Source organism: Clostridium bowmanii (assembly GCF_018861315.1).
Lineage (GTDB): Bacteria > Bacillota > Clostridia > Clostridiales > Clostridiaceae > Clostridium_AD > Clostridium_AD bowmanii.
This window is the reverse complement of sequence record NZ_JAHLDL010000001.1, coordinates 57672-280085: the sequence shown is the minus strand read 5'-3', so window position 1 is coordinate 280085 and position 222414 is coordinate 57672. Positions and strand designations below refer to the sequence as shown.

The 222414-nt window shown below is 31.1% G+C and carries 185 protein-coding genes, 2 rRNA genes, 1 other RNA gene, 10 pseudogenes, 5 riboswitches and 1 other annotated feature (1 of these 204 cut by a window edge); of the genes and pseudogenes, 141 read left to right on the top strand and 57 right to left on the bottom strand.

Going from position 1 to position 222414, the window contains the following annotated elements:
* From KPL51_RS01250 to KPL51_RS01230, 5 genes are all read left to right on the top strand, one after another.
* Nucleotides 1-86 (top strand): 23S ribosomal RNA (locus KPL51_RS01250); the annotation flags it as partial.
* An 88-nt stretch (nucleotides 87-174) separates the two neighbouring features.
* Nucleotides 175-291 (top strand): 5S ribosomal RNA (gene rrf / locus KPL51_RS01245).
* A 242-nt stretch (nucleotides 292-533) separates the two neighbouring features.
* Nucleotides 534-695, top strand: a complete 162-nt coding sequence (locus tag KPL51_RS01240) for a YvrJ family protein (RefSeq protein ID WP_216156116.1) — start codon at nucleotides 534-536, stop codon at nucleotides 693-695.
* 233 nt (nucleotides 696-928) lie between these two features.
* Nucleotides 929-1318, top strand: coding sequence for a DUF4158 domain-containing protein (locus tag KPL51_RS01235; protein WP_224853465.1), 390 nt, complete (start codon nucleotides 929-931; stop codon nucleotides 1316-1318).
* Nucleotides 1319-1554: 236 nt separating this feature from the next.
* Nucleotides 1555-1890 (top strand): Tn3 family transposase, encoded by a 336-nt coding sequence (locus KPL51_RS01230; protein WP_216156110.1) that lies wholly within the window; start codon nucleotides 1555-1557, stop codon nucleotides 1888-1890.
* Nucleotides 1891-2131: 241 nt separating this feature from the next.
* Here KPL51_RS01230 and KPL51_RS01225 read toward each other — a convergent pair whose 3' ends face one another.
* Together KPL51_RS01225 and KPL51_RS01220 are read right to left on the bottom strand one after the other, a co-directional pair.
* A complete protein-coding gene (locus tag KPL51_RS01225; RefSeq protein WP_216156106.1) occupies nucleotides 2132-3196 on the bottom strand; it encodes a TolB-like translocation protein in 1065 nt (354 codons plus the stop codon).
* 11 nt (nucleotides 3197-3207) lie between these two features.
* Nucleotides 3208-3846 (bottom strand): RlpA-like double-psi beta-barrel domain-containing protein, encoded by a 639-nt coding sequence (locus KPL51_RS01220; protein WP_216156103.1) that lies wholly within the window; start codon nucleotides 3844-3846, stop codon nucleotides 3208-3210.
* 384 nt (nucleotides 3847-4230) lie between these two features.
* On the opposite strand from KPL51_RS01220, the gene KPL51_RS01215 reads away from it, so the two are divergent.
* Nucleotides 4231-4776, top strand: coding sequence for an MATE family efflux transporter (locus KPL51_RS01215; RefSeq protein ID WP_216156101.1), 546 nt, complete (start codon nucleotides 4231-4233; stop codon nucleotides 4774-4776).
* On the opposite strand, the gene KPL51_RS01210 is transcribed toward KPL51_RS01215, so the two are convergent.
* Nucleotides 4751-6199, bottom strand: a complete 1449-nt coding sequence (locus tag KPL51_RS01210) for a right-handed parallel beta-helix repeat-containing protein (protein ID WP_216156098.1) — start codon at nucleotides 6197-6199, stop codon at nucleotides 4751-4753. The two genes, KPL51_RS01215 and KPL51_RS01210, sit on opposite strands and share 26 nt — an antisense overlap.
* A 280-nt stretch (nucleotides 6200-6479) precedes the next feature.
* Here KPL51_RS01210 and hutG point away from each other — a divergent pair, with 280 nt between their 5' ends.
* Nucleotides 6480-7502, top strand: a complete 1023-nt coding sequence (gene hutG / locus KPL51_RS01205; RefSeq protein ID WP_216156095.1) for a formimidoylglutamase — start codon at nucleotides 6480-6482, stop codon at nucleotides 7500-7502.
* A 6-nt stretch (nucleotides 7503-7508) separates the two neighbouring features.
* On the opposite strand, the gene KPL51_RS01200 is transcribed toward hutG, so the two are convergent.
* Complete coding sequence (locus KPL51_RS01200; RefSeq protein WP_216156092.1) at nucleotides 7509-10367, bottom strand: AAA family ATPase; 2859 nt, start codon at nucleotides 10365-10367, stop codon at nucleotides 7509-7511.
* 575 nt (nucleotides 10368-10942) lie between these two features.
* Between KPL51_RS01200 and KPL51_RS01195 the strand changes: the two genes are divergently transcribed.
* From KPL51_RS01195 to KPL51_RS01165, 7 genes are all read left to right on the top strand, one after another.
* On the top strand, nucleotides 10943-11353 hold the full coding sequence (locus KPL51_RS01195) for a hypothetical protein (protein ID WP_224853462.1): 411 nt from the start codon (nucleotides 10943-10945) through the stop codon (nucleotides 11351-11353).
* Nucleotides 11354-11419: 66 nt separating this feature from the next.
* Entirely contained in the window at nucleotides 11420-11932 is a 513-nt protein-coding gene (locus tag KPL51_RS01190; protein WP_216156086.1) for a TIGR00366 family protein, read from the top strand.
* A gap of 244 nt (nucleotides 11933-12176) precedes the next feature.
* On the top strand, nucleotides 12177-13781 hold the full coding sequence (locus KPL51_RS01185) for a BCCT family transporter (RefSeq protein WP_216156082.1): 1605 nt from the start codon (nucleotides 12177-12179) through the stop codon (nucleotides 13779-13781).
* Between the two features lie 120 nt (nucleotides 13782-13901).
* A complete protein-coding gene (locus KPL51_RS01180; protein ID WP_216156079.1) occupies nucleotides 13902-15419 on the top strand; it encodes an HAL/PAL/TAL family ammonia-lyase in 1518 nt (505 codons plus the stop codon).
* Between the two features lie 30 nt (nucleotides 15420-15449).
* The gene (locus KPL51_RS01175) at nucleotides 15450-15923 is read left to right on the top strand and encodes a (2Fe-2S)-binding protein (protein ID WP_216156076.1); all 474 of its coding nucleotides are present in this window, start codon (nucleotides 15450-15452) and stop codon (nucleotides 15921-15923) included.
* Nucleotide 15924: 1 nt separating this feature from the next.
* A complete protein-coding gene (locus KPL51_RS01170) occupies nucleotides 15925-16782 on the top strand; it encodes an FAD binding domain-containing protein (RefSeq protein WP_216156073.1) in 858 nt (285 codons plus the stop codon).
* Nucleotides 16775-19027 carry a xanthine dehydrogenase family protein molybdopterin-binding subunit gene (locus tag KPL51_RS01165; protein ID WP_216156068.1) on the top strand — a complete coding sequence of 751 codons (2253 nt, stop codon included), beginning with the start codon at nucleotides 16775-16777 and terminating at the stop codon, nucleotides 19025-19027. The genes KPL51_RS01170 and KPL51_RS01165 overlap by 8 nt, the downstream gene beginning before the upstream one ends.
* Before the next feature lie 121 nt (nucleotides 19028-19148).
* Here the strand turns inward: KPL51_RS01165 and hutH are convergent, their stop codons facing one another.
* Nucleotides 19149-20678, bottom strand: coding sequence for a histidine ammonia-lyase (gene hutH / locus KPL51_RS01160; RefSeq protein ID WP_216156065.1), 1530 nt, complete (start codon nucleotides 20676-20678; stop codon nucleotides 19149-19151).
* Nucleotides 20679-20739: 61 nt separating this feature from the next.
* Nucleotides 20740-22047 carry a Na+/H+ antiporter family protein gene (locus KPL51_RS01155; protein ID WP_216156062.1) on the bottom strand — a complete coding sequence of 436 codons (1308 nt, stop codon included), beginning with the start codon at nucleotides 22045-22047 and terminating at the stop codon, nucleotides 20740-20742.
* A 419-nt stretch (nucleotides 22048-22466) separates the two neighbouring features.
* On the opposite strand from KPL51_RS01155, the gene KPL51_RS01150 reads away from it, so the two are divergent.
* The 12 genes and pseudogenes from KPL51_RS01150 (at nucleotide 22467) to ppaX (ending at nucleotide 37463) form a co-directional block, all read left to right on the top strand.
* Nucleotides 22467-25517 (top strand): AAA family ATPase, encoded by a 3051-nt coding sequence (locus KPL51_RS01150; RefSeq protein ID WP_216156059.1) that lies wholly within the window; start codon nucleotides 22467-22469, stop codon nucleotides 25515-25517.
* A gap of 164 nt (nucleotides 25518-25681) precedes the next feature.
* Nucleotides 25682-27709, top strand: coding sequence for a urocanate hydratase (gene hutU, locus KPL51_RS01145; RefSeq protein ID WP_216156056.1), 2028 nt, complete (start codon nucleotides 25682-25684; stop codon nucleotides 27707-27709).
* Nucleotides 27710-27731: 22 nt separating this feature from the next.
* Nucleotides 27732-28985: an imidazolonepropionase gene (hutI, locus tag KPL51_RS01140; protein WP_216156053.1), complete on the top strand. Its 1254-nt coding sequence runs from the start codon at nucleotides 27732-27734 to the stop codon at nucleotides 28983-28985.
* 38 nt (nucleotides 28986-29023) lie between these two features.
* On the top strand, nucleotides 29024-29920 hold the full coding sequence (gene ftcD, locus KPL51_RS01135) for a glutamate formimidoyltransferase (RefSeq protein ID WP_216156050.1): 897 nt from the start codon (nucleotides 29024-29026) through the stop codon (nucleotides 29918-29920).
* Nucleotides 29921-29963: 43 nt separating this feature from the next.
* Nucleotides 29964-31643 carry a formate--tetrahydrofolate ligase gene (locus tag KPL51_RS01130; protein ID WP_216156047.1) on the top strand — a complete coding sequence of 560 codons (1680 nt, stop codon included), beginning with the start codon at nucleotides 29964-29966 and terminating at the stop codon, nucleotides 31641-31643.
* 26 nt (nucleotides 31644-31669) lie between these two features.
* Nucleotides 31670-32290: a cyclodeaminase/cyclohydrolase family protein gene (locus KPL51_RS01125; RefSeq protein ID WP_216156044.1), complete on the top strand. Its 621-nt coding sequence runs from the start codon at nucleotides 31670-31672 to the stop codon at nucleotides 32288-32290.
* A gap of 76 nt (nucleotides 32291-32366) precedes the next feature.
* Complete coding sequence (locus KPL51_RS01120; protein WP_216156041.1) at nucleotides 32367-33149, top strand: folate family ECF transporter S component; 783 nt, start codon at nucleotides 32367-32369, stop codon at nucleotides 33147-33149.
* 272 nt (nucleotides 33150-33421) lie between these two features.
* A complete protein-coding gene (locus tag KPL51_RS01115; RefSeq protein WP_216156038.1) occupies nucleotides 33422-34276 on the top strand; it encodes a DUF1186 domain-containing protein in 855 nt (284 codons plus the stop codon).
* 46 nt (nucleotides 34277-34322) lie between these two features.
* Nucleotides 34323-35771 (top strand): DEAD/DEAH box helicase, encoded by a 1449-nt coding sequence (locus KPL51_RS01110; protein WP_216156035.1) that lies wholly within the window; start codon nucleotides 34323-34325, stop codon nucleotides 35769-35771.
* Between the two features lie 220 nt (nucleotides 35772-35991).
* A pseudogene (locus tag KPL51_RS24435) lies at nucleotides 35992-36222 on the top strand (DUF2651 family protein); the annotation flags it as partial.
* 210 nt (nucleotides 36223-36432) lie between these two features.
* A complete protein-coding gene (locus KPL51_RS01100; RefSeq protein ID WP_216156028.1) occupies nucleotides 36433-36597 on the top strand; it encodes a hypothetical protein in 165 nt (54 codons plus the stop codon).
* Between the two features lie 218 nt (nucleotides 36598-36815).
* Nucleotides 36816-37463 (top strand): pyrophosphatase PpaX, encoded by a 648-nt coding sequence (ppaX, locus tag KPL51_RS01095; protein WP_216156025.1) that lies wholly within the window; start codon nucleotides 36816-36818, stop codon nucleotides 37461-37463.
* A 112-nt stretch (nucleotides 37464-37575) separates the two neighbouring features.
* Here ppaX and KPL51_RS01090 read toward each other — a convergent pair whose 3' ends face one another.
* On the bottom strand, nucleotides 37576-38313 hold the full coding sequence (locus KPL51_RS01090; RefSeq protein ID WP_216156022.1) for a YARHG domain-containing protein: 738 nt from the start codon (nucleotides 38311-38313) through the stop codon (nucleotides 37576-37578).
* A gap of 262 nt (nucleotides 38314-38575) precedes the next feature.
* Here KPL51_RS01090 and KPL51_RS01085 point away from each other — a divergent pair, with 262 nt between their 5' ends.
* The 16 genes from KPL51_RS01085 (at nucleotide 38576) to KPL51_RS01010 (ending at nucleotide 57224) form a co-directional block, all read left to right on the top strand.
* A complete protein-coding gene (locus KPL51_RS01085; protein ID WP_216156019.1) occupies nucleotides 38576-39499 on the top strand; it encodes an NrtR DNA-binding winged helix domain-containing protein in 924 nt (307 codons plus the stop codon).
* A gap of 70 nt (nucleotides 39500-39569) precedes the next feature.
* Nucleotides 39570-40223, top strand: coding sequence for a cysteine hydrolase family protein (locus tag KPL51_RS01080; RefSeq protein ID WP_216156015.1), 654 nt, complete (start codon nucleotides 39570-39572; stop codon nucleotides 40221-40223).
* A gap of 83 nt (nucleotides 40224-40306) precedes the next feature.
* Nucleotides 40307-41797 carry a nicotinate phosphoribosyltransferase gene (locus tag KPL51_RS01075; RefSeq protein ID WP_216156013.1) on the top strand — a complete coding sequence of 497 codons (1491 nt, stop codon included), beginning with the start codon at nucleotides 40307-40309 and terminating at the stop codon, nucleotides 41795-41797.
* An 84-nt stretch (nucleotides 41798-41881) separates the two neighbouring features.
* A complete protein-coding gene (locus KPL51_RS01070) occupies nucleotides 41882-43108 on the top strand; it encodes a hypothetical protein (protein ID WP_216156011.1) in 1227 nt (408 codons plus the stop codon).
* A 137-nt stretch (nucleotides 43109-43245) separates the two neighbouring features.
* Nucleotides 43246-45330: a methyl-accepting chemotaxis protein gene (locus KPL51_RS01065; protein ID WP_216156008.1), complete on the top strand. Its 2085-nt coding sequence runs from the start codon at nucleotides 43246-43248 to the stop codon at nucleotides 45328-45330.
* 113 nt (nucleotides 45331-45443) lie between these two features.
* Nucleotides 45444-46586 carry an SEC-C metal-binding domain-containing protein gene (locus KPL51_RS01060; protein ID WP_216156005.1) on the top strand — a complete coding sequence of 381 codons (1143 nt, stop codon included), beginning with the start codon at nucleotides 45444-45446 and terminating at the stop codon, nucleotides 46584-46586.
* Nucleotides 46587-46746: 160 nt separating this feature from the next.
* Nucleotides 46747-47892 (top strand): tetratricopeptide repeat protein, encoded by a 1146-nt coding sequence (locus KPL51_RS01055; RefSeq protein ID WP_216156003.1) that lies wholly within the window; start codon nucleotides 46747-46749, stop codon nucleotides 47890-47892.
* A 45-nt stretch (nucleotides 47893-47937) separates the two neighbouring features.
* Entirely contained in the window at nucleotides 47938-48621 is a 684-nt protein-coding gene (locus KPL51_RS01050) for a response regulator transcription factor (RefSeq protein ID WP_216156000.1), read from the top strand.
* Between the two features lie 14 nt (nucleotides 48622-48635).
* Entirely contained in the window at nucleotides 48636-50018 is a 1383-nt protein-coding gene (locus tag KPL51_RS01045; protein WP_216155997.1) for a sensor histidine kinase, read from the top strand.
* Nucleotides 50019-50252: 234 nt separating this feature from the next.
* Nucleotides 50253-50966, top strand: coding sequence for a lantibiotic protection ABC transporter ATP-binding protein (locus tag KPL51_RS01040; RefSeq protein WP_216155995.1), 714 nt, complete (start codon nucleotides 50253-50255; stop codon nucleotides 50964-50966).
* Nucleotides 50966-51691, top strand: coding sequence for a lantibiotic immunity ABC transporter MutE/EpiE family permease subunit (locus tag KPL51_RS01035; RefSeq protein WP_216155991.1), 726 nt, complete (start codon nucleotides 50966-50968; stop codon nucleotides 51689-51691). The genes KPL51_RS01040 and KPL51_RS01035 overlap by 1 nt, the downstream gene beginning before the upstream one ends.
* A gap of 1 nt (nucleotide 51692) precedes the next feature.
* Entirely contained in the window at nucleotides 51693-52436 is a 744-nt protein-coding gene (locus KPL51_RS01030) for a lantibiotic immunity ABC transporter MutG family permease subunit (protein WP_216155988.1), read from the top strand.
* 95 nt (nucleotides 52437-52531) lie between these two features.
* Entirely contained in the window at nucleotides 52532-53191 is a 660-nt protein-coding gene (locus tag KPL51_RS01025; RefSeq protein WP_216155985.1) for a response regulator transcription factor, read from the top strand.
* On the top strand, nucleotides 53182-54555 hold the full coding sequence (locus KPL51_RS01020) for a sensor histidine kinase (RefSeq protein ID WP_216155982.1): 1374 nt from the start codon (nucleotides 53182-53184) through the stop codon (nucleotides 54553-54555). The genes KPL51_RS01025 and KPL51_RS01020 overlap by 10 nt, the downstream gene beginning before the upstream one ends.
* Nucleotides 54556-54901: 346 nt before the next feature.
* A complete protein-coding gene (locus KPL51_RS01015) occupies nucleotides 54902-56032 on the top strand; it encodes an SPFH domain-containing protein (RefSeq protein ID WP_216155979.1) in 1131 nt (376 codons plus the stop codon).
* Nucleotides 56033-56105: 73 nt separating this feature from the next.
* On the top strand, nucleotides 56106-57224 hold the full coding sequence (locus KPL51_RS01010) for a TFIIB-type zinc ribbon-containing protein (protein ID WP_216155976.1): 1119 nt from the start codon (nucleotides 56106-56108) through the stop codon (nucleotides 57222-57224).
* 98 nt (nucleotides 57225-57322) lie between these two features.
* On the opposite strand, the gene KPL51_RS01005 is transcribed toward KPL51_RS01010, so the two are convergent.
* The gene (locus tag KPL51_RS01005; RefSeq protein WP_216155973.1) at nucleotides 57323-58399 is read right to left on the bottom strand and encodes an NAD(P)-dependent alcohol dehydrogenase; all 1077 of its coding nucleotides are present in this window, start codon (nucleotides 58397-58399) and stop codon (nucleotides 57323-57325) included.
* Nucleotides 58400-58695: 296 nt separating this feature from the next.
* Here KPL51_RS01005 and gpmA point away from each other — a divergent pair, with 296 nt between their 5' ends.
* Nucleotides 58696-59433: a 2,3-diphosphoglycerate-dependent phosphoglycerate mutase gene (gene gpmA, locus KPL51_RS01000; RefSeq protein ID WP_216155970.1), complete on the top strand. Its 738-nt coding sequence runs from the start codon at nucleotides 58696-58698 to the stop codon at nucleotides 59431-59433.
* Between the two features lie 107 nt (nucleotides 59434-59540).
* On the opposite strand, the gene KPL51_RS00995 is transcribed toward gpmA, so the two are convergent.
* Genes KPL51_RS00995 through KPL51_RS00985 form a run of 3 tightly spaced genes read right to left on the bottom strand, consistent with a single transcriptional unit; the run spans nucleotide 59541 to nucleotide 62014 of the window.
* Nucleotides 59541-60515, bottom strand: coding sequence for an ABC transporter substrate-binding protein (locus KPL51_RS00995; protein WP_216155967.1), 975 nt, complete (start codon nucleotides 60513-60515; stop codon nucleotides 59541-59543).
* Nucleotides 60502-61263, bottom strand: coding sequence for an ABC transporter ATP-binding protein (locus tag KPL51_RS00990; protein ID WP_216155964.1), 762 nt, complete (start codon nucleotides 61261-61263; stop codon nucleotides 60502-60504). Before KPL51_RS00990 ends, KPL51_RS00995 begins: the two co-directional genes overlap by 14 nt.
* Before the next feature lies 1 nt (nucleotide 61264).
* Nucleotides 61265-62014 carry an ABC transporter permease gene (locus KPL51_RS00985; RefSeq protein WP_216155961.1) on the bottom strand — a complete coding sequence of 250 codons (750 nt, stop codon included), beginning with the start codon at nucleotides 62012-62014 and terminating at the stop codon, nucleotides 61265-61267.
* A 426-nt stretch (nucleotides 62015-62440) separates the two neighbouring features.
* Between KPL51_RS00985 and KPL51_RS00980 the strand changes: the two genes are divergently transcribed.
* Nucleotides 62441-62665 carry a CsbD family protein gene (locus KPL51_RS00980; RefSeq protein ID WP_216155958.1) on the top strand — a complete coding sequence of 75 codons (225 nt, stop codon included), beginning with the start codon at nucleotides 62441-62443 and terminating at the stop codon, nucleotides 62663-62665.
* Nucleotides 62666-62817: 152 nt separating this feature from the next.
* Here KPL51_RS00980 and KPL51_RS00975 read toward each other — a convergent pair whose 3' ends face one another.
* On the bottom strand, nucleotides 62818-63465 hold the full coding sequence (locus KPL51_RS00975; RefSeq protein WP_216155955.1) for a hypothetical protein: 648 nt from the start codon (nucleotides 63463-63465) through the stop codon (nucleotides 62818-62820).
* A 341-nt stretch (nucleotides 63466-63806) separates the two neighbouring features.
* Here KPL51_RS00975 and KPL51_RS00970 point away from each other — a divergent pair, with 341 nt between their 5' ends.
* The 6 genes from KPL51_RS00970 (at nucleotide 63807) to KPL51_RS00945 (ending at nucleotide 71505) form a co-directional block, all read left to right on the top strand.
* A complete protein-coding gene (locus KPL51_RS00970; RefSeq protein ID WP_216155953.1) occupies nucleotides 63807-64850 on the top strand; it encodes a phosphodiester glycosidase family protein in 1044 nt (347 codons plus the stop codon).
* 455 nt (nucleotides 64851-65305) lie between these two features.
* Entirely contained in the window at nucleotides 65306-67081 is a 1776-nt protein-coding gene (locus KPL51_RS00965) for an N-acetylmuramoyl-L-alanine amidase (RefSeq protein WP_216155951.1), read from the top strand.
* Nucleotides 67082-67460: 379 nt separating this feature from the next.
* Entirely contained in the window at nucleotides 67461-69041 is a 1581-nt protein-coding gene (locus KPL51_RS00960) for a 4Fe-4S dicluster domain-containing protein (RefSeq protein ID WP_224853446.1), read from the top strand.
* A gap of 158 nt (nucleotides 69042-69199) precedes the next feature.
* Complete coding sequence (locus KPL51_RS00955; protein WP_216155948.1) at nucleotides 69200-69976, top strand: EFR1 family ferrodoxin; 777 nt, start codon at nucleotides 69200-69202, stop codon at nucleotides 69974-69976.
* Between the two features lie 14 nt (nucleotides 69977-69990).
* Nucleotides 69991-70419 carry a MarR family winged helix-turn-helix transcriptional regulator gene (locus tag KPL51_RS00950; RefSeq protein ID WP_216155944.1) on the top strand — a complete coding sequence of 143 codons (429 nt, stop codon included), beginning with the start codon at nucleotides 69991-69993 and terminating at the stop codon, nucleotides 70417-70419.
* Between the two features lie 48 nt (nucleotides 70420-70467).
* The gene (locus KPL51_RS00945; RefSeq protein WP_312888261.1) at nucleotides 70468-71505 is read left to right on the top strand and encodes a DUF362 domain-containing protein; all 1038 of its coding nucleotides are present in this window, start codon (nucleotides 70468-70470) and stop codon (nucleotides 71503-71505) included.
* Nucleotides 71506-71594: 89 nt separating this feature from the next.
* Here KPL51_RS00945 and KPL51_RS00940 read toward each other — a convergent pair whose 3' ends face one another.
* Entirely contained in the window at nucleotides 71595-72992 is a 1398-nt protein-coding gene (locus tag KPL51_RS00940) for a hypothetical protein (protein WP_216155942.1), read from the bottom strand.
* A 130-nt stretch (nucleotides 72993-73122) separates the two neighbouring features.
* On the opposite strand from KPL51_RS00940, the gene KPL51_RS00935 reads away from it, so the two are divergent.
* A complete protein-coding gene (locus KPL51_RS00935) occupies nucleotides 73123-74172 on the top strand; it encodes a DMT family transporter (RefSeq protein WP_216155939.1) in 1050 nt (349 codons plus the stop codon).
* Nucleotides 74173-74242: 70 nt separating this feature from the next.
* Here KPL51_RS00935 and KPL51_RS00930 read toward each other — a convergent pair whose 3' ends face one another.
* Entirely contained in the window at nucleotides 74243-75268 is a 1026-nt protein-coding gene (locus tag KPL51_RS00930; RefSeq protein WP_216155936.1) for a DUF3048 domain-containing protein, read from the bottom strand.
* Between the two features lie 308 nt (nucleotides 75269-75576).
* Here KPL51_RS00930 and KPL51_RS00925 point away from each other — a divergent pair, with 308 nt between their 5' ends.
* Nucleotides 75577-76740, top strand: a complete 1164-nt coding sequence (locus KPL51_RS00925; protein ID WP_216155933.1) for an AI-2E family transporter — start codon at nucleotides 75577-75579, stop codon at nucleotides 76738-76740.
* 302 nt (nucleotides 76741-77042) lie between these two features.
* Here the strand turns inward: KPL51_RS00925 and KPL51_RS00920 are convergent, their stop codons facing one another.
* A complete protein-coding gene (locus tag KPL51_RS00920; protein ID WP_216155930.1) occupies nucleotides 77043-77534 on the bottom strand; it encodes a C40 family peptidase in 492 nt (163 codons plus the stop codon).
* 440 nt (nucleotides 77535-77974) lie between these two features.
* On the opposite strand from KPL51_RS00920, the gene KPL51_RS00915 reads away from it, so the two are divergent.
* The 3 genes from KPL51_RS00915 (at nucleotide 77975) to KPL51_RS00905 (ending at nucleotide 81685) form a co-directional block, all read left to right on the top strand.
* Nucleotides 77975-79231, top strand: coding sequence for a C40 family peptidase (locus KPL51_RS00915; protein WP_216155927.1), 1257 nt, complete (start codon nucleotides 77975-77977; stop codon nucleotides 79229-79231).
* Nucleotides 79232-79502: 271 nt separating this feature from the next.
* Entirely contained in the window at nucleotides 79503-80936 is a 1434-nt protein-coding gene (locus KPL51_RS00910; protein WP_216155924.1) for an amino acid permease, read from the top strand.
* 206 nt (nucleotides 80937-81142) lie between these two features.
* Nucleotides 81143-81685 (top strand): carbonic anhydrase, encoded by a 543-nt coding sequence (locus KPL51_RS00905; RefSeq protein WP_216155921.1) that lies wholly within the window; start codon nucleotides 81143-81145, stop codon nucleotides 81683-81685.
* A gap of 47 nt (nucleotides 81686-81732) precedes the next feature.
* Here KPL51_RS00905 and KPL51_RS00900 read toward each other — a convergent pair whose 3' ends face one another.
* The 3 genes and pseudogenes from KPL51_RS00900 to KPL51_RS00895 all read right to left on the bottom strand — a co-directional run bounded on the left by KPL51_RS00900 (nucleotide 81733) and on the right by KPL51_RS00895 (nucleotide 85425).
* Nucleotides 81733-84060 carry a GGDEF domain-containing protein gene (locus KPL51_RS00900; RefSeq protein ID WP_216155917.1) on the bottom strand — a complete coding sequence of 776 codons (2328 nt, stop codon included), beginning with the start codon at nucleotides 84058-84060 and terminating at the stop codon, nucleotides 81733-81735.
* Nucleotides 84061-84271: 211 nt separating this feature from the next.
* The gene (locus KPL51_RS23845) at nucleotides 84272-84406 is read right to left on the bottom strand and encodes a hypothetical protein (protein WP_263628128.1); all 135 of its coding nucleotides are present in this window, start codon (nucleotides 84404-84406) and stop codon (nucleotides 84272-84274) included.
* Between the two features lie 101 nt (nucleotides 84407-84507).
* A pseudogene (locus KPL51_RS00895) lies at nucleotides 84508-85425 on the bottom strand (TDT family transporter).
* Between the two features lie 207 nt (nucleotides 85426-85632).
* Here KPL51_RS00895 and KPL51_RS00890 point away from each other — a divergent pair.
* The 3 genes from KPL51_RS00890 to KPL51_RS00880 all read left to right on the top strand — a co-directional run bounded on the left by KPL51_RS00890 (nucleotide 85633) and on the right by KPL51_RS00880 (nucleotide 89959).
* Nucleotides 85633-86124: a C-GCAxxG-C-C family protein gene (locus KPL51_RS00890; protein ID WP_216155914.1), complete on the top strand. Its 492-nt coding sequence runs from the start codon at nucleotides 85633-85635 to the stop codon at nucleotides 86122-86124.
* 269 nt (nucleotides 86125-86393) lie between these two features.
* Nucleotides 86394-87836, top strand: a complete 1443-nt coding sequence (locus KPL51_RS00885; RefSeq protein WP_216156149.1) for an NAD(P)/FAD-dependent oxidoreductase — start codon at nucleotides 86394-86396, stop codon at nucleotides 87834-87836.
* 392 nt (nucleotides 87837-88228) lie between these two features.
* A complete protein-coding gene (locus KPL51_RS00880; RefSeq protein ID WP_216155912.1) occupies nucleotides 88229-89959 on the top strand; it encodes a solute:sodium symporter family transporter in 1731 nt (576 codons plus the stop codon).
* Between the two features lie 86 nt (nucleotides 89960-90045).
* Here KPL51_RS00880 and KPL51_RS00875 read toward each other — a convergent pair whose 3' ends face one another.
* A complete protein-coding gene (locus KPL51_RS00875; RefSeq protein ID WP_216155909.1) occupies nucleotides 90046-90984 on the bottom strand; it encodes a DUF5107 domain-containing protein in 939 nt (312 codons plus the stop codon).
* 254 nt (nucleotides 90985-91238) lie between these two features.
* Between KPL51_RS00875 and KPL51_RS00870 the strand changes: the two genes are divergently transcribed.
* A complete protein-coding gene (locus KPL51_RS00870) occupies nucleotides 91239-92264 on the top strand; it encodes a LacI family DNA-binding transcriptional regulator (RefSeq protein WP_216155906.1) in 1026 nt (341 codons plus the stop codon).
* Nucleotides 92265-92308: 44 nt separating this feature from the next.
* On the opposite strand, the gene KPL51_RS24430 is transcribed toward KPL51_RS00870, so the two are convergent.
* The 5 genes and pseudogenes from KPL51_RS24430 to KPL51_RS00850 form a co-directional block, all read right to left on the bottom strand.
* Nucleotides 92309-92953, bottom strand: coding sequence for a glycoside hydrolase family 35 protein (locus KPL51_RS24430; RefSeq protein ID WP_376770068.1), 645 nt, complete (start codon nucleotides 92951-92953; stop codon nucleotides 92309-92311).
* A 201-nt stretch (nucleotides 92954-93154) separates the two neighbouring features.
* A pseudogene (locus KPL51_RS24425) lies at nucleotides 93155-94077 on the bottom strand (glycoside hydrolase family 35 protein); the annotation flags it as partial.
* A 33-nt stretch (nucleotides 94078-94110) separates the two neighbouring features.
* Nucleotides 94111-94932 carry a carbohydrate ABC transporter permease gene (locus KPL51_RS00860; protein WP_216155903.1) on the bottom strand — a complete coding sequence of 274 codons (822 nt, stop codon included), beginning with the start codon at nucleotides 94930-94932 and terminating at the stop codon, nucleotides 94111-94113.
* Entirely contained in the window at nucleotides 94929-95822 is an 894-nt protein-coding gene (locus tag KPL51_RS00855) for a carbohydrate ABC transporter permease (RefSeq protein WP_216155901.1), read from the bottom strand. Before KPL51_RS00855 ends, KPL51_RS00860 begins: the two co-directional genes overlap by 4 nt.
* A 70-nt stretch (nucleotides 95823-95892) precedes the next feature.
* Entirely contained in the window at nucleotides 95893-97200 is a 1308-nt protein-coding gene (locus KPL51_RS00850; RefSeq protein WP_216155899.1) for an ABC transporter substrate-binding protein, read from the bottom strand.
* Between the two features lie 328 nt (nucleotides 97201-97528).
* Between KPL51_RS00850 and KPL51_RS00845 the strand changes: the two genes are divergently transcribed.
* The 9 genes from KPL51_RS00845 (at nucleotide 97529) to KPL51_RS00805 (ending at nucleotide 108819) form a co-directional block, all read left to right on the top strand.
* Nucleotides 97529-98689 (top strand): galactokinase, encoded by a 1161-nt coding sequence (locus KPL51_RS00845; protein ID WP_216155896.1) that lies wholly within the window; start codon nucleotides 97529-97531, stop codon nucleotides 98687-98689.
* Between the two features lie 39 nt (nucleotides 98690-98728).
* The gene (locus KPL51_RS00840) at nucleotides 98729-100672 is read left to right on the top strand and encodes a beta-galactosidase (RefSeq protein WP_216155893.1); all 1944 of its coding nucleotides are present in this window, start codon (nucleotides 98729-98731) and stop codon (nucleotides 100670-100672) included.
* Nucleotides 100673-100703: 31 nt separating this feature from the next.
* Complete coding sequence (gene galT / locus KPL51_RS00835) at nucleotides 100704-102215, top strand: UDP-glucose--hexose-1-phosphate uridylyltransferase (protein WP_216155890.1); 1512 nt, start codon at nucleotides 100704-100706, stop codon at nucleotides 102213-102215.
* Between the two features lie 111 nt (nucleotides 102216-102326).
* Nucleotides 102327-103325, top strand: a complete 999-nt coding sequence (locus KPL51_RS00830; RefSeq protein ID WP_216155887.1) for a LacI family DNA-binding transcriptional regulator — start codon at nucleotides 102327-102329, stop codon at nucleotides 103323-103325.
* Between the two features lie 438 nt (nucleotides 103326-103763).
* Nucleotides 103764-104477, top strand: a complete 714-nt coding sequence (locus KPL51_RS00825; protein WP_244997953.1) for a cytochrome c biogenesis CcdA family protein — start codon at nucleotides 103764-103766, stop codon at nucleotides 104475-104477.
* Nucleotides 104478-104495: 18 nt separating this feature from the next.
* On the top strand, nucleotides 104496-105059 hold the full coding sequence (locus KPL51_RS00820; RefSeq protein WP_216155884.1) for a redoxin domain-containing protein: 564 nt from the start codon (nucleotides 104496-104498) through the stop codon (nucleotides 105057-105059).
* 56 nt (nucleotides 105060-105115) lie between these two features.
* A complete protein-coding gene (gene msrA / locus KPL51_RS00815; RefSeq protein ID WP_216155881.1) occupies nucleotides 105116-106231 on the top strand; it encodes a peptide-methionine (S)-S-oxide reductase MsrA in 1116 nt (371 codons plus the stop codon).
* Between the two features lie 91 nt (nucleotides 106232-106322).
* The gene (locus tag KPL51_RS00810; protein ID WP_216155878.1) at nucleotides 106323-107090 is read left to right on the top strand and encodes a response regulator transcription factor; all 768 of its coding nucleotides are present in this window, start codon (nucleotides 106323-106325) and stop codon (nucleotides 107088-107090) included.
* 4 nt (nucleotides 107091-107094) lie between these two features.
* The gene (locus KPL51_RS00805; protein ID WP_216155875.1) at nucleotides 107095-108819 is read left to right on the top strand and encodes a sensor histidine kinase; all 1725 of its coding nucleotides are present in this window, start codon (nucleotides 107095-107097) and stop codon (nucleotides 108817-108819) included.
* Here the strand turns inward: KPL51_RS00805 and thiT are convergent.
* Entirely contained in the window at nucleotides 108816-109448 is a 633-nt protein-coding gene (thiT, locus tag KPL51_RS00800) for an energy-coupled thiamine transporter ThiT (protein ID WP_216155873.1), read from the bottom strand. The genes KPL51_RS00805 and thiT overlap by 4 nt on opposite strands.
* Before the next feature lie 86 nt (nucleotides 109449-109534).
* A riboswitch (TPP riboswitch) is annotated at nucleotides 109535-109640 on the bottom strand.
* 108 nt (nucleotides 109641-109748) lie between these two features.
* Here thiT and rnpB point away from each other — a divergent pair.
* Nucleotides 109749-110124, top strand: an RNA gene (gene rnpB, locus KPL51_RS00795) — RNase P RNA component class A.
* A 150-nt stretch (nucleotides 110125-110274) separates the two neighbouring features.
* On the opposite strand, the gene KPL51_RS24190 is transcribed toward rnpB, so the two are convergent.
* Nucleotides 110275-110355 carry a hypothetical protein gene (locus KPL51_RS24190; protein ID WP_312888275.1) on the bottom strand — a complete coding sequence of 27 codons (81 nt, stop codon included), beginning with the start codon at nucleotides 110353-110355 and terminating at the stop codon, nucleotides 110275-110277.
* 325 nt (nucleotides 110356-110680) lie between these two features.
* On the bottom strand, nucleotides 110681-111046 hold the full coding sequence (locus tag KPL51_RS00790) for a substrate-binding domain-containing protein (protein WP_224853456.1): 366 nt from the start codon (nucleotides 111044-111046) through the stop codon (nucleotides 110681-110683).
* A 46-nt stretch (nucleotides 111047-111092) separates the two neighbouring features.
* Between KPL51_RS00790 and KPL51_RS00785 the strand changes: the two are divergent.
* The 4 genes and pseudogenes from KPL51_RS00785 to KPL51_RS00770 all read left to right on the top strand — a co-directional run.
* Nucleotides 111093-111301: pseudogene (locus tag KPL51_RS00785) on the top strand (electron transfer flavoprotein subunit alpha/FixB family protein); the annotation flags it as partial.
* 335 nt (nucleotides 111302-111636) lie between these two features.
* Nucleotides 111637-112269 (top strand): cobalamin B12-binding domain-containing protein, encoded by a 633-nt coding sequence (locus tag KPL51_RS00780; protein ID WP_216155870.1) that lies wholly within the window; start codon nucleotides 111637-111639, stop codon nucleotides 112267-112269.
* A gap of 16 nt (nucleotides 112270-112285) precedes the next feature.
* A complete protein-coding gene (locus tag KPL51_RS00775; RefSeq protein WP_216156143.1) occupies nucleotides 112286-112927 on the top strand; it encodes a uroporphyrinogen decarboxylase family protein in 642 nt (213 codons plus the stop codon).
* A gap of 232 nt (nucleotides 112928-113159) precedes the next feature.
* Nucleotides 113160-114203: a uroporphyrinogen decarboxylase family protein gene (locus tag KPL51_RS00770; RefSeq protein ID WP_216155866.1), complete on the top strand. Its 1044-nt coding sequence runs from the start codon at nucleotides 113160-113162 to the stop codon at nucleotides 114201-114203.
* Between the two features lie 68 nt (nucleotides 114204-114271).
* Here the strand turns inward: KPL51_RS00770 and KPL51_RS23840 are convergent, their stop codons facing one another.
* On the bottom strand, nucleotides 114272-114394 hold the full coding sequence (locus KPL51_RS23840; RefSeq protein ID WP_263628121.1) for a hypothetical protein: 123 nt from the start codon (nucleotides 114392-114394) through the stop codon (nucleotides 114272-114274).
* Nucleotides 114395-114478: 84 nt separating this feature from the next.
* On the opposite strand from KPL51_RS23840, the gene KPL51_RS23835 reads away from it, so the two are divergent.
* The 11 genes from KPL51_RS23835 to rd all read left to right on the top strand — a co-directional run bounded on the left by KPL51_RS23835 (nucleotide 114479) and on the right by rd (nucleotide 129154).
* A complete protein-coding gene (locus KPL51_RS23835; RefSeq protein ID WP_263628120.1) occupies nucleotides 114479-114610 on the top strand; it encodes a hypothetical protein in 132 nt (43 codons plus the stop codon).
* A gap of 110 nt (nucleotides 114611-114720) precedes the next feature.
* The gene (locus KPL51_RS00765) at nucleotides 114721-117231 is read left to right on the top strand and encodes an ASKHA domain-containing protein (RefSeq protein WP_224853443.1); all 2511 of its coding nucleotides are present in this window, start codon (nucleotides 114721-114723) and stop codon (nucleotides 117229-117231) included.
* A 69-nt stretch (nucleotides 117232-117300) separates the two neighbouring features.
* Nucleotides 117301-118563 carry a PocR ligand-binding domain-containing protein gene (locus KPL51_RS00760; protein ID WP_216155864.1) on the top strand — a complete coding sequence of 421 codons (1263 nt, stop codon included), beginning with the start codon at nucleotides 117301-117303 and terminating at the stop codon, nucleotides 118561-118563.
* 215 nt (nucleotides 118564-118778) lie between these two features.
* Nucleotides 118779-120569, top strand: coding sequence for a sensor histidine kinase (locus KPL51_RS00755; protein ID WP_216155860.1), 1791 nt, complete (start codon nucleotides 118779-118781; stop codon nucleotides 120567-120569).
* Complete coding sequence (locus KPL51_RS00750) at nucleotides 120566-122152, top strand: response regulator (protein WP_216155858.1); 1587 nt, start codon at nucleotides 120566-120568, stop codon at nucleotides 122150-122152. Before KPL51_RS00755 ends, KPL51_RS00750 begins: the two co-directional genes overlap by 4 nt.
* A 147-nt stretch (nucleotides 122153-122299) precedes the next feature.
* The gene (locus KPL51_RS00745; protein WP_216155856.1) at nucleotides 122300-123601 is read left to right on the top strand and encodes an ABC transporter substrate-binding protein; all 1302 of its coding nucleotides are present in this window, start codon (nucleotides 122300-122302) and stop codon (nucleotides 123599-123601) included.
* Between the two features lie 114 nt (nucleotides 123602-123715).
* Entirely contained in the window at nucleotides 123716-124594 is an 879-nt protein-coding gene (locus KPL51_RS00740; RefSeq protein WP_216155854.1) for a carbohydrate ABC transporter permease, read from the top strand.
* 15 nt (nucleotides 124595-124609) lie between these two features.
* Entirely contained in the window at nucleotides 124610-125461 is an 852-nt protein-coding gene (locus KPL51_RS00735) for a carbohydrate ABC transporter permease (RefSeq protein WP_216155851.1), read from the top strand.
* A gap of 119 nt (nucleotides 125462-125580) precedes the next feature.
* A complete protein-coding gene (locus KPL51_RS00730; RefSeq protein ID WP_216155848.1) occupies nucleotides 125581-126678 on the top strand; it encodes a uroporphyrinogen decarboxylase/cobalamine-independent methonine synthase family protein in 1098 nt (365 codons plus the stop codon).
* Nucleotides 126679-127320: 642 nt separating this feature from the next.
* Nucleotides 127321-128967, top strand: coding sequence for a hydroxylamine reductase (hcp, locus tag KPL51_RS00725; RefSeq protein WP_216155845.1), 1647 nt, complete (start codon nucleotides 127321-127323; stop codon nucleotides 128965-128967).
* A 28-nt stretch (nucleotides 128968-128995) separates the two neighbouring features.
* Nucleotides 128996-129154, top strand: a complete 159-nt coding sequence (rd, locus tag KPL51_RS00720; RefSeq protein WP_216155843.1) for a rubredoxin — start codon at nucleotides 128996-128998, stop codon at nucleotides 129152-129154.
* 342 nt (nucleotides 129155-129496) lie between these two features.
* On the opposite strand, the gene KPL51_RS00715 is transcribed toward rd, so the two are convergent.
* Complete coding sequence (locus tag KPL51_RS00715; RefSeq protein WP_216156137.1) at nucleotides 129497-130129, bottom strand: DNA-3-methyladenine glycosylase; 633 nt, start codon at nucleotides 130127-130129, stop codon at nucleotides 129497-129499.
* Nucleotides 130130-130491: 362 nt separating this feature from the next.
* On the opposite strand from KPL51_RS00715, the gene KPL51_RS00710 reads away from it, so the two are divergent.
* From KPL51_RS00710 to KPL51_RS00700, 3 genes are read left to right on the top strand one after another with little or no spacing between them, the layout of a single operon-like run.
* Nucleotides 130492-131061, top strand: a complete 570-nt coding sequence (locus KPL51_RS00710; protein WP_216155840.1) for a hypothetical protein — start codon at nucleotides 130492-130494, stop codon at nucleotides 131059-131061.
* Nucleotides 131062-131111: 50 nt separating this feature from the next.
* Nucleotides 131112-131804, top strand: a complete 693-nt coding sequence (locus KPL51_RS00705; protein ID WP_216155837.1) for a response regulator transcription factor — start codon at nucleotides 131112-131114, stop codon at nucleotides 131802-131804.
* The gene (locus KPL51_RS00700; RefSeq protein WP_216155834.1) at nucleotides 131782-133962 is read left to right on the top strand and encodes a sensor histidine kinase; all 2181 of its coding nucleotides are present in this window, start codon (nucleotides 131782-131784) and stop codon (nucleotides 133960-133962) included. The genes KPL51_RS00705 and KPL51_RS00700 overlap by 23 nt, the downstream gene beginning before the upstream one ends.
* Nucleotides 133963-134055: 93 nt before the next feature.
* Here KPL51_RS00700 and metA read toward each other — a convergent pair whose 3' ends face one another.
* Complete coding sequence (metA, locus tag KPL51_RS00695; protein WP_216155832.1) at nucleotides 134056-134973, bottom strand: homoserine O-acetyltransferase MetA; 918 nt, start codon at nucleotides 134971-134973, stop codon at nucleotides 134056-134058.
* A 119-nt stretch (nucleotides 134974-135092) separates the two neighbouring features.
* Nucleotides 135093-135202, bottom strand: a riboswitch (SAM riboswitch).
* 142 nt (nucleotides 135203-135344) lie between these two features.
* Nucleotides 135345-135454, top strand: a riboswitch (SAM riboswitch).
* 161 nt (nucleotides 135455-135615) lie between these two features.
* On the opposite strand from metA, the gene metF reads away from it, so the two are divergent.
* The 6 genes from metF to KPL51_RS00665 all read left to right on the top strand — a co-directional run bounded on the left by metF (nucleotide 135616) and on the right by KPL51_RS00665 (nucleotide 141298).
* A complete protein-coding gene (gene metF / locus KPL51_RS00690; protein ID WP_216155828.1) occupies nucleotides 135616-136515 on the top strand; it encodes a methylenetetrahydrofolate reductase [NAD(P)H] in 900 nt (299 codons plus the stop codon).
* A 134-nt stretch (nucleotides 136516-136649) separates the two neighbouring features.
* Nucleotides 136650-137489: an ATP-dependent sacrificial sulfur transferase LarE gene (gene larE / locus KPL51_RS00685; protein ID WP_216155826.1), complete on the top strand. Its 840-nt coding sequence runs from the start codon at nucleotides 136650-136652 to the stop codon at nucleotides 137487-137489.
* A 255-nt stretch (nucleotides 137490-137744) separates the two neighbouring features.
* Entirely contained in the window at nucleotides 137745-138680 is a 936-nt protein-coding gene (gene cysK, locus KPL51_RS00680; RefSeq protein ID WP_216155822.1) for a cysteine synthase A, read from the top strand.
* 197 nt (nucleotides 138681-138877) lie between these two features.
* Nucleotides 138878-139110 (top strand) — a binding site (T-box leader).
* 173 nt (nucleotides 139111-139283) lie between these two features.
* A complete protein-coding gene (locus KPL51_RS00675; protein WP_216155819.1) occupies nucleotides 139284-139928 on the top strand; it encodes a class I SAM-dependent methyltransferase in 645 nt (214 codons plus the stop codon).
* Nucleotides 139929-139950: 22 nt separating this feature from the next.
* Nucleotides 139951-140403 (top strand): S-ribosylhomocysteine lyase, encoded by a 453-nt coding sequence (locus KPL51_RS00670; protein WP_216155817.1) that lies wholly within the window; start codon nucleotides 139951-139953, stop codon nucleotides 140401-140403.
* Nucleotides 140387-141298, top strand: coding sequence for a PLP-dependent cysteine synthase family protein (locus tag KPL51_RS00665; protein ID WP_216155814.1), 912 nt, complete (start codon nucleotides 140387-140389; stop codon nucleotides 141296-141298). Before KPL51_RS00670 ends, KPL51_RS00665 begins: the two co-directional genes overlap by 17 nt.
* A 99-nt stretch (nucleotides 141299-141397) precedes the next feature.
* Here KPL51_RS00665 and KPL51_RS00660 read toward each other — a convergent pair whose 3' ends face one another.
* The 3 genes from KPL51_RS00660 to KPL51_RS00655 all read right to left on the bottom strand — a co-directional run bounded on the left by KPL51_RS00660 (nucleotide 141398) and on the right by KPL51_RS00655 (nucleotide 145391).
* Nucleotides 141398-143779: a homocysteine S-methyltransferase family protein gene (locus KPL51_RS00660; protein WP_216156134.1), complete on the bottom strand. Its 2382-nt coding sequence runs from the start codon at nucleotides 143777-143779 to the stop codon at nucleotides 141398-141400.
* Between the two features lie 71 nt (nucleotides 143780-143850).
* Entirely contained in the window at nucleotides 143851-143985 is a 135-nt protein-coding gene (locus KPL51_RS23830; protein ID WP_263628112.1) for a hypothetical protein, read from the bottom strand.
* Between the two features lie 119 nt (nucleotides 143986-144104).
* Nucleotides 144105-145391, bottom strand: a complete 1287-nt coding sequence (locus KPL51_RS00655; RefSeq protein ID WP_216156131.1) for an O-acetylhomoserine aminocarboxypropyltransferase/cysteine synthase family protein — start codon at nucleotides 145389-145391, stop codon at nucleotides 144105-144107.
* 149 nt (nucleotides 145392-145540) lie between these two features.
* Nucleotides 145541-145651: riboswitch (SAM riboswitch) on the bottom strand.
* Nucleotides 145652-145783: 132 nt separating this feature from the next.
* A riboswitch (SAM riboswitch) is annotated at nucleotides 145784-145894 on the bottom strand.
* A gap of 276 nt (nucleotides 145895-146170) precedes the next feature.
* Here KPL51_RS00655 and KPL51_RS00650 point away from each other — a divergent pair.
* The 3 genes from KPL51_RS00650 to KPL51_RS00640 all read left to right on the top strand — a co-directional run bounded on the left by KPL51_RS00650 (nucleotide 146171) and on the right by KPL51_RS00640 (nucleotide 148800).
* Complete coding sequence (locus tag KPL51_RS00650; RefSeq protein WP_216155811.1) at nucleotides 146171-146707, top strand: hypothetical protein; 537 nt, start codon at nucleotides 146171-146173, stop codon at nucleotides 146705-146707.
* Nucleotides 146708-146936: 229 nt separating this feature from the next.
* Nucleotides 146937-147857, top strand: coding sequence for an ABC transporter ATP-binding protein (locus KPL51_RS00645; protein ID WP_216155808.1), 921 nt, complete (start codon nucleotides 146937-146939; stop codon nucleotides 147855-147857).
* A 1-nt stretch (nucleotide 147858) separates the two neighbouring features.
* Nucleotides 147859-148800 (top strand): ABC transporter permease, encoded by a 942-nt coding sequence (locus KPL51_RS00640; RefSeq protein ID WP_224853451.1) that lies wholly within the window; start codon nucleotides 147859-147861, stop codon nucleotides 148798-148800.
* An 81-nt stretch (nucleotides 148801-148881) separates the two neighbouring features.
* On the opposite strand, the gene proC is transcribed toward KPL51_RS00640, so the two are convergent.
* The 4 genes and pseudogenes from proC to KPL51_RS00620 form a co-directional block, all read right to left on the bottom strand.
* Nucleotides 148882-149688, bottom strand: coding sequence for a pyrroline-5-carboxylate reductase (proC, locus tag KPL51_RS00635; RefSeq protein ID WP_216155802.1), 807 nt, complete (start codon nucleotides 149686-149688; stop codon nucleotides 148882-148884).
* A gap of 19 nt (nucleotides 149689-149707) precedes the next feature.
* Nucleotides 149708-150969, bottom strand: a pseudogene (locus KPL51_RS00630) (pyruvate formate lyase family protein); the annotation flags it as partial.
* A 131-nt stretch (nucleotides 150970-151100) separates the two neighbouring features.
* Nucleotides 151101-151318: pseudogene (locus KPL51_RS00625) on the bottom strand (4Fe-4S binding protein); the annotation flags it as partial.
* A gap of 20 nt (nucleotides 151319-151338) precedes the next feature.
* A pseudogene (locus tag KPL51_RS00620) lies at nucleotides 151339-151899 on the bottom strand (helix-turn-helix domain-containing protein).
* 595 nt (nucleotides 151900-152494) lie between these two features.
* Here KPL51_RS00620 and rbr point away from each other — a divergent pair.
* Nucleotides 152495-153082: a rubrerythrin gene (rbr, locus tag KPL51_RS00615; protein ID WP_216155799.1), complete on the top strand. Its 588-nt coding sequence runs from the start codon at nucleotides 152495-152497 to the stop codon at nucleotides 153080-153082.
* A gap of 40 nt (nucleotides 153083-153122) precedes the next feature.
* Nucleotides 153123-153257: a hypothetical protein gene (locus KPL51_RS23825; protein ID WP_263628108.1), complete on the top strand. Its 135-nt coding sequence runs from the start codon at nucleotides 153123-153125 to the stop codon at nucleotides 153255-153257.
* 83 nt (nucleotides 153258-153340) lie between these two features.
* On the opposite strand, the gene KPL51_RS00610 is transcribed toward KPL51_RS23825, so the two are convergent.
* The 3 genes from KPL51_RS00610 to KPL51_RS00600 all read right to left on the bottom strand — a co-directional run bounded on the left by KPL51_RS00610 (nucleotide 153341) and on the right by KPL51_RS00600 (nucleotide 157291).
* The gene (locus tag KPL51_RS00610) at nucleotides 153341-155311 is read right to left on the bottom strand and encodes a PAS domain-containing sensor histidine kinase (RefSeq protein ID WP_216155797.1); all 1971 of its coding nucleotides are present in this window, start codon (nucleotides 155309-155311) and stop codon (nucleotides 153341-153343) included.
* Between the two features lie 155 nt (nucleotides 155312-155466).
* Complete coding sequence (locus KPL51_RS00605; RefSeq protein ID WP_216155795.1) at nucleotides 155467-156594, bottom strand: amidohydrolase; 1128 nt, start codon at nucleotides 156592-156594, stop codon at nucleotides 155467-155469.
* A gap of 355 nt (nucleotides 156595-156949) precedes the next feature.
* Nucleotides 156950-157291, bottom strand: a complete 342-nt coding sequence (locus tag KPL51_RS00600; RefSeq protein WP_216155792.1) for a hypothetical protein — start codon at nucleotides 157289-157291, stop codon at nucleotides 156950-156952.
* A 307-nt stretch (nucleotides 157292-157598) separates the two neighbouring features.
* On the opposite strand from KPL51_RS00600, the gene pepV reads away from it, so the two are divergent.
* From pepV to KPL51_RS00580, 4 genes are all read left to right on the top strand, one after another.
* Nucleotides 157599-158975 (top strand): dipeptidase PepV, encoded by a 1377-nt coding sequence (gene pepV, locus KPL51_RS00595; RefSeq protein WP_216155789.1) that lies wholly within the window; start codon nucleotides 157599-157601, stop codon nucleotides 158973-158975.
* A gap of 28 nt (nucleotides 158976-159003) precedes the next feature.
* Entirely contained in the window at nucleotides 159004-160164 is a 1161-nt protein-coding gene (locus KPL51_RS00590) for a DUF819 family protein (protein ID WP_216155786.1), read from the top strand.
* Between the two features lie 118 nt (nucleotides 160165-160282).
* Nucleotides 160283-160609, top strand: coding sequence for a DUF3870 domain-containing protein (locus KPL51_RS00585; RefSeq protein ID WP_216155784.1), 327 nt, complete (start codon nucleotides 160283-160285; stop codon nucleotides 160607-160609).
* Nucleotides 160610-160736: 127 nt separating this feature from the next.
* On the top strand, nucleotides 160737-161813 hold the full coding sequence (locus KPL51_RS00580) for a dipeptide epimerase (protein ID WP_216155781.1): 1077 nt from the start codon (nucleotides 160737-160739) through the stop codon (nucleotides 161811-161813).
* A 104-nt stretch (nucleotides 161814-161917) separates the two neighbouring features.
* On the opposite strand, the gene yjeM is transcribed toward KPL51_RS00580, so the two are convergent.
* Nucleotides 161918-163423, bottom strand: coding sequence for a glutamate/gamma-aminobutyrate family transporter YjeM (yjeM, locus tag KPL51_RS00575; protein ID WP_216155779.1), 1506 nt, complete (start codon nucleotides 163421-163423; stop codon nucleotides 161918-161920).
* A 373-nt stretch (nucleotides 163424-163796) separates the two neighbouring features.
* On the opposite strand from yjeM, the gene ybaK reads away from it, so the two are divergent.
* On the top strand, nucleotides 163797-164267 hold the full coding sequence (gene ybaK / locus KPL51_RS00570; protein ID WP_216155776.1) for a Cys-tRNA(Pro) deacylase: 471 nt from the start codon (nucleotides 163797-163799) through the stop codon (nucleotides 164265-164267).
* A 296-nt stretch (nucleotides 164268-164563) separates the two neighbouring features.
* Nucleotides 164564-165910 carry a pyridoxal-phosphate dependent enzyme gene (locus KPL51_RS00565; RefSeq protein ID WP_216155773.1) on the top strand — a complete coding sequence of 449 codons (1347 nt, stop codon included), beginning with the start codon at nucleotides 164564-164566 and terminating at the stop codon, nucleotides 165908-165910.
* Nucleotides 165911-166014: 104 nt separating this feature from the next.
* Here KPL51_RS00565 and KPL51_RS00560 read toward each other — a convergent pair whose 3' ends face one another.
* The 5 genes from KPL51_RS00560 to KPL51_RS00540 form a co-directional block, all read right to left on the bottom strand.
* On the bottom strand, nucleotides 166015-166584 hold the full coding sequence (locus KPL51_RS00560; protein ID WP_216155771.1) for a sugar O-acetyltransferase: 570 nt from the start codon (nucleotides 166582-166584) through the stop codon (nucleotides 166015-166017).
* 176 nt (nucleotides 166585-166760) lie between these two features.
* Nucleotides 166761-167270 carry a DUF2179 domain-containing protein gene (locus KPL51_RS00555; protein ID WP_216155769.1) on the bottom strand — a complete coding sequence of 170 codons (510 nt, stop codon included), beginning with the start codon at nucleotides 167268-167270 and terminating at the stop codon, nucleotides 166761-166763.
* A gap of 365 nt (nucleotides 167271-167635) precedes the next feature.
* The gene (gene fdhD, locus KPL51_RS00550; RefSeq protein WP_216155766.1) at nucleotides 167636-168406 is read right to left on the bottom strand and encodes a formate dehydrogenase accessory sulfurtransferase FdhD; all 771 of its coding nucleotides are present in this window, start codon (nucleotides 168404-168406) and stop codon (nucleotides 167636-167638) included.
* The gene (gene mobA / locus KPL51_RS00545; protein WP_216155763.1) at nucleotides 168406-169017 is read right to left on the bottom strand and encodes a molybdenum cofactor guanylyltransferase; all 612 of its coding nucleotides are present in this window, start codon (nucleotides 169015-169017) and stop codon (nucleotides 168406-168408) included. Before mobA ends, fdhD begins: the two co-directional genes overlap by 1 nt.
* 40 nt (nucleotides 169018-169057) lie before the next feature.
* Complete coding sequence (locus KPL51_RS00540) at nucleotides 169058-169378, bottom strand: molybdopterin-dependent oxidoreductase (RefSeq protein WP_216155760.1); 321 nt, start codon at nucleotides 169376-169378, stop codon at nucleotides 169058-169060.
* A 278-nt stretch (nucleotides 169379-169656) separates the two neighbouring features.
* Between KPL51_RS00540 and KPL51_RS00535 the strand changes: the two are divergent.
* The 14 genes and pseudogenes from KPL51_RS00535 to KPL51_RS00470 form a co-directional block, all read left to right on the top strand.
* A pseudogene (locus KPL51_RS00535) lies at nucleotides 169657-170375 on the top strand (MFS transporter); the annotation flags it as partial.
* Nucleotides 170376-170633: 258 nt separating this feature from the next.
* Complete coding sequence (locus KPL51_RS00530) at nucleotides 170634-171950, top strand: ABC transporter substrate-binding protein (protein ID WP_216155757.1); 1317 nt, start codon at nucleotides 170634-170636, stop codon at nucleotides 171948-171950.
* An 87-nt stretch (nucleotides 171951-172037) separates the two neighbouring features.
* On the top strand, nucleotides 172038-172922 hold the full coding sequence (locus KPL51_RS00525; protein ID WP_216155754.1) for a carbohydrate ABC transporter permease: 885 nt from the start codon (nucleotides 172038-172040) through the stop codon (nucleotides 172920-172922).
* Nucleotides 172923-173750 (top strand): carbohydrate ABC transporter permease, encoded by an 828-nt coding sequence (locus KPL51_RS00520; protein WP_216155751.1) that lies wholly within the window; start codon nucleotides 172923-172925, stop codon nucleotides 173748-173750. It begins immediately after the preceding gene.
* A gap of 23 nt (nucleotides 173751-173773) precedes the next feature.
* Nucleotides 173774-175258, top strand: a complete 1485-nt coding sequence (locus KPL51_RS00515) for a glycoside hydrolase family 32 protein (protein WP_216155748.1) — start codon at nucleotides 173774-173776, stop codon at nucleotides 175256-175258.
* 92 nt (nucleotides 175259-175350) lie between these two features.
* A complete protein-coding gene (locus tag KPL51_RS00510; RefSeq protein WP_216155745.1) occupies nucleotides 175351-176307 on the top strand; it encodes a carbohydrate kinase family protein in 957 nt (318 codons plus the stop codon).
* A 33-nt stretch (nucleotides 176308-176340) separates the two neighbouring features.
* Nucleotides 176341-177810: a sucrose phosphorylase gene (gene gtfA / locus KPL51_RS00505; protein WP_216155742.1), complete on the top strand. Its 1470-nt coding sequence runs from the start codon at nucleotides 176341-176343 to the stop codon at nucleotides 177808-177810.
* A gap of 109 nt (nucleotides 177811-177919) precedes the next feature.
* Nucleotides 177920-178891 (top strand): LacI family DNA-binding transcriptional regulator, encoded by a 972-nt coding sequence (locus tag KPL51_RS00500; RefSeq protein ID WP_216155739.1) that lies wholly within the window; start codon nucleotides 177920-177922, stop codon nucleotides 178889-178891.
* A gap of 187 nt (nucleotides 178892-179078) precedes the next feature.
* Nucleotides 179079-180182, top strand: a complete 1104-nt coding sequence (locus KPL51_RS00495; RefSeq protein ID WP_216155736.1) for a lysylphosphatidylglycerol synthase transmembrane domain-containing protein — start codon at nucleotides 179079-179081, stop codon at nucleotides 180180-180182.
* A 55-nt stretch (nucleotides 180183-180237) separates the two neighbouring features.
* Nucleotides 180238-182454, top strand: coding sequence for a glycosyltransferase (locus tag KPL51_RS00490; RefSeq protein ID WP_216155733.1), 2217 nt, complete (start codon nucleotides 180238-180240; stop codon nucleotides 182452-182454).
* Nucleotides 182447-183073, top strand: a complete 627-nt coding sequence (locus KPL51_RS00485) for a lysophospholipid acyltransferase family protein (protein WP_216155730.1) — start codon at nucleotides 182447-182449, stop codon at nucleotides 183071-183073. Before KPL51_RS00490 ends, KPL51_RS00485 begins: the two co-directional genes overlap by 8 nt.
* Nucleotides 183074-183167: 94 nt before the next feature.
* Nucleotides 183168-183314: a hypothetical protein gene (locus tag KPL51_RS00480; protein ID WP_216155727.1), complete on the top strand. Its 147-nt coding sequence runs from the start codon at nucleotides 183168-183170 to the stop codon at nucleotides 183312-183314.
* Nucleotides 183315-183508: 194 nt separating this feature from the next.
* Nucleotides 183509-185407 carry a ribosomal protection-like ABC-F family protein gene (gene abc-f / locus KPL51_RS00475; RefSeq protein WP_216155724.1) on the top strand — a complete coding sequence of 633 codons (1899 nt, stop codon included), beginning with the start codon at nucleotides 183509-183511 and terminating at the stop codon, nucleotides 185405-185407.
* A 25-nt stretch (nucleotides 185408-185432) separates the two neighbouring features.
* Nucleotides 185433-186626 (top strand): MFS transporter, encoded by a 1194-nt coding sequence (locus KPL51_RS00470; RefSeq protein WP_216155721.1) that lies wholly within the window; start codon nucleotides 185433-185435, stop codon nucleotides 186624-186626.
* A 77-nt stretch (nucleotides 186627-186703) separates the two neighbouring features.
* On the opposite strand, the gene KPL51_RS00465 is transcribed toward KPL51_RS00470, so the two are convergent.
* Together KPL51_RS00465 and KPL51_RS00460 are read right to left on the bottom strand one after the other, a co-directional pair.
* Entirely contained in the window at nucleotides 186704-188905 is a 2202-nt protein-coding gene (locus KPL51_RS00465; protein ID WP_216155717.1) for an alpha-galactosidase, read from the bottom strand.
* Between the two features lie 43 nt (nucleotides 188906-188948).
* Nucleotides 188949-189395 (bottom strand): hypothetical protein, encoded by a 447-nt coding sequence (locus KPL51_RS00460; protein ID WP_216155715.1) that lies wholly within the window; start codon nucleotides 189393-189395, stop codon nucleotides 188949-188951.
* A 517-nt stretch (nucleotides 189396-189912) separates the two neighbouring features.
* Between KPL51_RS00460 and KPL51_RS00455 the strand changes: the two genes are divergently transcribed.
* From KPL51_RS00455 to KPL51_RS00435, 5 genes and pseudogenes are all read left to right on the top strand, one after another.
* Entirely contained in the window at nucleotides 189913-191139 is a 1227-nt protein-coding gene (locus tag KPL51_RS00455; protein ID WP_224853439.1) for an aminopeptidase, read from the top strand.
* 214 nt (nucleotides 191140-191353) lie between these two features.
* Nucleotides 191354-192883: a sensor histidine kinase gene (locus KPL51_RS00450; protein ID WP_216155710.1), complete on the top strand. Its 1530-nt coding sequence runs from the start codon at nucleotides 191354-191356 to the stop codon at nucleotides 192881-192883.
* A 234-nt stretch (nucleotides 192884-193117) separates the two neighbouring features.
* The gene (locus KPL51_RS00445; RefSeq protein WP_216155707.1) at nucleotides 193118-193285 is read left to right on the top strand and encodes a zinc-ribbon domain-containing protein; all 168 of its coding nucleotides are present in this window, start codon (nucleotides 193118-193120) and stop codon (nucleotides 193283-193285) included.
* Nucleotides 193286-193481: 196 nt separating this feature from the next.
* Nucleotides 193482-194106, top strand: a pseudogene (locus tag KPL51_RS00440) (response regulator transcription factor).
* A 20-nt stretch (nucleotides 194107-194126) separates the two neighbouring features.
* Nucleotides 194127-194654, top strand: coding sequence for a hypothetical protein (locus KPL51_RS00435; RefSeq protein ID WP_216155703.1), 528 nt, complete (start codon nucleotides 194127-194129; stop codon nucleotides 194652-194654).
* A gap of 283 nt (nucleotides 194655-194937) precedes the next feature.
* Here KPL51_RS00435 and KPL51_RS00430 read toward each other — a convergent pair whose 3' ends face one another.
* Entirely contained in the window at nucleotides 194938-195555 is a 618-nt protein-coding gene (locus KPL51_RS00430; protein ID WP_216155699.1) for a spore germination protein, read from the bottom strand.
* Between the two features lie 244 nt (nucleotides 195556-195799).
* Here KPL51_RS00430 and KPL51_RS00425 point away from each other — a divergent pair, with 244 nt between their 5' ends.
* The 9 genes and pseudogenes from KPL51_RS00425 to KPL51_RS00385 form a co-directional block, all read left to right on the top strand.
* Entirely contained in the window at nucleotides 195800-197281 is a 1482-nt protein-coding gene (locus KPL51_RS00425) for a spore germination protein (RefSeq protein WP_216155696.1), read from the top strand.
* A gap of 8 nt (nucleotides 197282-197289) precedes the next feature.
* Nucleotides 197290-198384 carry a GerAB/ArcD/ProY family transporter gene (locus KPL51_RS00420; RefSeq protein WP_216155693.1) on the top strand — a complete coding sequence of 365 codons (1095 nt, stop codon included), beginning with the start codon at nucleotides 197290-197292 and terminating at the stop codon, nucleotides 198382-198384.
* Nucleotides 198381-199493, top strand: coding sequence for a Ger(x)C family spore germination protein (locus KPL51_RS00415; RefSeq protein WP_216155690.1), 1113 nt, complete (start codon nucleotides 198381-198383; stop codon nucleotides 199491-199493). The genes KPL51_RS00420 and KPL51_RS00415 overlap by 4 nt, the downstream gene beginning before the upstream one ends.
* A gap of 2 nt (nucleotides 199494-199495) precedes the next feature.
* The gene (locus KPL51_RS00410) at nucleotides 199496-200578 is read left to right on the top strand and encodes a GerAB/ArcD/ProY family transporter (RefSeq protein ID WP_216155687.1); all 1083 of its coding nucleotides are present in this window, start codon (nucleotides 199496-199498) and stop codon (nucleotides 200576-200578) included.
* 8 nt (nucleotides 200579-200586) lie between these two features.
* Nucleotides 200587-201720 carry a Ger(x)C family spore germination protein gene (locus KPL51_RS00405; protein WP_216155684.1) on the top strand — a complete coding sequence of 378 codons (1134 nt, stop codon included), beginning with the start codon at nucleotides 200587-200589 and terminating at the stop codon, nucleotides 201718-201720.
* A gap of 38 nt (nucleotides 201721-201758) precedes the next feature.
* Nucleotides 201759-202904: a Ger(x)C family spore germination protein gene (locus tag KPL51_RS00400; RefSeq protein WP_216155681.1), complete on the top strand. Its 1146-nt coding sequence runs from the start codon at nucleotides 201759-201761 to the stop codon at nucleotides 202902-202904.
* A 22-nt stretch (nucleotides 202905-202926) separates the two neighbouring features.
* Nucleotides 202927-204012 carry a GerAB/ArcD/ProY family transporter gene (locus KPL51_RS00395; RefSeq protein ID WP_216155678.1) on the top strand — a complete coding sequence of 362 codons (1086 nt, stop codon included), beginning with the start codon at nucleotides 202927-202929 and terminating at the stop codon, nucleotides 204010-204012.
* 114 nt (nucleotides 204013-204126) lie between these two features.
* Nucleotides 204127-204852, top strand: coding sequence for a hypothetical protein (locus tag KPL51_RS00390; RefSeq protein ID WP_216155675.1), 726 nt, complete (start codon nucleotides 204127-204129; stop codon nucleotides 204850-204852).
* A gap of 161 nt (nucleotides 204853-205013) precedes the next feature.
* A pseudogene (locus tag KPL51_RS00385) lies at nucleotides 205014-205142 on the top strand (acyl-CoA thioesterase); the annotation flags it as partial.
* A gap of 303 nt (nucleotides 205143-205445) precedes the next feature.
* Here KPL51_RS00385 and KPL51_RS00380 read toward each other — a convergent pair.
* Nucleotides 205446-206054, bottom strand: a complete 609-nt coding sequence (locus tag KPL51_RS00380) for a 3'-5' exonuclease (protein WP_216155672.1) — start codon at nucleotides 206052-206054, stop codon at nucleotides 205446-205448.
* Between the two features lie 94 nt (nucleotides 206055-206148).
* Complete coding sequence (locus tag KPL51_RS00375) at nucleotides 206149-206505, bottom strand: MmcQ/YjbR family DNA-binding protein (protein WP_216155668.1); 357 nt, start codon at nucleotides 206503-206505, stop codon at nucleotides 206149-206151.
* Between the two features lie 220 nt (nucleotides 206506-206725).
* On the opposite strand from KPL51_RS00375, the gene KPL51_RS00370 reads away from it, so the two are divergent.
* The 4 genes from KPL51_RS00370 to KPL51_RS00355 all read left to right on the top strand — a co-directional run bounded on the left by KPL51_RS00370 (nucleotide 206726) and on the right by KPL51_RS00355 (nucleotide 212322).
* Nucleotides 206726-208399, top strand: coding sequence for a sensor histidine kinase (locus KPL51_RS00370; protein WP_216155665.1), 1674 nt, complete (start codon nucleotides 206726-206728; stop codon nucleotides 208397-208399).
* 4 nt (nucleotides 208400-208403) lie between these two features.
* Nucleotides 208404-209105 carry a LytR/AlgR family response regulator transcription factor gene (locus KPL51_RS00365; RefSeq protein WP_216155662.1) on the top strand — a complete coding sequence of 234 codons (702 nt, stop codon included), beginning with the start codon at nucleotides 208404-208406 and terminating at the stop codon, nucleotides 209103-209105.
* A 103-nt stretch (nucleotides 209106-209208) separates the two neighbouring features.
* A complete protein-coding gene (locus tag KPL51_RS00360; protein ID WP_216155659.1) occupies nucleotides 209209-210660 on the top strand; it encodes a carbon starvation CstA family protein in 1452 nt (483 codons plus the stop codon).
* A 210-nt stretch (nucleotides 210661-210870) separates the two neighbouring features.
* Entirely contained in the window at nucleotides 210871-212322 is a 1452-nt protein-coding gene (locus tag KPL51_RS00355; protein WP_216155656.1) for a carbon starvation CstA family protein, read from the top strand.
* Nucleotides 212323-212388: 66 nt separating this feature from the next.
* Here KPL51_RS00355 and KPL51_RS00350 read toward each other — a convergent pair whose 3' ends face one another.
* A complete protein-coding gene (locus KPL51_RS00350; RefSeq protein ID WP_216155653.1) occupies nucleotides 212389-213549 on the bottom strand; it encodes an amidohydrolase in 1161 nt (386 codons plus the stop codon).
* Nucleotides 213550-213822: 273 nt separating this feature from the next.
* On the opposite strand from KPL51_RS00350, the gene KPL51_RS00345 reads away from it, so the two are divergent.
* Entirely contained in the window at nucleotides 213823-214986 is a 1164-nt protein-coding gene (locus KPL51_RS00345; protein ID WP_216155650.1) for a dicarboxylate/amino acid:cation symporter, read from the top strand.
* 131 nt (nucleotides 214987-215117) lie between these two features.
* Here KPL51_RS00345 and KPL51_RS00340 read toward each other — a convergent pair whose 3' ends face one another.
* The 5 genes from KPL51_RS00340 to KPL51_RS00320 all read right to left on the bottom strand — a co-directional run bounded on the left by KPL51_RS00340 (nucleotide 215118) and on the right by KPL51_RS00320 (nucleotide 218470).
* Complete coding sequence (locus KPL51_RS00340) at nucleotides 215118-215297, bottom strand: asparagine synthase (protein WP_216155646.1); 180 nt, start codon at nucleotides 215295-215297, stop codon at nucleotides 215118-215120.
* Between the two features lie 101 nt (nucleotides 215298-215398).
* Complete coding sequence (locus KPL51_RS00335; RefSeq protein ID WP_216155643.1) at nucleotides 215399-216406, bottom strand: anti-sigma-I factor RsgI family protein; 1008 nt, start codon at nucleotides 216404-216406, stop codon at nucleotides 215399-215401.
* A 227-nt stretch (nucleotides 216407-216633) separates the two neighbouring features.
* A complete protein-coding gene (locus KPL51_RS23210) occupies nucleotides 216634-216882 on the bottom strand; it encodes a hypothetical protein (protein WP_224853436.1) in 249 nt (82 codons plus the stop codon).
* Nucleotides 216883-217338: 456 nt separating this feature from the next.
* On the bottom strand, nucleotides 217339-217752 hold the full coding sequence (locus KPL51_RS00325; RefSeq protein WP_216155640.1) for a hypothetical protein: 414 nt from the start codon (nucleotides 217750-217752) through the stop codon (nucleotides 217339-217341).
* A 163-nt stretch (nucleotides 217753-217915) separates the two neighbouring features.
* Nucleotides 217916-218470 carry a hemerythrin domain-containing protein gene (locus KPL51_RS00320; protein WP_216155636.1) on the bottom strand — a complete coding sequence of 185 codons (555 nt, stop codon included), beginning with the start codon at nucleotides 218468-218470 and terminating at the stop codon, nucleotides 217916-217918.
* Between the two features lie 94 nt (nucleotides 218471-218564).
* On the opposite strand from KPL51_RS00320, the gene KPL51_RS23205 reads away from it, so the two are divergent.
* The 4 genes from KPL51_RS23205 to KPL51_RS00300 form a co-directional block, all read left to right on the top strand.
* Nucleotides 218565-218801, top strand: a complete 237-nt coding sequence (locus tag KPL51_RS23205) for an amino acid kinase family protein (protein WP_224853433.1) — start codon at nucleotides 218565-218567, stop codon at nucleotides 218799-218801.
* A gap of 223 nt (nucleotides 218802-219024) precedes the next feature.
* Nucleotides 219025-221301: a glycoside hydrolase family 65 protein gene (locus tag KPL51_RS00310; protein ID WP_224853430.1), complete on the top strand. Its 2277-nt coding sequence runs from the start codon at nucleotides 219025-219027 to the stop codon at nucleotides 221299-221301.
* A gap of 58 nt (nucleotides 221302-221359) precedes the next feature.
* Nucleotides 221360-222370: a LacI family DNA-binding transcriptional regulator gene (locus tag KPL51_RS00305; protein ID WP_216155629.1), complete on the top strand. Its 1011-nt coding sequence runs from the start codon at nucleotides 221360-221362 to the stop codon at nucleotides 222368-222370.
* Nucleotides 222371-222403: 33 nt separating this feature from the next.
* Nucleotides 222404-222414, top strand: the 5' end (the start) of a protein-coding gene (locus KPL51_RS00300; RefSeq protein ID WP_216155625.1) for an ABC transporter substrate-binding protein. It continues 1231 nt past the right edge of the window; only the first 11 of its 1242 coding nucleotides appear in the window; the start codon lies at nucleotides 222404-222406; the stop codon falls past the right edge of the window.

The window sequence follows — 222414 nt, the reverse complement described above, 5'->3', positions numbered from 1 at the left end:
GGAAGAACACCAGGTTGATAGGTTAGAGGTGTAAGCATGGTAACATGTTCAGCTGACTAATACTAATAAGTCGAGGGCTTGACCAAGTTATTTAAAGATAATGCGATAAGGCTTCTGACGTAAGGAAGAAGACTAATTCACTGTGCAATTTTCAGAGAATATTTATATTCTCTATCTGGTGATTATGGCATGAAGGTAACACCCCTTCCCATACCGAACAGGTCGGTTAAGCTTCAATGCGCTAATGGTACTGCAGGGGTAACTTTGTGGGAGAGTAGGTCATCGCCAGGTTATAAATAAAAGCTACTAAGGTTAACTTAGTGGCTTTTATTTTCGTCCATTCAATTTTCTTAATGGAAGTGACATACCAAGAGATTGCAATCATTAATTGAGTACGAAGATAATGAAATAAGAGCTTGACAAAAGAAAGTGAAATTAGAGCTGATTTTGACTTAAAATATATTTATAAACTCATGCAAAACAATTGGAATAAGCATATATATTATTTATAACGGTGTGGGAGGTAATGCTTCATGTATGATGCATTTGTTAAACTGGTTAATACAGTTGGCTTCCCTATAGGTGTGAGTATATATTTGCTAGTAAGATTTGAGAAGAAAATTGAAGATTTCAATAAATCTATCTCTGACTTAATAGTAGTTATATCCACCGTTATAGGAAAAATTGAAAAATAGGGATGCCAAATTGGTATCCTTATTTTTTTTATTGATATATTAGGTTTTTTTTATGCTAGTTAAGTAATTCTACAGTTGGGTGTGTTTTTAGTGTTTTTAATCATATAATAGGGGGTGTTAGCTATATTCGGATGAACAGAAATACTTATTTAAAAGATAGGATGGTGACAAACAGTCATGACAGATATGACAGACGGAAATATTCCTAAACGCTTGATTAGTTTTGCAGTACAATATTAAACCTATATAGGTATAAGAGATTGAAAATTACAGATAGAGAATGTTTAGTTAATTATTTAATATATAAAGCCTTAAAGAATAATAATCTAAAATATCTAATTATAGAAGCAATTAATGAACTTAAAAAATCTAAAGTTCTGCTGCCATCTATAGTAACTATTGAAAATATTATAATTGAAGTTAGAAATTATGTTGATAATGAAATTTTTGATGTAATATCTACATCAGTATCAAATGAGCAAAAGAAAAGTCTTGATATATTGATAAATGTTCAAAGTACAGAAAAAAAACTAAATTATCCTGGCTTCGTGAAATATCAGGGAAGTCCTCATCAAATGCTTTCAATGCAGTTGCGGATAGAATTGAGTATATTCGCAGTTTAAAGCTTGAAAACATTGATTTACGCAGTATACATAATAATAGAATTGACGAATTATATAAATTAGGATCAAATTATGAAGCCTATGATTTTAAAAGATTTGATGATAAAAAAAGATATTCTATTCTTACAATATATTTAGTTAATTTTTGCAGTAAACTTATAGATCAGGCTATCCAAATACATGATATTCAGATACAGGGTGTGCAGTCCTTTGGCAAAAAAGAGCAGGAAAATCTTATGAAGAAGAATGGAAAAAAGGCAAATATAAGTCTCCATAATTATGTAGAGCTTGGTAGAGCAATAATTAAAGCTAAAGAAGAGGGTAAACCTTCCGTTGATTTTAAAACTATTGAGGATGTTATGCACTGGGATGAATTTGTGATTTCAATAAATGAAGTATCCGAAATTACTAGACCCAAAGAACCAAACGATAATGAAAGAGCATGTATAACAGCTTCACTTATGGCGCTTGGGACAAATATAGGGATTAAGAAAATGGAACAAGCAGTAAAAGGAATAAGCTATAAACAAATGAGTAATGTGGTTAATTGGAGAATGAGTGATGGCCTTTGAGGGATATATTGCAATAATTTATAAAAATTAGAATTGTATTTACTATAATGAAATACTAATAAATAGGTCGTAGATTATTAGAGATTCGAACCATTGGAAGCAATGGCTTAAGCTTAAGCTGAGTTTATTTGCTTGAAATTCGTTAATATTCAATAAACTACCTTAAAAGCCACATCAAGAAATTATTATCCATGATGTGGCTCATTTTTACATGCATATCGGCTGTATCCGACTTACATATTTAATCTTTAATAGTCATACCATAAATTAAACTCGAAACTTTAGGATTAAATATCTTTTCTAATTCTTTGGTATTGATATTATAACTGAATATAGCTGTTGGATAGCAGGACATTTCATTAACTTTTATTTCTTTGCTGTTTTTAGGTACTCCAGTAAAATATATATGGCTGTCATCATTGGACATTTCTACTAAAACAGGATGTGCAATTTTACTTACAATTGAATTGTAAGCATTAGCTAAAGTGCTATCTGTTATTATAGTAGTTAAATGTCCTGTATCTAAAGACAACTCATATATACCAACCCCCGGATTCTCATTTATATCAGAACCACCTATAAGAACCTTTTTATAAGTAGAATTATATGAAATAGATTCTATTAATGAAGCTTTTATTGTTGCAATTTTACTTAATCTATTTGTATTTGAGTTTACTTCAAAAATAGTATGAATCAATGGTTTTAGGTGTCCTTGATTTTCTTTCCAACTTTTTAATCTTAAACTAATTGAATTGGTCGATATAAGCAATTTATTATGTTTAATGCTGAAAGTATCTACTTCTCTATCTGAATCATCATTGTCAATTATGTCATAAGATTTAGTATCAATTTTTATTTTAGCAACCTTAATTACTCCATTAGGTGCATTTAAAAAAAATATTGAATTATCATCCGAAACTCTGGGATGAGATTTTGCAGTCTTGTTATCTGTAACCTGGAAAATTTTATTTTCCTTAAAATTATGCAGATAAATTTGCCAAGGATAATAATCACCTAACGCATCTGCATAGACTATTTTAGAATTATCCTTATATAAATCACCGGTAATACTTACATGTCTATCAGTTATAAGATATTTCTCAATTCTACTTTTAATATCTAAGGATAATATACTACCTTTATTATCTATGGAAAAAGTAGATATAATTAGTTTCTCTTGTGATGATTTTACAGATAACGATAACGTAGTTTTTTTAGCAATAAATTTATTACTTATAGCATATCCAACTAGTAAAACTATTAGTATACTAAAAATAATAATAAATTTTTTACTGTGCTTATGCATAGTTGTTTTTACTAACCAATTGATCCACGAAATAATCCATCTGACTCTTTTGCAACAAGGTTAAAGGAGTATTTTGCCATATCTAAAATTCTTCCGTTTACATATGTACCTCTATCCAATATCCTAACAGTAGTATATTTCTTATTAGAAGCATTAACAACTGACACAGGAGTAAATGCGGCAATAGTTCTATGAGCAGCACCATCATCTGCATAATAATGGGTGAAAGTATAATCTTCTGCCCAAATATCAAACCATGATATTGTACCTATTTGAGTTTGAGTAGTAGCAATCATAGGTTTGTCTGTGCTAGTCAATTTAACTTCTTTCATAACAACATTTAAATCTGACTTTGATTTTGGAATTACAACAATTGGACCCCCTAATGCATCGTAAATTACAGTCATATTAGCTGTTATTTTAGGCAAGTCACTGGAGGGTTCATAGTTACTGCTATTTAATTTATTAGCCGTAGTTCCTTTCTTAAATAAAGACATTTCTCTATTAGAATTATATTGTATTACTGACCCTGGTTCCATGTATGATGGTATGCGTTCTGAAGTATTTAAGTTTTCTACTGCAAATACCATAGACGATTGAACCAAACCTAGTGCCAAAGTTAAACAAACTAAACCTTTGAATTTCTTCATATTTAATTATACCTCCAATTATTTTATTTTAGTACGAATTACAATATTATATATTAGTTTAAAAATTCCTCCTAATATGTAAAATAAAAACTTTATAAGTAAGCAAAGATCTTAATATACCTTTTTTTATTTCTTCTGATATTTTAAATGAATATTTACCCATGATTATAGCCGCTTTTAACTTTTCATTTCTTTTTAATTAGTTCGAAATGTTCATATAGTGTGACTCAAATCCTATCTTTTTCATTTTTAAGGAATATGTTTAAAATATATTTTAGAGTAATTAAAATACCGATATATTCAAAGAGTTCTTTGAATATATCGGTATTTTGGTAATATATGTCTTAACGTATAAAATCCGCGTTTTGCGGTTACTACCCCGGTATGAAAATAGAAACTTTATATTGGTGCATAATAGCTGTATTAGTATACTTTGGAGCAAAAAATATTATGCATTTATTTGTGCCTAATAAAAATTCAATTGTTGTAGAGTTTGGTGTAACTTATCTTCAACTTATGGCTTTTTTCTATTTGTTGCCAAGTTGGACCAATGGATTACAAGGCTATTTTAGGGGAATGGGAGATCTAAAGATTACATTAAGGTCAACATTTCTACAAATAGCCACTAGAGTATTTTTTGTATATTTGCTTATTAGCAAAATGGAAATTGTGGGGATTGCTCTAAGTTGCTTGGCAGGATGGATTGTAATGCTTGCCTATGAGATTCCTCTTTGCGATAAATATAGAAAATTCATAATATTGAACTTAATCTTTAATTTAATATACAACAAAAGAACAAGAAAGAGTAATACTTTCTTGTTCTTTCGCTTCAAGTATTTTTATAATCATCAGTGGACAATAGGAATGGTAAAAGTGATTCATAATCAAATTAATTCATTTCATATTATGGGATTATTTTTAGATTATTAGATACTAAGCGTTTATAACCTGGAATATAAGTTCCTAAAATTAAATCTGATTTACAACTGGAAAATAAATTATTAATTACTGTGTAATTCCTTCTTGGAGCATTTCCACCATTAGGTAAACTTACCCCTACAATACAGGACTTAAACAGATTATTTTTTACTACCTCGCTAGCACCTGCATATATCATTGTAGAAGTACGTTTAGATGCTGTTCCACTATCACAATTAGTAAATACACAGTGTTCTACTGTACCTCCATATGAGCCAGCAGCAAGATAACCAAATTCAACCCCTACAGATAGATTAGAAAACTTACAATTGGAAACTATCTTCTGCGCACTTGGGCTATCTATTCCTTTACCTAATCTACTGCCAGCGGCTAGTGCTTCATCACCGTAAAATTCACAATCATAATAGTTAGAAGAATAGCCACACCATTTTTCATAAAATTTACACCCTTTAATTATGGAGTTATTGCTATATATACCTATTACAGAATATCCACTATCAGATTTTAGAAATACGCAATCTGAAATATTAGCCTTAGCACTTGATAATACAGCAATATCTGAGTGTGGATTACCTGGGTGCTTATTTCTACCAGAGTTCTTAAAGGTACAGGTAGTTATAGTTACCTCTGAATAATCTTCACAATGGATTGCTTGACAAGCTATGTTTAAAAAATTGCAGTTATTTATAGTAATTTCTTTCGCATGTACTGCAACTCCTATTCCAAAACCTGAGGAAATTGATTTTGATACATTGTTTTTAAAATTACAATTTTCTATTATAAAGCGTTTACTAGGAGAATTAATCTCTATGTCGTCAGCTGTGGAATTTATAAAATTGCAATCACTAATAGTAGTGTCATAGGAAGGTGACTTATTTGATAAAATACCATACCCGCAACCATCAAATAAGGTGTTAGATACAGTTAATCCTTTAATAGTTGAAGCATTTTGGATACCTTGTGATGTGCCGCTTATTTTACAATCTACTATAGTAATATCGTCACCACTAGGGTATAAATTAATACGAGATTTGAAGGCTATATCTCTAATAATTTGATTACCTTTTAAATTAAATATTGCGGTGCTTTTAGTATCTAAACGTTTGATTATTGTAGAATCTCTACTATCACCAGTAACGGATACACCTGCAGGAATAGTAATAGTAGTATTTACTATATAATCCCCAGTTGGAAAAAACACAATTCCCTTTGATTTTGTTTTTGATATAGATTTAACTGCGTTTAAAATGGCTTTTGTATCGTTTGTGTGTCCGTCACCTTTAGCCCCAAACTGTTTTACGTTGACTTCTAAACTTACTATTTCAGAAGCAGTTACTATAACCTTAGAAAAACCTAAAGTGGTAATTATTATAAAAGTACATAATAAAATTGCAGCGAATTTGTTTTTAAACAATTATTTATCCCCCTAATTATTAGTTAGTATAATACTATATCGTTTTATAAGTTAGTTTATTTAGGTTTATTTAGATTTAGTTTTAAAATTTCATGTTTTATTACGTACTTGTGGGTAAAAGTGTTAAGTTTATATTGGTGTTGTGGACTTTTAGACGTTTTTTTGATGTATTAATAGTATTATATAAAATAAGGTAAGTATTTATATACAATAGAATTAAAATAGATTGATATTGTACTATAATTATAAACCATGGTAATGATGAGGGAGGATAAGTAATATGTTTGATAAAAACTACAAGATAACAGATAAAACAGTTTGGACGGGAAGAACTGATAGCGAAGACAATTATGATGCTTTTAGATGGCATCAATGTATAAACATAATAGATTTAAAAAGAAATGATTTAATTGCCTACACTGGAAAACTGGGATTTGCTTTTATTGGTTTTTGTTGTGATGAAGGTGTAAGGATTAACGGTGGAAGAACAGGGGCAGAAAAGGGGCCTGAGTATATAAGAAAAGAATTAGCTAAGCTTCCATGTAATTTCTCACAAAAGGTAAAGCTTTTTGATGTAGGAGATATATTATGCACGGATTGCACACTTTCAGAAAGCCAAGAGCTTCTATCGGAAGCCGTCCAAAGAGTTTTAGACTTAAATCTATTTCCTATTGTTTTGGGTGGAGGTCATGAAGTCGCTTTTGGAAATTATAGTGGTATCTTAAATTATTTATTACAAGAAAATAAACAGCCTAGTATTGGAATAGTAAATTTCGATGCACATTTTGATTTGAGACCTTATGAAAAGGGGGCAAGTTCTGGAACAATGTTTAGGCAAATAGCAGACATTTGTAGTGAGAGAAAACTTAAATATTCATATCTGTGCATTGGAGTTCAAAAGCACAGTAACACTATAGATCTTTTTAAAACTGCGGATAGACTGGGTGCTAAATACATACTTGCAAAGGATATGGTATCTACTGACAATTGGAAATTCATTGAAGAAATAGATGATTTCATAAAATCAACAGATCACATATATGTAACTATATGCTCAGATGTATTTTCTACAGCATATGCTCCAGGAGTAAGTGCATCACAGCCACTTGGGCTTGATCCCGAAGGTGTATTAAAATTCGTTAAATACATTTTAAGGTCAAACAAAGTAGTAAGTTTTGATATAGCTGAAGTTTCACCAAGATTTGATCAAGACAATATTACAGCAAACTTAGCAGCTGTATTGATTTTTTCTGTTGTAAATACCCTTTGTGAATTAAATGGTTTATCTATTGGTGGCATTTAGGGCAGTTTACTGCCCTAATAATTCTTTTAATTCATTTAGAAGCTCTTTTTCAGATGGATTTTTCATCATATTATTATATTTGCATGCTCTTTTATAATTGGTTATTGCTGATTGGGTATCTTCTTCTGCTATCATAAGTAGAGTATATACACAATAAGCGGTACTTCTTTGCCAGATACAATCAATTTTAGAATATAGCTTGAGTGCAGTTAGAATGTATTTCTTAGAACAAGTGTAATTCTTCATTTTGTAAAAACACAATCCTGCATTTGTATAAAATATGGGCAAACCAAGAATAGTTTCTTGATTTTTTAATGTTGCTATGGCTTTATCATAATAACAAATAGCTTCATGGTACTTGCTTTGAAGCCTCCTGCTTTCTCCAATATAATTATATGCAGCAGCTATATTAAGAGAAAAGTTATTTTTGCTTTCTATTTTTGTAAAAATATTAATAGATTGCTTTAATGTCTTTTCAGAAATATTATATTCCTTTAACATAATATGAAGATATCCTTTATGGCGAAGTAATACTGAGAGCTCTTCATTAAGATTATAGCAATTTGCAATATCTATTGCCTTATCTATATAGTCTTTCATCATTGTTGTATTACAGGTGTTTATGCAATAATAAATTATTATTTTATAACACCTTAATGTAAATTTATAATCGTTTAAATCTATTGATGCATTTATTAGACAAGTCACTATTTTAAGTCCTTTAGTATTATTGCCCTTTCTTATATAATCTCTAGCGATAATATAGGAAAACTCCATATCTATTTTTTGTAGTTCACTGCATTTATATTTATCCTCTCTTTTGAGCATGTCAATATTATGTCTTATAATTGAAAATTCTTTACATAGTTGCTTTGAAGATAAAAAAGCAAATCCATTTACACTAGGGTTACCATTGCATAGTATTGGAAATACTTCGTGAAAATTATGCAGATAGTTACTTAAATTCTTTATTTTGTATTCCAGTGATTTAATCTTATTGTCACTATTTTCATAGTGATAAATAATCTTTGAGTATAATGTTACATCTTTATCACTATTAACTAAATCTTTTTCAAGCATCTCTGCTATTAAAAGGTGATAAAACATTCTCTGAGATTCAGTAAGCTCCTTATAGACAAGTAGTGCCATCATGTTATGATTAAAGGAATAATAAATACAATCTTTTTTTATTTCTTGTATATATTTCTTCTTTATTAGACTACTTAAAATATCAAGTAAGTTAAGATAATTACCATTATAAACGCATTGAATTTCTTCCAAATTTGCCATATCAAAAAATATAGAGAGTATGTTAAGTATCTTTCTTTCATCTTTAGATATGTCAAAAAGTCTTGTTTTTAAGATATCTACAATTTTTGAAGGGATTTCATCTAGCTTGCCTTTGTTTTTTAGAATGTTTAACAATTCAATAAGAAAAAAAATATTTCCTTGAGCTTTTTTATGTAGAATGTTTTTTTCGTTTTCAGAAAAATTATGATTACTAAAACAATTATGCGAAAAATCAAATGTTTCTTCAAGGGTTAATGGCATTAGCTCAATTTCATGAATAAGTTTACGAGGTTTTAAAAAAGTAATGAATTCATCAAACTCAATTTTGTAGTCATTTCTTATATTTAATATGAATAGTATGGAATCATTTTTTACAATCAAATTTTTGAGTATGTTAAGGCTTATATTATCAATCCATTGTATATCATCAAAGTAAAAAACAAGTTTTTTATTAGCACTGATAATATTTAAAATACCGGAAAGTGCATTTTCAGCAGCTTGATAGTTTGTTTCATTATTGTTGCCTTGTAAAAAGGTGCTTTCATAAGCTCCACCGCAATTTTTTAAATCTAAGAAAGGGAAAAGATGTGAACTTATACTATTAAATCTTGGTGGGATTACTATATTATTTTTATCTATATATTTGTATATTTGCTCAAATATTCTATTCCAAGGTTTTAAAAAATAAACTGCTTCTGACTGGTAGCACTCAGTCTTGAAGATAGTGATTCTATCATCTTTAAGTGTATTTATAAATTCATAAATAAGTCTGCTTTTACCTATACCAGCCTGGCCTTTTATAATGATAGATTTAGATGGATTATTATCCAAAAAATCAATTAAATAGTTATTCAACTCTAACATTTCTTTGTCTCTTTTATAAAAAAAGCTTCCAGTATTTCTTTCAAATGATGAGATTAAAGATTTCTTTTTTAATATTTCCATATAAAGTTTTGTGGTTATTTCATTAGGTGTAACTGAAAGGTCCCTTTTTAGTATTTCTCTTAAATCATTATACACTATCTCTGCTTTATCATATTTTCCAAGTTTTAAAAATATTTTCATAAGGCTTCTATATGCTTCCTCATCAAATTCATTTAAATTTATTATTTTCTTGCAATATTCTATGGCAAGGTCTTGATTGTTACCAAGCATATTGCATATCACGGCTTTGTGAAGACCATTAGTATAAACGTCTCTATAATATTCTCTGCTTTGTAACATCCATTCTTCAAAACCTTTGGCATCTTTAACGTTAAAGCCTTCTAAAAAATCACCATTATAAAGACTTAGCGAGTTTTTGTTATTGCTCATAAAGTCAAATATATCACAAATAAAATGAATTTCTGGATTAACAAGTATTATTTCACGTTTGGGTGACATGAAAACATTATAATTAATTGCTTTTCTTATAGAATAAAATGCATTTCTAAGATCCTTCTTTGCTGTAGTCTCATCAAAATCAGGCCAAAAAAGATTTATAAGTGTATCTCTGGATGCCTGTTTATTAATTAAAATATAGTAAAAAAGAGCTTCAGCCTTTTTAAAGGAAAAGTGTATCTGCATATTATTCATTTTAACACTGGGTGTTCCAAGAAGAGTTACATGTATTACTATTATAATAATCACCTACAAAAATTAGATTTTAATTTTGACTTTCTTTAGACATTGTTATGATAAAATTGAGACAATCAGTTTTTTAATAATTTAGAATTTTTTAAAAACAGTCACTACACATAGATTCTTTAATAATAATATATAACTCTTTAAAAAGAATGTAAAGCATAGCTTAATTTACAGATTTTTTATTGCTTAATGTAAACGTTATTGCAAAGAATTTGAAAGCTGATTTTTCTTTCATAACTAAAAACTAAATAGGTTTAAAATGTTAAATTAGGGAGGATGATTAAATTGACAAATTCAAAAACCGGAAAAGAACAAAACAAAAGAAAAAAATCAAGTTTCCCCATGCGTTTGTACTACTATTTGGCATTATCGTATTTGTAGCAATACTTACGTACATTATTCCAGCTGGAGAGTTTAACCGAGTTGATGTAAACGGAACAAGTATGGTTGATGCTAGCAGTTTTCATTTAATTAATTCAACACCTGTAGGAGTATTTGATATTTTTGTGGCAATTCCATAGGGCATTCAAGCAGCTTCTTCTTTAGTTATTATGATATTGTTGATTGGTGGAGCTGTAAATGTGTTTGATGGGACTGGAGCTATTAAATCAGCCATATTTAGGTTAACAAAAATAATTGGTAAAGAAAGAAGTCACTGGGTTCTGGCTGTAATTATGCTCTTTTTTGGTTGCCTTGGAGCTTTTGCTGGAATGCTTGAAGCTGCTATTCCATTTGCTTCACTGTGTATAGGCATTGCATTAGCCCTTGGCTATGATGCGTTAGTGGGTATTTCAATTGCACTAGTGGGTATTGTTATGGGTTGGACAGCGGGACCTTCAAATCCTTGGAATGTTGGCATTGGTCAGAACATAGCAGGACTACCAATGTTTTCTGGTTTTAGACTTATAATATTTGCAGCTCTTATGATAGTATAAATTGGTTATGTTCTTCATTATGCTGCTAAAATCAAAAAAGATCCTACTAAGAGCATTGTTTACGGAATGGACACAAGTCATCTGATTTCTAATGATAATCAACAAGATATGCCTTTTACATTAAGGCACAAACTAATATTAGGTGTTTTTGTTACATCGATTGGGTTTATAGTGTATGGTACTATTAATTGGAAATGGGGAATCCCTCAAATGTCTGCAACCTATATTATAGGAGCAATGGCTGTGGGATTAGCAAGGACTATTCAGGTTGTTATGGATCAGGGACATATTGCAGACACCATCGTATATGGAATATCTTATCCACTTAAAGGGTTACCTGCTTATGTAACATCTGTTGCAATGATGATTGTACAAATGATTATTAACTTCTTTATACCTTCTGTAAGTGGACAGGCCATGGTTACTTTACCAATAATGGTTCCTGCGGCAGATATTATTGGACTTAATAGACAGATAGCCATACTAGCTTACCAATTTAATGATGGATTATCAAATGTTTGTTATCCTACTGTTGGCGGTTTAATAGCATTTCTAAAGTATATTTTAGTGAATGGTTAAAATATATTATGCCCTTATGCTATTAATCTGGGGTGTTGGTATTATATTCTTAATAGTATCCGTTAAGATTAATTTTGGTCCTTTTTAAAAATGAACTATTGGATGCACTTTTAATTAAGACTAATTAAAATAAATAGTATCTGAATAAAATGTTAAAGGAGAATATCAATTTAGAAATTCTTGAATAATACATATTTAATGTATTATTCAATTATATAAAATAATTATTAAAGGGGAGGAAAAAATGATAAAAAACAAGGCTAAAATCAGAAAGTCAATTTTTATTCCAATGGGTATCATCTTTGTTTCAGCAATTTTAACAGGTATTGTTGCACCCGAAGCTCTCTATAATGGAGAAAATGCTATAGTTGAATTCGCTTTTAAAAATTTTGGATGGTTATTTCAAATTTCCGGTAACATTTTCTTAGCACTTTGTGTATATCTAATGTTCTCTAAGTATGGAAATATTAAATTTGGTGGAAAAGATGCAAAGCCAACTTACAGTTACTGGAATTGGTTTGCAATTACACTTACTGCAGGAATAGCAACTGGTATTTTGTTCTGGGGCATTGCTGAACCTATAACCCATTTTATGAATCCACCAAAGGTTCTTGGAATTGCTGCAAAGTCTGAGGAGGCGGCGATGTTTGCTATGACTACTGTTTTTATACATTGGACATTTATTCCATATGCAATGTATTCAATAGCAGGTATTGGTATAGCATATGCAGTATACAATATGAAACTACCGTACCAGGTTAGTTCGGTACTGTACCCTATATTTGGGGATAAAATTAAGGGTACTGTTGGAGCAGTAGTTGATAATCTATGTTTGTTTGCTATGGCGGGTGCTGTTGCTGCAATACTGGGTGTAGGCACAATGCAAATAGGTAGTGGGCTTAATATTTTAACAGGTATAAAAACTGGAAAAACTTTATGGTTAATAATTATAATAGTAATAGTTGTAACATATATCGCATTTAGTTATACAGGAGTTAGTAAAGGTGTAAGATGGCTTGCAGATAAAAATTCGAAAATTTTCCTTGCATTAATGGCATTCATATTTGTATTTGGACCAACGGCATTTATATTAAATTTAGGAACTCAAGGTGTAGGAGACTTTGTTCAAAATTTCTTTGTACGGACTAGTTTCACAAGTCCTATAAATGGATCTGATTGGCCAAGATGGTGGCCAATTTACTATTGGGCAATTTGGCTTGCATATGCACCACTAGAAGGATTGTTCTTTACTATGCTTTGTAAAGGTAGAACAATAAAACAGTTCTTAATAGTTAATCTCGTACTTCCATCATTGTTCGGGTTAGTTTGGTTTTCAGTATTTGGAGGAGCAGCTATCCATCTTCAACTTAGTGGAGCAAATTTGTGGAGTACAATACAAGATAAAGGACTTGAGGTATCGCTATTTGCATTTTTAAAAAATTTCCCATTATCAACACTTATGAGTTGGATTATCATTTTTACGATAATAATTTCAATTTCAACATTATGCGATTCAATGACAGCAACAATAGCATCACTCTCAACTGCAACTAATAATGATACAGATTTTGAAGCACCTGGTTATTTAAAAATATTCTGGGGAACAGTTATGGGAGCAATGGCTATAGTAAATATCCTTTGCTCAGGTGGAAAGATAAGTGGTATTGATGCCACAAAGCAAATTGCTACGGTTGCTGGATTTCCAATACTGTTTCTAATGTTACTTATGGCATACAGTACAATAGTTATGATAGTTAAAAATGAAAAGCTTGATTCACCAAATTATCACAAAACAGTACACCTTGATGAAAAGGTAACAGTTAATGATGAAGATGCAATGATGATGTAGGTATAAAATTTTAGAACTTTATAAATACTAAATTCATAGTTCCGGAGATGATGATAAAATAATCTCTGGAACTATTAACCTAAAACTGTAAATAACAAAATAATATAATGAGGTGAGAAAATGGACAATGTACTATTACTGACAGGAAAGGATTTAACAATTCAGGATGTTTATGATGTGTCCGTTAAAGGTTATAGCATTGAAATAAGTGAAGCAGCAAAAAAAGTACTTGAGGATTCCAGGCAACTTGTTTTTGATTTAGTAGACAGCGATGTTCCTGTCTATGGATTTAATACAGGTGTTGGTTGGAATAAAGACAAGAAAGTTATGAAAGAATTTTTTAATCAGTACAATACAAATCTTATTCGTGCTCACTGCGTTGCTGTAGGACCTAATGCAAGCATTGAGGAAGTAAGAGCTATTATGCTTGTAAGGCTTAATGGACTTTTAAGCGGATGTACGGGTATACAACCTGCTATAGCTTATAAGTATGCTGAAATGATAAATAAAAACCTTACACCAGTGGTACCTGAAAGAGGATCAGTGGGAGAAGCTGATATTAGTTGTATGTCCCATATAGGTCTCTGTATGATAGGTGAAGGAGAAGCCTATTACGAGGGAAAGCTTATGGCGGCTTCAGATGCACTTAAAAAAGCTGGTATTGAAGAAGCAATTTTAGGACCAAAGGATGGACTTGCAATAGTGAGCTCTAACGCACTTTCTGCAGGAGAGGGAGCATTGGTAATTAAAGATGTACAAAACCTACTTGACACTGCTGATATGGTATACGCAATGAGCCTTGAAGGAATTAATGGAAATACTTCTCCGCTGGATCCAAAAACTCATGAAGCAAGACCTTTCCCAGGACAGGCTTATAGTGCAAAAAAAATAAGTGAATACTTAGAAGGAAGTTCTATATACCATGCAGATTGGAAAAAACCAGTACAGGACCCACTTAGTTTCAGAGGTACTTCTCATATTCATGGTGCGATTAGAGATGCACTTGAGTATGTTACCAAATACCTTACAATACACATAAATTCTTCAGATGATAATCCATGTGTAATATTAGATGAGCGAAGAATGGCTTCTTGCTCAAATTTTGAAGTGACAAACTGGGTATTGGGTTTTGAAATGCTAGGAATAGCACTGAGCCATATGTCAAAAATATCTTGCTATAGAACAATAAAGCTTAGTACTCCTGATTTTACAAAGCTACCAAGATTTTTATCACCAGCTGATAATGTAATATGTTTTGGTACAATTCAAAAGGCATTTGCTTCTTTAGATACTGAAATAAGACATCTTTCAAATCCTGCCACGGCTGATTATTTTTCAGTAGCTGGAGACATGGAGGATCATGCAAACAATTCACCTTATGTAGTTCAGAAAACTAGAAAAATTGTAGACAATATGTATTATATATTAGGTATGGAGGCAATGCATGCAGCCCAAGCAATAGATTTAAGAACTGATATTTCTTTAGGCAAAGGAAGCAAAGCAGCTTATGAAGCTATAAGAAGTGAAATACCATTCTATAGTGTTGATAGAAATCTTACTGTAGACATCCAAAAATCATATGAAGTTTTAAAAAGAGGAAAACTAATGAATAATGTTAATAAAGTAATAGAGCAATAATGCAATTTAATTGACTTAGGAGGAATGTATATGCTACTAAAACTAAAAATAAATGGTAAGCAATGCAGTATAGATGTAGATCCATCTAAAAGACTTTTAGATGTTATAAGAGAAGATTTAAAACTTACAGGAACAAAGGAAGGTTGCAGTGAGGGCGAATGCGGTGCTTGCACTGTTATTATGAATGGTAAAGCAGTTAATTCATGTATGCTACTTGCTGTTCAAGCAAGAGAAAGTGATTTAATTACTGTTGAGGGTCTTGAAAAAGATGGTGAACTGGATGAGTTACAGAAGGCATTTATAGAAAAGGGGGCAGTGCAGTGCGGATTTTGCACACCTGGAATGCTTATGTCATTAAAGGCTCTTCTCATGCAAAATCCTAATCCTTCAGATGATGAGATAAGGATAGCAATAGAAGGTAATTTATGCAGGTGTACAGGTTATGTAAAAATTGTGGAAGCGGTAAAAGAAGCTATAAAAAATAATGTGGTAATGGAGGGATAGTATGAATAATATCATGGTTAAAACTCCTTCTAATATAGATGAATTAGTAGAATGTTTAAAAGGTGCAGATGATGATACTTATTTGTTAAGTGGCGGTACAGATTTTGTAATAAAAATGCGGAATAATCCACTACTTAAGGGAACAATTGTAGATGTAAAAGGCATTAAAGAGCTTGACTATATAAAAATAGAAGATGATTTAATAAAAATAGGAGCGGGTTCTACTTTTACTGAAATTATTGAAAATAATATAATTAATGAATACGCAAGTGCGTTGAGTTTGGCCTCATCAAATGTTGGTTCAACACAAATTAGAAATGTAGCAACACTTGCAGGAAATGTAGCTAATGCAGCCCCTGCAGCAGATTCTATACCTGCTCTTATAGCACTTGATGCAAAAATAAAGATGATAAACGGAGAAGGTAAAATATTTACAAGTGATGTTGAAAAAATTATAAAAAAAATTAAAAAGGATGAAGCTATTATAGAAATCATTATTCCTTTAAGGAAGACTTATAGGAGTGCCTTCTCAAAAATTGGCTCAAGAAGTAGGGTAACTATTTCAAAATTGAATCTAGCGGCCTGTGTAAATTGCGGTGATAAAATTGAAACTGCAACTATATCTGTAGGAAGTTTAGGACCCAAAGCTTTTCGTCTTAAAAGATGTGAGAGCATACTTTTACATAAGGTACCTACAATTGAGCTTCTTAAAGATTTCAAGGAGTGCTTATCGGAAGAAGTTGATGATGCAATACCAGGAAGAGCTTCTTTAGAATATAAGAGAGAAGCAATAGCTGGTCTTTGCGAAGAGGTATTTTATATGTTATTTCCTAAAACACGAGGTGATAAAGTTGAATAAGGATTATAGATATATTGGTAAGAAAGTTCCAATGTTTGATGCTTATGAAAAAGTTACAGGTAAGATTAGGTATGTGGGAGATATGGTTTTTCCAGAAATGCTTTATGGAAGCCTTTTACTTTCGAATATAGCACATGGAATTATTGTTAACATAGATATTTGTGAAGCTGAAAAGCTTCCAGGAGTAGTAAAGATATTAACATATGAAAATACACCGCATAATTATTTTAATTCGCATAAGTGGTTCGAAGGACTTAGTACTGTAAAAGATGAACTTATGTTCAACGATAAAGTAAGATTTGTAGGAGACAAGATAGCTGCTGTTTTTGCAGAAGATTATGAAACAGCAAGGAAAGCTTGCAAACTTATAAAGGTTAAATATGAAAAACTCACACCAGTTATAAGCCCATTTGATGCGCTTAAAGAAGATTCTGTAAAAATCCATGAAACTAGTAACCTTATAATTGAAAAAGTAATTAAATGTGGAGATGCTGAAAATGCTTTAAATAATGCAAATTTTATAATTGAGGATACAGTAGTGACTCCAAAGATACATCATGCAGCAATGGAACCTCATGTATGCATATCAACAATAGACGAATTTAAAAATATTACAATATACTCACCCTGCCAGGAGGTATTTCAAGTTCAACTTGTAACATCGAAGGCAATTGGTATTCCAAAGAATAAGATAAGAGTTATTAAGACCCCTATGGGAGGTTCGTTCGGTGGAAAAACCCATCCCATTCTTGAACAAATATGTGCATTTATATCACTTATAACTGGGAGATCAGCAAAATTACTTCTTGACAGGACTCAAAGCATTATAGCAACAAGAACAAGGCATAATGTTGTTGGAAATATAAAAACCGCTGTAAGTAGTAGCGGAGAAATAACTGGTAGAGATATAGATGTAGTTATAGATACAGGGGCATATTTCACAAATGCAGAAGCTGTATGCATGGCTATGGGTAAAAAAGCTTTCAGATTGTATAGAATATACAATCAAAGATTTAGAGGAAGAGTAGTTTATACTAATACCCCTATAGGAGGACCGGCAAGAGGATATGGTTCTCCACAAATACATGCCATATCAGAAATAAATATGAACAATGTGGCAAGAAAACTTAATATGAATCCAATAGATATATATTTGAAAAATTTAGTTCATCCTTATGATAAAGACCCTACAGGGGGTACTGCTCTTGGAGATTCTCAAATTTTAAATTGTGTTATAAAAGGGGCAGAAGCTTTTGATTTTAGAAAAAGGTTTGATAGAGTAAAAGATAAAGGAAGATATAAAAAAGGTGTAGGAATGGCTTGTGTAACTCATGGTAATGGGTATAAGGGGGCATTTCCTGATTTCACATCAGTCAGCTTATCTATGGATTCGGATGGTAGTCTTGTTTTAAAACAGTCAATCCATGATCTTGGTTGTGGCACAGTAACCACTATGATGCAGATAGCGGCTGAGGTCCTTGATATGGACATAAAAAACATAAGGGTTTTTGAGGCAGACACAATGTTTACACCTTACGATAGTGCCGGAACTCAAGCAAGTAGAGTTACCTACGTTTGCGGCGCTGCAGTAAAAAGTGGTGCTGAAATAATAAAGCAAAAGCTTATAAGTTTTGGATCAAGATTGCTAATTTCAAAAGAGGAAGATGTATATATAGATAATGGGTATATATGTAACAATAAAGGGGATAGGTTATCATATGGTAATTTAGTTATACAAGTAGAACTTAAATTTAATGAAGACATAGCCACTATATATACATACAAATCACCTGCAAATCCAGGAGCTTATGCCGCTGATTTCGCTGAGGTTACGGTTGACACTTTAACAGGAATGGTAAGGGTCACTGATTTTCTTGCAGTACATGATATTGGGCAGGCAATAAACAAAACTTTTGTAGAAGGACAAATTCATGGTGCTGTACAAATGGGTATAGGTTATGCTCTTACAGAAGATCTTAATATAGATAAAGATGGAAACATTAAATCAGATAGATTTAGCAAGTATCATGTTATTAATTGCCCAGACATGCCGGATGTAAAAGTTATTTTAATTGAAAATGGAGAAGAAAATGGACCTTTTGGTGCAAAAAGTGTGGGAGAAATTTCTACAAATGGTGTTGCACCGGCGGTTATAAATGCTATAAACAATGCACTTGACGTAAATATAACTACAATGCCAGCAAATCAGGAGAGGGTTATGAGTTTTATAAAAGATAAAAGATAATAATAATAATTAAATGGTTTATCTATATAGAAGAACGTGTATGGTTTTAACTAAAAAGAAGGTGTTACATACCCAAAATTGTTTTCTGGTTTGTAGCACCCTCTTTTTTACTCATTAATAATTAATATTCTATTTTAACCACTTTTTCTACTGCTTCTAATAATTTTCCACTTTTAACAAGTTCAGTAACTTTATCTAAATATTTATACATAACTATATCATACTCAATAAAGTCTACAGTTTTTCTAACTAAGTTGTAAGCTTCTTGTGTCGCTTTACCAAGTTTGAATCCAGCGCCTTTTCTGAAATCTATAGCTTGACATGCTGCGAGTATTTCTGTTGCAACTACTCTTGATGCATTATCAACTATATCTCTAGCCTTTCTTGCGGCTATTGTTCCCATACTAACTAAGTCTTCTTGATTAGCTGAAGAAGGTATTGAGTCTACTGATGCAGGATGAGCTAATATCTTATTTTCAGATACCAAAGCTGCTGCTGCATATTGGGTAATCATAAATCCAGAGTTTAATCCACCATGTTTAGCTAAGAATGCTGGTAAATCATTTAATTGAGGGTTGATAAGTCTTTCTAATCTTCGCTCAGATACACTAGCAATTTCAGCTGCTCCAATTCCTAAAAAGTCAAAGCTTAATGCCATAGGTTCTCCGTGAAAATTACCTCCTGAAATTACGTCGCCCTCTTCTGTTACTATAGGGTTATCTGTAACTGAATTTATTTCTATTTCAACTTTAGTTTTTACATAGTTTATAGTATCTTTACTTGCACCATGAATTTGTGGTACACATCTTAATGAGTAAGCATCCTGTACTCTTATTTCACCTTGTCTTGTTACATAAGTACTACCTTCAACTAGTTTTAATATATTTCTTGCTGTTGCTAATTGTCCGGCTTGTGGTCTTAGTACATGAAGTCTTGGATCAAAAGCATCTGTAATTCCTCTTAGTGCTTCCATTGATAAAGCTGCTGCTATATCACTAGTTTTTAATAACATTATAGCATCATAAGTAGCTAAAGCTCCTGTTGCGGTTAAAACTTGAGTACCATTTATAAGTGCTAAACCTTCTTTAGCATCAAGTTCTATTATAGGAATTCCTGCTTTTTCCATAGCAACACGGCCGGGTAATATCTCTCCTTTATATTCTGCTTCACCTTCACCAAGCATAGGTAAAACCATATGTGCAAGTGGTGCTAAATCTCCTGATGCTCCTAAAGATCCCTTTTCAGGAATTATTGGATAAACTCCTTTATTGATCATTTCAATTAATGTTTGTAGCGTTTCTGGTTTTATTCCTGAGAATCCTTTTGATAGTGCATTAGCTCTTAAAAGCATTATAGCTCGTACAACATCATTTGAAAATTTAGGACCATATCCACACGCATGTGAACAAATTAAGTTTCTTTGAAGCATTTTACAATCTTGTTTAGAAATACTCACATTACAAAATTCACCAAAGCCTGTAGTTACACCATAAACTGCCTTTTCATTTTCAACTATATCATCAATTATTGCTCTTGATTTTTTAACTCTTTCTAGAGCACTTTCTTTTATAGAAACCTTGCACCCATGTCTAGCTATAGTTACCATATCTTCTAAAGTTAAATCATTTCCTGTTAAAGATATTTCTTTCATTTTTATTCCTCCTAAAATTTCATTAATAATTTATTCAAACTAAAAACTAACATCATGTGAATTAGAATATCATAGCGCCTATAATACCAAATATCATAAGCGGTATATTATAATGTAAGAACGTTGGTACACACGTATCCCAAATGTGATCATGTTGACCATCTACATTAAGTCCGGATGTTGGTCCAAGCGTACTATCTGATGCTGGTGAACCTGCATCTCCAAGTGCTGCTGCAACACCTATTAGAACTATAGTAGCTAGTGGTGAAAAACCAAGTTTTATTGATAATGGACAGTAAATTGCAGCAATTATAGGAATAGTACCAAATGAACTTCCTATGCCCATAGTTACTAATAATCCGATTAGTAACATTAATACTGCACCTAACAGTTTACTTCCATTAACCATAACTGCAAGAGATGAAACTAAAGCTTCTACTGCTCCAGTTTTTCTTAAAACATCACCATAACCTGAGGCAACAAGCATTATAAATGCTATTAGACCCATTATTTTGATTCCTCCATCAAGTAATCCATTGACATCCTCGAACTTAACTGCTCCTGAAACAAATATTATAATTAATGCTCCCAATGCTCCAAGAGGAAGAGAGCCTGTAAGAACTTGAATTACAAATGCAGATACAGCTCCAATTAAAACGCGCCAATGTTTTGAATTCATTTTAAGATCTTCACCTTTAGTTTCATCCAAGCCATCTATTTGAATATCCTCATATTCTCTAGGTTTTCTATAAGTGTAAAATACAGCTACAAGAAGACCTATAACCATTCCAATACCTGGAAACCATAGTACTTTAGCTACATCAGCTGTTACAACAGGCACACCATTTCTTACCATTTCAGCACTTATTATACCATGAAATATCAGACCAAATCCTACTGGTAAAACAATATATGGGGCTTTTAATCCAAATGTAAGTGCACAAGCTACTGCTCTTCTGTCTATTTTAAGTTTATTCATTAATAAAAGCAAGGGTGGTATTAATATTGGAATATATGCTATATGAACTGGAATAAGGTTTTGAGAAAAACAACCTAAAAAGGCTAATAACATTATAAATACATACTTCTTTTGTCCAACAATTTTAGAAATTTTCTTAGCCAATATTCCTGCTAGTCCAGTTTTATTTACTGCAACTGCTAATGCACCAAGTAATATATAGCTTAATGCAGTTTCAGCATTTCCACCCATTCCGCCAATGAGTGTTGCCATAGTATCTCCCATTGGCATACCTGAAACTAAGCCTGCTGTCATAGCTGCAATTAATATAGACAGCAGCACATTAAGTTTAAAAAGACATAAAATTATCATTACAAAAACTGATACAACAACTGGATTAAGTAATAACATAAATTTCCTCCTCTTGGTTAGTTATTATAGATAAACTTTCCCTTAAGCAACAATTTTAACCTTACCATTTAAGTAAATGTTTTTAATAGAATCATTAAACTATTCAATAGATATTTGGAGTACTCCACATGGATGATGAATTAAAATATCTAAGTTTACTTTGTAAACGGTTGCATTAGAATTAAAAGAAAAACAATATATTTTCTACTGGATTTACTTTAATGAAATATAACTTTATTTTTATCACTTCCCTTTTTATTTTCATTATAAGTATTGATTAACATCAAAACGTCAAATAAGTATATATTAATTCAGAAAATACACATAAACACTTCATTAAGAACTTTATTATGGCATTATATATATATTGTAGTATAATTTATATAAGAGAGTTTATGGTATTACAAAGGGGTGATTTTGTGAATTGCATACATTGTGAAATGTTTGGTAACTTTTGCGTAACTGTCAATAAGAAAGAAATATTTTTACCATATAGTAAAGCTCAAGGCCTTCTTTGTTATTTACTTCTAAATAAACAAGATAACAGAGAGCATATATCGGAACTTTTCTGGGCTAATCAAGAAGAAGGCAATGCTAAAAAAAATTTAAGAAATGCTATCTATAAAATAAATAAATGCTCTAATGTTCCGGTATTGGTGTCTCCTCAAAAATCAATAATAATGCTTAATCCAGATATAGAAATAGATGTAGACGTGTATAAGTTTATGAATGATGAAAATGAAATAGATGTTTTTAAGGGAGAATTTTTACAAGGATTTTGTCCTAAAAATGCAGAAAACTTTGAAGTTTGGCTACTAGAAATGCGAGAAAGTTTAGAATGTACATATATTAATAGATTGAATAAGAAAATAGAAGTGGAATTACAAAATAATAATTATGATATTGTTGAAAAATATTCAAAACTTTTAATAAAAATAGATGAATTTAATGAAAATGCTTATATATATTTATTAGAAAGTTATAAAAATCAAGGCAAATATAACATGGCAATTGAAACATACAATAATGTCAAAAAATTATTTAAAGATGAATTATCTATTTCTCTTAATGATAAAATATTAAATATAGTTAATGAAGTAATAGATATTATGAATACAAGGGAAGATAATAAAAACTTTGATGAATTTTTCTATGGAAGATATAACGAAATGAGAATATTACAAAATAATTACAATGATTTCTTAAAAAATGAATCTTTCAGATCTGTTTTTTTGGTAGGGGAAGCCGGTATAGGGAAAACCAAATTGAAAGATAAATTTTTAGAAATAGTAGATGAGGATGCAACTTATGTTTTAGAAACTTATTGTTTTCAATTTGAGAAGGATTGCATTTTAAAACCTTGGAATGCTATATTATCTAAGATTTCTCAGATTATGAAAGATAAAAGTATTGAAATTCCAACTTTATGGGAAAATATTATTGAAAATTGTTTTTCTGAGTTTGATGAATTAGGTAATAAAGAACAAAGCATTGAAATTTTAGATAGTAAATATACATTAAAATATGAACTTATTGGTAACATAATAAATAATATATTAACTAAAATAGCTCATAAAAAGAAAATAATACTTATTTTTGAAGATATACAATGGATTGATTATGGGAGTTTAACTCTTTTAAGCAGTTTGATTTTGCATGGGCATACTAACATTTTGTGTTTTATGACATATAGAAATGAATACAATATAGAAATAGATAAATTCCTAGTTTCAGCAAATAAACATAATAAAATTTTAAGGTTAGATTTATTAAGATTTAATAATGATGAAGCAGAAAATTTCATTAAGATTGGTCTTCCAAAAAACAATTTCACCAAAGAAGCATTAAATAAAATTTACAACGAAACTGAAGGAAATGCATTCTTTTTAACAGAATATATTAATACTATAAAGTTTAATAGTGATATAAATATTATGTCGTCTAAAATGCAGGATATAATGAAAAGTAGGTTTTTAGACATATCAGAAAAATCTAAAAACATTCTAAAAATCTCAGCATTATTTTTTGATGAAATTCCTTTATACATTTTAGTTGAACTTACAGGAGAAGATGAACTTAAGATAATTGACGAAATAGAAGAACTTGAAGATAAATTCATATTAAAAGAAGTTAATAACAATAATATAATAAGCTTTATGTTTACTCATCAAAAGTTAAGAGAATTTATTTATATTAATCAATCCATGGCAAGAAGAAGAATTTTTCATAATAAGATTGGATATATTATAGAAAAAAGTTTAGCTGGTAATAGAAGCGATGTAACCACCTATAACAAGCTTGTTTATCATTTTTCAAATGCAGATAATAATTTAGAAACACTAAAATATAGTATAAAAAGTTTAAATGTTTATTTAAATTTTAATCATGAACTTTATCCAGTTCTATATTATAAAGATGTTAATTTTTATAATAACTTATATTTTAGCAATAGTAAAACAACTAAAAGCATAAAAAAAATAGAAATTCTACTGTTAAAAACAAAAAATGACTGTAAAAATTCTAAAGAAGTTTTAAAATTAGAAATAAAATTTTTACATATTAAAGGAAGATATCTTATAAGAGAAGGAGAGTATGAAAAAGGTGTTGAGTTTATAAATGAAATGATAGAAAAAGCTAATGAGATTGAGGATTCAGAATATTCTATAGAGGGGTATAAACAGATAATATATTATTGTATACAGACCAATAATATTGATGATATGATAAAATATGTAAAGCTTGGTTTAGATAAAGCCACAGATTGTAATTATCCTATGGAGATAGGTGTATTTCTAAGATTTAAGGCATTATATAAAAAAATGCAGGGGAAATATTACGAAGCAGAAAAACTCTTTAATCAATCTATAAATATTTTTAATGTAACTAAAAGTGTAACAGATAAATATGCCTTGAGTATAGCAGCCGCTTATAACTACATAGGTGATATAAGAAGACAAAATATGAAATTTGAAGAGGCTTTAGAATTTTTCACTAGAGCAATAAAAATATGCGAAGAAAAAAATGTATTTACTAGTATTTCAATTTTTAATATAAATGCAGGTGAAACATGTTTCAATATGGGAGAATATCCTCAGGCAAAAAAATATTTTCAAAATGCTATGGATATATATAAACAATTTGATTTAATGTGGGAAAAGTCTATTGTAGAAGCCTTTATGTCTAAAATAATAATTAGTGAAGGAAATTATGAAAGTGCTTTGAAATATTTAAAAAACTCAGATTTACATTCAACATTACTAAAAAATCCTCATGAAATTGGTATAGTATGTATGGTAAAAGCTCAAATTAAAAGTGAAATGAAAAATAATGATAAGTTACATACAGTCTTTAATACATATTTGAATGAAAACTTACAATATTATTGTGATAATAGTATTAAATTTTTAACTGCTTCAAAGGATAATTATGAAATAGATTTGATAAAAAACTTATTAAAAGATAATATATAAACTTTACTACATAGTCATTCCATACTCGGAATACTATAGTGTTTTTGCTAATAAAAGGAATATAAGGATTTTAAATTGCTGATTAAAAGGATAAATTAAAAAAATAGACATTTTAATGACGATTTAGTATTAAGATAGGATAATATAGAAGGGAGTGATAAGTAATGTTTAATAATATTGATATTAAAAATGCAATGACAGTTGCTTTAGATGATTATTTACCTAATATGCCTAAATTTACTAAGGGAATAAGGAGAGCTCCAGATAGAGGCTTCCACCTTTCAAAATCGCAGACAGAGATATCACTTAAGAATGCACTTCGTTATATTCCAGAAAAATACCACGAAGAGCTGATACCAGAATTCATGGAGGAACTTACTACAAGAGGCAGAATATATGGGTACAGATTTCGCCCCGAAGGAAGAATATATGGAAAATCAATAGATGAATATGAAGGAAACTGCGTTGAAGGTAAAGCTTTTCAGGTTATGATTGATAATAATCTTGATTCTGATGTAGCATTATATCCTTATGAGCTTGTTACTTACGGAGAAACGGGAAGTGTATGTCCAAATTGGATGCAATATAGATTAATAAAGAAATATCTAGAAGTTATGACTCAAGACCAAACCTTGGTATTGGAATCTGGACATCCTCTTGGTCTCTTTAAATCGAAACCTGAGGCACCAAGAGTAATAATTACAAATGCACTAATGATAGGGATGTTTGATAATCAAAAGGATTGGGAAATAGCAGAGGAAATGGGAGTTGCAAACTACGGGCAAATGACTGCTGGTGGATGGATGTATATAGGACCTCAGGGCATAGTTCATGGTACTTACAATACATTATTAAATGCAGGTAGAATGAAGCTTGGAATTCCAAATGATGGCGATTTAAGAGGGCATATATTTGTAACATCAGGACTAGGTGGTATGAGTGGTGCTCAGCCAAAGGCAATTGAAATAGCAAATGCTGTAGGAATTGTAGCTGAGGTTGATGAATCAAGAATAGGTACAAGACTAGAGCAGGGATGGGTTATGAAGCAATCAACAGATCTTGATGAGGTGTTTAAAATTGCGCAGGAATATTTGGAAAAGAAAGAGCCAATGTCAATTGCATATCATGGAAATATAGTTGATCTCCTGGAGTATGCAGTAAAGAACAACAAAAAGATTGATTTATTATCCGATCAAACATCTTGCCATGCGGCATATGAAGGTGGATATTGTCCTAAGGGAGTAACCTTTGAGGAAAGAACTGAGCTTCTTGCAAAAGACAGAGATACTTTTTGTGAATTAGTTGATAAGAGTTTGAGACGTCATTTTGAACTTATAAAAATATTAGTTGAAAGAGGCACATACTTCTTTGATTATGGTAATTCATTTATGAAAGCAATTTATGATGCTGGTGTTGTGGAAATATCTAAAAATGGAATAGATGAAAAAGATGGATTTATATTCCCATCTTATGTAGAAGACATAATGGGACCACAACTATTTGACTATGGGTATGGACCATTTAGATGGGTTTGTTTAAGTGGAAAAAATGAAGATTTAATAAAGACAGATCATGCTGCAATGGGATGCATAGATCCAAATAGAAGATATCAAGATAGAGATAACTATAACTGGATAAGGGATGCAGAAAAAAACAATCTTGTAGTTGGCACTAAAGCAAGAATACTATATCAAGATGCTACAGGAAGAATAAAAATAGCTCTTAAATTCAATGAAATGGTAAGAAACAAAGAGATAGGACCTGTTATGATGGGTAGAGATCATCATGATGTAAGTGGTACTGATTCACCATTTAGAGAAACATCTAATATAAAAGATGGAAGTAACGTTATGGCAGATATGGCTGTGCAGTGTTTTGCTGGAAATTCAGCAAGAGGTATGAGCCTTGTAGCACTTCATAACGGCGGCGGTGTAGGCATTGGAAAATCAATAAATGGAGGCTTTGGACTTGTACTTGACGGAAGTTTTAGAGTAGATGAAATAATTAAATCTGCACTTTCATGGGATGTTATGAGTGGAGTTGCAAGACGTTCATGGGCTAGAAATGAGCATTCTATAGAGACAATCATAGAATTTAACAACACACATAAAGGTACAGATCATGTTACTATTCCTTTCTTAACAAATGAAAAGAGTGTAGTGGATGCAGTCAGTAAGTATTTCGATAAATAATATATTTGAGAGGGATGAATTTATGAAAAAAGGGAATATGCTTATAAAAAATGCTTCGCAGCTTGTTACCTGCAGTGGTAGCAAAGCAAAATGCGGTGAAGAAATGAAAAACCTTCATACCATTGAAAATGGAGCACTTGTCATTGAAGACGGCATAATTAAAGCTGTTAATACTACGCAGGAAATATTGAAAATCTACAATGAAGAGGATTATGAAGTTATAGATGCCTCTAACAAATGTGTACTTCCAGGATTTGTAGATTCTCACACTCATTTTATATTTGGTGGCTACAGGGCAGATGAATTTGCTTGGAGACTCCGTGGCGACAGTTATATGGATATAATGGAGAGAGGCGGTGGAATACAAAACACCGTAAACGCAACAAAGAATGCTTCTTATGAAGAACTTTATAATGTAGGGTTTGAAAGGCTTAATGACATGATGAGGCTTGGAGTAACAACTGTAGAAGGTAAAAGCGGTTATGGCCTTGATTTTGACACAGAAATAAAGCAACTTAAGGTTATGAAGAGTCTTAACGAAGAACATGCTATGGACGTGGTAACTACATTTTTAGGTGCACATTCAGTTCCACCTGAATACAAAGGAAAAAACAATGAGTATATTGACTTTATTATAAAGAAGGTACTCCCTGTAATTAAAGATGAAAATCTTGCAGAGTTTTGCGATGTTTTTTGTGAAGACAAAGTTTTTTCTGTAGCGGAATCAAGAAAACTTCTTTCAAAAGCAAAGGAAATGGGTTTTAAACTTAAACTCCATGCAGATGAAATAGTAACTCTTGGGGGAGCGGAGCTTGCAGCAGAAGTTGGCGCAATATCAGCTGACCATCTATTGCATGCGTCAGATGAGGGTATAAAAGCCATGGCAGAGAAAAAGGTAATTACTACTCTCCTTCCATGTACTGCATTTTGCTTAAAAGAGCCATATGCAAGGGCAAGGGAAATAATTGATAGCGGTTGCGCAGTAGCACTGGCAACAGATTTTAATCCAGGAAGCTGTTTTACATATTCAATACCTTTGGTATTTGGAGTGGCAGCTATATATATGAAGATGAGTATGGAAGAGGCTATAACAGCGCTTACAATAAACGGCGCGGCTGCTGTGGGTAGAGCAGATTCCATAGGGAGCATAGACCCAGGTAAAAAAGGTGATATTATTATTTTAAAATATCCTTCTTATAATTTTATACCATATAATACTGGCATAAATATTGTAGAGAAAGTAATTAAAAATGGAAATTTAGTTGTTAATGTATAGGAATATAAAAAATACAGTGGTAAAGGAGATATAATAATATGGGAAAATTAGTAGAATGTGTTCCGAATTTTAGTGAAGGAAGAGATAAGAAGATAATCGAAAGTATACTTGATGAGGTTAGAAATACAGAAAATGTAAAATTACTTGACTATTCCTCAGATAAAGATCATAACAGGACAGTTGTTACTTTTGTTGCTGCACCTGAAGATGCTAAAAATGCTGCTTTTAAGTTAATAAAAAGAGCATCAGAGCTTATAGATATGAGGCATCATACAGGTGCTCATCCAAGAATGGGTGCTACAGATGTGGTTCCATTTATTCCAATACAGGATATTACTACGGAGGAATGTGTTGAAATGGCTAAAGAGCTTGGGGAAAAGGTTGCTAGTGAATTAAACATACCTGTTTATCTTTACGAAGATGCAGCTTCTAGTAAGGAACGGACAAATCTTGCCAATATTAGAAAAGGACAGTACGAAGGTTTCTTTGAAAAAATAAAACTTCCAGAATGGAAACCTGATTTTGGCCCATGTGAAATGAATGAAAAAAGTGGATGTACAGTTATAGGAGCTAGATTTCCCCTTGTAGCATACAATGTTAACTTAGGTACAGATAATATGGAAATAGCAACTGCTATTGGTAAAAAGGTAAGATTTATAGGCGGAGGACTTAGATTTGTAAAGGCTATGGGTGTTAAACTTCATGAGAGAAATATAGTACAGATTTCTATGAACCTTGTAAATTATGAAAAGACAGCAGTGTACAGAGCTCATGAAATGGTTAAAATGGAAGCTATGAGATATGGTGTTTCAGTTGTAGGTAGTGAAGTTATTGGACTTGTGCCTATGAAAGCACTAATAGATTGTGCTGAATATTACCTTCAAATAGAAAACTTTGACATAAGCCAAGTACTTGAAAAGAGACTGTCAGAATAGTAAATTCTAAAATATTATTAAATATGATGGGGAGTTGAATTATATGAATATCGTTCCAAGTGATATTGAAATAGCTCAAAAGGCTAAGATGCTACCAATTACAAAAATAGCTGAAAAATTAGGAATTGAAGAGGATGAATTAGAAGCTTACGGTAAGTACAAGGCAAAAGTTTCTTTAAGTATATTTGATAGATTAAAGGATAAAAAAGATGGGAAACTGATACTTGTTACAGCAATCACTCCAACACCAGCAGGAGAGGGAAAATCAACAACTTCTATTGGTCTTGGAGATGCTTTAAATAGAATAGGGAAAAAGGCGTGTATAGCATTAAGAGAGCCTTCACTGGGACCTGTGTTTGGGATTAAAGGAGGAGCGGCAGGTGGCGGATATGCTCAAGTAGTTCCTATGGAAGATATTAATCTCCACTTTACAGGAGATATGCATGCTATTACTGCAGCAAATAATCTGTTATCAGCAGCAATAGACAATCATATTCATCAAGGTAATATCCTGAAAATTGATATTAGGCAGATTGTATTTAAAAGAGTTATGGATATGAATGACAGAGCTCTTAGAAATATAGTTGTTGGTCTTGGTGGAAAAGTGTGCGGTTTCCCAAGAGAAGATGGTTTCATGATTAGTGTTGCATCGGAGGTTATGGCTATTCTTTGTCTTTCTAAGGATTTAATGGATCTTAAAGAGAGGCTTGGTAAAATAATAGTAGCTTATAACATGGATAGTGATCCAGTAACTGCAAAGGATATTAAGGTTAATGGAGCAATGGCTCTTTTGATGAAAGATGCTATAAAGCCCAATATAGTTCAGACATTAGAAAATTCACCAGCAATAATACATGGTGGACCATTTGCAAACATAGCTCATGGATGCAATAGTCTTATAGCTACAAAGCTTGGACTTAAACTTTGTGATTATTTAGTAACTGAGGCAGGGTTCGGTGCGGACCTTGGTGGAGAAAAGTTCTTTGATATAAAATGTAGATATGGAGAGTTAAAACCAGCGGCTACTCTTATAGTTGCTACTATAAGAGCACTAAAAATGCATGGTGGAGTAGCTAAAGCAGATTTAGGAATAGAAAATCTTGAAGCTCTTGATAGTGGATTTGAGAACTTAAAAAAACAAGTTGAAAATATAAGGAAATTCAATGTACCTGTGATGGTTGCAGTAAATAGATTTAGTAAAGATACAGAAAGTGAAATAGAACTTCTTATAGCAAAATGCAAGGAGTTTGGAGTTGAAGTAGCACTTAATGAAGTATGGGCTAAAGGTTCAGAAGGCGGAACTCAGATGGCTGAGAAGCTTGTAAAACTTATAGAAACTGAGGAGTCAAACTTTAAACCTATTTATGATGTAAATAGTTCTATAAAAGAAAAAATAGATACAATTGTTCGCGAAATATATGGTGGAGATGGAGTAGTGTTTGAAGCAAATGCTAAAAAGCAGATAAAAAAACTTGAAGAATTAGGGCTAGATAAGATGCCAATATGCATTGCTAAAACTCAATACTCCCTGTCTGATGATGCTAAACTTCTCGGCGCTCCGAAAGGATTTAAGATTACAATAAAGACGATAAGAGCTTCTGCAGGCGCTGGATTTATTGTGTGCGAAGCTGGCAACATAATGACTATGCCAGGACTTCCGAGAGTTACCGCAGCAGAAAAGATGGATATAGATAAAAATGGAGTTATAACAGGATTATTTTAATAAGATGCAGAAAGGAGAAAATCACTATGTTATTAGTTGATAAAAGTGTTAAAGAATTCATTGACCAAACTTCACAAAATTGTCCTGTACCAGGAGGTGGAAGCATTGCGGCACTAGCAGCTTCATCTGCAGCAGCGCTTGTCTCAATGGTTGCAAGCTTAACTATTGGCAAAAAAGGTTATGAAAGTTATGAAGTAGAAATGAAAGAAGTTTATGAACAAGCTAATATATACAAAGAAAAATTTGTAGGGTATATTGATAAGGATTCAGAGGCTTTTCACAGAGTGATGGATTCCTTTAAATTACCAAAAGACAATGATGAAGAAAAAACCATAAGAAAAGAAGCTATTCAAAATGCATTAAAGTATGCATCTCAGACTCCATATAAGATAGCAGAAGATGCATATAAACTTATGGATTACTCAGAAAAAGCAGTAGAACATGGAAATAAAAATGCAGTAACTGATGGTGCTGTAGCTGCTATGATGGCAAGAAGTGCAGTTTTAGCAGCACTATACAATGTGAAAATAAATTTATCCTCAATCAAGGATAGTGAATTTGTAGCTGAGTTTGAAAAAAAAGTTTCTGTTCTTGAAACGAATGTAGTTGAAAGAGAAAAACAAATACTTAGCAAAGTAGTTATGTAAAAGGATACAATAACCATCAACCTGAGGTAGATTATCATTTACTTCAGGTTGTTTTTAATATGTTGGAGGTATTTAAATGAAAGAAAAGATGAGTACAAAAATTTTGGTTTCAACTTCTGTCTTTATTGCAATTGCCGTAATTATAAGGTCAATGGGTATAATGATACCAATTGGTGGTGTAGGAGCTATGAGAATTAGTTTTGATGGAATTTTCTATATTCTTCCTGGAATTATTTATGGGCCAATTTATGGTGCATTTGCTGGTGGCATTGTGGACATTCTTGCATATATTCTAAAACCTATGGGACCTTATATTCCGCTGTTTACTTTAACAACAATGCTTTCAGGATTTATTCCGGGACTAATATGGAGATACGCAAAGATTGTTAATGCTGAAAAATTAGTAAAACACTATATTTCTTTTTTCGTAACTTTAGGACTAATAGGAATTATTAATAATGTTGTAATATTTGTATTTCCAAAATCATATTTAGGAAAATTGGTATTTTTGCTGGGAAAGAAAACTCAGTTTATTGGGATCGGACTGGAAGTTATTGCACTGCTTGGTTTTTTAATTCTATTTATTAATACTTTGATTAAGAGAAACAATACTGAAAATAAATTGTATGACAACTATATTAAAATGATGTTAGCTATAGGATTGCCTACAATAGTAATTTCATCTATTAATACTTATCTTTTAATATTATTTGTACCTGGACTTTCAAGTATTGGGTTCATGGTTTTATGGATTCCTAGAATTGCAGAATCATGTCTAATGGTTTTAATTCAGTCATATATGATATCTTTACTTTTAAATGTATATGAATTAGTGTTTAGAACACATCCTAAATATTAAAAATGCTGTAATTCCTTTAATTTAAGGAATTACAGCACTTTTTTATAGTTGTTTTAATTTAGAGCCACACTTTAGACAAACATTCCATTCAGGATCTACAGCAAAATAGTATCTAAGTAGTAACATAATTAACAAACAAAACTATTAATCATTAGTGCATAAAGTAAGAAAAAAGGATATAATATAATAGGTCCATTAGGGAGTTAAGTCCCTTCTGTGAGTAATAAATGATATTTTAGGAAAAATTCAAATGAAGAAGGAGTTTTATTATAATGAATGAATTAATTAAACAAATTGAATATAATAATGGTAAGTTTCCAGAAGCCCAATTAAAGGAAATAATAAACCATAGAGAAAAATATATACCAGAATTAATTGAAATATTAAAAAATGCCAAAGAAAATTATGAGGAGATTTTAGAAAAACATAATTATTTTGCACATATATATGCAACATTCTTATTAGCACAGTTTAGAGAAAAACAAAGTTTTATGCGTATTATAGATTTAGTTAGTATGCCAAAGGAAATTCCAGATGATATTTTTGGGGATTTTCTTACGGAGGATTTACATAAAATTTTAGCTTCCGTTTGTGGAAGCGATATGGATCCAATAAAAAGATTAGTGGAAGATAGCAATGTTAATGAATATGTTAGATGTGCTGCTATTAAATCATTTATTGTGTTACTGGGAGAAGGTGTTATATCTCAAGGTGAAGTTCTGGACTTCTATAAAAGTCTATTTGAAGGAAAACTTGAAAGAGAATTTTCACAAGTTTGGAATGAGCTTATATATGATTCTTGTGAGGTTGGTCCTAGTGAATTGTATGAGTACATAAAAAAAGCATATAAAGATGAATTAGTTGACGTGGAGTGCATATCCCTAGAAGAAGTGGATGGTGCTATTAAAATCCATGATAAAGAAAAATTCCCGAAATTAAAAGATGAAGGATATTCATTTGTTATGGATACCATAGAAGAGTTAGGATGCTGGAGATGTTTTATTAAGGAGAGTAGTGATTCTAAATCTGTATTTATGCAAGGAATTAATAAGATGAAAAAAAACAATAAAAATAAAGGTAAAAAAAAGCAAGTAAAAGCTACTAAAAAGAAGCAAAGAAACAAATAAGCTAGGGTTATAATAGTAGTGGAAATATAAGAAAAGAGATGATTTAATGAAAAAAGCAAATTTTGAAGATTTTAAATTAAGCAGTGATTTATTAAAAGCAATTAGTCTGCTGAGTTTCACAGATTTAACAAAGGTGCAGGAGCAGGTTATACCTGCTGTACTGGCGAAAAAGGATGTAGTAGTAAAGTCACAAACTGGCAGCGGGAAGACTGCAGCATATGGCATTCCTATTTGTCAGCTTGTAGATTGGGAAGAAAATAAACCTCAAGCATTAGTTCTTACACCAACAAGAGAACTTGCTATCCAAGTCAAAGAAGATATTTTTAATATCGGTAGGTTTAAAAGACTTAAAGTAGCCGCAATTTATGGGCAGGACTCTTTCTATAATCAGAAAAAAGAACTTAAACAAAAAACTCATGTGGTAGTTGGCACACCTGGTCGTATTATAGATCATTTGGATAAAGGTACAATAGATATGTCAAATATAAAGTATCTTGTTATAGATGAAGCTGATGAAATGCTTAATATGGGATTTGTAGATCAGATTGAAATCATAATAAATAGCTTGCCCAAATATCGTGTCACCATGTTATTGTCAGCTACAATGCCTAAACATATAGAGAAACTATGTAGCAAGTACATGAAAGATCCCGTACGTATTGACATAGAAGATGAAAATAAAGCTGAAGATAATATAAGCCAAGAAAGATATAACGTAAATGAACAGGACAAAATAAAGCTTTTAAGAGATATAACTGTAGTAGAAAACCCAGATAGCTGTATGATATTTTGTAATAGAAAAATCAAGGTAGATGAGGTTTATAGTGAGATGGTAAATCTCAATTATACTTGTAAGAAAATTCACGGTGGAATGGAACAAAGTGATAGATTAATAGTAATGAATGATTTTAAGAAGGGGTATTTTAGATATTTGGTAGCTACAGATGTTGCAGCCAGAGGCATAGATATAGATGATATTTCACTTGTAATTAATTACGATATACCTGAAGATAGGGAAAGCTATGTTCATAGGATAGGAAGAACTGGGCGTATAGGTAAGCTTGGTCATGCAATTACTTTTTCGTCGCCAAATGAAAACAGGTTTTTAGAGGATATACAAGAATATATCGGTAAAGAGATTCCACTTAAGACAAAACCGGAAGTGGAAACTGTAAATGATGCCAAAGAAGAATTTGAAGACAAGATGAATACTACACCTGAACTTAAAGAAGCAAAAGGTGCAGAGCTCAGTAAAGAAATTATGAAATTACATATTAATGCAGGTAAGAAAACAAAGATGAGGGCCATGGATATAGTAGGCACTCTTTGCAGTATTGAGGGCATGACAAAGGGTGATATAGGAATTATCAATATAATTGATATATCCACCTTTGTTGAGATATTAAATAATAAAGGTGAATTAGTATTCCAGCAGTTACAAGAGACACCTATTAAAGGTAGACTTCGTAGTGTTAGTAAAGTTATATACGAATAAGAAATATAGAGTAGACACTGCATGCAGTTTCTACTCTATATTTTTTACCTTTTATATTCCGTTTATGTACTAAAATATATGTTATGAGGTCTATGAGTTGTATTATATAAAAATAAAAAGTAAACTTTAACTATTAGAATAATTAAAGGCAGTGATACGGATATGATTAATATCTTTAATATTTACACTAATGAATCAATGGAAATGATTATTCACATACCCAGTATTAGTCCTTATAACATCTTTAATAATGCAACTTATATTTAAAAAAATGTTTGTTATTTTAATGATTAATTTTGTATTTTGGGTTATTGCATCATTTACCATATTTAATTCGGGTTTTCTAATTTGGTGCTTTATATATACATTTATTTCGATGTTTGGAACACTTATTGGAGATTTAACTAGTATACATAAGGAAGTTGTCATTATCAAAAGGGAAAATCTATAAATTAATTTAAATAAATACAAAGATGTGCAAAAATATATGGTCAATTTAATTCTTAAGCAGGTATTCCTGCTTTTTTATTTTATGCTCCGAAAAGACCTTGGTATGAAATGTTATAAAATATCAACTTATGGGATATACTACTAATAGACATCTTTTACTTGTTATATTATATAGATGTTTAAAAAATCAATTTAGTAGGGAGGATTTTTTATGAACCAAAAATGTGTTGAAGAAAAGGTTGTTAATATTGAAAATGTAGGTAACCTTACTAAAGATGCAGTAGAAAATTTTGAGGAAAATATAGTGAAGCAAAAGGATTATTTAGAGAAGGTATGGACTAATGAGGTACCTTATATGAATGATAAGTTTCATTAGAAAAGATAAAATTTAGAGAAGAACAATTCTAATTTAAGTTGAGGAAATTTAAAGAAAACATAAGTAAAATGGCGAGGGTCAGTGAAGGGAACTGCTAAAATATATATTTTGGCAGTTTTTTTGTTGCGTAAGTTTTCCTTTTAAAACAGCTGGTTTTTTGTTAAAATGAAAGCATCATAATAACTCAGCTGCTCAGGAGCTAAGAAGGAGAAAAAATTATGGCCATTCGCAATATTTTGTTTGATTTTGATGGGACACTAGTAGATACTAATGAATTAATTATACAATCTTTTCAATATACGTATCAAACACATTTGAATAAACAGGTAGATAGAGAAAAAATTATTAAAAACTTTGGGGAAATTTTAAAAATTACAGTAGACAGGGAGTTTGGTGATGTTAGCGATGAAGCTATTAAAACGTATCGAAGTTTTCAAGTTGGAAACTTTGAAAAGCTAATTACCATCCGCAGTGGTGTAAAGGAAGGGATAATAGAGTTTCATAATCAAGGCTATAAGCTGGGAATTGTAACTTCAAGGTTAAATGATTCCGCCATGAGAGGATTGAATCATTTTGGACTAGTGGATTACTTTGAAAGTATTGTAGGAGCAGATAACACAGAGATACATAAGCCAGACCCTACTCCAGCATTTATGGCTTTAAAGGAACTTAAAGGAAAAGCAGAGGAAACCATGCTTGTTGGGGATAGTCCCTATGATATATTATGCGCAAAAAATGCAGGGATTACCTCCGTAATTGTTGGGTGGAGCGCTCTACCTATGGACATGCTCCTAAAGTATGAACCTGACTATGTTGTAGATAGTATGGAAGAATTAGTGGAATTGGTAGAAAGATTAAAAGATTAATGATGGCAACTGAGTAAAAAATGAAATATACAAAATATTTAAATTAGAAAAAGGGTAGCAAAATTGCTACCCTTTTTCTAATTTAAATACTCTTTTTAATTGTTGTTGGTTTTTATTTATTTTCATATTTTGAAATTATTTTTATATTATATGTTTCTACATCAGTTAATTCTTCATCAGACCCTTTAAAATTAGGGTTTTCACTGTACCAAGATTTCTTATTAAAATAGGTTCTATATGCTTCTGTTTTAAATATAAAACCATGCCTAGCATAAATTTCATTTCTAGCTAAAGTTAAGTTTTCTTTTTTTAATAGGGATAAATCAGAATCTAAAAGCTTTTCACTTTCACTTTTAGGGAAAATAAAATAGGTAGGGGAATTAATGTTACTTATATCATTACTATTTTTAGGTGGAACAACTTCTTTTTTTACTTCAGAGCTATTAGTGGTTTTATTATTAGGAATAACCTTATTTTTGGTGGAAGTCTTCTCTGAATTTTTAGAATTATCCGAGAGCAATTTTGAAATCGATACATAATAGCTTCCAAAGCCTACAGATAATACTACTATTAAAATACCAAGTATAATAAAACCTTTATGTTTAGTTTGTTTAGTACCAATTTCTTTTGATGTAGTTTGTTTACTATTTATTTCGTTTGAATTAGTTTCGTTTAAATTAGATACTTTTAAATTATTTTGGTTAATATTATTTTCTTTTGAAGTGATATTTGCGTTTAAAGTTGACTTTCTTTCCTTAGGTATTAAATTATTATATATGTTTTTACTACCACATTTCCTACAAAAATTTGTGCCATCTTCTAACTCATAACCACATTTAGAACAATACATAAATGATCTTCTCCTTTTTGAGCTTTATAATGAACATTATACTAAAAAAAAGCTAGGTTTTAAAGGTTATAGGAGTAAAAAACTAATGAATTATGCTGAATTTATACTAAGTTAATAAATTATAAGTATAAATAGAAGAAAGTAGAAAAGGTATTGACTTTGTATTATAATGGTGCTAAGGTTATAGTATCAAAGTAATACAAAGCATATTGACGTACATAGTCATAAAATAAAAAGTATAAATAAGAAAGGGAAAATGATTATGAGAAATATAAATATAAGAAATAAAGACGGGTTAACAGAAAAAGAGTTTTTAGACAGTTATATACCAAAAAATTATGATAGACCATCTAATACAGTGGATATGTTACTTTTTACGGTTGATGACGTACCTGTAGAGAAAAAAGATCCTGATAAAGCACTTAAAATACTCTTAATAAAGAGGGCAGACCACCCATACCTTGGCTGCTATGCTATTCCAGGAGGGTTTGTACATATTGATGAAGCTTTAAGTGCTGCTTGCTCTAGAGAATTAAAAGAAGAGACTAATATTGATAGCATATATTTTGAACAGTTAAAAACTTTCGGTGATCTTGTAGAAAGAGATCCAAGAATGAGGGTTATTTCAATAGCTTATTTGGCCCTAGCTAATAAAGCGAGTATTAAGCCAATAGCTGGAGATGATGCTACAGAGGCTAAATGGTTTACCGTAAGAAAAGATTTTATTTCTTCTAATAATTCAGGAACTTCTAGAGTTGATTCTTACAATTTAACCTTTGTTTCTGATGAGGGTGATATTAAAATAGGGTACCTGGTCACTGAGAGATTTATTAAGAATGGAATTATTTCAATAAAAGTACCCACTTATGAACCACTAGAATGGAGTAAAGAGGAACTTGCCTTTGATCATATTGATCTGGTATATTATGCTATTGAAAGATTAAAAAACAAGATAGAATATACACCAATAGCGTTTACTCTTTTACCAGAGTATTTTACACTAAGAGAAGCTCAAAAACTTTATGAGGCAATATTAAATGTAGAAAAACCATTTTCAAGAGCCAATTTCAGAAGAAAAATTAAAAAAATGGTAGTAAAGACTGAAAAAGAAAAGTTAACTTCAGGAAGACCTGCAATCTGTTATAGATTTAATGAAGGATGGGAACACAGTTTTTTTGAGGAATAAAGATAAAATAAGTAAAATCAATCTGTGTAGCATGTGCTACACGAGATATATATGAGAGGGAATGATATATATGATAAATTTAATGATAAATAAGATATTTGATATGGAAAATGAAATAAGGGGGAAAGTAGTTAATTTAGCTGATCTACCTAAAGAAAAAACAGCTTTAATAGTTGTAGATATGGTGAATGGATTTGTTCATACAGGAATAATGTCTTCACCGAGAGTTGTAAGAATTATAGATAATATTGTTGCTATTAATGAAAGAACATATGGTTATAAGAAGATATTCTTTTTAGAACAACATGATGAAGATTCTACAGAGTTTAAAACTTACGCAAAGCATTGCATAAAAAATAGTGAAGAGGCAGAGCTCATACCTTCATTGAATTGTGGAGCTACATTGCATAGTAATACCACAATAATTCATAAGAATAGTACTAATGGATTTCATGCGCCAGAATTTAAAATGTGGCTAGATGAAAATGAGCAGCAAATCGAAAATTATATTATAGAAGGATGCTCCAGTGATATATGTGTTAAGCATTTCGCAGAAACATTAAAAACATATTTCAATGAAAAGAATCTTGATAGAAGAATTATTGTGCCAATTGATTCAGTAGAAACTTTTGATTTTGAAACTCATGATGGAGATTTGATGAAAGTTATATCTCTTTGGGAAATGAAGTCCAATGGCATAGAGGTAATTGATACGATACTATAAGGATATAAAAATCAAAATCGCCAAAATTATAGATATTTGAAAGTATTATAAAATAAAGAATACGTTTAAGGAGAAAGATGCAAATGAGTAATGCAATAGACAAATTCAGTATTAAAGATGAAAGAAATCTTTCAATGTTAATGGATTTTTATGAATTAACAATGTCAAATGGATATTTTGTAAATGGGCTTTCAGATACTATTGTGTATTTTGATATGTTTTACAGAAAGAATCCAGATGGAGCAGGCTACTCAATAGTTGCTGGCCTTGAGCAACTTATTAATTTTATTAAAAAACTAAAGTTTACGGTTGAAGATATTGATTATTTGAGATGCAAAGGAATGTTAGCAGAGGAATTTTTACAATACTTATTAACTTTTAAATTTACTGGGGATGTTTATGCTATACCTGAAGGAACACCAGTATTTCCAAATGAAGCACTTGTAACTGTTAAGTCAAAGGTAATTGATGCACAGCTCATTGAAACAATGCTTCTATTAACAGTTAATCACCAAAGTTTAATAGTTACTAAAGCCAATAGAATAGTTAGAGCATCAAAGGGAAGACCAGTTTTGGAACTTGGAGCAAGAAGGGCACATGGAGCTGATGGAGCTATAATGGGAGCTAGAGCTTCTTATATTGGAGGCGTTGCGGGTACCGCCACTGTAATGGCAGAAACAATGTTTGGAGTCCCTGCAATGGGTACCATGGCTCATTCGTGGATACAATTATTCGGGGATGAATATAAGGCATTTGAGACCTATGCGAAAACTTACCCAGATTCCTGCACACTGCTTGTTGATACTTATAACGTTTTAAAAAGTGGTATTCCTAATGCTATTAAAGTATCGAGAGATGTGCTAGAACCAATTGGAATGAGGTTAAAAGCAATTAGGCTGGATAGTGGAGATCTTGCATATCTTTCAAAGCAAGTAAGAAAAATGCTGGATGCCGCTGGACTTTCAGATTGTAAGATAGTGGCTTCAAATAGCCTAGATGAATATATAATTACGGATTTATTAAACCAAGATGCTAAAATAGATATATTTGGTGTTGGTGAAAGAATGGTCACTGCTAAATCAGAACCAGTATTTGGTGGAGTTTATAAATTAGTAGCTGTTGAAGAAAATGGAGAGATTTCGCCAAGAATTAAATTAAGTGAAAATGAAGAAAAAATCATTAATCCAGGATACAAAATGATTTGGAGATTGTACGATAAGAACACACATAAGGCAATTGCTGATGTTATAACATTGGCAGATGAAACTATAAATGAATCAGCACCTTATACTATCTTTGACCCAGTTTCTATTTGGAAGAAGAAAAAAGTAACTAATTTTTATGCTAAAAAGCTTCAAGTTCCAGTTTTCCTTAATGGAGAATGTGTATATGAATTACCAACAATAGAAGAAATAAGAACTTATTGCAAAACTCAAGTAGATAGCATATGGGAGGAAGTTAGAAGATTTTCTAATCCCCATAAATACTACGTGGATTTATCACTGGAACTTTGGCTTGTTAAACGGGAATTAATTAAAAGGTATAAAAATTCAGAAGAGTATAATGAATTATAGAAAATATGATTAATATCTCAATATATGTAAATAATCATTATGGAGAGCATTGCTCTTAAATTATTTATATATAGGGGTGGATTTATGGAAATTATAGATTTGAAGAGATATTCAAAAAACAAGTTATTACCAATTAGCAAATATGGTGATTTACTATTAATTAGTGAAAACAAAGAGTTTAAGGAGTATCCATTTACTGAGTCAGGAATTTTAAATTATTATTTTTATAATATTAAGAGTGAAAAAATAAGTAAAATTGATAGGGATAAGTACCCAATATTAGTGGATGCCTTTCATGAAAAAAAGATAGAGGGAGAAGATGCACACTATTATATAACTATGAAAAAGCAATTATTTGAAAATCAGTATTTTTTAAATAAGATTAGTATTGAAGATGAAAAGATAGATACTATTTTTGAATTTAAAATGGATAACAAGTATCCAAATTTAGAATTTGAGGTTTTAGATAATGATCATATTTTAGTTTTTTATAAACCAGAAGAAGTGTATGATTTTGAAAACTTTGATTACGGTAAAGATCATTATGGTTATGATAGGGGTATCCTTTATAATATTAATAATGGGGAAGAGTATGAAATAAAGGATAAAGAATTTTTAAGAGGATTTCGCCTTGTTTTCTTTAAAACTACAATAATGAATGAGATGTGTGTGGTGTATGAAGAAAATTATTTGGAATCTTTTGAAAAAGAACAAATATATATGGATGATCATATGAATAAGATACCAAAAAAAGAAAAATTCTTTTACAAGGATTGCCTTAAGTATTCTACTTTGGAAACGTTTTTATCAGAGGTTAAGATGGGAAAAGAGAAGATATCTTTTATAGATATTGAATCAAGGGGCATTAAAGGATTTGAGATATTTTCTGGAACTGATGAAAATAATATATATTATCTTGTGGGAGATTTTGGAGAGGAAGAATTAAATGTTTTGGTTATGATTAATAAACAGGATTTATCAAAGAAAACAATAAAATTGCCTGAAGAATATGATGAGGAAGATGGAATTAAGAATGTTAGATATATATGCTGCTTAGAGGATAAGTATAAATCTATTTTCCAACTTAAGAATTTGACAAATAATAAAATTGAAATGAAAGAAGTTATTAATGGAAATATTAATTATACTTACTCAAATGATTTGGGAACCATTCAAAGTTACATTGAAGAGAAATTTTTAATTGCCTGCGTAAACAATAAAAAAACTTCTGTGATAGATGTTGAAAATAACAGTATAAAATGTTTTAATAGAGAAAGTAAAGTTTTTGATGAGTATTTAATTTTATATTAAGGATTGTGGAACTGCTGAAATATAACCAAATATTTCAGCAGTTTTTTTAATTACCAATATTATGGTAAATAAATGTCTAAAGAATTTCAAAATAAAAACGATAATATAATAAAACAAAAAAATATTGGGGGAAAAATATGAAAAAGACTAAAGATACAAATTTCAAATTTTTTAATAAAGCCAAAAAAATAAATACAATTATATTGGCTTCAATTTTACCAGTATTTTTGATAACTTTTATGGCTATAGGAATCTTTGCTTATAGTAATTCGAAAAAAACGATAAATACTGAGATTGAGCAAAAAATGAATCATCAATTAAAGGAAACAGTAAACTCCATTCAAACAGACTTAGAAAAACATGGCCAAATTCCGGCTTCAATATCGAGAAGTGTAGAATCTTTAGGTAAAATAATGAAAAAAGATAAATTTGTTTCTATTACACAAAAGAGTATAAGTACAAATGAAGATACTTTCGGACTGGGAATATGGTTTGAGCCTTATAAATATGATGCAACTTTAAAGTATTTTTCTCCATATGCATTTAAAGAAAATGGAAAACCAAAATATTCAGATGAGTACATAACAACACAATATGAGTACACTAAAGAAGAATGGTATACTTTAGGTAAAAATACTGATAAGGTCGTTGTGTGGTCCTCTGCATATGTTGATCCTGTAACTAAGGTTGCTATGGTAACAGCTACAGCGCCATTTTATGATGACAATAATAATTTTATTGGAGTTACTACTGCTGATATGGGGTTAGCACAAATTCAAAAGAAAATATCTGAAATCAAAGTTGGCAACACTGGAAAGGCCGTGCTTTTAAGTGGTGATGGTACATATTTAGCAGGTAGTAGTGCTGAAAAGATAATGAAAATGAAGATTGCTGACAATCCTGATAAAGATATAGCTGAGGTTGGGAAAAAAATTACAAAAGATAAAAATGGTAATGCTGGGTACAAGGATGTAGATGGTAAAAAACAGGTTTATTATCAAGCAATCCCTGAAACCGGATGGATAGTTGCATTAGTAATGCCCGAAAGAGAACTTTATGCATCACTTCAAAGTTTATTAATAAAGATTATTGCAATTCTATTAGTGGCTTCGGTTTTAGTTATTGTTGTAGTTCTTTTATTTAGCTCATATATAACAAGAAACATAAAGAGAGTAAATGACCTTTCTTTTGCTATTGCAGAAGGGGATTTAACGAAAATGTTAGAGGTTAATAATAAAAATGAACTAGGGGAGATGGGAAGCAATTTAAATAAAATGACTAATAATTTAAGAGTGTTAGTTATGAGTACTATAGAAAGCTTAGAACAGGTTGTAGCAACATCAGAAGAGTTGACAGCAAGTTCAGACCAAACCCAGCAGTCGGCAGAAGAGATATCACTAGCTATTCAAAAGGTTGCTCAGGGAAGCGAAGAACAGGTAGTGATTGCCCTTGATGCATCAAGAATAGCAAAAGAGATATTTACGGGCATAGAGCAAATATCACAAAATGTACAAGATGTTACCAGTGCTTCTTTAGCTACATCTACTAAAGCTGAAAAAGGTAATGAGATTATAAATTCTGCTATTGATTATATGAATAATATTAGTGAGAAAGTGGCTGTTTCCTCGCAGGTAGTTTCAGTACTCGGAGATAAGTCTACTAAAATAGGAAGCATAGTATCATCAATAACATCTATTGCAGAGCAAACTAATTTATTAGCTTTAAATGCAGCTATTGAGGCGGCTAGAGCAGGGCAGCAAGGTAGAGGATTTGCCGTTGTTGCTGATGAAGTAAGGAAACTCGCAGAGCAATCGGCAGAGGCAGCAGGAAATATCTCTGGGTTAATACATGAAATTCAAAATGAAATTATAAATGCAGTAAAAGCTATGAATAATGGCACCTTAGCGGTAGATGATGGGATTAAGAAGGTTAATGAGGCTGGTAAATCATTTGGTGATATATTGCATGATGTTAATTATATGGCATCTGAAATGCAAGATGTATCGGCAGTAGTAGAAGAAATAAGTGCAGGTACTCATAATATGCTTGAGGGTGTTGAAAATGTATCGAGAATATCTAGTGCGGCATCAGGGAACTCTCAAAATGTAGCAGCTGGTTCTGAGCAGCAGACAGCATTAATGAAAGAAGTAGCTAATGCTGCTGAAAATTTAACTACGATGGCCGCTGAGCTCCAAAATTCAATGAGAAATTTTAAGTTGTAATAATTTATTAACTATCAAATCCCAAAAATTAGTGGAACGAATAATATTAATTAGGTTAATACTTGATTTATTAGCTATAAAAGTTAATAATGTATGTAGTGGTGGTGATAGAAATGAATATAAATCAATTAAATGCTAATAACTTTTGCAAAATGTTTACAAGCTTAAACAAACAAGTATCCTTATATGAAACGCTTGCTACATATACTAAAAATGATCTGGACGAGGTAAGGAAGGATTTATGTATCTCAGGGATTAGCTCATTAAATAAGCAAAAGCTTGCTATGGCTCTTGATGCTAATATTAAAGCATTACTTCCTGAAATATTGAAGAAATTCACGGATAGTGAATATAAATTGCTTAGAAATATGATGAAACATAATGGGATACTAGAATATAAAGATGAATTTTCTGATGTTTTATCTTATTTAAGACGATTTGGTATAATAGGGTGCTTTAAAGATAACAATGATGAAAATTATATTTTTATACCTGAAGATATATTAATGAGTATTAGTGCATTAATAAACAATCTAAATATTGTTTCAGAAATAAAGCAAAATGAAAAGGTAACTAAGCTTTTAAAGGGACTTCTGTTTTATTATGGGGTGTTACCTTTCCAAAAGGCTCATGATATGATAACTAACTATACTAAAAAACATGACCCTATGGTTAATACTTTTAATATTATTTATGAAAGTTTTAAAAAAGATGATGAAGTGTACGTTCATAATGATTATTGGTGTTCTAAACAAGTTAGGGATCCTGAGGAATTAATTACCCAGCAAGATACGAAAAGTAACATTAATTATTTTTCCCTTAATGAAGAGCAAGTATTAAATGCCTCTGAATTTAATTTTGTGGAATTGAATGAATATGATAGAGAATTAAGTACTTTTCTATGTGATAATTTTGAAGTTTCAAAAGACCAAGTTTTAGAGTACATACAAGTCATTAAATTGAAGTTTAAAATTGGATATCAATTTAATGAGATAGTAGAAGAATTTTCAGTGAAATTTGAAGTGGAAAATTTAGAACAGTTAAAACAACCAATAGATTTAATTATTGTTGTTTATAATAATTCTACACAGTGGAGGTTAAAGGGGCATAGTCCAGGGAATGTTTCAAAAACAAAAAAAAATCACCAGCAGCCAATTGTAAGTATTAATAAACAGGGTTTAAATACTAAAGTTGGCAGAAATGATACTTGCCCCTGTGGCAGCGGTAAGAAATATAAAAATTGTTGTTTAAAATAAGTTTTCGCATCTCTGAAAAAAGGGGCTATCTCAAAATAGAAGTTAATTTCTATTTTGAGACAGTCCCTTATCAATTCTTTACTTCTATGTAACTACTTAATATTAAATAAGGTTTAGAATAGAAACATAGAAAGAAAAAAATAATTAAGGGGTGTTTTATATGAATAGAAAATCTATAATAATTTTATCACTAGTGGCATCTTTAATGTTTACAGGGGGATGCAATGCATCAACTCCAAGTGCATTAATAAAGTCACCTAAAATTTTAGAATCACAGGTTAAAAAGGAAGACATAAACGCAATAGCAAAACGATTTTTACCTAACAAATCAAAGCTAGTAGATGTATCAAAGATAGCTACAGAAAAGCCTGTTATTAAGGTGGATCTTGATAATGATAAAAAAGATGAAATCATAGGATTTTTTGATATTCCAGAATCCTTTGAAAAGGGGTTTGTAGTAATTAAAGAAAAAGACGGAAAATGGAATAAGATTTATGAGTACAAAAGTCAAGGAAATAATATATTAAAAAGTGAATTTATAGATTTATATGGAAATGGTAAAAAAACATTGCTGTTTGGAAACCTCATTTCTACCCTTGCAGGGGTGAACTATAACTTATTTACGGTTAATGATGGTGAAATGAATAAAGTAGATTTAGGATCATGGAATAAGATGGAGATATTAAATGCTTCTTTAGAAAATGATAAAAAGGGATTCGTTTTTGCAGGATGGAAAGTATATGGACCAGATAAATCCTATGGAATTGACTTAATTAGATTTGATGGTGGAAAATTTACTTATGCTAAAGATTTATATCCAGAATACTTCAAAAATGTAGTGAAATACTATAAAGATACAATGGGTAAAGATTCTAAGGATGTTACACTTTGGTACTTTTTAGCTGATTCACAAGTAAAATCAAATATGTATAATGATGCGCTTAACTCTATAAAGAAAGGCATTGATGCTACTAATGATAAAAAGGGAACATTTAAAGCATTTGATGATGCTCAATTTAATTTGCTAAAGGCACAGTCATTAAATGGGCTTAAAAAATATGATGAGGCGAAGAATGTTTTGGAAGATATAGCAGCAAAACAACTTAAGAAACTACAAGCAAATAATAACGATATGAATGATGAAAAAGTTTTAGCAAATATTTATTTGGAAATTTCAAAGTCATATTATAACTTGAAAAAAGATGAAAAGGGAATGGAATATCATGAAAAATATTTAAATGTAATTAAAACCCTTGAAAATAAGGAGTACTTTAAACATGAACTTGTAAAAGGCGATGTAGAGTAGTTGCAGAAAGTAGAATAATGATTATGATTTGGGGCAGGTGTGCAAATGAATGAAAAAGTTCTTGTTATTGAGGATGAAAAACATATTAGGGGTTTTATAACCTTGAATTTATCTTTAAGTGAATTTCAAGTTATAGAAGCATCCTCAGGGGAAGAAGGGTTAATTAAGTATGAAGCTGAAAAACCAGATGTAGTAATTCTGGATATAATGTTACCTAATATAGATGGGTATGAGGTATGTAAAAGATTAAGGGAAAAGGGTTATGATTGTTGTATAATTATGCTAACAGCAAAGGCACAAGATATGGATAAAATAATAGGGCTAGATATTGGGGCTGACGATTACATGGTCAAGCCTTTTAATCCTATGGAACTTATTTCAAGAATAAATGCTAATTTAAGAAAAACAAAAAGAAATAACATTAGTTCTGAGGTGCTTACCTATAGACAATTGAAACTTAATAAATCATCACAAAAATTTTATAAAAATGATGTGGAAATAGAATTCACCTTTAGAGAGTTTTCACTTATAGAAGTATTTATGGAAAATATAAACAAAGCACTTTCTAGGGAAAAACTTTTAGATTTATCTTGGGGAGAGGACTTTTTTGGGGAAATAAAAACTGTTGATGTGCATGTAAGGAGAATAAGGGAAAAGATAGAAGATAATCCATCAAAACCTATTTATATACAAACGGTTTGGGGAGTGGGATACAGGTTTGGGAAATGAGAGGAGGCAGCGCATTGAAAAGTATTAAGACCAGGCTTACAGTAAGTTACTTAATACTTATAATTTTAATTGTAGTTATATTTGAGACTATATTTATGGTTAGTATAAAAAAATATTATTACAATAGCATTGAAAATACATTAAAAAATCAAGCTGAGATATCAAGTAATTTTTACAAAAAATACTCTGTGGGTACAGATATTTCAAAGGCATCTAGTGACATAATGGATAATTTATCTTATTTAACAAACTCGCAAATTCAGATAGTGGACATAAATGGAGTAGTAATTAATGATAGTAAAGGTGTTTCAACTGGAATAAAGATAAAATCACCAGATATTGATGAAGCACTAAATGGAGAAATAGCAGTATTCAAGGGCAAATATAAAGAAAACAGCGAAAGTGTAATGGCAGTTTCAAAGGTTCTAATATCAAGTGGTAGATCAGTTGGAGTTATACGATTTATAACGTCAATGGAAATGGTAAATAAACTGATTACAAATATATTTTTCATATTTCTGTTAATAGGAGTACTTGTTATTTTAGCCACAGCAATACTGAGCATCATAATGTCTAAAACTATTATAGAACCATTAAAAACTGTAACAAATGCAGCTAATGAAATGGCCAGTGGTAAATTTTCAATAAGAGTAGATAAAAAATATAATGATGAAGTAGGTATAATGGCGGATACTTTGAATTATATGTCCGAGGAAATATTAAAAAATGATAAGTTGAAGAATGAATTTATATCATCAATATCTCATGAACTTAGGACACCATTAACCTCTATAAAAGGCTGGGCATTAACATTAAAAAGAAAAGAATTTACGGATGAGGTTAAAAAAGCAGAGGCACTTAATATTATAGTTGAAGAAAGTGAAAGATTATCATTGATGGTTGAGGAACTTTTAGACTTTTCAAGATTTCAATCTGGTAGGATTACTCTTCATATAAATAAAATTGATATAGGTGAACTTTTAAAAAATATAATTATGGAATTAGAGCCAAGAGCAATGAAGAATGGAATTATGTTAACTAATAATATTTATGAAACTGCACTTATTGATGGAGATAAAAACAGGCTAAAACAAGTTTTTATTAATATATTAGATAATGCATTGAAGTTTACAAATGAGGGGGATGAAATTTGTATACACTATGTAGAGAATAAGGAGAATATAGCAATAACCATAGAAGATAATGGTATAGGAATAAGTGAAGAAGATTTAAAAAATATTACTAAAAAGTTTTACAAAGTAAGCTCTAAGAAATCAGGAAGTGGACTGGGACTTGCAATAACAAATGAAATAATAAACCTACATAAAGGTGAATTAAATTTTGAAAGTGACTATGGTAAGGGAACAAAGGTAGAAGTTAAATTGCCTAAAAAATAAATAGAGCTTAATATGTGATTTTTATTGTGGAAAAGGAATTATTGGTGGTAAGATGACTTTGTTTAGTATGATTTACAAAAGGTATATAGACTAGCTTTTTAGCTAGTCTATATACCTTTTGGCATTTATACGCAGATTATGATGTAGAAGAAGAAATTTTGAAATCCTTATAGAATCCTTATAATTACTTAGTATTATAAAACTATAGTAAATGAGAGGAAGATGATTAAGAGTATGAATAAGAATAATTACATTTTACAAACAAAAGACCTTTGCAAGTCTTTTAAAAAACAGTGTGCGGTAAACAATATTTCCTTGTCCATTACGGAAAATTCTGTATATGGATTACTGGGACCCAATGGTGCCGGAAAATCAACTCTGTTAAAAATGGTTACGGGAATGCTTCATCCAACATCAGGAGAAATAATTTTCGAAGGACATCCTTGGAGTAGGAAGGATCTTTCTGATATAGGAGTTTTGATTGAATCGCCACCTCTTTATGAAAATTTGACGGCTGTTGAAAACCTGAAAGTACGAACTATTCTTTTAGGACTGCCAGATTCTCGTATTAAGGAAGTATTGGAAACAGTTGATTTGACGGGTACAGGAAAGAAAAAGGCAGGACAGTTTTCTATGGGAATGAAGCAAAGGCTTGGAATTGCAATTGCACTACTAAATAAACCTAAATTGCTAATTTTGGATGAGCCTACAAATGGTCTTGATCCTATTGGAATACAAGACTTAAGAGAGTTAATACGTTCTTTCCCAGCGCAGGGAATGACAGTTATTCTATCTAGCCATATATTAAGTGAGGTTGAACTTATTGCAGACCACATCGGTATCATAAGCAATGGGGTACTCGGGTATAATGGCAAAATTAATCCTGGAGAAGATTTGGAAGTACTTTTCACAGAGGTTGTGAAAAAGAATAGGAAGGAGGATTTATAATGCTTAAATATTTACAGGCTGAAAATTTAAAATGCAAAAGAACATTCATAAAAAAACTGATTTTTATTGCACCTATGGTTACTTTTATCATGGCGCTTTCATCATGGGAATGGTTTCAAGCCAATAGCTTTAATTGGTGGTACATGATGATACTACCAGGATATATTTCAATAATGGCAGTGATGACTAATGAAAAAGAGGAAAAAAAGTTACGCTACAGGGCTGTATTTGGTTTGCCAATTTCACTAAAAGAAATATGGATTTCAAAAGTTTTGGTGAATGGGATTTATATGACTATCTCATGTATGGTTTTGTCAGTGGGAATTATTTTAGCAGGTTACAAGTTCCCCATTACTGTGCCAGTTCTTCGTGCACTTGTTTCAGGTATTTTGATTGCAGTTACATCTTTATGGCAAATTCCATTTTGTATGTTTTTAGCAAAAAAAATGGGAATTTTAGGGGCTGTTTTGATAAATGTTGGAGGTAGTTTTATATTGAGTGCTTTGACTGCAATAACATCAATGTGGTGGATTTGTCCTTATAGCTGGACAGCTCGTATTATGTGTCCTGTTATTGGATATCTTCCAAATGGACTTAAGGTAGAAATGGGATCATCACTATTAAATCCAAGTGTGATTCCAATTGGAATTATTCTGTCCCTTATTCTGTTTGCTTTGTTACTAATTGTTACTGCTAATTGGTTTGAAAAACAGGAGGTTAAATAATATGATTACTTTACTTAGATGTATAAAATCGGATTTTTATAAATTAAGACATACTTCTATTTTGTGGATTCATTTGCTTATTCCACTAGCGGGAGCATTCACATTTCTATTATATTATCACATCACAGCAAAAAACTCGATAGGGGATATAAAAACGTACCTGGAGGTACTGGCCATTGCTTTTCCTTTGCTCATAGGATTAATTAGTGGGATAGTGATTGATCAGGAGGAATTAGCTGGAAATTTTCAAGTATTGCTCACTACTTCAAAATTAAAATGTACTACGTATTTGAGTAAGCTAATTATTTTACTTTTATTGGGAAGCTTTTCTATTATACTTGCTGTAGGAATATTTGCACTTGGATTTCACGTAGTGCCATGCTTGTTTTACTTAAAAGCAGCAGGAGCATTAGTTCTAGGAAATATATTCATTTATATATTGCACGTGTTCATTAGTCTTCAATTTGGAAAGGGTGCATCCACGGGTATTGGAGTTTCCGGAAGCCTTATTTCTGCTCTGATGCTCACAGGTCTTGGTGATTATATATGGCACTTTATTCCATGGGCATGGGGTGTGAGGTTTTGCGATAATATGATTTATCAGTTAATTTATTCTTCTTTCAGTACTGAATTTGCCTCTGATAGTCAAAATGGATTATTTATAATGTTATTTGCCATATGTATAGCCTTCGCTTCTAGTTTATGTTGGTTCAGAAAGTGGGAAGGAAGAAAGTCATATGAATAACGAAAAATTTAATTTGAAATTTATGGATAGTAAAATTTGATTTGATAATATTTTGACGTTATACTATTTATAGGCAACATAAAGGGGTGGGAAGCATGGCAAAAATTTTGGTTATCGATGATGAACCGGATATCTTGGCTTTAATTAAAAATATTCTTCAGAAAGATAATCATCTGGTGACTACAGTTGTAAATCCTGAAAAAATTTTAACCAGTGAATTTTCAAACTTTGATTTGATTTTACTAGATGTGATGATGCCACGCATGGATGGATTTACCTTTTGCAAGGAAATTCGTGGAATTGTGGACTGTCCCATTATTTTTCTTACAGCAAAAACCATGGAAATAGATATTATGTATGGTTTAGGGCTTGGCGCGGATGATTACATTACCAAACCATTTGGCATGGGAGAACTAAGAGCCAAAGTAAATGCCTATCTTAGGCGGGAAAACCGTGAAAGACGCAGTACCCTTTGCCTATCTGGGATGAAGTTTGATTTATCTGGTAAGGAAATTTTAGTAGATGATAAAAAAATTCCTTTTACCAAAAGTGAATATAACATCTGTGAATTTCTTGCCAGAAATCAAGGACAGGTTTTTTCAAAGGACAAAATATATGAAGGTGTTTATGGGTATGATGGTAAAAGTGATAGCTCAGCTATTACGGAGCATGTTAAAAACATACGGGCAAAGCTGGCTGTTTTTGAACTGTTACCAATTGAGACGGTATGGGGGATAGGATACAAATGGAAGTGAAGAAAAAAACTTTTACGTTAAAGGCAGTTTTTTTTAAGTATTTATTAACTTTAGGGGTTGCATTTATTGTTTTCGCCGGACTATATTTGGGGATTTTTAATTTAGCTCAAAAAAAAGGTGTGATTTTTTTACCTAATTACAGTGAAAATTTGGCTAGAAGTGCTAAAACATTGCTTGCAAAAGTCCCTGAAATTAAAGAGAATATGATACCCTATGGATGCAAATTTGCTGTGCTTAACAAAAAATACAAAGTTATAAAAACAAATTTAGAGGGTGTGGATTTACTGACCGCAGTAGAATGTGCTAAGGGAACTTACACAGAAAATGGAGGCAAAAAGTTCTACTATTTCATTGAAAGGCAAGATGGCTTTTGTGTTTTGCAGTACTATGTTCAAATGAGTTATCAATCTGAATTTTTAAATAAACATTTACCAGATCCAGAAGAAACAATAATTGTAATTTTTGCTATAATATATTTTTTGATCGTTTTTATTATTACTACTATTTATGCAAAAAACCTAAATAAACATCTAAAGCCACTGCTGGAAGCTACTGAAAAAATCAAGAAGCAGGATTTGGATTTTGACATAAAACATTCAAGGGTTAAAGAATTCAATGATGTGCTTTTATCAATATCAGAAATGAAAACAGATTTAAAAAAATCTTTAGAGCGACAATGGAATATTGAAGGAGCAAAGAAGGAGCAAATTTCAGCTCTTGCACATGATCTTAAAACACCATTAACCATTATTAAAGGAAATGCTGAACTAATGTGTGATTCAACATTAGATGAGCAACAGAAAGAATACATGGATTATATTTCAAAAAATACTGGGCAAATAGATCAGTATATCAAAATACTAATTGAGATTGCAAATTCTGAAAAAGCTATTTTCCTACAACTGGAAAAGGTAGAATTAGAAAATTTTATTGATACAATTCACCAGCAACTTGAAGCCATTGCAAATACCAAGGGACTTAAAGTTGAATTTACTAAAACTTATATTCCTAGGTCAATTATTCTTGATAAGTCTTTGCTACAACGTGCCATCATGAATGTTATTTCAAATGCGGTGGATTATTCCCCAAATAACGGAAAGATTTATTTTCAAGTAAAATTCATGGATAATAAAATAAGCTTCATTACAACAGATAGTGGAAAGGGTTTTTCAAGGGAGAATATCAAATCAGCCACAAAACAATTTTATATGGGAGATTCTAGTCGTGCATCGAAAAGTCATTATGGAATAGGCTTGTTTATTACAGAGTCCTTTGTAAATCTCCACGGTGGAACACTACATATTGCTAACTCTACTGTCACTGGTGGCGCGGAGGTAACAATAGAGATCCCAATTTGCCAATAGAACATTTGTGATTGAGTGTGTGCAGAATCCTAAAAAAGCAGCTGGTAATAGTTTTAAACTTGTAAAAGTCATTAAATTTGACATTTGCAAGCTTTTTGTTTACTTAAATAAGACTAAAATCGACAATGAAAATGTTGTATGAATGGGAGGTTATGGTATAATTAATAAATGGAATTAATTCAGAATTGTAAGAAAACTGTGGCGTAAAGCATCAAGAAAAAAATGACAGGGTATACTCAATTATTATCGGTAGTTATATATATAATTGAAAATAATATATATAGCATTATTTTTATAATATGGAATAATTGATGTACTCTTAAGGAATACAAGGGGGAACATAAACATGGGACTATTCGGATTTATAAAAAATCAATTTATTGAGGTAATAGAATGGACTGATAATACTACAGATACAATGGTATATAGATTTCCAGTAGAAAACAAAGAGATAAAAATGGGAGCGCAATTAACTGTAAGAGAATCTCAAATAGCGGTGTTTATTAACGAGGGAGTTATAGCAGATGTATTTTATCCAGGCAGATATACATTATCTACTGAAAATATGCCTATAATTACTAAACTAAAATCATGGAAGTTTGGCTTTAATTCTCCTTTTAAAGCAGAGGTGTATTTTGTTAATTCAAAACAATTTACAGATCAGAAATGGGGTACTTCAAATCCTATAATGATGCGTGATAAAGAATTTGGTATGCTTAGATTAAGAGGATATGGTATTTATTCATATGGAGTTACTAATGCCGAAATATTTTTAAAAGAGGTTTTTGGAACTAATCAGAAGTTTGATACTGAAAGCATCTCAGGACAATTAAAACGTACTATTATATCAGGTATTACAGATTTGATAGGTGAATCTAAAATTGCTGCACTAGATCTTGCTATGAATTATGATGAGTTAAGTGAGCAAGCTAAAAATAAATTACAACCTAAATTTTATGAATTTGGATTTGAACTTAAAACACTAATAATAGAAAATCTATCCCTTCCTGAAGAGGTTGAAAAGGTTATGGACAAGAGAACCTCTATGGGGGTGCTTGGAAATCTAAATCAGTATACAAAGTATCAAGCAGCAGAAGCAATAAGGGATGCTGCACAAAATCCAGGTATGGGTGGAATAGGAGCCTCTATAGGGGCTGGTGCTGCTATTGGTAATGTTATGACAGAATCATTAAAAGGGAATTCCTATTCGCAAAATAAGCCTGAAGTTAGTATAGTTGAATGTCCCCACTGTCATTCACAGGTTCCCAGCAATAATAAATTTTGCCCGGAATGTGGAAAATCATTAGAGCAGTTAAAGAATAAATGTAATAAGTGTGGAGCAGAAATTAATAGTAATACAAAATTCTGTCCAGAATGTGGTTGTGCTCAGAACATAGAGAAGTTATGCTCAAAATGTAACACTAAACTGTCACCAACTGCAAAGTTTTGCCCGGAATGTGGGAATGCAAATGACTAAGCTTTCATAAAAACAATATAAAATATGGTAAAATACCAGCGGCTTTTTAAGAAATGTATTAGGGGGAGAGCATATGGGGGAAACACCTAGTGTTGAAAATAGTAAGATTAAACAGGAACAAACAGAACGTTTTCTTTGTCCGGCTTGTGGCGGGAATATGGTTTTTGAGCCTAAAAAACAAAAGTTAGTCTGTTTATATTGTTCAAATGAAAATGAAGTTAAATTTGATAAAACAAATATAATTGAAAATGACTTTTATACTGCAGAGAATACTAAAAGTAAAAATTGGGGAAATGAAAAGAGAATAATTAAGTGTGAGAGTTGCGGTGCCGAGACGATACTAGATGAAAATAGCACAGCACAGTTTTGTGCCTTTTGTGGTTCTTCACATATAATAAAAACGCAGGAAACTGCAGGTATGGTACCTCAGTCACTGATCCCCTTTGTTATATCCAAAGATAAAGCGGGAGAATTATTTTCAAACTGGATAAAGAAATTATTTTTTGCCCCTAGAGCACTTAAATCTAGTTATAACATGGACAAGATGAAGGGGGTATACATACCTTTCTGGACATATGACAGCAATACATTTTCAGATTATACTGCAGAAAGAGGCACCTACTATTATGTAACAGAAACTGAATGGGTTGGTGAGGGAGCTGAAAGAAAGCAGGTTACAAAGCAAGTTAGAAAAACATCATGGAGTTATGTAAGTGGTGATTTTTCTAAGATCTTCGATGATATATTAATTAATGCTTCATCACAAATTAATAAACATATAATAAATAAATTAGAACCTTTTAATTTAAATGAGCTGGTCCAGTATAAACCAGAATTTTTATCAGGTTTTTTAGCAGAAAGATATAGTATAGATTTAAAATCTGGTTGGAAATTAGCAGAGGGGAAAATAGAAAGCGATTTAAGTGGTGAGATTAGGCAGCATATAGGTGGAGATGAAGTAAGAGGCTTAAACTTTTCAACTTCCTATGATGCAGTAAAATTTAAACATATTTTATTACCTATATGGATTTCTGCATATATTTATAAAGTTAAAGTATACAAGTTTATGATAAACGGACAAACTGGTGAAGTTGATGGAGAATCTCCAATTAGTATTATAAAAGTTATGTTACTAATTTTAGTTATCTTAGCTGTGATTGGTGGAGGGTATTTCTATTTTTCAAATAAATAAGCTTTTCGAAAGAGTTAAACTGCAAAAATAAAACAGCTACCTTACCTAGAAAATCTTGGTAAGGTAGCTATTTTATTTTCATAATATTAGATGCAATTCTATTTTTCTTTACTCCAATCAATATAAACAACAGGCTTGATTAAATCTCTTGGCTTGTCCCTCATAACATAAAAAGCTTCTTCAAGCTTATGAAAGTCATAATATCTATGAGTAATCATTTTGCCTGGCTGAATACGTCCATAACGAATCATATTAAGAAGACGTTCCATACGAACACGTCCACCCTCGCAAAGATCACCACGTATGGTTTTACCTGCCATGCCTCGGCCAAAGGCTAAAGTAGGAATTGGTAAATAGTCTGCGCCGGTAAAATAGTTGATGTTTGCGATGTTTCCACCACCAAAACGTGTCATTGCAATTGCTAAACCAAAGGTTTCAGCATCGCCCCCTGCGATGATAGTTGCATCAGTTCCACGTCCGCCAGTAAGAGTAAGAATTTGCTTAGCAATATTACCTTCTTTGTAGCTAATGATATCTGTTGCACCGTATTCTTTAGCTAAAGCTACACAATTAGGACGTGTACCTACTGCAAAAATACGACCAGCACCACGAAGCTTAGCTCCTGCAATTGCCATTAGTCCAACTGGCCCAATGCCAATAACACAAACACAATCACCAAATTTAATGTCAGCCATTTCAGCTCCACTAAAACCGGTAGTAACCATGTCTACAGTCATAATAGCATCATCAACAGATACATCATTAGGTAACAGAGCCATATTATTATCAGCATCATTTACCATGAAAAATTCAGCGAAAACTCCATCTCTTGTTCCAGATAACATAAAACTTGAGAATGGACCGCTAGAATGCTTAAAATTATGTTCTTGAATTCCTCTTGAACGCCAATCAGGGGTTCCAGCAGGAACAACAACCTTGTCGCCCACTTTAAAGTCTCTTACCAACTCACCAATTTCAACTACCTCGCCAAGTGCTTCATGTCCAAGAACAAAACCAGAAGGTTTTTGAGCGCCACCCTCAAAGGCAGTGTGAACATCTGAAGAGCAGGGAGCAATTACAGTGGGACGAATAATTGCATCATATGGTCCTGCAATTGGTTTTTCTTTATCTATCCAAGCAATTTTATTTGGTTCTATTAAAGCTAATGCTTTCATAATATAGACCTTCTTTCAATATTTTTTTATTAATACCACTATTGTACAACTTTGACAAAATAATATCAACAACAAGGCGATATATTAGAAAAAACTTTCTTTTGTGTTATAATTTGAAATATTAGTTTAAGCCTTATTAGTATAAATCCTGTTTATTTTACCTATTATAAAATCAAGAAAATATTCATTTTATGAATATCACGTTTTTAGCAATATTGGATATCTACAATGATTTGGAGTATAATAATCTAAATACAAATAATCGTAATATTTAAATTATAAAGGGAGGGATTAAGTTGATTAAGTTAGTATTAATAAGACATGGCGAAAGCCTTTGGAATATGGAAAACAGATTTACTGGTTGGACGGATGTAGATTTATCAGAGAATGGTTTAATTGAGGCAAGGAAAGCGGGTGCAATACTTAAACAAAATGGCTATACTTTTGATTTAGCATATACTTCTGTATTAAAAAGAGCAATTAGAACTCTTTGGATTGCACTGCATGAGATGGATTTGATGTGGATTCCTGTAATTAAGTCATGGAAGCTAAATGAAAGACATTATGGCGCCTTGCAAGGGTTAAATAAGGCGGAAACAGCAAAGAAATATGGAGATGAACAAGTTCATAAATGGAGAAGATATGTAGATGTAAGACCGCCTGAACTTTTAAAAACTGATGACAGATATCCTGGCACGGAATTAAAATATAGTGAATTAAGAGAAGATCAGATTCCTACAACTGAAAATTTGGAGGATACTATAAAGAGGGTAATGGAAGAATGGTTCCAGGAAATAGCACCAAAAATTAAACAGGGCAAGAAAATTATAATTTCTGCACATGGGAATACATTAAGAGCTTTAGTGAAATATTTGGATAATATATCTAGTGATAACATAGTAAGTTTAAACATACCTACGGGAATTCCACTTGTATATGAACTAGATGATAATTTGAAACCTATTAGGCACTATTATTTAGAATTAGATGGTAAATTGCCTGAAGAAGTCATTCCAAAAACATTTGCGGAATAAAATACTGGACGTTAATGGCGACGAAAAACTGCTGAAATATTTAAATATATTTCAGCAGTTTTTTCTGGTTTAATAACTAATTTAATGATATTTATTAGATAGTCGTATTATTTTAAATCAACTATTAAACTTTTAATATCAACAGTTTTAGTTAACATTCCATTTTGTTTTAGAAAATCTTGAGTTTTATTTAGTTCTGATATATCCTTTTGCGTTACTTTCGGATTGAAGTCATATAAGCCATACATACTCTTAACTTGATCTAATGTAAGCTTTGTCTCATCTGCAGTTAATTTATAAGTTTCATCTTTACTATCTTTCATAAATTGAAGGCTTTTTTCATGAACTGCAAGATACCGTTTTACTATGTTTGGATATTTTTCTATAAACTTTCCACTGGCTGCTATTACAATTGTTGCATCTAAAATTCCTTCACCAGTTGTAAGTATTCGTGCACCATTTTTCTCAGCATTTGCTACTGAGGGACCGGCCACAAGAGCTGCATCTACTTTTCCAGCTAGAAGAGCGGATACACTAGCGGGTATTGCCATATTACTGAACTGCACATCATCCGCTTTTAGATTCTCTTTTGTAATGGCACCAAGAAGTAGCTGATGAAGTATTGTTCCCTTAGGACCAACTACTTTTTTACCTTTAAGATCTTTTATAGATTTTATAGCTGGGTCCTTTACCATTATAGTAAAGGCTTTTGGAGCTCTGCTGTAGATACCAATAATTTTAATATCAACCCCATTGGCACCCGCAAGAATCACTGAAGTTGCACCAATGGCATTGCAAAATTGGAGGGACCCTGCAGCTAGTGCTTCTGTCATCTTAGAACCTTCTGTTATTTCTGGATATTTGATACTAATACCATCTTTAGAAAATTCATTTTCAAAAAGCTGCTTTTTCTTTTCAATTATAGATGGTACATTTAGAGGCGCTTTTACATAGGAAATATTAAGAACCTTAGGGCTTTCTACTTTTGATACATTTTCTACTTTTTTTGCTGCACATCCAGAAAAAGATGTTAAAACAATTAGAGCACTTACAATAATACTTGTTTTTTTATAAAAATTCATGTTGTTCCTCCTCTAGGAATTTATTAAGAATATTTAGAACTTGGTTTTTATGGTGAAAAAATTCAAGACTGCTAGTGTCTCTGTAATAATCCATACTAACAGGTATTTCTTTTATTATACTGCCTCTATCCATTACAACAATTTTTTGACCTAAGCAAATGGCTTCCTCGATGTCGTGAGTTACAAATATGATGGTTTTACCACATTTTAAAAAGATATTTATTAATTCATTTTGAAGTTTTTTTCTGTTAAATGCATCAAGTGCTCCTAAGGGCTCATCCATAAGTATTATTTGTGGCTCATAACATAACGTTCTTCCAAGAGAAGTTCTTTGAGCCATGCCTCCTGAAATTTGGGAAGGATAGGCTTTTCTAAAATTATAAAGACCAAGTAGTTTTAAATAGGTTGATACCTTTTGAGATACATTGTTTTTATCCTTACAGTTTATAAGAGAAAAAGCCATGTTTTCTTCCACAGTGAGCCAGGGCATAAGTCTAGGTTCTTGAAATACTATAGATATCCTATTGTTATCACTATTATTTGTATGGGTATAATCAATAGTGCCGCAAGTCTTATCCTCAAGACCGCAGAGTAATTTTAATAGCGTTGTCTTGCCACAACCGCTTTTGCCAACTATTGTTACAAAACTTCCATCTGGAATAGTTAAATTAATATTATTTAGTGCATGAATTTTTTTACTTTCGATTTCATATATCTTGGACAAATTTTTTATTATTAAGCCAGCCATATTAAATTTCCTTTCCCTCTGAACTCATGATATTTTTTGTTGTTTTAATAAAAAAATAATCAATGAAATAACCTAAAATTCCTATGGATAGTATACCAACAATAACAATATCCGGTCTTGATAACTGCTCCGCATCTATTATCATGTATCCAATTCCAGATGATGCTGCTATAAGCTCAGCCCCCATTAAAGATCTCCAGCTATAGCCAAGGCCAAGTTGTATACCCGTTATTATAGATGGAATTGCTTGAGGTAATATGATTCTGAAAAATTTATCCCTTTCGCTAAAGTGAAAGATTTCTCCAACCTCAAGAAGTTTTTTATCATAGTTTGTAATGCCATTTAAGGTGTTTGAGAAAATAGGGAAAAATGTTGCTAAAAAGATAACAACAAATTTTGAAGATTCACCTATGCCGAGCCATAATATTAATATTGGTATCATGGCAATAGGAGGTATATGCCTCATAAATTCAAGAAAAGGCTCTAAATAAGGCATTACCTTTGGCTTACTTCCTAAAAATATTGCAAATGGAAAAGCAAAGGCGAAAGTTATTGTAAACCCACCAATAACCCTTGCAAAGCTTACCATTAAATTTTTTAGCAGTGCACCGGATTTAAGCAGTTCATAAGCCGTAGCTAGAACTATTTTGGGGGATGGAATTATATAGCTATTAAATAAATGTAACTTATCTACGATAATCCATACTATTATTATGACTAATGGGATAATCAAACCTTTTATTCTTTTCATATATATCCTTTCTGCATCGTACATATATAATATGTAAATAAAAAAAGCTCTCCAAATGGAAAGCACAATATAACAAAACCTGCGTAGTCTGCATATTTTCTTTCCTAACAGATCAGAAGGAGTCTTTTCTGTTAGGGCTATTTTATTATATTCAAATAAAAAAAATATCTTTAATTATCTGATTTACATAAGTTGTATTAATTAATATTTTACCATACTTATATTGCTACAGCTAATTATGTTTATATTATTTATTAAAAGTGATTTAAATCAAAATATTCTGATAAATATGAGAAAATGGTTGAAATTTGAGTATAATAGTGGTATTGTATAAACATATTACAATAGATTCATAATAAAACACAATTGGATTTATTAATGTAATAAGAAAACTGAAGTTTGAAAAAAATAAAATGGAGGTGCGATATGACAGATTCAAATAATAAATTTGAAAATACTAAGGATAAGGTTGTGGGAAAAACTAAGGAGGCTGTTGGAAAGGCCACCGGTAATCAGGAGACAGAACTTAAAGGTAAGCTTCAATACCAAAATGGTGTCGTAAATGACAAAGTTGATGGCATTAAGGAAAAGGTTGCAGGAAAAATAAATGATGCTTTAGATGAAAGTGAAGAGGACGAAGGTAACTATTAGTTTTTCTTTGAGATAAAGACTTCTAATAGATAAGAATATATGAAAAGAACAACTAACCTATTTTAAACTAGTTTAGTTGTTCTTTTTTGTTACATAGGCAATATCCTATTTTACATAATAGTTAAATATATAGGATAGACTATTATATAACTTTAGTTGAAATATGCTAGCCTAATTATATCTTTTGAACGTCTTTTGTTCCAAAGTAAATCTAAATTTATCTCTTGGCGCCCACCATAGCTGGAAACGATAATATATGGTAAATTATCTTTTAAATTTAGCTTTAGTCCAGTGATAGTCATCCAGTGCCAAGTATATTCTTTAAATTCTTTTAGGGAATGTTTAAGAACTAGGATGGCAACAGGAAGTTTTTGAGATAGTGCCTGCGCAATAAAATTTATAGCATCTTGAATACTAGTAGCACTATCAGCTAGAATATGAGAAGATAAAGATACTCCTCTATCACTAGAAAAAGCTAAAACACTATCTGAAAACTTATCCACAGAGGTAAGTCCAAAGAGCCCTGGTTTTACATATTTTCGAATTTCAACCATATGCATAGTAAAATCCTTCTTACTAATAATGCCTTTATAAGGGTATAGTGTATTATATCTATCCGTAAAGTTTTGGGATAAATATGCAGTTATATTAGCTGCAGCAACAGGGCCACAACCGCTAAGATTATGAAATTTCTTTGGGAACCAATTCTGACTGCCACCATAATATGAAATTTCTGAGTCATATATATTAAATTGAATTTCTTCAAGGTTATTATAGTTAGGTATAATGATACTTTCCACAATTATCACCCCTTATATAATTTTTAAAAAGTTTCCCATGAAATTGCAATAATTAAGATTTATTTTAGTTATTATCTAATATACTATAATTTTTAAGAGGTGTAAACAAGGTAAATATGGCATGACAATAGGACAAAGTTTAAACGGTTATAATATATTGTATTCTTAACTAATTAAAAAGTAGCTTTTAAGAAATATATAATATACTTGGATTATATAAAAGCATGGTATAATATAATAGGTATAGGATAAATTACCTTTAGATTTCACAAGCGGTTAGCTTTATGTTTTAGTATATTAAATTAATGCTGAATTAGAGATTAATAAAAAGGATGGGAAACATGATTAAAACAAAAAAGAGTGGTGAAAGTAAAAAAAACAGTGAAAGTAAAAAAAACAGGAAAAGCAAAAAACATATAAGCACACTGATTTTATTGTTTATATTATTTGAAATTGCTTTCACAGCCATTACAGGGCCGTTTGTGCTCTATTATGGTCCCTTTAAGAATGCAAAGACTACAGTAGTAGGTGCGGCCATGACTACTCTTACACTGCAATGGTTAGCAACATCATTTATATCTGATGCTAAAATAAAACAAATTATGAGTGAACAAAAGGTAGATGATATAGTTCAAGATAATTTAAAATCTGAGATAAAGATAAAAAACAAAAATGATAAAGGTATTGAAAGGTATGATATAAAAGGGAGAAAATTTAAAGGGTATCTATTAATAATCAATGATCCAACTAGGATAAAAGTAGGCTATAGCAGTAAAATTGGCAAAGAGGGCGAGCTCACTAGTGATATTGCAAAAGCTAATAATGCTATTGCGGCTATTAATGGTGGTGGGTTTACAGATAAAACTGCTGAATCACTTTGGACAGGGACTGGAGCAAATCCAGCGGGGATTATAATGTCTAATGGAAAAATTGTTTATGATGGTATAAAGGATGAAAATCAAAAGAGACAATCTGTAGCATTAACTAAAGTGGGTAAATTGCTAGTTGGGCCTTATACTATTAAAGAAATGAAAAGTCTTGGAGTAACTGAAGCGGTATCATTTGGACCAGCTATGATAGTTGATGGAAAAAAAGCTATAAATACAGGTGATGGTGGATGGGGCATAGCACCTAGAACGTGTATTGCCCAGAGGAAAGATGGAGCAATAATATTTTTAGTTATTGACGGTAGACAGTTAAGTAGTATAGGCGCCACGTTAAGAGAGGCTCAAGATGTATTGTATGACTATGGTGCTTATAATGCTGTTAATTTAGATGGGGGTTCTTCTTCTACATTGGTTTATGACGATGAAATTCTAAACAATCCTTGTGATAATTTGGGAGAGAGAGCCGTAGCATCAATCATATACGCAGAGAGAAGGTAACAAAAGAGCTAAAACCAATCGGTCTTAGCTCTTTTGTTATAATTTCCTTTAATACTATTTATTCAGAATTATAAGCTAAATTTAATTCGCTTAATACCCACAATTATTAAAATCCCAACTAATGAACCATATTTAGTCAAAATTCGATTTGACACCTTTAAAACTATAGCATAAATTAAACCTTTTTGCAAAATTTACAAGATTTTAGAAATAGTAGGTAGTTATTTGTAAGTATCTCGATAGGATAGTTATAACTTGGAAAAAAAATTTAATTTATTGTATTTTAATGCAACTTTTAAAAAAATTAAAAGAATTGAAAAAATCATAGAGATGAAGACAAAAGTATAGTATACTTAACTCAGAATTAATACCACAAATTACAATGATATTTAAAATTATACAATCAATAGTATAATTAGTTAAATATGAAAACTATGGGGGTCTAGGAGGGCTATATGAAAAATATCTTTAAAGCATTTATAATTATGATTTTATCTTTTGCATTATGTATACCTATGCAAATAATAGTTAAGGCTACTACGTATACAGATATGGGAGATAAAGAAAATGTGGTAGTTAGTAAACCTTGGACAGTGAGTTTTAATAAATCACTGAGTTCTACCACTGTTAATACCACAAACATTAAGGTGGTTGGCGGGGATAATAAAAACATCGACATTAATGTTAAGTTAGCTAATAATAATAAGAATGTAATAGTAAGTCCCGCAAAAGAGTATGATGCCGATACGGCATATACATTGATAGTGACAAATGCAGTTAAGTCTGCAGATGGGAAGCCTCTTCCTAAAGAAGTTAGAATGAATTTTAATACTGAAAGTGCAGTTACAAAGCCAAGTGACTTCACAGTATGTATTGACCCGGCTCAGTACTATACAGAAAACACTGGTAAAAATGGTGCAGAGGCTAAGGATATAAATTTAAGCACAGCATTAAAACTAGGTAATATACTAAAAACTAGAGGATTTAAAGTAATATATACTAGAGATAGCGATGCAGTAACTTGGGACAAGCTTAATGAGGATGATGCAAAAGCTACAATAGCTAAAAATGCAAAGGCTGATGTATTCTTAAGTATAAATACTAATTCATATTCTTCGGATACAGCAAATGGTATTGAAACATATTACCTATCTGATGCTAGCAATAATAATAAGGTATTAGCTGGGCTAATGCAAACGGAATTAATAAAAGCAACAGAAGCCAGCGATAGGGGAATAAAAGCAGCAAGTAATGAAGAAAATTTGCAAATATTAAAAAAGACAAGTTGCCCTGCTGTAGTTTTGGAATTGGGATTCTTAAGCAATCCACAAGAAGAGACATTATTAACTAGTGAAAAGTATCAAAATAATGCTGCAAAGGCAATAGCTAATGGGTTAATGAATTATGCTGGGTTTGCCAATACAGATACTAGTTACGACTCGATTTTTGAAATATCCTCAGTGGCTGATATAATAGTTAATTCAGAGGTAGGAAATATTTACACCTTCCCTAAAACAGTCCAGGCTACTATGAGTAATAACGTTAAAAAGGCTGTTGCAGTAGAATGGCTTCAAGATTCAGTTTCTTTAACAAAGGCAGGCACTTATACCTATGAAGGAATTATAAAAAATTATGATGAGAAAATTAATGTTACGATTAATGTAAAAGTACCAGCTATAAAGAAATACAAAATAGTTTTAGATCCAGGTCATGGAGGAAAGGATTCAGGGGCAGTAGGACCAAGAGGTGCTCAAGAAAAGGCTATAGTATTGGCAATTTCTTTAAAAGTAGGAAATATATTAGCTAAGAATGGTGTTGAAGTAACATACACAAGAACAATTGATAAAACCCAAAGTCTCCAAGCAAAATGTGATGTTTCAAATAATGCAAAACCAGATTATTTTGTAAGTATTCACGCAAATAGCTTTATTTCAACAGTTAGCGGTATCGAGACTTTTTATAAGAGTGGCAGTGCAGCTGGACAAAAGTTGGCTAACGCTGTTCAAACTGAATTAATTAAGGCAACTGGAAGAGTAGATAGGAAGGTTAAAACTGCAGGGTTTTATGTATTAAATAATACAAATGCTACTGCCATATTAGTAGAAACATCCTTTATTTCTAATCCAACAGAAGAGAAGCTTTTAGTTACACATGCATATCAAATAACAGTGGCCAAAGCAATTTCAACAGGGATTCTTAAGACCTTAGGAATAACTAAAATAGTATATTAATGCTATTTAGCATTTTAGTAGAAGAGGAAAGAGCAGAATATAGAAATATATTCTGCTCTTTCCTCTATTGGTACTTATGGGTCCCACTTGCTCATTTGTCAAGATAGTGATATTATTTTAACATAGTTAAATTTTTTTAGAAGTGATACATATATTGAAACCTTAACCGTATAACCGTATGTAGTGGTAGTATCTGTTTCTTTAAAAAGTACTATGATGTAACTTATGGGATTCCCAAAATGATTGAAGAAAACAAATTAGATAATGATGTTGAAGTTAAAGCATATTTTTGTCACGTAAATGCGCAAAAGGGGTATCTGTAAAAATTAATTGGAGCTCTGCATTTTCAGTTAATAAAATGATGTTAGTAGCTTTTTAAATGAATATAATCTCGATGATAGGCAGTAAATATCTTTTACTATTTTTAAAAACTGAAAAAGATATTTACACCTTAACACCAATAATAGGAGAAGTGATAAATTTGAAGGTTTTTGATAATGATATACAACTTATAAAATATGAGGTATTAAGAGAGATAGTTAAACTTACTATTAAAGGAACTCTAAAAAAAGAAGGTAAAAATTTATTTAAGGTTCTTATTCCAGGACCTAAAGCAAGAACCCGTTGTTGTATTCATAAAGAAAGAGCAATTATAGGGGAAAGAATAAAAATTGTAATGGGCGGAGATAAGAAGAATAAAAATGTTGTGCAAGTAATAAATATTGCTTGTGATGAGTGTCCTATACAACGATTTACGGTTACTGAAGCTTGTAGAGGTTGTCTTACACATAAATGTGTACAAGTATGCCCTGTTGGCGCAATTCATTCTATAAATAGGCGATCTTACATTGATACTAATAAATGTGTTGAATGTGGTAAATGTAGAGATGTTTGTCCATACAACGCAATTTCGGATGTTAAGAGGCCTTGTATTAGAGCATGTAATGCAGGTGCTTTAAGTATTGATGAAGATAAAAAAGCAGTAATAGATGATGAAAAATGTATACAATGTGGTGCTTGTGTTTATCAGTGCCCTTTCGGTGCAATTATGGATAAATCCTCAGTAGTAAGTATTACTAAGCTTTTAGTAGAAGCAAAAGAAGATGAAAATAAACATGTGTATGCTGTGGTTGCACCTGCAATCTCTAGTCAATTTACCTATGTGAAGCTTGGTCAAGTAGTTTCGGGTATAAAACAAATGGGATTTAAAGATGTCATAGAAGTAGCTCTGGGTGCAGATATGGTAGCACATAATGAAACAAGTGAGTTTTTAGAAAATATTGATGAACTCAAAGCTATGACAAGCTCTTGTTGCCCAGCTTTTGTATCTTACATTAAGAAACATTACCCAGAACTCGGTAAATATGTTTCAAGTACAGTGTCACCAATGATAGCAATTTCTAAGCTAATTAAAAACACAGATCCACTAGCTAAAGTTGTATTTATAGGACCTTGTACGGCTAAAAAAATGGAAATAAAGCAAGTGGATATAAAAGGAATTACTGATTATGCAATGACTTTTGAAGAGCTTCAGGCAATGTTTGATGCTTTCGATATAGATCTTGAAGGGTGCGAAGAACTTCCCCTAAATAATGCTTCTTTTTATGGAAGGATTTTTGCTAGATCAGGAGGTCTTACGGAAGCAGTAAAACACTTAGTGGAATCTTCTGAAAATACTTCAGTTGAGTTTACACCTATAAGTTGTGATGGCCTTATTGAATGTGATAAAGCTCTGAAATTATTAAAATTCAACAGATTAAATGGTAATTTTATAGAAGGAATGGCTTGTAGTGGTGGATGTATAGGTGGACCAGCGTCCCTTAATCATGGTCCAAAAGATAAAAAAGAAGTAGATAAATATGGAAAGCTAGCCTTGGAACAAGAGATTAAGGGATCACTTAAAGTAATAAAAATAGAGGAAATTGATCTACATCGAGGTAAAGATTTCATGACTAAATAACAAATTAAAATATAACATCTGCTTAAAAGCGGGTGTTATATTTTTTTTCATAGTCACTTGACAGTGATAATAATTTACAATAGTATTATATATAATGGAATAGTTCCATGTGGAACTATTTTTTAGAAAAATAATATTGAGTATAGGGGTGTTTTTCTATGAAAACAACAATTTACTATTTTAGTGGTACAGGGAATTCTTTAAAGGTAGCAAAGGATATAGCGGCCGGATTAAAAGATACAGAAGTTGTACAAATTTGTAGGGATAATATGGAGATTAATAAAACAACCAGTAAAAAAATTGGAATCGTTTTTCCAGTATATTCTTTTGGAATGCCACGTTTAGTTAAAGAGTTTATTGAAAGTGCTGAAATCGCAAAAGATGCATATGTTTTTACAATTGTCACATTTGGTGCAGCAGCGGGTGCTTCTATTGTCCAATTAGAAAAGTTGTTAACTTATAAGGGTCTTAAGCTTTCAGCAGCATTTAAAGTGAAGATGCCAGGAAATTATCAAGTAATGTATGCACCTTACTCAGAGGAAAAACAAAAGAAGGACTTTAAAAATGAAGAAGAAAAAATCACTGGAATTGTTAGAAGCATAAATAATAATGAAATAGTTAATTTTAGTGGAGTAGGCGAAAGCATAACGAAGGCATTTGGTGCTGTGATTTACTCTAGTTTTAAGCCTTATGAAAAAGATGAAAATTTTTGGACTGATGATAAATGTAATGGTTGTGGTATATGTTTAAAGGTGTGTCCTGCTAATAATATAAAAATGAATGAGGGCAAACCTCAGTGGCAACATAAATGTGAGCAATGCGTTGCATGTATGCAGTGGTGTCCACAGAAATCAATTCAATATAAAAAGGTAACAGTAAAAAGAGGCCGTTATCATCATCCGGATGTGGTGGCAAAAGAGTTATTTCATAAGTAGAAGGAAGTGCTATTATGTGTTATACAGGCGGTTGTGCAGAAAAACTGATCTCACTATTTAAATCTATTCAGGGGTGCTTAAAATCTATTTCAAAAGAATTTGAACTATCAGTTCCAGAAATGATGATAATGCTTGAACTATATGAAAATAAAACTCTGTCTTTAAATGAAGTTAGTGAAAAAATAGAGATTCCTAAAAGTTCAGTTTCAAGGATAGTAGATGGACTTGTAAATAGAGAATATGTGTCCCGGGAAATACCGGTTGAAAATAGAAGAATGGTTAATTTATCTATATCTAATAAATGCTTAAAGTGTATTGATGTAGCTTGCATTAATGATAGATTTGAAGATGTAGTTGTTGGGGGACTGGAACCCTCAAAAGCCGAGAAAATGATCTTAGGATTAGAGGAACTTAGCTCAATTTTAAACAAAGATAGGAAATGAAAATTGAATTATTAGTAAAAAAATTAAAGTATAGAGAGGTAGGTTTTCGTGGTGAATAAGGTATATTTTAAAGCTATAGATTCATACTCCAAAACAGAAGAGATAAGTGGCACTGCAAGAGAACTTTTAAAAAAGCTTGTAGAAGAAGAAAGTTTAAATCTCGAAAAGTTTATACCCCTTAAAGTTCATTTTGGAGAGAAAGGAAATAAAACATTTATAGGATCTAAAAATTTTGCTGGAATAATAAATTATTTAAAAGAAAAAAACATAGATAGCGCATATATAGAGACTAATGTTCTCTATAGAGGAGAAAGAACTACAAAAGAAAAGCATTTGAAGCTTGCACGAGAACATGGATTTACAGAGATTCCTATAATAATAGCGGATGGAGAACATGGCGAAGCTTTTGAAGAAGTTGAGATTAATAAAAAGAATTTTAATAAGTGTAAAATAGGAAAAGAAATTGCTAATAAAAAACAACTCATTGTTATAAGCCATTTTAAAGGACATGCACTTGCTGGGTTTGGTGGTGCTATAAAGCAACTGGCAATGGGCTGTGCATCAAGAGGTGGAAAACTTGCACAACATGCAAACTCAATACCTAAGATAAGCTCGTTTAAGTGCAAAGCTTGCAATGCCTGTGCAAAAACATGTCCAGAGAATGCAATAACTGTGGATAAAAAAGCAAAGATAGATAAGGGCATTTGTATTGGTTGTGCTTCATGTATGACAGTATGTCCTTATAATGCTATCTCCAACAGTTGGTTTGCATCAGTTTCTAGGTCCTTTAATGAACGGCTTGCAGAATATGCTTATGCCGCTGCATTGGGTAAGAATAATATTTATATAACTTTCGCTTTTAATATAACTAGAAACTGTGATTGTGACGGACATAATATGAAGCCAATAGTAAAGGATGTTGGGGTTTTCGCTTCAACTGATCCCGTAGCCATTGATAAAGCTTGCCTTGATGTGCTCCATAAAAATAATGGTAAAACTATATTTAGAAGAGGCCGAGCTACTCTTGATTATGCAGAGAAAATAGGTTTAGGAAGTAAACAATATGAACTTGTTGAAATAAAGTAGAAAATAACAATACAGATAAGGCTGTGTAAAAATAGATATACTTTCTATTTCGACACAGCCATCTTTTTTATCTTTATCTACACAATAAACTAAAGAATAAATATAGCCACTAAAGTAGTAACTACAAGCCCTATAGCTACAGGCTTAATATTTTTCTTAGCTAGTTCAAAGGCATCTACACCACAAATAGCAGCGACTGGTATTACTGCCCAAGGAATTATTGTTCCACCACCTACCCATATTCCGGCTATTTGACCTAATGCTGTAAGCGTTGCGACACCTCCACCTAAAGCTGCTGAAAAGATCTTAGAGATTGAACCAACTAAGGATATACCAGAGAAACCTGAACCATCTAGTCCAGTAATTGCACCCACTACTGTAACTGTGCTGGCTGCAACAGCTGAGTTCATGGGAACTAAGCTTGAAAGCGCAACACCTAAGTCGTTGACAATCCCATTGGAGTTTTGGGGAAGTATTTTTCCAAAGATATCATTGATAGCTGAGTCTCCTAAATAGAAGAAAGCAGCTATAGGAATAACAATACCAAATATTTTAAATCCAAATTGGAGACCTTTAACAAGATTATCTGTGATTTTATCTAAAGAGCGCCACTTATAGGTTAATATTGAAACCAAACTTAATATGAATATAGCTGTACCTCCAATAAGGGCTGTAGCATCTCCACCTTGAAGTTTTGCAGTGTACATTATATAAATATCTAGTGTGAAAAGAATTAGTATTAATAATGCTAAAATTCTTCGAAGTTTTTTTGAACTAATAAGCATGGTATCGGATGAATCGTTATTTGTTTCTTCGATTTTAGAATTGCTTAATAGCGATCCTAATTTAATATCTTTCCTAAGAAAATAAAATGCTGCAGTGGTTGTAACTATGCCCATTGTTATTACTAGTGGAATGCTTGCAGATATAACACTAGCAATTGGGATTCCAGCACCACCTGCAGTAAGTTTAGGAGCAGCTTGAATTATATAATCACTTGATAGAGCTATGCCGTGTCCGAATAAGTTCATTGAAATGGCCACACCCATTGCTGGTAATCCGGCTTTTATAGCAATAGGTAAAAATAAGGCTCCCACAAGAGCTACGGCTGGTGATGGCCAGAAAAACCAAGATAAAACCATCATAACAAGTCCGATAACCCAATAAGCAACCCAATAATTCTTAATGACACCTTTAAAAGGAGAGACTATTTCGTCATTTATGCCAGAAGCTATAAGGGTTTTGCTCATAGCAGTTATGATGGATATTATGAAGATAGTAGGCATTAGCTCTTTTGTTGCGTAAACAAAGCTATTAAACACTCCCATGGTAGATTTAGATATTGAACCTGTACCTGCAAGGCCTAGGATAAAGATTCCCAATATACATATAAGTGTTATATCCTTCTTCTTGGCCATAGCAATTATTATGATAATAATAAAGGCAAGGTATATATAGTGTATAGGCGTTAGTATTAAACTAATCATGTTTTCCTCCGATTAGAATTATTATAATATTAGGTTATGGGGGAAATACATACTTGGTTACTTTATATTAGTTAAGTAAATAGTGCATAAGTTAAGAAAAAAGCATATAATAAAGTGGGCTTATCAACTAATGCTTATTCAGGGGGGATTTAATATAAAACATATAAAGGGATATTTAATGATTGCGCTAGCAGGAATTCTATGGGGAACTGTAGGACTGTTTGGAAAATTATTTTTTACTTATAATTTTGATTCAAAACTTGTGGTGTTTTGTAGACTAGTTGTAGGATTCATTATAATGTTTATATTTATTTGGTTTAAAGATAAAAAGTTATTAAGATTTGACAAAAGGGGATTGAAGTATACTGCACTAATTGGATTTTTTACGCAAGCACTTTTTAATCTACTGTATTTTGAGACAATAAAAAGGACTACTATATCAACAGCAGTTATTCTATTATATACAGCACCTATTTTTTTAATAATTATGGGCAGGGTATTTTATAGTGAAGTACTATCTCCAATTAAGATTTCTGCACTTGTTTTATGTATTGTAGGTTGTTTTTTAACTGTTACCGGAGGCTCACTGGATACTCTAAACATAAACTCAGTAGGCGTTCTAATGGGAATAGGTGCAGGTTTCACTTATGCACTAGTTACAATTATAAGTAAGGCGATTATAAATGATTATCATCCATTGACCATAATTTTATACAGTTTTCTGTTTGGATGGATATTTTTAGTGCCGTTTTCTAATCCCATGAATTTGTTGTATGTAAAATATAGTTTACCTATAGTAGCATGTATTGTAGGACTTGGGTTAATTCCAACAGTACTTGCATATATTTTGTATATTACTGGTTTATCTTATGGAGTTGAGGCATCCAAGGCTGGTATCATAAGCTCACTTGAGATTGTTGTTTCTGTTATTGTTTCTTTTTTGTTTTTTAAAGAAGTAATTCTAGGTGTTAAACTATTGGGGATTATAATGACTCTAGGCTCTATTTTCATAATTAGGTTTGATAAACATGTATTGATTTTGGATAGTGAACAAGTTAATATAGATGAAAAGCTAGACTATATAGGTGATCGTATTGAAGAGTTAATGGAACTTCCAGAAATAATAGAGGGATTTGTAGAGAAAGAAAATGACAGTATTTGCGAATTGAAAACTCTTTAAATTTTATACTGAAAAAGACTGGTGATTATTCATCAGTCTTTTCTTGAAATGATTTAATAATATCTATAAATTATTTAATATCTACGATTGTACTCTTATCTATAACGTTCCACCAAGTCTTACCAGGGTTTAAGGGCAAAGCATTACCATCCTCATCAGTTAGAAGTGTTTGTGAGGTTGGATTTTTCTTTGACCAGTGCATTTTAACAAACTTACCATTGCTAATAACATAACCATCACCTGTGCCAATAAGAGAAATGTCTAAATGAATTCCATCCTTTTGTGTTTTAATGGAAGTAATCTGAACCACTATATTTTTGAAGGCTAGGGGAAGTTTATCTTCGTTATTTGTAGAAGATTTCCCATCCATACTTTTAAGGTAAACCCCATCTTTATAGCTGTAACTAGTATTGTAATACTTGTTCATTTTTAAAAGGATAGAAGAGGCTTTGTCAAGCTTCTCGTCATTCCAATAGCTTTTGTCAAATTTCAATTTTACAGTAGGATCTTTTGCATAACCTTTTGTTTTAACAAGCTCTCTTAATTTACCAGTTGAACTATAGAGGTTATGAGGAGCTTTTCGAATTGTATCTCTCCAATAAGTAGAAGCATAGGTCATTTCATTCATACTCATTAAATTTTCATTGCTTATATCATCAAGTGCTTCTTGGCTACCCCCACAATGAGCAAAGGGAAGGTTATATTCTTTAGAAATATCTAAGAAATAAGATCTGGCGCTTCTAATTGGTCCCACTTTTTTACTATCACCACTTTGAAATAATGCGATGAATCTAGGAATGCCACCTTCGGCCATGGTTTCATAAACTATATCAGCAGCATTTAGTCCTGATTGAGGTCTAGCAGTTTCAGAGTTTTCAACTATGGCAAGTACAGCAATATTATTTAAGATTTCTTTATTTACTTCCTCACCGGTATAGGGAGAAAAGTATTTTTGCTGAGTCTTTACAGGGACTTCTGTTTTTGCAGGAATTGATGGGCTAGGAGTAGAAATGGGTTCAGCTTTTTTTGTACAGCCCACCGAAATAAAGCAGGTTGAAATAATTATACATAATAATAGTTTGAATTTATTTTTCAAATGTAACATCTCCTTTAAAAACTTGAAAATATCCTAATATACTTACTCTATTTTAATCTATTCCTATTAGGGTGTATATAGTATTTTATTGTGATTAAAAATACATATATAAACAACGATTAATCTATTTTTTGTGGTAGGCTAAGTGATCAGGTAATGATATAATAGATAAAGTAACAAGTAAATGACGTCTATTTACAAATTATGAGTTGATGGTGTTAACTTTGTAAACTTGATTTAGAGTGATAAGTTAAGTTAATTACTCTAAATATGGGTTGGTAGTAACATAGCTTGGGAGGTATGCCAAAATGAGAATAGATAAAAAATTATTAAAATACTGTTTATATGCTACGGGTACCGTGCTTCTAATTTATATGGGTATAATAATTTTAAATAATATAGGGGATATATTTTCTTTAATATCAAGTATAATAGGGAAGATTATTGGACTAGTGAAACCGCTCCTTATGGCATTAGTAATTGTATATTTATTAAAGCCAGGTGTACAAAGTATTGCAAATTTCTTAGAGAAGAAAAAAATATTTAAAAAAGCATCTAACAGAAGAGTAGTTGGAATTCTAGGAGTGTACGCTCTGGTAATTGCTATTTTTATAGCTATTATTAGTGGAATATATATTATGGTTGGAGGAAAACTTTCTAATAATATAACTATAACTAATATGACAGAATATCTAACTAATTATTTAAAGAATTCTACATTGTCAGCTAGCGCTATTAGTGAAAAATTGCAAAGCTTAAATATACTAGGTGGCAATTTAAATGAAAAGATTGCTCAAATTGTAAGCTATGTGCAGACATATTTTTCTGCAAGTATTGGGGAAATGACAAATTCTATTGTATCTATAGGGGGCAATATAGCGTCATTTTTAATAGCTATAGTATTAAGCATTTATTTAATGCAGGATTCTGAGTATTTTATAGATTTATGGAATAAAATTTTTAATCTTATATTTGGGAAAAGTAAAACAGGAAGTAAGTTAAAGGAAGTACTATGTATTATAGATCAAACATTTTATAAATATATAAGAGGTCAATTACTAGAAGCTTTCTTTGTTGGAGTTTTATCCGCCACTGTACTATATTTTATTGGAATAGATTATGCTGTGATAATAGGAATTATTGCAGGCATCTGTAATATGATACCCTATATTGGGCCTATTGTTGGAACCATTCTTGCAGTAATTATGGCTCTATTAAGTGGACAACCTATTACAGCAGTGTGGGCAACTATTGGAATGGTTGTAGTTCAACAAGTTGATAATAATTTGTTAGCACCCAAAATTGTTGGAGAGAGTGTGGGATTACACCCAGTATTTACTATGCTTGCTATTATTATGGGCGGAAGTTTAGGTGGGCTTATAGGGATGCTGGTAGCTGTTCCTGTTGCTGCGTCTTTGAAGATATTACTAAGTAAGTGGTATGCTGCTCACAATGAACAAGAGGCTAATTAATCATATAATCAAATGAATTTCTGGTTGAAATTAGAGGGCATTCTCATATCTAGATATGAGAATGCCCTCTAATTTATGATTATCCTTAATGCATTGAAGCGAGTTTTAGAACTTCTTATTTTATTTTTAATTAATCTACGCTCAGAAAAATATATGATTGAGCGCTAGCGAATTTATATATTACGACAGCGAGTTTATATTTTTTAGCAGATTAATTAAAAATAAAATTAGTAGTTCTTAGCGGAGTGAATTCATTAGTCGTATTGCAATACGCGTAATATATACTTTTTTTCTTTTTTTTATTATATTAATCTTCTTGCTGTATTATAATTTGGCATATGTTTTAGTTCTAAAATTTTCACAGAGGATCCTGGTTTAGGAGAGTGTATAAATTTTCCATCGCCAATATACATGCCAACATGGCTTATTGCGGCTCCAAAGAACACTAAATCTCCTACCTTTAAGTTTGATTTACTAACAACGATACCTTTTGTTGTTTGATCGTTAGCGGTACGTGGTAGTTTTATATTAAAATGATTAAAAATATGCATAGTAAAACCAGAGCAGTCAAAACCAGATGTGGTAGTTCCACCACGTTTATAGGGTGTACCAATGAGCGTTTTTGCGTAGGCTGAAATACTAGCCCCTGTAAGTTTTGTTGTTTTTGAAGCTAAATTAATACTACTTGCACCAAATATTGGTTCCTTAGCTTGAACATTTGTAGTTCTAATACTTAGTGAACCTGCAAGTAATAAAGCAAGTGCAAATGATGTTAAACTTTCAAATTTTTTCATCCGTGTCCCCCTTATTAACGACTTGTAAACGTTCCCCAATATACTATTCTACATAAATATGGAATTTCCTCCTAAAAAATATATTAATCTTAAAAAAGTTATGAGGCTCCTAAGATTAGCAAAATGGAATACAGAGAAAATGAGTAATTTTGTGAGGATTTATAAGCTAAGATGGCTAATATTTATAAGCAATGCATTTTGTAAACAACTATTTTTTTGATATCAGTGCTATAATAAGGAAATACTACTTCGAAATATTTCCTTAAGAATTTTTAATGGAAAAGTAAATAATATTAAAAATAAGGGGGTGAACAAACACACCCTATGAGATTATAAAGTCGTATTAGGGCAAGTAGAAATATTAAAATTAAATTTGAGGTAGTGCTAAAAGTATAATAAATGTTTTAAAAATATTTTTAAAAAATATCAGGGGGTAACCAATGAAAAAAAGAATAGCTTTTATAGTAATGCTATTAAGTATAGCAAGTTCACAAATTGCATCTGCGGATAGCGGAGTAGTTAGTGCATCTTCATTAAATATTAGGCAAAAACCATCACTTTCATCTTCCATTGCGGGTAGCCTATCTAAAAACGCAAAGATAGATACACTTGGAAAAGAAGGGGATTTCTATAAAATAAGTTATAAAGGAAAAACTGGATATGTACATCAGACATATATAAAAATAGTGAAAAGTGTACCAGTTCCTAAAACTGTGCCAAGTGTAAAATCCACTAGCATAGAAAAATATGGACAAATAACAGCAACGGATTTAAACGTAAGGTCAGGAGCTGGGACAACTTATCCTGTGATTGGTAGCATTAAGCTTGGAAGCAAAGTGACAATGTATGAAAATTCAAATGGTTTTTATAAAATAATATATGGTGGCAAAACGAGTTATATAAGTTCGTTATATGTAAAAGTTACAGGGCAAAAGATTGTAAACTCAAATAGTACAAGCCCTGTTACTAAACCAACTACTACACCAACTACTACACCAACTACTACACCTACTGTTAACCCAGAATTAAAATCTACAGGAGTGGGAACTATTACTGCTTCAGATTTTTTAAGTGTAAGAAAAACGGCTTCCTTGGGTAATGATTCTTTTGCTATTGGTAAGATGTATCCAAATCAAAAAGTGGAAATTTATGGAGAGCAAAATGGATTTTACAAAATTAAGTTTTCTGGGCAATTGGGGTATATTTATAAATCATATGTAAGTGTAGTTAATACTTCATCAAACGAAGCTGAATATGTTGAAGATGGACAACAATATAATACAAAAACAACTGGAACTGAATTAGTGACATATTCAAATACGTTTCTTGGTACACCATACGTATGGGGTGGAGCAACACCAGCAAAATTTGATGCTAATGGTAAATATATAAGTGGCGGATTTGATTGTTCTGGGTTTGTGCAGTATAGTTATAAAAATTTTGGTATAAATTTGCCTAGGACAACTATGGACCAGGTAAATAAAGGAATATGTGTTAATATAAATAATCTTCAGAAGGGAGATTTAGTATTTTTCATGACAAATACAGCTGCTCCGGCTGAAGTATCTCATGTGGGAATATATATTGGAAATAATAAATTTACGCATTGTCCTAAACCTGGTGATGTTGTAAAAATATCCGAATTAACTGGATACTACAAAGAAAATTTTGTAATAGGTAAAAGGATGTTAAAATAAGAAAATTTATTATATATAGTAAAGCAAGGACAAGCCCCTTAAATTAGGGCTTGTCCTTGCTTGAGTAATGATAACGTTAATTAAATAACAGTGGAATAAAAGTATATGATTGTGGATAATTCTGCTTATGAGTGAGAATATTATATAAAGATACTGAAATTAGAAGTACAACAAAGCTGGTATTATATTAAAGTCTTCTTTATATTAATAGAGGAATTTAGTATATTTAATAGAATATTATATAATGATGTTGAAATTAAGGAGTGAAATTATGAATAGCACAAAAAAACTCGGTTTATGGACTTTAGTAATGTTAATATTTGTTCCCACTTTTGGATTCGGGAATATCGCTTCAAATGCAGTGGCACTTGGACCTGCTGCTATTCCGTCATGGCTAATAGTTGCCTTATTATTCTTTTTACCGTTATCAATAATGATAGCAGAGCTCTCTTCTGCTAACAAAGACAAAGAAGGAGGCCTGTACACTTGGATAGAATGCTCAATTGGTCCAAGATGGGCTTTTATAGGTACTTGGTCCTACTTTGTTGCAAATTTATTCTATTTGCAAATGGTTTTTTCAAGAATACCAGTAATGGTATCTTGGACACTTTTTGGTGAAAATAGATTTAATGATTCCAATGCACGGTTACTTATTTGGCTAGGACTAGGACTTGCAATAGCATTAACCTATATAGCTACAACTGGAGTTAAGAGATTTTCTAAAATCAGTGATTTAGGTGGAAAATTAACTTTAGGTGTTACAGTTTTATTTATATTATTTGCAGTTGTTGGAGTATTAGTTGGCAAACAACCATCAGCTACAACGTTCACAGTAGCAACGGTAATTCCAAAATTTGATGCTAGTTATTTTTCAACCTTCTCTTGGCTTATTCTAGCTGTTGCAGGAGCTGAGGTGGCGGGAACTTATATTAAGGACGTTGAAAATCCTAAAAAAGTTTTTCCAAAAGCTGTTCTTATAGCAACTACATTTATAGCTGGAGCATATATACTAGGATCACTTGCCATATGCTTAGTTGCATCACCTGAATTAATAACAAAAGCTGGAGTTAAGGATGCAGGCTATGTTGTTTATAAGATATTAGCAGAAACCTGGGGTTTAAATGGTAAGATATTTGTTCAAATATATGCATTTATTTTAACTATATCATCTATAGCTGCATTTGTGGTTTGGTTAGAATCTCCAATTAGGGCTATGTTCTCAGAGGTTCCTGATGGCACCTTTCCTAAATTTTTAACAAAAAAACGTGAGGATGGAACACTAATTAATGCACTTTGGGTTCAATGTGGTGTGCTTTTAGTATTAATAATAGTACCACTCGCAGGACTTAATAAAATAGATGATTTCTTCAATCTATTAACTACACTATCAGCCTTATCACTTGCAATACCTTATATTGTTCTTGCAGCAGCATATTTAACATATAGGCTTAAAGGGAATATACCTCCATTTGTAATGTTAAAATCAAAAGCAGCGGTGGTAATATCTTCAATTGTTGTTTTTGTATTAGGCATATTAGCATTTTTTGGAGCTGGATGGGAAAACATTGCAGGAGCAAAAAGCTTTTCAGAAGCAATAGTTCCAATATTACAGAATTATGGTGGCCCCGTAGGATTTATAATTTTCGGATTTTTTATATCATATCTTACAAAAATGTTCACTAAAAGTGATATTAAAAATAAGTAGACAAAGTAGTAAATGTTGCTATTAATTATTGAAAGCATATAAAAAAATCCCTCTGCTGAGCAGGGAGATTTTTTTATATGGTTGCTTTTATTAGAACTCTTATTAATAAGTTAGATGTATTAGAAATCAATATTTTATGATATAATTATAAAACAAATTAGAGTGATAATTAAAAATAAAGATAATCTAAGGAGCATAAAACAAATATGGATAGATTAATAAAGATTAATACTAAAGAGGATATACTTGCTGAATACAAAAATACACCCATCAGTATTTTATTGGAGTATCATAACTTGAATACACCTTATGATACGGTAAGTAGCCCACAGATGTTAATAGGAATGTGTATGGATAACAGAAAATATCTTCATATCCCCAACAACTTTGCATATATAATTCGTTCTGGAGGAGGAACTTTGCGTTTTAGTGAATTTAAGGTTTCGTACACTATAGCAATAGGAGGAATTAGAACTATTGCACTTATAGCCCACAATCATTGTGGAATGGTTAATCTTATGTCGAAAAGAGAACAGTTTATTAAGGGACTTGTTGATGTTGTAGGATGGGAAAGAAAGAGGGCAGAGGAGCATTTTATGAATTTTGCTCCAATGTTTGAGATTGATAATGAAATAGAGTTTGTTTTAGAGGAAGCTATGAGGTTAAGGAATAAATACCCTAATATTTTAATAGCTCCCATTTATTATAATCTAGATGACAATTTATTATATTTAATTAAAGAGAAATAGTAGGCTCTGTATTAACTTTAAGGCAAGCAACAGTTTCTAAAAACAAATTATAGGTTGAAACATTTAACTTTCTTCTTTTGATTGTAGAGTTGCTTGTCTGCATCTTTAATTAATTGATCAAAGCTAACACTCACATTTGGTGAATAAACTGAAAACCCTAAACTAAGACTTAATTTATATGGCTTATTAGAAAGTGAATTATATTTATTGAAATTGGAATTAATACGTTCACGAGTCAAATTGATTTCATTTTCACTAGATTTATTTGCTGCAATTATTATAAACTCATCTCCACCAATACGGGCTACTATGTCATCTACTCCAAAGGATTCTCTAATTATGAGCGCAGTGGTTAAAATAGCTTCATCACCTTCTTGGTGACCATAAGTATCATTAATTTTCTTTAAACCATCAACATCTCCAAAGCACATAATAGCTTTACCACCAGTTAGTGCAGCTGCCTTATAGAGGCTACCCCCATGCATATAAAATCCTCTTCTATTGAAAATGCCTGTTAACTCATCGATTACATAACTGTTTTTTAATTCTCCATTACGCTTTTCAAGCTCAATAACAGCTAAATTCAACTGTTCTTCTGCTTTTATGCGTTCATCAAATAACATTTGAATTTTCAAGGTATTACTAATCTGTTCCCTAAAGGTTTCATAAACAAATTCATCCACTGCATTCATATCAAAGGCAATATACCCAAAATAGTCGACACCTGTAACTAGTGGAAATAAAATCAGTTCATTGCGTTTTCCCTTACCAATAAATTCCGCGGGCAATATCTCTTGCGTATCTAAATACTGTGTTTCAGCTATTTTGCCTTGATTATATCCTAAAATCAATTTGGATCTAGAAGGTAACTTGGTTTTAGCGCCATACAAACTAGTAACAGGGGTGTCATAAACACACACATAACATTGTTTAATTTCGTACAAGGACATTGCAGTTATAATAACCTTAGTTAATTCTTCCACGTTAGGTATAGTATTAAATTCTCTCAATATATCCCTTGTACCTATATACATTCTTTTAAAATTAAATTGTTGTATGGACTCTCTTTTATTGAAAATATTACCTATTAAAATACTAGCCATATAAAATATTTCATCTGCTATCCTTAAAACTTCATAATTATTTATATATGGAAGTATAAAGTTTCGAATTGTATAAAGTGTTTCATTCCAAGAATAATCAAGTTTCTTTTCAAAAATTGAATCAAATAAAAGATTTTTGAAGCCTTCTATAAAATCTCCTTCTATTTTCCGTGCTTTTATATCTCTTATAAATGCATTTAATAAATTAATAATGATTGGAGTATACTCTAATATCTTATCTAAAGGCATCCCAAGTTCCCTTATTATTAAATCAACCAAATGGAACTTTTGATTATTCAAGTATTTTTCAAGGCTTTCGCATTCCTTATAATATACGTTAACTTCACTTAAATTGCTTTTTAATGATAAGGGTGCCTTATTTTTTAAAATATTGTAACAACCACAAGACTCTCTTATTATTAACTTTCCCTTTAAATAAGTACATTGTGGGACAGATTGTCCATCTGTAATTTCATCTATAAATTTAGTGGACAATGAAGCCATTTCAAAAATAGGTTGTTCAATAGTGGTAAAAGCAGGGGAGAAAGATCTTGCTGCCTCCACATTATCAAAACCAGTTAAGGCTATATCTACACCTACTTCAATTCCAATATGCTTCAAACTATAAAATACTTCAATTGCCATTTCATCGTTAGAGACCACAATAACCTGGGGTTTCTTCTTTCTATATACAATAAGATCATCTACAGCCTTAGCTGCTGATAGCCTATGAAAATCACCTTCAGCAATTAATTCTTCATCAAAAGGTATGTTATGTTCCTTTAATGCATCTTTGTATCCTTCGAACCTCATGACGGATTCGGAATTTAGTGAAGTTCCAGTTATGAAAGCTATTTTAGAATAATTATGATGTTCAATTAAGTGATTAATCATTGAATGCATGCATTGTCTGTTGTCAAAAATTATGCTAGGAATATCTTTAATATCTATTCCAAGACTAACCATGGGAATATGTCTATAAGGTTCTAAGAACTCAATAAACTTATCTATACCAATATAATTGTACACTAATCCAGTGCATATGATTAATCCATCCAGTTTATCTGTATTAACTAAATCGTAAATAACATTTTGTTTTGCCTCATCTGGAAGAGGGGAATTAAGAGCTCCACCAGCAAAGAAAAGCACATCAAGATTTCTTTCAAGAGCAACCTGTTTTATTCCTCTACAAACGGGTGATTGATAGAAACCGTCAAAAGAGTTAATTAAAACACCTATAGTTTTCCTTCTATTTTGGAGTGATTTATTCATTACTAAAAAGCCCCCATTTCATTGCAAATAATTTGAAAATTATAATAATTTCCCCCAAGCTAATTTTATCACTAATTATTAGTATATAGCAAGGATATTTAGTAATAATAAAATTAGGAAGCGGAATTCCTATCATATGACCCATAGATATATAAAGCAGTTGAACTGCAAATATGGCAGATGTGATGAACTTTTTCCATAACAGTTTTATTTATTTTTCTTTTTTCTCTTTATCTGTATCCACTGTGGTATCTTCTTCTATAGCCTTGTATCCAGGTTTTTCTATAGCTATTTGAACATTTTCTACAGAAATCAATGTTTCGTCAAAGGTTATACTTATCTGCACTTGTTTTTAAAAATATTCCTATTATGCTTGATTTTATTAAAAAATACTTGTAATAAAAATAAACTATAAGCCTTATACATTAAGACTTATAGCTTTTATAATTATTTTATGCGTAATGATTTTTTAATATATCTAATTAATACATATAATGTTAAGATAACACCTATTACTTCCTGGAATTTTACCAGGTATTGTAATGATGGCATAGGTTGTCCGGAATTATTTAAAAACCTATTTGTTAGCTTTATTCCTATACCGCTTATTACAAGTGGAAATGTAAATCCTGAATAACTTGGATAGAACTTTAACTTCAAAAGTTTAAACAATATTATAATAACTGTTACATACATAATAATTGATAATACCATTAGAAACCAAACCATGGTCATGTCTTTTATTTTAAATGAATTCATATATCCTGCTAATAATAGACTTGCCGGTGCAGATAATATTGCAAGTGTCGGCAATGATTGTTCTGGTAGTTGTTTAACTTTTATAATTCTGTAAAGAACGATTGGTAAAAGTATTAAATAAGTCACAAATCCAAACCAAAAAGCTATTTGACCTACATTTACCACTTTATAAGCAGGTCCAGTTACACTAGCAACAACTATACCAACATAAACCACAAACCAAGATGGGAATACTTGTTTGATTATAAAATTAAACACGAATTTTTTAGTAAACCATAGGATTAATGTAATATGTAGCGCAATTCCTATAATCCATATTGTAAAAGCTAATGATACTGAATATACTTTAACATAAGTTGATAATAACATGATTCCCATAGAAAATGCCGGAAATACACTAGCTACAAGAGGATTAGCTAAACTCTCTATTACATCTTTAGGATACTTTATAATCTTTGCAATTATTAAAATAAGTAATATTGCTGATATTATACCAAATATACTGTGATACACTTCGCCGTATGATTATACAAGATTTCCTGTTGCCGCTAGTCCTAGCATAAGGCCTACTATAGGTACTGGGTATTTCTTTAAAATTGCACTCATTAAATCAATTTTCCCTCACATATCTTTTGAATCATCAAAATTATAGCATAAATATAAGCTGTTTAGTCATTGAAATTTCTTCTTAGATATAGTAAATACATATATATAAAGGTTTGTTTATAGGTATTATCTATTGGTGAACTTAAGATAAATAAAGTATAATGATTATTGAATTAAATTTGATATGAGCACTAGGGGAAATAAGTAATGACTTTAGTCAGCACAAAGGAATTTACAAAGGAAGAACTTCTTGATAGAGTTCAATCTAATGCAGAAGAACTTTTTAGAAGCGGCACCTTCTTTTGCACTGAAGCAGTAGTACAAACACTTAATGAATTATTGGGTAAACCATATGATGAAAATATAGTTAAACTGGCAAGTGGATTCCCAATAGGAATGGGTAAAGCTGGATGTCTCTGCGGTGCAGTTTCAGGTGGTCAAATGGCTCTAGGTATGGTATATGGTAGAGTTTCCGGTGAAGATATGAACGAAAAAATGTTTGAAAAAGCTAAGAGTCTTCATGATTACATTAAGAATGAATACAAATCAACTTGCTGTAGAATAATAACAAAAGAATGGGTTGGAGATGACTTTAAAAGCGCAGGAAGAAAGAACCATTGCATTACTATTACTGGCAAAGTCGCAAGATGGATTGCAAATGAATTTATCGAAGATGGCCAAATTCAAGTAAAACAATAAAAGGAGCTAACTCAAAATAGAAATTGATTTCTATTTTGAGTTAGCTCCTTTTTTTATTTATGTATAAACTATTCAAAGTCGTTCAAGCTCGTGATAGGATCTTTGAAGCATATTAGGAATGTCAATATGCATATTCAAATAAATGTCTATTATTAATATTTTAATAAAACATCTGTTATAACCTAAAGGATTATACTATAATAGATATCAACAAAGATTAATTATTAAAGTTTGAAAATGATAATATGTTAGGGGGGGGGTTAATGTTTATGTATGATGTAATTATTATAGGCGCGGGAGTAGTAGGGGCAGCTATAGCAAGAAAACTTTCTAGATATAATTTGAAAATATGTATTTTAGAAAAAGAGGATGATGTGGCAACTGGAGCATCAAAAGCAAACAGTGGGATAGTCCATGGAGGATATGCCGCTAAGTATGGTACATTAAAAGGTGAATTATGTGGAAAAGGAAACCAAATGTATGCAAAACTTCAAGAAGAATTGAATTTTGGATATAGGAAAGCGGGAGCTTTGGTCATTGGTTTTAATGAAGGGGACGAGAAGAAAATTACAGAGCTTTATGATAATGGTGTCAAAATGGGGTGCGATGATTTAGAGATAATAAGGGGAGAGAGACTTAAAGCTATAGAGCCACATCTAAATAGTGAAGTAAAGGTAGCGCTATATGCCAAAAGTGTGGGGGTTACCTCACCTTATGAATTTACTATTGCATTGGTAGAGAATGCTATTACTAATGGTGTAGAGCTTAAGCTTGAAAGTGAAGTAATATCTATAGAAAAATTACCAGGGAGATTTATTGTACATACAAATAAAGAGGACCTTGAAACAAAATACATTATAAATGCTGCTGGGCTTTATAGTGACAAAATAGCTAATATGGTTGGAACTTACGACTTCAAAATAATACCTAAAAGAGGCCAATATGTTCTAATGGGAAAAGATCAGGGAAATCTTGTTAATACTGTTATTTTTCAAGTGCCTACAGATAAAGGCAAAGGTATATTAGTAACTACTACCTATCATGGCAATTTTATGATAGGTCCTAATGCAGAAGAAGTAAGCGAGATAGACGATGTAACAACTATTACTGAGACTTTAAAATATGTAATAGATACTGCAAGAATGTCCATACCCGATTTTGATGTGAGAAAGACCTTAACTACTTTTGCAGGAATAAGAGCTACTAGCAATACGGGAGATTTTATTATTGAGGAAAGCAAAGTTAAAAGATTCATAAATGTGGCTGGTATAGATTCGCCAGGACTTACATCATCACCTGCAATTGCCGAGATGGTGGCAGATATACTTAAAAATTCAGGGCTTATTCTCACCGAGAAAAACGATTTTATTCCCTATAGAAAAGGAATAGTAATAAAGAAAGATAATAATTTTCATGGGAAAGTGGATGATACAGACAAAGCAAAGAATATAATATGTAGATGTGAGTTGGTTACAGAGGCAGAGATTATTGATGCTATTCATAGAAATATACCAATTAATTCTACAGATGCTATTAAAAGACGCACAAGAGCAGGAATGGGAACTTGCCAAGGAAACTTTTGTAAGTCAAGGGTTGTGGCTATAATAGCAAGAGAATTGAATATCGAAGAAGATAAAGTAACAGTAAGAGGAAATAGTAACTCAAAACCACTTGTTAGAGCAGAAATAAATTTAATTAGAAAAATGAAATAATAAGAAAACCTCTGCCAAGCAGGGGTCTTTTTATTTGTCTAGTTTTTTCGATGAGCATATATACTTAATTATATAGTGTATACGTTTAATTGAAGTTATAATATTACTTAAATTATTTGCGAATTTTTAAATAAAAAGAAATGTTCGTAACTAATTTTAAGCTTAACAATACAAGTTTGTTGAATTATAAGGTAAAACAGAGTAAATTGTCATTGCGTTATGGATATATATATGATATTATGTAAACGATAAAGAAAAGGTTTTCTTTTTAGTATAATAAAATAAAATTTATTGAATTATTTTAAGTTAGCGGCGTACTTATGAAAGTACGTATTAAATTTACAATAATAGAAAAGGTTTTCTATTAAATAAAATAGATTTGGAGATGTGTTATGCAATCATTAATTATTGGTTCATTTTTATTTTTCACAGCTTTAGTTGCAGTATATACTTATTTTAAGTTAAAAGGTAATAACAAAAAGAAATTATCAAAGGATTCCTATTTTTTAGGTGGACGTACATTAACAGGGGGAGTTATTGGGTGCTCTCTTTTATTGGCGAATTTAAGTGCAGCAAATTTTGTAGGTATGAGTGCACAATCTTATAGCGGAAATATGAGTAATATGGCATATGAAGTTACTTCTGGTCTTGTACTTGTTGTTGTAGCTATGTTTTTAGTACCTAGGTATTTGAAACAAGGAATAACAACCGTACCAGATTTTCTTGAAGACAGATTTGATTCTAGTGTTAAAAAGGGTGTATCTATATTATTTTTACTACTATATGTATTAAATTTACTTCCAACTACACTTTATTCTGGAGCTATTGCGCTAAGTCAGATATTTGACTTACAAAATACTTTTGGAATAAGTTATGATATGAGTATATGGATTACTGTATGGGTAATAGGTATAATTGGTTTTTTCTATGCAATAATAGGAGGACTCAAAGCAATGGCAATAGCTGATACCTTAAACGGAATTGCACTTGCCATTGGCGGACTCATGGTACCTTTTTTTGGACTTTTATACTTAGGCAAAGGAAGTTTTTCACAGGGGTTGTCAAATTTTATTAATACTTCCCCACAAAAGTTTAATGCGGTTGGTGGATCAACAGATCCTGTACCTTTTGGTGCGGCATTTACAGGCTTATTGTTAGTTAATCTTTATTATTGGGGAACTGATCAATCTATAATACAAAGGGCTCTTGCAGCTAAAAATCTTAAAGAAGGCCAGAAGGGAGTTATCTTTGCGGGATTTTTGAAAGTAATGACACCACTAATTGTAATTATACCAGGAATTATAGCTTTTCAAATATTTGGGGGAGGGGCAAAAAATCCCGATCTTATGTATTCAAAACTTGTCAATGTAGTACTTCCTAAACCTCTAACAGGATTCTTTGCAGCAGCAATGTTTGGCGCAGTGCTTAGTACTTTTACTGGAGTTTTGAATAGTGCCTCAACATTATTTGCTTTGAATGTATATGCCCCTATTTTTGGAAAGGGCAAAAGCGATGCTGAAGTTGTTTCTAAAGCCAAATACTTTGGTATAATAATAGCAATTGTATCAATGTTTATAGGACCATTTATAATGTACGTGCCACAAGGATTATTTCAATACTTACAAACAATAAACGGATTTTTTAATGTTCCTATATTTGCTGTTGTATTCATTGGATATGTTACAAAAAGGGTTCCTGCAATTGCAGCAAAGATATCTCTAGTATTTTTCGTAGGAACTTATGGACTATTGCAGCTTGTAATTAAGCCGGACCTTAACTTTCTTTATCAACTAGCAATATTATTTGCAGTAAGTTGTGTGCTTATGTTAATAATAGGTAAAATTAAACCGAGGGAAACACCATACGTAATGGAAATAAAAAATATAGTTGACATAGAGCCTTGGGAGCATCGTCACGAAGCAGGCGGAGTAGTTATATTCCTTATGATATCAATGTATATAGTAGCTTCGAAACTTGGGTTAGCTTCAGATAATGGAGTTACGATTAGTACTTTTGTCTATGTCGTAATTGTAGGTGTTTTAACAACATTTGCAGTGTTATTTTTTAAAAAAAGAGATGGGGACAAGCATAAAAAATTTCAAATGAAAGATGACTTAAATTAATAATTTAAAAACCAAAAATAAGCGAAGCATTGCTTTTGCAAATGCTTCGCTTATTTTAAAATATAAATAGAATATAACTTCATATTTTATGTAGTATGATTAAGACTTAGTGATATTGTAAAATCTAAAGGTTTATCAGGTGTCAGATAAAATAATTTGTTGTTTTTCTTTGCGGTTTCTATTCCATCATAGAATCCATTTGTGGGTTCAAAAGCGCAATTATAATCTCCTCTGAAACCACCTTCAGTAACCCAAAAACCAAGGTAGGGCATTTTGTCTTTATCAAAATTAATTGAATACAGAATATTATGGTCTGGATAGAATATGGAACATTTGCCTTCTGTTACTTCACCATTTACATAATATTTTTCAGTATTATTAGAAGACTTTTTACCAGCTTTATTTAAATAATAATCTTGGTCACTAATATTCTTTGTTATTGGATATTGATGAGGAGTGTTTTCCACACCTAAATTAATACTATCTTGAACATTTAATATTTCAGTTGTTGCTGCTGGAAAATTAAGGTCCATATTTTCCTCACAATTAACAAGGCAGTGCATTGCCCAAATACATGGGAATGATTCAGTTCCTGTATTTTCAACATGATATGTTATATTTAGGTTTTCATCGCTGAGTGAAATTATTTTTTTGTAATAATAGGGAAGAATAGAACTTTGAAGAAACAGTTCAATCTGGCCCGCAGATAGTTTATAATCAAAAGAGGAACTCCATATTTCTCCATGATCTGGATATATAATTTTTCCACCACTATAGGTAACTTCAGAACTATCTATAGTTGGAAAGGCATCATCAAAACCAGAAGCATCAAATTCAGCAAAATCATCATATAATTTTGGATGGGTGTATTCATTATTTTTATTTTGAAAAAGAAGTTCAAAATCTTTTTCTTTATTATATATTGATGCTATTTTTCCACCCAAGCTTGGAAGTACCACTATCTTCAATATCTTATTTTCTAATACAATTGACTCAATACCTTTAAAGGTATCTTTATAAATCATAATTTACACTTCCCTCATAATATTTGTGTTTTGAAAAGAAAAGGGTTTCTACGCATTTATATTTTAACATAAATTTATGAATAATCCATGACTATGGTATCTCACCATGGAATAAGGTAAATTAGGTTCTGAATAATTTACAAATTTTATTTATTTAGTAATATTTACACGTAAGAGAGATAATACGATGGAAAATGATACAATAAATATTGATTTATTGTATAATGAATATTTTATTTTTATAGGAGGCTACGATGAAAGTTAATATAATGGATGTTGCAAGAGAAGCAAATGTTTCTATGAGTACTGTGTCAAGAGTTATAAACAGCAATTATCCTGTTAAAGAAGAAACTAGGATTAGGGTTGAGGAAGCTGTAAAAAAATTAAATTTCAGTCCCAATGCATTGGCAAGATCACTAGTTTGTCAGAATACAAAAACAATAGGTATTTTAGTTCCAAGTATAAATAATATCTTTTTTCCTACTGTAATTAAAGCTATTGAATATGAACTTAGAATAAAAGGTTATTCAATTTATCTTTGTGATACAGATGATAAGGCGCAGGAAGAAATAAAATATATAAAATCTCTTATGGGCAGGCAGGTAGATGGGATTATAGTTATAGATCCCAAAACTGAAAATATGAAAAATGGGTTTTATGAAACAGTGAGTAGCGAAATTCCACTTGTATCTATTAATGGATACAATAATAATATTAATTGTAATTTTGTACTTAATGATGAAGCAAGTGGAGCAAGACAAGCAATGCAGTATCTTTTAGAACTTGGACACAAAAACATAATTTTTGTAAGAGGTAAAGAAAGTTATTCTTATGATATAAAAGAGGATGTATATAATCAATTAATGGAAGAAAATAAACTAGACCATAAAAAAAGAATTATAGATATTGGTGAAGGAAATAGTAATAAAACCGTGGATGGGGCAATAAAGATAATGAAGTCAGAACTTGAAAAATTAAAAGTGCTAAAAGAACCTATAGCAGTATTTGCTTGTAATGATTTAATGGCTGTAGGAGTTATGAATGCGTGTAGAATAATGAAATTTGATGTACCGCGCGATGTTTCAATAATTGGATTTGATAATAGTTATATTTCAACTATAGTTGAACCAAAACTTACAACGGTAGATCAAAATATGTACTTACTTGGAGTAAATGCTTCAAGAATGCTTTTAGACTTAATTGAAAATAAAAACAGGAAGACTAGTAGCATTAAATTAAAAACACAACTTATTATAAGAAACAGTTGCAGTACAATTTAAAGTTAAAGAAGTGGATTAAAGTACATCCACTTCTTTAACTTTAATTATTTTGATAAACCTAGTTCAGGAGTATTTTCTAAGGTAATAAATTCTGCTACTTTTCCTTCAGTCTCAAAAATAACAATTTCATTTTCACCAATTTTAAGGCAAGGACCTGGAATATAAAGTGATTTTTGCGGTCCAAGTTCCCAAAAACGTCCTATATTAAAACCATTTACAAATATACATCCTTTTCCCCAGCCGTCAAATCTTAGGAAAGTATCACCTATTGTTTCAACTTGCAGTTCGAATTTATAAAATCCAGGGGTACCTTCTTCATAAACACCATTATAATTTACATTTTCTATGTTATCTAATGGAAGGGTATAGTGATTCCAACCAGAATGAGCATGGGTATCAATTATTACTCCATCCACAATTCCTTTATGCTGATAGTTTAGCTTCTCTCCAAAGTTGACTCTTCCCATATTTTCAACTAATATATGCAGAGAATTATCTTCTTTCTTATCAAAAACAATTTTAGCAGGAGCTCCTAGTTCTCTATCATATTGAGTTAGGACATTTTTGCCATTTACATACACTTTAGCCCTATCATGTGCTCCAAGTAGTCTAAAGGTATCTACATTTCTGCCTGCTCCTACATTGCAGCGATATAGGATATAACCATAACTTTGACCTAACTTTTCCATTGGGAGTGTATCATCTCTATATTTAGGGGTGGATATGTTATCTAGTGTGTTAAATAAAGATACTTTTTTCATAACACGTAGCTTCCCATAAGAAATTTTTTTAATACTTGTTGAAAAAATAACTTCAGGTATTTCAACGTATTTAGATATAACTTTTTTAAAGGCTTCATACTTAGGAGTTATGTCTCCCCATTCGGTAAGTACTGCATCATAGTCATAAGAAGTTACATCTGGTGTAAGTTTTTCATAATTATTTGATCCATTCATAAAGCCAAAATTTGTGCCTCCATGAAACATATAAATATTCACATGACCTTCACTAAGAATTTTATCTAAATCTTTTGCAGTATCAGATACATCACGTGCATGATGTTTTTCATCTCCCCAGGCATCAAACCAACCAACCCAAAATTCCATGCACATAAGGGGACGATTTCCAATAATACTTTTCAGCTTTGGAAGTGCAACCTCTGGTTTTGAACCGAAATTTGCAGTTGCAAGGACGTTAGCATCTAGTTTTCCAGATTCTAAAGCTTCACCCCAAGGTCCATCTGATGTAACAAAAGGGACTACTGCTCCAAATTTTCTCATCATATCATTTATAGCTTGCAAATATTTTTTATTGTTTCCATAATAACCATATTCATTCTCGATTTGCATCATAATAATGGGTCCACCATAATTTATTTGAAGTGGACTTATTATCTTAAACAATTCACTATAATAGTCATTTAAATGCTTTAAAAATTGTTTATAAGAAGACCTAACTTTCATCCCATTCTCAGCCAGTAAAAAAGCCGGTAAGCCTCCAAACTCCCATTCAGCGCAAATATAAGGTGATGGTCTAAGTATTACCCAAAGTTTAAGATCTGTGCTGTTTTAATGAATTTTTCTATATCCAGGTTTTTATCAAAATTAAAGCATCCCTTACTTGGTTCATTCATATTCCAAGGCACATAGGTTTCTACAGTATTACAACCCATGGCTTTTAACTTTTCTAAACGATCTCTCCAATACTCTGGAACTACTCTAAAATAGTGGATTGCTCCTGATATAATCTTAATCTTTTTACCGCTAAAGTAAAAATCCTCTTTTATTTCAAAAGTGTTGGTTATTGTGTTCATATTTTCACCTACCTAATTCTATATTTTTCAATATTATTTTGCAGAGCCAACCATTCCTTCAACAAAATGTTTTTGCATTGTCATAAATAATAGAACCATTGGCAATGTAGCAATTACAATTGCTAGCATAAGAATGCCGTAATCAACAAAATAAGCTGAAGATAAGGAAGAAACTACTAAGGTCAAAGTCTTCATTTTATCTGTTTGCAATACAATTAGTGGCCACATGAAATTATTCCACTGCAAGGTAAAGGCAAAAATGGAAGCAGACGCAAAAGTAGATTTCATAGAAGGTACAACGATTCTTAAAAATATTGATATTTCTCCTGCTCCATCAATCCTTGCCGCTTCAATAATTTCATTTGGAAAAGATTTAAAGCTTTGTCTGAAGTAAAATATTAAAAACACTTGACCAATGTATGGTAAAATAATAGCCCAATGATTATTCACCATATTAAAAGCAACTACTAACTTAAATAGTGGAATCATTATTGCTCCAAAAGGAATCATCATAGAAAATAGAAATATAGCATATATTCTTTCTTTTCCAGGAGATTTAAATTTTTCAAAACCGTAAGCTGCTACTGAACATATTGATAAGGCTAAAACAGTGTATATAACCGTTACCTTAACGGTATTCATAAAGGGAGTGCCTATATCACTAATTTTAATTAATCTATTATAATTGTTTACAAGTTCTGAGCCAAAAGTCATTTTTCCGTTTGTTATGTCTACTGTCTTATTTGTAGCTGAGACAAACATCCAATAAAATGGGAAAAGAGATAAAAATGACACTATTGAAAGAAATCCATATTTAATTATGTTATTTAAAGATTTTTTTAGCTTATTTATCATTTATCTTCACCTGCCACTTTAATTTGAATAATAGCTAGTATTGCTACTATGAAAACAACAACATAAGATAGGGTTGCAGCATAACCAAAATTTGGAGCATACACAAAGGATTGGTTATAAATATATTGAGAAATACTAAGTGTTGCATTTCCTGGGCCACCCCTAGTCAAATTCATAGGTTCATCAAATATTTGAAGTGTGCCTATTGTAGACATTATAGTCGTAAATAGAATAATGGGTTTTAATTGAGGTACTGTAACATAAAAAAATTGTTGAATTGAATTTGCACCATCAAGTTCAGCTGCTTCATAAGTTTCAGTTGGCACATTTTGTAGTGCAGCTAAATAGAAAATCATATTATAGCCTGTCCAACGCCATAACAAAGCAATTATAATAACCACTTTTGCCAAGGTTGGGTCGCTTAACCACTCTATTGGAACATTAATTATTTTAAGTGCTGTAAGTGAATAGTTAATGATACCATTTGGTGCAAATAGCATTTTAAATAATACAGAGTATGCAACCAAAGAGGTAACACAAGGTAAAAAAATTGCAGTTCTAAAAAAAGTTTTAAACCTTAGTTTTTTAGAATTAAGTAAGGTAGCTAGAAACATAGCCATGGTTAGCATTATAGGAACTTGTACAATTAAATAAATAAAAGTATTGAACAATGCCTTTTTAAACAACTGATCATTAAACATTCTTTTATAATTAGTAAATCCATTAAACTTTTGAACTATTCCTTTAACAGAGTGAAAAGAAAGATAAAAAGAATTAAGAACTGGGTATAAAATAAAAATTAAAAATGTAACTACAGTTATTGAAATAAATAACCAACCAATTACATTAATTCTGCGTTGGCCTTTACTCCTGGGCTTTTTAGTTTTCATGGAATAACCTCCTACTTTACAATAAAGGAATGGTTATAATACCATTCCTTTATCTTACTTTCAAATAATATTATTGAATTTGACTACTAAGTTGATCTTCAGCATTTTTAAGTCCCGCTTTAACGGTGATTTTTCCACTTAGAATATCTTTCATTTGGGCCATTATAGCTTGGTCTCCTTCTGCTGCATAGGAACCATATGAAACTCCAGGAATTTTCTTCATCCAACCAGAGAAATCTTGGAATACTTCTTGATCTCCAAAGAATTTATCTCCTGCAGAGTATGCGGTGCCTGTTTGTGAAGGTAAGTAAGTTCCAACTGCCCCTCTCTCTACAAGGATTTTTTGAAAGAAATCATTATTTCCAGCATACACTGTTTTTAGGAAATCAATAGCAACATCTTTGTTTTTTGAATCATTTAAAACATACCAACTAGAACCACCAAGATTAGTTGCATTCACTGAATTTGATGTTGCAAGTCTTGGGAATGCTGCTACTGCCCATTTACCTGATTGATCTGTTGCAGCTTTAATTGAACCCATGATCCAAACACCAGTGTTAACTGTTGCTACATCACCTTTGTTCATTGAAGCAACCCAATCTCCCCAACCAACAGTATTTTTTACTATGCCTGCATCCTGTATTTCTTTATATTTAGTTACAGCATCTATAAGTGATTGGTTATTTGCCATAGTAACTTTACCATCTTTATCAAAATACCATTGGCCACAAGATTGTATCATTTCTCTTAATATTGCTGCGTCGTTATATACATCCATGCTTATCATAGCTTTTCCAGTTTTTGTTTTAACATCTTTCCCAATTTTTATAAATTGGTCCCAAGTAATATCTTTCATATCTGCTGGTTTGTATCCGGCTTTTGCGAGTATATCTGTTCTATAGAACATTCCTGATACACCTGAATCAAAAGGAACTGCATATGTTTTTCCGTCAAGAGACACAGCGTCAACTTTATATTTTGCAAAATCACTACTTTTAACAGTTGCAGTTAGATCCGCAAATTTTCCAGGATAAGAAGTTAAATATTTTTGTGCATTATAATCTTCAACTAAAGTTATATCTGGAAGACTGTCTGCGGCGCCTGCAACTAAACCTGTCTGGAGTTTTGTTTCTACATCTGCCTTTGCATAATCTACTACCTTAATTGTTACATTTGGGTGGTCGGCTGAATAGATTTTTGCGGCATCTTGCATTATAGGAATGTTAAAATTCTTATCCCAAGCCCACACGGTTACTGTTTGTGCTACGGGTGATTTTGCTACTTCTGTTGGTTTTGTCGCCTCTGGTGTTGCAGCTTTTCCACATCCACCTAATACCAAAACTGATGCTAACATTATTGATAAAATTTTCTTTTTCATAAAGTCCCCTCCTAATATAATGGTTAATTACAATAAAAACGGTTACATAAGTATATTGTAGATTGTTTTTAGTAAAAAAGCAATAGTTTGCAAACAGTTTTAGTAAAATTTATATTTTTCATAGAAACGGCCTATTTAAACTACTAAAACGTATACATTAACCTATTGACATATTTGCATGTAATATATATTTATTAAATAATATTAATAATATTATATATAAAAATAAAACTATTTTAGTAAAACAATTGAAGTTTTACTGAAAAAATGATAACATCTATGTATAAAGGTTTACAAGGACGAATCTACTATTAAAGGAGATTAAAATATGATTAATAAATTAAAAAATATATTTAAAAAAGTGTATACAGTTGAGGCAGAAAAAGTCTTTTTTGCACCAGGGAGAGTAAATTTGATAGGTGAGCATACAGATTATAATGGAGGGAATGTTTTTCCATGTGCAATAACTTTCGGTACATATGCACTAATTAGAAAGAGAAATGATAAAATAATAAGATTTTATTCAGATAATTTTAAAGAACTTGGAATAATTGATGTGAATATAGATGACATGGAATATAACAGTGAACATGATTGGGCAAATTATCCTAAGGGAGTAATTTGGGCTTTTGAAAAGAAAGGCATGAAAATAGATAGCGGATTTGATATATTGTTTTATGGGAATATTCCAAATGGTGCAGGGCTATCTTCTTCAGCATCTATTGAAGTAGCTACAGGTGTTGTTTTAAAGGATTTGTATGAGTTTAATATTGATATGATAAATATTGTTAAGTGTAGTCAAGAAGCTGAAAATAAATTTATAGGTGTGAATTGTGGTATTATGGATCAATTTGCCATAGGCATGGGTAAAAAGGATTGTGCCATGCTTTTAGATACAAATACATTAAAATATGAATATGCAAATATAGTGCTTGATGGAGCATCTATAGTAATTGCAAATACTAATAAAAGAAGAGGTCTTGCGGATTCTAAATATAATGAGAGAAGAGCAGAATGTGAAACAGCTCTTAAAGATTTACAAACCGTGCTTAAAATAAATTCTCTTTGTGAACTAAATGAAGAAGAATTTGAAAAAAACAGATACCTTATAAAAGATGAAGTTTGTGCAAAAAGAGCAAAGCATGCTATTTACGAAAATCAAAGAACGCTAAAGGCGGTTAAAGCTCTTGAAAATAAGGATATAGACTTATTTGGAAAGTTAATGAATCAATCGCATGTATCACTAAGGGATGATTACGAAGTTACAGGTATAGAACTTGACACCTTAGTTGAAATATCCTGGGAAATGCCAGGAGTTATAGGGTCTAGAATGACTGGTGCAGGCTTTGGTGGATGCACAGTAAGTATAGTTAAAGATGAATTCGTAGAGGATTTTATTAAAAACGTTGGAGCAGAATATAAAAGCAAGATCGGATACACAGCAGAGTTTTACGTAGCTCAAATAGGTGATGGTGCAAGGAAACTTTAAACATATTTCAGATGACGATTTAACGAAGGAGGAGTTTATATGTATTTAGGGGTAGACTATTACCCAGAACATTGGGATATTGATTTGATGGATTCTGATTTGACAAGAATGGTAGAAATGGGTGTTAACACTATAAGAATTGGTGAATTTGCTTGGCACATGATGGAAAGCACGGAAGGTAAATATAATTTTACATTCTTCGACAATGTAATTAAAAAAGCAAAAGAATATGGCCTTAAGGTTATTTTTGGAACTCCCACAGCTACATTTCCAGCATGGCTTTCAAAGGCTCATCCATCAATTTTATCAGAGGATATTGACGGACGTAAAAGAGTCTTTGGGGGAAGAAGACAATACTGTTTTAACTCCAATATATATAGGCAATATACTAGGAAAATCGTTGAGCAATTAATTTCACATTATAGAGATGAACAGGCTATAATAGCTTGGCAAATCGATAATGAACTTGGTCATGAGGGTAGTGATTTGTGCTACTGTGATCAGTGCCGTGGGGCATTTCAAAAATTTTTACAGGATAAATACAAAACTATTGAGAATTTAAATGACACTTATGGGACGATATTCTGGGGTCAAACATATAACAGTTTTGATGAAATTCCTATTCCTAAAAAAACCATAACCTCTCACAATCCTAGTTTACAACTGGATTATGCAAGATTTAGAGATTATTCAATTAATAGTTATGCCAAAATGCAAATTGATATTGTAAGAAAGCTAAAGGGAGAACAGCAAGAAGTTACTCATAATTTTTATGGAGGATTTTTTGATAAATGTTTTAATCAAAAGACAATGGCGCAAGGGCTAGATTTTGTATCCTATGATAATTATCCAGTGTGGGGCGGTCTTAAGGAGCCACTCTCCCCAGCAAGTATTGCTATGACACATGATTACGCACGAGGACTTAAAAATAAGAATTATTGGATTGTAGAACAATTAATGGGTGCTCAAGGTCATACCGTAATAGGGTATTTACCAAGACCAAATCAAGCTAAAATGTGGAGCTATCAAGCTATGGCTCATGGATGTTCAAATATTTTATTCTTTAGATGGAGAGGCATGAACAAAGGAGCAGAACAATATTGTTTAGGTATAATAGATCAAAACAATAGAACTTCAAGAAAATATTATGAAGCCGAGGAATTCTTTAAAGATATAAGTCAATATGAAGAGTTAGTTAATTCAGAGATCAAATCAGAGGTGGCAGTACTATACTGCTTTGATAATATTTGGTCTTGGAAAGCACAACCTCAAAGTTCAGAATTTGATTTTACCAATGAACTTGTAAGATTATACACCCCTTTCCATAACTTAAATGTAAATATGGATGTACAATCAGTGGATTGTGATTTTAGTAAATATAAAGTATTGATTTTACCGGTAATGAACATAATAGAGAAATCATTAGCAGAAAGGTTAGAGAAATTCACTGAAAATGGCGGTATTGTGATATTCTCTTTTAGAACGGGTATAAAAGATGAAAATAACAACCTTTATTTAGGCAGTGTATTTCCTGGATATGTTCAAAAATTATGTGGTATAGAAATAGAAGAAAGTGAATCGCTTCAAGCGAGCCAAGAAATTGAAATATTAGGACAGGGCACTTTTGAAAATACAATAGGTACTGGTAAGGTATGGAGAGATATGATAAGTACTACTACGGCAAAGGTTTTATTTAAGTATACAGATAAGTTTTACAGTGAAAAGGCAGCTATAACTTGCAATAATTATGGTGCTGGTAAGGTTTATTATGTGGGATCTGGAGTAGATGAAGATACACTAAATATAATTGCAGAAAGTATTATTAAACAAGCGGATATGCAATTTGAAAAAACACAAAGTGGAGTGGAAGTTGTATTTAGAAAAGTTCATGATATTCAACATAAGTTTGTAATAAATCATAATGAATACGAAGTGATTTATGAGGGCTCTACCCTTAAGGCTTATGAAGTAAAAATAATATAAATAGTTTTAATGACATATAAGGAGTGGTAATATGGCAATAAATATTTCTATAGAAGTTCAAAAGCTACTTTATTATGCAAGGAAAAAGCAATTAATAGAATCCGAGGATTTAATATATACAAAAAATAGGATTCTGGAAGCTTTGTCCCTAGATGAAATTGAAGATTTACAAATTGAAGATAAGGATTATAGACTCCAAGGAATTTTAGATAATATAACCCAGTGGGCTTATGAAAATGGAAAGATAGAGGAAAATGGGATAGTTAGTAGAGATTTACTTGATACAAAAATAATGGCTTGTTTAATAGGAAGACCATCTGAAATAATAAGAGAATTTAGAAGGCTTTATAATGAAAGTCCAATTAGTGCAACAAATTATTTTTATGGCTTGTCAATTAATTCTAATTATATAAGATGGGAAAGAGTACAAAAGGATTTAAAATGGAAATGTGCAACAATCTATGGAGATATTGATATTACTATTAATTTATCTAAACCTGAGAAAGACCCGAAAGCCATTGCTATGGCTAGAAATTTAAAGACAAGTGCATATCCAAACTGCTTACTTTGTAAGGAGAATGAAGGTTATGCAGGTAGGATAAATCATCCAGCTAGAGGTAATCACAGGCTTATCCCAGTTGAATTAGATAATGAAAAATGGTTTTTACAATATTCTCCTTACGTATACTATAATGAACATTGTATAGTACTTAAAGGCGAACACGTGCCTATGAAAATATGTAAACAAACATTTACGAGACTTTTAGATTTTGTTAAGCAATATCCACATTATATTATAGGCTCTAATGCAGACCTTCCTATAGTTGGAGGCTCAATATTAAGCCATGACCATTTCCAAGGTGGAAACTATGAATTTGCTATGGCAAAGGCACCTATAGAGGAAAGATTTGTGGTGGAAGGTTTTAAGGGAGTAACTGTTGGTAGAGTTAAGTGGCCTATGAGTGTTGTTAGAATAGCGGGAACTGATAGTGAAACCTTAGTTAATTTAGCTTATCACATTTTAAATAGTTGGAAGAATTATTCTGATGAAAATGTTAATATAAGCGCATTTACTGAGGGTATACCACATAATACAATAACTCCTATAGCTAGATCGCGAGGTAATAACTATGAGATAGATTTAGTTCTAAGGAATAATAGAACATCTAAGCAGCATCCAGATGGAATTTTTCATCCCCATGCGGAATTGCATCATATAAAGAAAGAAAATATTGGACTTATTGAGGTTATGGGCCTTGCTGTTTTACCAGCTAGACTAAAAACAGAGATAAAACAGTTAAGCTATTATTTAGTAAATAAAGATAAAATTGGGGATTTGGACAATGCTGCAGAACTTTCAAAGCATAAAGAATGGGCATTGCAATTAATTCGAAAATATCCAGAAATAAGTGAAACAAATGTAGATGATATATTAAAAAAAGAAATAGGAATTGTATTTTTAGAGGTTCTCGAACATTCAGGGGTATTTAAAAGGGATGAAAGTGGAACACAGGCTTTTAATAAATTTATAAATAAGTTATAGAAAAAATATTTTAAGGGCGGATTAAAACATAATCCACCCTTAAAATTAAACCAGTTTATAAATTATTGTAGCATTATTATGATGAGAATAAAAAAAGTGAGTGTGAGAATTATGACCACAATAAAAGATATTGCAAGCAAAGCTGGAGTATCAATCGCCACTGTATCTAGGGTATTAAATTTTGATGATACATTAAATGTAACAGATGCTACAAAACAAAAAATATTTGAAGTGGCGGAGGAATTAAATTATATAAAAAAGAAAGAAAAGAATATAAAGAAAAGTACTTATAAAATAGCCATAGCGAATTGGTACACTGAAAAAGAAGAAGTACTAGATCCATATTATTTGTCTATAAGGATGGCTATAGAAAATAAATGTGCTAGTGAAAATATTGAAGTAATAAAATTATCGCCATTTTTTACTACATATGCAAAAGAAATAGATGGAATTATTGCTATAGGAAAATTTGGTTATAAAGAAGTAGAAAAGATTAGACTAGTATCGGACAACATAGTGTTTATAGACTCTTCCCCTGAAAGTGAAGTTTATGATTCTGTAGTATGTGATTTTAAATATGCGACTATAAATGCATTAAATTATTTAGAAGGACTAGGTCATAAAAATATTGGATTTATAAGTGGTGAGGAATATATTAATGAGGGGAAAGATATTTTTGTTGATAGACGGGAAAGAACTTATAAGGAACAAATGTGCGCTAGAGGAATAGACTATAAGGATATTTTGTACTTAGGTCAATTTACACCACAAAGTGGTTATGAGCTTATGAAAAAGGCATTAGGAGATAAAAATAATATTTCGGCTTATATATTAGCTAATGATTCTATGGCAATAGGCGCGTACAGAGCTATAAGTGAAGCTGGACTTAGAATACCAGAAGATATAAGTATCGTATCATATAATGATAATATAAATGCACAGTTTATAGTACCTGCATTAACTACAGTTAGAATCCATATGGAGTTTATGGGCGAAACTGCTGTGGATTTAATGATTGAAAAGTTGAAATCTGGAAGAGAAATAGCAAAAAAAGTGGTTATACCAACAACACTTATAAAAAGAGATAGTTGCTGCAAAGTTCGTGGGTAAGTCATGGAGACCCTGTTTTTAAATTTGAGATAATATCCAACTACAAGATATTATTTTGTAAGGAGGATGAGATTTTTCTTGATTTTTATACAAATACTGTAAAACAATATAATGACACTAAGAAATTTAGAATATTAGAACAGACATATTTAGAGAATTTTATAAGAGGTGAAAGAAATGGTATATTCAAATGTAATCCGCCGAAAGTTAATAAATCTTTCTGAATATATCAATAAACATTAGTAAAAGGTGACTGCTGAATATATTTCAGCAGTTTTTTATTGTTAAAAAATAATCTGTAATAATGCTTCCCACAAACTATTAGTTTGTGGGGATTTTTTTTATATAGAATAATCAAATGATTACAGTATCATAATCTATGTACTAATAGCCAATAGAAGACTAGAATAATATTATAAAACAAAGGTGGTGGGGACAATGATAGGTAATGAAATATTTATGAGTACGGTTTTTGTAGCAGGAATTTTTTCTTTCTTTTCACCGTGCCTCGTACCATTGCTTCCAGTTTATATTTCGATTTTTGCTGGCGATCAAGACAATGAAAACCATGGGAAATATATTAGAAAATTAGGAGCTATAAATATAAATCTTTTAGTTATAGCGAAAACCCTAGTATTTGTTGCAGGAATATCTACAAGTTTTATTATATTAGGGTTTGGGGCTGGTTCTCTTGGAACTATAATTAATAGTAGTGCATTTATAACACTTTGTGGATTGGTGGTTATTGTTTTAGGTATTCATCAAACTGGATTAATACATTTTAAGTTGTTAGATAGAGAAAAAAGAGTGGTTATAAAGAGTAACAATGGGATATTTGGAATATTTCTTTTGGGATTTTCATTTAGCTTTGGATGGACACCTTGCATTGGGCCTATACTTGCAGCAGTACTTGGTATTTCTGCATCAGGTGGTCAGGCATTATATGGAGTATGGTTAATGATTATTTACTCACTAGGCTTAATGATTCCATTTCTAATAATTGCAATTTTCTCGGATGGGTTATTAAGACATGTTAAAAAGCTAAATAAGCATTTAGGAAAGATAAAGATTGCAGGAGGGATAATTATAATTTTAATGGGTATCCTGCTTATGAACAATAGTTTGAATGTACTTACAAGATTATTCGAATAATAATGGGAGGATAAAACCATGAAATATATGAAATTTATAGGTATATTACTTATAGTTGTTTTAATAGGTTCAACTTTAACAGGTTACTTAAAAAGTAACAAAACTAAAATAAGTAATGTGGATAATAAAATAAAATCTGTGGATGTAAAAAAAATGAATGAAGGAACAAAGGCTGCTGATTTTGAATTAATGGATCTTCAGGGAAAAAGTCATAAATTATCTGATTATGTAGGCAAAAAAGTGTATATAAAATATTGGGCATCTTGGTGTTCTATATGCCTAGCAGGCCTTGGGGAGGTTAATACTTTAGCTGCCCAGGATAAAGACTTTGAGGTAATAACTATAGTATCACCAAGCTTTAGAGGCGAGATGAATTCACAAGATTTTAAAAAGTGGTTTAGCGGACTAGAATATAAGAATTTAACAGTATTATTAGATGAAAAAGGCATAGTAGCTAGCACGTATGAGGTTCGTGGATATCCTACTTCAGTATTTATAGGAAGTGACGGGATTTTAGTTAAAATACTACCAGGCCATAAAAGCAATGATGTTATAGTGGATGAATTTAAAAATATAAAGTAATAAAATTAATGGGGTATTTTAGGCCTAGACAGATATGTTAGAAAGGTGGTAATAGTATGAAATTTAAGTATTTAGGAGTGTTTGCGTTAATATTTGCTATATTAGCAGCTATAGTTTTAATACCAGTACTATCTAAAAAGAACAATGTTATAGCGACGGTGCCCATTAAAACATCTAAATTTCCTGATAATCCTAATATCAATATAAAGTTTGATAAATCAAAACTTAGTGAAATTTGGCTAGCAGGTGGATGTTTTTGGGGAATTGAAGCTTATATGTCAAGGATATATGGTGTATCTGATGTGACATCTGGCTATGCTAATGGTAATGTGGATAACCCAACTTATGAACAAGTATGCACTGGAAAAACTAATTTTGCTGAAACAGTGCATGTTCAATATGACCCTGAAAGGGTTAGTTTAGAAGCGCTTTTAACTTCTTATTTTAAAGTGGTAGATCCAACTTCTAAAAACAGACAAGGAAATGATGTTGGAAGTCAATATAGATCAGGCATATATTATAAAGGTGAAATGGATAAGATAGTAATTGATAGTGTAATTAATAGTCAGCAAAAGAAATATGCATCAGTGATTTACACTGAAGTTATGCCATTAAAGAATTTCTTTTTAGCTGAAGAGTATCATCAAGATTATTTAGAGAAAAATCCTAATGGGTATTGCCATATAGATTTTTCAAATCTTAGCGAAGAGGTGGTTAATATAGATATTAAAAAATATCCTAGACCTAGTAACGAAGAGTTAAAAGCAATACTAACAGATATTCAATATAAGGTGGCTGTAGAGAATAATACGGAAAGTGCATTCTCTAATGAATATTTCAATAATCATGTGGCAGGTTTATATGTAGATGTAGTAACAGGTGAACCACTGTTTTCTTCCACAGATAAATACGATTCAGGCTGTGGATGGCCGAGTTTTACAAAGCCTATTGCACCTCAGGTAATTACATTAAAAGTGGATAAGAAATTCAACATGATTCGAACAGAGGTTAGAAGCAGAAGTGGAGATATACATTTAGGTCATGTTTTTGATGATGGGCCCAGTGACAAGGGTGGAAAGAGATATTGTATAAATAGTGCCTCCATAAAATTTATATCTGTGGATAAAATGGAAGCTACAGGCTATGGATATCTGATGAATTTAATTAAATAAGAAATATTTTAAAGAAAAGGTTGATTTATGTCAATCTTTTCTTTAATGTTAAAGACATAGCGAATCACAAATAGTAGGAAGTGAAATTAATATGTATAAGTTATTAGTAGTAGATGATGAAGATATCATAAGAAAAGGAATTTTGTCTTTTGTTAATTTTAGTGAACTCAATATATATAAGGTTTTGGAAGCTAGTGATGGAAAGGCTGCATTAGAAATTTTTAAGGAAGAACTGCCAGATTTAATTCTTGCTGATATAAACATGCCTAAAATAAATGGGTTAGAATTTGCCGCGGCTTGTAAAGCCATAAAGCCTGAGGTGAAAATATGCATAGTTACTGGTTATGATTATTTTGATTACGCGGTATCTGCGTTAAAGCTTGGGGTAGATGATTATATACTAAAGCCTGCTTCTAAGAAAGATATAAGTGAAGCCCTAGGGAAATTAATAAATAAGATTAGTTCTGAAAACTATAAAGATGAGGTAAAATCTATTGTTAATGGACTTAAAAATAAGCCTATCTCCGATAATGATAATGGATACAAGGTAAAAATACAAAAGGAGATTGAAGACAATATTGGTAATCCTCAGCTATCATTAACACTATTATCAGATAAAATGGGTCTTAGCTTTGGATATTTAAGCAATCTTTTTAAAAAACTAATTGGAGTTACATTTCAAGAATATGTATTTAATGAAAGAATGGAAAGGGCAAAAATAATATTGCTTAGCACAGATATGAAAAATTATGAAATAGCAGAAGCCTTGGGATTTGAAGATCCTAACTATTTTAGTACTGTGTTTAAAAAGAAATATGGCATGTCTCCAAATCAATATAAAGAGAAAGTAAGGGGCTAAGTTTATGATTAAACCTAAAGCTTTTAATAAAATAAAATTTCAAATCACAAGTTTTTATTTTATATCAAGTTTAATAGCCATTTTTCTCATGGCGCTTATTTTATATAATAGTTTTTTTAATATAGAACTCCACCAAGATTTAAATGCCACTAAGATGGCTGTGGAAAAAAGTGGAAATTATGTGGAGCTTTATGTGGATAAGTTAAAGGTAATATCTAATATTTTGGTTAATAATAATGAAACTATAGATTATTTAAGCGAAAGTAAAAATAATGAGGCAGAGAAAAACCTGAGTGGACTATTAAATCATACTATAGAAAGCGATCCTTCTATAAAATCTATTATTATTGTTAGTAAAGATGGAAGGCTTATATCTAATGAAAAAAAGTTAAATATGTCTATGTCAAGTGATATGATGAAAGAACAGTGGTATGTTGATGCTATACATAGTAGTATGCCAGTACTTACTAAGGCCAGGATGCAAAATTTTTCAATGGATAAAGATAATTGGGTTATTTCTATAAGTCAAGAAATAAGAGACCAAAAGGAAAATAATTTAGGGGTGCTCTTAATTGATGTTAAGTATAAAATTATTGATAATTTTTTAAATGATTTGAATGTTGGAGCTAAGGATTATGTTTTTATACTAAACAATAAAAATGAAGTGGTTTACCATAAAGATACAAATTATTTTATAAGTCCTCAGCTACAAAACAATCTAATTGCAGAGAGTAAAATGCCTGAAGGATACGATGCAAAAGATAAATCATTAATTCAGCGCTATAAGATTAAGAACACTGATTGGACACTATTTGGAGTCTCAAGCTTACATGAATTGGGCGTAATGAAAAGAAATCTTATAGAAACTATTGTCCTTATTAGTGTAGTATTTTTACTTATTATAGCTTATAGTGGAAGCTATTTTGCAGCAAGGATAACTCGGCCTATAGCAAAATTAGAACAGGCTATGAGAAATATTGAAGAAAATTTTACTACGGTTGAATTAAATGAAAATGGTTGCTATGAGGCTCAAAGCTTAGCTGCGCACTTTAATAATATGATCCAAAAAATAAAGAAACTTTTAGACGAAATATCACAAAAGGAAAAGTACTTAAGGACTTCTGAACTAAATGCTTTGCATAGTCAGATAAATCCTCATTTTTTGTATAATACCTTAGATACTATTGCTTGGATGGCAGAGTTCAAGGATACTGAAAAAGTTGTATCTCTTACAAAAGCCCTAGCTCAATTTTTTAGACTATCATTAAATGGGGGAAATGAGATAACCACAATATACAATGAATTTGAGCATATAAAGCAATATTTATATATTCAAAAGCAGAGATATGGAGATAAGTTAAGCTGTGATTTCTATTATGATGAAAACATAAAAGATGTTAAGATATTAAAAATAATTCTTCAACCAATTGTGGAAAATGCAATTTACCATGGAATTCGAGAGGTAGACAGAAATGGTCTTATAAATGTAACTGCAAAAAGACAAGGTAAAAATATTATATTTATAATAAGGGATAATGGTGATGGTTTCGATTTAAGTTTATTACAAAAAGAAAAATCCACCAAAGATGTTAAGCTTGGTGGAGTAGGAATAAAAAATGTAGATAAACGTATAAAACTGTATTATGGTGAAGAGTATGGTGTGAATATAGAATCCATTATAGGCAAGGGAACTACAGTTTATATAATTGTTGGTGAAATACTGTATTAATCCTTTAAAACTATTTTTGATAATCGTTTTAAAGGTAGAAACGCAATAATTACACAGGTAATAATGGTTTCGACACCCATGTATGAACCATTATATAAAAAGGAATATAAATAAACAGAGGTTCCCTTTGGAGCATAACTTCCGAAAAATACTACACCAGATATAAAATGGCATGAAAATCTTGCTAGCATAGCAAGGAGCACTCCCATAAGTTTCCCTTTAATATCATAAGCTCTAAAGTAACCAACTATTCCAATAGCCATAAATGGAAGGGGATAATCAAATAGAACTTGAACCGGATGGAGAGCAAAGGGGGTCATTATAAAATTAATAATTCCAAATAAAAACCCTGTTAAAAACCCAACTTCGGGGCCATAAAAAAGAGCAATAAGTATTATGGGAACCATACTTCCAGCAGTTACACTACCACCTTGGGGCAATTTTAATACTGTGATAAACTGTAATACAGTAGCTAATGCAATAGATAAACCAACTAGGGTTATCATATGTGTAGTAAACTTAATTTTTCTAATTTTCAAAATTGCATAGAGTAATAAAAATAGTCCTAATAGCGCAAAAATAGCAATGGGACTTTTTGTAAGTTCGGTAATTCTTTCATTGAAATTCATTTTAATAGCCTCCACATATTGTGCTATAGGAGTATTACGGTAAAAACAAAAAAACTATATTCTCAAAGGAATACAGTTAATGCATTTATACATCATGACCGCTTCCCTACGCTGGTACTATCCAGATCAGGTATAAAGGGTTAATGAATTAAATATTCATATCTCAGCCATAAGGCACCCCTAGCACATATATTATTATTTGTTCTAATTATATAATAATATGATATATTTTACAACGGTTTTGGAGGGCTTTTATAATAAATTCGACTTTTGGGATGAAATGTGATAAAATAGTCTTTGCAAGTAAGCCAGACAATCGCTGCTGTAGAAATACAGGAGAGGAACGTCCGAGCTCCATAGGGCAAGGGTGCTGGCTAATTACCAGTGGAGGCGACTCTAAGGAAAGTGCAACAGAGATATACCGCTAAAGGTATTTCAAAGGTCAGTTTTCTGAACTTTGAAATATACTAGTAAGGGTGGAAAGGCGAGGTAAGAGCTCACCAGCGCAATGGCGACTTTGCGGCTATGTAAACCCCATCTGGAGCAAGATCGAATAGGAAAGCATTTTGGGACTGCCCGTCCCGCTTTCGGGTGTATCGCTTGAGCCTATTGGTAACAATAGGCCTAGATAGATGATTGTCTAATACAGAACTCGGCTTATAGACTTACTCGCACCATTTAAAACACTGTGTTTAATACATGGTGTTTTTTATTTTGCCACCGCTTTGCCACCGCTTTGCCACCGCTTTGCCACCCGAAATATTATTTAATTTTTCAGTTGCGTTTTTTTGCATCTCTTTATTGACATGACTATAAATATTCAGGGTTAGATTTGTTCTTTAGAAAATATCTGTCCTGGATGCAGAGAAAGCAGCTCAATAATATCAAATTCAAGCCTCGTAAGCACTATTTGTTTGCCCTAAATGTGTGCTTCACGGTGTTTTAAATCTAATGGTAGGTTTTTAAAATTAAGCATAATTCTATTTCTACTCTCATTAAGAAGAATTGCCCTATTTTCGAGCCTTAAGTGTGCATCAATCCTTACCATTAATTCTTTGAGACAGCCTCTTGTAAAGAATAAATATTGTTTCTATGCTAAAAGCTTCAGGAATTAATTAACTTTAGACTTGTCAATTACAGATATGCCTGTATCAACTTTAGCTGGTCCAACATCTGTTCTAGCTAAAGACATAGCAGAAATTTTCATACCTTCATAACCCATAACATCTGGGTTATGAGGGTATTGTACAAAGAAGATTACCTTCTTTTATAAGGTTGAGAATTGCATCAGACTTATCAAATCCAACTCCTATAACTTTTTTTTCTGCTTCTTTTACTGCATTTCCTATACCAACTGTGGAGCATTCATTAGCACCAAACATACCTACACAACCTTGAGTAATATAATTTGCTGCAAGATCCTTTGACTTCGCAGTATCACCTTCACCATATTGTGTTTGAAGAATTGTAAACTTGCTACCTTCAGATGCAGCACGGAAACCTTTTTCACGAGCAATGCATGAGCTTGTAGCTGCATTAACATTAACTATACATATTTTACCCTCTTTAACTCCAGCAGCCTCAAGTCCTTTAATCATTTCTTTACCTGCTGTCCTGATTAAAATAAAATTATAAATAAACAACAAGCCTGAGATTGTACTTTTTGGTGCTTCTTCTATTGGTAGAGATTTTGCACCTAGGGTATCAGCAAGAGTGCATACAGGGCTAACAGCTGACTGTACAGCATTAGAAATTGATGCTGAAACTAAGTTGCTACTAATGACTCGCCTGCTTTTGGCGGGAACATTATGGCAACTATAGTTTGTGAAACACATAGACCACAAATTACTAGTAACATTAGAGCAATTAGTCATAACTAATAAAAATAAAGAAAATATAAAAAAAGTAGCTGAGTTTGCTTGAGTTAAAACTCAGTCTACAAAAAATATGCCCTTCGATGTTGATATGTTATGTAAAGCTATATATAAAGCTGATCAGTTGGGTAAGTTCAGAGTATTATAAATCTCTAAAATATTACAACAAACAACCACATTAAACTTATTTGAGATACAACTCACAGCATAGTAAGATATTGCTAAAAAGTGTGGGTTATTTACAATACAGAAGTTATGTAAGGGTATATAGTTGAATCATATTATAAAACATAAAATTTTAGGAGGAATTAGTTATGAATTTAGAAGAACTTTCATTATTCGTACAAAAGGGAAATGCTAAAAAGGTTAAAGAATTAGTTAGTTTAGGCCTTGAAGAAAATATTAGTGTTGAGAGTATATTGAATGAAGGGTTAATATCCGCTATGAGTGAGGTTGGCATAAAGTTTAAGAACAATGAAATATATGTTCCAGAAATGTTAATAGCTGCTCGTGCTATGAATGCTGGGATGCAAATACTTGAGCCAATACTTGCAGAGGCAGGAATTAAAGCAATAGGTAAAGCTGTTATAGGAACCGTAAAGGGAGATTTACATGATATAGGTAAAAACCTTGTTAGAATGATGCTTAAAGGTACAGGTATTGAAGTTTATGATATAGGTGTAGATGTTTCAGCAGAAACTTTCGCAGACAAAGCGGAGGAAGTAGGAGCTCAAATAGTTTGTCTATCAGCGCTACTTACAACAACAATGCCTGCAATGAAAGAGATAATTGATGAGTTTACTAAACGTGGTATTAGAGATAAATATATATTTATGATAGGTGGAGCTCCAATCACAGCTAATTTTGCTAAAGAAATAGGTGCAGATCATTATACAGCAGATGCTGCAACAGCTGCTGAAGTTGCAAAATCATTATTAGTAAGCTAGTATGCTAGTAAGGTAAATTGAAGATGGAATAGAGTTAAAGGATTTAAAAGTTCCAACAGAAAGTGATGGAAGATTTCCTATAGTTTTAGAAGCTACAAGAAAAATTTGTAGCACCTTAGGTGATAAAAATGCTATTTATGGATTTATAACAGGGCCATTTACATTGGCACTGCATTTAAAAGGCACAGACATATTTTATGAGATGATGGATGAAACTGAAAAAATTAAAGAACTTATGAGCTTTTGCCAAGAAGTTTGTGTTAATACTGCTAGAATGTACATGGAAGCAGGAGTAGATGTAATTGCAGTAGTTGACCCAATGGTTTCACAGATATCACCTGGTAACTTTGAAGAATTTGTTTCACCATATATAATTCCATTATTTGAATATATAAAAGAAAATGAAAAGTTAAGTTCTTACTTTGTATGTGGAAATGCCACAAGGAATATAGAACCTATGTGTAAATGCAAGCCAGATAGCAAAAACGTTGCACTTGATTTTGCAAAAGGAATTTGCTCAAAGTATGGCATATTTTTAGGAGCTTCTGGAACCCTTGATGGTATAGATGTTAAGCTTCCAGATTATAAAAATCAACCCAAAGTAATTATAGATGTTATAACTTTAGATTCAGCTTCTTGCGACATGCCAGTACTGTAAAAAATAATTCTAGTAGTTTTTATAAAATCATATCACTTGCAAATGAAATGACACGTTCTGAATTTATTAATAAGGCTACAGTGAAAAATATAAAAGAATTATTTGTGGATGCAGAATATGAAATATTATTTTTAATAAGGAGTATTTTTAAAAACGTTATGTAATAGCACACTTTTCTAAAGAAAATGAAGTCAGAAATAAAAAAGATATACTAAATTTGGAGGTAGACATTATGAAGCCAATAGAAAGAGTAGTATTATCATTACAGCATAAGGAAGCCGACAGAGTCCCTGTTTATCCATTATTAAATGGTGCTTCAAGAAGGCTCATAGGAGCCGATTATAAGACTTGGACAACTAATGCGGAGGTTACTGCGCAGGCATATATTAAGGTAACCGAGGAATTTGGATTAGACGTAATCGTGACATTAACTGATTTATCAGTAGAAGCTGCAGATTTTGGACAAAAACTCATTTATCCTGAAACTGAAGCAGCACATCCTGATTTCGGAAACAGACTAATAAAATCTATAGAGGATTATTCACTTGTTAAGAGATTAAATCCAAAGGAAACTCCAAGAATGAGCCAGCATATTAAACTTTGTGACATTCTCGTTAAAGCCAAGGGAGAAGAGGTTCCAATTGTAGCGTTTATATTTGGTCCTCTTGGAATCCTCGGAATGCTAAGGGGAGAAGAAAATTTGTTCATGGATATATTAGAAGAACCAGAGGCACTTAAAATCCCTTTAGAGGATATAACAGATACTTTGATTGATTATATAGATGCACTTATAGATACGGGCATACATGCTATAATGGTTGACACATTGTTTGCTTCTCAATCCATAATGAGTAAGAAGATGTGGAAGGAAACGGAAGGGCCACTTGTAAGAAAATTAGCAGAACATATTCATGCTCGTGGATGCATGGTTATGATTCATAATTGTGGAAACGGAATCTATTTTGATGTTCAAATAGAAGCAATGAAGCCAGATGCTATATCCTTTCTTCATTTACCAGATGATTGTACTTCTCTAGAAGAAGTAAAAGCAAAGTATGGAGACAAAACAACGTTGATTGGAAATATTTCTCCAACATGGGTAATAAGTGCCTCAACAGAAGAAATAGAGGCAGAATGTAAGAAAGTAATAGATGCATTTAAAAAGGATGGGGGATTTATGCTTGCAACAGGCTGTGAATATCCCGCCAATGCACCATTTGATGCTGCTAGGACAATGATAAGAATGGCACATGAATACGGAAGTTATAAAAAATAATTTATTATAAAGGGCTGGTTCATAATATGTTTATTGAAAATTATGAACCGGCCTTTTAATTACTATTATTATTCGATAGAAATAGTAAAATCTAAGATATAATTTTGTGCATATACTATATCACTATCTCGAAGTATGCTGCTCCAACCCATATCACCGCCAATTCCGCTATGAGCAACATCAATATGCAAATAGCTTTCTTTTCTTGTCAGAAGTTGGTATAGGTAACAGAGACTCATTTTGAAGGAACATTTGCACTACCTGAAAAAGATGATATGCTAAACGGTGTAATAGGAGATCCAACAAATGCTACAGCAGAAAAGGAAGTGAAATTAGTAACAAATGTGGTAGGACATTACTGCAGATTAATAAAAGAAATCAGAGAAAAATATGTTTGTGGAATATGATTATATATTAATTTTATTAGCTAAATTTAAATATGGATTACACTTAATAGTTTTTTGCAATATAATTAAATTAATGTTAATAATAAAATGACAAAGGAAGTGCTAATATAATGAGTGTTAGAACAGAATTTGATTTACATATAGAAGAAGATGAAATAATAAGATTATTTGGTTATGAGAATTCGGAACCTGGGGAAGAGGTTTTAGATTCTATAAGACAAGAGATAAGGAATTGCAAGACCTATATTAAACCTCAAATATGGTCTAAAAAAATAAACATTAAGAGTATAGAAAAGGAAAGAGTTATATTAGATAATTCAATTGTTTTTGAAGGAGAATTTATTGCCAATAAATTAAAGGGTTGTAGCTATGTAATAGTTTTAGTTTCTACTATTGGATTAGAAATTGATAAAATTATACAAGATGCTTTTGATGATGATAATTATCTAAAAGGAATGATTGTAGATAATATTGGGATAACAGGTATGGGGTATATAAATAAATCATTTTGGAATAGCATAGTAGATGATTTAAAAGGGACTAATATGGGTATTACTCAAAAAATATCCCCAGGTGATACAACTTGGCCCGTAAATGAGCAAAAGAAGATATTTGAATGTTTTAGGGAAACAAGGATGAATGTAGAATTGCTAGAATCTTCTTTAATGATCCCAATTAAGTCAACCACAGCGGTTTTTGGATTTGGAGAAGGAATTGGAATCTGTAAATTAGAGCATATTTGCAGTGAATGTAACATGCAAGATTGTAAATATAGAGTGGATAAAAATATTGAAGTGAGAATTAGAACTGATAATAATCCCATTTCCATAAAAGCTTTTAAGGGTCAAAACTTGCTGAAAGCTCTTATTGAAAACGATATTATCATTCGAAATCCTTGCAATGGTAAAGGAACCTGTGGGAAATGTAAGGTTTTAATAACTGATATAGCTTTAAAAACCAATAAAGCTGATATAGTTCATTTAAACCCTTTAGAGATAGAAAAAGGTATCCGTTTGGCATGCTCATATAAAGTAGTTAATGATATAGAGATAACGATTATTGCTAAAGAAGAAAATATGAATGTACTAACAGTTGGACAAGAGCCTGCTATAGGTGTTAAACCTTTTCTTATAAAAGAATTTTTAAAATTAGACGTTCCAAACATTAATGATCAAAGAGATGATTTTCAAAGGTTATGGGAAGCGCTACAATTAAAGGGAATAAAAATAAAAGAAATAAAAATTAGTAATAAAATTTTATTTAATCTAAGTCACATTATTAGAAGGGATGATTTCAAAGTTACAGCTTGTATGTATAAAAATACGCTAGTTAAATTAGAAAGTGGAGATACTACTGATGTATTATTTGGAATGGCGGTAGACATCGGGACCACAACAATAGCCTGTTATTTAGTGGATATGGTAAGTGGAAAAACTGTAGATATAGTCTCACAGGTTAACAAACAAAGAACCTATGGGTCAGACGTAATTTCAAGGATTAGTTTTACAATAGAGAATTTAAATGGTGTACAAGTCTTGAAAGACTTAATATTAAATCAAATAAATGAAATGTTAGAATTACTATGTTTAAATAATAATTTATTAAAAGACCATATTTACAATATGACAATAGCCGGAAATACAGTGATGCTTCATATGCTTTTAGGGATATCTTGTATAAATATATCTAAGGCACCATACATTCCTGTATTTACTGAAAATTTGGACTTTAATGGTGAAGAAATTGGAATTAATATAGGTGGAATAGTAAGCATTTTACCAGGTATTTCAAGTTATGTTGGCAGTGATATAACAGCAGGTATATTAGCAAGCGGAATGATGGAATCTGAAAAATACTCCATTCTTTTGGACCTTGGTACAAATGGTGAAATAGCTCTAGGAAATAACAATGGGATTGTTGCTTGTTCCACAGCTGCAGGTCCCGCATTTGAAGGTGCCAATATTAAATATGGTATAGGTGGTGTAAAGGGGGCAGTTTCAAAAATTGATTTTGCATTAGAAAAAATATACGAAACAATTGGGGATGAATTGCCAATAGGAATATGTGGTTCAGGGGTACTAGATGCAGTGTCTGAATTCCTTAAATATAAAATTATTGATGAAACAGGCAAAATGCTTGATGCAGATGAAATAGATAATGTAGATTTAAGTAACAGAGTAGTTCTCATAGATGGAATGAAGCAATTTCTAGTAGAAAAAAGTGGTAAGAATAATAATCCAATTTATTTTACACAAAAGGATGTCCGAGAAGTGCAACTTGCAAAGGCAGCAATAAGTGCGGGCATAAAAATATTAATTTCTGAGAAAGGAATAAGTTATAAGGAAATAGAAAAAGTATATGTAGCCGGTGGGTTTGGCAACTTTATGGATATAAATAGTACTATAAACATTGGAATGTTACCAAAAGAGCTAGAAGGTAAGGTCTATTCTATTGGTAATGGCGCTGGCAGTGGTGCAAGAATGTATTTATTGTCTGAGGAGCAAAGAGAAAAGGCATTAGAAATAAAAAAAGTTACCACTTATATAGAATTATCTAATAGGGCAGATTTTCAAGATTATTTTATGGATTCAATTATGTTTAACGACGTTTCAGATGTATAGGATCCTTTTGAAATGTCATTAATACTATACTTTAAAGAAACAATCTAACACCCCCCCCCCGCCAAAATAATGTACCTACAAAAGAGTAGTTTAAATAGTGAAACTTTAATAGCTAATCTTAAAACATATAATAAGGTTACCGGTATATTATGTTTTAATATCGATGAATTTGGTGAAACAATTCATTCTGAGGGAGAGCCTTGTGAGTTTTGCATTAAATTTAAAGAATTAAGTAGGGAGAGATGTACTTGCAATCAGTCACATCTTTATGCCAGCAAGCAATCAGAAAAAATTGGTGAGCCCTTTGTATATTTTTGTCCAAGTGGATTAGTTCATTTCGCAACTTCGATAGTTATTGGTGGAATTTTTAGGGGAGCATTAATAGGGGGACCAATCAGAATGAATACCTCTGATGATTTTGTGGTAGAAGATCTAATTAAAACATATGATTTTCCTCTAGAAAGTAGGGATATTTTACAAAACTATGTTAAAAATGTACCTATTGTTGAACCAGATAGAGTTAGGCATTTGGCTAAATTATTGTATATTATTTCAAAGGATATAATGGCTGGAGAAAGTATTATACTTTCCCAGAGACGAAGGTTCTATGAAGAGCAGGCCGCAATTAATGAAGAAATACAAAATGTAAAACATAAGGAATATTCTGAACACATCTCAAATTACTATCCTGTAGAACTGGAAAAGGAACTGCTATCAAGGGTTAAGCTTGGAGATAAAAAAGGAGCGAAAATCATATTAAATGAGCTTCTAGGACATGTTTTGTTTAATAATGGTAATAATATTGAAGTAACGAGAGCAAGGGTTTTAGAACTTATGATTGTACTTTCTAGAGCAGCAGTTGAGGGCGGAGGTAATCTGGAAATGGTTTTTGGACTTAATTTTAAATATCTAAATGAAGTGTCCACATTAAACAACGTTGAGAAACTTTGCGAGTGGATAATAAAGGTTTTAGATAGATTTAGTGAATGTGTATACAATTTAGAAAATATAAACAATTGCCACATTATACAAAAATCCATGGAGTATATTAATGATAATGTTAGTATGAATATATCCTTAGATAGTGTAGCTGAACATGTATATTTGAGCCCAGCTTATTTTAGTAAATTATTTAAAAAAGAATTGGGTATAAATTTTATTGATTATTTAAATAAGGTGAGGATTGAAGAGAGTAAAAAATATTTGACAAATTTAAAAATCTCACTAAGTGATATAGCTCATAACGTTGGATTCACTGATCAGAGCTACTATACAAAAGTATTTAAAAAAATAGAAGGGATTTCACCTGGTCAATATAGGAAGATGACTTAGGTGCAAAGTAGCTGTGAATTAATTATAAATAATTAATAGGTAAAGAGAACAAAATAATTTAATCTACAGAAGCTAATTTTATGAGCTTATACAGTAAGTTTCTATTATAGGTGGCTATTTAAAGAAATATAAGTAAAGATAGATAATGGCTATATGTGAAGTGAATATGGTATAATCTCACATAGGGATTATATCTATCCTTGGGGGTGAAAGCTTTGAATATAATAGGAAAATTTAAATGTTGGTATAAGGATTTGAAAATTAGAAATAAAATTCTTGTATTTTATTTGCCACTTACTATTATTCCTATTTTGATTTTGGCTAATGCGGCAAATGTCTTGGCATCTAGAATTGTTATACAAAAAACAGAAGAGAATGTGAAGGATAATTCAAAACTTATAATTAACATGGTTGAAACAACTCTTAAAAATTCGGAAAATTGTGCAAATATGCTATCCTTAAATCTTAGTCGAACAATAATATTAAATCAAGAGTCGAGTGCGCAAGGCAGTCAAGGCTTAAGGCTTTATAATTCATTAAATAATGAGATAAGCTATGCTAAAATGATTTTCAGAGAGGTTAGCTCTATTGCTTTTATAGATAATAATTTTAACTTATACTCGGATAATGATAATATGAGTAATAACATCTATAATGATAAAAACAGGGACTTTATAAACCAAATAGAAAAGACTAATGGAATTAACTACTGGTTTCCTATGGGTAAAAGAGACTTTTTAGTGGAAGATTCAAGTAAACCTGTATTAACAATTGGTAAAAAAATCTTTAATCCATCATCAGGTGAAACAATGGGATATTTAGTACTAAATATTGATGAAGCGACAATTTCTTCTACTTTCGAAAGTATGAAAATTGTGGGACTTGGGAAATATTTTATTTCAGATTTAAATGGAAAGGTTGTAGCTTCAAACACTGATGGTGAACAGCTTAAGCCGATAAGTGATATTTCGCTAAGAGAAAATATAGTTAATGATGGTGATTTTTCAAAAACAATGAATAATAAGGGGGTGAAATACATTGTAACCTCAAAACAGTTTGGACAGCGAGATCTAAAACTCGTAAGTGTAATTCCACTAGAAGGGCTATTAGTAGACCTAAAAAGGTTAAGGGTGCTGATTCAAGTGGTAAGCATATTTTGCGGGGTTTTAGTAATTTTTGGATCTATAATGCTATCTAACCGCCTAACAAAACCAATGGTACAATTAAAAAATAAGATGCTTATGATTCAGAAGGGAAATTTGGAAGTAAGCTTTGAAAATAATTCAAAGGATGAAGTTGGACTCTTAACGGAAGGGTTTCATGTAATGCTCCAAAATCTTAAAGAAAGCTTAGCACAGTTTAAAAATGAGCAAAAGAAGAAAAGAGAATATGAACTATCGCTACTTCATCAACAAATTAAACCACATTTTTTGTATAACACATTGGATGTGATCTATACTTTATCAGATATGGGAATGAAGGAGGAGGTTCAAAAGACCACTAAAGCTTTGGCAGATTTCTATAGAGTTGTACTTAGTAAGGGTAAAGAAGTGATTACAATTAGAGAAGAAATAAAAAATGTAGAAGATTACTTGGCAATTCAAGGGCTTCGTTATTATGATATATTTGATTATAATATAAGCATGGAGGATGAAATACTAGGTTATAGTATCTCAAAGCTAACCCTACAACCCATAGTGGAAAATGCAATTTATCATGGCTTAAAATGGAAGAAAAACTTTGGACACTTATCGATAAAGGGGTATAAACAAGGTGAGAAAATTATTTTTGAAATTTATGATAATGGAATTGGTATAGAAAAAGAAAAGTTAATAGCTAACATAACTAAGAAAAATAAAGAGAAATCTTTCGGCCTTTATAATGTGGATCAAAGAATAAAATTATATTTTGGCGAAGCATATGGAATTAGTATAAAGAGTGAGGTTGGTGAGTATACAGAAGTAACCCTTATAATTCCAGGCAGAATGGAGGGGGAACTCATATGATAAAAATAGCAGTGGTGGATGATGAGATAATATTTAGACAATATTTAAGGACAGCAATTGATTGGGCATCTTATGGGTTTGAGATATGCTTTGAAGAAAGAAATGGGCTAGATGCACTGGTGCAAGTGGAAGTTCATAAACCAGATATAATCCTCTCAGATATTAACATGCCATTTATGGACGGATTAACATTTGCAAAAAAGGTTAAGGAAGAATATCCAGAAATAGTTACAGTACTTATTACTGGATATAATGAGTTTGAGTATGCTAAGAAAGCCATTAAACTTGGGGTACAAGATTATATTTTGAAACCTTTTGAAAAAAAGGAATTGTTGGCTACACTGCTAGATATAAAAGAAAAAATAAATTTAAAACGTAGAGATAGTCACATTAGAGCTGAAATAGTAGCTTTTAAAAAGCAAAATTTATTTTCTCTATTGATTCATAATAATAATGGGCTTAGTGATGAGGATATGAAACAAAAATTAAAAGATTATAATTTCTTTAATAAAACCTTGTTATTTCAGGTAGCCGTGGTAGAAATGGATGATTTTCTTCATAGAAAAAATTCTAAAGAAAGAAACGATATTCAGAATGAGATACATAAAATTCTAAATGCTACTATGAAATTAGAAGGAAATTATACAGCTTTTTATGATGATGATGGACGGATTATTTCAATTATTGAAGCAGGTGAGCAAAGTATAAATGAGGATTTTCAAAAATATAAGTACGAAAGTTTTACTCGTGAAGTTCAAAAGGTGTTAAATTGTACAGTAACTGTAGGGATTGGAGAATATCATAGGGGTTTAAGAGGCATTTGGATTTCTTATAAAGAATCTCTTTCTTCTCTTCAAAATAAATTTATTTTGGGAAACAATAAAGTTATTGAGTACAACAAAGTGACTAATGTGAGTTATAAATCAGGTTTTTATGCGGGAAATGTAAATGAAAATATTTTGATTAGTTTAAGATTAAATGAAAGTAAAAAAATAGAAAAAGAACTAGAGCAAGTTTTAATATATATTTATAATAATAATGTATCAATGGATTATACTTACGCAATTACTATGGGACTTATATCTGTTGCTCTGGCCTACGTTGTAGAAATTGGGTATGGTATTGAGCAAGTTTTTGGAGAAACATTTTATCCCGTGGAAGAAATAGAAAAACAAGAAACACTTAGTGAGCTTTGGGAGTTTGTGAAAGGTACTTTTAATAAGGTTATAGAATACTCCTCAGGCAATAAAATTACAAAAGGTAAAAAACTTGTAAAGGATGCAAAAGAATTTATTGATATAAATTATTATGATTTTGATTTGAACATTAAAAAAGTTGCAGGAAGCTTGTATATAAATTCTTCTTATCTAAGAGCTCAGTTTAAAAAAGAGCTAAATATAACAATAGGAGATTATATTACAATGGTGAGAATGCAAAAGGCAGAGCGATTATTGAAAAGCGGAAATATAAGGTTTTCTGAGGTCTCAGATAATATAGGATACAAAGATGCAAGTTATTTTAGCAAGTGTTTTAAAAAATACTTTGGAGTTACTCCAAGTGAGTATGAAATAAGAAATAAATAATCTAATTAAAATAAAACAAATAATACAAAGTTGAGTCATATTTTCCATATAATATAAAGCATTGAAAACATATAATTAAGAGAGAAAACGATTTCACTAAAAATTGTCTCATATAAACGTTTTAATAAAGTATTATGGGGGGTATAAATGGGAAATTCTATTAAGAAAATATTATCTCTAGCTTTAACTGGTGTTATTGTATTTTCACTAGCTGGTTGCAAAAATAAAGCAGTTACAGAAACTACGGTAAATTCAAAAGATGAAAAAGTTGTATTGAAACTGTATGTTGACGTAGGAGATGAAGACACAAAAGCACCTTATGACTATGCCATGGCGGCATTAAAAACAGAAATGCCAAATGTGGAAATTCAATTGGAGGCATCATCTAGAGATGATGACCAAAAAATTAAAACATATGCTTCCACAGGAAATTTACCAGATATTTTTTCAACAAATCCTAACTTAACTGAAACTTTCAAAAAATCAAATAATATTCTAAAATTGGATACCTATTCAAATGATTTCAAGAAGAAGATGATTCCAAGTAATATGAATACATTACTAGATAAAGAAGGCCATGTATACGCATTCCCATATGCAGGGAATGAATATGTTCTTATGTTTTACAATAAAGAATTATTTGCAAAAAACAACTTGACCGTTCCAACTACAATAGAAGAATATGAAAAAGTAGTAAAAGTGTTTAAAGCTAAAAATATAGTTCCACTTTCAATATTTGGTAAAGAAAAGTGGTCATGTGTAGCACTTTATGATGTGTTTGCATCAAGAAAAAATCCAGCTGGAGTTATGGCATTAAATGATAATAAAGCAAAAATTACAGATGAGGCATATAAATTTGCAGCAGAAGAAGTTGTAAAACTAGTTAAAGATGGACTAGTTGGAAAAGGTGCTACAAACCTAAACTACGATCAAGCAGCATCATTATTTTATAGTGGTAAAGCCGCTATGCTACTTAATGGACAGTGGGAAATTGAAGCATCAACTAAAGCTTTAGGCGATAAAGTAGGTTGGATGTATTTGCCAGCAGCTAGTGCAGCAGAAGTTGAAAGCTCAAAAACTGCTTTCTGCGGAGGTGGTGCTCCACAAGGATTCGCAGTATCGGCAAATTCAAAAAATAAAGATATGGCAGCTAAAGTAGCAGCATTTATGGCAGAAAAATATGCTGAGTGTAAATTCACGCAAAGAGCTAATCCACTTGTTTCTATAAAAATTGATAAAAAAGTAGAAAAGCAATTTCCACCGATGATGCAAGAATTAAATAAGGTAATACCAAGTATAAAAACAACTACAGGCTTTGATTGGCATTTATCAAATGGAAAAGTAAAAGCTGGGCTTGAAGACAATGCACAAAATCTATTAACAGGTAATTTTAGTGCAGAAGATTTCATTAAAAATATGGAAAGAGTAATGGAAACAGCATTCGAATAACAAAAAAAACTGGAAATTCTTCTAGCTTTTAAACTGCACAAAGTATTGATGCAAAAGAGCTTGGGGAATTTCCTTTTTATAAGTATTACTAATAAATTGTATAGGGTGATGAGGATGAATAAATTTTTTAAAAATAAGATAGCTATCGCGATATTTTCACTACCAGCACTTATACTATTCACTGGCATAGTATTTATACCCATTGCACAAACAATATACAGGAGCTTTTTTAGATGGGATGGGTTATCACAAGCTAAATTTATAGCATTTAAGAATTATTTTGAGTTATTTAAAGATCCACTTTTTTATTCCTCTAGCAATAATGGAATTATATTTGCAGTTATTTTAGTAGTGACACAAATTTCTATAGGAACTGTGCTTGCATTAGCAGCATCAGATGTCACTATTAAGGGTAGAAAGCTATTAAGAGTATCTTATTTTATTCCAGTTGTATTGTCTGTTACTGTAGCTTGCCAATTATGGCTATCAATGTATAATGCAGACAATGGGCTTATAAATAAAGTTTTTAGCTTAATTGGAATGGATTATCAGCAAGATTGGCTTAGTGGGAAAAAAGCAATTGTTGCTATTGCTTTTGTAAATGCATGGCAGTACATGGGATATCAATTCACACTTTTATTTACTGCAATCAAATCTGTACCTGAACAATATTACGAAGCAGCTCGAATAGATGGATGTTCAAAGTTTCAGGCACATATAAAAATAACAATTCCTATTATTGCAGAAACTTATAAATTTTGTTTGGTACTTGCAGTAACAGGAGGGCTAAATGCCTTTGCAAACATGTTTATAATGTCTAGTGGTGGCCCTGGTACAACAACTTATACACTAACTTATATGACCTACAGATCTGCATTTAGACTTGGTGAATTTGGATATGCATGTACATCTGCAACCGTACTAATTATTCAATGTTTAATTGCTACAATCCTTATTAACAAATATATTGCAAAAGAAAAAATTGTTTACTAGGAAGGAGGGAAAGTAATGGCAAATAGAAAAAAGTCAGATCCAAATGGTAAGCAAAATATATTTTTCAAAGTATTTCTTTGGTTTTATGCTTTTATATCAGTGTATCCACTAATATGGATGATATTTTATTCACTTAAGAATAATGATGAAATATTTGTGACAAATACATTTGGCTTTCCTACTCATTTTAGAATTGAAAATTATATAACTGCATGGAATAAATTTAATGTTCCACAGTATTTTTGTAATAGCGTAGTGGTCTCTGTATGCACAGTTGTAGGAACTATTATTTTAGCTCTTCCATTAGCATATGCACTTGCAAGAATGGAGTGGAAGTTTAAGAATATTGCAAGAATATATATTACAGTAGGAATGTTTATTCCTGTACAAGCACTTATGGTTCCACTATTTATGATTGTTAAATTTTTGGGCATAAATAATACCTATGCAGGTTTAATAATTCCGTACATTGCATTTAATTTATCCTTTTCCACCATAGTATTTTACGGGTTTTTACGTAATATTCCTGTGGAGCTGGAAGAAGCTGCTTGTATGGATGGAGCTAGTATATATAGAACTTTTTATAGTATTATAATTCCAATAATTAAACCAGCAATATCAACTATAGGAATATTTGTATTTCTTTCTGCATGGAACGAATTTCCAATAGCATTGATGTTAATTTCAGATGAAGCATTAAAGACACTTCCTCTAGGATTATTGTTCTTCCAGGGTCAGTTTACTACAAATTGGGGTGCAATGGGTGCAGCAATGACAATAGCAAGTATACCTACGGTAATCCTATATGCACTATTTAGTGAGCAAGTAGAAAGAGCAATGACAGTGGGATCAGCAGTAAAAGGATAAATTTTGGTTGGAACAAAAATGATTATAATTCGTAATTATAATCATTTTTGCATTTAAATGTAGTAGGTAGGGCTGCAAGATTTACTGATAATGATATATAAAAGAATGGAGGAGTAAGGTTGAGTATAAAAAATTCTAAATGGTGGGATCTTGATCTTGAAACAAAGTCAGATTCCGAGATATGTATGAAGAGAATATATGCTTGGTATGAAGGGCAAATTATAGACAGAGCACCTGTGAGATTTAACAGCAATAATGCAGGGTATAACGTAGTGAAAAATGAAAATTCACGTTGGAAAACTCTCAAAGATAGGTGGGTTGATGAGGAATATCAATTAGAAAAATACCTTAAATCAATAACAGATAGAAAATTTTTAGGTGAAACTTTTCCAATATATTGGCCTGATCTAGGTCCTAATGTTTATGCATCTTTTTATGGATGTCCAATAGAATTTGGAGAGGTTACCTCATGGGCAAAACCTACAATCGATTCTTTGGAGGCTTTTAAGGACATTATACTTGATACCAATAATGAGTATTTTAAAAAGATTGATAGTATGACTAAACTTGCCTTGGATAGATGCAAAGGAAAGTATATGGTTGGCTATACTGACTTGCATCCAGGTATGGACTTTATTGCTGCATGGATGGGAACAGAAAAACTTTGTATGGATTTTTATGATGAGCCGGAAAAACTAAAAGAAATTACAAAGCTATCGATAAATGATTTTGAAACTGTGTACAATCATTTTGATACAATACTCAAAAAGCACAATCAGCTTTCAGTGGCTTGGATGGGAATACCGTCATTTGGGAAAATGCATATCCCAAGCTGTGACTTCTCCTCTATGATTTCTACAGCTACCTTCGATGAATATTGTCTACCTATATTGAAACAGGAAGTACAGGGAATGGATCACAATATATTCCATGTTGATGGTAAGGGTGTTGCAAGACATTTGGACACAATTCTAGAAGTTAAAGAAATACAAGCTATTCAATGGGTTCAAGGGGCAGGAGAAGATACTCCAATTCTACAGTGGCTTCCACTCATTAAAAAAGTGCAAGCAGCTGGAAAATCTGTGGTTGTAGATCTGTTAAAAGAGGAGCTTGAAGAATTTATTGGTAATATTCGTCCAGATGGATTGCTTCTTTGTATAACATCTGATAGTGAAGAGGAACAAAAGCAAATACTAAAAAGAGTTGAAAAATGGTAAAGAAATTTAAACTTATAATCCAATGCTTTTATAAGTAGCAATCTTATGCAACTCAAAAATGAACTTACTAATTTTATTTTGACCCTTATAGTTTAAAATAGGTAGGTATTATTTAAGCTTAGTTAAAAAGTAAAATGGCTATTTACATGGGATTGTTGACTATCTAAATTTAATAAAAACTACTTCTTTCAAATCTGAAGGTCGCGGGTTGGACTGAAGGTGCAGTACTATAGAGTATAAACCAAATTAAGCGGTGGCAGATTCATAGTTTGCCACCGCTCTATAAAATATTAATAAATATATATAGTTATAATTTAATATACAAAACCGTTGAATACAGTTTAATCAATGCTTAACAGATATATTAAAATATAAAAATATTCGTAAAATCAAATACATAACTCGGCTTATAGACTTAATCGCACAATTGAAAACACTATGTTTAATGCATGGTGTTTTCAATTGTGAAATATTAATCAAGTGTCTTTAAGAATACAAATGGTTAATAAAATTTTGAAAGTTATCTATTATAATGGTAAAGTATAATAATACCATTAATATATATAATTGATTGAATTATTAATCAACTACTCAACGTAGGACTTAGATATTGAAATATTTTAAAAAATAGGAGGGTTACATATGCAAGGAAAAATGTTTTGTTTTCAATGTGAACAAACTTTTGGTGGAACAGGTTGTACTAAGATGGGAGTCTGTGGAAAAACACCCGAAATTGCAGCAATGCAGGATTTACTCATTTATCAACTAAAAGGAATAAGTTGTTATGCTACTAAACTTTTATCTAAAGGTGAAAAACTTGATAAGTCATGGGTTTCATTTGTTGAAAATTCATTATTTATGACATTAACTAATGTTAATTTTGATCCTGAATCTCATATGGATATGATTAAAAAATCTCAAGTAATAAAAGAAAATGTCAGAAAAAAAGCATCAGGAGAAGAAGTAAATGTAAAAGAGGCACTATATAATCTAAGTGATACTAAAGAGCAAATTCTTGAAGATGCTAAAAAAGCTGGAGTTATGTATGATCAGGAATTAGATGCTGATATTCGATCTGTCCGCGAAACTATAAAATACGGGTTAAAAGGAATTGCGGCTTACGCGCATCAAGCTAGATTTATTAATTATAATAGCGATGAAGTAGATGATTTTTATTTTATAGCTTTAGCAGTACTTACCGATGATAGTTTAAATCTTCAAGATCTTATCAAGTACTTAATTAAGACTGGAGAGATGAGTGTTAAGATTATGGAGGTGTTAGATAAAGCTAATAATGAGAAATATAACTCGCCTACACCTACAAAAGTTAATGTAAACATTAAAAAAGGACCATTTATCGTAATTTCTGGTCATGAATTAAGAGATCTTGAAATGCTACTTAAGCAAACAGAAGGTAAGGGAATAAATATATATACTCACGGTGAAATGCTTCCTTCTCATGGTTATCCAAAGCTTAATAAATATGCTCATTTAGTAGGTAATTTTGGAGGGGCTTGGCAGAATCAACAAAAGGAATTTGATGGCATACCTGGTTGTATTCTAATGACAACAAACTGCTTAATGAAACCAAGAGATTCTTATAAAGATAGAATCTTCTCAACAAGTGTTGTTGGCTGGGATGGTATAAAACATATTAAGGCCGATGAGACTGGTCATAAGGACTTTTCTGAAATAATTAGTAAGGCACTAGAACTTGGTGGTTTTGAAAAAGATGAGGAAGTTAAAGAAATCCTAGTAGGATTTGGACATAAAGCAACTTTGAGTCATGCTGAAACAATAGTTAACGCAGTTAAAGAAGGTAAAATTAGACACTTCTTCTTAATCGGAGGATGTGATGGTGCAAGATCAGGAAGAAATTATTACACAGAATTTGCTGGGCTTGTTCCAAAGGATTGTATTATTCTTACTTTGGCCTGTGGTAAATACCGTTTTAATAAATTGGAGTTTGGTGAGGTAGCAGGACTTCCAAGATTACTAGACATAGGTCAATGTAATGATGCATATTCTGCAGTTAAAATAGCACTAGCACTAGCAGATGCGTTTAAATGTACTATTAATGATTTACCGCTATCATTGATTATAACTTGGTATGAGCAGAAAGCTGTTGCTGATCTACTAGCATTATTATCACTTGGAGTAAAAGGAATTTATTTAGGACCAACACTTCCAGCTTTCTTAAGTCCTAACGTATTACAATTTTTGGTTGATACTTTTGAAATTAAACCAATAAGCACACCTGAAGATGATTTAAAACAAATATTAGGATAATATAAATAAATTAAGAGGAGATGTTGTTATGGATAAGTATATTTGTATAGTCTGTGCATATGAATATGATCCAGAGTTAGGTGATCCAGATGGTGGAATAAAACCAGGTACTAAGTTTGAGGATATCCCTGAAGATTGGGTTTGTCCATTATGTGGAGTTACAAAATCCGATTTCGAAAAAATGTAACATAGGTTAAGTATTAATAGCCATTAAAACTAACTAATAAAAAATTATATTAAAAGTCAGGAAAATCTAATCATTATATGGTTGCTTTTCTTGACTTTCTTTTATTTAAAGCATAGTTTATTGAATTGAATAACCTATAAAATGGAATAATGTCAATTTGGATGTATTTATGTCTAAGGATAATGTCAATAATATAGGTAAGAGAAGCAAATTTTACATCCTTTACCTCTCAACCATATTTTGGAGACATCATATATTAAAACATAAAACAATTCATTTATCGATATCATTATTAATGTATCCAATTCAGTTTGAAATCATTAAAGTTACTGGCTCTATTTTCTATTTTATAGACACCCAAATATTATTTTTTATGTAAAATCTCCATAAAAAATCCTTTGCTTCTTCTGCATAATCAATACCAATTCTCTTAGTTTCTATAATTTCAACTATTTCTTTTTCTATAGAGTCTTCAATATATAGTTTACTTGTGCATAAATCTTGGTTATTGTTTTCTTTATTTATATTCATGGCTATGCACAGCTTAGAGGGTCCCGAGGTTAAGTTTTTAATTTGAGCTTTTGTAAGTTCATTATAAGTTTTCTTAAATCTGAAATTTGACATTACTTCTAACCCATCAATTGGTTCAATAGCTCTAATTAAGACTCCTTCTGGAAATCCTTCTTCTTTTGTTATTACATTAAAACAATGATACATCCCATAAATAAAATATACGTATGCAATTCCGGGCCTACCATATAGTGTAGCAAGTCTAGGCGTTATTTTACCACCATAAGCATGACATGCCTTATCTATTGATCCAATGTATGCTTCCGTTTCTACTATCTTACCTCTTAGCTTTACTCCATTAACTTCATGTACAAGTAATTTCCCTAAAAGTTCTCTGGCAACCTGCAGAGTTTCTCTGGCATAAAATTTTCTAGTAAGGCTCTGAGTATTTGGTGCCACCCACATGGCAAGTGGCATATTTTTAACCATATCTACATCACTCCAAAGTACATTTTTTGCAATTGCAATAGAGAATCATCATTGCATATTATACCCCTAATCATACTAATAATTTATCTTTATTTTAAATGTCCAGTTGAGGTTCTTCTGTAAATCCATACATCTGTTTCCAGTCCTTACACTAGCATTTACTTAGTGTTTTTTTATTTTGCCATCATTTATAGTGGCTTTCTTTATTTTCTTAATAAATTTGTAAGAAATATGATAAGTATTTTGTAAAGAGTACCCTGTATAATTATTTATAGTTAGTTATACGAGTGGTAGTTTAAAAAGTTTTACACTTTCACTCGAGGGGGAGGGAATACCTAATGAAAAAAGTAAAATTGATTGTACTAGTCATAGTAATAACAATTATTGCAATAATATTTTCTGAAAATATTAAGCCGAATGTATGCGCAGAAAATTTATCTTTAAATAAAAATGTATATAATTTTCTACAAGATAAAGGAAATCGTATAGAGGTATATGGTGCAGCCATAGAATTAAATAAGGGTAGTTCAGAAAATACCTGTGTTTATTTTATATCTGAAGTGTTAAGGAAAAATGATTTTATGGTACCTATGGAAACAAGCAATACAGAGCAAATCATATCTTTACTTATGGAAAATGGATTTAAAAAACAAAGTAATTATAAAAAAATAATGCCTGGAGATATATGCTTCACAACAGATGCAAATGGAGAACAAAGTAATTTCCCAACACATACCTATGTATTTATGAAATGGGTAAAAGAAGGAAGTTATGATAATGCATATATTTGCGACAATCAAGCAAAGGATTATAAAGGGAAAATCTATCATATTCGTAATATAAATGTTGTAGATAAATCTAATGGTTTTAATAAAGATGCGTTTGCATTCTTCATGAAAAGGACATGATTGTAAGCATTCTCTATTAACATGTATAATATAAGTAAGGGGTGATTTTCATGACTATGCACAATGTTTTAATTGTAGATGACGAATGTGAGATAAGGGAAGCCATAGAAATATATTTAAAAAATGAAGGTATTAGAGTATATCAAGCGGTGGATGGTATAGAAGCTTTAGAAGTTTTGAAAGAACAAGAAATTCACCTTATATTAATGGATTTAATGATGCCTAGAATGGACGGAATTAAGGCTACATTTAAAATAAGAGAAAGCAAAAACATACCAATAATAATGCTTTCAGCTAAATCAGAAGATACAGATAAAATACTAGGTCTTAATATAGGTGCGGATGATTATATTACAAAACCCTTTAATCCAATGGAACTAGTGGCTAGAGTTAAATCTCAGCTAAGAAGGTATACAAACCTTGGAAACTATAAAGAGAGTGATGATGAGATAAATGTACGTGGACTTATATTAAACAAAAACTCGAGGATGGTAACAGTGGAAGAAAAGGAAGTTAGACTTACATCCATTGAATATAGAATACTGGAACTATTAATGGCAAATAAGGGAAGGGTATTTTCAATTGAAGAAATATATGAGAGAGTTTGGGAAGAAACTTTTTATAATGGAGAAAATACTGTTTCTGTTCACATAAGGAGAATAAGAGAGAAGATAGAGATAAATCCAAAAGAACCTGAATATTTAAAGGTGGTGTGGGGTATTGGATATAAAATCGAAAAATAAAAATGTATATATTATGGTACTTATTATATGTGTATATATGTTTGCACTTTCGGCATTGTCGATAAAAGACATTATAAATAATAGAAATTATCTAGGAGCGGAGCCTTATTTTAATAGCTCAGATTTTAAAAATGAGTTAGTTGTTTATTTTAATAATATAAAAGCACTTAATGGGATTTATAAAGATTATTCACAAAAATCAGATGATGAAAAGGTTACAAATGAAGAATTAATATCATCTAAAACATTGTATGATTCTAATCTCAAAAATAGTGAAGAAGAAATAAAAAATAAGTATACTAATGATATAGTAGTAGCAGAAAAAGAAGGAAATACACAGGCTGTAAAAAGGTTAACTGAGGGGAAAGATAGTGAACTTAATCAATTAAAAAAAGAAAACACAAAGACAGTAGAGGATATGAAAAAGGAAATAGCTTCATATAAAACTAAAGACTATGAAAATATTAAAAGCGCTGTAAAAGAAAAGAGTTTAATAAAATACTACATAGAAAATAAAACGAACAATGTGATAGACACTAACATAGTAAATGTTTCAGATATAGATTTGTATGTAAAAAATAATGCCTTGTACAGTAAAAAATTTCCCGAACAATCCATAAATAATAATGATGGAATGGCTTCAATAAATCAGGAAGTAGGTATTGGGGGGCAAGCATATTTTATTATTCCAAAGGATATGGATCAAAACAATTATATCTATTCTAATTATATTTATTATAATTCTGTAGCGCAAAGAATTATTAAAGAGGCAATAATAGGAGCTGTGTCATTTATTATTGGATTTATAATGCTTATATATGTATTAAAGAAAGACTATATGGAAATGTGTTTTATTGGAAATCCAAATAAGAAGTACTATAATATTCCCTTAGATATATGGACATTTATTTTTGTAATATTTTCACTTGTAATAAATAGCTACATAAATAGAGTGGGATTTTTCTCTAAACCATATAATTTTCACCAAATTTATATGCTTACTATAATAGCATTTTATATTTACTTCTTTATTCTTAGTGTCAGAGTGGGAGCTAATTTAATAAAAGATAAAGAGAAATTAAGAGCTGAGGTGAAAAATTGTGTCTTTAATAAATTCTCTAGATTTATGAAAGAGAGCCCAATTACTCAAAGTACTAAGTTTAAAGTAAGAGGTATTATTATACTTACTTTATTATGTGGAGTGTCAATACTAGGGGCATTTATTGCATTAGTGTCCGGTTCATTCTTTGTAATAATACCAACAGTATATGTACTTTGCTACCTAGTATTTATAACAATTTACTCCTTTAAGGGAATAAGCGTTTTTGGAGGTATTTTAAAAGGAACGGAACAGATAGTTTCAGGAAATCTTAATTATACTATAGAAGAAAGTGGTAAAGGTGACTTTTTCAAACTAGCTCATAACATAAATAATATGAAGGTTGGGTTTAAAAAGTCTCTTGAAAATGAGATAAAAAGCGAAAGGCTTAAGTCTGAACTTATAACAAGTGTGTCTCATGATTTAAAGACACCACTTACTTCAATTATAAATTATGTAGATTTGCTAAAAAAAGAAGGCTTATCCAAGGAAGAATCACAGGGGTATATAGATGTATTAGATAGAAAATCTCAGCGGCTTAAGATACTTATAGAGGACCTGTTTGAAGCATCTAAGATGGCTAGTGGTGCGGTGGAACTACATACAGAAAAAGTAGATGTAACTGCACTACTTTCGCAATCATTAGCAGAGCTAGAAGAGAAAATTAACAATTCCTCTTTAATTTTTAAGTTAAAGAGCCCCAGCGAAAAGGTTTATGCAAATCTAGATGGGAAAAGAACCTGGAGAGTATTTGAAAATCTTATAAATAATATATTAAAATACTCGCTTCCCAAAACTAGAGTATACATTGAGTTAATAGAGAAGGATTCTAAAATAATTATAACAATGAAAAACATCTCATCATATGAAATGGATTTTGACAATGAAGAAATATTTGAAAGATTTATTAGGGGAGACAAGTCAAGAAATACTGAAGGCTCAGGGCTAGGACTGTCCATTGCTAAGAGCATTCTAGAGCTTCAAGGTGGAACTCTTAGTATTGAAATTGATGGAGATCTCTTTAAAGCTAAGGTGACTATCCCATCTTTTCCTAAGTAAGGTGATTTTTCATGAAAAATAGGGATTTATGAAATTAACCATGTGCATTAAAAGCTGCTGAGATAAATATATTATAAGCAGCTTTTATGCGTGTTATTTCAGATGCACTAAATTATAAGGTGTTTCTTGGTAAACATAATAATTCAACCAATTTGTGAAAAGTAGATTTGAATGACCTCTCCATTTTACAACAGGTGTTTTTAAGGGATCATCATCTGGATAATAATTTTTAGGTACATTTATATTTAATCCATTTGATATATCTCTATTATATTCACTTTTTAAGGTTAAGGGATCATACTCTGAATGTCCGGTTATAAATATTTGGCGTCCCTTTTTTGCTGATAAAATGTAGAGCCCAGATTCTTCAGATTCTGATATGATTTCAAGTTCTTGGATTTTATAAATATCAGCCTTTCTTATTTCAGTGTGCCTGGAATGTGGAGCATAGAATTCATCGTCAAATCCACTTAAAAGCTTAGTGTTTTGTTTTGTTATTTTGTGTTTAAACACTCCGAACATTTTACTATCTAGTTTATGTTTTTGCACTCCATAGTGATAGTAAAGCCCTGCCTGAGCACCCCAACAAATATGCAAGGTAGAGAATACATTATGTTTACTCCATTCCATAATAGTTTTAAGTTCCTCCCAGTAATCTACTTCTTCAAAAGGAACACTTTCAATGGGGGCTCCTGTTATTATCATTCCATCAAATTTAGAATCCTTTATTTCCTTAAAAGTATTATAAAACTTAATTAAATGTTCCTCGGAAATATTTTTACATGCATGGCTTTCTGGGTGAAGAAGAACTATATCAATCTGCAATGGAGAGTTTCCAAGCAGTCTTAAAATTTGTGTTTCAGTTTCAATTTTTGTGGGCATAAGGTTCAATATTACAATCTTTATAGGGCGAATATCTTGATGAAATGCACGATCTTCTGTAATAGTAAAAATATTTTCTTTATTTAAAATTTTGAAAGCTGGAAGATTGTCAGGTATTTTTATAGGCATTTAAATCTCTCCTTATACTAAATTTTTTTTATTGGCAATAAAAAAGCTACTTTCCAATAAGGAAAGTAGCAATAATAACTTTAATCGGCAAAAATAATGCATAAGAAAAGCTGCTAACGTCCTTATCTTTCAGATTTTACAATCTGATGGAATTGACACCAATGCATTTAAATAAAATGCTGGTTGTCGGGCATCATCGGGCCAGTCCCTCTGCCGCTCTGGATAAGTTGTATTAAGTTGTTAGTGTTTAGTATATTGCTCATAGAAGTGATTGTCAATACCTTTTTAATAAAACTAATTTTATCCCTATATTTTGTATTGACATTTATTTTCATATAAGTTACAATAAAAAACAAATAAAACTTAATAATTTCTTATCAAGAGAGGTGGAGGGACTGGCCCTGTGAAACCCAACAACCGGTATTCTAATTTGAGTACAAAGGTGTTAATTCCAACAGAACATTGTTCTGAAAGATAAGTAACTAGTATTTTAATATATTGTAATGAAATATTACTACTTTTCTTATTGAAAGGTAGTTTTTTGCGTATATTATTAAAAAAACTGCTTTCGTATTTGAAAGCAGTTTTTCTGTTTATATACTAAAAATAACAATTGAATAAAGATGGTGAAAGGAGATTTATATGCAAATTAAGAATTTATATAATAATAAAAGACCAGTTATATCTTTAGAAATATTTCCACCAAAGCAAACTACTCCAATAAACACCATATATGATACAATTGACGGTCTTAAAGATTTAAAACCTGATTTTATTAGTGTGACTTATGGTGCTGGTGGTAGTAGTAGAGATTATACCGTAGAAATAGCTAATATCCTAAAAAACAAGTATAATGTTGAAACACTTGCACATCTTACCTGTTTAAATTCAACAAGTTTTGAAATTGAAGGTATTTTAAATAAATTAAAAGTACGAGATATAGAAAATATTCTAGCATTAAGAGGAGACCTTCCAAGTGACGATCAAAATAATAACAGTAATCCTCAATTTGAACATGCAAGTGATCTGGTAAAACAGATAAAAAGTCATGATAATTTTTGTATAGGTGGAGCTTGTTATCCAGAAGGGCATATTGAATGTTCAAGTAAAATTCATGATTTGAAATATTTAAAAGCTAAGGTTGATAATGGATTAGATTTTTTAATAACTCAGATTTTCTTTGATAATGAAATGCTATATGATTTCTTAGAAAGACTGGATATATTAGGAATAAAAATTCCTATTTCGGCCGGTATAATGCCTGTGATAAACAAAAAACAAATTGAGAGAATCACTCAAATGTGCGGGAGTAAATTAACACAAAAATTTAAAAGAATTATTGGAAAATATGAACATAATCCTGAGGCGCTTAAGGAGGCGGGTATAATTTATGCAACAGAGCAGATCATAGATTTACTCTCATCTGGAATAGATGGAATTCATCTATACACCATGAATAAACCTGAGGTGGCTCAAAGAATATTTTCCAATATTTCAAATATAAGAAGCACATTAGTAAACGATTCGGAAATTATTATTTAATATTTCTGATTGTGAAAATTAGCAACTTTTGAGTTGCTAATAAGTGTTTAATGTAATAAAATATAACAGAGTGTAAAAATAAAATAAAATAAAGTTAGTTGGTATACTGACGGTTACCATCAGGAGGATGAAATATGGAATTGGAACAGAAATTTCAAAAGTTAAAGGATAATCTTAAAGATTTAGGAAGTGTGGCAATAGCATATTCAGGAGGTGTTGATAGCACATTTCTTTTAAAGGTAGCAGCTGATGTTTTGGGTGATAGTGTTATAGCTATTACTGCAAAGTCCTCAACATATCCGGAAAGAGAATTTAAAGAAGCTGTTAAATATATTGAAGGCATTGGAGCAAAACACATAGTTATAATTTCCGAAGAATTAGAGATTGAGGGATTTGCTAAAAATCCTGTTAATAGATGTTATTATTGTAAAAAGGAACTTTTTTCAAAAATTAGAAAAGTTGCTGATGACAATAATATTAATGCAGTTTTAGATGGTTCTAATGCTGATGATGTTTCCGATTTTAGGCCGGGAATGAAGGCGGCTAGGGAATTAGAAGTTATTAGCCCATTAAAGGATGCTGGGTTTACAAAAAATGATATAAGAGTATTGTCAAAGAAATTAGGCGTACCTACTTGGAACAAGCCTGCTTTTGCATGCCTTTCGTCAAGATTTCCATATGGTAATGAGATAACAGTGGAAAAATTAAGCATGGTAGAAAGAGCAGAGCAGTTTTTGATGGATTTAGGATTTAGGCAGATAAGAGTAAGACATCATGAAGATATAGCAAGAGTAGAAGTTAATGCTGAAGAACGAGAAAAATTCTTCAATATCGAACTTATGGATAAGGTTGGGAATGAATTGAAAAGTATTGGATTTAAATATGTAACGCTTGATTTGTTAGGGTATAGAACTGGAAGTATGAATGAGGTACTTAGTGAGACTGAAAAGAATTCACAAAAAGCTATTGATTAAAATCAATAGCTCTTTTTCTTATGATCAAACTATTTATTTGATTAGCAGATCAATATGGTAATATTTTAGAGATATTGAAATAAGTAATATAGTTGACATTATTTTAAATTAGTACTAATATAATAGTATCAAACTAAATATATAGGAATAGTATGTATTAAACATAAAATGTACTTAGTAGTAATTTTAAAATAATATAAACACTAATTAAATATATATATTTAAACTAAATAAAATAATCAAGGAGGAATTACAATGTCAAAAATTGCAAAAAAATTAACGGAATTAATAGGTAATACACCACTTTTGGAGCTTACAAATTATAATGAAGAAAAAGGAGTTCAAGGGAAAGTAGTTGCAAAATTAGAGTCCTTTAATCCTGGTGGAAGTGTAAAAGATAGAATAGGATATTCAATGATTTTGGATGCAGAAGTAAAAGGGTTAATTAATAAGGATACTGTAATTATAGAACCTACTAGTGGAAACACAGGAATAGGATTAGCTATTGTAGCAGCTTCAAAAAAATATAAATTAATACTTACTATGCCTGATACTATGAGCATTGAGAGAAGAAGTGTACTTAAAGCTCTTGGTGCAGAATTAGTTTTAACTCCAGGAAAGGATGGTATGAAAGGAGCTATTAAAAAAGCAGAAGAGCTTGCAGCTCAAACTCAAAACTCTTTTGTACCTCAACAATTTGAAAATGCATCAAATCCAGACATTCATAGGAAGACAACAGCTGAAGAAATATGGAATGATACAGATGGTAAAGTGGATATATTTGTAGCTGGAGTTGGTACAGGTGGTACTATTACAGGAGTTGGTGAAGCTTTAAAGAAAAAGAACCCTAATATCAAAATAGTAGCAGTAGAACCTAATGATTCCCCTGTATTATCGGGTGGAGCGTCAGGTCCTCATAAAATTCAAGGCATCGGGGCGGGTTTTGTACCAAAGGTTTTAAATACTGGAATAATAGATGAAATATATAAAGTTAAGAATGAAGAAGCTTTTAGTACAACTAGAGATTTAGCTAGATCTGAGGGATTATTAGTTGGTATATCTTCAGGAGCAGCAACTTTTGCAGCTACTGAAATTGCAAAAAGAAGTGAAAATAAGGGCAAAATTATTGTGGTATTATTGCCAGATACTGGTGAGAGGTATTTATCAACTCCAGTTTTTCAAGAGGTATAGTTTATACATCTAAAATTTCAGTTTAAAATAAAACTGATTAGTTACTCTAATATATTAAGAGACCTTGAACTTATAATCAAGGTCTCTTTCTTGTGCAAAATAAGTAAAAGGGTGTTATACAAATATTTTCAATTAGGGTTGACAAAAATAAAATATAGCATATAATAAAAATATAAACTAAACCTATATGAATACTAAGATATACAATGAAAAAGGAAAGTAGTATGTTGCAGGGATACAGAGAGGAAGCACCGCTGAGAAGCTTCTACCTAAAGATATACGAAGTGCACTTTGGAGTATGGACCCGAAATTGTAGTAGGGGACTACGGGTTCGCCCGTTAAAGCGATAAAGCATTTTGTGCTTAAATTAAGTGGGATTCTATATCTAATTAGGGTGGGACCGCGGAGGAAACATTGCTTCGTCTCTATAAAACGAGACGGGCTTTTTTGTCGTCAAAAATTCTATTAGAAAATAAAATAATAATATTGGGGGTTGAAAAATGTTAGTTAACAAAGAAATGAACCAGAGCATTTTAGCTAAAATAATAGTATTTATTTAAGAGATTAATCTTAAAGTAAAAATAAATAAAGGGAGGTAATATAATGAGCTCATTAGATTATTTTAACGAAATAGCTAAAAGCTGGAATGTAATAAGAAGTGAGTACTTTGAAGAAAGATTAAAGTATAAGGTATTATCTAAAGTAAGCATAAAAGATAAGGTGGTGGCTGACCTAGGATGCGGAACTGGATTTTTATCTTTAGCATTGGCCTTAGATGCAAGTATTGTTTTTTCGATAGATCAATCGGTAAATATGCTTAGAGAATCCAGAAAATTAATGGATAGTAAAAAATTCAACAATGTATATCCAATAATTTCATCCATAGACAATTTGGTTTTGTTTGATGAATCTGTAGATGTAGTCTTTATTAATATGGCCCTTCATCATGTGAAGGATGCTAAAAAAGCTATTCAAGAGATGCATAGAGTAATTAAAAAAGATGGAACCTTGATAATATCAGATGTACAAGAGCACAATGGCCAGTGGGCAAAAGAAGAAATGTTTGACGAATGGCTTGGCTTTTCAAATAATCAGATTGAAGAGTGGTTGACTGATGCTGGGTTTAATACAGTGAATATTGAGAATACGGATTTAAAATGCAAAGGTTATTCTAGTAAAGGAGAATATACAGAAACTGGAATTTTCATTGCAGTAGCAAATAAGGGTGGTCTAAATTATGAAATTTAATACATTTGAGGAGGTTAAATAAATGGTAAAAGTTGAAAGTTTTTCATTAGATCACACAAAGGTGAAAGCACCTTTTGTAAGGAAATGTGAAGTTAAAGTAGGAGAAAAGGGTGATGTAGTAACAAAGTTTGACTTAAGATTCATGCAACCTAACGAAGAGTTTATGGATATATCATCCATTCATACTTTAGAACATTTGCTTGCTGGCTATATGAGAGAAGTAATGGATGGAATTATAGACATCTCACCTATGGGCTGTAGAACAGGCTTTTATATGATAACTTGGAATGATGTTAGTGTGGATAAGGTTATAGAAACCCTGAATTATGGACTGGAAAAAGTAATAGAATCAGTAGAAATTCCAGCAACTAATAAATTTCAATGTGGAAATTATAAAGATCATTCGTTAGAAGGAGCAAAAACATTTGCAAAATTAGTTCTAGATAGGGGTGTTAGCAGTGAAATATATAAATAGTATATTAGATATTATAGGAAATACACCACTTCTAAAACTAAATAATTTGGGAGTTAAAGAAGGGGTAAATATCTTTGCAAAACTAGAGGGTGAAAACCCCGGTGGTAGTGTAAAAGATAGGGTTGGAGTTTTCATGATAAAAGATGCGGAAGATAGAGGAATTCTTAAGAGTGGATATACTATTGTTGAGGCTACCGCAGGAAATACTGGTATAGGAGTGGCGCTTGCAGCCATAAATAAAGGCTACAATATAATATTTGTGGTTCCAGAAAAATTCTCTGTGGAAAAGCAAACTTTAATGAAAGCATTAGGTGCAACTATTATTAGCACACAAAGAGAAGATGGAATGCTTGGTGCCATTGATAAGGCAAATCAGCTATTGAATGAAATTCCAAATTCTATTTCACTGAAGCAATTTGAAAATGAGGCCAATCCAAAGTCTCACTATGAAACTACAGGACCAGAAATATATGATGCACTAGAGGGCAAAATTGATTACTTCGTTGCAGGCGCAGGAAGTGGTGGTACTTTTAGTGGTGTTATGAAATATCTAAAGGAAATGAATGAAGATATAAAAGGAATTCTAGTGGATCCTTATGGATCAACCCTTGGGGGTGGTGAAGAGCACTGTTATGATATTGAAGGGATAGGAAATAATTTTGTGCCTAGCACCATGGATATGAATTTAGTCAACCTTGTTACTAAAATCACTGATGATGAGGCTGTAAATATGGTAAAGTTAATTGCCGTGAAAGAGGGATTGATTGTAGGTAGCTCTTCAGGGGCTGCAATAGCTGCGGCAATAAAACTTGGAGCAACTATAGAAAGTGGAAACATTGTTGTAATACTCCCAGATAGAGGCGATAGATATTTTAGTAAGAGTATCTATAATTAATGACAGTTACAATTTTGGTCTTTCCATATATGTTACAATGAAAAGAGACACCTCTTTGTTTAAAAGAGGTGTCTCTTAATAGTGGGGTATGCGAATAATTTACTCACACTTGAAAAATTTTCTAGCAATTTTTACAGATTCAGTTGCATCTTTTGCATAATAATCAGCATCTATCATTTTTGCATATTCTTCATTTAATACTGCGCCTCCAACCATAACGGTACAATCTAAATTATTCTCCCTAAGTGCTTTTATTGTTTCCTCCATGCTTCTTACTGTTGTGGTCATAAGAGCACTCAAACCAACTAATTTAATATTTCCACTTTTAACTGCGTTAACCACATCATTTTCATGAACATCCTTACCTAAGTCTATTACCTCAAATCCATAGTTTTCTAATAAAATTTTCACTATGTTTTTTCCAATATCGTGAATATCACCTTTAACAGTTGCAAGTGCAATTTTGCCTTTGCTAAGTTTAGTGCCGGTACTTGCTAGCATGCTTTCTTTAATTACTTCAAAAGCTTTTTTCACTGTTTCTGCAGATTGTAATAATTGTGGAAGAAATATTTCTCCACTTTCGTATTTTTTTCCCACAATATCAAGTGAGGGAATTAGATATTTATTAACAATTTCCATTGCCGACATGGTTTTTAAAAGTTCTAATGTTAGTTCTTTTGCCTCTTCTTTTAAACCATCAATAATAATTCTATCTAAATCTCTATTTTTATGGACTCCATTAGTTATAGTTTTTTCTTCAAAGGATGAATAAGCATTTATATATTTTTTTGAATTTATGTCCTTATTCCATAGAACATTAAATGCATTAATTGTAGATATCATTTCCGTTGAGAGAGGATTTAGAATAGGTGCATCAAGTCCAGCGGTTAATGCAGCGGCTAAAAATGTTCTATTTAATATTTCTCTTTGTGGCAAGCCGAAGGATACATTGCTTACTCCAAGAGTTGTTTTAACTCCAAGTGTAGATTTAACAAGTCCAACTGCCCTTATAGTTTCTTTAACCTCACTTTGCTGAGCTGATGCGGTTAAAACTAGACAGTCAATTATAATATCAGCTCTTTCTATTCCATACTCTTCTGCTCGTCTAACAATTTTTTCTGCTATTTTAAGTCTATCTTCAGCTTTTGATGGAATGCCATTATCATCAAGGGTTAAGCCTATAACGCAGGCCCCATATTTTTTAACGATTGGAAATATTGAATTCATTACTTCATCTTTACCATTAACAGAATTTATTAGGGGCTTGCCATTATATATTCTAACTGCTGCCTCAATTACGTCGGGGCGAACACTATCAATTTGAAGGGGAAGATTCACAACACTTTTAAGTTCTTTTATTACTTGTATCATAACTTCTCGCTCGTCAATTTCAGGAAGTCCCACATTTACATCTAATATATCTGCGCCTGCATCTCTTTGATTAATGGCTTCTTGCAGTATATAATCCAAATTGTTATTTTTCAAAGCCTCTTTAAGCTTTTTTTTGCCCGTAGGATTTATTCGTTCACCAATAATTTTTATACCTTCTCCAAGCACTATTGTTAAGGACGATGAACTTACTGCTGTTATTTTTTGAACATTACGGTGTACAGGTTCTAAGTTTTTAAGCACATTATTTATAGCTTTTATATGCTCACATGTGGTTCCACAGCATCCACCTAAGATCGTAACACCCATTTCTACCATAAGTTTTGCATACTCCGCAAATTCATGTGCCTCAACATTAAAAACTGTTTGTCTATTCTTAAGTTTAGGAAGTCCAGCATTAGGCTGAACCATAACTGGAACTTTTGAGTACTTAATAATTTCGGTAACTATAGGTAACATTTCATTTGGTCCAAGGGAACAATTTACTCCAATTGCATCCACTCCTAGGGACTGAAGCACATTGACCATAGTAATTGGATCTGTACCAGTTAATGTTCTTCCATCACTTTGATATGACATTGTACATATTATGGGAAGTGAACTATTTTCCTTTGCTGCAAGAATAGCAGCCTTAGCTTCATAAATATCTGTCATTGTCTCAATAAGTATTATATCTGCGCCTTCCCTAGCACCAATCTTAATTTGCTCTGAAAAAGTATCATATGCATCCTCAAATGTTAACATCCCTAGTGGCTCCATTAACTGACCTATAGGTCCAATATCAAGAGCAACCAGCCTGTTGCCAGCTACTTTTCTTGCTATTTTAACAGCACTTACCACAATTTCAGAAACTGTATATTGCGAATTTTTAAGCTTATACCTATTTGCACCGAATGTATTGGTGGTTATAACATCGCTACCAGCTTCAAAGTATTCACTGTGTATTTTTTCAATGATTTCTGGGTGTAATATATTGTAGCTTTCAGGTAATTCACCTCTCTTAAGGCCGTATTTTTGGAGCATTGTTCCCATAGCTCCGTCAAACAATAAAAAATTATTAAGATTTATTTTTTTACACACAATATTCACCATCCTTTCTAAAATAGCAATCATTATTTTCACAACTTTTACATTTATCTTTGAATTTTAGAGTTGGAATTTCACTAAGTCCTATAAATGCGGTTACATATATCAATGACCTCTTTACAACAGACCTCAATTAAATCCATTAATTTCTTATCAATTTTTTGATTTTTAAATCCTAAATATCTTAAGACTTCCTTTTTATCAATTTTCATAGAATTCTCCAATCAGTTTTCTTTAGAATAAAGTATAAATACAATAAATGCAAATATAAAAATTGTTCCTAAGCCACTCACAATAAGATATATCTAGCTATAAACTAACAACTTATTAATTAAATAGTTTTATCAAGTGCCTGCTGCAAATCATATATAATGTCCTCGATTCCTTCAACACCAATTGAAAGTCTTATCAAATCTGGAGTAACTCCAGCAGCTTTCTGCTCCTGGGCATTTAGTTCTGCATGAGTTGTGCTTGACGGGTGAATTACTAGAGATTTTGCATCTGCAACATTTGCAAGTAGCGAGAATAACTCCACACTGTTAATAAATTTCTTTCCAGCTTCAAGTCCACCTTTTATTCCAAAAGTGAATATTGATCCTGCTCCTTTTGGTAGATATTTTTTAGCTAATTCCTTATATTTACTTTCTTCTAGTTCAGGATAACTTACCCATGAAACTTGTGGATGATTACTCAAAAATTCAACTACTTTCCTAGCATTTGAAACATGTCTCTCAACTCGTAATGACAAGGATTCTAATCCTTGAAGGAATAAAAAAGCACTCTGAGGGCTAAGTGTTGCGCCTGTATTTCTTAAGAGTTGCGTTCTAGCTTTTATGGCAAATGCAGCAGCACCTAAATCACTGTATACCAGGCCATTATAACTTTTATCTGGAGTTGTAAAATCAGGGAATTTACCACTTGCTGCCCAATCAAATTTACCACCATCAACTATAATTCCACCAATAGTAGTTCCATGGCCTCCAATGAATTTTGTTGCTGAATGAATAATTACATCTGCACCATACTCAATTGGACGGCAAAGGTAAGAGGTTGCAAAGGTATTATCAATAATAAGTGGAATTTTGTTTGTGTGTGCAATATTTGCTACAGCTTCTATATCTAAGACGTTTATTTTTGGATTTCCTAATGTCTCGCCGTAAAGGGCTTTTGTTTTGCCAGTTATAGCTTTTCTAAAGTTTTCAGGATCATCTGGGTCAACAAAGGTTACGTTAATTCCAAGTTTTCTAAGGGTAACGTTAAATAATTCATAAGTACCGCCATATAACGTGCTTGCAGCTACTATTTCATCTCCTGAACTTGCTAAATTAAGTATTGAGTAGAATGTTGCTGCTATTCCTGATGCTGTAGCAAGTCCTGCCACACCACCCTCTAGCTCTGCAACTCTTTTTTCAAAAACATCTGTAGTTGGGTTCATTATTCTTGAGTAGATATTTCCTGGTTCTTTCAATTGAAATAAATTTGCTGCATGATCTGCATTTTTAAAAACATAAGATGATGTTTGATAAATTGGAACTGCTCTTGCACCTGTAGTAGGATCTGGAACCTGACCTGCATGTACTTGTAATGTTTCAAAACTTAATTTTCTTTCACTCATAATAAATTCTCCTTTTTTACAATTATTTTATTTGGTTATTTTTGATAAATAATACCTCATTAGTTTAAAAATAAAAAAACTGCTCTCCTATAAGGAAAGCGGCATGATTAACTTTAATAAACAATAAAATTGTTTTATAAAATTTGCTAACATCCTTATCCATCAGATTATATAATCTGATGGAATTGACACCATTGCATCCTTTTAAAAATGCCGGTTGTCGGGCTTCATAGGGCCAGTCCCTCCGCCTCTCTGGATAAGTTGTATTCAATTTTAAGTACTTAGTATATAATTAGTTAACTTCATAGGAGAATAAAAAAACTACTCTCCTATAAGGAAAGTAGCAATAATTAACTTTAATAAACAATAAAATTGTATAATAAAATTTGCTAACATCCTTATCTCTCAGATTTTACAATCTGCTGGATTTGACACCAATACATTTAATTGAAAATGCTGGTTGTCGGGCTTCATAGGGCCGGTCCCTCTGCCTCTCTTGATAAGTTGTATTTAGTTGTTGTTGTTTAGTATACTGTCCATGGCAGTAATTGTCAACATCTTTTTACTGCTCGACAGATTTTTTTTATTGTGATGTTTACGGAATTGCAAAGAGGAATGGGTTGGTTAGAAGATCTATCAATAAATTCTATTATGCTTGTGGGGAATTCGCATTGTGTTGTAACCCCTTTGTAATAATTTTGACATCTAATTGATACGATATGGTAGAGAACACAGTATATAATAAGTACTATTAGATAAGGTTATTAAAAGGAGCGATTTTCATGAAAAAGATAGCTACATTAACTATATTGGTATTATTTAGTGTTTTTACAGCTGCATTTACCTCAAATGCAATTACAAAAGGCTCTAATTCAAGTACAAAAGAAATAGTTCAAAGTGATTCGCTAAGTAGTGAAAGTAATAAAGAAACTTCTAAAAAAGATACTAGTTTTTTAAACTATATTAAACTAATAGGCCTTAACAAAACAGAACTTATGGAAAAGCTTGGGGAAGAGCCAACTACTATTGATGAGGGTGGACTAAAGTTTTCACAATTAGATATTAGAGTTTGGTTTAAAGATTACGGAAAGGGACCAGTAGAGCAGGTATACATTGACAATAAAGATGTGGATTTTGATGGGTTAAGACTTGGTGATAAAATATGCAGTTTTAAAGAAAAATTTGGAAAACCGGTGGAGGAGCATCTTAGTTTCGCAATTAGTAATTTTAAATATAAAGGGATAGTGTTATCTGTATATTACGATCCAAAAACAGAAACAACTTTTGCAGTATATATTTTAGATGAAAATGTTAAGTAAAAAGGGTGTTATGAAAAAGCACTAGTTACTTTGCTAAATGATGTGAAGTAACTAGTTTTTTTATTGACAAAAGACAACCGTTGTTACGCATTGAGGTTACGAGACTTCGGCAGCTGGTTTGAGATTTAAAGTTGTCAGTGCTATAATATCTTATGACACTGAGGTGTTTGTTTTAGAATAAAATTGGTAGAGAAAAGATTTAAATTGACTCAAGGAGGGTGACATAAAAATGAAAACTATAGTACAAATAAAGAATGTTACAAAGAAAATTGGAAAAAAAGTAATAATAGATGATCTTACTTTTGACGTACACTTAGGGGAGGTGTTTGGATTCCTGGGACCCAATGGGGCTGGTAAAACTACTACTATTAAAATGCTTTTAGGACTGATGTCTATTACTAAAGGTGAAATGTATATTGATGGATATAATGTTGAAAAGGATTTTGAAAAGGCCATTGCTAAAGTAGGTGGAATTATTGAAAATCCAGATTTATATAAATACTTAACAGGATATCAAAATCTTCTTCATTTTTCAAGAATGTATCCAGATGTAAAAAAGGAACGTATAGACGAGGTTATAAAAATTGTGGGTCTTGAAAAAAGAATACACGAGAAAATAAAGAAATATTCGCTAGGTATGCGCCAAAGACTGGGAGTTGCACAAGCACTTCTTAACTCTCCAAAGCTGTTGGTACTAGATGAACCTACTAATGGGCTAGATCCTGCTGGAATTCATGAATTGCGAAATCATTTGAGGACTCTAGCAAGAGAAGAAAACATTGCAGTAATAGTATCTAGTCACTTGCTTTCAGAGATGGAGCTTATGTGTGACAGGGTAGGAATAATACAAAATGGAAAATTGGTTAGGATCCAAGATATGAAGGAAATGCTTGAAGATGAGGTGGATTCAGTTATAGCGCTAACTGTTACCCCACTGGAAAGTGCAAAAATATATTTAGATGGTCTTAATAGCAAATATAAACCGAAAATAGTTGATAAGGAAATTGAAATTATAGAGAATATAGAAAATATACCAGAACTTGTTGAGAAACTTGTAGGCCAGGGAATTAAAATCTACGGCATTCGTAAAGAGCAACAAAGCTTAGAGAAAAAATTCTTGGAAATGACAGGAGGTAATGAAATTGCGTAAAATGATGAATTTAGTTCGTAATGAAAATATGAAGCTTTCCCATAGTATTAGTACGTGGATAATGATGGGGATATTAGTTCTTATTATAGTAGTAGCCGGCCTATTAACTAGATTTACAGGTCCTCAGGCGCCTATTAGTGATTGGAAAGCAGAGCTGACAATTCAAAACCAGGCTTATAAGCAAGATTTAACTAATCCAGAGTTGCCTAAAATGGTAAAGGACAGATCCGCAAAGGAATTACAAACTAATGAATATAGGCTTAAAAATGATATACAACCAGTGCAAGGCAATTCATTATGGGGATTTGTAGAAGGAATGGGTGGTGTAATATCACTAATTGCTCTTTTTGCAATTGTAATGGGTGGCAAAATAGTAGCAAATGAGTTTTCCGAAGGCACAATTAAACTACTATTAATAAGACCTTCAAAGCGATGGAAAATTTTGATTTCAAAATATATATCGGTTATTGGGTATACTCTCTTAATGCTTTTAGTGCTTTTTATAGTGTCATTCCTTGTTGGAGGAATATTATTTAGCTTTAGTGGTGCAGGCACACCTTTCCTTACAAATTCAAGTGGTAAAATTATTGAGGTTAATATGATAGTACATATTGTGCAGCTTTATGGACTTAAGTCTATCAACTTAATTATGATGGTTACTTTAGCATTTATGATTTCTACGGTTTTCCGTAATAGTGCAATGGCTACAGGAGTTGGAGTTTTTCTTTTAACTGTAGGGAATGTAATAACAATGATGCTTACTAAATATAATTGGTCAAAATATATGTTATTTACAAATACAGATTTGAATCAATATATTAGTGGAGAGCCATTAGTTAAAGGTATGACAATGAAGTTCTCAGTTATTGTACTGATAGTTTATTTTATAATTTTTAATGTTATTTCATATATTGGGTTTACTAAAAGAGATATAGTAGCCTAAAATTAAATAAAAAATAAATATCCTAAAAAGTTAAGGTGCCGCAATAAAGCGCACCTTAACTTTTTTAGGTTATATTCTCAATTATTTAGATAATTCAATAGATTTTTGAGTTGTTTTTCTAACAGCTGAAATAACTGAATATCTAAAGCCACTTTCTTCAAGTGCAGCTACACCTTCAATAGTAGTTCCACCAGGGGAACATACCATGTCTTTCAAAACACCGGGATGTTTTCCCGTTTCTAGTACCATTTTAGCAGAGCCTAGTACAGCTTGAGCTGCAAACGTGTAAGCCTTATCTCGGGGCATTCCATCTAGTACTGCTGCATCTGCCATGGATTCAATAAACATGTATACAAAAGCTGGAGATGAACCACTGACGCCAGTTACCACATCCATTAATTTTTCAGTAATTATTTCTGCTTTTCCAAAACTTTCAAACATAGTAACTATTTCAGAAAGTTCTGCATTTGTTACTATTTCATTAGGGCAAATTGCGGACATTCCTGCACCAACAAGTGCTGGAGTGTTAGGCATTACTCTAACTATTTTAAGTTTTCGGCCAAACATATCTTCGGTACTTTTAATAGCTTTTCCAGCTGCAATAGTAACAATTATTACATCTTCTTTAACTTGATCCTTTATTTGTTTTATTACTACTCCATACAGGTTTGGTTTTACTGATAATACAATAATATCAGATATTTTAGCTACTTCATTATTATCTGTAGTGGTTTTAATGCCATATGTTTGAGCGGTTTCGGCCAAACTAAGTTCATTTAAGTCTCCTACAATAATACTACTAGGCATTAATAAATTTGCATTTAATATTCCACCAATCATTGCGCGACCCATATTTCCGCATCCGATAAACCCTATTTTTTTATTCATAATTTACCTCCATTGTTTTTTAACAGCCACATCCAACAAGGGATTGGTCTGTTCTTCCAATTATCTCATCTTGAAGCACTTTGTCAAGGTTGTTAAAGTAATCGCTGTATCCTGCAACTCTTACTATTAGATCATTATAGTCGTCTGGATTTTTTTGTGCAGCGAGAAGTGTATCCTTACTGACAATATTAAATTGAATGTGGTGACCGTCTAATCACTCCAGCATTATAATCTTTGCCTTTTGAAATACAATCGCTGGTTAATACTGATAGGAAAGGCTCTGGCATAAGGGTTGCATATAATCTTTTATAACTCTATTGCCTCTCATTTTTATAGCTATAAAGTGCTTTAACTGTTTTTTATAAGCTTCAAATAATTCATTGTATGTTTCAAATTTTGATGCTTCTCCTGTTTCAAAACCTAACTTTTCCCCAGTCATCAAATCAATTCCGTTGTTAAGAGTAATTTCCATTACTTTAGGCAAGTTAAAGTAGCCTGTCAAAATATAAGCCTCTTTTCCGAATGCACCTGCTTCAACACATCCACTAGTACCTCCACATCTTGCATCTTCTAAGGATTTACCTGCAGTAACAAGTTCTTGCGTGACTGCATCAGCATTGAACATTGATGGTTGACCTAAGCCTTTTCTGGATATCGCGCAAGCTGTCTTCACAAACTTTTGGGGACTCATTTTACTTATTTGTACATTTGAACTTGGTTGCAAAAGCTGCATTTCATCAACTACATAAAGGAGAAGGTAACTTACATCATTCACTCCGTTAAGGCCGTCTGCTTTAACTCCACTAAGTCACAAGCTATATCCATTGCTTCCAATTGGTTTTTCTTATCAAGAGCTTCGTCATCATTATAAAAGTTAAGCTTTGAAATAGCCTTCGCTATGTCAACTTTAAAATCTAAAAAGCCCTTTTAAAATATTTTATCATCGCCACTAGTATGGCCTGGGCCTCTTTGCTCCATGAATTCTGTAAACATTGCAGCTGCATAGCAGTCCTTCCACTGCTCAGTCATGTTTTCAAGTATTCTGTATCTCATGGATTTCTTTTCCCAAGCAGGTATAATTAAATCCTCTTGAATTTTTCTACTTTTAGCATCAAACTTAAAGGATATTCTCTCCCTAGCATCCATAACATCGAAATCCTGCAAGGTATGGCAGCATAATTCTGGATAAGTACAAGTTGAAGCAGGTTCTTCTCCTCTTTCACCAACAATTAATTCACCATCATTAATGCATAGTTTTTTTTTCGACATAATTTCTTTTAAAACTAAAGCGCGAAGAACAGGAATTGAAGATTTCGACACGCACTCTCGTGACTTCAGTCATGAGTTAGTGGTGTTAAGTATTATTGTATAAAATATAAGTAAATTACACATACTAAGTGTTGATACTGTGCCCTTAGTTCTATTGCTTTTGCAGGACATATGTTAACACATGAGCCACAGCCTGTACATCTTTCCATAAAGAACATAATTTCAAAATTATGATTTTGACTTTCTGAATTATGGCACCATAAGCAATTTAGTGGGCAACCTTTAAAAAAACCGTTGTGCGAATTCCAGGACCATCATGAATTGAATATTTTTGAATATTTATAATAGTAGCTGAACCCAAATAATTCACCCCCAATAAATTTATTTTTTAAAAAAATTTGGTGTATGAACTGTTAATAATTTTACGGTTTTACTGGTTTTGTTTGCTCAGTTATGTTGGAGTGTTGAGCTGTAATGGGCACTATCTCCAGGAAATAACTCATGTCTTTCATTGTTGATTAATAAAGTTAGAATTCCTTCTAGAACATATACAAACTCTTCACCAATATGTGGATATAGGGTTACTTCCTCAGTACTGTTGGTTGGAAGTATTTCGAAAATTCTTGGCAACATATTTTTGTTTTCAATATCATTTGTAAATTGGATTTGTATAATTTGATTATTTTCTACTTGAAATACTTCTCTTTCGTAGCTTCGAATAATATAATTTTTTTTATGTTTTGGTTCATCTAGAAAATAGGATAAAGTAACTTCTAAGGCTTTAGCAATATTCATTAAGGAATTAATGGCTACAGTTGTTAGACCTCTTTCTAGCTGTGATAAATATCCAATTGATAAACTAGTTTTTGCGCTTAAATCTTTTAAGGTTAAATGGTTTTTAGTTCTTAATTCTTTTATTTTTTTGCCAACGTCTGAAGTCATAATAATTCCTTGCTTTTTTTATTAGTAGATTATACGATATTTCATTTATATAAAAATATAACTATATATGCTATATAATATGTAATTTGTTCTTTTAGTTAACTTGATAATATTATAACACATGAAAACGTTTTTATATGGTCTAATTGTATATAAATTAATTTATTATTAGAAAATCATAAACCTTATATTTTAATTCCATAATGTATTTGTTATTTATTGAACTATGTATATGTATAAATATGAAAAACATTTCATGTAAATGATAAGTGAATACAAAAACAAATAATCTAATTTATAACCATCAGGCGTTGCAAGCTGTAATAAACTCTAAGCTGTACAGTGCTAAAACTCAACAAGTGGAGAAAAGCTAGCTTTTTTGCGTGTTTAATTATTATCACAATGGTTTTAATTTCAGGATTGCTTCGTTTTGTTCAAGAGACAAGAAGTGGTAATGCTGCTGAAAAACTGATTAAAATGGTTAAATCAAGTGATTATTTTAATAAATACCTTTTCATTAAATTAAGATATTTTTTTTTGGTAATACTAATAAATACAGTTATTTTCTTTAAGGAGAAAAACAAGGAGGTATTTCATGAAAATGTTAAAGGGCACAGAAACTGCTCAAAATCTTATGAGAGGACATGCAGGTGAAGCACAGGCTAGAAATAGGTATACTTATTATGCATCCGTAGCGAAAAAAGAAGGATACATACAAATATCAGACATATTCACAGAGACAGCAGTAAATGAATTAGCACATGCTAAAAGATTCTTTGAATTATTAAACGAAGAATTTAATGGTGAATCCGTAGAAATTAATGCATCTTATCCTGTAGGGCTTAGTGATACAAAGGGAAATTTATTATCAGGAGTGAATGGAGAAACAGAGGAGTGGACAGAAATTTATCCAACATTCGCGAGTGTTGCACGCAAAGAAGGATTTGAAAATATTGCACTTGCATTTGAAACGGTTGCTAAGGTAGAAAAACACCATGCTGATACATTTCAAGGGTTATTAACTAGTTTAGAAAGCAATACTATATATCATAGAGAAGTGGCAGTTAATTGGAAATGTAACAACTGTGGTTATATTTACGAGGGAACGGATGCTCCTAAAGTTTGTCCACTTTGTCAACATCCTCAGGGGTATTTCGAAGTATTAACAGAAAACTTTAAATAAAGTATTTAAGATATATAAACAGGTCTCAAAGAGGAACAATGTGTTTATATCAATAGCATTTATTGCATTTAAGAAGAATAAAGCTATTGAAAAGCCCTTTGAAGTTTTTAAAACTTATCATAGTGCACTAGTTTGGGGTATTATTGATACTTTCACAGTAGGATTTGCGAACTAATTTATTTAAAACAAGCCAATATCAACTTTGATATTGGCTTGTTACTTTATAATGCAGAAAAAGTAATCTCTCATGATAAAATATTATGAATAAATATCTGAAAACTCAATGTTTATTGTTTGAAGCTCACTTCTTATGCCCTTATCCTCAATTGAGTCATAAGGGACCGCTATTATTTTGTTTGGTAGCTCTATTGTAAATTTGCTACCTTTTCCTATTTCACTTTCTAAGTTAATAGTTCCACTATGTAGTTCAATAATTGATTTAACAAGGCATAAACCTATACCACTACCTTCAGCATTTCTAGATAGGGATTTATCGACCTGCTTGAATCTTTCAAATATCACATTTATATAATCTTTTTCAATTCCTATTCCAGTATCTTTTACAGATATTTCAACACTATCAACTTTATCGTGTATATTTACGAATATGCCATCTCCAGCAATTGAAAATTTAATTGCATTGGAAATAAGATTTAGCATAACTCTTTCAATATTAGTAGTGTCACAAGCAATAATTTTTTCTTCTATATCAGTATCAAAAACAATATTTAATCCTTTGTTCTCAACATATTCCGATACGGATTGAACAACTTCCTCAACAACATTAACTATATCTTCATTGGACACGTGTAACTTAAAAAAACCAGATTCAAGCTTGGATAAGTCTACTAAGTTATTAACTAATTTTGACTGCCTATTACAGTTTTGCGTTATAACCTTAATATATTTCTCAAGCTTATCTTCGTTTTCTACTAAGGAATTATTTTTTAGGTATAGGCCAAATAATTGAGTTGTACTAAAAATAACATTTAAAGGAGTTTTAATCTCATGGGAAATGTTTATAAAAAATTCTTCCTGCATTTTCAAGCTCTTTTCCAGTTGAAGTTTAGCTGTAGTTTCTTTAGTTATATCAAGTATAATTGCTATTACTTGTTGAATGTCACCCTCTAGTCCAAGTATTGGCTGATATAATACATTTACAAATGTTTTTTCCCCAAATACAGATAACTCTTTATATTTTATATAGGACGTTTCTTTTTTCTCTTTAATCATTTGAAAATGATAGAAAACATCAGTTTTATCAAACTCGGTAATGATATCTCCATAATTTTGACCTTTAACAATATCAATAGAGCTCATTTCAGGATTTAATCCATTTATAATATTTAATGCCTTTTGGTTAATGTCTGTGATGCTAAATTCAGGGTAGGATAATCTTATAAATGGTAAATCAAGGGTATCTATGGTCTTGTGGAGAAGGTCAAATTGACTTTGAAGTATTTTTTCGTATAATACAGTTTCTGTAACATTACTCAAACATTGTATTCCAACAATGAAATTACCCTTATCATCATAAATGGGAACACCACTTATATCATAAAAAGAAATAATGTCATTATTGTTTTTCATCACTCTATATCCTAATATTTTTTCACCTCTTAATATTCTAAAGCCTGGCATATCATCATGAGAAATTAAATTTCCGGAAATATCATAATAATCATTTTCTTTAAGACTCACTCCTAATTTGCTAAAGCAATCAAAGGTAGAAGGGAATATATCCCTTGCTGATTTATTTAATGTTATATAGTTACCATCTTTATCAAAAATGAATAAGGCCTCGGATGTGTTTTCAATAATTGCATTTAATTTTTTGTTACTCTCATATATGTTTTGCTCTAGGGTCCTTTTATTACTTACATCACGGCCAGTACCATAGATAATTCCCTGATCCCACTGGAATTTTATATTCCAAGAAATCAATTTGAAATTGCCATCCTTGCACTTATATCTAAATTCAAAAATTATAGCATCTAGTTGCTTTTTATGAGCTGATAATAAAGCGCACTCTAGTTCGTTTTTATCCTCCGGGTGTACTATAGAAAATAGATTTAATTTTTGTACTTCATCATTACTATATCCAAAAACTTTATTGAAAGCTGGGTTTGAATATTTAATTTTACCTGCAAAGGATAAAATACATAAAATTTGTGGTGTTAAGTTTACCAAGTTTTTGTAATTTTCTATATCTAATGTTGAATTGTCCAATAATGTTTCCTCCCAAAGATAATAAACTTTACTAATTATTAAAAACAAGTATTTTATCTTTTTCAATTTAACTTTGTTATAATTTTATCACTATATATCACATTTAGAAATAACTTTTCGAAAGTATCAAGCTCATTTCTGCATAATCTATGCTTTTATTTATGATTCGCAATGTTATAAAAAATATCTACACCTGTTTTAATAATAGCATCTGGGAAATCATAATTTGCAGTATGAAGTTGAGGTTGTAATTTGCCATCAGCCAGGCCAAACATTGCACCCTTTATATTTTTCAAATAACATCCGAAATCTTCAGACCATCTAAAAGGATATTGAAGTTCTTCATATGTATAATTATTATTCTTACATACCTCTAGTATTTTATTAATACATGTATCATCATTTCTTGTTTCTGGAAACTCATCGGAATAGCTTATTTTAAAATCGATTTTATGTTGCTTGCAACACTGCTCCACAAATTTTAATATGTTGTTTTCAAGTTTTATTAAATCCGCTTCATTTTCTCCTCTCAGCGTTAACAAAATCTCACCAGAAGCTGCAGCTGTTCCAAAGGCTCTTTCACCAATATTTATATTTACTATAGTGCAAAGCACCATTCCACTATAAATGCTGGATTTAGTACTATTATTTAAAAATTTAATAATGTCAGCAGCGGCATCGGAGGGGTTTATACCAAACTCTGGATAAGCTGCATGAGAAGGCTTTCCCTTTAAGTTAATTATAATTCCTTTTGAAGCGCAAGCAAACACATTTTTTTTATAAAGTAATGTTCCAGGTTCATATCCAGGAATATTATGAAGCGAATATATTTCATCAATGTTTTTTTCTTGTAACAAACCATCTTGAACTATTTTTTTAGCACCTAGGCCTGTTTCTTCAGAAGGTTGAAATATTAAAAAAATATTTTTATCATTTATTGAATTTTCTTCTATTTCTAAAGCTAGACCTATAAGTATTGAGCAGTGTCCATCGTGACCACATTTATGAGCTGCGCAGGCATTATTGGATTTATATTTTAAATCTGTTGTTTCTGTCATGGAAATGGCATCCATATCAGCTCTAAAGGCAATATTTGTGAAATCTTTATTCAATATTTTTTCTGCAATGAAATATCCGTTTTTAGTAATTATATTGAAAGTAGTATTATTTCTCAGGAAATCTATTAATATTTCCATAGTTTTATTTTCGTGTCCTGAAATTTCGGCATTTTCATGAAGTTTATGTCTCAAATTTATACACAGATGCTGATTATATTCATTCATTGTCATTCACCCCTTTGTAATGTACTATAATAGATTATCCTTATAATAGGTCATTTTAGATATTTTTTCAACCTTTATTGATTATCATGTGGATGGTGTGAAAGATTGGAGAATAGTACTGAAATTATAATAGCAGCTATATTTGTGGGCTAGTGCCACTACTTGTCCAAACTATCTTTGAAGGAGCTACAGTGAAGATTGCATTAAATCCTAAAATTCAAGAGGCTTATTTAGGTACAAGTAAAAAGTAGGAGAGTAGACCTATTAGCTAGGTCTAATGTTATATACAAAAATAACCCAATGTAGTTTAGGTACTGCATTGGGCTATATAACTTTGCTTAATTTAAGTAATAAACTAGTCTTCTATATCGGATCTATCTGTCATGTGCATCATAGGATTCATACCCATCATTTGATCCATGGGCATCATAGGCATGTTAGGCATCATTTGCATTTGACACATGTTCATCATAGGATTAATACCCATCATTTGTCCCATAGGCATCATGTGCATCATAGGGTTCATACCCATAGTTTGGTCCATTGGCATCATTTGCATCATTTGACACATACACATTTGCATCATCTGCATCATTTGCATCAACTGCATCATCTGTGTCGAATGGTTCATTGGCATCATTGGATCCATTGCCTTCATATCTTTGGATTTTTTTGGTCTCATTGAATAATTTTCCATATATTTCTCCTTATAAAAATCATCTACAATATAATATTATGGAAAAAAACGTTTTATGTTACTGATTTTATAATTTAAACATAGATTCCAGCAAAAATTGACTTTTCTGTATTTTCAGTATATTATATAGGAAAGAGAATAATTAGTTTAAAATTACTGTTTTGTTTATACAGATGCCTAAAGCATTATCCTAAATAAAACCCAGTGAATGAGTACATTTACTGGTTTTTTTGTTTTGAAGATTTTTTTAAAAGTGAAATCTATTACAAAAAAATGATTTATATTTAAAAATTTGAGGAGTGATTTTATGACATTGGATGAGAAAATAATAGAACTTAAAGAAAAAATATTAAAAGGTGTCGAAGAGTGTGTAAAGATTAAAAGTGTGGAAGATGTACCCAAAGAGAATATGCCGTTTGGAGAGGGTGTCCAGAAGGTATTCCAGTATAGTTTAGACCTTTCTAAAAATTTAGGATTTAAAACTGTAAACCTAGATAACATGATAGGCTATGTAGAGTATGGTGAAGGTAAAGAAATGATTGCAGTACTTGGGCATTTAGATGTAGTTCCTGAGGGAAATGGATGGACATACCCACCTTATGGAGGCGAAATACATGATGGAAAGATATATGGAAGAGGAACTACGGATGATAAAGGACCTACTATAGGAGCTTTATATGCGTTAAAAGCAATTAAAGACATGAACTTACCACTTAAAAGAAGAGTGAGAATTATATTTGGATTAAATGAAGAAACTGGTAGTAAATGTGTAAAGCATTACATAGAAAGAGGAGAAGAAATGCCGACCGCAGGCTTTACTCCAGATGCTGAATATCCAATTATAAATGGGGAAAAGGGAATAGTAAACTATAAATATAGGAGGAAATTAAATCAGCAAGGTGAAATTATTCTTAAAGCTATTAAAGGGGGAATTGCACCTAATGTAGTTCCAGAATATGCAGAGGCAGAAGTTATAATTCCTAAGACTAGAATAGCTGAAGTTAGAAAATTAGCACAAGGTGTAGAGGAAATAAAATTAGAGGAAAAAGAGGATTGTTTATTAGTGAAATCCTTTGGAATTTCTGCACATGGAAGCAGACCAGAAGAGGGTAAAAATGCAGTGAGTCATCTTTTATTGTTTTTGGGTAAACTAGATTTTTCAGATAGTGTTAAAGAATTTTTAGATTTTATGAATGAAAATATAGGTCTAGATATAGAAGGAAGAAAACTAGGTATATATCTGCAAGATGAAATGTCTGGTAAGTTTGTATTCAATCTAGGGATGCTCGTGGGAAACGAAAAAGAAGTAGATATTTCTATTAATATGAGATACCCAGTGACTAAAAAATATGAAGATTTTAAAGATATATTTGAAAATAGAATGAGAGAAGGAAAAATGGAAGAGTTGTCAACAAGACACAAGAAAAGTCTTTATGTGTCCCCAGATAGCAAGTTTATTAAAAAACTACAAAAGGTTTATGAAGAAAAGGTAGGTGAAAAAGCAGAATTAATATCTATAGGTGGAGGAACTTATGCAAAAAGCATGGAGAATATAGTAGCTTTTGGACCTATATTTAAAGGACAACCTATGGTTGAACATAAGCCAGATGAATATATAGAAATAGATTCATTAATAAAAAATGTTCAAATAATGGCAGCAGCTATATATGAATTAGCAAAATAATTGGTGTGGACTAAAGAGGAGGGAAATAATGATTACAAGAGGATTTACATATGTTGCATTTCTTATGTTTTTTGCAAGCATGCTTGTACTTGCAGAAAAGAAAACAAAGTCAAAATTTTTTAACTATGTACCCGCCATTGTGCTACTGTATTTTTCAGCAATGTTACTTTCAACCTTTGGAATGTGGGAAAAAAATGATGAAATAACTTCGGTGTATAAGGGTTTAAAGGACAATTTACTTCCTGCAATGATATTCCTTATGCTTTTAAGATGTGATATGAGGAAAATATTAAAATTAGGACCTAAAATGTTAATAGGACTTTTTTCAGCAACTATAAGTATTATGATAGCTTTTGTAGTAACATATGGAATTTTTAAAGGATTCTTTGAACCAGATACTTGGAAAGCCTTTGCAGCTCTTTGTGGAAGCTGGATAGGTGGAACTGGAAATATGGTAGCGGTGCAAGTAGCACTTAATGTACCAGATTCAAAACTTGGATACACCTTACTTATGGATTCCGTAAATTACTCCGTATGGGTAATGTTCCTACTTTGGTTAGTTTCATTTGCCCCTAAATTTAACAAATGGACAAAGTCTGATACAACACTAATTGATGAAATAGGAGAAAAATTAAATGCAGACAAAGAAAATATGAGAAAGGAAATAGAATTTTCAGATTTAATAATATTACTTGGACTAAGTTTATTTGTTTCTGCAATGGCTCAATATTTTGGAAATATGCTACCACAAACTGTATTTTTTCAAGGGGTTACATGGACAGTGCTTATAGCTACCTTAGTGGGAGTAATACTTGCCATGACTCCAGTTGCAAAGATACCGGGATCTTCACAACTCTCTAATATTATGCTTTACACTATAGTTGCTCTTATAGCATCTAGAGCAAATTTTACAGAACTTACAAAGGCTCCAATATATATAATTGCAGGTTTTTGTATACTGGGGATACACTTTATTATTTCAATTCTGGCTGCTAAAATATTTAAATTGGATTTGTTTACCGTTGGAGTTGCAAGTCTTGCAAATATAGGAGGAGTTGCATCCGCACCAATATTAGCTGCGGCATATAGTGAGGCACTAGTACCTATAGGAATTTTGATGGCACTTATGGGTTATATTATAGGGACTGGAGGAGCACTTATGGTAGGTAAAGTACTTTCTATTATGTGATATGAAGCTAATACTAATATAATACAAAGTATGAAAATCAAAGTTAGTGCTCTTAATAAAGCGAACGCACTTAACTAAAAAGTTATTTTAACGTATAATATCTTTTGAGGTGGTTTTTATGTATAACAAAAATACAATTTATGTAGTTGGGAATTCAAAGACTAATACAGATAATGCTATTACTAATAGGTTTAGTTCCTTTTTTATAGGGTTCGTGGTAGATATAGATACAGGCGAAATAATTGATTTAAGCTGCTCCTCCACAATAAGAACAACAGATGATTTTATAAAAACACTTTTAATGGGGAAAAGCTTAAAAATATTTGACTGTAATTTAGAAGAAGAAGTAAAAAGAAGATATCATGGATCATCTCAAAGAGCCATTGTAGTTGCTTATAAAGATGCTGTGAAAAAGTACGATGAAGTAAAACTTAGACAATTTTAAAATTACTGCTTTGTTTAAAGTGAATAGGGTTATACCTATTTCAAAGTAAATGAAACCCAGTAAAGGCGAACCTTTGGTTCTGTTTTTACTGGTTTTTTTATTATATGAAATTTAAGGAGGAATTTTTATGAAAATAACAGATATAAAAATTAAACGAATTTCTGTTCCACTTAGAACACCATTTAAAACCGCTTTAAGAACTGTACACAGTGTGGAAGATGTTATAGTGGAAATACACACGGATACAGGTAATATAGGTTTTGGGGAAGCCCCACCAACAGGAGTTATAACGGGGGATACCACTGGTGCTATAATAGGCGCTATTGAAGATCATATAAAGAAAGCCATAGTAGGTATGCAAATAGAAAATTTTGAGGATCTGATGTTAAAATTACAAAACTGTGTTTTAAAAAACACAAGTGCAAAGGCTGCTGTTGATATAGCACTATATGATTTATATGGACAGTTATATGGGGCACCACTATACAAGTTGTTAGGTGGGCATAGAAGTGAAATAGTAACAGACATAACTATAAGTGTAAATGATCCTGAAGAAATGGCAAAGGATAGTCTAGATGCTATAAGTAGAGGATACGGTACTTTGAAAATAAAGGTAGGAAAAGATTCTGCAAGAGACATGGAAAGAATGAAAGCAATAAGAAGGGCTGTAGGTTACGATGTAAATCTTAGAATTGATGCAAATCAAGGCTGGAAGCCAAAGGAAGCAGTAAATGTTTTAAGAAAAATGGAGGATGCGGGACTACAAATTGAGTTTGTAGAACAACCAGTTTCAGCCCATGATATAGATGGATTAAAATTTGTAACAGATAATGTATCTACACTTGTTTTAGCCGATGAAAGTGTGTTTTCTCCTATGGATGCACTAAATATTCTGCAAAGGAGAGCTGCAGACTTTGTAAATATAAAACTTATGAAAACCGGTGGGATATATAATGCTCTTAAAATATGTTCCTTAGCAGAAATGTATGGAGTTGAATGTATGATAGGATGCATGCTTGAGGCAAAGGTAAGTGTAACTGCCGCTGTGCATTTAGCTTGTGCGAAGAGTATTATAACTAAAATAGATCTAGATGGACCTGTTCTATGCAGTGAGGACCCTGTAAATGGAGGAGCTGTATTTAATGAATCTAAAATAATACTTACAGACACACCGGGACTAGGGATAAAGTCTATAAATTATTAGAAACATTTAAGGTTCTTCATAGAATAAATTTATTAGAAAAAGTCTACCCATTAGGATAGACTTTTTCTAAATGAAAATATATTGTTTAAACTAAAATAAAATTATTAAATTTTATTTAAGTGTTTTCTTTCATAGTTGTTATACATTACCCATGCAACTAGAGCAAAGAATACAGGTCCAGCTATACTCCAAATAGTTGTTTTTAAATCTCCTTCGAGTGCTGGTTGTAGTATTGAGAAGAAGTTTGCAAATCCAACAGTGAACATAACTATTGCTGTCCATATTATAGCACTTCTGTCAGTTTTAAATATTTCAAAAGGCTTAATAATATCTTTGTTTTTCTTAAATGGTGCAAAAGCAAATGCTATAAACATGTATGGAAGAGTCATAGCTACATTAGTCATTGCTACTAACACATCAAAGAATTTTGACATATTTTCACCACCAAAGGAAACGAGTGCAATCATAACACAAACTATAGCAGCTTGAATCCACATAGCTCTTTGAGGCATTCCGTCTTTCATTTCTGCAAGTCTTCCAGGCCATAGTTTAGCTGGAGTACCCTCTATTAATTGTTTTAATGGAGAGAACATTAGTGTAAAGAAAGCGCCTGCTAAAGCTAAGAACATTGAAAGGCCTACGAATCTAGCTATTCCATGAGCCATAGCTATGGAAGTTGCATCGCTTGCTCCGAATGCTTGGCCTAGAGCATATCCTAGGTTGCCCATTACAACATAACCTGCATTACCTAAGTGAACAGTCTTGTCATTCATAACAGATGACCAGTTAGTAAATATACCTACAAGGAATATTCCAAGTGAGTATCCAATTGAAATAATAACCGCTGAAATAACAACACCCTTAGGAAATGTTTTTTCTGCATTTTCTGTTTCATCAACAAGTCCACCAACAACTTCTATTCCACCATAAGCAAATAGTGCAAATACCACGAATGCAAATGATGCGATTATGTTTCCATTGTAAGCAGGGTTTGGTGAAGCAGTAAATGAGCTAATTCCAACTATTGGCTGAGCTAATTGACCGTGATTTCCAATAAGTACTAGTATAGCCCCAATTAACAGAACTATATTTAATAATGCAACTGCAGTACCACCTAGTGAAGTTACCTTCTTAATTTTTTCTAATCCCTTAGTTGATATAAATGTAACAAATATTATCCAAAGGATTCCAAGTATTCCTAGAAGTTTGGGTCCAGTCAGTCCTAATATTGCCCAAGTTTGTGTTTTATCTGAACCAAATATCGCATTTGATATTGGAACCCAAACTCCAGATGCAACATTAACCATCCAAATTACATAAGATGCATACCACATGAAGGTTCCCATAAAAGCAAATTTTGCTCCTACAGATTTTTCCATCCAAGAGTATATTCCACCCTTTTCGTTTTTAAAAGCTGCGCCAAACTCAGCCATCATGAAAGCAAAAGGAATAAAAAAAGTTATTCCTGACAAAATATACCAAGGTATTGCAGCATATCCCATTTTATAAAATGATCTTGGAATATTATTAAATCCATAAACTGAAGTAAAAATCATTAAAACTAATGATACCAATGTTAAATGTTTTTTGCTGATTACTTTTTCCGACATAGTTTTTCCTCCTTAAATGTAAGCGATTAAATTTAGTATAAAATTATTATTACCCCTATAATTATATATTAATTGAACAAAAATTCAATAGTTTTTTTAATGAATATTTATGCAATTTGTCGAGAAATAAGCTTTTGCGTTGATGTATTATAATTCAACAAGTTACACCTAATTTCTTAGTATATGTGAATAAATTATTTAATACTTATGCAGGTAATGTAAATTTAGCTCTAAATGAAGTAGAGATGCAGATTTTTATAATTATAGTTTAATGCTTAAGTGAATAGTGTATAAGGTAAGAAAAAAGGATATAATAAAGTAAACTCGGTTATAAAATGATGAATAAATAGAGACGAAAACTAAGGGGAAAACAATGATAAAAACAAATGCTATGCGAATTTTAGATAAAATGAAGGCGCAATATGATGTGATAACATACGATGTAAAAGATGAGAAGATAGATGGAATATCTGTAGCAAAGAAGATAGGAAAAGATGAAAAATATGTCTATAAAACCATAGTAACTCACGGAATTTATGGAAATATTTATGTTTTCCTAATTCCAGTTAGAGAGGAAATAGATTTTAAAAAAGTAGCTAAAGTAACTAATGAGAAGAGAATAGAAATGTTAGATGTTAATGATCTCCAGAAGCATACGGGATATATTAGAGGTGGTTGCTCACCTATAGGTATGAAGAAACAATATAAAACCTTTATTCATGAGAGTGCCCTGAGTATAGAAAAAATAATTGTAAGTGCTGGGAAAATAGGATTTCAAATAGAAATTAATCCGGATTTATTAAAGAATATTGTAGAAGGGGAATTTCATGATTTAATAAAGTAAGCTAACAAATTTGACATGTAATTAATATTGAATAATATCTACAAAATATGACAAAAAACACTATACATTTGCAGAATTAGCCATGAAATGTTATACTATAAACTAGAGAACACAGTAAAATAGGCATTTAGAGTAGATGAGATTGCCAGTAACAATATGTTCTGAACATGTTATGCTGGTGTGAATTTTCTCGTTGAAGTGAAATAATGCTGAAAAATATTATGATATAATTGGGATCTTTATAGAGCTATTTTGAATTTAATCACAATTAAGTGTTGAAGGAGAGATTATTTAATATGAGAAAAAGTGGAAGAACACCCTTAATGAGAGCAAAAAAATTAGAGAAGGTATTAGGTATCGGAGAGATATATTTGAAACTTGAAGGAGCTAATCCTTCAGGACATAAGTATGACCGTATTTCAGAGGTATTAGTAAAAGATGCTATAGCTAATGGGTTTAAGCAAATTTTAGTTGATGGATCTGAAAGCTACATAAAATCGGTAATGTTATTTGCAAAATTGAAGGAAATTGAAGTGAAGGTTCCGCTTTTCAAGCAAGAAAAGTGGAAAATGTCTCGTTTAGATAGTGAAGTACTATTAGATTTAAGAGATAAAAAAGGCACCTTTTCTCGGTCACAATTGGTAGACATAGCAGAGAAGGGAAATATGTACTTGACTTGCGAATGGGATTTAAACACCATTATGAGCCATCTTATATTTGAAGACATGACTAAAGAGTGTTTGGAACGAATGGATTTTAAAGTGGATACCATAACTACAAAATTAGGATTTGGGTATACCCTTTCAAGTATTTATAGTGGCACAATAAAGAGCTGGGTACATGAAGAATTGAGCGAATTACCTCAATTATTATGTGGGGCTAATTCATCATGGCAAGATGATATAAATGAGTACGTTAGGAAAATGCATATTAGTCAAATTGAGAATAATGGCACTAAAAAAACAGCTTTGGGTTTACCAGACAGACCTACAGATATGGTCCAGTCCATTATAAAAATTATTGATGAGACTAATGCTGAAATGATTGATATTGATGAAGAGGAGCTTAAGCAGGCAGTTACTATGCTTCGTGAAACTGAGGGTGTTATTGTTTCAAGGAAAGAAGCCTATGCAATGGCTGCCTTTACCAAAAAAGTGAAACAAGGACAACTTAAAAATGGCAAGCATTTAATTATTTTAAATGATGCAAGAAGTGAAATTGAAGTCTGTGAAATTACAAGTTTTGATGATAAAAACAAAGCTGATTTACTGGATATGACACGAACTTGGCTTGCAGCTTATAATGATTCGGTGGGAGAGACAGTAGATGCTATAGAAAAAGCAATGAAAGAGGGATTTTTATTAATAGCCAAACGAAACGGAGAAGAACAAGGTATTTGTGTTATTGTCAATATGGGATTTGAAAATTTTATTTCCACTTATCATTTAGCTTATATTGGTGTTAAGCCTGGTAATAAAGGTCGTGGTGTCGCCTCAGAACTTATTGGCCGTGCAATTGAATTAACAGACGGTAATTTGTCCCTTCATGTAGATCTTGATAATAAACGTGCGAAAAATCTTTATCGTAAGATGGGATTTGATCACGTATATGACCGTATGATTTATAATCATCCAATGGATTAGCTTAAAATAAAAAAACTACCGAAATATATTTATATTTTGGTAGTTTTTTGTGCGTTAATTGGGTTTTTAATATTAATGTACTATTATATATAAAGGTAATTTAGTTATTCACAAAGTTGAAGAGTAAGATATTTTATTATTTTACAAGGGTTTCCAACAGCCACAACATTGGATGGAATATCTTTTGTAACCACACTACCAGAACCTATTACACTATTATCCCCGATAGTCACACCGGGATTTATAATAGCACCACCACCAACCCACACATTATTTCCTATAGTAACAGCTTTTGTGTAATCAGCATTTTTGGGTCTAAGCTTAGGATCAATTAGATGAGTTGCGGTAAATATACTTACATTAGGAGCAAATAATACATCATCTCCAATTGTTACAAGTCCATCATCTAAAACTAAAAAATTAAAATTGGCATAAAAATTTTCGCCTATTTCAATATTAGTACCATAATCGCAACGGAATGGAGGTTCTATTTCAAAATTTTCGCCTATTTTCCCAATTAATTTTTTGATGATAGTTATTCTGTTTTCAACTTCCTCAGGGTCTGTATTATTATATAATTTTGTAAGATGTCTAGCCTTATTTCTTAAGAGTACTAAACTTTTGTCATAGGCATTATATATTTCCCCATTCAACATCTTTTCTTTTTCACTCATTTTATTCAGCTCCTCAATACAATTTTAATTTAAGTATATCATAGTGATGTTAACATCATATTTAAAATATTCATATAGTTTAATATAGAAAAATTAATAGCAGTAATCATTCAGGTTGCCGCTGTTGAAAATAATAATACACATAGATATTTTATCTATGTGTATTATTTTATCTATTATTTTTTAATACCATAACCACCATATAGAGTTTTAGTATCCATTAGAGAAATTACAGCCTTTATATGAGAATTTTTTATTACTTTCAATATTTCAGATTTTCTTTTTCTTTTAACATGTAAGATAAGCATTTTTTTATCTTCTTTTAAACCTTCCGCTTCAATAAGAGTAACCCCTACATTTTCTGCTCTCAATATTTTAGCAAGTTCATCGCCATCTTTTTCAGATACAATAGCATTTATGGTCATGAGTCCTAGTGCTAGTTTATCTTCTAAAATACATCCGATATAGTTTCCACAAGAAAATCCTAATGCATAAATTATCATTTTAAATGGTTCTTCACTTATTCCAACAAGGACAGTACTAATTACATATAACCATATAAGTACCTCAAAGAAACCAATAACAGCCCCATAAAATTTTTCACCTCTGGTTATGAGGACTACTCTAACAGTAGTTAATGAAACCTCAATTATTTTAGCTAAAAAGATAAGGATATAACCAAACATACGCAACTCTCCTTCATGCAAATATTTAATGCTCGTACGCTTTCTGATATATAGCATGCTCCATTTAAGGTGAATTTACAAGACTTATTGATGAAAGTTAATACATAGTTAACTAATAGGATATGGAATTCCAAGTTATGTTAAAATTGAAAGTTCGCAATTTTTATAATGGTTGTTACTAAAGGAATAGAAACAAAGTCAGTTTTGGAGCCTGCTACTATTATAGCTATGATTGTTTATGCACTTATTTAATATGCTATAGTAAGGTTAATTGAAATCTCCGCTACTCATAAGGATAAATAAATACAGTAAATCTAAAACTAGGAGAATATATTTATTCCTCCATGTTTTAATTTATATCTTAATTAAATTATTCTATCTTCATTGCAATAAATATTCATTCTACTACCTCTTGCAAAACCAATTATAGTTATATTTGCAGCTTTTGCAATATTTATGGCTAATGAGGTTGGTGCTGAATGGGAGGCTATAAGTTGTATACCCGCTTTTGCTACTTTAATAATTATATCTGAAGAAATCCTACCAGTGGTCATTACAAGCTTGTCTGCAAGACCCATATTGACCATTAATGCCTTACCTATAACCTTATCTAAGGCATTATGACGTCCCATATCCTCAGAAAAAAGAAGCAAGCTATTATCATTACAAATGCAGCAACTATGAACACCTCCGGTTTGTCTGAAAAGTTCTGATTTACTATTAAATTCATTCATAAGTTTTAAAATATCTACAATAGCAAATTTACAATTATGCTCAATAGATTTAATACTACCTTCTTCAAGAGATTTTATATGGACACTACCATTACCACAGCCAGAAGTTATGGCGCTTACATTAGTACTATCCATAATTACTTCATGAGCTAGAACAATACATATTCTATTTTCATACTTTTCTTCTATGCTCTTAATGGAATTAATAGAGGATAGGATTCCTTCGCAAAATAGAAATCCTATAGCTAATTCCCTTACTTCAACAGCGGTACACATAAGGGCTGCATAAAAGTCATAATTAACAAATAATTCTAAGGGTACTTCTTCTATTATTAAATCACAGGTATCCTCCTGTTTCTCATTATTTATCCTTCTAATGTTCATTTTTCTTGTTGAGTTCATTATATCTCAAAGTCCTCCATAAAAATATTTTTTAAAACGGTAAGATCAGATTCATAATTTAAATTAGTGAAAATATCCATGCCATTACAATATTGTCTCCATTTAGTTTCTTCTACATAGAGCATATTACTGTTTTTAATTACATCAATAAGCTTAAAGTTATCTTTAGCTATCTCATTTTCAAAGTTATTAATCATATCTGTAGAATAAAAAGCATAAAGGGGCTCTATATATTTAGAGTTACAAGAGACCACTCCATCTACATCCTCGCTTTTTATAAGTTCCATCATATACTTTATATAGGCTAAATTTATTATGGGCATATCACAAGCAGTTATGAAAACATATTTGGAGGAGGTCTCTTTTAGTGCCGTATAAATAGCTCCTATAGGGCCTCTATTTGATATTATATCTTCCACCACGGTATATTTAATATCATTAAATTTTTGTAGATCATTTGATACTAAAACTATATTTTCAAAAACTTGCTCTAATTGCTCTGCAATAATATCTATTAAGAACCTATTCTTTACTTTAAGTTTGCATTTATCAAAGCCCATTCTAATACTTTTTCCACCACATAAAATAACTGCAGAGCCAAAGTCCTTCAATAATTTCACTCCTTTAATCATCTTCTTCGAAGCTGCAATATTAACGACTTCGGAAGGAAACTCTCACAGCTTTTGGACCATTTTTTTCAATGATGTTTTTAAGAGACTTATTTATGAACTCAAATGCAATTTCCCAAGTAACCTCTTCAAATATTCCATCTTTATTTTTAATCAAAGGCTGCTTTAACCTGTCATTATGATTAACACAGATATATAATTGCCAACCTTTAACGCATAGTTTTCCTTTGCTAACAATATCGTTATTTTTAGGAGTAATGCCTACTATTTCATTATTATCAACATTTATGTAATAATTACACCCACATCCACAATAACCGCAGGTAGTAAGTACTTTTTTCATGATTTCACTCCCTTAGTAAACCTTATTTATTTTAAAACTATATTTAGAGTAACACAAATTTGCAATTAAATATATTTATATTATCCACTATTTTTATCTATATGCTAATACGAAATCATAAGTTGATTTGTTAATTTTATAACTAATGTTTTTATCTTTTATAACTGAGATTGTGCATATTTAGAGTCAATGGAATAACTGGAAAGGAAGATATATCAATTGTAATGTGTTAAAAGTTAAGTTATGATATTAAGGATGTTAGCTGGAATTAATTACAAAGATTGGAAATAGCACTATTTACTTTAGGTTCACTATTTTGTGGAATAACAAGGTCATTTCCAATTTTAGTTTTGGCTAGAGTAATACAGGGAATAGTAGCTGCAGGTACTATGGCAAATAATCAAGGGATTATCACTGAAGTATTTCCAGCAAATGAAAGAGGAAGGGCATTGGGGATTACGGGAACCTTCGTGGCACTTGGATCCTTGGTAGGACCGGCACTGGGAGGATTTATAGTAAGTGCTACCAGCTGGGAATATATATTTTTAATAAATGTACCAATAGGTATAATATGGTTACAAGTCTTGGGTTACTATTAATGTCGACTTTAAATGAGCAGTCTTCGGTAATAAGCATGGTGATTTTTATAGCTGTTATGTCTTTAGGAAATGGGTTATTTCAATCACCTAATAATTCATTGGTAATGTCCACAGTTCCAAAGGATAAGCTAGGTATTGCAGGTAGTGTAAATGCGCTTGTAAGAAATTTAGGAATGGTATGTGGAATAGCTTTAGCTACTACTATTTTATATAACAGGATGAGTTATAAAATTGGCTATCATGTAACTGATTACGTAATAGGAAGAAATGATGCATTTATTTATGGTATGAAAACTGTATATATAACTGCAACAGTTATTTGTATGATAGGAGGGATTTTAACTTTTTTAAGATTAATTAAAACTAAAGCTAAATTAACCAAAACACAAGATTCTTAAAATACTTAAGTATAGTAAGTAGAGTGTAAAACATAATATAAAGGGGCTATAGCCCTATTATCATATCAAAGATGTTTTTTTAAAATAATATGTTAAGCGCTTGACATATAAACTGAATAGTCTTATAATAAAATTACAAGTTAAAGGTTTACAGAGCGATTCGCATAAAAATTTGCAAGAAAAATTAATAAAAGTTGCATAAGAATTTACATTAAGATTTTAATCGTTAGAAAGTTAATTAAAAAAGGGGGAAAAAAAATGAAAAAATCAAAATTATTATCGTTAATGCTATCTGTGGTATTAGTAGCAACTGTATTTGTGGGTTGTGGTAAAAAGGCTGTTGAGACTACGGCAACGGATAAAGGGACGGTAGCAGCAAAGGAAGTTAAAATTAGTTTTTTAAATTCAAAAGGTGAAATTCAACTTCAATTAGAGGAAGCTGCCAAAGTATTTACACAAGATAATCCTACTATTAAAGTTGAGGTTATAGCAGCTGCTGCTGGACAATCACCCTTTGAAAAGGTATCGGCAATGTATGCTTCAGGTAATGCACCATCACTTTCAATGCTAGACCCTGGTGATATACCTAAATTTAGTGACAAATTTGCAGACCTAACAAATGAAAAATGGGTTAAAGATGCCTCAGATAAAAGTCTTGATTCAGTTAAAACAAGCGATGGTAAGGTTATGGCTTTTCCACTTACTGTAGAAGGCACCGGAATAATATATAATAAAAACGTTTTAGATAAAGCTGGAGTTGATCCAAAAGTTATTAAGACAACTAAGGATTTAGAAGAAGCATTTAAAAAGGTGAAAACTAGTGGAGTTGATGCATTAGCAATATCTCCAATGGACTGGTCTCTAGCTGGACATATTCTACCAATTGCTTACTCAACTCAATCAAAGGACTCAAAAGAAGTTACTAAATTCTTAGAGGACTTAAAGGCAGGTAAAGTAGACCTAGCTAAAAACAAACAATTTAATGGCTTGATAGACACTTTTGATATGATGAAAAAATATAACATAGATACTAAAGATCCATTAGCAGGAACTTATGAAAATGATCAACAATACATGGGAACCGACAAAGTTGGCTTCTGGTTTATGGGCAACTGGGCTTGGCCACAAATAAAAGAATTTGCAGGAGATAACGTAAACTTTGGATTTATACCAGTACCAATAAGCAATACTGCTGAAGATTACGGAAATAACGGGATACCGGTAGGAGTAACTAAATATATTGGTGTTGATAAAGAGAATAATAATGTGGATCAACAGGCGGCTGCAAAGAAATTTTTAGAGTGGCTAGTGTATAGCGATAAAGGGCAAGATTTTATTGTAAATAAAGCAAATATAATTCCAGCATTTAAAAATATTACTTTAGAACCTAAAGACCCATTAGCAAAATCAATTAAGAGCTACATGAGTAGTGGAAATGCAATACAATTTATGACAGTTATGCCTGCTGATCATTGGAAAGAAGTTGGTGCTTCAATGCAAAAATATCTAGCAGGAAAGAGCGACAAAGCTGCACTTGCTACTGAAATACAAAATTACTGGAAAAATGTTAAATAAGTAGTTAATTAATGTTAGATAGCGGATAGGCTTATGCTTTCTATCCGCTATTTTACATGAAAAAAATTATGAGGAGAGGATATTAATATGGATCAAGAAAAAGGTTTTTTAAATAAATTAAAAAATTATTTACTATTTGCAGGTCCTACTACTTTTATATTTTTTACAGTGATAGTAATGCCGTTTTTATTTGGAATTTTTCTAACTTTTACTGATTGGAATGGAATATCTTCAAATATTTCCTTTGTAGGAGCTAAAAATTATTTAGTAGTTTTTAAGGATAAGGCGTTTTGGTCCTCGTTTCAATTAACTGGATATTACGTATTTTTTACAGTGATTCTCACAAATGTAATAGCTTTTTTACTTGCATATGTATTAACTAGTGGAATTAAAGCACAAAACTTCTTCAGAAGTGGATTCTTTACTCCTAATCTTATAGGGGGAGTTTTACTAGGATATATTTGGCAGTTTTTATTTTCTAATGTATTAACTTACATAGGGAAGAATTTTGATATTTCTATTTTTTCATCTTCCTGGCTTTCAAATCCCACTAAGGCATTTTGGGCCTTAGTAATAGTAGGGGTTTGGCAGTATTCAGGATATATGATGATTATTTACATTGCTGGATTTATGAATGTTCCAAAGGATATTCTAGAAGCAGCAAGTATCGATGGTGCTAATGGATTTACAAAAATGAAAAAAATAATTCTTCCTATGATGATACCATCTTTTACAGTGTGCATTTTCTTATCTTTGCAGAGAGCATTTATGGTTTATGATGTGAACATTACACTTACTAAAGGTGGACCTTTTAAAGCTACAGAAATGATTTCTATGAGTGTATATAATAAAGCATTTTTATCACAACAATATGGTGTGGGCCAAGCAGAGGCATTTTTCCTATTTTTGATGGTAGCAGTGGTTACTTTAGTTCAAGTTTACTTTAGTAAGAAAATGGAGGTGGAAGCATAAATGAAAAAACTCAATTTCAAACTAAACATTATTAAGATTATAGGATTAACAGTAGTATTAGTTTTATATATAGTTCCATTTATGTTTGTTTTATTTAATTCGTTTAAAACTAGGAAAGACATAATTTTAAATCCATTAGCCTTACCAAAATCAATAAATTTTGATAATTATATAAGTGCATTTGATAAGATGGGCTACATGCATGCTTTTACCAATTCACTTATAGTAACTATCTTTAGTGTTTTGCTAATAATTATATTTTCATCCATGACAGCTTATTTTCTTGTAAGAAAAAGAACAAAATATACTCAAATTATGTTTTTTATATTAGTTGCATCTATGATAATACCATTTCAAGGAATTATGATACCTCTAGTAAAAATATATGGTTCTATAGGAATGTTAAACAACAAATGGGCACTGATATATATGTATATAGGATTTGGAGCAGCGCTGGCGGTGTTTATGTATCATGGGTTTATAAAGAGTATTCCAATTGAACTTGAAGAGGCCGCAATGATCGATGGCTGTACTAGATTTCAGATTTTTTGGAAAATTGTTTTCCCGCTATTAAAACCAACTACAATGACAATAGCTATATTAGATGTACTTTGGATATGGAATGACTTCTTATTACCTTCATTAGTTCTAATTAAGGCTGCTGAAAGAACTTTACCATTATCTACTTATTATTTCTATGGTACGTATACAGTGGATTATGGCCTATCTATGGCAGGGCTTATTTTAACTATCATACCAGTTATAATAGTTTATCTATTCATGCAAAAGAGTATAATCAATGGAGTTTTACAAGGATCTATAAAGTAAAGTGCAGCTTAGGAGTGAATTAAATGGTAATAAATGACTTATGTGAAAGTAATAAGTTCATCCAAACTAATAAGTTTAAAATAAATAAAGAATATAGATTAAATTATCATTTAATGGGAGAGTTTGGGTGGATAAATGACCCTAATGGATTTATTCAGTTTAATGGAAGTTATCATGTGTTTTATCAACATTATCCTTATAAAGCCATTTGGGGACCTATGCATTGGGGACATGCAGTTAGTGAAGATTTAATAAAATGGAGGCATCTTCCTATAGCATTGACACCAGACAGGGAGTTTGATAAAGATGGGTGTTTTTCTGGATCAGCCATTGAAGTAGATGGAAGACTTAAGCTCATATACACAGGGCATATTTACACTGATGGAAATAAAAACACCGGTTATAGACAAGTTCAGTGTTTAGCAAATTCAGAGGATGGCATAAACTTCTCAAAGTTTAGCTTAAATCCAATAATAGATACTGATGAAATTCCACAGGCTATAAGTAAAAGTGATTTACGTGACCCCAAGGTTTTAAAAATAAATGAGATCTATTATATGATTTTAGGTACTACTGTTGATAATAAAAAAAATGTTGATCTTTCTAAAAATGGTGCAGTAGCTATTTATAAATCATTGGATTTAATCCATTGGGATTTTATAAACGTTTTAGCTAGCAGTGATGGAAATATGGGCATTTGTTGGGAATGCCCAGACTTGTTTACATTAGGTGGTAAGGAGGTATTAATTGTTTCACCTCAATATATGAAACCTCAGGGAAATGATTATCATAATTTACATTCCACCATCTATATGATAGGTGATTTACAAATCAATGAAGGGGCATTTAAGTTTGATGAATATTATCCTATAGATTATGGATTTGATTTTTATGCACCACAAACAATTATTGATGATAAGGGAAGAAGAATACTAATAGCTTGGATGGATATGTGGGGAAGTAAAATGCCTACTCAAGATAGAGGAGATAATTGGGCTGGAGCTATGACACTACCTAGAGAAATTATATTTTATGAAGATAGATTGATTTTTAAACCAATCCAGGAAATTATAAAGTATAGAAAGAATGAATATAAAATTGAGGATGTATTGTTAATTGGTGAAAAGTTACTAGATATAACAGGAGAAAGTTATGAGATTATAGTAATTTTTGAAGCTAAAAATTTCAGTGAGTTTGGAATAAAGTTACGTGTTGGCGAAAAAGAAGAAACTGTATTATCCTATAATGCTATGAGTAAGATATTTAGTTTTAATCGTGATAAATCAGGTATTGGACCCAAGGGAATAAGAAACACGGAGTTAGTTCTTAAAGATAATGCCTTAAAACTACAAATATTTGTTGATAAGTGTTCAGTTGAGGTATTTATTAATGATGGAGAAAAGACAATGACAGCGAGAATATACCCAAGTGCCTTCTCAAATAAGATAAAAATATTTTCAAAAGGAGAATGCAACATAGTAACTTTTCATAAATGGGATATAGGATAGCATTAATCTTATAAATAAATATGGAATTAAAGCCTTATGATTTCAGGGAATATATATAAATAATCTAATAAATTAAATTGTGGAGGAGATAAATGTTTGGATTTAATGACAAAATTAATTTTCAAAATAAAAATATAGATATTCTTACCATAGGAGAACTCCTTGTAGACATGATATCAGCAGAGTATGGTGATAACTTTGAAAGTTCAACCTACAATAGATATTTTGGAGGATCACCTTCCAATATTGCTATAAATACAAAGAGACTTGGCATAAATTCATTAGTCGCATCCTGTGTAGGAAATGATGGCTTAGGAAAATTTTTAATTAATAGTCTTAAGGAAGTAGGAATTGATACCAGGTGTGTTGATATTACCGGAAATTCAACTAGTATGGTTTTAGTTACTAAAAGTAAGGCTACTCCTATTCCTATATTTTACAGGGATGCAGATTATCATTTACCCTACAGCCAAGGATTAGATACTGCACTGAAAAATTGTAAAATTATGCATTTTTCCTGCTGGCCAATATCAAAAGAGCCATCTAGAAGCACCATTGAGCAGTCTATTGAGCAGGCCAGAAATAATGGTGCACTAGTTTGCTTTGACCCTAATTATCACCCAATGTTGTGGGAGAAAAATGAAGAGGGTATAGAATATGTGAAATCAATCATAGGGAAAGTTGATATTGTAAAACCTTCAGAAGATGATGCAGAGAGAATATTTGGGAAAGATTCTAATGAAAATCAAGTTAAAAAATTCTTAAATCTTGGTGCAAAGCTTGTAATTATGACACTTGGAGCAGAAGGGGCATTAGTAACAAATGGAGTAGAAAGTATTAAAATGGATACGTTAGCAACTGGTGTGGTAGATACAACCGGAGCTGGAGATGCCTTTTGGTCAGGATTTTATACAGCTATAGTAAGAGGTTATACCTTAAAGGAGGCACTACAACTAGGATTTGCAGTAAGTGCCTATAAGCTAAAATATACAGGTGCAGTAGTTAAATTACCAAGGCTTGAGGAAATAAAAAAAAGTTATGGATTATAAAAAATATTAGCAATTTAAAAGGAGAGATTCTATATGGCAGTAAAAAATAAAGTTCAGCTTATCACTTATCCAGATTCATTAGGAGGAGATTTAAAAGAACTTAACAATGTTCTTTTAAAGCATTTTCCGAATGTGTTTGAAGGTGGAATTCATATTCTACCACCATTTCCATCATCTGGAGATAGGGGATTCGCTCCATTAACCTATTTGGAAATAGAACCTAAGTTTGGCTGCTGGGATGATATTAAGGCTATAGGACAACACTCCGATGTTCTGGTGGATTTGATGGTAAACCACATTTCTAGACAGTCTATTTATTTTCAGGACTTTCTAAGGAAAGGGAGAAAATCAGAATATGCTGATTTATTTATTACATTGGATAAAATTTGGAAAGATGGAAAACCAGTAGAGGATGATATTAAAAAAATGTTCCGTAGAAGGAGAGTGCCTTATTCAACTTTTACAATAGAAGAAACGGGTTACGTGGAGAGGGTATGGACAACCTTTGGAAAATCGGATCAATCTGAGCAGATTGATTTAGATATAAAATCAGAAAAGGTAAGGCAGCTATTAACAGACTTTTTTGTTAATTTTAGTAAAAACCAAGTTAAAATAGTAAGATTAGATGCAGTTGGATATATTATTAAAAAGCTTGGAACAAGCTCTTTTTTTGTAGAACCTGAAATATATGAATTTCTTGACTGGATTCGTGAAATGGCAAATTCTCTAAAAATTGAGCTACTCCCTGAGGTTCATGCGCATTATGCAACTCAATACAAGCTCGCGAGTAAGGGCTTTTGGATATATGATTTTATATTGCCGTATACTATTCTAGAAACACTTTTTAATAAATCCAGTGCAAAGCTTTGTTCTTACCTAAAGGTTCGTCCCAGCAAACAATTTACAATGCTTGACTGCCATGATGGCATTCCTGTAAAACCGGATATGGATGAGCTTATAGATACAAGTGAAGCTAGAAAAGTAGTGGATGTTTGTATTGAAAGAGGTGCAAATTTAAGCCTTATTTTATCAGAAGAACATAAGGCTAAAGATGGATTTGATGTTCATCAAATCAGAGGCACATACTATTCTATTCTCAATTGTGATGATGATGCCTATATGGCAGCTAGGGCTATTCAATTTTTTGCACCTGGCATACCTCAGGTATATTACGTGGGACTCCTAGCAGGCGAAAATGATATTGAAAGTGTAGAGAAGAGTGGCGAAGGACGTGAAATCAATCGTCACAACTTCAGTATATTGGAAATCGAGAAATCTCTTGAAAAAGAGGTTGTGCAGAGACTACTTAAATTGATAAGATTTAGAAATGAATATGATGCTTTTCAGGGAATATTTACGGTTTTGGATTCAGCTGATGACGAAATTCATCTTATATGGGAAAATGGAGATATGTATTGTACATTATTTATAGATCTTAAAACCAATAAATCACTAATTGATTATGTGGATGAGATTGGAAATAAAGTACAATATATAATATAAATGCTATGTTTTTTAAGCCTATGTTGAATATTTATATATTTCTATGTTATCCTAAGATATAGAAAATATCATAAATAGGTTTAAAAATTATTTTGTAGAGGGTGTTTGTATGGCAACAATAAAGGACGTAGCTAAAGTATCAGGGGTTACAGTTACTACAGTATCCAGAGTATTAAATAATAGAGGGTATATTAGTGAAATTACAAGGAAAAAGGTTTATGATGCTATGGCGAAGCTAAACTATCAGCCGAATGAACTAGCAAGATCATTATTTAGAAAAAAGTCTAATTTCATAGGACTTATTATCCCTAATGTGGCCCATCCTTTTTTTGCTGAGCTTACAAGCTTTATAGAATATTATGCTTATAAACAGGGCTATAAGATTTTGATATGTAATTCATATCAAGATTCAGTAAAAGAAAGAGAATATGTGGAAATGCTAAAGAGAAATCAAGTGGATGGAATAATTATGGGAAGTCATACCTTAGAAACTTCAGATTATCTAGTTCCCACACTGCCAATAGTAGCTATAGACAGAAATCTGTCTCATGACATACCTTATGTTACATCAGATAACTATAATGGTGGAGTACTTGCTACTAATCTATTAATAGATAAGGGGTGTAAAAAACTAGTTCATATTAGTGGACCTTTAGAGCTAAATACTCCAGCAAATAATCGTTATGAAGCCTTTATGGACGTAGTTAAAAACAGAGGTGTGGAGTATGTTATAATACAGGCAAAATTAGATATATTTGAAAGCTATGAAAAGTTAGCCTATAAGTTGTTTAAGGAACAACCAGACATAGATGGAGTTTTTGCAAGTAGTGATATGATTGCAGCTTCCATCATTCATGTAGCAAATGAAATTGGAAGAGAAATTCCAAGGGACTTAAAAGTAATAGGCTATGATGATATAAGTATTGCCCATATGATTGTCCCACCACTAACCACAATAAAACAACCAATTGAACAAATGGCAGAACTAACAGTGAAAATATTAATAGATCAAATAGAACATGTAGAAGTAAAGTTAGAAAATATTTTGCCTATAAGTCTCGTAGAAAGAAAGTCTGTATAAATTATTTTAATAAAAATAAAAAGGATAGCCCCAAAATATATTAATATATTTTGGGGCTATTAAAATGCAGTGATAACATCACTTATTTTCATAATATTTACAATGAATTATTAGTTAACATAAATTTATGGAAGATACCATATGATTTAAAGATGGTGTAATTATGGGACTATCAAGGAGAAAAAGTATGAGAAAAATTATTGGTAACACTGAATCTAAGTTTAAACGAGTTAATAATAATTTAATTGCAAAAACGAAAGTATTAACCTACTCCATATTTACACTTATATTTATTGCCACTTCCTATTTATCAGTATTATATATAGGAAAACACTTTAGTTCTAAATCATCATTTTTCACCTTTGAATCCTTGTCACCCATTATATTAATATCACTAGGAGTTCTACTAGTTTTTTATTTTCTTTTAGATGCACTAAGATTTTTATATGTTATGAAAACAATTCAAATTGAGGTATCTCTTGGATATCTTCTTAAACTGGCATTTATTAATATGTTTTTATCAAATATAACACCCTTCGCTACTGGAGGGGCCTTTGCTCAAATATACTTTTTGAATAAAAAACAGATTTCCATTGGTGATGCTACTGCAGCAACTACTATAAAAACTGTACTTCCTATTATATTTTTCTTTATTACAACACCAATGATTTTAATAGCAGATAAAAGTCTTTTTAAAATTATTCGGAGTGATAATAATTTGATTTATATTTTATCGTTAGTTGCAATGTATATTTTAGCTTGTTATGGATTTTATAAAGTACTAAAAAATACAAGTATAATCAAAAAAAAATTATTTAATATATTAGTTTTATTAGAAAATAAAAAAATAATTCCAAAAAATAAGGTTGAAAGATTTAGAAATAGTAGCTTTTTAGAAATTGATATATTTGCTATAAATATTAAGAGATTTTTAAAAGGTAAAAGACAATATATATTGTTATCAATAATTTTTATGATATTATATCTTTTTGCACTATTCAGTTTTCCAGTCATTCTCATTAGAGGATATAACTCGAATATTTCTACAAGTCAAATTATTTCATTGCAAATATTATTGACCTTCATAACATATTTTGCGCCAACTCCTGGAGCTACAGGGGTTGCTGAGGGCGGATTTACGTTAATGTTTTCTAATTTCGTTGATAAAAGTGATATAGTATCATTAACATTCTCATGGCGGTTTTTTACCATGTATTTAGGGATTTTAATAGGTCTAATTATTTTTTATGGGGAAATAGTTAAAAATAAATTCTCAGCAAAAGTGATTTAACCACATTTAAACCCTAGGTGATGAGTTAATATTCAGGAGGTTAGAGTTAAGCTTTATGAGGAGGAAAAAAAGTTTAAAAATTCTATTGTTTATAGATATAGCATTATTAGTAATCTTTATTTCTTATAAGAGTTATTTATTTGTATTTGAAGCTGATTTTGCATCAACTAATATTAAAAACATACAAAGGCTTAAATATATAAAAGCAGATCAGGGTATTTCTTTTGCTGTACTTGGGAATATAAAGAGTTCTTTAGATATATTCGATAAAAAAATAGTTAAAAAAATAAATAATGATAATAATCTTAATTTTGTTATTTCTACAGGAAATGCAGTAATAGCAGGAGATGAGGATAAATATAGAATACTAAACAAAAGCCTTAATAAAATAAAAATTCCCACTATTATTGGAATAGGTGAAAAAGAAAATTCAAATGGTGGTGCTACAAAATTTTATGATCATTATGGGCCTTATTATTTTTCTTATAGTGTAAATAATGCATATTTTATTTTTTTAGATACTACAGGAATAACCTCGCAGGAGTGGCAAAAGGCATGGCTTATAGCTGAATTAAGTGCTAGTGATAAATATAAGTACAAGTTTGTAATTATGAATAAATCTCCATTTGATGTGGGAAAAACAGAATTAATTAATAAACCATATAGTGATTTTTTAAGGAATACTTTTTCAGAATATAAAGTAAATGCTGTATTCACTTCTGGTTATGAGATTTTTGATAGGAGAGAAATTAAAGGTGTTCAATACTTTATAAGTGGTGGTGCTGGTGGAGCCTTACTTCTTAATAATGAAAATAGTTTTTATCACTATATTAAGGTGAACATAAGAAATGACGAAGTAGCTTACAGTGTTATAAATGATGATATGTCATCTAGTAAAATTATTTATCGAGTCTTAGAAAATATTTGGTACTATATTCATGCAATTTTTTACTCCAACTTTTTTAATTTCATATTAATGCTTTGTATATTGATATTTTTGGGGTTAGTTATTAACTATAAAGTTACTAAAAGTGTAAATTATTATAATGAGTTTGAGGAAGCATCGGAAAGTATTGAAAATAGTGGAAAATTAAATATTGCCATGTTCACCAATAATTATTTCCCTTTTATTGGTGGTGTACCTATATCTATTGATCGGCTTGCAAAGGGTCTTCGGAGGCAGGGACATAAGGTGGTAATATTTGCTCCAAAGTATCCACTTAAAACCATTGAAGATGTTAATGTAATTAGATGCAATTTATTAATTTATTATAAAAGCAAGGCCTTTGATTTTGCTATAGTCAATATTTTTTCCTCACAAATAGAAAAAGTGTTCTCAACCCAAAATTTTGATGTTATTCATGTACATCACCCATTTTGGATGGGTACAAAAGGACTCGAACTTGGAAAGAAATATGGACTACCTGTTATCTTAACTTATCACACTAGACTTGAAAAATATGCTCATAATTTGCCAGTTTTCAAACTAACCTTTGAAAATATAGCTTCTCATAAATTAATTAAAATATTTTCGCAGAAATGTGATGCTATATTTGCACCAACTAATTCTGCAAGTGAATACCTAGCAAACATTGGAGTAAGCAGAGATAAAGCTGTTCTACCTACAGGAGTAGATTTTGATTTTTATAATAATGTAGATGTTAATGAAGTAAATCTCATTACTAAAAAATATAAACTGCAAAATGAAGTGATTTTATGCTCCGTTTCCCGTTTAACAGTGGAAAAAAATATTTATTTTCTATTAGAGGGAATTAAACGTATAAAAGATAATTCTAAAGTACCCTTTAAATGTATTATCATAGGAGATGGACCTGAAAAACAAAACATATTAAAAACTATAGAAAATAGGGGATTAAAAAATATAGTAATACTTGCGGGAGCATTGTGTCCCAAGGAAGTTTGCAAGTACTATATGGCTTCAAATATTTTTGTCTTTAGTTCAGAGTCGGAAACACAAGGCATGGTAATTTTAGAGGCAATGGCTGGGAAATGTGCTGTTGTAGCTATTCGTTCTAGTGGAATAGATGACATAATTCATAACGAATATAATGGGTTTAAGACTAAAGCTGATTTAGATTTGTGGTCAGAAAAAGTTATTTATCTAATAGAGCACCCTGAAATACTAGAGTGTATGTGCCAAAATGCCTATGATTTTTCTAAAAAGTTTTCCTTAGACGCAATGGCAACAACCACAGTAGATTTATACAAGAAAGCTATAATTCATAAAAGAGGGGTGACTTTTCATGAGTAAAATATCCTATTTTTTTGGAAAACTCACTACACTTATTTCTATTTACTATATTAAATTTGTGTATAAAACTAGTAAAATAGTATCCACCGGACAATATAAATTATTAAAAGCTGATAACGATGAAAAATTTATTGTTGTATTTTGGCATGGTGATAGTTACTCATTATACCCTTATCTTAGTGGACAAGGACTCTATGTAATTACTACAAATAATGGACGCGGGGATTATATTAATTTAATATGCAATCATTTTGGATACAAAACAATTCGTGTACCTGATGAAAGTGAAGGCGGAAACTTTTTGTTTAAAATTCGACGTCAAATAAATGGACCTAGTTGCGCTAATTTAACAATTACTCTTGATGGTCCATTAGGCCCTTATCACCAGCCAAAGCGCTTTCCATTTATCACAGCAGTCCTCACAAAACGTAAGGTTCTACCTCTTACAATTAAATGTAAAAGAAAAATACAACTAAGTGGCAGATGGGATAAATTTGTTATTCCCCTACCTTTTAATAAAATTGAATTACATGTTTATGATCCTCTAAAGATAACAAAGAAAGATTTAGAGAATGAAGCTATATATATAAGAGAGCAAGTATTAAAAATAATGGAATAGGTGCCACTTAAAATAGAAAATTCCAATATTGATATTATATAAAATTTATGGTAATATTAAATTAATTAAGTTTTGAACTTTGGAGGTGAAAATGATGGCTAAGTTCTTTTTAGAAAATACAACTTTAGATAGATTACCGATGGCATTATCTGGAATTACGCATAATGATTTTCATTTTACGGGAGAAGTCTGTCCAAAATTGAATAGAATACTAAAAAGAAGTGAGTTATCTTTACCTTAAATACATTATAATTATGTTATTTTAAAGCCTAGGTGAGGACTTTCTTGCCTGGGCTTTTTTTACTTCGATTATATGATGAATTAGTTTAACTGGTTTAGCTTAAAATCAAAATATAGGAACTCCAGCAAGTCTCACTGCTGGGGCTTTATTATTTTAAGGAAATATAGATTACAAAAATATAGGAGGAATTAAATATGATAGAACTTGCATTAAAAGAAATAGAAAAATACTTTGGAGGTAATAGGATTTTTAACGATATTACTTTTGAAGTTCAAAATAATGAAAGAGTTGGGCTAATAGGAAAAAATGGTTGTGGTAAAACTACAGTTTTTAAAATTATAGCTGGTATAGAAAATCAAGATAAAGGTAGTATTTCCATAAGAAAAAATGCTACTGTAGGATACTTACATCAGATACCGGATTATCCGGAGTCTTTTAAAGTGATAGATGTTTTAAAAACTGCCTTTAAACAGCAATATCAAATAAATAGAGAACTTAAAATAATAGAAGAGAAAATGGCTAATTTAAACGGAAGTGAATTAGAATATACATTAAGAAAATATGGTGAAGTTAATGATCGTTATGAAGCAAAAGGCGGTTATGAAATAGAAGAAAAAATGAGTAAGGTTTGCACCGGACTAAAGTTTAATGAAGAATTCACAAACAGAGATTTTATAAGTCTAAGTGGTGGTGAAAAAACCATTGTTATATTAGGTAAAATTCTACTTGAGAATCCAGATATACTTCTCCTTGACGAGCCTTCAAATCATTTAGATGTAGTGTCAATAGAGTGGCTTGAAACTTATCTTAAAGGTTACAAGGGTACGGTAATAGTTATTTCACATGATAGATATTTTTTAGATCGAGTTGTAACTAAAATAGTGGAAATTGAGGATGGGGAAACCTCACTTTATGATGGTAATTATTCTTATTATGTAAAAGAAAAGCAAAGAAGAGTTTTTGAACAATTTGAAGCATTTAAAGACCAACAAAAGAAAATAAAGGCTATGGAAAAAGCAATAAAACAACTAAGGATATGGGCTATTCAAGCTGACAATGAAAAATTCTTTAAAAGAGCTGCAAGTATGCAAAAAAGATTAGATAAAGTAGAAAGAGTTGATAAGCCGCTTATAAATCAACCCAAAATTCAGTTGGATTTTGTGGATACTGATAGGTCAGGCAAGGATGTAATAAGTATTAAAGGCTTAAGTAAAAGCTTTGATCAAAAGGAAATATTAGAGGATTTATATTTAGACATTAGATATGGTGAGTGCACAGCTTTAATTGGTGATAATGGAAGTGGTAAATCAACTATTATAAAAACACTTTTAGGTGAGGTAGAGGCGGATTATGGGGAAGTTAAGCTCGGATCTAACACCAAAATAGGATATCTTCCCCAAAATATAACCTTTAACAATGAAGAGTTAACAGTACTTGAAGCTTTTAGAGAGGATATGTTTATTTTAGAAGGCCCAGCTAGAGGGATACTGGCTAAATTCTTATTTTATGGCGAGCAGGTTTTTAAGAAGGTTAAAAATCTTTCAGGTGGAGAAAAAAGTAGACTTAAGCTTTGTATGCTAATTCAAAATGATATAAATCTATTGATACTTGATGAGCCCACAAATCATTTGGATATAGATTCAAGAGAAAATCTTGAAGAAGCACTACTTGAGTTTAGTGGGACTATATTATTTATATCACATGATAGATTTTTCATAAATAAGTTGGCAGAGAGAATATGCGAAATAGAAGATAAAAAGATAATAGATTACCCGGGGAATTATGAATATTACAAGGAAAAGAAAAATGAATTTAAGAAAAATAAAATTGAAACTCCCAATATTGAAAAAGAAAAGAGACCAAGAAATAAAGAAAACATTCAAAAACAAACAAGTAATAACAAACTAAGAGAGGAAAAATCCTTAGAAATCTCAATACAAGAGCTTGAAACAAAACTTAAAGATATAGATATTGAAATGAATAACAATGGTAGCGAATATGAAAAATTATTAGAGCTAACAAAAGAAAAACAAAAAATTCAAGATGAATTAGACTCAATTATTGAAAAATGGATGGATATAGAAAATTCTTAATAATGAATAATTGGGGGAAAATATAATGGGGTATAAAAATGAACTGAGAAAAAATATTTCTAAAAATTATCTATTCACATTTTTAAAGGATTTTGATCTTACTCATGGGATTTGGATGATATATTTAGCATCCAAAGGATTATCCTTAACGGAGCTTGGGCTAGTGGAAGCTATCTTCCATATAACTTCATTTTTAATGGAAATACCTACTGGGGCAGTGGCGGATATTTGGGGGAGAAAAGCTAGTAGAATATGTGGAAGAATAGCTCAACTAATATCTGCATTTATATTAATATATTCAAATAGCTTTATTGGATTTGCAATAGGATTTGTAGTCACCGCGTTGTCCTATAATTTAGAATCGGGAGCAGGTGAAGCATTATTATATGATTCTTTAAAAGAAACAGGTGAAGAGAAAAAATATATGAAGGTATCTGGTGTTAACGAAATGATAATGCAAGGGGCTCAGACCTGTGGGCTATTACTTGGTGGTTTTTTGTCGAATTATAGTTATACCTATGCCTACGTAGTAACTATAGCAGTTACTACCTTGTCTATAATTCAAGCGCTGTCTTTTAAGGAACCAAATATTAAAATGGAAGTTGAAGAAAAAGGATTTAGAACTTTCAAAAATCAAGTAGCTGAAAGTTTTAAGATTATAGCTAGTAATAAAAAACTAGGATTTTTAATTGTGTTCTCACAGGCAATTTTTATGTTTAATACAAGTATATTCTTTTATTTTCAGAACTATTTACTTTCTAAGGGCATTTCAAAAGGAAATATAGGTATAATATTAGCAATAGCAGCTTTGGTGGCAGCTATAACAGCATCTAAGGCATATAAAATTGAGAGAAAAGTAGGAGAACGTGTAATAATATTATTACTTCCTTTAGTAATTTCTATATGTATATGGGGAGTGGCTTTAAGTAAATATTATTATGTATTTTTTATATTAATAAACAGTATTGAGTCTATTATTTTTATAGCAGTTAGTGATTACACGAATAAATTAATACCCTCCAATAAGAGAGCCACAATACTTTCCATGGGTAGCATGATATTTAGTTTATACATGATGATAATATTCCCTCTTATAGGAAAACTAGGAGATAAATATTCGTTGCAGTTTTCATTTGAGGTTTTGGCATCAATAGCAACTATTTTGGCTGTTATAAATATTATTGTTCTTGGAAGGAATAGAAAAGTAAAGCAAAAATAATTGAGTCAAAAAACTACCGAATATTAAATATTTCGGTAGTTTTCTAATTAATTCGTTATTTAACCACATAGTGGACTTTATTTATCAAGTGGATTGCATTTTATAATCCAAACCATACTTTGATAGTCTCCAAATAAATTTGGAATATCTATTCCAGAATACATCAAATCATCTCCACCAAATATATTTTTTTTATCTGTTATGGAGTAGTCCATATTTGAATCTAATCCTTTTAACTTTAGCTTTCTTATGGGTGCATTAGGCACAGCCAGCACCCTAAAATAGGTAACTAAAGCCTCGGTTTTATCTTCTGAAATATACATCCATGAACTTTCATTCCCTTCAAAAGGGCTTAAGAGCCTATACATGTTTCCAAACTGGATCAATTTCCTTAAATCTTTGTATTTTAATATCTGTGATTTTACTTCTTCTTTTTCATCATCAGAAAATTTTGTGAGATCTAGTTCATAACCAAAGTTTCCACACATCGCTACATCCCCTCTCATCTTAAGTGAGGTATTTCGATTTAGTTGATGGTTAGGAACTGCTGAAACATGGGCACCCATTGTACTTGCTGGATAGACTATACTTGTTCCATATTGAATTTTTAGTCTTTCTACCGCATCAGTATTATCACTAGTCCAGACTTGTGGCATATAAAACAATAAACCTGGATCAAAGCGACCTCCCCCACCGGAACAACTTTCAAATAGAATTTTAGGAAAAGATTTTGTGATAGAATTCATAACTTTATAAAGTCCTAGCATATATCTATGTGCTGTTTCTCTTTGCCTTTTTGCTGGGAGAGATGGTGAGCCTATCTCTGTGATGTTTCTATTCATATCCCATTTAACATAGCTTATATTCGCACTACTTAAGATGCTACCTACTGCATTAATAATATAATTACAAACATCTTCTCTTGATAAATCAAGAACTAATTGATTTCTTGCCTGTGAACGTGTTCTATTAGGTACATGAATACACCAATCAGGATTGGCTTTATATAAATCACTATCTGGTGATATCATTTCAGGTTCGAACCATAAACCAAATTCTAATCCAATAGTATTAATACTATTTGCCAAATTATTTATTCCCTTAGGTAATTTTTTCAAATCAACAGTCCAATCACCTAAAGAACTTTTATCATTATCCCTTTTACCAAACCAACCATCATCCAGTACAAAAAGTTCAATACCAAGGTCTTTTCCTACTTTTGCAATAGCTTCTATTTTTTCAGCATTAAAATTAAAATATGTAGCTTCCCAGTTATTAACTAAGATAGGTCGTACACTATCTCTAAATTCGCCTCGACATAGCCTTGTTCTATAGAGTTTATGATATGTTCTGGACATTTCACCTATACCTTCACTAGAATAAACCATAACCACTTCAGGTGTCTGGAACTCTTCATTTGGCTTTAATAGCCATGAAAAATCAAAAGGGTTTATACCCATTGATACTCTTGTAGTTTGATATTGATCTATCTCTGCTTGAGCTAAAAAGTTACCACTATAGACCAAACTAAAACCATAAACATCACCATGATCTTCATTAGCATCACCGCTAAGTAATGCAATAAACGGATTGTGTTGATGGCTACTTGCACCTCTTCTACTTTCTATAGATTTATTACCAGAACTTAGAGCATTCCTTTCAATATGACGCTCTCTTGCCCATGCTCCAGAAAGATTCATAAAGTCATAATTACTTTTATTGAAATCTAGACTCATGCTGAGCGCTCGAAGAAGTTTTAAATTTGTGGAACCTTCATTTACTAAGCGGACACTTCTTGTAATAACATCGAGATTTTCAAATGCGGTGTAAGATAAAATAACTTTAAGTCCAATTAGTGAATCTCTCATTACTATTTCTAGAGTTTGGGCTTCATCATGGCTTTCCACATAAGTAGCGGGTAGACCTAAAAGTGTAGGTTTTCCATCTGAGATTGTATGAGATTCATATCTAAGGTCCGTTATAGTTGACCCATTTTCAAGTTGTATTGAATAGGCTGGAGTACGAAAATCAGTATTTCCATAGGCAGGATATTCTTGTGGAAGAGTATCCAAAGAAAGCATTTCATCAGATGAATCTGTGTTTGCAGAAAAAGAGTCTCGTAACATTAATAGTAACATTTCGTCAATAACGGGTTTTCGTATTTTCTTTCCCCAATAAAGGTGTGCAAGATAACCTTTTTTAAATACTTGCATAATATAGCTGGTATTTCCTGCTTGCAAATGAAAAGAATCTGTAAATTTATCAAAAGTGATACTCATGGTCTATCCTCCTTTTGTAGCGGCCTTCGAAAACAACTAAAAATTATTTGAATAACTGAATAATCTCCTCAACACGTTTATCTTCATCCTTTAAACGTTCTACAATTCCGAAACCAGCTTTTAACTTTCCAACTTTGTTTTCATATTTAGTCAAGGCACTTTTAATATCGCTACCTTTACAGGTTAGGACTAGATTCACCTTATTAATTGGTACTTGTTTTAGAAACTCTCGAACAGTGGGCGCCGGTCCTCCTGCCCAAAGGGGTGACACAATAATATATTCATCTGCTCCTTTATAATCACCGTTTACTTTAATATTTACACTTTTATTTGTAGAGGCATAGTAACCACCCTTCAAATACCCGAAAATTCCATCCCAATTTTTATCATCAGTTATTTCAATAGGCTTTAAACCTAAGCCATCAGCTATTTTTGTTGCTACTCTTTTACTATTACCTGTTCTTGAAAAAAATAAAATCACTTTATTCATATTATAAACTCCTTTTTTTAACTATATCCATTAATATACTTTATATAAATAATACCCTATTAATACTCTTTCTTCAATTAAATCTTCATAATATTATGTGAATTTTTATGGTATAATTTTCTTAGGCTATATTATTTATATCCCATGATAGATTTATTATTAATAAGTTGACAGAGAGAATATGCGAAATAGAAGATAAAAAAATAATAGATTACCCGGGGAATTGTGAATATTACAAAGAAAAGAAAAACAACAAATCAAAGAAGAACTAGACCCAATCATTGAAATGTGGATGGATATAGAAAATTAAGCAACAATTATTAAGGAAAGCCTAAAATAGGCTTTCCTTAATAATATTAAATGCATAACATATTATCTGCACTATATATATTTAAGTCAAAAAATTTTCTACACTAGGATTTTATGGTATAATTTTCTTGATAGTAGTATATAAGAATTATAAACTAAATTAATGCACAAACTAATTTATATTCAAATTGTGAAGGGGAGTTTTGTTGTGAAAAATGAATTATTAAAAAAATATGCTCTTTTACTAGTGAGGACTGGAATTAATATTCAAAAGGATCAAACACTTGTTGTCAATGCACCTATAGAGTGTGCAGCTTTTGTTAGAACCCTATCTGAAATTGCTTATACTGAAGGCGCTAGAGAGGTAGTTATAAATTGGAGGGATGAATTATCTTCAAAGATTAAATTCATGCATGCTCCAGAAGAGGTTTTTGAAGAATATCCTGATTGGCAGAGAAATTTTTTCTTGTCAAATGTACGCAAGGGAGCGGCTTTCTTAAATATTTCAGCCTCTGACCCTGAACTTATGAAAGAAGTTAACCCTGAAAGAATGGCAAAATCACATAAAGCGGCTAGTATTGCTATAAAAGAGTATAGAGATAGGCTTATGAGCAATAGAAATGTTTGGTGTGTTGCTTCAATTCCAACTACAGCATGGGCAAAAAAAGTTTTTCCAGAATTATCAGAGGATGAAGCAGTTGAAAAACTTTGGAATGCTATATTTAAAACAGTAAGGGTTGATACAGAAAACCCTGTTGCTTCATGGGAAACTCACAAAAGTAATTTAAAGAAAAGTATGGATTTTTTAAACACAAATAACTTTAAGTATTTAAAATATAAAAATTCCTTGGGTACTGATCTAGTGATTGAACTTCCAGAAAATCATTTATGGCTTGGAGGCTCAGAATATACCCCTGAAGGCATAGAGTTTATAGCGAATATGCCTACTGAAGAGGTATTTACACTTCCTAAAAAAACTGGAGTTAACGGAATAGTAGTGTGCTCAAGGCCTTTGAACTATAATGGTAATTTAATTGAAAAATTCTCAATTACTTTTAAAGAGGGGAAAATTGTAGATTTTAAAGCTGAAAAGGGATACGATATTTTAAAAAGTATTATTGAAACTGATGAAGGTTCACATTATCTTGGTGAAGTAGCATTAGTGCCATATGATTCTCCAATATCAAATTCAAATGTATTATTTTACAATACACTTTTTGATGAAAATGCCTCTTGTCACTTAGCTATTGGAAAAGCATATCCAGTGAGCATAAAAAATGGTGAAAATCTAAGTGAGGAGGAACTTGCAAAATCAGGAGTTAATGACTCCACTGTACATGAGGATTTTATGGTGGGTACAGAAGATTTGCAAATAATAGGTATTACAGCGGATGGAAAAGAAATACCTATATTTAAAAATGGTAATTTTGCATAAGTCCCTTTATACAAATAGATTTGAAATTATAATATAAACAAGCAAGAATTAGATTGTAAAAATTAATAATGAAACACCCCCATTTCTTTTAATGATAGAAATTAGGGTGTTTTTATTTATAATATTTTATTTTAAAATATAAAAAGAGGAAAAGATGTATTTATGTGTAATTATATAAAGTGAATTCTTGTACTAAGAGGGGGATAAAATAGATATGAGCACTTATTTTGTTAAGAAATCTATAATTGTAATATTAATTATAATTAATATATTTTGTTTAAATGTTAAGGTGTCATTTGCTGAAGAAACTAAAAAAAACAATATACTTATTCAAAACTCACAGTATATAAAAGTTTCTAATTTGACACAATGTAGCATTATTGGAAGCAGTCCATCTTCATTTATAAAGATGTCAAAAAAATCATTATACTTGCATATTACTGTAATACTCAGTTTTCTAATACTTTCAAATTTTATTATGGTTAAAAACATTTTAAAACTTAGGTCAGCAAAGAAACAGAGTGTAAAAGAAAAGAGAATACTTCAAGCTATATTAGATTCTACTGGTGATGGAATTTTAGTTGTGGATAAAAAGGGAAGAAAGATTCATCACAATAATAAATTTCAAAATATGTGGGGGATGTCCCAAGAAATATTAGATAGAAATAATAATATAGAGATGATTGAATACGCTAAAAATCAATTGATAAATCTCGTTGAACTTGCTGAAAATATAAAAGAAAAGAGTAAACTTGTAGAAAGTAAAATAGATTTTATTAATTTTAAAGATGGAAGAGTATTTGCAGTATTAGTTCAACCACTACTAATAGAAAACAAACCAAGTGGTATGGTTTGGAACTTTAGAGATATTACCGAAAAAATACAAATAAAAAAATTGCAAGAGGAAGTTAAGATAAAAGAAACCTTATTAGAGGAAGCAAAAGAATGTGAAAATATAAAGGATCAATTTTTCAGCACTATATCACATGAATTGAAAACTCCTCTAAATATAATATTAGGTGTCGTTCAAATAATAGATAAAATTTTTTGTGAGGAAAAGTGCTGTGTTAATTATGAAAAGCTTAAAAAGTATATGAACATTTCTAAGCAAAATTGTTTTAGACTAGTAAAGTTAATTAATAATTTAATTGATATTAATAAAATTGATTCAGGATTTATGCATATGAAATTTAAAAATTATAATATCGTGAGTGTGGTAGAAAATATTACTCTTTCTATAGCCGAATACTCAGAAAGCAAGGGAATCGGACTTATATTTGATACAGAGGTAGAAGAAAAGATAGCATCCTGTGATGCAGAAAAGCTTGAAAGGGTTATGTTAAACCTACTTTCTAATGCTATAAAATTTACAGAAAGTGGGGGGAGCATAACAGTGAATATTTACGATAAAGGGGAAAGCATACTGGTTTCTGTAAAAGATACAGGTATAGGGGTACCAAGTGATATGAAGGAAAAAATATTTGATAGGTTTATGCAAGTGGATTCTACCTTAAGTAGAAGAGCAGAGGGCAGTGGAATTGGACTTTCACTTGTAAAAGCTATTATAGAACTGCACAATGGGACAATCAAGTTGGAAAGTAGGTTGGGACTTGGAAGCGAATTTATTATTGAACTGCCAACATTGTTAGGAGCTGAAGAACCTTGTGTACAAGATGAAATCGCTTCATATGCTCAGAGCAATGTAGAAAGGATAAGTATTGAGTTTTCAGATATATATTCATAAAATTATAGCATGTATTTAGAAAGCTATTTATCAATAAAATATATTAGTTTAGGACTAAAAAATTAAAAAAAATATTGTACAAACATTCATAATATGTTAAAATAAGTATATAATAGTAATGAATAATTACTATGTATAAGAATCTAATCTGATGAACAACATATCCTCTTTTCTTAGGAAATTATTGTTAATCAAATTTAGATTTTAATTTCCAAATATAAGGGGGAATTTAAAATGGCTGACAAAAACCTAATTTGTAAAGACTGTGGTAAAGAATTCGTGTTCACTGAGGGTGAACAAGCTTTCTACAAAGAAAAAGGATTCGAAAATGAACCACAAAGATGTGTTGATTGCAGAAGAGCAAGAAAACAACAAAATAACAAACCATCTTTTAAAAGATAGTTTAGATAAGTAATTTACACCCTATAAGGATTCAATCTTATAGGGCTTTTTTTATTTTCACATAATCTCACACAATACTTAGATAATTATTCGACATTCATCTATTATAATATAATTGAATGTTGAAATTATTTACAGAAGGAAAATTATGAATTACACTATTTATTTAGTTGAAGATTAGGAAAACTTAAATAGTATACTTACCTCGTATTTACAAAAGGAGGGGTGGGAGGTTACTTCATTTTTAAATGGAAAGGCTGCACAAGAGCAAATAAATAATACACCACATTTATGGATTTTAGACATTATGCTTCCAGATATAGATGGCTATCAATTAATTAAAGAAATCAAAAATAATAATGAGGAAACACCAGTTATATTTATTTCAGCCAGAGATGCAGATTTAGATAGGATTATAGGACTTGAGCTAGGAAGTGACGATTATTTATCAAAACCATTTTTGCCTAGAGAGCTTATAATAAGGACTAAAAAGCTACTAGACAGAGTTTATAAAAATATTAATACGGGGCTTAAAGAAAAGAGTATTATGCTAGGTTCTTATTTAATAAATGAGAATACTAGAGAAGTAAGTAAAGATGGAAAAGTAATAGACCTTACCTCTAAGGAATTTGATTTGCTTATTTTCTTTATGAATCAAAAGAGTCAAGCCTTCTCTAGGGAACAAATTTTAGAAAGCGTTTGGTAATGATTATTTTGGAAATGATAGGGTTGTTGATGATTTGCTTAGGAGACTACGAAAAAAGATGCCCGACCTTAAAATTGAGACATTATATGGTTGTGGTTATAGGTTAGCAAGATAATGAATATTAAAGGCGGTTTTGTGAAAAACAAATCTTTATTTTTTCAAATTGGTATTTTATTTGGAGGAATAATAATCGGATTATGTACCATACTTGCTTTATTATTCCCAATAATTCTAAGAGAATTCTTTACAAATGAGGTTTATAGTACTATTGAAAGTTCACAATATAATATTATTAATATAAGGTTATTTAAAAACTTGGAACTAGAATATGTTAATGATGAAAGTAATGATACTAAGGTTGATATACGATTTGTAACTCATATCCAAGTGCCAAAAGATGGTATTAATGAATCGTCAAATTTAAAAATAACTAAAGCCATAAATTCATCAGAGCTTAATTTGGCCTTCTTTAAACAAATAATTAAACAGGGTAAATCACAAAGTGATTTACCTAAAAGGTATGTAAAGCAATTAGGGAATAAAAAGGTTTTTTATGTGATTACTAAATATGATAATAAGAATAAATCAGGTTTTTTAATATCGTATATGTGGGATACCTATAGAAATAGCCTACTTAAAGCACTACTCCAAGAGCTAATGTAATACTAATACTGATAGTATTTATAAAAAACAATATTGAAAACAACTAAGATTTTTGAAAAAACAAATATATGATTTTCTTTAAATACAATTTGTACTACAGTTGCATTTGCACACAAAAAAAATATTATTGGTGACAGTAATAGTGTTGATTTTTTAATGGATATTTTTGTGAGGTCATTTAATATAAAAGATGCACTAAAATAGTAAATTGATATTATTCTAAAATTATTGACCATGGGATCTTCAATATATTGTTAGACTTTTCCAGTATAGATTACTGAATCTACATCATTGCCATTATTCTTGTGCGGACTTCATTTAAAACATCTTTGTCTACTATATCATCAATATATATAAGAGCTAAGTCAGTTTGAGAAGGGCTTCCAACTTTAAAATTTTCTATTGATAGATTAGGGTCTTTAATATTTCGCCTTAGCATACTAACATTAGTTTCAAGGCTTTCAATAAAACCTTCTCGTGGCCCTCTAATGGGGGATTTAATTGGAGGATCGGTTATGCTACGATAGTTTCCAGCGGTAGTATCAATTACTATAAAACTATTGATATTTTCAATTAATATTGCAGATTTACCGTCCTTTAAAGATTCAATTACATTATTAATATCAGTTTCTATTAAAGTATTACACATAACTATATACTTTTTAGATAAATAATCAGGCATATCTTCTTTAGGGACTAAAATTTCGTTAACATGGAGCATTAAAGGAGTTAATATGTCTCTAGTTATAATATCTTTATTGCTTAAGCCATTTATATAAAGTATAGCTGCATTCAATGGTTGTGTTTTTCCTAAATAAATTTTTTTAATAATTACAGGTTTTTTTTTGCCGATTTCATTAGTAATAAAATTAATTTGTTCATTTAAGCTAATATTAATCATATCGTCACCTATACATAGGGTTAGTAAAAAAAAATTATGCATTATTATATTCTGAAATTTTTTTAGACTATTTAATATTACTTCATAAAAATATTTATGTTCAAAAATTACTAAAAATATTTTAGGAGAAATAAAAGTGGATATTTTAGATGTAATTAGAGAAACTATGTAATATAAAAATAAATATGAAATAGTAATTTATAATTTAATATACTATGAATGATAAAAGGGGATGGTAATTGCAATGGAAAATGGAAATCTAAATGTAAATATAGATTTAATTAGAGAAGAGCTTGGCAAACAAAGTCCTATGGTAGTAAAACATTTTTATATTGGTATGGATGAACCGTTGGAAGCTGTTATTATCTACGTCAATGGGATTACAAACAAGGATACTATTGATAGAGATATATTAAATCCTTTGATGTTACATATAAGCGAAAATTTAAATGGAAAAGAAAAGATTGGAGAATATCTTTGTAAAAGATATATTTCTATGAGCAACACATTGGTAGAATTAGATATAAATGTAGTGGTGGATCATCTTAAAAGAGGAAAGACTGCAGTTGTAATAAATGGTGCTATAGAAGTAATAATAGCTGACACTACAGGGGGACAGCAGAGGGCTATTATGGAGCCTATGAATGAAACTGCAGCAAAAGGGCCAAGAGATGGTTTTGTAGAAAATTTAGAAGTGAATATTAGTCTTATTCGAAGAAAAGTCAAGGATAAGAACCTCACCATTGAGGTTCTTAAGGTAGGAAGAAGACTTCAGAGTGACGTGGCAATGGTTTATATAGACGATATAGTAGATAAACAGGTATTGGGAGAATTAAAAAAGAGAATCGAAGCCATTGATGTAGATGCTGTACTTTCATCGGGAAAACTGGAGCAATTCATTGAAGATTATACTTATACGGTTTTTCCACAAGCCTGTAGTACAGAAAGGCCAGATAGAGCTATTGGAAATATGTTAGAGGGGAGAATAATTGTTCTTGTAGAGGGAACACCTATGGTGCTTTTATATCCAGCAACATTTATGCAATTTTTTCAAGCCACGGAGGATTATACTGAAAGAACTGTGATAGCATCTTTTGCAAGAATTCTTAGAATTTTGGCAGCAATTATTGTTGTTACCCTACCATCTATTTATTTAACACTAATAAAGTTTAATGTAGAGCTTATACCCATAAAATTTGTAACACCCATTGTTCAATCAAGAGTTGGAATTGCATTAACTCCATTTTTAGAGATTATGGCTATGGAAATAGTTGTGGAGTTTTTAAGAGAGGGTGGGTTAAGACTTCCTACTAAAATAGCTCAAACATTAAGTTTAGTGGGCGGTATTATTATAGGTGATACGGCAATAAGATCTAAAATGGTGAGTCCTACTACCTTGCTTATAGTAGGAATTACAGTAATAACAACCTTTCTAATTCCTAATTATGATATGTCTCTTTCTATTAGAATGTTAAGGTTTCCTATGCTGATATTAGCAAATGTTATGGGAATATTTGGGATAGCAGTAGGATGGTTTTTAATTTTAGTTCATCTTTCCTCTTTAGATAGTTTAGGGGTACCATACTTCGAGTTTAATAAGAGCGATTTAAAGGATACTTTTATTAGAGCACCTTTGTGGAAGATGAACAAGCGGCCAGAGGGAATTCCACAGGGAGACCCAATAAGGCAGACGGATTTCAGAAATAAGTTTAAGAAAAAAAGGTAGTGAATAAAATGCAAGGAAGCGCGAGTAAAAAACAAACTTTCTTAACCGTAAGTCAGTTTGCTCTTATTATATTTGGAAGTATTGTTGGAGTTGGTATCTTATCACTTCCAAATGGTGTGGTAAAAGAGGCTCATCAAGATGGATGGATTTCTACTTTGATAGGAGGAATATATCCTTTGTATGTTGTAATCATTGCATCGTATATAAGTAAAAATTATCCTAATGATAGCATATTAATCCTAAGCAAAAAGTATTTTGGTAAAATTCTTGGAAGTGTATTTAATTTAATTTTTGCCACTTATTTTATTTTTATTGCATCAATGATAGCTAGTTATTATACTAACTTAATGCGAAATTACATAGTGGGATTTTTAACTCCTTTTAAGATCCTAGCTATTTTATTTATTAGTGTTATTTATACGGTATCTAGAGGTTTAAAGGTAGTAGGAAGAATTAGTGAAATCTCTTTTTATTATACAATATTTCTCATCATGACAACTATAGTAGCACTTCGAGATGCTAATATGGTAAATATTGAACCTGTATTTGGTTCTGGCATTAGTTCAATTATAAATGGAACTATAAAATCAGCTTTTAGTTATGCAGGAGCAGAAATAATTTTACTGATTTATCCTTTTCTCAAAGAGAAAAACAAGATATTGGCCTCTTCACTTATAAGTGTAGCTATAGTTATAGTTATCTATGTATGGTGTGTTTTTATAACAACTTATTATTTAGGACCGGATATTGTAGTAAAAAATTATTGGTCACTTCTATTGGTGATGGGGAGTGTGACAGTAACAGTAATAAATAATTATAAATACATTTTTATGACCTTTTGGAGTTTAATTGCATTCAAGAGTATCAGTATTAACGGGTATGCGAGTATACATATTTTGAAAGATTTTGCAGGAAAGATAGAGATGAAAAAAATTTATTTTTTAATGTATCCACTTCTTGTATATTTAGCCATAAAGTTTGGAAATGAAATAAGTAGACAAAGCATCAGTGAACATATTTTACCATACTATGTGATATATAACTTATTATATATGACGTCTATTGCACTACTTATATTTTTCAAGGGAGGAGCCAAGGCTTGAACAAGAAAAAATACTTTATAATAATCATTGGCATCATTAGTTATGTATTTATTATGCTTGGCCAGGACAAATCTCCTATTGAAGAGGTAGGAATTATTAGTGGCATTGGCTATGATATAGAGATAAAAGGCCAAAATAGTTTTGAATATACCATACCGATTAGTACAAATGTTTATAAACCAAGTGGTAGTCAAGTGAATTTGGTATTCAAAGAAAGCGGACAAAATCCAGGTGAAATAATTCAGAAAAGGCAAGAAAAGATGGATAAAAAGTTTGTCCAAGGCCATGAAAAAATAATTGTGATTAGTGAGGATTATGCAAGACATGGTTTGAAAACTTTGATAGAGGATAGATTTAGGAATCCAGAAGCAAATGACATGGCTTATATGGTTATATGTAAAGGAAAAGCAGAGGACTACTTAAAGTATAAGAAAGAGGGGTATATCAATTCTTCCGAGTATATAGGTGGGCTCGTAGAAAGTTATGGTGATTATAGTTTTTTTTCTAATAATTACAAGCTAATAGATGCATATGTGAGAATTGGAGCTGAGGGTAGAGATCTTGTGCTTCCTTATATAAATATAACAGAAGCAGGAATAGAAATAATTGGCGTGGCTATTTTTGACGAGGATAGAATGGTAGACCTTGCAGATATAAAAAATGGTAAAGTTCTTAATATGCTTAAAAATGATGAAGTAAAAGGGATAATTTCACTGCAAAAAAGTCCTAAAGAATACATCGATTTTGATTCAAAAACTGGTAAAAGAAAAGTTAAATGTTATAAGCAAGGAGATAAATACAGTTTCATTATAGAGTTATCCTTCACAGGTGTGGTTTCTAATAACGAGATGTACATGAATATGATAAAGGATATAAATATAAAAAAAGAATTTGAGAAGGATATGGCAAAAAGTATGGAAAAACAATGTAATGATTTTTTAAAAATAATGCAAAATGATTATAAGGTAGATTGTATTACACTAGGTAGAGAAGCTGCCGGTAAGTTTGGAAGGCAAAAGGGAATTGATTGGAATGAAGTGGTTTCCAATGCAGATATTAAGGTTAATGTAGTGGTTAAGGTGGAATTACAAGGTGGAGGAGATTATTAGTTATGCAGATAGAAAAGAAGAAGCTACTAACTCCAAATGAAGTTACATTTTTATTAATAGGAATTATACTTGATGTAACAGTAGCTGGATTACCTAATGATGTAGTGGAGATTGCAAAACAGGATGGGTGGATTTCTGTAATCATTGGAGCTATATATCCATTATATGTAGCCCTTTTAGCTATATATGTTAGCAGAAAATTTCCTAAGGAAAATATTTTAGTTCTCAGCAAAAAATACTTAGGTAAGACCTTTGGAACCATATTAAATTTTCTCTTTTTATTAAGCTTTTTAAGTTATTTTCCAGCATTGATCTCAACAATTGGGATAATTACAAGAACAGATGCAATTCCCGAATTAACTCCAATAAAAATTTATGTGGTTTTATTTTTTATAGGAGCATATGCGGCTAGTAAAGGAATTAAAGTGCTGGGAAGAATAGGGGTTATAACTTTTTGGATGTTGCTAGGTATTATTATACCCAGTATTGCTATTTTAAAACAAGGTAGTTATTTAAATATAAGTCCTATATTTGGAGCAGGTATAGGAAATATTTTAAAAGGAAGCTTAAATTGTGTTTATGATTATTCATTAATGGAACTTGTATTTTTAATTTATCCATTTATAAATGATAGTAGTAAGATAAAGTCGGCAACTTTAAAGGCAGTAGGAATTACCACTATTATATATACATGGGTAGCTTTTATAACCATTTATTATATGGGCAAAGATATTATCCCTAAGACAATATGGAGCTTTTTTACGGTAACTGTAGGTGTTAAAGTTGAAATACTAAATAATTTCAGATATGTTTTTGTAGCTTTTTGGCTAATTTTAGCCGTTAAATCTGTAGCTATTTTTAACTATGTGTGTGTATTTATTTTAGAGGATATAAAAAAAATAAAAAGTAAAAAAGTAATTTACATAGCTATTGCAGTTTCTGTTATTATAACTTCAATGACCTTTTATGGAGATAAGTTAGCCTTGGATGAAATTACAAAATATACATCTCCAATTAGCACTATATATAATTTAATCTATATAACTCTTATCACAATTTTAATATGGATAAAAAAAGGGGGTTGAAGCTATAAATGGAGAAAAAAAATAAAAAATATATGAATATATTATTTATTGCTTTTTTATGCAGTAATTTCTTTATTGTGTTTTTTACAGGTGGAAAAATGAATTCACTTAGTGTGGAGGATTTAGGAATTTCTGTAGGAGTGGGAATGGGGATAGATAAAGATGGTGAAGGAAATGTATTATATAGGGTTTCTACTACTGCTAATCAATATAGACAGGATGAGACTATTGAAAGTATATTAGGTACTGGAGTAGGACGTACTATTGGAGAAACAAGAGAAAATAGACAAAAAAAGATTGGAAAAAAATTTTTTCTAGGGCTTTCAAAAGTCTATATAATAGAGGAAGAATATGCTAAATATGGAATAAGAACTTTAGTAGATATTAATTTTAAAAATCCTGTGGTTAATGACAATTCATTTTTAGTGATATGTAAAGGTAGAAATGAAGAATATTTTAAATATACTGTTCAAGGCTATGATAATTCCGCAGAGTATATAAGCGACATGATTAAAAATTCAGCAGGCTATAATTTTTTTAAGGAAAATTATCTATTTAAAAATGCTATATTATCAATTGATGCTGAAGGGAAAAATGTGGTTAGTCCATATATTGAAATAATGGAAGAGGGATTTAAAATAACAGGGATGGGAGTTTTTAAAAAGGATAAGCTTGCTGCTCTTTTAAATATAAATGATACAAGAATAATGAATATGCTAAGAGAAAATAAGGTAAAGGGCATGTTAACTATACAAGATGGAACAGGAAAATATGTAAACTTCGAGGCGAAGTCGAAAAGAAAAATTACATGTACAAAAACAGGAGATAAATATACTTTTATCATTGACTTAAATTTAGAAGGAGAAATTATAAATAATGTTCTATATAAAAATATTGCTGGAGATACAGAGGTAATCAAAAGGTTTGAAGAAGACCTGTCAAAAAAAGTTAAAGATTTGTGTGGCAATTTTTTAGATAGGATGAGGAATGAATATAAAGTAGATTGCTTACAATTAGGATGGGTGGCCGTGGCTAAATATGGAAGGGACACTGGAGTAGATTGGGATGAGGTTGTTAGTGATTCAGATATTATAGTAAATGTAAAGGTTGATGTTGATAAAGTAGGAAGAGGAGAGTATTAGATATAGGATAAGTATGAAGAAATAGAAGGTGATACACTGTGAAAAAAAATATAGTGATAATTATGTTTTTATTGGTACTTATAGTTCCTATTTATGCAGAAAAATTGAATGTAGCTCCTATGGAGCAGTTAAATATAGCCTCAGGCTATGGATATGATATTGTTAAAGAGCTAAATGGTAATGTGCAGTACAGTATTCCATTTAGTATATATGATTTCGAAAAAAAGACAAATGAGGGTGCAAGGGTTATTTCTAAAGATGCAGAAATAACTGAACAAGGCAGTATTAAAATAGATGCAAAGGCAAACACTATTGGTGAAACAAGGGAAAAAAGACAATTAAGTGCTAGTAAGCCTATAATAATCGGAACTGAAAAAATAGCTATAATAAGTGAAGAAGCAGCAAGTTATGGAATTAAAGATATAGTAAATATACAATTTGCCAATGCAAAAGCAAATGATAGAGGCATTTTTTCAGTATGTAAAGGCAAGGCAGAAGATATTTTGAAGGCTAAGGTTGAGGGGTATGCTAGTTCTTCAGATTATATGGGAGGAATAATCCGAAATTCTATAGATTATAATTTTACATCTAAAAACTATACACTATTGAATATATATGTAGCATTGGCATCAGAAGGAGAAAATTTAGTACTTCCTTACCTAGAGACAAAGAATGAAAACATTAGTTTTACAGGTATGGCTATATTTAAAGGAGATAAAATGGTTTATGTGTTATCTATGGAGGAAGCAAAAATCATGAATATGCTTAGAGAAGAAAATGTAAGAGGAATATTAAGTTTGCAGGATAATCCTGATGAGTATATAAATTATGATACATTTGTTAAAAAGATAGTTAAATGTAATAAGAAAGGAGAAAAATACGAATTCAACATTAAGCTGGATTTTAAGGGAGACATCATAAATAATACACTATATAAAGATATGAAAAAAGAAAATGAAGATGAATTTATTGGCCTTATGGAGAAAAAAATACAGTCAATGTGCAATAACTTTTTAGAAAAAATGAAAAATGTTTATAAAATAGATTGTTTGAATTTAGGAATGGTTGCTGCAGCCAAATATGGGAGGGAAACTGGGGTAGATTGGAATGAAGAGGTAAGCAATGCAGATATTAAAGTAAATGTAAAGGTGAAAATTGATAAAATCGGAGTAGGACAGTACTAAATGTATATGGAGAGTAAATAATATGGATAATGTAAAAAAGAACTTGCTAGAAGAGGGCGAAGCTACAGCAATGATAGTAGGATTTATAATTGGAACAAGCATCCTAGCATTACCCAATGGAGTAGTACAGGATGCAAAGCAGGATGGGTGGATATCTGTATTAGTTGGTGGATTATATCCTTTTTATATAGCTTTGCTTGCTATATATTATGCGAAAAAACATCCTAATCAGGATATATTGGCCTTAAGTAATATATATTTAGGGAGGATACTGGGAACTATTTGTAATGTTCTCTTTATGGTTGAGTTTGGGATATTTACAGTAGCTGCAATTGTTAGTTTAAGTAATATTTTTAGAGTATATGCAACATATTTTTTAACACCAATAAAGATTTTTATTCCTACTATATTATTAGCTATCTATTTAAGTGATAAAGGGATAAAAATATTGGGAAGAATCAATAAAATTTCCTTATATACTATAATTATTTTAGCCGTGGCATTATCATCAACTGTAAAAAGTGGAAATTATTTAAACCTATTTCCTATATTCGGATCAGGAGTTAAAAATATTTTAAGTGGCAGCACTGAATCTGCCTTAGCCTATGGAGGAATGGAGGCAATATATTTAATTTATCCATATTTAAAAGATAAAAATAAAGTGAAAAAGATAAGTTTAAAGGCCTTATCTATAACTATGGCAATTTATATTTGGGTTACTTTTGTATGTATATATGTTTTAGGGTACAAGGTTACATCTATAGCCTTATGGCCAGTTTTACTAGTAACAGAAGGAGTAAATATACCAATTCTAAATAGTTTTCGGTTTTTGTACTTATTTTTATGGAGTATAGTAATGTTTAAAATCATAGCAAATGAACAATATGCATTTGTGTACATCCTCAGTGATGTATTAAAAATAAAAGATAAAAGCAAACTTTATTGGTTTATATTTCCAATTGCCCTTTATTTATGCTTGGAAATTAAAAATGAAGTGCAGAGAAGAGCTATAATCGGTTATTTAGCGCCTAAAATAGTTTTGTTTAATATTGCATACATATCTATTATTGCTATATTGATATTTTTAAAAGACAAATCCAAAAAGTAAAATAATAATTTGAAAAATTTATATTTATGAATTTTTAATAGATGTATAATACTAGTATGGAGTATTTTATATGTTTATATAATTTAAAAATAATTTATGAGGAAGTGACTTTATATGCCGTTTAATGTATACGATAGAAATAAAAAGTATTTAGGATTTATTCAATCTGCATATCCCAAATATACCAATGTATTTATGGTTGCTAGTACAGATGTTAAATTAGGGGATGAGGATTTTCATATAAATAATATAAAATCTGAATTAGCCGGGTATTTGGGGTGTAAAAGTATCCTAGGGAAAATCAATGAGCAAAGATTAAGTAAAAGCATAGATAATATTATAATTAAAGAATTTGGTAAATTTAAAGATAATACCTATGATGAATTATTGAAGTTGGTATATCTTAGAGTATTACGTTATGAGGAAAAATCTTATTTTAAAAATATTAAAAATGAACAAATAAATGCATATTTTTTGGTGGATGTTAATAATGTTGTTATTGAAAATAATTCTATTATTATAGATGAAGAGATTGATTATCTTAATACTGAAAAATTAGAAAATAATATTCCCATGATTGCAAAGATAATTGAGTATCCAAGAATACAAATTGATAGTATGTCCTCAGGTCAAGGATTACTATTAGGCGCAGACCTTGCTGATTTAGCGGGTAGAAATCATGTTCACAAGACAAAGTTAAAAATAAAATCAGGAAATTTTGCATATGAGCTTAATTTACCTGTAGAATTGTACTTAAGAAAAGGTGATACAATTCAAATTTATGTAGATAATAGAGTCATTAAAAGGGTGTTTTGTGACGGAATAATATATGATTTTTAATGATTTTGAACTTAACGCATTTTACGCAATATATTCTTTTGTTAGCATAATCCAAGAAAAAATACCTAATTTCAAAAGGAGTAGTATTGTATGTAGGTAAATATGACTTTAATTTAGTTAATAGAGTTTTCCTAATAATTATGCAGATGGGAGAAGTGGACATGTATATTAATGAAGCAAAACTAAAAGTGAGGTATGTAGAGACAGATCAAATGGGTATAGTACATCATTCAAATTACTATGCTTGGTTTGAAGTAGGAAGAGGGGAATATATAACAGAAAAAGGAATATTAAATCTGTAGTACTGTCAACATAAATATATTCCCAAAGTACTTATGCTAATACATAAGTTCACTTACAACTTATTTTTAGTTTAAACTTTGAAACTCAACTTATTATTATAAAAGAATAATTATTATTGAAATTTGATTTTTTTCTAATATTCTGCTAACAAAAGGATATATCGCGTAAAATGCATTTGAACAAGCTTTAATAAATTATAGAATTACTTAGCGATGTGAATGCATTTCTAGCGGTATATACTTTTCGTTATAGCAGAATATTATAAAAAACTCGTAAAGTGTAATAGCACATTACTTAGCAAGCTGCGTAAAATAATGCTTTGGGATAAAACCTTTCTTGATTCCTTCTGTAACTAATAAGTATGTTGCAGTAGTATCAAATCTAGCATCATGAAATTTTGCAGTATCTCCAAAATATTCATTACTCTTTAAATTTATTTCTTTTTCATTTAATTTAAGGAACGTAATAGCTTCTGATAATTTTGGATTCTTATAGCCGCCACGAGCTGAATAAAGTTTGCATACATCTTTATAATATTTCATTGTACAAAATATATGGTTAGGTGTTAGAGTATGTCCACAATTTTTAAGCTCATGAGTTAAAAATTTTATATCAAAATTAACATTGTGTCCTATAAGAATATCTGCATCCATAAAATCGTCAATGAAATCTTCGTAAGAATCTTCAAAAGTTTTGCCGTCGCTTAATGCAAAAAGTGAGTCCACACTAAAACCATGTACATCTTCAGCAGAAGGTTCTATATAATCTACCGTAAAAAATATATTCTTACCTATTGTTTTTATAGGCTTATAACTAGTATCAACAAGTATATAACTTAGCTGACATATGTTTCCTGGTCTTATACCAGTAGTTTCTGTATCAAAAAAAATCATTTTCATTAAAAACCCTCCTGCCGTTCTTTAGGGCGCATAACAATTATAAATCGTCATGCCTCCTGTCGTTCTCTGGGGCTTAAAACAATTATTAATTGTTTCACCCTTGTAGTTGTTCTTTTTCACTTTTCTTTAATCCACTATAAACAAGTTCGAAAGATAAGTCCACTAGAAACAGGATTTTATCATCAGAAATGGAACCGTCGAAAATTATGGTATTCCAATGTTTTTTATTCATATGATACCCTGGAATTATTGCATCAAAGTCTCTACGCAAATCTTGAGACATATAAGGATCGCACTTCAAGTTAACTTCCATTATAGGTTTATTAATATTTGTTAAGGCAAACATTTTAGAGCCAACCTTGAAAACTAGTGTTTCATCATCAAAGGGAAAATACGTTGTAACACCTTTTTTACTTAGGCAATAAGTTTTAAAATTTTCTAAAGATAACATAATAAATCACCCTTTATTTTTTTTTTAACTAAATATAATGTTACATTGATTATAACATATATTTTATATCTTTATATATTAGAGAATATTGTATATAATATTTATAAAACCTTCTTTAAGCGCATAGATAATATAATAAGCTAGAATGATGAGACTATACTAGCAGACTATATTGATATTTATTTGAATGTGAACTTTTAGGTGAAGTGGAGGTAAAAGTATGATTGAGCTTTTAAGAAGTCTTACTAATAATTTAGGTTATGTGATTCTTATCGCTTTTTTCGTTTCTAGGATAGGAAGCTTTAAGGTTATTGTGCAAAAGGAAAAATTTAAAAGAAGAGATTTAATTATGCTTTCAATAATTTTTGGTTCATTTGGAATTTTGGGAACTTATACAGGAACATCGGTTAATGGAGCTATTGCCAATACTAGAATTATTGGAGTAATGGCAGGTGGAATACTTTGCGGACCTTTTGTAGGGATAATGGCAGGTGTAATAGCAGGAATGCATAGGTTACTAGTAGACATAGGTGGAATTACATCAATACCATGTACAATAACAACTATAATCTCAGGAATAGCTGCAGGAGTAGTATTTAAGATATCAACTGAAAATAATAAGTGGTTGTATGGATTAGTTAGTGGTCTTCTAATGGAAATTTTGGAAATGATTTTAATACTTATAATGGCACATCCTTTTAATAGTGCCTTAAGCATTGTTAAAAGTATATATTTCCCTATGAGTTTTACTAATGCCATAGGAATTGCAATCCTAATATTAATAATTCAAAAAATGCATGATGAAAAGGAAGAGATTGCAGCAAAGCAAGCAAAAATAGCACTAGAAATAGCTAATAAAACCTTGCCATATTTTAGAGAAATGGATGAAAATTCACTAGAAGAGATATGCGGTATAATAAGGGAGTCAATTGGTGCAGATGCAGTAGCCATAACAAATACAGAGTATATTTTAGCTCACGTAGGTGTAGGGTCTGATCATCATATAAAAGGGCATAAAATTATAACAGAAGCTACAAAAAAAGTTATTAAAGATGGAAGCTTACTTTCTTTAAGTAATGCTAATCAGATAGATTGCCCTAATTTCAATTGTGATTTAAAATCAGCAATTATTGCTCCTTTAAAGGAAGGAAACAAAATGATAGGCACCTTAAAAATATATTATTGCAAAGAGGATGAAATCTCTTTTAGAAATATAAATTTAGCCGTAGGATTATCTCAAATTATTTCTACTCAACTAGAGATAAGCAAACTTGGAGAGCTTAAGGATATGGCAAATAAGGCGGAAATAAAGGCATTACAAGCTCAGATAAATCCTCATTTTTTATTTAATGCGCTAAACACTATAATTTCTTTTATCAGAATTAATCCTAGTAGTGCAAGGGAGTTAATTATAAATTTATCCACTTATTTAAGGTATAATTTAGAAGCAGGAGAAAAACCTGTAGATATATATAGAGAACTAGAGCAGGTTATAGCTTATATAGAGATAGAAAAAGCAAGATTCGGGGAGAAACTTCATATAATTTACAATATTGAGGATAATCTAGATGTTAAAATTCCAAGTCTAATAATTCAACCAATAGTTGAGAATTCTATAAAACACGGTATTTTAGAAGGCAAAGGATATGGAACAGTGACAATTGAAATAAAAAAAGTTGATAAAGACAACATTATAATAATAATTGAAGATGATGGAGTTGGAATTTCAGAAAAAACTATAGAAAAGGTATACGAAGGAGAAATGGAAGAAAACAGGATAGGCATGTCTAATGTTCATAAAAGGTTAAAATATATTTATGGTGAAGGATTAAATATAGAAAGACTTAATAATGGTACTAGAATCAATTTCAATATAAGGAAAATAGGGGAGTGATGATGTGAACTGTATTATTGTTGATGATGAGTTTCCTTCAAGAGAGGAACTTAAATATTTTATAAGTAATTTTAGTAATATTAAAATATTGGAAGAATTTGATGATTCTATTAAGGCATTAGAGTATATTGAAGTAAATAAACCAGACATTATTTTTCTGGATATTAATATGCCTAAGTTAGATGGGATGGCCTTAGGGAAAATTATTAGTCATTTTCCTAAGCAATCTCTCATCATCTTTATTACTGCGCATAAAGATTTTGCTGTAGATGCTTTTGAAATTCAAGCTTATGATTATATATTAAAGCCCTATTCAGAGGAACGTATAGTTAGTACATTAAAAAATATTGAAAAATGTTCAGATAAAAAATCTACTAATAATAAAATAACACTTTGGAAAGATAATAAGATGATGGTAAAGAGTATAATTGATATTTCTTACTGTGAGGCAAGTGAACGAGAAACATTAATTTTTATTAAAGGAGTACAATACAATGTAAATTGTAGCATTTCAGAATTTTATAATAGGCTTCCAAAGGAATTATTTTTTAGAAGTCATAGATCATATATTATAAATATAGATAAAATAACAGAAATAGTTCCTTGGTTTAACAATACATATGTACTAAAGATACAAGGAGAGAAGATAGATATTCCTGTAAGTAGAAATAATATAATTGAATTCAAACAGATAATGGGCATATAAGAGCACTTCGTGTGTTATTTCTGTCATTTCATGTATGAAACCGTATTCAAACTTAAAGGAATATATTACAATTTTGTTAATAAATAATTTGGGAGGGGTTAAAATGGTATCTTTTATTTTAGCAATTATTGCTCTTATTGTAGGTTATTTTATTTATGGCACAATTGTAGAAAAAACTTTTGGGGCTGATGAAAAAATTCAAACTCCAGCTATAAGGCTGGAAGATGGTGTGGATTTTGTTCAGATGCCCGCCTGGAAAATTTTCTTAATTCAATTTCTTAACATTGCGGGTCTAGGTCCTATATTTGGAGCAATTGCAGGCGCTATGTGGGGGCCAGCAGCATTTTTATGGATTGTCCTTGGATGCATATTTGCAGGAGGAGTTCATGATTATTTTTCAGGCATGTTGTCAGTAAGACATGATGGTGCAAGTATACCTGAAGTTGTAGGAAAATACATGGGTAATGGGTTTAAAAACTTTATGAGAGTGTTTTCAGTAATACTTTTAATATTAGTAGGGGTGGTTTTCGTAAGTGGACCAGCGAGCATATTAAAAGGGTTAACAGGAATGAATCTTCAAGTACTAATATACATTATATTTGCATATTATTTGTTAGCAACAATGGTCCCAATAGATAAACTTATAGGAAAGATATATCCTATTTTTGGAGCATGCTTGTTTATTATGGCATTTGGAGTAGGTGGAGCTTTAATTTTAGGGGGATATCATATTCCAGAAGTAATACCTTCTAATTTGATAAATATGCATTCAAACTCAGGTTCAAATCCAATATTCCCTATGTTATTCATAACAATTGCTTGTGGAGCTATTTCAGGCTTCCATGCAACTCAATCACCATTAATGGCAAGATGTATAAGTAGTGAAAAACAAGGTAAAAAAATATTTTATGGTGCAATGATAGCAGAGGGTGTAATTGCATTAATTTGGGCAGCAGCAGCAATGAGCTTTTTTGGAGGGGTAAATGAGTTAAATGCTACTATGGCTATAAAAGGTCATACAGCAGCCTGGGTAGTAAATGAAGTTTCAATTAGTTTACTTGGAAAAGTTGGTGGAGTCTTGGCTATACTTGGAGTTGTAGCATGTCCTATAACTTCTGGAGATACTGCATTTAGAAGTGCAAGGCTTACGATAGCTGATACATTTAATTTTAAACAAGGGCCTCTCAAAAATAGATTTTTAATCAGTATTCCACTATTTGTAGTAGGATTCATGTTAACTAAAATAGATTTTGCTATAATATGGAGATACTTTGGATGGTCTAACCAAACTTTAGCTACTATAGTATTATGGACAGCAGGAATGTACTTGGTTACTATAGGCAAAAGGCATTGGATTGCAACGGTGCCAGCTACATTTATGACAGCGGTATGTACTTCCTACATTTTAATAGCACCAGAGGGATTTAAGCTATCTCAGAGTATTTCCTACCCAGTAGGAATTATAGGGGCAATTGCAGCTATGGTAATTTTCTTAATTGCAGCAAAAAAGGTAGTAGTTAAAAAAGCAGGAGAAAAGAAAACAGTAAATATGTAGAAATCAAATAATACAAATAAAAAAGCTTGTCGCCATTATATTATGGTGGCAGGCTTTTTTATAGAACATAGACTATATATTACAAATTTTGATAAAATAATCGATGTAAAGGCATTCTATGTGCAGTTATTGTTTTTTCATGTATGAAATCGTCTTCAAATCATAATAACATACTATAATTTAGTTATTAAACAATTAGGAGGAGTTCATATGGTATCGTTTATTTTAGCAATTATTGCACTTATAGTAGGTTATTTTATTTATGGCACAATTGTGGAAAAAGCATTTGGGGCAGATGAGAAAAAACAGACTCCAGCTATTAGATTAGCGGATGGTGTAGATTTTGTTGTACTACCTGAATGGAAGATTTTTTTAATTCAATTTCTTAATATTGCAGGGCTAGGGCCTATATTTGGAGCAATTGCAGGAGCAATGTGGGGTCCAGTAGCATTTTTGTGGATTGTCTTTGGATGTATCTTTGCAGGAGGAGTTCACGATTATTTTTCAGGTATGTTATCAGTAAGGCACGATGGTGCAAGTATACCAGAAGTTGTAGGTAAATATCTTGGTAAAGGTTTTAAAAACTTTATGAGAGTATTTTCAGTTATAGTTTTAATACTAGTAGGTGTAGTTTTCGTGACCGGACCAGCAGGTATTCTGAAAGATTTAACAGGAATGAATTTACAAATATTAATTTATATAATATTTGCATATTATATAATGGCAACAATGATTCCAATAGATAAGCTTATTGGAAAAATATATCCTGTTTTTGGTATTTGTTTATTAATTATGGCAGTTGGTATTGCTGGTGCATTGATTATTGGAGGATACCATATTCCAGAGGTAACAATGTCTAATTTAGTTAATATGCATTCAGCACCAGGCAAAAACCCGGTATTTCCTATGTTATTTATAACCATTGCTTGTGGAGCTATTTCAGGTTTTCATGCAACACAATCGCCACTAATGGCAAGATGTATATCTAGTGAAAAGCAAGGTAAAAAAATATTTTATGGTTCAATGATAGTGGAAGGAATAGTTGCATTAATTTGGGCAGCAGCAGCAATGAGCTTCTTCGGAGGTGTGCATCAGTTAAATGCTACTATGGCAATTCCAGGTCATACAGCGGCATGGGTAGTAAATCAATCTTCAATTAGTTTACTTGGAAAAGTTGGTGGAATATTGGCTATACTTGGAGTTGTAGCTTGTCCTATTACTTCTGGTGATACAGCTTTTAGAAGTGCAAGATTAACTATAGCTGATGCACTTAAATTTAACCAAGGTCCTATAAAAAATAGATTCATAATTAGTATTCCATTATTTATAATAGGTTTCATTTTAACAAAGATGGATTTTGCAATAATATGGAGATACTTTGGATGGTCTAACCAAACACTAGCTACTATAGTATTATGGACAGCAGGTATGTATATGGTTAGTATAGGTAAGAAACATTGGATGGCAACTTTGCCAGCTACATTTATGACAGCGGTATGCACTTCATACATTTTAATTGCACCAGAGGGCTTTAAGCTTTCTCAAGCAATTGCATACCCAGTAGGAATTATAGCAGCAATTGCAGCAATGGTAATTTTCTTAGTTGCAGCAAAAAAGTTAGAAGCAAAAAAGGTAGATGAAAAAAAAGTCGTTAATATGTAAAATTCATTTCAAGTCACTGAAAAATAAAAAGGCTGTTAACATAAATATTATGTTAACAGCCTTTACTTATTTATTCTTTACTATTTTACCATTTACCATTACAAATTCTACTTTACTTCTTAAATCAAAGGGATGTCCACTATATATAACAATATCAGCATCCTTTCCAATTTCTAAACTTCCAACCCTACCTGCTATATCAAGTATTTCTGCAGCATTTATAGTTATTGCTTTAAGAGCTTCTTCTTCATCCATGCCTTCACGTGCAGCAATACCTGCACATACTGGAAGATATTGAAGTGGAATCACTGGATGATCTGTCATTATAGCTACCTTTAGGCCCGCCTTCGAAAGAATTCCAGGTGTTTCAAAAGTTAAATTTTGAAGTTCTACTTTTGATCTATTGGATAATGCTGGACCTAGAATTATTCCCTTTTGAATGCCTTCTTTTAAATAATCTATAATTAAGTGCCCCTCGGTGCAATGGTCAAGGGTTATATCTATGTCAAATTCCTTTGCAATTCGAAGTGCAGTAAGAATATCATCGGCTCTATGAGCATGGGCTTTCAAAGGTATTTCTTTCCTTATGACCTTTGCTAGAGCTTCCATTTTTATATCGAAATCAGGTATTTTATCGGGATTTTCTTTGGATTTAATCTGTTTTTCTATATACATCTTCGCTTTAAAAAGATTTTCTCGAAGGATTGCAGCAGTGCCCATTCTTGTGCTTGGAGATTTTTTTTGAGCATGATATACTCTTTTGGGATTTTCACCAAAGGCTACCTTCATAGCGACACAATCATTTACAATCATATCGTCAATCCTATCTCCATAGGTTTTAATAACCGCAAAGATGCCCCCAATTACATTAGCACTTCCTGGACCGGTTGCAACAGTTGTTATTCCAGCTTGCACAGCATCATTAAAACAGATATCTCTAGGGTTAATGGCATCTATTGCTCTTAAATGAGGAGTAACGGGGTCAACAGCCTCATTACCATCAGCACCTTCAAAGCCCATTCCGTCTTCCCACATTCCTAGATGACAGTGGGCATCAATCATTCCTGGCATAACAAATTTACCTTTAGCATCAATAATTTCTGCATTACCTGGTGGTTTTACGTCATCTCCAATAGCTATAATTTTACCTTGATGAACTAAAATCATTCCATTTTCAAAATTTTCTTTAGCCATTGTATGTATATTGGCATTCTTAATTAAAATCATATAAAAAACCTCCTTAATTTTCAGCGATTTTAAGCAAAATAAAATGAAAATATATATTTTACCATAATAATACTAACAATATTATAACATATTTTGCTAATTACTATTAAACGCAAATACGCCAGAAATAAGCATTATTTTCAATGAAGATAATAACTGATTTGTAAAATAATAAACACTGTTGCAATTTAATGTAAAATGAAATATAATTATGTTAGAAATTTTTTAGAAAATTCTATAACTTCAGAAAAAAGAATTGAGGGGGGCACAAAAATGTCAAAAAAAATTGGTCTTTTACCAAAGTTGATTTTAGGTATTATTTTAGGTATTATTATAGGATTAGTATCTAGAGCATTAGACTTTTATGTTATTGTTAGGCTTTTAAGTACTTTTTCATCTATTTTCGGAAACTTTTTAAGTTTTGTTATTCCATTAATTATTATAGCTTTCGTAGCACCAGGTATAGCTGATTTAGGCAAGGGAGCAGGTAAATTGCTAGCTATAACAACAGGAATTGCATATGTTTCTACAATTATAGCTGGAGGTGTAGCATATGTAGTTGGCATAACTATTCTTCCTAAATTCATAAAACTAGGACAAGTTGCTAAAAAGACAACCATAGATGTTACACCTTATTTTAATATAGAAATGCCTGCTGTTATGGGGGTTATGACAGCCTTAGTACTAGCATTTATATTAGGACTTGGAATGGCTCATATTAAAGGTAAAACACTACTAGGAGCTGCGCAGGATTTCCAAGATGTAATAAAAGGTGTAGTGAGAACGGCTTTAATTCCATTTATTCCACTTCATATAGCTGGTTTATTTTCTAAATTAACAGCTACTGGGGAAATGTTTAAAACTATGAAGGCTTTTTCCATAGTTTTTGTTCTTCTTATTTTACTTCAAATCATCTACATTTTGTTCCAATATACAATTGCTTGGATTATGACTGGCAAGAATCCCGGTAAAGCTATTAAAACTATGCTACCAGCATATCTTACAGCACTTGGGACTCAATCTTCTGCAGCCACTATACCCGTAACTTTGGAGTGTGCTAAAAAAAATGGTGTTTCTGAAGATATTGCAGATTTTGTAATACCATTATGTGCAACTATACATTTAGCTGGTGATACAATAACCTTAGTACTAGCTTCTATGGGAGTAATGATTTTATCAGGTAAAATGCCAACTGTTACGATGATGGTACCATTTATATTAATGTTAGGTATAACTATGGTGGCTGCTCCAGGAATACCAGGTGGTGGTGTAATGGCAGCCCTTGGATTATTACAAAAAATGTTAATGTTTACACCAGCTCAACAAGGGCTAATGATTGCCATTCACTTTGCTCAAGACAGCTTTGGAACAGCAACAAATATCACAGGTGATTGTGCTATTGCAATAGTAGTAGATAAAATTGCAAAAGATAAATAATAACACTATAAAAAGCTGATTAGAAAATGAAATTTCTAATCAGCTTTTTTCATTTCAGATTGTTATGATTGAAAGTTAGAAGGAACCTTAATTATTTAAGCAAAATATATTAAAACAAAATCGAAATAAAATTATCTTCTATGCTCCACAAGATCAATGGCGCCTAGCACAATGTGTGCTAGTCCAAATCCAATAACACCTGCTTCAATCATAGGAAGCACATTTTTCTTTTTCATATTATTTCTTGAGAGTGTAGCACCAGTAGCAGTAACAACTGAACCTAATATAGTTGGGATTAATCCTTCACGCATATTAATAACCTCCTTTTTAATCTTATGTTATTATCCTTTACAAATGAGAGATTTTTAATACTGCAAAATATATAGAATATATGCTTTATATTTCTAGTGGATTAATTGTTAAAATTTTTAAAATATTTATTCATTGAATTATCTGTTGTTTTTACACTTTTATAGTTAGAAGAATGATTTTTTGAGCCGTTTCTTTTGTGTGTTTCATAAGATTGTTTTTTAAAATTGGTATCATCATTGTGCATTTGTATATTTTTATCTTTATGCGGTTGTAATTTATTATAAATTTTACTTGAATTATCAGATTTTTTAGTGCTCTGAGAAGTATTATTCTTATCTAAGTTTTTCTTATCTGTTTTAATATCTTTATTTATATTATTTTCTTTGTTGATGATATTATCCTTATTAATATTGTCCTTATTTTCACCTTTAATGATAGATGACTTATCATCTATAATGTTAGTATCAATATCTACAGATGGTTTTTTAATTGCATTATTGACAATATCCCATGCCTTATTATTAACTGTAATATCTATTTTTTTATTATTGTTTGAGTAAGCATCAATCTTAATGTTTAATTTATTACTATCTATAAAATTTTTGAAATTTGAAACATCTATAGAAACATTTTTATTACTATTAATATGGACACTTATGATTTTATTGTCATTTACATACTTATCATTTATAAAGTTTTCAGCTTTGGCTTCTTTAATTAAAAGCTGAAGACCATCATCTATAGATTTATTGTTTAACACAATATTACTAAGAATTAGGGAACCATCGGAATCTAGTGCGTTAGAGCTAATAATTTTATTCCATCTGTTTGCTTTAATGGAAATAGATGGATTTATTTTAAGGATTAGGGTTGTAACTGGAGTGTAGTAGGCATGTCCCACAACACTACAAATACATATAAACATTAAGGAGGCTGCAGTTACCATATATTTGTAAATAAATGCAGTTTTCCTCCATAATTCTCCTGTGTAAATTTCACCTACTTTAGGCAATGCTTTTCGGAATTTTATATATACAAACTCACCATGGTCAGTCATAATACCGGCTTTTTTATTTAAAACATATATAACAATACCTGTTTTATTCATTGGGTTCACCCTCTTTTATATTTAAATAGGATTTTAGATATATATATTCTGGATTTATTATTATCAATATCAAGGGTATTATATATATCCGCCATTTTTCAATTAATTTTCTATTCGATGAAGTTAATATTATTATTGTCAAAGATTAGATTAGGACAATTCTTATTTTTTCTAAAAAAGTCTATCAGTGCGTTTTTAATAATAATTTTACTGAAACCATAAAAATTTCATTTTGTTTTATCATATTTGTCGCAGGATATGTTAAAAGCCATAAGAGAGATACTTAGCTCTTCATCATTTTCCCAAATCAAATGTCTTTTGCATATTTTGCTTGTAGTTGTATAAATAAAACCTTTGCTATCTTCTATAAAATTGCTACGATTTTCGGAAGCTAAAGCATCTATATTAAAACTTTGTTCTTCATTTAAACCGAAGATTGTTTTTTCTTTTTTATGAAAAAGAAGTTTCAAGTTCATTTGTGCACCCCTTATATTCTGTATACGTAAATACTACCAACTTTAAGAGGGAAAAGAAACATAAATTTAGAATAAAAGTTTTCTTACAGGTTAAAATAAGGTATTGTAATATAGCGTTACAATACCTTATTTTAATTTAAAGGAGGGGAATAATAAACTAAGTTATCAAATAAATTTAAGGAGAGAATATTATGCCAAAAAAAGGAATGAGTAGATCACAAGTTCAACCTAAAGGTGATAATAATAAGAAAATGAAGAATAAAGATGCAAAAGAAGTTCCAGAAGTAGGAAAGTAAAAAAAATATGATAAATATAATTATTTTACCTTTTGATTACAATTATGAGTTGTGAAACAGTAAGAAACATTGGCTTAGAGCAATTAAAAACCATGTTGAAGTATCTCAACATGGTTTTTAATTATATTGGAAAATTCAAAGCAAGTACTAAATTTAGGACTTATTCATATAACCCAAATCCAGTAATAACAAGTGTATCCCAATCAGTTTCTTCGTTTTTAACCCAATCGTATTCAATGCAAAGTTGTTTTAACCAAGCATTAAGGCCACTACTTTTTTTGCTTGCATTTGGCGCTTGTCTTCCAAAACTTTCTTTTATAGTTTCAAGTAATTCTATTTGATCGTCTTTTGCTAGTTCATTATCTAACATTTCTTCTATAACATCACAACATTCTTCATAACATTTTTTATCCTCAGCATACAATTCATCGGCTAGCAATTGCCTTTTGTTATTTAACGTATCTCGGACAACATTAATTTCTTCTAAATTTGATAAGTATTTTTTAGCTATGTTCATAGCGGCAATATCATTATCTATTCTAATTATTGCTCTTTCTAATTTTGCATTTCTCATTTTATTCTTCTCACTTTACATTTTTTATTTAGTCATTGATTTAGGCATCTTGAAAAAAACAACTAATGTGGAGGCTTGTTATTTTTTCCAAGATGCCTAATGACAATAAATCAATTATATCATAAATTCACTATGATATAAAACACTGTTTTTTTCTTTTAGATTAAACTAATTTGGATTCCAATTTACTTAATAATTCAACATATTTATCTTGAAGGCCTTTCTTTATAGCCTCAGCTTCAACGTCAAAGCATTGAGCATCTATTTCGGCTAACTGCTCCACACTTAATCTTTTTTGAGCAAAAGTATAAATAGCGGTGTCTTCTTTATCAATATGTCTATTAAGTAAGTCAGTGTAGGCTATAGCATTGGCAATTATATCTACTCTTGAGTCACTATCTCCAGCTTGAAATTTTCTTAAGGCAAGTTCTAGATTCCCCATAAAAAGTCTACCTAAATCATGCTCAACTAACATCCCCATAATAGGACCATTAGCTATTCTCTCACCTAAAACTTCACTCATCTTTTTAAAGAGAATAACCTCTTCTTTATTATGGTGGTGTTTATCTGCATAATTTCTTACAAAGTCAATAACACTATAAAAGTCATTATAATCAATTTCTTCATTGTTAAGTACTTTAATAGAAAATTTTCTAACTACAATTAACATTCTTTTTATAAGTTTATGTTCTTCCTTCATTAGCTCTATAGCATTCATAATATATCCTCCTAAAAATTATTTGTAATATTGATAATTATTATCAATTATTAATTATCAATATATCATATAAATATATCAAAGTAAATGCTCTATGTTACGGAATATTAAAAAGGAAACTAGTAGGACAAATCCTAATGCGAAAACTATTTATAATGTAAAAAAAATAACATATGAAATTAAGCGATCAGCAAAGGGTGCAGGGTCAAAACTTGGAACTGGGGGTATGGCAACTAAGATTAAGGTGGCAGAAATTGTAGTATCTGCAAATGCCTCTATGATTGTAGGGGAAATTATCAAGTTAGAAAATAGGAAATTACTAAAAGTATAATTACATTAGGAAATCATGGTTATCATAAGTACTATTACGAAAACGTTTTTGGAAAAATATAATATTGCGATAAATAGAGAATACAAGAGCATTAGTAAGAAAGAACAAGACAATATCCACTGCAAAGGGTTTCAAGATGTTTGAAAATGTTTTCACGAAAAAGTATAATAAAATTACAAAAACGTTTTCGAAATAATACCGAAAGAGTATGGAGGGTTTAAATATGGACTTATGGAAAATTTCATTAAATGAATATAATAATTATGATAATAAAAAATATGAAACACTTTTTACATTAGCAAATGGATACAGGGGAATCAGAGGTGCTCTAGAATTTTCTTCAAAAGGTAACAGAGGGAACTATATAGCAGGAATATTTGATAAATCTCAAAGCCAAGTGACGGAAATAGTAAACCTTCAAGATCCACTGGGCTTCAACATTTACATTGAAGATGAAAAAGTTGATATGGATGAATGTGTTTTAGATAACTTTAATAGAGAATTAGATATGCAAAGTGGAGTTCTAAATACAAGGTTTATTGCAACTACTAAAAAGGGTAAAAGTATAGATATTAGATGTGAAAGATTTGTAAGTAGAAATAAAATTAATAGATGGGCTTCAAAATATGAATTAACACCACTTAATTTTAATGGAAAAGTATTTATAGAAAATTATATAGATGGATCGGTGACCAATGGAGCTTGGGACGTAATGAATAAAAACAAGCATTTTAAGGTGAAAAGCATCTTTGATAGTAACCCAGGTATAGCATTAACTATTGAGACAAATGATAATAATATGAAATCTTTAGAATTAACAACACTAATGGGTGAAAATGAAAGAGGGAATATATTTAAAACAAGAAGATATAGTGAATTTGGTGAAACGGTTAGTGAAGTCTACGAAACATATATGACAGAAGGTAAAACGGCTACTATATTTAAATATGGGATAAGCCTTAGTGATAAAGATATGAAATGTGACCTATTTACAGCTGGTACTAGTGAATTAAAGGATTTTATAAAAGATGGGTACGGAGCTGAACTTGAAGAACATAAGAAAATTTGGAGAAAGATATGGGATGAAATAGATATAAAAATTAGTGGAGATGAAAAAGCTCAATTAGGTATAAGATTTAATTTATTCCAATTAGCAGCTTCTGCTTATGATGGTGACACTAAAGTAAGTATAGCTGCAAAAGCGCTTCATGGGGAAGGATATAAAGGTCATATTTTCTGGGATACTGAAGTGTTCATGCTACCTTTCTTTATATATACAAGACCAAAGGTTGCAAAGGCTCTGCTAATGTATAGATATAATACACTAAAGGGAGCAAGAGAAAATGCTGCTATAACAGGATATAAAGGAGCAAGATTTGCATGGGAGGCTGCTGATGAAGGCCTAGAGGTTACCCCTAAATGGGGATTTGACTATGATGGTAATGCAGTTAGAATTTGGACTGGAGATGAGGAATACCACATAAACTCGGATATTGCTTTTGGAATAGTTGAATACTATAGAGCAACTAACGATAAGGAATTCCTCGTAAATTATGGTATTGAAATACTTCTTGATACAGCTAAATTTTGGCAAAGTAGAGTGGAATATAGTAAAGCCGAAGATAGATATGAAATAAGTTCAGTAATAGGACCTGATGAATTCCATGAGCATGTTGATAATAATGTATTTACAAATTATTTAGCTAAATGGAATATAGAAAAAGCATTATTTTTTAAAGATTGGTTAAAGACTGAAGACAATGTTGTGTACAAGGTACTTTGTTCTAAGCTAGGCCTTAATGATGAAGATTTCAAGCTTTGGGATATAATGGCTGAAAAAATGTATATTCCTAAAAGTGAGGACGGAATGATTATTGAACAGTTCCAAGGATATTTTGACTTAGCAGATATAAAAATTACGCAGTATGATGAAAACGAAATGCCTGTATGGCCTGATTTTGAAGGTAATAAGTTAGGCGAAACACAGCTTATAAAACAAGCTGATGTTGCACAACTCATGATTATGCTTCCTGAAGAATTTACTGACGAGGTTAAGAAATCAAACTATGAATATTATGAGAAAAGAACAATGCACAAGTCTTCGCTAAGCCCTTCTATGTATTCAATACTTGGACTTGCAGTTGGAGATAGGCAAAATGCTTATAAATACTTTATGAAGGCTATATTTACAGATTTAGAAGATAATCAAGGAAATACAGATTTTGGTCTGCATGCAGCAGCATCAGGAGGCTCATGGCAAAGTGCTATTTTTGGATTTGTAGGCCTAAGAGTTAATAAAGAAGGCATATTAAATATAAATCCGTGGCTACCAGAGCAATGGGAAGACTTATCCTTTAATATTAATTGGAAAGGTTCAAGAGTATCCATTTCAATATTGAAAGATAAAATAAAAGTTGATTCAACAGGGAAAATAACATTAAATATATACGATAAAAAATATTTGATTGATAAGGAAAAACAATTAGTAATTGCAAGATAAAAGAAAAGGTGGAGAATAGTACTTATAGATTAAATTCGTTATATGAAAGGAAATCAAAATGGAGAAAAAAATTATTACTATAAAAGATGTTGCAAAACAAGCAGGAGTATCTATAAGTACAGTATCCAGAGCCTTTAATAATTATGCAGACATAAGCGAAGCCACTAGAAAAAATATTTTAGAAATTGCAGATAAATTAGAATATAGACCTAATATAATTGCTAAAAGTTTAAGTGGAACAAAAAATTACAGGTTAGCGCTTTTGGTGGAAGATTACAATGAAAGCGATTATATAGTATATGAAATGTTTATGGCCTTTAAGTCAGTGGTTTCAAAGCATGGATATGAAACAGTAATACTTTCTACAACCTCTGATATGCAAAAGGGCCAAAAGCTTGAAAAACTATTTAAAGAAAAACAGTTAGATGGTGCGTTAATACTCGGACTTAAAATGACAGATGATTATTTCAGGCAACTAGAAAGTATATCTTATCCTTGTGTACTGCACGACGTATTCATAAAAAATCCTAAAGTAGGGTGCGTTGGTGTTGATAATATAAAAGGTTCAAGCCTTGCTGTAGAGCATCTTTTGGAAAGAGGTCACACAAAAATTGGTTTTATAAATGGACATAAAGAGGCACTAGTTAGTTATGAAAGATTAGACGGATATTATTTGGCATTAAGTAGAAGAGGTATCAAAATTGAAGATGACTTTATAGTTAACGGTGGGTTCTCCTATGAAGGAGGAAAAACTGCTGTGATGGAGCTTATTAAAAATCATAAAGACATAACCGCCATATATTGTGCTAGTGATTTAATGGCCCTTGGAGCAATAGAGGGGTTAAAGAATATGGGCTATGATATACCGAAAGATATATCCATAGTAGGCTTCGATGATATTAATTTATGCAACTTTGTCACACCCAAACTTACGACCATTAGGCAAGACAGAGAAAAAATAGGTAAAGCTGCAGCTAATTTAATTTTAAGTATAATATCAGAACAGTATTTAGGCAGGGTTATAATAGAGCCTGAGTTAATTGAAAGAGAATCATCAATACAAATATAGATCAAATAACAAATAATAAGGGGGAAATTTTTTATGAAAAGGAA

What these genes read in the sequence shown, in the direction of transcription:
- KPL51_RS01240 (WP_216156116.1), top strand. Translation starts at nt 534, where the DNA reads ATGTATGATGCATTTGTTAAACTGGTTAATACAGTTGGCTTCCCTATA.
- KPL51_RS01230 (WP_216156110.1), top strand. Translation starts at nt 1,555, where the DNA reads ATGAAGAAGAATGGAAAAAAGGCAAATATAAGTCTCCATAATTATGTA.
- KPL51_RS01225 (WP_216156106.1), bottom strand. Translation starts at nt 3,196, where the DNA reads ATGCATAAGCACAGTAAAAAATTTATTATTATTTTTAGTATACTAATA.
- KPL51_RS01220 (WP_216156103.1), bottom strand. Translation starts at nt 3,846, where the DNA reads ATGAAGAAATTCAAAGGTTTAGTTTGTTTAACTTTGGCACTAGGTTTG.
- KPL51_RS01215 (WP_216156101.1), top strand. Translation starts at nt 4,231, where the DNA reads ATGAAAATAGAAACTTTATATTGGTGCATAATAGCTGTATTAGTATAC.
- hutG (WP_216156095.1), top strand. Translation starts at nt 6,480, where the DNA reads ATGTTTGATAAAAACTACAAGATAACAGATAAAACAGTTTGGACGGGA.
- KPL51_RS01200 (WP_216156092.1), bottom strand. Translation starts at nt 10,367, where the DNA reads ATGAATAATATGCAGATACACTTTTCCTTTAAAAAGGCTGAAGCTCTT.
- KPL51_RS01190 (WP_216156086.1), top strand. Translation starts at nt 11,420, where the DNA reads ATGGACACAAGTCATCTGATTTCTAATGATAATCAACAAGATATGCCT.
- KPL51_RS01185 (WP_216156082.1), top strand. Translation starts at nt 12,177, where the DNA reads ATGATAAAAAACAAGGCTAAAATCAGAAAGTCAATTTTTATTCCAATG.
- KPL51_RS01180 (WP_216156079.1), top strand. Translation starts at nt 13,902, where the DNA reads ATGGACAATGTACTATTACTGACAGGAAAGGATTTAACAATTCAGGAT.
- KPL51_RS01175 (WP_216156076.1), top strand. Translation starts at nt 15,450, where the DNA reads ATGCTACTAAAACTAAAAATAAATGGTAAGCAATGCAGTATAGATGTA.
- KPL51_RS01170 (WP_216156073.1), top strand. Translation starts at nt 15,925, where the DNA reads ATGAATAATATCATGGTTAAAACTCCTTCTAATATAGATGAATTAGTA.
- hutH (WP_216156065.1), bottom strand. Translation starts at nt 20,678, where the DNA reads ATGAAAGAAATATCTTTAACAGGAAATGATTTAACTTTAGAAGATATG.
- KPL51_RS01155 (WP_216156062.1), bottom strand. Translation starts at nt 22,047, where the DNA reads ATGTTATTACTTAATCCAGTTGTTGTATCAGTTTTTGTAATGATAATT.
- hutU (WP_216156056.1), top strand. Translation starts at nt 25,682, where the DNA reads ATGTTTAATAATATTGATATTAAAAATGCAATGACAGTTGCTTTAGAT.
- hutI (WP_216156053.1), top strand. Translation starts at nt 27,732, where the DNA reads ATGAAAAAAGGGAATATGCTTATAAAAAATGCTTCGCAGCTTGTTACC.
- ftcD (WP_216156050.1), top strand. Translation starts at nt 29,024, where the DNA reads ATGGGAAAATTAGTAGAATGTGTTCCGAATTTTAGTGAAGGAAGAGAT.
- KPL51_RS01130 (WP_216156047.1), top strand. Translation starts at nt 29,964, where the DNA reads ATGAATATCGTTCCAAGTGATATTGAAATAGCTCAAAAGGCTAAGATG.
- KPL51_RS01125 (WP_216156044.1), top strand. Translation starts at nt 31,670, where the DNA reads ATGTTATTAGTTGATAAAAGTGTTAAAGAATTCATTGACCAAACTTCA.
- KPL51_RS01120 (WP_216156041.1), top strand. Translation starts at nt 32,367, where the DNA reads ATGAAAGAAAAGATGAGTACAAAAATTTTGGTTTCAACTTCTGTCTTT.
- KPL51_RS01115 (WP_216156038.1), top strand. Translation starts at nt 33,422, where the DNA reads ATGAATGAATTAATTAAACAAATTGAATATAATAATGGTAAGTTTCCA.
- KPL51_RS01110 (WP_216156035.1), top strand. Translation starts at nt 34,323, where the DNA reads ATGAAAAAAGCAAATTTTGAAGATTTTAAATTAAGCAGTGATTTATTA.
- KPL51_RS01100 (WP_216156028.1), top strand. Translation starts at nt 36,433, where the DNA reads ATGAACCAAAAATGTGTTGAAGAAAAGGTTGTTAATATTGAAAATGTA.
- ppaX (WP_216156025.1), top strand. Translation starts at nt 36,816, where the DNA reads ATGGCCATTCGCAATATTTTGTTTGATTTTGATGGGACACTAGTAGAT.
- KPL51_RS01090 (WP_216156022.1), bottom strand. Translation starts at nt 38,313, where the DNA reads ATGTATTGTTCTAAATGTGGTTATGAGTTAGAAGATGGCACAAATTTT.
- KPL51_RS01085 (WP_216156019.1), top strand. Translation starts at nt 38,576, where the DNA reads ATGAGAAATATAAATATAAGAAATAAAGACGGGTTAACAGAAAAAGAG.
- KPL51_RS01080 (WP_216156015.1), top strand. Translation starts at nt 39,570, where the DNA reads ATGATAAATTTAATGATAAATAAGATATTTGATATGGAAAATGAAATA.
- KPL51_RS01075 (WP_216156013.1), top strand. Translation starts at nt 40,307, where the DNA reads ATGAGTAATGCAATAGACAAATTCAGTATTAAAGATGAAAGAAATCTT.
- KPL51_RS01070 (WP_216156011.1), top strand. Translation starts at nt 41,882, where the DNA reads ATGGAAATTATAGATTTGAAGAGATATTCAAAAAACAAGTTATTACCA.
- KPL51_RS01065 (WP_216156008.1), top strand. Translation starts at nt 43,246, where the DNA reads ATGAAAAAGACTAAAGATACAAATTTCAAATTTTTTAATAAAGCCAAA.
- KPL51_RS01060 (WP_216156005.1), top strand. Translation starts at nt 45,444, where the DNA reads ATGAATATAAATCAATTAAATGCTAATAACTTTTGCAAAATGTTTACA.
- KPL51_RS01055 (WP_216156003.1), top strand. Translation starts at nt 46,747, where the DNA reads ATGAATAGAAAATCTATAATAATTTTATCACTAGTGGCATCTTTAATG.
- KPL51_RS01050 (WP_216156000.1), top strand. Translation starts at nt 47,938, where the DNA reads ATGAATGAAAAAGTTCTTGTTATTGAGGATGAAAAACATATTAGGGGT.
- KPL51_RS01040 (WP_216155995.1), top strand. Translation starts at nt 50,253, where the DNA reads ATGAATAAGAATAATTACATTTTACAAACAAAAGACCTTTGCAAGTCT.
- KPL51_RS01035 (WP_216155991.1), top strand. Translation starts at nt 50,966, where the DNA reads ATGCTTAAATATTTACAGGCTGAAAATTTAAAATGCAAAAGAACATTC.
- KPL51_RS01030 (WP_216155988.1), top strand. Translation starts at nt 51,693, where the DNA reads ATGATTACTTTACTTAGATGTATAAAATCGGATTTTTATAAATTAAGA.
- KPL51_RS01025 (WP_216155985.1), top strand. Translation starts at nt 52,532, where the DNA reads ATGGCAAAAATTTTGGTTATCGATGATGAACCGGATATCTTGGCTTTA.
- KPL51_RS01020 (WP_216155982.1), top strand. Translation starts at nt 53,182, where the DNA reads ATGGAAGTGAAGAAAAAAACTTTTACGTTAAAGGCAGTTTTTTTTAAG.
- KPL51_RS01015 (WP_216155979.1), top strand. Translation starts at nt 54,902, where the DNA reads ATGGGACTATTCGGATTTATAAAAAATCAATTTATTGAGGTAATAGAA.
- KPL51_RS01010 (WP_216155976.1), top strand. Translation starts at nt 56,106, where the DNA reads ATGGGGGAAACACCTAGTGTTGAAAATAGTAAGATTAAACAGGAACAA.
- KPL51_RS01005 (WP_216155973.1), bottom strand. Translation starts at nt 58,399, where the DNA reads ATGAAAGCATTAGCTTTAATAGAACCAAATAAAATTGCTTGGATAGAT.
- KPL51_RS00995 (WP_216155967.1), bottom strand. Translation starts at nt 60,515, where the DNA reads ATGAATTTTTATAAAAAAACAAGTATTATTGTAAGTGCTCTAATTGTT.
- KPL51_RS00990 (WP_216155964.1), bottom strand. Translation starts at nt 61,263, where the DNA reads ATGGCTGGCTTAATAATAAAAAATTTGTCCAAGATATATGAAATCGAA.
- KPL51_RS00985 (WP_216155961.1), bottom strand. Translation starts at nt 62,014, where the DNA reads ATGAAAAGAATAAAAGGTTTGATTATCCCATTAGTCATAATAATAGTA.
- KPL51_RS00980 (WP_216155958.1), top strand. Translation starts at nt 62,441, where the DNA reads ATGACAGATTCAAATAATAAATTTGAAAATACTAAGGATAAGGTTGTG.
- KPL51_RS00970 (WP_216155953.1), top strand. Translation starts at nt 63,807, where the DNA reads ATGATTAAAACAAAAAAGAGTGGTGAAAGTAAAAAAAACAGTGAAAGT.
- KPL51_RS00965 (WP_216155951.1), top strand. Translation starts at nt 65,306, where the DNA reads ATGAAAAATATCTTTAAAGCATTTATAATTATGATTTTATCTTTTGCA.
- KPL51_RS00960 (WP_224853446.1), top strand. Translation starts at nt 67,461, where the DNA reads ATGAATATAATCTCGATGATAGGCAGTAAATATCTTTTACTATTTTTA.
- KPL51_RS00955 (WP_216155948.1), top strand. Translation starts at nt 69,200, where the DNA reads ATGAAAACAACAATTTACTATTTTAGTGGTACAGGGAATTCTTTAAAG.
- KPL51_RS00950 (WP_216155944.1), top strand. Translation starts at nt 69,991, where the DNA reads ATGTGTTATACAGGCGGTTGTGCAGAAAAACTGATCTCACTATTTAAA.
- KPL51_RS00940 (WP_216155942.1), bottom strand. Translation starts at nt 72,992, where the DNA reads ATGATTAGTTTAATACTAACGCCTATACACTATATATACCTTGCCTTT.
- KPL51_RS00935 (WP_216155939.1), top strand. Translation starts at nt 73,123, where the DNA reads ATGCTTATTCAGGGGGGATTTAATATAAAACATATAAAGGGATATTTA.
- KPL51_RS00925 (WP_216155933.1), top strand. Translation starts at nt 75,577, where the DNA reads ATGAGAATAGATAAAAAATTATTAAAATACTGTTTATATGCTACGGGT.
- KPL51_RS00920 (WP_216155930.1), bottom strand. Translation starts at nt 77,534, where the DNA reads ATGAAAAAATTTGAAAGTTTAACATCATTTGCACTTGCTTTATTACTT.
- KPL51_RS00915 (WP_216155927.1), top strand. Translation starts at nt 77,975, where the DNA reads ATGAAAAAAAGAATAGCTTTTATAGTAATGCTATTAAGTATAGCAAGT.
- KPL51_RS00910 (WP_216155924.1), top strand. Translation starts at nt 79,503, where the DNA reads ATGAATAGCACAAAAAAACTCGGTTTATGGACTTTAGTAATGTTAATA.
- KPL51_RS00905 (WP_216155921.1), top strand. Translation starts at nt 81,143, where the DNA reads ATGGATAGATTAATAAAGATTAATACTAAAGAGGATATACTTGCTGAA.
- KPL51_RS00900 (WP_216155917.1), bottom strand. Translation starts at nt 84,060, where the DNA reads ATGAATAAATCACTCCAAAATAGAAGGAAAACTATAGGTGTTTTAATT.
- KPL51_RS00890 (WP_216155914.1), top strand. Translation starts at nt 85,633, where the DNA reads ATGACTTTAGTCAGCACAAAGGAATTTACAAAGGAAGAACTTCTTGAT.
- KPL51_RS00885 (WP_216156149.1), top strand. Translation starts at nt 86,394, where the DNA reads ATGTATGATGTAATTATTATAGGCGCGGGAGTAGTAGGGGCAGCTATA.
- KPL51_RS00880 (WP_216155912.1), top strand. Translation starts at nt 88,229, where the DNA reads ATGCAATCATTAATTATTGGTTCATTTTTATTTTTCACAGCTTTAGTT.
- KPL51_RS00875 (WP_216155909.1), bottom strand. Translation starts at nt 90,984, where the DNA reads ATGATTTATAAAGATACCTTTAAAGGTATTGAGTCAATTGTATTAGAA.
- KPL51_RS00870 (WP_216155906.1), top strand. Translation starts at nt 91,239, where the DNA reads ATGAAAGTTAATATAATGGATGTTGCAAGAGAAGCAAATGTTTCTATG.
- KPL51_RS24430 (WP_376770068.1), bottom strand. Translation starts at nt 92,953, where the DNA reads ATGGAAAAGTTAGGTCAAAGTTATGGTTATATCCTATATCGCTGCAAT.
- KPL51_RS00860 (WP_216155903.1), bottom strand. Translation starts at nt 94,932, where the DNA reads ATGATAAATAAGCTAAAAAAATCTTTAAATAACATAATTAAATATGGA.
- KPL51_RS00855 (WP_216155901.1), bottom strand. Translation starts at nt 95,822, where the DNA reads ATGAAAACTAAAAAGCCCAGGAGTAAAGGCCAACGCAGAATTAATGTA.
- KPL51_RS00850 (WP_216155899.1), bottom strand. Translation starts at nt 97,200, where the DNA reads ATGAAAAAGAAAATTTTATCAATAATGTTAGCATCAGTTTTGGTATTA.
- KPL51_RS00845 (WP_216155896.1), top strand. Translation starts at nt 97,529, where the DNA reads ATGATTAATAAATTAAAAAATATATTTAAAAAAGTGTATACAGTTGAG.
- KPL51_RS00840 (WP_216155893.1), top strand. Translation starts at nt 98,729, where the DNA reads ATGTATTTAGGGGTAGACTATTACCCAGAACATTGGGATATTGATTTG.
- galT (WP_216155890.1), top strand. Translation starts at nt 100,704, where the DNA reads ATGGCAATAAATATTTCTATAGAAGTTCAAAAGCTACTTTATTATGCA.
- KPL51_RS00830 (WP_216155887.1), top strand. Translation starts at nt 102,327, where the DNA reads ATGACCACAATAAAAGATATTGCAAGCAAAGCTGGAGTATCAATCGCC.
- KPL51_RS00825 (WP_244997953.1), top strand. Translation starts at nt 103,764, where the DNA reads ATGATAGGTAATGAAATATTTATGAGTACGGTTTTTGTAGCAGGAATT.
- KPL51_RS00820 (WP_216155884.1), top strand. Translation starts at nt 104,496, where the DNA reads ATGAAATATATGAAATTTATAGGTATATTACTTATAGTTGTTTTAATA.
- msrA (WP_216155881.1), top strand. Translation starts at nt 105,116, where the DNA reads ATGAAATTTAAGTATTTAGGAGTGTTTGCGTTAATATTTGCTATATTA.
- KPL51_RS00810 (WP_216155878.1), top strand. Translation starts at nt 106,323, where the DNA reads ATGTATAAGTTATTAGTAGTAGATGATGAAGATATCATAAGAAAAGGA.
- KPL51_RS00805 (WP_216155875.1), top strand. Translation starts at nt 107,095, where the DNA reads ATGATTAAACCTAAAGCTTTTAATAAAATAAAATTTCAAATCACAAGT.
- thiT (WP_216155873.1), bottom strand. Translation starts at nt 109,448, where the DNA reads ATGAATTTCAATGAAAGAATTACCGAACTTACAAAAAGTCCCATTGCT.
- KPL51_RS00790 (WP_224853456.1), bottom strand. Translation starts at nt 111,046, where the DNA reads ATGATTAAAGGACTTGAGGCTGCTGGAGTTAAAGAGGGTAAAATATGT.
- KPL51_RS00780 (WP_216155870.1), top strand. Translation starts at nt 111,637, where the DNA reads ATGAATTTAGAAGAACTTTCATTATTCGTACAAAAGGGAAATGCTAAA.
- KPL51_RS00770 (WP_216155866.1), top strand. Translation starts at nt 113,160, where the DNA reads ATGAAGCCAATAGAAAGAGTAGTATTATCATTACAGCATAAGGAAGCC.
- KPL51_RS23835 (WP_263628120.1), top strand. Translation starts at nt 114,479, where the DNA reads ATGCTAAACGGTGTAATAGGAGATCCAACAAATGCTACAGCAGAAAAG.
- KPL51_RS00765 (WP_224853443.1), top strand. Translation starts at nt 114,721, where the DNA reads ATGAGTGTTAGAACAGAATTTGATTTACATATAGAAGAAGATGAAATA.
- KPL51_RS00760 (WP_216155864.1), top strand. Translation starts at nt 117,301, where the DNA reads ATGTACCTACAAAAGAGTAGTTTAAATAGTGAAACTTTAATAGCTAAT.
- KPL51_RS00750 (WP_216155858.1), top strand. Translation starts at nt 120,566, where the DNA reads ATGATAAAAATAGCAGTGGTGGATGATGAGATAATATTTAGACAATAT.
- KPL51_RS00745 (WP_216155856.1), top strand. Translation starts at nt 122,300, where the DNA reads ATGGGAAATTCTATTAAGAAAATATTATCTCTAGCTTTAACTGGTGTT.
- KPL51_RS00740 (WP_216155854.1), top strand. Translation starts at nt 123,716, where the DNA reads ATGAATAAATTTTTTAAAAATAAGATAGCTATCGCGATATTTTCACTA.
- KPL51_RS00735 (WP_216155851.1), top strand. Translation starts at nt 124,610, where the DNA reads ATGGCAAATAGAAAAAAGTCAGATCCAAATGGTAAGCAAAATATATTT.
- hcp (WP_216155845.1), top strand. Translation starts at nt 127,321, where the DNA reads ATGCAAGGAAAAATGTTTTGTTTTCAATGTGAACAAACTTTTGGTGGA.
- rd (WP_216155843.1), top strand. Translation starts at nt 128,996, where the DNA reads ATGGATAAGTATATTTGTATAGTCTGTGCATATGAATATGATCCAGAG.
- KPL51_RS00715 (WP_216156137.1), bottom strand. Translation starts at nt 130,129, where the DNA reads ATGTGGGTGGCACCAAATACTCAGAGCCTTACTAGAAAATTTTATGCC.
- KPL51_RS00710 (WP_216155840.1), top strand. Translation starts at nt 130,492, where the DNA reads ATGAAAAAAGTAAAATTGATTGTACTAGTCATAGTAATAACAATTATT.
- KPL51_RS00705 (WP_216155837.1), top strand. Translation starts at nt 131,112, where the DNA reads ATGACTATGCACAATGTTTTAATTGTAGATGACGAATGTGAGATAAGG.
- metA (WP_216155832.1), bottom strand. Translation starts at nt 134,973, where the DNA reads ATGCCTATAAAAATACCTGACAATCTTCCAGCTTTCAAAATTTTAAAT.
- metF (WP_216155828.1), top strand. Translation starts at nt 135,616, where the DNA reads ATGCAAATTAAGAATTTATATAATAATAAAAGACCAGTTATATCTTTA.
- larE (WP_216155826.1), top strand. Translation starts at nt 136,650, where the DNA reads ATGGAATTGGAACAGAAATTTCAAAAGTTAAAGGATAATCTTAAAGAT.
- cysK (WP_216155822.1), top strand. Translation starts at nt 137,745, where the DNA reads ATGTCAAAAATTGCAAAAAAATTAACGGAATTAATAGGTAATACACCA.
- KPL51_RS00675 (WP_216155819.1), top strand. Translation starts at nt 139,284, where the DNA reads ATGAGCTCATTAGATTATTTTAACGAAATAGCTAAAAGCTGGAATGTA.
- KPL51_RS00670 (WP_216155817.1), top strand. Translation starts at nt 139,951, where the DNA reads ATGGTAAAAGTTGAAAGTTTTTCATTAGATCACACAAAGGTGAAAGCA.
- KPL51_RS00660 (WP_216156134.1), bottom strand. Translation starts at nt 143,779, where the DNA reads ATGGTGAATATTGTGTGTAAAAAAATAAATCTTAATAATTTTTTATTG.
- KPL51_RS23830 (WP_263628112.1), bottom strand. Translation starts at nt 143,985, where the DNA reads ATGAAAATTGATAAAAAGGAAGTCTTAAGATATTTAGGATTTAAAAAT.
- KPL51_RS00650 (WP_216155811.1), top strand. Translation starts at nt 146,171, where the DNA reads ATGAAAAAGATAGCTACATTAACTATATTGGTATTATTTAGTGTTTTT.
- KPL51_RS00645 (WP_216155808.1), top strand. Translation starts at nt 146,937, where the DNA reads ATGAAAACTATAGTACAAATAAAGAATGTTACAAAGAAAATTGGAAAA.
- KPL51_RS00640 (WP_224853451.1), top strand. Translation starts at nt 147,859, where the DNA reads ATGATGAATTTAGTTCGTAATGAAAATATGAAGCTTTCCCATAGTATT.
- proC (WP_216155802.1), bottom strand. Translation starts at nt 149,688, where the DNA reads ATGAATAAAAAAATAGGGTTTATCGGATGCGGAAATATGGGTCGCGCA.
- rbr (WP_216155799.1), top strand. Translation starts at nt 152,495, where the DNA reads ATGAAAATGTTAAAGGGCACAGAAACTGCTCAAAATCTTATGAGAGGA.
- KPL51_RS00605 (WP_216155795.1), bottom strand. Translation starts at nt 156,594, where the DNA reads ATGAATGAATATAATCAGCATCTGTGTATAAATTTGAGACATAAACTT.
- KPL51_RS00600 (WP_216155792.1), bottom strand. Translation starts at nt 157,291, where the DNA reads ATGGAAAATTATTCAATGAGACCAAAAAAATCCAAAGATATGAAGGCA.
- pepV (WP_216155789.1), top strand. Translation starts at nt 157,599, where the DNA reads ATGACATTGGATGAGAAAATAATAGAACTTAAAGAAAAAATATTAAAA.
- KPL51_RS00590 (WP_216155786.1), top strand. Translation starts at nt 159,004, where the DNA reads ATGATTACAAGAGGATTTACATATGTTGCATTTCTTATGTTTTTTGCA.
- KPL51_RS00585 (WP_216155784.1), top strand. Translation starts at nt 160,283, where the DNA reads ATGTATAACAAAAATACAATTTATGTAGTTGGGAATTCAAAGACTAAT.
- KPL51_RS00580 (WP_216155781.1), top strand. Translation starts at nt 160,737, where the DNA reads ATGAAAATAACAGATATAAAAATTAAACGAATTTCTGTTCCACTTAGA.
- yjeM (WP_216155779.1), bottom strand. Translation starts at nt 163,423, where the DNA reads ATGTCGGAAAAAGTAATCAGCAAAAAACATTTAACATTGGTATCATTA.
- ybaK (WP_216155776.1), top strand. Translation starts at nt 163,797, where the DNA reads ATGATAAAAACAAATGCTATGCGAATTTTAGATAAAATGAAGGCGCAA.
- KPL51_RS00565 (WP_216155773.1), top strand. Translation starts at nt 164,564, where the DNA reads ATGAGAAAAAGTGGAAGAACACCCTTAATGAGAGCAAAAAAATTAGAG.
- KPL51_RS00560 (WP_216155771.1), bottom strand. Translation starts at nt 166,584, where the DNA reads ATGAGTGAAAAAGAAAAGATGTTGAATGGGGAAATATATAATGCCTAT.
- KPL51_RS00555 (WP_216155769.1), bottom strand. Translation starts at nt 167,270, where the DNA reads ATGTTTGGTTATATCCTTATCTTTTTAGCTAAAATAATTGAGGTTTCA.
- fdhD (WP_216155766.1), bottom strand. Translation starts at nt 168,406, where the DNA reads ATGAACTCAACAAGAAAAATGAACATTAGAAGGATAAATAATGAGAAA.
- KPL51_RS00540 (WP_216155760.1), bottom strand. Translation starts at nt 169,378, where the DNA reads ATGAAAAAAGTACTTACTACCTGCGGTTATTGTGGATGTGGGTGTAAT.
- KPL51_RS00530 (WP_216155757.1), top strand. Translation starts at nt 170,634, where the DNA reads ATGAAAAAATCAAAATTATTATCGTTAATGCTATCTGTGGTATTAGTA.
- KPL51_RS00525 (WP_216155754.1), top strand. Translation starts at nt 172,038, where the DNA reads ATGGATCAAGAAAAAGGTTTTTTAAATAAATTAAAAAATTATTTACTA.
- KPL51_RS00520 (WP_216155751.1), top strand. Translation starts at nt 172,923, where the DNA reads ATGAAAAAACTCAATTTCAAACTAAACATTATTAAGATTATAGGATTA.
- KPL51_RS00515 (WP_216155748.1), top strand. Translation starts at nt 173,774, where the DNA reads ATGGTAATAAATGACTTATGTGAAAGTAATAAGTTCATCCAAACTAAT.
- KPL51_RS00510 (WP_216155745.1), top strand. Translation starts at nt 175,351, where the DNA reads ATGTTTGGATTTAATGACAAAATTAATTTTCAAAATAAAAATATAGAT.
- gtfA (WP_216155742.1), top strand. Translation starts at nt 176,341, where the DNA reads ATGGCAGTAAAAAATAAAGTTCAGCTTATCACTTATCCAGATTCATTA.
- KPL51_RS00500 (WP_216155739.1), top strand. Translation starts at nt 177,920, where the DNA reads ATGGCAACAATAAAGGACGTAGCTAAAGTATCAGGGGTTACAGTTACT.
- KPL51_RS00495 (WP_216155736.1), top strand. Translation starts at nt 179,079, where the DNA reads ATGAGAAAAATTATTGGTAACACTGAATCTAAGTTTAAACGAGTTAAT.
- KPL51_RS00490 (WP_216155733.1), top strand. Translation starts at nt 180,238, where the DNA reads ATGAGGAGGAAAAAAAGTTTAAAAATTCTATTGTTTATAGATATAGCA.
- KPL51_RS00485 (WP_216155730.1), top strand. Translation starts at nt 182,447, where the DNA reads ATGAGTAAAATATCCTATTTTTTTGGAAAACTCACTACACTTATTTCT.
- KPL51_RS00480 (WP_216155727.1), top strand. Translation starts at nt 183,168, where the DNA reads ATGGCTAAGTTCTTTTTAGAAAATACAACTTTAGATAGATTACCGATG.
- abc-f (WP_216155724.1), top strand. Translation starts at nt 183,509, where the DNA reads ATGATAGAACTTGCATTAAAAGAAATAGAAAAATACTTTGGAGGTAAT.
- KPL51_RS00470 (WP_216155721.1), top strand. Translation starts at nt 185,433, where the DNA reads ATGGGGTATAAAAATGAACTGAGAAAAAATATTTCTAAAAATTATCTA.
- KPL51_RS00465 (WP_216155717.1), bottom strand. Translation starts at nt 188,905, where the DNA reads ATGAGTATCACTTTTGATAAATTTACAGATTCTTTTCATTTGCAAGCA.
- KPL51_RS00460 (WP_216155715.1), bottom strand. Translation starts at nt 189,395, where the DNA reads ATGAATAAAGTGATTTTATTTTTTTCAAGAACAGGTAATAGTAAAAGA.
- KPL51_RS00450 (WP_216155710.1), top strand. Translation starts at nt 191,354, where the DNA reads ATGAGCACTTATTTTGTTAAGAAATCTATAATTGTAATATTAATTATA.
- KPL51_RS00445 (WP_216155707.1), top strand. Translation starts at nt 193,118, where the DNA reads ATGGCTGACAAAAACCTAATTTGTAAAGACTGTGGTAAAGAATTCGTG.
- KPL51_RS00430 (WP_216155699.1), bottom strand. Translation starts at nt 195,555, where the DNA reads ATGATTAATATTAGCTTAAATGAACAAATTAATTTTATTACTAATGAA.
- KPL51_RS00425 (WP_216155696.1), top strand. Translation starts at nt 195,800, where the DNA reads ATGGAAAATGGAAATCTAAATGTAAATATAGATTTAATTAGAGAAGAG.
- KPL51_RS00420 (WP_216155693.1), top strand. Translation starts at nt 197,290, where the DNA reads ATGCAAGGAAGCGCGAGTAAAAAACAAACTTTCTTAACCGTAAGTCAG.
- KPL51_RS00410 (WP_216155687.1), top strand. Translation starts at nt 199,496, where the DNA reads ATGCAGATAGAAAAGAAGAAGCTACTAACTCCAAATGAAGTTACATTT.
- KPL51_RS00405 (WP_216155684.1), top strand. Translation starts at nt 200,587, where the DNA reads ATGGAGAAAAAAAATAAAAAATATATGAATATATTATTTATTGCTTTT.
- KPL51_RS00395 (WP_216155678.1), top strand. Translation starts at nt 202,927, where the DNA reads ATGGATAATGTAAAAAAGAACTTGCTAGAAGAGGGCGAAGCTACAGCA.
- KPL51_RS00390 (WP_216155675.1), top strand. Translation starts at nt 204,127, where the DNA reads ATGCCGTTTAATGTATACGATAGAAATAAAAAGTATTTAGGATTTATT.
- KPL51_RS00380 (WP_216155672.1), bottom strand. Translation starts at nt 206,054, where the DNA reads ATGAAAATGATTTTTTTTGATACAGAAACTACTGGTATAAGACCAGGA.
- KPL51_RS00375 (WP_216155668.1), bottom strand. Translation starts at nt 206,505, where the DNA reads ATGTTATCTTTAGAAAATTTTAAAACTTATTGCCTAAGTAAAAAAGGT.
- KPL51_RS00370 (WP_216155665.1), top strand. Translation starts at nt 206,726, where the DNA reads ATGATTGAGCTTTTAAGAAGTCTTACTAATAATTTAGGTTATGTGATT.
- KPL51_RS00360 (WP_216155659.1), top strand. Translation starts at nt 209,209, where the DNA reads ATGGTATCTTTTATTTTAGCAATTATTGCTCTTATTGTAGGTTATTTT.
- KPL51_RS00355 (WP_216155656.1), top strand. Translation starts at nt 210,871, where the DNA reads ATGGTATCGTTTATTTTAGCAATTATTGCACTTATAGTAGGTTATTTT.
- KPL51_RS00350 (WP_216155653.1), bottom strand. Translation starts at nt 213,549, where the DNA reads ATGATTTTAATTAAGAATGCCAATATACATACAATGGCTAAAGAAAAT.
- KPL51_RS00345 (WP_216155650.1), top strand. Translation starts at nt 213,823, where the DNA reads ATGTCAAAAAAAATTGGTCTTTTACCAAAGTTGATTTTAGGTATTATT.
- KPL51_RS00340 (WP_216155646.1), bottom strand. Translation starts at nt 215,297, where the DNA reads ATGCGTGAAGGATTAATCCCAACTATATTAGGTTCAGTTGTTACTGCT.
- KPL51_RS00335 (WP_216155643.1), bottom strand. Translation starts at nt 216,406, where the DNA reads ATGAATAAAACAGGTATTGTTATATATGTTTTAAATAAAAAAGCCGGT.
- KPL51_RS23210 (WP_224853436.1), bottom strand. Translation starts at nt 216,882, where the DNA reads ATGAACTTGAAACTTCTTTTTCATAAAAAAGAAAAAACAATCTTCGGT.
- KPL51_RS00325 (WP_216155640.1), bottom strand. Translation starts at nt 217,752, where the DNA reads ATGAGAAATGCAAAATTAGAAAGAGCAATAATTAGAATAGATAATGAT.
- KPL51_RS00320 (WP_216155636.1), bottom strand. Translation starts at nt 218,470, where the DNA reads ATGAATGCTATAGAGCTAATGAAGGAAGAACATAAACTTATAAAAAGA.
- KPL51_RS23205 (WP_224853433.1), top strand. Translation starts at nt 218,565, where the DNA reads ATGTTACGGAATATTAAAAAGGAAACTAGTAGGACAAATCCTAATGCG.
- KPL51_RS00310 (WP_224853430.1), top strand. Translation starts at nt 219,025, where the DNA reads ATGGACTTATGGAAAATTTCATTAAATGAATATAATAATTATGATAAT.
- KPL51_RS00305 (WP_216155629.1), top strand. Translation starts at nt 221,360, where the DNA reads ATGGAGAAAAAAATTATTACTATAAAAGATGTTGCAAAACAAGCAGGA.